The organism is Streptomyces sp. NPDC085931 (assembly GCF_044540565.1).
GTDB lineage: Bacteria > Actinomycetota > Actinomycetes > Streptomycetales > Streptomycetaceae > Streptomyces.
Genome location: NZ_JBITSK010000002.1, coordinates 515,847 through 691,208, shown reverse-complemented (window position 1 = coordinate 691,208; position 175,362 = coordinate 515,847). Strand labels below are relative to the sequence as shown.

General features: G+C 73.6%; 167 protein-coding genes and 1 pseudogene (1 of these 168 cut by a window edge). 95 read left to right on the top strand and 73 right to left on the bottom strand.

Annotated elements, in window-relative coordinates:
• Positions 1–138 precede the first annotated feature (138 nt).
• Both ACIGAN_RS06010 and ACIGAN_RS06005 read right to left on the bottom strand, forming a co-directional pair.
• On the bottom strand, positions 139–1,248 hold the full coding sequence (locus ACIGAN_RS06010; protein WP_399855245.1) for a PP2C family protein-serine/threonine phosphatase: 1,110 nt from the start codon (positions 1,246–1,248) through the stop codon (positions 139–141).
• Positions 1,249–1,316: 68 nt separating this feature from the next.
• Entirely contained in the window at positions 1,317–2,513 is a 1,197-nt protein-coding gene (locus ACIGAN_RS06005) for a glycoside hydrolase family 64 protein (protein ID WP_399855242.1), read from the bottom strand.
• Positions 2,514–2,884: 371 nt separating this feature from the next.
• On the opposite strand from ACIGAN_RS06005, the gene ACIGAN_RS06000 reads away from it, so the two are divergent.
• The gene (locus tag ACIGAN_RS06000; RefSeq protein ID WP_399855240.1) at positions 2,885–3,784 is read left to right on the top strand and encodes a GNAT family N-acetyltransferase; all 900 of its coding nucleotides are present in this window, start codon (positions 2,885–2,887) and stop codon (positions 3,782–3,784) included.
• Here the strand turns inward: ACIGAN_RS06000 and ACIGAN_RS05995 are convergent.
• Complete coding sequence (locus tag ACIGAN_RS05995; RefSeq protein ID WP_399855237.1) at positions 3,781–4,674, bottom strand: Gfo/Idh/MocA family protein; 894 nt, start codon at positions 4,672–4,674, stop codon at positions 3,781–3,783. The two genes, ACIGAN_RS06000 and ACIGAN_RS05995, sit on opposite strands and share 4 nt — an antisense overlap.
• A gap of 203 nt (positions 4,675–4,877) precedes the next feature.
• A complete protein-coding gene (locus tag ACIGAN_RS05990) occupies positions 4,878–5,291 on the bottom strand; it encodes a VOC family protein (protein WP_365743831.1) in 414 nt (137 codons plus the stop codon).
• Positions 5,292–5,503: 212 nt separating this feature from the next.
• Here ACIGAN_RS05990 and ACIGAN_RS05985 point away from each other — a divergent pair.
• Positions 5,504–5,674 (top strand): annotated as a pseudogene (locus tag ACIGAN_RS05985) (aldo/keto reductase); the annotation flags it as partial.
• Positions 5,675–5,746: 72 nt separating this feature from the next.
• On the opposite strand, the gene ACIGAN_RS05980 reads toward ACIGAN_RS05985, so the two are convergent.
• A complete protein-coding gene (locus ACIGAN_RS05980) occupies positions 5,747–5,977 on the bottom strand; it encodes a hypothetical protein (protein ID WP_365098703.1) in 231 nt (76 codons plus the stop codon).
• Positions 5,978–6,211: 234 nt separating this feature from the next.
• Between ACIGAN_RS05980 and ACIGAN_RS05975 the strand changes: the two genes are divergently transcribed.
• The 3 genes from ACIGAN_RS05975 to ACIGAN_RS05965 all read left to right on the top strand — a co-directional run bounded on the left by ACIGAN_RS05975 (position 6,212) and on the right by ACIGAN_RS05965 (position 9,379).
• On the top strand, positions 6,212–7,069 hold the full coding sequence (locus ACIGAN_RS05975; protein ID WP_365098702.1) for an aldo/keto reductase: 858 nt from the start codon (positions 6,212–6,214) through the stop codon (positions 7,067–7,069).
• A gap of 160 nt (positions 7,070–7,229) precedes the next feature.
• Positions 7,230–8,999, top strand: a complete 1,770-nt coding sequence (locus tag ACIGAN_RS05970) for an ABC transporter ATP-binding protein (protein ID WP_399855233.1) — start codon at positions 7,230–7,232, stop codon at positions 8,997–8,999.
• A gap of 113 nt (positions 9,000–9,112) precedes the next feature.
• Positions 9,113–9,379, top strand: coding sequence for a DUF5133 domain-containing protein (locus ACIGAN_RS05965; RefSeq protein WP_399855230.1), 267 nt, complete (start codon positions 9,113–9,115; stop codon positions 9,377–9,379).
• 2 nt (positions 9,380–9,381) lie between these two features.
• Here the strand turns inward: ACIGAN_RS05965 and ACIGAN_RS05960 are convergent, their stop codons facing one another.
• The gene (locus ACIGAN_RS05960) at positions 9,382–10,392 is read right to left on the bottom strand and encodes a GlxA family transcriptional regulator (protein WP_399855227.1); all 1,011 of its coding nucleotides are present in this window, start codon (positions 10,390–10,392) and stop codon (positions 9,382–9,384) included.
• 184 nt (positions 10,393–10,576) lie between these two features.
• Here ACIGAN_RS05960 and ACIGAN_RS05955 point away from each other — a divergent pair, with 184 nt between their 5' ends.
• Together ACIGAN_RS05955 and ACIGAN_RS05950 are read left to right on the top strand one after the other, a co-directional pair.
• On the top strand, positions 10,577–11,050 hold the full coding sequence (locus ACIGAN_RS05955; protein ID WP_365098697.1) for a hypothetical protein: 474 nt from the start codon (positions 10,577–10,579) through the stop codon (positions 11,048–11,050).
• Positions 11,051–11,188: 138 nt separating this feature from the next.
• Positions 11,189–11,392 carry a hypothetical protein gene (locus ACIGAN_RS05950; protein WP_365098695.1) on the top strand — a complete coding sequence of 68 codons (204 nt, stop codon included), beginning with the start codon at positions 11,189–11,191 and terminating at the stop codon, positions 11,390–11,392.
• A 72-nt stretch (positions 11,393–11,464) separates the two neighbouring features.
• Here ACIGAN_RS05950 and tgmB read toward each other — a convergent pair whose 3' ends face one another.
• The 3 genes from tgmB to ACIGAN_RS05935 all read right to left on the bottom strand — a co-directional run bounded on the left by tgmB (position 11,465) and on the right by ACIGAN_RS05935 (position 13,100).
• Positions 11,465–12,448 (bottom strand): ATP-grasp ribosomal peptide maturase, encoded by a 984-nt coding sequence (gene tgmB / locus ACIGAN_RS05945; RefSeq protein ID WP_399855224.1) that lies wholly within the window; start codon positions 12,446–12,448, stop codon positions 11,465–11,467.
• A 16-nt stretch (positions 12,449–12,464) separates the two neighbouring features.
• The gene (gene tgmA, locus ACIGAN_RS05940; RefSeq protein WP_365098691.1) at positions 12,465–12,656 is read right to left on the bottom strand and encodes a putative ATP-grasp-modified RiPP; all 192 of its coding nucleotides are present in this window, start codon (positions 12,654–12,656) and stop codon (positions 12,465–12,467) included.
• Between the two features lie 132 nt (positions 12,657–12,788).
• Positions 12,789–13,100, bottom strand: a complete 312-nt coding sequence (locus tag ACIGAN_RS05935) for a YkvA family protein (RefSeq protein WP_365743845.1) — start codon at positions 13,098–13,100, stop codon at positions 12,789–12,791.
• Between the two features lie 246 nt (positions 13,101–13,346).
• On the opposite strand from ACIGAN_RS05935, the gene ACIGAN_RS05930 reads away from it, so the two are divergent.
• Positions 13,347–15,062, top strand: coding sequence for a hypothetical protein (locus ACIGAN_RS05930; RefSeq protein WP_399855221.1), 1,716 nt, complete (start codon positions 13,347–13,349; stop codon positions 15,060–15,062).
• 59 nt (positions 15,063–15,121) lie between these two features.
• On the opposite strand, the gene ACIGAN_RS05925 is transcribed toward ACIGAN_RS05930, so the two are convergent.
• From ACIGAN_RS05925 to ACIGAN_RS05910, 4 genes are all read right to left on the bottom strand, one after another.
• Entirely contained in the window at positions 15,122–17,224 is a 2,103-nt protein-coding gene (locus ACIGAN_RS05925; RefSeq protein ID WP_399855218.1) for a xanthine dehydrogenase family protein molybdopterin-binding subunit, read from the bottom strand.
• Complete coding sequence (locus ACIGAN_RS05920; protein WP_399855215.1) at positions 17,221–18,225, bottom strand: FAD binding domain-containing protein; 1,005 nt, start codon at positions 18,223–18,225, stop codon at positions 17,221–17,223. The genes ACIGAN_RS05925 and ACIGAN_RS05920 overlap by 4 nt, the downstream gene beginning before the upstream one ends.
• The gene (locus ACIGAN_RS05915; RefSeq protein WP_399855212.1) at positions 18,222–18,752 is read right to left on the bottom strand and encodes a (2Fe-2S)-binding protein; all 531 of its coding nucleotides are present in this window, start codon (positions 18,750–18,752) and stop codon (positions 18,222–18,224) included. The genes ACIGAN_RS05920 and ACIGAN_RS05915 overlap by 4 nt, the downstream gene beginning before the upstream one ends.
• A gap of 91 nt (positions 18,753–18,843) precedes the next feature.
• The gene (locus ACIGAN_RS05910; RefSeq protein ID WP_399855210.1) at positions 18,844–19,986 is read right to left on the bottom strand and encodes a hypothetical protein; all 1,143 of its coding nucleotides are present in this window, start codon (positions 19,984–19,986) and stop codon (positions 18,844–18,846) included.
• A 757-nt stretch (positions 19,987–20,743) separates the two neighbouring features.
• Here ACIGAN_RS05910 and msrA point away from each other — a divergent pair.
• Positions 20,744–21,259: a peptide-methionine (S)-S-oxide reductase MsrA gene (msrA, locus tag ACIGAN_RS05905; RefSeq protein ID WP_365097918.1), complete on the top strand. Its 516-nt coding sequence runs from the start codon at positions 20,744–20,746 to the stop codon at positions 21,257–21,259.
• Positions 21,260–21,390: 131 nt separating this feature from the next.
• On the opposite strand, the gene ACIGAN_RS05900 is transcribed toward msrA, so the two are convergent.
• Positions 21,391–23,025 carry an ABC-F family ATP-binding cassette domain-containing protein gene (locus tag ACIGAN_RS05900; RefSeq protein ID WP_399855207.1) on the bottom strand — a complete coding sequence of 545 codons (1,635 nt, stop codon included), beginning with the start codon at positions 23,023–23,025 and terminating at the stop codon, positions 21,391–21,393.
• 496 nt (positions 23,026–23,521) lie between these two features.
• On the opposite strand from ACIGAN_RS05900, the gene ACIGAN_RS05895 reads away from it, so the two are divergent.
• The 4 genes from ACIGAN_RS05895 to ACIGAN_RS05880 all read left to right on the top strand — a co-directional run bounded on the left by ACIGAN_RS05895 (position 23,522) and on the right by ACIGAN_RS05880 (position 25,973).
• Entirely contained in the window at positions 23,522–23,923 is a 402-nt protein-coding gene (locus tag ACIGAN_RS05895) for a hypothetical protein (RefSeq protein ID WP_365743858.1), read from the top strand.
• Positions 23,920–24,849 carry a hypothetical protein gene (locus tag ACIGAN_RS05890; protein WP_399855206.1) on the top strand — a complete coding sequence of 310 codons (930 nt, stop codon included), beginning with the start codon at positions 23,920–23,922 and terminating at the stop codon, positions 24,847–24,849. Before ACIGAN_RS05895 ends, ACIGAN_RS05890 begins: the two co-directional genes overlap by 4 nt.
• Positions 24,850–24,887: 38 nt before the next feature.
• A complete protein-coding gene (locus ACIGAN_RS05885) occupies positions 24,888–25,466 on the top strand; it encodes a roadblock/LC7 domain-containing protein (RefSeq protein WP_399855203.1) in 579 nt (192 codons plus the stop codon).
• Between the two features lie 132 nt (positions 25,467–25,598).
• On the top strand, positions 25,599–25,973 hold the full coding sequence (locus ACIGAN_RS05880) for a hypothetical protein (RefSeq protein ID WP_351364254.1): 375 nt from the start codon (positions 25,599–25,601) through the stop codon (positions 25,971–25,973).
• Between the two features lie 255 nt (positions 25,974–26,228).
• Here the strand turns inward: ACIGAN_RS05880 and ACIGAN_RS05875 are convergent, their stop codons facing one another.
• Together ACIGAN_RS05875 and ACIGAN_RS05870 are read right to left on the bottom strand one after the other, a co-directional pair.
• Complete coding sequence (locus ACIGAN_RS05875; RefSeq protein ID WP_399855201.1) at positions 26,229–27,224, bottom strand: alpha/beta fold hydrolase; 996 nt, start codon at positions 27,222–27,224, stop codon at positions 26,229–26,231.
• Positions 27,225–27,353: 129 nt separating this feature from the next.
• Positions 27,354–28,718: an FAD-dependent oxidoreductase gene (locus tag ACIGAN_RS05870; protein WP_399855199.1), complete on the bottom strand. Its 1,365-nt coding sequence runs from the start codon at positions 28,716–28,718 to the stop codon at positions 27,354–27,356.
• Between the two features lie 147 nt (positions 28,719–28,865).
• On the opposite strand from ACIGAN_RS05870, the gene ACIGAN_RS05865 reads away from it, so the two are divergent.
• Positions 28,866–29,255, top strand: coding sequence for an ArsR/SmtB family transcription factor (locus ACIGAN_RS05865; RefSeq protein ID WP_365743868.1), 390 nt, complete (start codon positions 28,866–28,868; stop codon positions 29,253–29,255).
• 136 nt (positions 29,256–29,391) lie between these two features.
• Here the strand turns inward: ACIGAN_RS05865 and ACIGAN_RS05860 are convergent, their stop codons facing one another.
• Positions 29,392–30,834 (bottom strand): FAD-dependent monooxygenase, encoded by a 1,443-nt coding sequence (locus ACIGAN_RS05860; protein ID WP_399855197.1) that lies wholly within the window; start codon positions 30,832–30,834, stop codon positions 29,392–29,394.
• 129 nt (positions 30,835–30,963) lie between these two features.
• On the opposite strand from ACIGAN_RS05860, the gene ACIGAN_RS05855 reads away from it, so the two are divergent.
• The gene (locus ACIGAN_RS05855) at positions 30,964–31,563 is read left to right on the top strand and encodes a TetR/AcrR family transcriptional regulator (protein WP_399855194.1); all 600 of its coding nucleotides are present in this window, start codon (positions 30,964–30,966) and stop codon (positions 31,561–31,563) included.
• A gap of 21 nt (positions 31,564–31,584) precedes the next feature.
• On the opposite strand, the gene ACIGAN_RS05850 is transcribed toward ACIGAN_RS05855, so the two are convergent.
• The 5 genes from ACIGAN_RS05850 to ACIGAN_RS05830 form a co-directional block, all read right to left on the bottom strand.
• A complete protein-coding gene (locus ACIGAN_RS05850; protein WP_399855191.1) occupies positions 31,585–32,085 on the bottom strand; it encodes a lamin tail domain-containing protein in 501 nt (166 codons plus the stop codon).
• Positions 32,086–32,228: 143 nt separating this feature from the next.
• On the bottom strand, positions 32,229–33,593 hold the full coding sequence (locus ACIGAN_RS05845; protein WP_365097934.1) for an FAD-dependent oxidoreductase: 1,365 nt from the start codon (positions 33,591–33,593) through the stop codon (positions 32,229–32,231).
• 128 nt (positions 33,594–33,721) lie between these two features.
• On the bottom strand, positions 33,722–36,352 hold the full coding sequence (locus ACIGAN_RS05840) for a SpoIIE family protein phosphatase (RefSeq protein WP_399855188.1): 2,631 nt from the start codon (positions 36,350–36,352) through the stop codon (positions 33,722–33,724).
• Positions 36,353–36,585: 233 nt separating this feature from the next.
• Positions 36,586–37,131, bottom strand: coding sequence for a hypothetical protein (locus ACIGAN_RS05835; protein WP_365097938.1), 546 nt, complete (start codon positions 37,129–37,131; stop codon positions 36,586–36,588).
• Positions 37,132–37,159: 28 nt separating this feature from the next.
• A complete protein-coding gene (locus ACIGAN_RS05830) occupies positions 37,160–37,774 on the bottom strand; it encodes an ATP-binding protein (RefSeq protein ID WP_399855186.1) in 615 nt (204 codons plus the stop codon).
• 171 nt (positions 37,775–37,945) lie between these two features.
• On the opposite strand from ACIGAN_RS05830, the gene ACIGAN_RS05825 reads away from it, so the two are divergent.
• Together ACIGAN_RS05825 and ACIGAN_RS05820 are read left to right on the top strand one after the other, a co-directional pair.
• Positions 37,946–38,176, top strand: a complete 231-nt coding sequence (locus ACIGAN_RS05825) for a DUF397 domain-containing protein (RefSeq protein WP_311686249.1) — start codon at positions 37,946–37,948, stop codon at positions 38,174–38,176.
• A gap of 189 nt (positions 38,177–38,365) precedes the next feature.
• Entirely contained in the window at positions 38,366–39,280 is a 915-nt protein-coding gene (locus ACIGAN_RS05820) for a helix-turn-helix domain-containing protein (protein ID WP_399855183.1), read from the top strand.
• Between the two features lie 54 nt (positions 39,281–39,334).
• Here ACIGAN_RS05820 and ACIGAN_RS05815 read toward each other — a convergent pair whose 3' ends face one another.
• Positions 39,335–40,162 carry an SAM-dependent methyltransferase gene (locus ACIGAN_RS05815; RefSeq protein WP_365097942.1) on the bottom strand — a complete coding sequence of 276 codons (828 nt, stop codon included), beginning with the start codon at positions 40,160–40,162 and terminating at the stop codon, positions 39,335–39,337.
• A 228-nt stretch (positions 40,163–40,390) separates the two neighbouring features.
• On the opposite strand from ACIGAN_RS05815, the gene ACIGAN_RS05810 reads away from it, so the two are divergent.
• Positions 40,391–42,064 carry a hypothetical protein gene (locus tag ACIGAN_RS05810; protein WP_399855180.1) on the top strand — a complete coding sequence of 558 codons (1,674 nt, stop codon included), beginning with the start codon at positions 40,391–40,393 and terminating at the stop codon, positions 42,062–42,064.
• A 9-nt stretch (positions 42,065–42,073) separates the two neighbouring features.
• Here ACIGAN_RS05810 and ACIGAN_RS05805 read toward each other — a convergent pair whose 3' ends face one another.
• Together ACIGAN_RS05805 and ACIGAN_RS05800 are read right to left on the bottom strand one after the other, a co-directional pair.
• Positions 42,074–42,718: a hypothetical protein gene (locus ACIGAN_RS05805; protein WP_399855178.1), complete on the bottom strand. Its 645-nt coding sequence runs from the start codon at positions 42,716–42,718 to the stop codon at positions 42,074–42,076.
• Positions 42,719–42,795: 77 nt separating this feature from the next.
• The gene (locus ACIGAN_RS05800; RefSeq protein ID WP_399855175.1) at positions 42,796–43,854 is read right to left on the bottom strand and encodes a methyltransferase domain-containing protein; all 1,059 of its coding nucleotides are present in this window, start codon (positions 43,852–43,854) and stop codon (positions 42,796–42,798) included.
• Between the two features lie 215 nt (positions 43,855–44,069).
• Here ACIGAN_RS05800 and ACIGAN_RS05795 point away from each other — a divergent pair, with 215 nt between their 5' ends.
• The gene (locus tag ACIGAN_RS05795) at positions 44,070–44,243 is read left to right on the top strand and encodes a CsbD family protein (protein WP_365097949.1); all 174 of its coding nucleotides are present in this window, start codon (positions 44,070–44,072) and stop codon (positions 44,241–44,243) included.
• 171 nt (positions 44,244–44,414) lie between these two features.
• On the opposite strand, the gene ACIGAN_RS05790 is transcribed toward ACIGAN_RS05795, so the two are convergent.
• Entirely contained in the window at positions 44,415–45,860 is a 1,446-nt protein-coding gene (locus tag ACIGAN_RS05790) for a glyceraldehyde-3-phosphate dehydrogenase (RefSeq protein WP_365097951.1), read from the bottom strand.
• 160 nt (positions 45,861–46,020) lie between these two features.
• Between ACIGAN_RS05790 and ACIGAN_RS05785 the strand changes: the two genes are divergently transcribed.
• From ACIGAN_RS05785 to ACIGAN_RS05770, 4 genes are all read left to right on the top strand, one after another.
• Entirely contained in the window at positions 46,021–47,013 is a 993-nt protein-coding gene (locus tag ACIGAN_RS05785) for a hypothetical protein (RefSeq protein ID WP_399855172.1), read from the top strand.
• Between the two features lie 172 nt (positions 47,014–47,185).
• Entirely contained in the window at positions 47,186–47,623 is a 438-nt protein-coding gene (locus tag ACIGAN_RS05780) for a Fur family transcriptional regulator (protein ID WP_365097955.1), read from the top strand.
• Between the two features lie 50 nt (positions 47,624–47,673).
• A complete protein-coding gene (katG, locus tag ACIGAN_RS05775; protein WP_399855170.1) occupies positions 47,674–49,899 on the top strand; it encodes a catalase/peroxidase HPI in 2,226 nt (741 codons plus the stop codon).
• A 170-nt stretch (positions 49,900–50,069) separates the two neighbouring features.
• Entirely contained in the window at positions 50,070–50,846 is a 777-nt protein-coding gene (locus ACIGAN_RS05770) for a carbonic anhydrase (RefSeq protein WP_399855167.1), read from the top strand.
• 94 nt (positions 50,847–50,940) lie between these two features.
• Here the strand turns inward: ACIGAN_RS05770 and ACIGAN_RS05765 are convergent, their stop codons facing one another.
• Together ACIGAN_RS05765 and ACIGAN_RS05760 are read right to left on the bottom strand one after the other, a co-directional pair.
• Complete coding sequence (locus ACIGAN_RS05765) at positions 50,941–52,389, bottom strand: Tat pathway signal sequence domain protein (protein WP_399855164.1); 1,449 nt, start codon at positions 52,387–52,389, stop codon at positions 50,941–50,943.
• A 76-nt stretch (positions 52,390–52,465) separates the two neighbouring features.
• Positions 52,466–54,172 carry a VanW family protein gene (locus tag ACIGAN_RS05760; protein WP_399855161.1) on the bottom strand — a complete coding sequence of 569 codons (1,707 nt, stop codon included), beginning with the start codon at positions 54,170–54,172 and terminating at the stop codon, positions 52,466–52,468.
• A 219-nt stretch (positions 54,173–54,391) separates the two neighbouring features.
• On the opposite strand from ACIGAN_RS05760, the gene ACIGAN_RS05755 reads away from it, so the two are divergent.
• The 3 genes from ACIGAN_RS05755 (at position 54,392) to ACIGAN_RS05745 (ending at position 57,308) form a co-directional block, all read left to right on the top strand.
• Positions 54,392–55,648 (top strand): glycosyltransferase family 4 protein, encoded by a 1,257-nt coding sequence (locus ACIGAN_RS05755; RefSeq protein ID WP_399855159.1) that lies wholly within the window; start codon positions 54,392–54,394, stop codon positions 55,646–55,648.
• Positions 55,645–56,475 (top strand): transferase, encoded by an 831-nt coding sequence (locus ACIGAN_RS05750; RefSeq protein ID WP_399855156.1) that lies wholly within the window; start codon positions 55,645–55,647, stop codon positions 56,473–56,475. The genes ACIGAN_RS05755 and ACIGAN_RS05750 overlap by 4 nt, the downstream gene beginning before the upstream one ends.
• Positions 56,476–56,645: 170 nt before the next feature.
• Positions 56,646–57,308: a YceI family protein gene (locus ACIGAN_RS05745; RefSeq protein ID WP_399855154.1), complete on the top strand. Its 663-nt coding sequence runs from the start codon at positions 56,646–56,648 to the stop codon at positions 57,306–57,308.
• Between the two features lie 12 nt (positions 57,309–57,320).
• Here the strand turns inward: ACIGAN_RS05745 and ACIGAN_RS05740 are convergent, their stop codons facing one another.
• The 5 genes from ACIGAN_RS05740 to ACIGAN_RS05720 form a co-directional block, all read right to left on the bottom strand.
• Positions 57,321–57,818: a molybdenum cofactor biosysynthesis protein gene (locus ACIGAN_RS05740; protein ID WP_399855152.1), complete on the bottom strand. Its 498-nt coding sequence runs from the start codon at positions 57,816–57,818 to the stop codon at positions 57,321–57,323.
• 52 nt (positions 57,819–57,870) lie between these two features.
• Positions 57,871–58,881 (bottom strand): MASE1 domain-containing protein, encoded by a 1,011-nt coding sequence (locus tag ACIGAN_RS05735; protein ID WP_365744660.1) that lies wholly within the window; start codon positions 58,879–58,881, stop codon positions 57,871–57,873.
• Between the two features lie 50 nt (positions 58,882–58,931).
• Positions 58,932–59,804: a PP2C family protein-serine/threonine phosphatase gene (locus ACIGAN_RS05730; protein WP_399855149.1), complete on the bottom strand. Its 873-nt coding sequence runs from the start codon at positions 59,802–59,804 to the stop codon at positions 58,932–58,934.
• Positions 59,805–59,859: 55 nt separating this feature from the next.
• Entirely contained in the window at positions 59,860–60,426 is a 567-nt protein-coding gene (locus ACIGAN_RS05725) for a hypothetical protein (RefSeq protein ID WP_399855147.1), read from the bottom strand.
• A 66-nt stretch (positions 60,427–60,492) separates the two neighbouring features.
• Positions 60,493–61,491 carry an inorganic phosphate transporter gene (locus ACIGAN_RS05720; RefSeq protein WP_365097980.1) on the bottom strand — a complete coding sequence of 333 codons (999 nt, stop codon included), beginning with the start codon at positions 61,489–61,491 and terminating at the stop codon, positions 60,493–60,495.
• A gap of 154 nt (positions 61,492–61,645) precedes the next feature.
• On the opposite strand from ACIGAN_RS05720, the gene ACIGAN_RS05715 reads away from it, so the two are divergent.
• Positions 61,646–62,269: a DUF998 domain-containing protein gene (locus ACIGAN_RS05715; RefSeq protein WP_399855145.1), complete on the top strand. Its 624-nt coding sequence runs from the start codon at positions 61,646–61,648 to the stop codon at positions 62,267–62,269.
• A 102-nt stretch (positions 62,270–62,371) separates the two neighbouring features.
• Here the strand turns inward: ACIGAN_RS05715 and ACIGAN_RS05710 are convergent, their stop codons facing one another.
• Positions 62,372–63,058: a pyridoxamine 5'-phosphate oxidase family protein gene (locus tag ACIGAN_RS05710; protein WP_365744669.1), complete on the bottom strand. Its 687-nt coding sequence runs from the start codon at positions 63,056–63,058 to the stop codon at positions 62,372–62,374.
• Between the two features lie 100 nt (positions 63,059–63,158).
• Positions 63,159–64,298, bottom strand: coding sequence for an AI-2E family transporter (locus tag ACIGAN_RS05705; protein WP_399855142.1), 1,140 nt, complete (start codon positions 64,296–64,298; stop codon positions 63,159–63,161).
• Between the two features lie 251 nt (positions 64,299–64,549).
• On the opposite strand from ACIGAN_RS05705, the gene ACIGAN_RS05700 reads away from it, so the two are divergent.
• The 4 genes from ACIGAN_RS05700 to ACIGAN_RS05685 all read left to right on the top strand — a co-directional run bounded on the left by ACIGAN_RS05700 (position 64,550) and on the right by ACIGAN_RS05685 (position 69,178).
• On the top strand, positions 64,550–66,613 hold the full coding sequence (locus tag ACIGAN_RS05700) for a discoidin domain-containing protein (RefSeq protein ID WP_399855139.1): 2,064 nt from the start codon (positions 64,550–64,552) through the stop codon (positions 66,611–66,613).
• Between the two features lie 109 nt (positions 66,614–66,722).
• Positions 66,723–67,478 (top strand): SDR family oxidoreductase, encoded by a 756-nt coding sequence (locus ACIGAN_RS05695; RefSeq protein WP_365744673.1) that lies wholly within the window; start codon positions 66,723–66,725, stop codon positions 67,476–67,478.
• Positions 67,479–67,526: 48 nt separating this feature from the next.
• Positions 67,527–68,438, top strand: a complete 912-nt coding sequence (locus ACIGAN_RS05690) for an SDR family oxidoreductase (RefSeq protein WP_399855136.1) — start codon at positions 67,527–67,529, stop codon at positions 68,436–68,438.
• A 113-nt stretch (positions 68,439–68,551) separates the two neighbouring features.
• A complete protein-coding gene (locus ACIGAN_RS05685) occupies positions 68,552–69,178 on the top strand; it encodes a TetR/AcrR family transcriptional regulator (protein WP_365097991.1) in 627 nt (208 codons plus the stop codon).
• Between the two features lie 104 nt (positions 69,179–69,282).
• Here the strand turns inward: ACIGAN_RS05685 and ACIGAN_RS05680 are convergent, their stop codons facing one another.
• Positions 69,283–69,999, bottom strand: coding sequence for an alpha/beta fold hydrolase (locus ACIGAN_RS05680; protein ID WP_399855134.1), 717 nt, complete (start codon positions 69,997–69,999; stop codon positions 69,283–69,285).
• 38 nt (positions 70,000–70,037) lie between these two features.
• A complete protein-coding gene (locus ACIGAN_RS05675) occupies positions 70,038–71,009 on the bottom strand; it encodes an alpha/beta hydrolase (protein WP_365097995.1) in 972 nt (323 codons plus the stop codon).
• A 654-nt stretch (positions 71,010–71,663) separates the two neighbouring features.
• Between ACIGAN_RS05675 and ACIGAN_RS05670 the strand changes: the two genes are divergently transcribed.
• The 10 genes from ACIGAN_RS05670 (at position 71,664) to ACIGAN_RS05625 (ending at position 83,687) form a co-directional block, all read left to right on the top strand.
• Positions 71,664–72,605, top strand: coding sequence for a bis(hydroxyethyl) terephthalate hydrolase (locus ACIGAN_RS05670; RefSeq protein WP_399855132.1), 942 nt, complete (start codon positions 71,664–71,666; stop codon positions 72,603–72,605).
• Between the two features lie 1,095 nt (positions 72,606–73,700).
• Positions 73,701–74,870 carry a LuxR C-terminal-related transcriptional regulator gene (locus tag ACIGAN_RS05665; RefSeq protein WP_399855131.1) on the top strand — a complete coding sequence of 390 codons (1,170 nt, stop codon included), beginning with the start codon at positions 73,701–73,703 and terminating at the stop codon, positions 74,868–74,870.
• A 192-nt stretch (positions 74,871–75,062) separates the two neighbouring features.
• A complete protein-coding gene (locus ACIGAN_RS05660) occupies positions 75,063–76,367 on the top strand; it encodes a PucR family transcriptional regulator (protein ID WP_399855129.1) in 1,305 nt (434 codons plus the stop codon).
• A gap of 258 nt (positions 76,368–76,625) precedes the next feature.
• Positions 76,626–77,483 carry an ABC transporter ATP-binding protein gene (locus ACIGAN_RS05655; RefSeq protein WP_399855127.1) on the top strand — a complete coding sequence of 286 codons (858 nt, stop codon included), beginning with the start codon at positions 76,626–76,628 and terminating at the stop codon, positions 77,481–77,483.
• Entirely contained in the window at positions 77,480–78,283 is an 804-nt protein-coding gene (locus tag ACIGAN_RS05650; RefSeq protein WP_399855124.1) for an ABC transporter ATP-binding protein, read from the top strand. The genes ACIGAN_RS05655 and ACIGAN_RS05650 overlap by 4 nt, the downstream gene beginning before the upstream one ends.
• Entirely contained in the window at positions 78,280–79,179 is a 900-nt protein-coding gene (locus ACIGAN_RS05645) for a branched-chain amino acid ABC transporter permease (RefSeq protein WP_365745133.1), read from the top strand. The genes ACIGAN_RS05650 and ACIGAN_RS05645 overlap by 4 nt, the downstream gene beginning before the upstream one ends.
• Entirely contained in the window at positions 79,172–80,314 is a 1,143-nt protein-coding gene (locus ACIGAN_RS05640) for a branched-chain amino acid ABC transporter permease (protein WP_399855122.1), read from the top strand. Before ACIGAN_RS05645 ends, ACIGAN_RS05640 begins: the two co-directional genes overlap by 8 nt.
• Positions 80,311–81,597: an ABC transporter substrate-binding protein gene (locus ACIGAN_RS05635; RefSeq protein WP_399855120.1), complete on the top strand. Its 1,287-nt coding sequence runs from the start codon at positions 80,311–80,313 to the stop codon at positions 81,595–81,597. Before ACIGAN_RS05640 ends, ACIGAN_RS05635 begins: the two co-directional genes overlap by 4 nt.
• 401 nt (positions 81,598–81,998) lie before the next feature.
• A complete protein-coding gene (locus ACIGAN_RS05630) occupies positions 81,999–82,736 on the top strand; it encodes a GAF and ANTAR domain-containing protein (protein ID WP_399855117.1) in 738 nt (245 codons plus the stop codon).
• Positions 82,737–82,871: 135 nt separating this feature from the next.
• Positions 82,872–83,687 carry a nucleotidyltransferase domain-containing protein gene (locus ACIGAN_RS05625; protein WP_399855115.1) on the top strand — a complete coding sequence of 272 codons (816 nt, stop codon included), beginning with the start codon at positions 82,872–82,874 and terminating at the stop codon, positions 83,685–83,687.
• Between the two features lie 76 nt (positions 83,688–83,763).
• On the opposite strand, the gene ACIGAN_RS05620 is transcribed toward ACIGAN_RS05625, so the two are convergent.
• Positions 83,764–84,876, bottom strand: a complete 1,113-nt coding sequence (locus tag ACIGAN_RS05620) for a hypothetical protein (RefSeq protein ID WP_399855112.1) — start codon at positions 84,874–84,876, stop codon at positions 83,764–83,766.
• Positions 84,873–85,931, bottom strand: a complete 1,059-nt coding sequence (locus tag ACIGAN_RS05615) for a hypothetical protein (RefSeq protein WP_399855110.1) — start codon at positions 85,929–85,931, stop codon at positions 84,873–84,875. Before ACIGAN_RS05615 ends, ACIGAN_RS05620 begins: the two co-directional genes overlap by 4 nt.
• Positions 85,932–86,160: 229 nt before the next feature.
• On the opposite strand from ACIGAN_RS05615, the gene ACIGAN_RS05610 reads away from it, so the two are divergent.
• Positions 86,161–86,529: a hypothetical protein gene (locus tag ACIGAN_RS05610; protein ID WP_365088423.1), complete on the top strand. Its 369-nt coding sequence runs from the start codon at positions 86,161–86,163 to the stop codon at positions 86,527–86,529.
• Positions 86,530–86,636: 107 nt separating this feature from the next.
• Here the strand turns inward: ACIGAN_RS05610 and ACIGAN_RS05605 are convergent, their stop codons facing one another.
• Positions 86,637–87,665, bottom strand: coding sequence for a saccharopine dehydrogenase family protein (locus ACIGAN_RS05605; protein ID WP_399855108.1), 1,029 nt, complete (start codon positions 87,663–87,665; stop codon positions 86,637–86,639).
• A gap of 110 nt (positions 87,666–87,775) precedes the next feature.
• Here ACIGAN_RS05605 and ACIGAN_RS05600 point away from each other — a divergent pair, with 110 nt between their 5' ends.
• Complete coding sequence (locus ACIGAN_RS05600) at positions 87,776–88,804, top strand: helix-turn-helix domain-containing protein (RefSeq protein WP_399855105.1); 1,029 nt, start codon at positions 87,776–87,778, stop codon at positions 88,802–88,804.
• Here ACIGAN_RS05600 and ACIGAN_RS05595 read toward each other — a convergent pair.
• Positions 88,786–89,760, bottom strand: a complete 975-nt coding sequence (locus ACIGAN_RS05595) for a helix-turn-helix transcriptional regulator (RefSeq protein ID WP_399855103.1) — start codon at positions 89,758–89,760, stop codon at positions 88,786–88,788. The genes ACIGAN_RS05600 and ACIGAN_RS05595 overlap by 19 nt on opposite strands.
• A gap of 143 nt (positions 89,761–89,903) precedes the next feature.
• Here ACIGAN_RS05595 and ACIGAN_RS05590 point away from each other — a divergent pair, with 143 nt between their 5' ends.
• Both ACIGAN_RS05590 and ACIGAN_RS05585 read left to right on the top strand, forming a co-directional pair.
• On the top strand, positions 89,904–90,299 hold the full coding sequence (locus ACIGAN_RS05590; RefSeq protein WP_399855101.1) for a RidA family protein: 396 nt from the start codon (positions 89,904–89,906) through the stop codon (positions 90,297–90,299).
• Positions 90,300–90,363: 64 nt separating this feature from the next.
• Positions 90,364–90,747 carry a VOC family protein gene (locus tag ACIGAN_RS05585; RefSeq protein ID WP_365740026.1) on the top strand — a complete coding sequence of 128 codons (384 nt, stop codon included), beginning with the start codon at positions 90,364–90,366 and terminating at the stop codon, positions 90,745–90,747.
• An 8-nt stretch (positions 90,748–90,755) separates the two neighbouring features.
• On the opposite strand, the gene ACIGAN_RS05580 is transcribed toward ACIGAN_RS05585, so the two are convergent.
• The 3 genes from ACIGAN_RS05580 to ACIGAN_RS05570 form a co-directional block, all read right to left on the bottom strand.
• A complete protein-coding gene (locus ACIGAN_RS05580; protein WP_365088413.1) occupies positions 90,756–91,151 on the bottom strand; it encodes an STAS domain-containing protein in 396 nt (131 codons plus the stop codon).
• A 416-nt stretch (positions 91,152–91,567) separates the two neighbouring features.
• Positions 91,568–91,738 (bottom strand): hypothetical protein, encoded by a 171-nt coding sequence (locus ACIGAN_RS05575; protein ID WP_365740027.1) that lies wholly within the window; start codon positions 91,736–91,738, stop codon positions 91,568–91,570.
• A gap of 141 nt (positions 91,739–91,879) precedes the next feature.
• Positions 91,880–92,884, bottom strand: a complete 1,005-nt coding sequence (locus ACIGAN_RS05570) for an amino acid ABC transporter permease (RefSeq protein ID WP_365740028.1) — start codon at positions 92,882–92,884, stop codon at positions 91,880–91,882.
• 590 nt (positions 92,885–93,474) lie between these two features.
• On the opposite strand from ACIGAN_RS05570, the gene ACIGAN_RS05565 reads away from it, so the two are divergent.
• The 10 genes from ACIGAN_RS05565 to ACIGAN_RS05520 are packed head-to-tail and all read left to right on the top strand — an operon-like array spanning position 93,475 to position 103,818.
• Positions 93,475–94,602, top strand: a complete 1,128-nt coding sequence (locus ACIGAN_RS05565) for an LLM class flavin-dependent oxidoreductase (protein WP_399855098.1) — start codon at positions 93,475–93,477, stop codon at positions 94,600–94,602.
• Positions 94,599–95,129, top strand: coding sequence for a GNAT family N-acetyltransferase (locus ACIGAN_RS05560; RefSeq protein WP_399855096.1), 531 nt, complete (start codon positions 94,599–94,601; stop codon positions 95,127–95,129). Before ACIGAN_RS05565 ends, ACIGAN_RS05560 begins: the two co-directional genes overlap by 4 nt.
• Positions 95,126–96,079, top strand: coding sequence for an ABC transporter substrate-binding protein (locus ACIGAN_RS05555; RefSeq protein WP_399855093.1), 954 nt, complete (start codon positions 95,126–95,128; stop codon positions 96,077–96,079). The genes ACIGAN_RS05560 and ACIGAN_RS05555 overlap by 4 nt, the downstream gene beginning before the upstream one ends.
• 21 nt (positions 96,080–96,100) lie before the next feature.
• Positions 96,101–97,132 (top strand): amino acid ABC transporter permease, encoded by a 1,032-nt coding sequence (locus ACIGAN_RS05550; protein ID WP_311686143.1) that lies wholly within the window; start codon positions 96,101–96,103, stop codon positions 97,130–97,132.
• A complete protein-coding gene (locus ACIGAN_RS05545; protein ID WP_311686141.1) occupies positions 97,129–97,893 on the top strand; it encodes an amino acid ABC transporter ATP-binding protein in 765 nt (254 codons plus the stop codon). Before ACIGAN_RS05550 ends, ACIGAN_RS05545 begins: the two co-directional genes overlap by 4 nt.
• Positions 97,894–97,928: 35 nt before the next feature.
• Positions 97,929–98,921: an ABC transporter substrate-binding protein gene (locus tag ACIGAN_RS05540; protein WP_399855090.1), complete on the top strand. Its 993-nt coding sequence runs from the start codon at positions 97,929–97,931 to the stop codon at positions 98,919–98,921.
• A 24-nt stretch (positions 98,922–98,945) separates the two neighbouring features.
• A complete protein-coding gene (locus ACIGAN_RS05535; protein ID WP_365740033.1) occupies positions 98,946–100,148 on the top strand; it encodes an LLM class flavin-dependent oxidoreductase in 1,203 nt (400 codons plus the stop codon).
• Between the two features lie 19 nt (positions 100,149–100,167).
• Positions 100,168–101,541, top strand: a complete 1,374-nt coding sequence (locus ACIGAN_RS05530; protein WP_399855087.1) for an NtaA/DmoA family FMN-dependent monooxygenase — start codon at positions 100,168–100,170, stop codon at positions 101,539–101,541.
• Positions 101,538–102,638: an LLM class flavin-dependent oxidoreductase gene (locus tag ACIGAN_RS05525; RefSeq protein ID WP_399855084.1), complete on the top strand. Its 1,101-nt coding sequence runs from the start codon at positions 101,538–101,540 to the stop codon at positions 102,636–102,638. Before ACIGAN_RS05530 ends, ACIGAN_RS05525 begins: the two co-directional genes overlap by 4 nt.
• Positions 102,631–103,818: an LLM class flavin-dependent oxidoreductase gene (locus tag ACIGAN_RS05520; protein WP_399855082.1), complete on the top strand. Its 1,188-nt coding sequence runs from the start codon at positions 102,631–102,633 to the stop codon at positions 103,816–103,818. The genes ACIGAN_RS05525 and ACIGAN_RS05520 overlap by 8 nt, the downstream gene beginning before the upstream one ends.
• A gap of 30 nt (positions 103,819–103,848) precedes the next feature.
• Here ACIGAN_RS05520 and ACIGAN_RS05515 read toward each other — a convergent pair whose 3' ends face one another.
• Positions 103,849–104,763 (bottom strand): LysR family transcriptional regulator, encoded by a 915-nt coding sequence (locus ACIGAN_RS05515; RefSeq protein WP_399855080.1) that lies wholly within the window; start codon positions 104,761–104,763, stop codon positions 103,849–103,851.
• 394 nt (positions 104,764–105,157) lie between these two features.
• On the opposite strand from ACIGAN_RS05515, the gene sfnG reads away from it, so the two are divergent.
• The 9 genes from sfnG (at position 105,158) to ACIGAN_RS05470 (ending at position 113,668) form a co-directional block, all read left to right on the top strand.
• Positions 105,158–106,288, top strand: coding sequence for a dimethylsulfone monooxygenase SfnG (gene sfnG / locus ACIGAN_RS05510; RefSeq protein WP_399855077.1), 1,131 nt, complete (start codon positions 105,158–105,160; stop codon positions 106,286–106,288).
• Positions 106,289–106,314: 26 nt separating this feature from the next.
• Positions 106,315–107,532, top strand: a complete 1,218-nt coding sequence (locus ACIGAN_RS05505; RefSeq protein WP_399855074.1) for an acyl-CoA dehydrogenase family protein — start codon at positions 106,315–106,317, stop codon at positions 107,530–107,532.
• 12 nt (positions 107,533–107,544) lie between these two features.
• Positions 107,545–108,102 (top strand): NADPH-dependent FMN reductase, encoded by a 558-nt coding sequence (gene ssuE, locus ACIGAN_RS05500; protein WP_365740040.1) that lies wholly within the window; start codon positions 107,545–107,547, stop codon positions 108,100–108,102.
• Positions 108,099–109,295: an SfnB family sulfur acquisition oxidoreductase gene (locus ACIGAN_RS05495; RefSeq protein WP_365088384.1), complete on the top strand. Its 1,197-nt coding sequence runs from the start codon at positions 108,099–108,101 to the stop codon at positions 109,293–109,295. The genes ssuE and ACIGAN_RS05495 overlap by 4 nt, the downstream gene beginning before the upstream one ends.
• 38 nt (positions 109,296–109,333) lie before the next feature.
• A complete protein-coding gene (locus ACIGAN_RS05490) occupies positions 109,334–110,491 on the top strand; it encodes an LLM class flavin-dependent oxidoreductase (protein ID WP_365740041.1) in 1,158 nt (385 codons plus the stop codon).
• Between the two features lie 62 nt (positions 110,492–110,553).
• Positions 110,554–111,819: a vanadium-dependent haloperoxidase gene (locus ACIGAN_RS05485; RefSeq protein ID WP_399855069.1), complete on the top strand. Its 1,266-nt coding sequence runs from the start codon at positions 110,554–110,556 to the stop codon at positions 111,817–111,819.
• A 121-nt stretch (positions 111,820–111,940) separates the two neighbouring features.
• Positions 111,941–112,579 (top strand): hypothetical protein, encoded by a 639-nt coding sequence (locus tag ACIGAN_RS05480; RefSeq protein WP_399855067.1) that lies wholly within the window; start codon positions 111,941–111,943, stop codon positions 112,577–112,579.
• A 1-nt stretch (position 112,580) separates the two neighbouring features.
• Positions 112,581–113,015: a phage holin family protein gene (locus ACIGAN_RS05475; RefSeq protein ID WP_365088378.1), complete on the top strand. Its 435-nt coding sequence runs from the start codon at positions 112,581–112,583 to the stop codon at positions 113,013–113,015.
• Complete coding sequence (locus tag ACIGAN_RS05470; protein WP_399855064.1) at positions 112,991–113,668, top strand: DUF3618 domain-containing protein; 678 nt, start codon at positions 112,991–112,993, stop codon at positions 113,666–113,668. The genes ACIGAN_RS05475 and ACIGAN_RS05470 overlap by 25 nt, the downstream gene beginning before the upstream one ends.
• A 232-nt stretch (positions 113,669–113,900) precedes the next feature.
• Here ACIGAN_RS05470 and ACIGAN_RS05465 read toward each other — a convergent pair whose 3' ends face one another.
• Genes ACIGAN_RS05465 through ACIGAN_RS05450 form a run of 4 tightly spaced genes read right to left on the bottom strand, consistent with a single transcriptional unit; the run spans position 113,901 to position 117,548 of the window.
• Entirely contained in the window at positions 113,901–114,785 is an 885-nt protein-coding gene (locus ACIGAN_RS05465) for a TauD/TfdA dioxygenase family protein (protein ID WP_365740046.1), read from the bottom strand.
• Between the two features lie 33 nt (positions 114,786–114,818).
• Positions 114,819–115,637, bottom strand: a complete 819-nt coding sequence (locus ACIGAN_RS05460; protein WP_399855061.1) for an ABC transporter ATP-binding protein — start codon at positions 115,635–115,637, stop codon at positions 114,819–114,821.
• Positions 115,624–116,676 (bottom strand): taurine ABC transporter substrate-binding protein, encoded by a 1,053-nt coding sequence (locus tag ACIGAN_RS05455; RefSeq protein WP_365088373.1) that lies wholly within the window; start codon positions 116,674–116,676, stop codon positions 115,624–115,626. Before ACIGAN_RS05455 ends, ACIGAN_RS05460 begins: the two co-directional genes overlap by 14 nt.
• 50 nt (positions 116,677–116,726) lie before the next feature.
• Positions 116,727–117,548, bottom strand: a complete 822-nt coding sequence (locus tag ACIGAN_RS05450) for an ABC transporter permease (RefSeq protein WP_365088458.1) — start codon at positions 117,546–117,548, stop codon at positions 116,727–116,729.
• 646 nt (positions 117,549–118,194) lie between these two features.
• Between ACIGAN_RS05450 and ACIGAN_RS05445 the strand changes: the two genes are divergently transcribed.
• From ACIGAN_RS05445 to ACIGAN_RS05435, 3 genes are read left to right on the top strand one after another with little or no spacing between them, the layout of a single operon-like run.
• Positions 118,195–118,968 carry an SDR family oxidoreductase gene (locus ACIGAN_RS05445; protein WP_399855058.1) on the top strand — a complete coding sequence of 258 codons (774 nt, stop codon included), beginning with the start codon at positions 118,195–118,197 and terminating at the stop codon, positions 118,966–118,968.
• 16 nt (positions 118,969–118,984) lie between these two features.
• Positions 118,985–119,314 carry a nuclear transport factor 2 family protein gene (locus ACIGAN_RS05440; protein ID WP_399855056.1) on the top strand — a complete coding sequence of 110 codons (330 nt, stop codon included), beginning with the start codon at positions 118,985–118,987 and terminating at the stop codon, positions 119,312–119,314.
• 59 nt (positions 119,315–119,373) lie between these two features.
• Positions 119,374–120,219, top strand: a complete 846-nt coding sequence (locus ACIGAN_RS05435; protein WP_399855054.1) for a MerR family transcriptional regulator — start codon at positions 119,374–119,376, stop codon at positions 120,217–120,219.
• A gap of 22 nt (positions 120,220–120,241) precedes the next feature.
• Here ACIGAN_RS05435 and ACIGAN_RS05430 read toward each other — a convergent pair whose 3' ends face one another.
• Positions 120,242–121,189: an alpha/beta hydrolase family protein gene (locus tag ACIGAN_RS05430; RefSeq protein WP_399855051.1), complete on the bottom strand. Its 948-nt coding sequence runs from the start codon at positions 121,187–121,189 to the stop codon at positions 120,242–120,244.
• 271 nt (positions 121,190–121,460) lie between these two features.
• On the opposite strand from ACIGAN_RS05430, the gene ACIGAN_RS05425 reads away from it, so the two are divergent.
• On the top strand, positions 121,461–122,051 hold the full coding sequence (locus ACIGAN_RS05425; protein ID WP_399855048.1) for a TetR/AcrR family transcriptional regulator: 591 nt from the start codon (positions 121,461–121,463) through the stop codon (positions 122,049–122,051).
• 55 nt (positions 122,052–122,106) lie between these two features.
• On the opposite strand, the gene ACIGAN_RS05420 is transcribed toward ACIGAN_RS05425, so the two are convergent.
• Together ACIGAN_RS05420 and ACIGAN_RS05415 are read right to left on the bottom strand one after the other, a co-directional pair.
• The gene (locus ACIGAN_RS05420; RefSeq protein ID WP_399855046.1) at positions 122,107–122,646 is read right to left on the bottom strand and encodes a GtrA family protein; all 540 of its coding nucleotides are present in this window, start codon (positions 122,644–122,646) and stop codon (positions 122,107–122,109) included.
• A gap of 206 nt (positions 122,647–122,852) precedes the next feature.
• Entirely contained in the window at positions 122,853–123,614 is a 762-nt protein-coding gene (locus ACIGAN_RS05415) for a ZIP family metal transporter (RefSeq protein ID WP_399855043.1), read from the bottom strand.
• Between the two features lie 192 nt (positions 123,615–123,806).
• On the opposite strand from ACIGAN_RS05415, the gene ACIGAN_RS05410 reads away from it, so the two are divergent.
• Entirely contained in the window at positions 123,807–125,333 is a 1,527-nt protein-coding gene (locus ACIGAN_RS05410; protein ID WP_399855040.1) for a PstS family phosphate ABC transporter substrate-binding protein, read from the top strand.
• On the opposite strand, the gene ACIGAN_RS05405 is transcribed toward ACIGAN_RS05410, so the two are convergent.
• The 11 genes from ACIGAN_RS05405 to ACIGAN_RS05355 all read right to left on the bottom strand — a co-directional run bounded on the left by ACIGAN_RS05405 (position 125,328) and on the right by ACIGAN_RS05355 (position 137,459).
• A complete protein-coding gene (locus tag ACIGAN_RS05405; RefSeq protein ID WP_399855039.1) occupies positions 125,328–126,026 on the bottom strand; it encodes a 2-phosphosulfolactate phosphatase in 699 nt (232 codons plus the stop codon). The two genes, ACIGAN_RS05410 and ACIGAN_RS05405, sit on opposite strands and share 6 nt — an antisense overlap.
• A gap of 33 nt (positions 126,027–126,059) precedes the next feature.
• Positions 126,060–126,848, bottom strand: coding sequence for an endo alpha-1,4 polygalactosaminidase (locus tag ACIGAN_RS05400; RefSeq protein ID WP_399855037.1), 789 nt, complete (start codon positions 126,846–126,848; stop codon positions 126,060–126,062).
• On the bottom strand, positions 126,845–127,507 hold the full coding sequence (locus ACIGAN_RS05395) for a spherulation-specific family 4 protein (RefSeq protein ID WP_399855034.1): 663 nt from the start codon (positions 127,505–127,507) through the stop codon (positions 126,845–126,847). Before ACIGAN_RS05395 ends, ACIGAN_RS05400 begins: the two co-directional genes overlap by 4 nt.
• Entirely contained in the window at positions 127,504–128,397 is an 894-nt protein-coding gene (locus ACIGAN_RS05390; RefSeq protein ID WP_399855031.1) for an NAD-dependent epimerase/dehydratase family protein, read from the bottom strand. The genes ACIGAN_RS05395 and ACIGAN_RS05390 overlap by 4 nt, the downstream gene beginning before the upstream one ends.
• 7 nt (positions 128,398–128,404) lie before the next feature.
• Positions 128,405–129,118 carry a nucleotidyltransferase family protein gene (locus ACIGAN_RS05385; RefSeq protein ID WP_365740060.1) on the bottom strand — a complete coding sequence of 238 codons (714 nt, stop codon included), beginning with the start codon at positions 129,116–129,118 and terminating at the stop codon, positions 128,405–128,407.
• 43 nt (positions 129,119–129,161) lie between these two features.
• Complete coding sequence (locus ACIGAN_RS05380; RefSeq protein WP_365740061.1) at positions 129,162–130,163, bottom strand: GDP-mannose 4,6-dehydratase; 1,002 nt, start codon at positions 130,161–130,163, stop codon at positions 129,162–129,164.
• Between the two features lie 36 nt (positions 130,164–130,199).
• The gene (locus ACIGAN_RS05375; protein WP_399855029.1) at positions 130,200–131,618 is read right to left on the bottom strand and encodes a hypothetical protein; all 1,419 of its coding nucleotides are present in this window, start codon (positions 131,616–131,618) and stop codon (positions 130,200–130,202) included.
• Entirely contained in the window at positions 131,615–133,135 is a 1,521-nt protein-coding gene (gene pelF, locus ACIGAN_RS05370; protein WP_399855027.1) for a GT4 family glycosyltransferase PelF, read from the bottom strand. Before pelF ends, ACIGAN_RS05375 begins: the two co-directional genes overlap by 4 nt.
• Positions 133,136–133,232: 97 nt before the next feature.
• Entirely contained in the window at positions 133,233–135,362 is a 2,130-nt protein-coding gene (locus ACIGAN_RS05365) for a hypothetical protein (RefSeq protein WP_399855024.1), read from the bottom strand.
• A 400-nt stretch (positions 135,363–135,762) separates the two neighbouring features.
• Positions 135,763–136,275 carry a hypothetical protein gene (locus ACIGAN_RS05360; RefSeq protein ID WP_399855022.1) on the bottom strand — a complete coding sequence of 171 codons (513 nt, stop codon included), beginning with the start codon at positions 136,273–136,275 and terminating at the stop codon, positions 135,763–135,765.
• Between the two features lie 377 nt (positions 136,276–136,652).
• Positions 136,653–137,459, bottom strand: coding sequence for a hypothetical protein (locus ACIGAN_RS05355; RefSeq protein ID WP_399855020.1), 807 nt, complete (start codon positions 137,457–137,459; stop codon positions 136,653–136,655).
• 611 nt (positions 137,460–138,070) lie between these two features.
• On the opposite strand from ACIGAN_RS05355, the gene ACIGAN_RS05350 reads away from it, so the two are divergent.
• The 12 genes from ACIGAN_RS05350 to ACIGAN_RS05295 all read left to right on the top strand — a co-directional run bounded on the left by ACIGAN_RS05350 (position 138,071) and on the right by ACIGAN_RS05295 (position 149,500).
• On the top strand, positions 138,071–139,000 hold the full coding sequence (locus tag ACIGAN_RS05350; RefSeq protein ID WP_399855017.1) for an aminoglycoside phosphotransferase family protein: 930 nt from the start codon (positions 138,071–138,073) through the stop codon (positions 138,998–139,000).
• 109 nt (positions 139,001–139,109) lie between these two features.
• Positions 139,110–139,733, top strand: a complete 624-nt coding sequence (locus ACIGAN_RS05345; RefSeq protein ID WP_399855015.1) for a class I SAM-dependent methyltransferase — start codon at positions 139,110–139,112, stop codon at positions 139,731–139,733.
• Between the two features lie 168 nt (positions 139,734–139,901).
• Positions 139,902–140,519: an NADPH-dependent FMN reductase gene (locus ACIGAN_RS05340; protein WP_365088346.1), complete on the top strand. Its 618-nt coding sequence runs from the start codon at positions 139,902–139,904 to the stop codon at positions 140,517–140,519.
• Between the two features lie 442 nt (positions 140,520–140,961).
• Entirely contained in the window at positions 140,962–142,872 is a 1,911-nt protein-coding gene (locus ACIGAN_RS05335; protein ID WP_365740070.1) for a WD40 repeat domain-containing protein, read from the top strand.
• On the top strand, positions 142,869–144,143 hold the full coding sequence (locus tag ACIGAN_RS05330) for an MFS transporter (protein WP_365088344.1): 1,275 nt from the start codon (positions 142,869–142,871) through the stop codon (positions 144,141–144,143). The genes ACIGAN_RS05335 and ACIGAN_RS05330 overlap by 4 nt, the downstream gene beginning before the upstream one ends.
• Positions 144,144–144,154: 11 nt before the next feature.
• On the top strand, positions 144,155–144,859 hold the full coding sequence (ribA, locus tag ACIGAN_RS05325; RefSeq protein ID WP_365088342.1) for a GTP cyclohydrolase II: 705 nt from the start codon (positions 144,155–144,157) through the stop codon (positions 144,857–144,859).
• Positions 144,856–146,583 (top strand): WD40 repeat domain-containing protein, encoded by a 1,728-nt coding sequence (locus ACIGAN_RS05320; RefSeq protein WP_399855012.1) that lies wholly within the window; start codon positions 144,856–144,858, stop codon positions 146,581–146,583. The genes ribA and ACIGAN_RS05320 overlap by 4 nt, the downstream gene beginning before the upstream one ends.
• Positions 146,580–147,602 carry a formylglycine-generating enzyme family protein gene (locus tag ACIGAN_RS05315; RefSeq protein WP_399855009.1) on the top strand — a complete coding sequence of 341 codons (1,023 nt, stop codon included), beginning with the start codon at positions 146,580–146,582 and terminating at the stop codon, positions 147,600–147,602. The genes ACIGAN_RS05320 and ACIGAN_RS05315 overlap by 4 nt, the downstream gene beginning before the upstream one ends.
• Before the next feature lie 52 nt (positions 147,603–147,654).
• Positions 147,655–148,146: a dCMP deaminase gene (locus tag ACIGAN_RS05310; protein ID WP_365088339.1), complete on the top strand. Its 492-nt coding sequence runs from the start codon at positions 147,655–147,657 to the stop codon at positions 148,144–148,146.
• Positions 148,147–148,152: 6 nt separating this feature from the next.
• The gene (locus tag ACIGAN_RS05305; protein WP_365088337.1) at positions 148,153–148,608 is read left to right on the top strand and encodes a luciferase domain-containing protein; all 456 of its coding nucleotides are present in this window, start codon (positions 148,153–148,155) and stop codon (positions 148,606–148,608) included.
• 117 nt (positions 148,609–148,725) lie between these two features.
• Positions 148,726–148,869 (top strand): hypothetical protein, encoded by a 144-nt coding sequence (locus ACIGAN_RS05300; protein ID WP_351352083.1) that lies wholly within the window; start codon positions 148,726–148,728, stop codon positions 148,867–148,869.
• Between the two features lie 34 nt (positions 148,870–148,903).
• Positions 148,904–149,500, top strand: a complete 597-nt coding sequence (locus ACIGAN_RS05295) for a hypothetical protein (protein WP_399855005.1) — start codon at positions 148,904–148,906, stop codon at positions 149,498–149,500.
• A gap of 694 nt (positions 149,501–150,194) precedes the next feature.
• Here the strand turns inward: ACIGAN_RS05295 and ACIGAN_RS05290 are convergent.
• Positions 150,195–153,212 (bottom strand): AfsR/SARP family transcriptional regulator, encoded by a 3,018-nt coding sequence (locus tag ACIGAN_RS05290; protein ID WP_365740076.1) that lies wholly within the window; start codon positions 153,210–153,212, stop codon positions 150,195–150,197.
• Between the two features lie 328 nt (positions 153,213–153,540).
• Here ACIGAN_RS05290 and ACIGAN_RS05285 point away from each other — a divergent pair, with 328 nt between their 5' ends.
• A complete protein-coding gene (locus ACIGAN_RS05285; protein WP_399855002.1) occupies positions 153,541–154,539 on the top strand; it encodes a GlxA family transcriptional regulator in 999 nt (332 codons plus the stop codon).
• 66 nt (positions 154,540–154,605) lie between these two features.
• Entirely contained in the window at positions 154,606–155,244 is a 639-nt protein-coding gene (locus ACIGAN_RS05280; protein ID WP_399854999.1) for an HD domain-containing protein, read from the top strand.
• 75 nt (positions 155,245–155,319) lie between these two features.
• Here the strand turns inward: ACIGAN_RS05280 and ACIGAN_RS05275 are convergent, their stop codons facing one another.
• The 3 genes from ACIGAN_RS05275 to ACIGAN_RS05265 all read right to left on the bottom strand — a co-directional run bounded on the left by ACIGAN_RS05275 (position 155,320) and on the right by ACIGAN_RS05265 (position 157,019).
• A complete protein-coding gene (locus tag ACIGAN_RS05275) occupies positions 155,320–156,129 on the bottom strand; it encodes a universal stress protein (RefSeq protein WP_399854996.1) in 810 nt (269 codons plus the stop codon).
• A 31-nt stretch (positions 156,130–156,160) separates the two neighbouring features.
• Positions 156,161–156,499 carry a hypothetical protein gene (locus ACIGAN_RS05270; protein ID WP_399854994.1) on the bottom strand — a complete coding sequence of 113 codons (339 nt, stop codon included), beginning with the start codon at positions 156,497–156,499 and terminating at the stop codon, positions 156,161–156,163.
• Between the two features lie 154 nt (positions 156,500–156,653).
• Positions 156,654–157,019 carry an STAS domain-containing protein gene (locus ACIGAN_RS05265; protein ID WP_365088329.1) on the bottom strand — a complete coding sequence of 122 codons (366 nt, stop codon included), beginning with the start codon at positions 157,017–157,019 and terminating at the stop codon, positions 156,654–156,656.
• Positions 157,020–157,194: 175 nt separating this feature from the next.
• Between ACIGAN_RS05265 and ACIGAN_RS05260 the strand changes: the two genes are divergently transcribed.
• The 3 genes from ACIGAN_RS05260 (at position 157,195) to ACIGAN_RS05250 (ending at position 158,654) form a co-directional block, all read left to right on the top strand.
• Positions 157,195–157,674, top strand: coding sequence for an ATP-binding protein (locus ACIGAN_RS05260; protein WP_365088328.1), 480 nt, complete (start codon positions 157,195–157,197; stop codon positions 157,672–157,674).
• A gap of 143 nt (positions 157,675–157,817) precedes the next feature.
• Entirely contained in the window at positions 157,818–158,336 is a 519-nt protein-coding gene (locus ACIGAN_RS05255; RefSeq protein ID WP_399854991.1) for a hypothetical protein, read from the top strand.
• Between the two features lie 162 nt (positions 158,337–158,498).
• The gene (locus tag ACIGAN_RS05250) at positions 158,499–158,654 is read left to right on the top strand and encodes a DUF6131 family protein (RefSeq protein WP_365088325.1); all 156 of its coding nucleotides are present in this window, start codon (positions 158,499–158,501) and stop codon (positions 158,652–158,654) included.
• Between the two features lie 55 nt (positions 158,655–158,709).
• On the opposite strand, the gene ACIGAN_RS05245 is transcribed toward ACIGAN_RS05250, so the two are convergent.
• From ACIGAN_RS05245 to ACIGAN_RS05235, 3 genes are all read right to left on the bottom strand, one after another.
• Complete coding sequence (locus tag ACIGAN_RS05245) at positions 158,710–159,258, bottom strand: phosphatase PAP2 family protein (RefSeq protein ID WP_365740080.1); 549 nt, start codon at positions 159,256–159,258, stop codon at positions 158,710–158,712.
• Between the two features lie 79 nt (positions 159,259–159,337).
• Complete coding sequence (locus ACIGAN_RS05240; protein ID WP_399854987.1) at positions 159,338–160,399, bottom strand: YihY/virulence factor BrkB family protein; 1,062 nt, start codon at positions 160,397–160,399, stop codon at positions 159,338–159,340.
• A gap of 50 nt (positions 160,400–160,449) precedes the next feature.
• A complete protein-coding gene (locus ACIGAN_RS05235; RefSeq protein WP_365740082.1) occupies positions 160,450–160,653 on the bottom strand; it encodes a hypothetical protein in 204 nt (67 codons plus the stop codon).
• Between the two features lie 135 nt (positions 160,654–160,788).
• Between ACIGAN_RS05235 and ACIGAN_RS05230 the strand changes: the two genes are divergently transcribed.
• Entirely contained in the window at positions 160,789–161,811 is a 1,023-nt protein-coding gene (locus ACIGAN_RS05230) for a magnesium and cobalt transport protein CorA (RefSeq protein WP_399854984.1), read from the top strand.
• Between the two features lie 245 nt (positions 161,812–162,056).
• Here the strand turns inward: ACIGAN_RS05230 and ACIGAN_RS05225 are convergent, their stop codons facing one another.
• Positions 162,057–165,212, bottom strand: coding sequence for a BTAD domain-containing putative transcriptional regulator (locus tag ACIGAN_RS05225; RefSeq protein ID WP_399854982.1), 3,156 nt, complete (start codon positions 165,210–165,212; stop codon positions 162,057–162,059).
• 158 nt (positions 165,213–165,370) lie between these two features.
• On the opposite strand from ACIGAN_RS05225, the gene ACIGAN_RS05220 reads away from it, so the two are divergent.
• The 4 genes from ACIGAN_RS05220 (at position 165,371) to ACIGAN_RS05205 (ending at position 168,966) form a co-directional block, all read left to right on the top strand.
• The gene (locus tag ACIGAN_RS05220) at positions 165,371–166,555 is read left to right on the top strand and encodes a tryptophan dimethylallyltransferase family protein (RefSeq protein WP_399854979.1); all 1,185 of its coding nucleotides are present in this window, start codon (positions 165,371–165,373) and stop codon (positions 166,553–166,555) included.
• The gene (locus ACIGAN_RS05215) at positions 166,555–167,949 is read left to right on the top strand and encodes a tryptophanase (RefSeq protein ID WP_399854976.1); all 1,395 of its coding nucleotides are present in this window, start codon (positions 166,555–166,557) and stop codon (positions 167,947–167,949) included. The genes ACIGAN_RS05220 and ACIGAN_RS05215 overlap by 1 nt, the downstream gene beginning before the upstream one ends.
• 134 nt (positions 167,950–168,083) lie before the next feature.
• A complete protein-coding gene (locus tag ACIGAN_RS05210) occupies positions 168,084–168,503 on the top strand; it encodes an Hsp20/alpha crystallin family protein (protein ID WP_399854973.1) in 420 nt (139 codons plus the stop codon).
• A 109-nt stretch (positions 168,504–168,612) separates the two neighbouring features.
• The gene (locus ACIGAN_RS05205) at positions 168,613–168,966 is read left to right on the top strand and encodes a hypothetical protein (RefSeq protein ID WP_365740088.1); all 354 of its coding nucleotides are present in this window, start codon (positions 168,613–168,615) and stop codon (positions 168,964–168,966) included.
• Between the two features lie 146 nt (positions 168,967–169,112).
• Here ACIGAN_RS05205 and ACIGAN_RS05200 read toward each other — a convergent pair whose 3' ends face one another.
• On the bottom strand, positions 169,113–169,745 hold the full coding sequence (locus ACIGAN_RS05200) for a TetR/AcrR family transcriptional regulator (RefSeq protein WP_365088313.1): 633 nt from the start codon (positions 169,743–169,745) through the stop codon (positions 169,113–169,115).
• Positions 169,746–169,907: 162 nt separating this feature from the next.
• On the opposite strand from ACIGAN_RS05200, the gene ACIGAN_RS05195 reads away from it, so the two are divergent.
• From ACIGAN_RS05195 to ACIGAN_RS05185, 3 genes are all read left to right on the top strand, one after another.
• The gene (locus tag ACIGAN_RS05195; protein WP_399854968.1) at positions 169,908–171,305 is read left to right on the top strand and encodes an MFS transporter; all 1,398 of its coding nucleotides are present in this window, start codon (positions 169,908–169,910) and stop codon (positions 171,303–171,305) included.
• Entirely contained in the window at positions 171,302–172,522 is a 1,221-nt protein-coding gene (locus ACIGAN_RS05190; RefSeq protein WP_399854965.1) for an FAD-dependent monooxygenase, read from the top strand. The genes ACIGAN_RS05195 and ACIGAN_RS05190 overlap by 4 nt, the downstream gene beginning before the upstream one ends.
• 353 nt (positions 172,523–172,875) lie before the next feature.
• Positions 172,876–173,664: a TSUP family transporter gene (locus ACIGAN_RS05185; protein ID WP_399854964.1), complete on the top strand. Its 789-nt coding sequence runs from the start codon at positions 172,876–172,878 to the stop codon at positions 173,662–173,664.
• A gap of 71 nt (positions 173,665–173,735) precedes the next feature.
• On the opposite strand, the gene ACIGAN_RS05180 is transcribed toward ACIGAN_RS05185, so the two are convergent.
• The gene (locus ACIGAN_RS05180; protein WP_399854961.1) at positions 173,736–174,623 is read right to left on the bottom strand and encodes an SDR family NAD(P)-dependent oxidoreductase; all 888 of its coding nucleotides are present in this window, start codon (positions 174,621–174,623) and stop codon (positions 173,736–173,738) included.
• A gap of 68 nt (positions 174,624–174,691) precedes the next feature.
• On the opposite strand from ACIGAN_RS05180, the gene ACIGAN_RS05175 reads away from it, so the two are divergent.
• Positions 174,692–175,362, top strand: the 5' portion of a protein-coding gene (locus ACIGAN_RS05175; RefSeq protein WP_365088307.1) for a TetR family transcriptional regulator. The gene runs 1 nt beyond the window's last position; only the first 671 of its 672 coding nucleotides appear in the window; the start codon lies at positions 174,692–174,694; only part of the stop codon is in view: it crosses the right edge, with 2 bases visible at positions 175,361–175,362.

The window sequence follows — 175,362 nt, the reverse complement described above, 5'->3', positions numbered from 1 at the left end:
GGGGCCCCACACCTACCTGTGGGGCGGGGCTCCCAACGGGGGGTGCGCCTCCGTGGGGCGCCCCCCCCGCCCGTGGGGGGGGGGGCCGGGGGGGGGGGGCCCCCCCCCCCCGGGGGGCGCCCCCCCCGCCGGCCGTCGTCAGGGCCCGGGCCGCGGGCACGGCGCCAGCACCAGCATCGTCACGTCGTCCCGAACGTCCGGGCAGTGCCGCACGAGATCGGACCACACCCGCTCGGCCAGGGCGGCCGGGTCCTTCGCGGTCAGGGCCGGCAGCCGCTCGGCCAGCGGATAGAAGACCCCGTCCGCGTCCCTGGCCTCCGTGACGCCGTCGGAGGCGAGGAAGAGCCGGTCACCGGCGCGCAGCCGCACCGAGACAACCCGGGGCGGAGCGGCCTCGGCGAGCCCCAGCCCGAGCGGTGTGCCGGGCTCGACGTCCAGCTCGACGACCTTCCCGTCCCGGATGAGCAGCGGGCCGCACTGCCCGCACGCCACGATCCGCACCACCCGGGCGTCGGCGGAGAAGTCGAGCAGCACCGCCGTCGCGAACAGCTCGGCGTGCGGCTCGTCCGCCGAGTCCACCGCGAGCCTCCGGTCGAGCCGGGCCGCCACCGCCTCCGGGTCCGGCTGGTCCAGCACCGCCTCCCGGAAGGCCCCCAGCAGCGAGGCGACCGTGGCGACGGCCGACAGACCGTGCCCCTGGACGTCGCCCATGACCGCCCGGACGCCGTAGGGACCCGCCCGCACGTCGAAGAAGTCGCCCCCGACCAGCGTCCCGCGCTGCGCCGCCCGGTACAGGCCCGCGCACCCCACCGGCCCGACCCGGCGCGGCAGCGGCGGCGCCACGGCCCGCTGCGCGGCCTCGGCGACGGCCCGCTCGGTGACCAGCTGCGCGTCCTGCCGGCTGCGCACGTACGACAGCAGCACGCTGAGCACCGACACGAAGCACACGGTCAGGACATCGGTACTGCCCGGATCGTCCAGGGCGAACACCGGCACGGTCAGCACGAGCACGGCCAGCGCCCCGAGCACCGCCGTCGCCACCGGCCCGTGCGCCAGCACGGCCAGCGGCGGGATGGCGCCCAGCAGGAAGCCGATGTCGAGCGGCTCCGGGCTGATCAGCTCCGCCAGGCACACGCCCACCAGCAGCGCCGTCGGCAGCACCCGCGCCCACCCCGGGGGCGGTGCCCCGCGCAGCCAGCCGGGCCGGTCCCGGTCGGGGGCCGTACGGGACCGGCGCGTCACTCTCACACCACCACGCTGCAACGCCCGCCCGGCCACCGCACGCCGGGGGCCGCACGGGCGCCGCCGGGATCCGGCTAGAAGCGCGTGAGCGTCAGCCGGAAGCCCGTGGGCGCGGTGTCCTGGATGTAGGAGGCGAAGTCGGCCACGTCGTCGAAGGCGAAGCCGTACGCCTTGCCGTCCTCGGCGGCGGCGTGCATGGCCTTGGCGTAGTGGTTGGTCAGCTCGCTCCGGTAGAACGACGCCGGGTCGGTCGTCGGCTGGGCGGCGGAGGCCAGCAGCGTCGAGCGGTTGAACCCGGCCCCCAGGATCGCGGCGACCGGGCCGGTCGTGCCGTCGTTGGGGGCGGCGAGGGCGCCGTCGCAGAACAGCACGTCCCGCGTGGACGGCTTGCCGAAGGAGACCTCGGCGGGCCCGGTGAAGGTGAGCCGCTCGCCGCGCACCCGGCCGGTGAACGTACCGGCGTTGGTCGTCACCTTCAGGTCCCGGCCGGTGTACATGCTCCACACCTCGTCGATGGCGGGCGCGAAGTAGTCCTTGGCGAACAGCCCGGCGTCCAGGCCGTGCCCGGGAGCGATGATCCGGGTGTCGTCGACCACCAGCCGGGCGAACTCCGGGACCTCCCGGACGGCGGCGAACGCGGCCGCCCGGCCGCCCTCGCGCAGCCTGCCCGTCGTCTGGTCCTTCGCGCCGGTCAGCCGGATGCTCATCGGCACGCTGAACATGTCGACCATGGTGGTGTTGCAGAACATGCCGGCCGCGTTGTACGTGAACTCGGCGCAGTCGTGCAGCACCCCGTAGTTGGGGTCCGAGGAGACCCAGCCGGCCGGGTACTGCAGGGCCGGGTTGCCGGCGCCGTCGGTGACGACCTTGAACTTCAGCTTCGCGCCCAGCGACACGTAGATCCGGCCGGACATGTACGGCAGGGACAGCCGGGTCTCGCCGCTGCCGGCCAGCGGGATCGCGTAGTCGGTGAAGCCGTCGGGGCCGTTGTCCGACAGGGCCACCGGAGCGAGGGTGCCGTCGGGGCGCAGCCGTACCTGACGGCCGTCGGCGTTGCCCACGACGTAGACGTGGACGCTCGCGTTGTCGAACGAGCCGCTGTCGTTGACGAGCGTCACGGGCAGGGCGGCGGCCGCCTTCGGCGCGTCCGGGGTGGTCTCCGCGAGGGCGTGGGGGGCCAGCGCGGCGATCGCCGGGGCGGCGACCACGGCACCGCCGAGACCGGCGAGGAGCGTACGGCGGGCGACGGGGCGCTGGTGACGAGGAGTCATGTGGGGGGCCTCCTGAGGTGCGGGTGGGGAAGTCGGCTGAGAGCGCTCTCAGGCCGACCGCCTCGGATGTTACGGAGGAGCCGCGTTCCAGCCAACCCGTCCGCCACGAACAAATCACCCGTACCACCGCCCACTTGGGCGCCTTAGGGCTCGCTTAACCCACGCTTAAGGGCCGGTTGAGCCTGGCCGGGAAATCCGTGGACGGCCCGCCGGTGATCCCGTAACGTGTGGCCCGCCACGCCCCGAGGCCGATGGAAGGAGGGCAGAGCCGTGCCGTTCACACCGTTCCCGCGCTCCCTCCCCGTTGACCCGGCGTGCCGCCACTGACCGACCGGGAGCGCTCTCGCAGCATCCGTCCCGGAGGACTTCCCATGACCGAACCGGTCATCCGCGCGCTCGACGCGAGCGACGCCGCACTCTTCGACACCCTGCCCGACCCGCTGGGCGCCCGTGAGGGCCACCGGCTGACCCGGCACCGCCCCGACTGGAAGCGCGTGGCCCTGCGCGACGGCCGTGTCGTCGCGCGCGGCGCCTGGTGGGGCGGCCCCGACGACACCGAGCCCCTCAACGTCAACTGGTTCGACGTGGCGCCGGGCGAGGAGGAGGCGGGCGCCGCGCTGTTGCGCTCCGCCCCCTGGCAGGTCGAACTGGAACTCAACGCGCCGGCCGGCTGGCGCGACCACCCGGCGCTGCGCGACGCCGCCGAGGCACGCATCACCGCCGCCCGCAAGGCCGGTTACGAACTCCTCGTCGAACGCCTCCTGTACCGCTGGACCCCCGCCCTGGGCCTGCCCGAGCGGCCCGGGCGCCTGAAGTTCCGCGCCGAACCGGACGACGCCGTCTTCTTCGACGCGCTGCGCCGCATCCACTCCGCCACCCTCGACGCCCACGCGCTCAAGGCCATCGAGGAGGGCGGACTGGACCGGGCGGCGCAGGAGGAACTCGACTTCTTCCACTGGTGCCCGTCGCCGCGCGAGTGGTGGCAGGTGGCGTACACCCTCGAGGGCGAGACGGCCGGCATCCACATCCCGGCCCACAACCCCTCCGGCCCCTGCATCGGCTTCATCGGGGTCCTGCCGGACCAGCGGGGCCGGGGCTACGCCTACGACCTGCTGGCGGAGTGCACCCACTTCCTCGTCGAGCGGGGAGCGGAGTTCGTCACCGCCGCGACGGACCGGGGCAACCTGCCGATGGCCGCGAACTTCGCCAAGGCCGGCTTCCCGGTCGTCCGCGAGCGCCTCAACCTCGAACCCTCGCGGGGCATGTCCTAGCGCACACGGGGCGCGCCGCCGTCCAGCACCTCCTGGACCTCCGTGAGGATCTCCGTCACCCGGAGTCCGAACGAGGCGTCACAGGGGTGCGGGCGGCCCGTCCGGACGGCGGCGAGCAGGGCGTCCGCGGCCCGCTTGAGGGCCGGGACGGCCCCGTCGTCGCCCTCCGGCAGGACCGCGACCCCCGCCTCTCCCCGCAGCTCGACGGCGGCACCGGCCGCGGCGGGCGGTGCCGTCAGGCTCAGGGTGAGGGTGCTGGACGCGCCCCGGTCGTGATCGAGGACCGCGTACACCGTGTCCCCGGGCCCGTACGCCGCCGCCGTCACCTGCCGCACGTCGCCGAGCACCGGCAGCAGCACGGACAGGGCGTGCGGGCCGACGTCCCACAGGGCGCCCTTCTCCCGCCGCCACGGCGTGGCGAACGGGCTCTCGCTGGTGAACACCGCCCCGAGCCACTGCGCCCGGGCGGTGAACCAGCCGGACGCCGCCGCCTGTTCGGCGATCCAGTCCTGCGGTCCGGGCTGGAAACGCGTCGTGAAGAACACCACCGAGGCGACCCCGGCGGCGTCGGCGGCCTCGAGCACGGCCCGCCCCTGCTCGACCGTCGGGGCCAGGGGCTTGTCGAGCAGCAGGTGGCACCCGGCCCGCGCCGCCCGCACGGCGAGCTCGGCCTGCACCTGGGGCGGCAGTGCCACGGCGACCGCGTCGACGTCGGCGAAGAGCGCGTCGATATCGTCGTAGGCCCGCACACCGTGCCGCTCGGCCAGTTCCTTCGCGGCCTCGGGGCGACGCCCCCACACCCCCGCGAAGTCCAGCTCGTCGTGCCCGCCGAGAGCGGGTGCGTGGGCGATCTGCGCCCAGGGTCCGGTGCCGAGCAGTCCTATGCGCATGCCGCCGCCTCTCCACGCTGCCTGACGAAGAGCGTGACACACGCCGGCGGCCGGCCGGCGGGAGGGTGCGCGCAAACGCGGCGGGCGAGGAGGAGGCGCCGGCGCCGGCGTCCGGGGCGCGGGCGACCACGGCGTGCCGATGACCCGGACGGTCCGCCGGCTCACCGTCCTCACCCGCCCTTCTCGGCGGCCGGCGGTGGTGCTCAGTCCCGGGGACTGCCGATGTCGACCATCCACGGGACGCCGAAACGGTCCGTGCACATGCCGAACACGTCGCCCCACATCTGCCGCTCCAGCGGCACCGACACCGAGCCGCCCTCGGAGAGCTTCTCCCAGTAGCCGCGCAGCTCGGCGTCGTCGTCACCGCTGAGGCTGACCGAGAAGGGGCTGCCCTGCGGGACCTCCATGCCGGGCGGGTTGTCGGCGCCCATCAGGGTGAGGCCGCCGGGCGTCTCCAGCATCCCGTGCATGATCTGGTCGGCGTGCGGGGCGTCGCCCTGGCCGAAGTCGCCGTAGGAGTTGAGGGTCAGGGTGCCCCCGAAGACCTCCCGGTAGAACTCCAGCGCCTGCCGGGCGTCACCGTTGAAGCTGAGGTAGGGGTTGAGACGCGTGACCATGAAACCTCCCAGAACGGGACGAAGGTGTGTGCGCAGCGTAACGCCGGGCTCCGCCCCCGGCCCGCCGAGCGCACCGCGCCCGGGACGGAACGGTGTCTCCCCGGGCCCGGCTTTCGTCCCAACGGCGCTGTCAGCGTGGGCTCTTGAGCCGAGGAGGAGGGCACCGATCCTGCGCGAACAGGTACGGCAGGCCCTGCGGCGACTGCGCGTGGTGGCTCCTGGACCGCTCGCCGGTCGTCCTGCCGATCCCGGGGACGGCCCGGATCGCGCACCTGGAGGAGAACGTCGCCGCGGCCGGGCTGAAGCTGACCCCCGGCCGGCGGGCCCGGCTCGACGAGCTGGCCGGACCGGCGCCGACCGGGCCTGCGACCGGGTCCGGATGAGGGCCGTGTCGGATGGGGGTCGCGTCGGCTGAGGGGCGCGGTCGGTCGAGCGGCGGGTGCCGGGGTGAGGGCTCACGCCTCCTCGGGCGTCCCGCTGGTCCAGTCGTACGGGCCGCCGCCGCGCCACTCGATCAGCTCGGTGTCGTCGACCGCCGTGTCGGCGGTGGGCAGGCCCTCGCGGTGCACCAGGTCCAGCACGTCGAACAGGCTGTAGGCGACGCCCATGTCCTCGCCGCGGATGGTCACCAGCCGTCCGCCGTCCGACGCGGGCGGCTGCACGACCACAGGGGGTTGACCGTCCATAGCCCCACCATGCCCCCGAAACGGCCGCTCCGCAGCTCGATCGCGTCCACACGCGGTAACGGGCCCGCACCGAGTCCTCGTCCGGGAGCGACACCGGGCCGGGGGAGGGATTCAGTTGCGTGGGTGCTGAATGCGTTCTCCTTCTTCTATTGGACGTCCGGGCGTGTGACGTCCACGCTGGAGTCGGCCATCGCCCGCACAGCAGGAACAACAGCCGGAAGAGGTCACGAGCCCATGCACACCCGCCGCATCGGTGACGTCGAGGTCAGCGCGATCGGCCTGGGCGCGATGCCCATGTCCATCGAGGGGCGCCCGGACGAGGAGCGCTCCCTCGCCACCGTCCACGCCGCGCTCGACGCCGGCGTGACGCTGATCGACACCGCGGACGCCTACCATCTGCACGCCGACGAGGTCGGCCACAACGAGACCCTCGTCGCCAAGGCCCTCGCCTCCCACGACCGCGGCGGCGAGGTCCTGGTCGCCACCAAGGGCGGCCACCTGCGCCCCGGCGACGGCAGCTGGACCCTGGACGGCAGCCCCCGCCACCTCAAGGAGGCGTGCGAGGCGTCGCTGCGCCGCCTCGGCGTGGAGGCCATCGGGCTCTACCAGTTCCACCGCCCCGACCCCAAGGTGCCCTACGCCGAGTCGGTCGGTGCCGTGCGCGAGCTGCTCGACGAGGGCAAGATCCGCATGGCCGGCATCTCGAACGCGAACCCGGAGCAGATCCGGCAGGCCCAGGACATCCTCGGCGGCCGTCTGGTCTCCGTGCAGAACCAGTTCTCCCCGGCCTTCCGCTCCAGCGAGCCGGAGCTGCGCCTGTGCGACGAACTCGGCATCGCGTTCCTGCCCTGGAGCCCCCTCGGCGGGATCGCGAAGGCGGGCGAACTGGGCTCGGCCCACGGCGCGTTCGCCCGCATCGCCGAGCAGCACGGGGTGAGCCCGCAGCGGGTGTGCCTGGCCTGGATGCTCGCCAAGTCGCCCGTGGTCGTGCCGATCCCGGGCGCGAGCCGGCCCGAGACCATCCGGGACTCGGCCGCCGCCCCCGATCTCGTCCTGACCGACACGGAACTGGCGGAACTGGACGCCGCCTGAGTGGAGCACGGGACCCGGGGACAGGCGAGCGCCGCCCCGGGTCCCACGCTGCGGACACCCCGCGACAGCCCGCGCCGGCCCCTGCTGTACTTCCTGACCGCAGGGCGGCAAGCGCTTGCCCCGTGCACCATCCGCCGGCAACCGGGGAGGACATCCGCCGATGGCGTCGACGTCAGAAAGACCTCTCGACCACCGCTACCGGGGCGAGCACCCGGTCCGCACGCTCGCCTATCTGTTCCGCGCCGACCGCCGGCGGCTGGTGCTCGCCGTCGTCGTCTTCACCGTCAAGCACAGCCCGATCTGGCTGCTGCCCCTGGTCACCGCGTCCATCATCGACACGGTCGTCCAGCACCAGCCCCTCAGCCGCCTGTGGACCAGCACCGGGCTCATCCTGTTCATCCTGCTGGTGAACTACCCGCTGCACGTGCTGTACGTCCGCCTGCTGTACGGCAGCGTCCGCCGCATGGGCACCGCCCTGCGTTCCGCCCTGTGCACCCGCATGCAGCAGCTCTCCATCGGCTACCACTCCCGCGTGAGCGCCGGTGTGCTCCAGGCCAAGGTGGTCCGGGACGTGGAGACCGTCGAGCAGATGGTGCAGCAGACCGCCGAGATCGGCCTCGGCGCCACCACCGTGCTCACCGGCGGACTCGCCATCATCGCCGTCCGCACCCCCGAGTTCCTGCCCGTCTTCCTCGTCGTCGTGCCCGCCGCCGCCCTGCTGGTGGCCCGGCTGCGGGCGCGGCTGCGCACCCACAACGAGCACTTCCGCCACGAGGTGGAGACCCTGTCCTCCCGCGTCACGGAGATGACCCGCCTCATCCCCGTCACCCGCGCCCACGGCCTGGAGGGCAAGGCGCTGCGCCGCATGGACGGCACCCTGAACCGGCTGCTCACCTCCGGCCTCCGCCTGGACCTGGTCAACGGCCGCTTCGGCTCCCTGGCCTGGGTGGTCCTCAACGTGGCCGGCGTGCTGGTCCTGGCCGGCGCGGCGCTCATCTCGTACCACGGCCTCTGGGGCGTCACCCCCGGCGACGTCGTCATGCTCAGCGCGTTCCTGACCACCCTCACCAACTCCACGACGACACTGGCCGGGCTCGCCCCGGTCATCACCAAGGGCCTGGAGTCGGTCCGCTCGGTGGGCGAGGTGCTCCAGGCCCCGGAACTGGAGGACAACCAGGGCAAGACCGAGCTCACCACGCTGCGCGGAGCCGTCACCTTCGAGCACGTCGGCCACGCCTACGAGACCGACGGGCGAGCCGCGGTACGGGACTTCACCCTGGACGTGCGCCCCGGCGAGACCGTCGCCCTGGTGGGCGCGTCCGGCGCCGGCAAGTCCACCGTGCTCAACCTCGTCATCGGCTTCATCCGCCCCACCTCGGGCCGGCTGCTGCTCGACGGCACCGACATGAACACCCTCGACCTGCGCACCTACCGCCGTTTTCTGTCGGTCGTGCCGCAGGAGTCGATCCTCTTCGACGGCACGGTCCGGGAGAACGTCGCCTACGGCATGGACGACGCCGACGAGGACACCGTACGGGCGGCCCTGCGCGACGCCAACGCGCTGGAGTTCGTCGACCGGCTCCCGCACGGCCTGGACACCCTGGTCGGTGAGCACGGCGCCCGGCTCTCCGGCGGGCAGCGCCAGCGGCTCGCCATCGCCCGGGCCCTCATCCGCGACCCGAAGGTGCTGGTGCTGGACGAGGCGACCTCGGCGCTGGACACCCGCTCGGAGGCGCTCGTCCAGCAGGCCCTGGCCCGGCTGCTGCGCGGACGCACCACCTTCGTCGTCGCACACCGCCTGTCCACCGTCCAGGGCGCCGACCGGATCGTGGTGATGGACGACGGCCGGATCGAGGAGAGCGGCACCCACGAGGAACTGCTGCGCCGGGGCGGGGCGTACACCGCCCTGCACAGTGGCCAGCTCACCTGAGGGCGATCAGCAGACGGTCATTTCTCGTCAGATCCGTCACTGCTGAGAAAAAGGTGTGAATGTTTCTGCGTGGTTCGGGCATACGCAGCGCAAACCACAGAGAGGGGCGCTACGTGCTCGTACCGGACCGGAAGGCCGTCAGGGAGTTGCTGACGCGGTACGCGTCGCTGCGGATCGCTCAGGCGGAGAGGAACACGCCGGCGACGGCACGCGAGCTGGACGACGTCAGTTACACGCTGTGCGTGATGATGGGGACGTCCGACATCAGCGATGCCATCGCCAAGGCGGATGTGCTGCTGCTCACCAAGGAGCGGTCCGCTGCCGAGGGATCCACTGCCGCGGACACGGACGGTGAGAACGGCCTGACGCTGGTCGGCTGAGATCAGGGACCCGGGCCCGGACCCGGAGCTGCCCCGGCGGTCCTCGAACGGACCGCCGGGGCAGCGGCCTTTCCGTGGAACGCCGCGCGGTAGGCGTACGGCGTGGTGCCGACCACTTTGCGGAACCGCTCGCGGAACGCCGTCGGGGAGCCGAAACCGGCCTGCCGCGCGATCCGCTCGACGGGGTGGTCGGTGCTCTCCAGCAGGTACTGGGCGCGCCGCACCCGCGCCCGCAGCAGCCACTGCAACGGCGTGGTGCCGGTCTGCTCCCGGAAGCGCCGGCTGAAGGTCCGCTCGCTCATCCCGGCGCGCGCCGCCAGTGCGGCCAGAGTGACCTCGTGCGCCAGATGGTCCTCGATCCACTCCAGCAGCGGCTCCAGCGTCGACCCGCGGGGCACGGGCGGGTGCTCGTGCACGATGAACTGGGCCTGCCCGCCCTCCCGTTCCAGCGGCATGACGGACATCCGGGCGGTGTCCGCCGCCACCGCCGAGCCCAGGTCCCGGCGGATCATGTGCAGGCTCAGATCGAGCGCGGCGGCCGCACCGGCCGAGGTGAGGATCTGGCCGTTGTCCACGTACAGCACGTCCGGCTCCACCTCGATCCGGGGGAAACGGCGGGCCAGGTCACCCGCCGCCGCCCAGTGCGTGGTGGCGCGCAGCCCGTCCAGCAGCCCCGCCTCCGCCAGGACGAAGGCGCCCACGCACACGGACGCGATCCGGGTGCCGGCCTCGGCCGCCTGCCGCAGGGCCGCCAGCACCCGGGCGGACGGCGGCGGCGCGTCGGGGGCGCAGCCGGGCACGATGACGGTGTCGGCCTCCGCCAGCGCCTCCAGGCCCCGGTCGACGCCCAGCGTGAAGCCGCCGTCCGCGCGCACCTCCGGTGTCTCGGCGCAGAGCCGGACCCGGTAGGCCGGCCGCCCGTCCGGCAGGCGGGTCCAGCCGAACGTCTGCTGGGGGGCCGCCATGTCGAACGGCACCACGTGATCGAGGACGAGGATCGCCACGGCATGCATGACCGCCACCCTAAGCGCATTCCCGCCAGCCCCGTGAGCCGGGGTTTCCAGCCGACCGGACGGCGGGGACACAGGTCGCAGCGTTGGCGGGAATCCGTGGGAAGCTGGCGTTCCAGCCCATGGGCGGCCGGGCCGGGGCCGCCTAGCGTGAGCGCCGTCGATCGTCCTCGTGGAAAGAGCCCCGGTGACCAAGTTCCTGCTGTCCCTCCATGTCCTGGCCGCCATCGTCGCGATCGGTCCCGTGACCGTCGCGGCGAGCATGTTCCCGCCGGCGGCCCGGCGCGCGGCCCCGGCGGGCGACGCCGCCCCCGGTCCGTCGGCGGTCGGCACGGTCGCCCTGCTCCACCGCATCTGCCGCGTGTACGCCGCGGTCGGCGTGAGCGTGCCGGTCCTGGGCCTCGCCACCGGGGCCGTGATGGGCGTCCTGGGCAGCGGGTGGCTCGTCACCTCCATCGCGCTGACCGCCGCGGCCGCGGGTGTGCTGGCCGCCTTCGTCCTGCCGCGCCAGGAGGAACTGCTCGGTCAACTCAGGGGCGAGCAGGCCGTCGACCACCGGGCCACCGCGCAACTCGCCATGTTCACCGGCGTCTTCAACCTTCTGTGGGCCACGGTCACGGTCCTGATGATCGTGCGCCCCGGCTCCACGACGGGGGCCTGAAGGGCTCGCACGCGCCTGTCACAGATGTCCGGTCTGCGTCAAGTCATCCCAAGGAATTCACACTCCGGGACTCAGTGCCGCCTACACTCGCAGTCTCGCCCCCGCTCGGGGCCGACGAGCAGAAAGGCACGTTGACGGGTGTTCCAGGATTCCCCCATCTACGACCGACTCATCGCGGAGCGCGGCGATGTTCCCGCACAGGTGCGCCGCGAGGCCGAACGCGTGAGCAGGGAACTGGAGCTGGTCATGCGGCCCTCACAGCCCCTCGGCTACGACCGCCCGCACTCCCCGGGCACGGGCTGGCAGCGCACGGCGATGCTCCCCGGACCGCGCCCGCAGTGATCCGCCGGCCGGACCGGCGCGGGCTCCGGAGCCGGTACCCGGCCCCGGCGGTGCGGAAGCCGGGTCCGGACCTCAACAGGCCGTGGAGTCGGCGCCGTTGAGGTGTGACGGCTGCCCGGGCACGGGCCGCGCCAGCCATGCGGCGATGGTGCGCGCGATCGGCTGACCCGTCTCCACCTCGACGAACCCGAACTGTCCCGACTGGTTGCACTCCAGGAACCACCAGGTCCCGTCCGCGTCCTCCACGAAGTCGAACGCGCCGTAGGCCAGTTCGGCCTCGACCAGGTAGGAGCGGACGGCCGCCGCGACACGCGGCGGCACCTCGGCCGGTCGCCACGGCGAGCCGGGAGCGGCGAACCGCACGTCCACCTCGTCGGCGTCCGCGTCCGCGGCGGCCGCCTTGCGCGCGGCCAGCATCCGCTCGCCGACGACGGTGAGCCGGATGTCGGCCCGCTTGGCGATCCGCCGCTGCAGCAGCGTCGGCCCGAAGGCCACGGCGGAGAAGTCCGCATCCGGCGCGACCCGGCTCGTCGGCACGGCCCGCGGCGGATCCTGCGGATGCGCGCCCGACACCGGCTTGACCACCAGGTCCGGGAAGCGCTCGGCGAACTCGCGGGCCGCGCGCGGGAACGTGGTGATGAGCGTCGCCGGCACGGGCAGGCCGCACCGCTGGGCGATCCGCAGCTGCCAGGGCTTGTGCCGGGCCCGGCGGGCGGCGTCGGGATGGTTCATCCACCGTGCGTCCGAACCGCGCAGCATGCCGTAGAGCGCCTGTGCGGCCTCCTCGGTGAGCCAGGCGGACGGCTGTGCCGCCCGCCCGGCCGGGACGCCGGGCCGGCGCACCCAGACCGACCGGAGCCCCCCGATGCTCACCAGCCGCCCCCCGGCGGACAGATGGCCGCGGAACCGGCCGTGCACGTACTCCCCGGACAGGGCGACGCCCCCGGTCAGGTCGGCGGGGTCGACACGGACCACCGGGACCCCCGTCGCGTTCAGGTGCACGACCACCATGTCCGCCGTCACGTCCTCCTCGCAGGTGAGGATCAGTACGGTCATCGTCGGCGGCCCGCGGTCAGTCGTCGAAGTGCGTCTTGGAACCCGCGGTGGACGTCGTGGTGCCGAACTCTCTCAGCAGAGCGAAGTCGCAGGCCGCGATCCGACCGTCGCGGAGCACGTTCAACTGCTGTCCGGCGTCGTACACGTACGGAGTGGCAGCGTCCAACTCCACTGCCGGGCGCGCGTAGTTGAGCGCGAACGGTTGCATCGTCTCTCCCTCGTCGGTGCTGCACCGATCAAGCGGGGGTCCAGGGGCGCGGCCACCCGGTCCGCCGACTCGTTTCGGCTTCCAGAGACTTATACGAATCGAACGGGTGGTTGGTTTCCTTACTTTCCGTAGTCATCGCGCCGGTTGGCGGTCCGGCGGGAGTTCCGCGCCGCGCTTCGGTTCGCCGAGGGAGCCGCGAACGGTGCGCAGAGCGAGCAGCAGAACCCCGATGTCGTCCAGGTACACCGGGTCGGGCAGCAGATCGACGGGCAGGACGAAATAGAGCACCGCGCCCCAGAAGACCCAGCGCGGTCCGGTGGGCAGTCCGGCGCGCCGCAGTTCGCGGCGGGTCCGTACGAGCCGTACGAACATGCCGACGGCGCAGACGAGGACGATGGCCGCGAGCACCGCGGCCACCGTGATCACCGTTGTGGTCGTATCCACGGGCTGCCCCCTCCTGGCGTGCCGCGACCCGGGGTGTCACCTTCTGGATTCCCGTTTCCGGCGGCTGTATGGCGGCCGGGGCCCGACATGTCGTCGTGTCGGCGGATTTTCCCGTGCGGGTGGTCATCCCGGTGGCTCACCCGAGTGGCACGGCGTGACGGGGGCGCCTAGTAATGGTCAGCGTAACGTCGCTCGTCACACGACGGGGGGCGCAGGAGCGGCCGCACTCTTCCCTTGGAGGCGAGTATGACCACCTGCTCTTCATCACCCCGCTCGAACGAACCCGCCATATCCCACGGGCCGAACGGGTCCGCCCAGCCGTCCGCCGAGACCACCGCCGCCACCGGGACGCACCAGGTGGAGCAGACGAGCGCGCAGCCCCCCGCCGGCTCGTACGAGGCGTACGGCTCCCCCCAGGCCGCCCCCGGCTCCCCCCAGGCCGCCCCGGCGGGCCCCGCCGCCCCCGGCTCCCACCCGGCGGCCGCGGCGGGGCCGCAGCCCTTCGCCGTGCCGGAGCGGCCGAGCCACGCGCCCGTCGCGCCCGCGGCCCCCGACCCGTACCGCCCGCCGGCGCGGCCCGCCCCGGCCGGCCAGGGCTGGACGGACCCCGCGGAGGCACCGCCCGCCCCTCCCGGCCCGGAACGGCCCGATCCCGCCGCTCCCGCCGACGTCCCGCCGGCCGCTCCCGGGCAGGACTGGACGGACCCCGCCGACGCCCGGCCCGCCGCTCCCGGGCCCGAGCGGGCGGACGTCCCGGCCGGACCCCACCGGCCCGCCGCGCCCGGTCCCACCGCGGCCGCCCCGGCGCCGGCTCCCGCGCCCGGCCGTGACGAGCCCGCCGCGCCACCGGCCCCCGGGGACACGGAGGGGGACGCGGCCGGGCCGTCGGCCGCCCGGCCCTTCGTCATCCGCTCCCTGGACGACAATCCGGTCGAACTCCGGCCCGGCACCGGCACCGGCGGCGCACCCTACGGCGACGCGGTCAGCGACCTCGTGCACGCCGCCGTGGCCGACCGGCCGCTGGAGGAGGTCGTGGACCTCATCACCTCGCTGGAGGAGTCGGCCGACCACACCCAGGCCCGCGTCGACGCGCTGCGCACGGCCGGGGTGGCCCGGTCCGTGGAGGACGTGTCCCGGCTGATCGCCCTGCTGACCAAGCCCCCGCGCGACGCCGACTGCGCGGACGAGGCGATCCGCGCCGCGGCCGCCCACCGCCCGGTGGAGGAGGTGACCCGGCTGGTGACTCTGCTGCACAAGGAGCCGCAGGAGCCCCACGTCCGGGAGGAGGCCCTGCGGGCGGCGGCCACCGGCCGGTCGGTCGGGGAACTGGTCGAGCTGATCGACCGCCTCGGCCTGGAACGCCTGGACCGCAACGGCCGCCTGCCGCACGGCACTCCGCGCCCCGAGGCCGGCGGCGACGAGCCCGGGAAACCGGCCCGCCCGGACAAGCGCCGCCCGGCACGCGCCACTTCGGGTGAGGCCCACCGGACCCTCGACGCCGCACCCGGGCAGCAGGACCGCGCGACCGATCGGCTCGCCCGGTCGGTGTCCTGGTCGGGCTGGCTCGCCGCCCTGGCCCTGGCCGTGTGCGCGGTGGCCCACTTCCCGCTGGAGCGAGGTGAGGCGTCCCTGCGCCTGCACGCGTTCGCGCTCGGCCTGTCGGTGCTGTGCACCGTGCTGGCGCTGCTGCTGGCCCTGCGTCCCGTCGCCGTGGTGCTGGCCGGGGCGGTGCTGGTGCCCACAGTGCTGGCCGGCGCCCAGGCGTACGGGAGTTCCTTCCCGTCGGCGTCCCTGTCCCGGGCCGTGGACCTCGCGCTCGCCCCACCGTGGCTCGCCGCCGCGACCGCCGTGTGCGCGGCACTGCTGGCTCTCGTCGCGCTGGTCTTCCGCGTGCTGGCACCGATCGCCGGCCGGCAGTGGGCGGCCGTGCCCTCGCCCGAGGCACCCCGCCCGGCGGAGTGACCCCGTGGGCCCCGTACCGGACCGGATCCGCACGCCGCGGCTCCGGTCCGGCCCGCGCGCTACGGCGTCTCGTGGGCGAGCAGCCCGGTCAGCACCCGGTCGGGGGTGAGGGGCAGTTCGCGGAAGCGGACGCCCGTGGCGTGGTGCACCGCGTTGCCGATCGCCGCGGCCGTCCCCACGATGCCGATCTCCCCGATCCCCTTGCTGCCCATCGGGTTCAGCCGGGGATCGTCCTCGTCGAGCCAGTGCGCCTCGATCTCCGCGACGTCGGCGTGCACGGGCACGTGGTACGACGCCAGGTCCGACTCCACGAAGTCACCGAACGCGGCGTCCATCGTGCTGCCCTCGGTCAGCGCCATGCCGAGCCCCATCGTCATGCCGCCGACGAACTGGGAGCGCGCGGTGCGGGGGTTGAGGATGCGCCCGGCGGCGTACACCCCCAGCAGGCGGGTGACGCGGACCTCGCCGCTGACCGTGTCCACGGCGACCTCGGCGAAATGCGCCCCGAAGGCATGCCGCGCCCAGGCGCTCTCGGCGTCGGCCGTGCCCGTGGTGTCCGCGTGGGCCTCGACGCCCCGCTCCGGCAGCGGCCCGGTGTGCCCGGCCAGCCGCCGCGCCAGCCGGGTGCAGGCCTCGTGGACCGCCCAGCCCCATGAGGCGGTGCCGGACGACCCGCCGGCCAGCGGCGCCGACGGCAGTTCCGTGCTGCCGATCTCGATCCGCACCCGCTCCGGCGGCACGTCCAGGGCGTCGGCCGCCACCTGCGCCAGCACGGTCCGGGCACCGGTTCCGATGTCGGTGGCGTCGATGCGCACCAGGAACGTGCCGTCGGGCAGCGCGCGGGCCTCGGCCGTGGAAGGACTCGCCATGACCGGGTACGTCGCCGCCGCCACGCCCGTGCCGCGCAGCAGCGTCCCCTCGCGGCCGGAACCCGGCCGGGGATCGCGGCCCTCCCACCCGAACCGCCGGGCGCCCTCGCGCAGGCACTCGACGAGGTGCCTGCTGCTGAACGGCCTGCCGCTGTCGGGTTCGACGTCCGGCTCGTTGCGGACGCGCAGCTCGACCGGGTCCATGCCCAGCGCGCCGGCCAGCTCGTCCATCGCGGACTCCAGCGCGTACATGCCCGGGGCCTCGCCCGGCGCCCGCATCCAGGACGGCGAGGGCACGTCCAGCGCGGCCACCCGGTGCAGCGTCCGGCGGTGCGGCGCGGCGTACATCACGCGCGCGGGCACCGCCGCCTGCTCGACGAACTCCTTGACGCGCGAGGTGTGCGTGGCGACCTCGTGCGTGAGGGAGGACAGCCGTCCGTCCGCGCCGGCCCCGAGCCGCAGCCGGTGCAGGGTCGGGGCGCGGTGCCCGACCACGGCGGGCAGGAAGCGGCGCGGGAACGCCACCGTGACGGGCCTGCCGGTCCGCCGTGCCGCCATCGCGGCGAGCACCACGTCGGGCCGGGGCGTGCCCTTGGAGCCGAAGCCGCCGCCGACGTGCTCGGCCGTGACGACGATCCGCTCCTCGGGCAGGCCGAACACAGACGCGAGCACGGCCCGCACGGCGTGAGCGCCCTGGCTGGAGGTGTGCACCAGAAGCCGGCCGTCCTCCCAGCGTGCGGTGCTGGTGTGCGGCTCCATGGGGTGGTTGTGCAGCGGCGGCACCCGGTAGGCGACGTCGACCCGGACGGGGGAGGAGGCGAACGCGCCGTCCGGATCGCCCTGTTCCCGCACGGCCGGCTGCCCCGCGTTGGCCTCCTCGGGCACGTACAGCCCCGGGTGCGACGCGCCGAGGACGACGTCGTGCTCCTCGGCGTCGTAGTCGACCCGCACGGCGGCGGCGCCCGCCCGGGCCGCCTCCAGGGTCTCGGCCACCACCAGGGCCACGAACCAGCCGCGGTGCGGGACCCGGGGGTTCTGCAGCACGGCGAGCGTGGCATCGTCCGGCTCCCGCAGCCGTGGCGCGTTCTCGTGGGTGAGGACGTCGAGCACACCGGGCACGGCCAGGGCGGCCGCCGTGTCGATGCCGGTCACCCGGCCCCGGGCCACGGACGCCGGCACGGGCCACGCCTGGGCGCGGCGGGGGAGGGGGAACTCGGCGGCGTAGCGGGCGGTGCCGCTGACCTTCTCCCGCCCCTCCCGGCGTTCGGCGGGAACGCCCGTGCCGCCCGTCACGAGGCACTCCTCGCGAGCGCGTCGCCGGTGAGGCGGGACAGCACGTCCACGGCGAGGTTCCGGGCGAGCGGCACCTTGTAGCCGTTGTCCCGCAGCGGTTGCGCGGCGGACAGCTCCAGGTCGACGGCGTGTTCGAACGCGGCCGTGGTGGGAGCCGCGCCGATGAGCGCCTCCTCGGCCCGCCGGGCCCGCCAGGGCCGGTGCGCCAGCGCCCCGAAGGCGATCCCCGCCTGGGCGGTCACCCCGTCCTCCAGCCGCAGCACGACCGCGACGGACGCGAGCGCGAAGGCGTACGAGGCCCGGTCGCGTGCCTTGCGGTACGTCGACGGCAGCCCGGCCGTCGCGGCCGGCAGCACCACGCCCGTGATCAGCTCGCCGGGCCGGATCTCGGTGTCCCGCTCGGGCCGGTCGCCGGGCAGCCGGTGGAAGTCGGCCGCCGCGACACTCCGGGCGCCCTCGGGCCCGGACAGCTCGACCCGCCCGTCGAGGGCCGCCAGCGCCACCGCCATGTCCGAGGGGTGGGTGGCGACGCAGTGCGGCGAGTGCCCGAGGACGGCGTGGTCGCGGTGGACGCCCTCGCGGGCGCCGCAGCCGCTGCCCGGCTCACGTTTGTTGCACGGCTTCGACAGGTCCTGGAAGTACGGGCACCGGGTGCGCTGGAGCAGGTTCCCGCCGGTCGTCGCCGCGTTGCGCAGCTGCCCGGAGGCGCCCGCGAGGACCGCCCGGGACAGCGCCGGGTACCGCTCGCGCACCAGGGGGTGGGCCGCGAGGTCGCTGTTGCGGACCGTCGCCCCGATCCGCAGACCGCCGTCCGGCAGCTCCTCCACCGCGTCCAGCGGCAGCCGGGTGACGTCGACCAGGGCCGCGGGCGTCTCGACGCCCAGCTTCATCAGATCGACCAGGTTGGTGCCGCCCCCGAGGTAGCGGGCCCCGGGGTGCGCGACGTACGCGGCGGTCGCTTCCTCGACGCTCCCGGCCCGGACGTAGGCGAACTCCTTCACGGGATCACGTCCTCGACGGCCTCGGCGATCCTCGGATACGCGCCGCACCGGCACAGGTTGCCGCTCAGCCGCTCCCGGATCTCCGCGCGGTCCAGCGGCACCGCCGCACCGGAGGGCGCGGCCGGGTCGGTGACGTGGGAGGGGTGACCGGCGGCCGCCTCGGCGAGCATGCCGGCCGCCGAGCAGAGCTGGCCCGGGGTGCAGTAGCCGCACTGGAAGGCGTCACGCTCCAGGAAGGCCCGCTGCAGGGGGTGCGGTTCCTCCCCGTCACCGCCCAGCCCCTCCACGGTGATGACCTCGCAGCCGTCCAGGGTGACCGCGAACAGCAGGCAGCTGTTGACGCGCCGCCCGTCCACCAGGACCGTGCAGGCGCCGCACTGGCCGTGGTCGCAGCCCTTCTTGGCGCCGGTCAGGTCCAGGTCCTCCCGCAGCAGGTCCAGCAGGACCCGCCGGTGGTCGACGGTGAGCGTGTGGGGTGTGCCGTTGACGCGGAGCGTCGTCTGCGAGCGGTGCTGGTCGTTGCCCATGCGTGGAGAGCCTTCCCGGGCGGGCCGTACTGCCGTACGGACCGCGTATCCACCGGAGCACGACTGACACGTGCGTCCCGCCGGTGAGGCGCTACCGATCGGATCCCACCTGCCGGGCGCCGGTGTTCTCGCCGTCGCGGGACGGCGCGGCGGGCAGGATCGCCTTGAAGCGTTCCAGCGTCCGTGTGAGCTGCTGGAGCGGGGAGGCCAGGGGCGCGTCCGGCGACTGCGCGCGCGGGGGAGCGGCCGCGGCCGTCTCCTGGAAGGCCGCCAGCGCCTCGTGCGCGCGTTCGGCCGCCTCGCGGTACAGGTCGCGCGACTTCGTCATGGCCTCCAGCGCCTCGGCGTACATGGCCACCAGACCGCGCTGGCGGTCCAGCTCCTCCTGCAGCGTCAGCAGGTGCCAGTCCTCCCGCAGGGCCGTCAGGGCGTCCTCGGCGCCGTCGGGCAGGGGCCGGGGCAGCGCGGCGAACCTCCTGACGGCGTCCACCAGGTCGGCCGGCTCCGAGCCGTCCAGGAAGACCGCCCGCACGGAGAAGTCCCGCGCCTCGTAGCCCTCGGGCGCCGGGGAGCCGGGCAGTACGACGGCACCGCCGCGCGGCACCTCCACGCGGAAGTCGCGCAGCGCCCAGTTCAGGCCCCGCAACTGCTGCGGGGCGGCTCGGTGCTCCACCACGCGGTGGCGCAGCCCCGGCGGCAGCCAGCGCGCCATGGGAAGCCGGCCGCGTTCGTCGGTGGTCATCGCCTCGTGGACGACCACGTGGATGTGCCAGCCGCCCCGCACCGCGCCGCGCAGCAGGCGCCGGACCTCCTTGTCGTCCCGGGGGAGCGGGTTGATCGCACCGAGGGACAGCCGTGCGGTGGCGTCCTGGTCCCAGGCGGTGTCCGGCTCGTCCGGCCAGAACAGCGCGGCGGGGGACGGCCAGTCGTCGTTCCACGGCTCCTCGGCCTCGGCGGCCAGCAGCCACTCCTGCGGGCCGCCCGCCCCGGGCGTCACGCTCAGCCGGGCGCGCACGGTCACGCCGCCGCCGACCCGCCAGCGGGCCTCGAAGACCCGCTCGCCGGGACCGGTCCCGGTTTCGGGCAGCTCCAGGAAGTCGTCGATGTCCTGGTCGTCCTTGCGCCGCTGCAGCGAGCGCCGGAGAACGTCCTCCGCGGCGCCTGAGGCATGGCGGCCGCGCGCCAGCCACACCGTGGCGGGGGTCAGGGGGCGGGCGGTGTCGGATGTCGGCATGGGTCCATCTGTGGGCGGGGGGCACGTGCGCCTGCCAGTATCGTCGCCGCAGGCGGGTGGGTATGACCCGGGGGTCACGCAGTCCCTACCCCGGCCGCGCCGCGGCATGTGTCCCGGACGGGGAGCGGTGCGGCATCCGGTGGCGCCCAGCGGTGGAGCGAGGCGTGCGGGAGGTGCGCCACGCGTGCGGGAGGAGCGCCATGCGCGCGGGGTGTGCGCGCCGCGCGCACACCGGCGGAGCTCACTCGTGGCCCGGCCGGCGGCCGGTCCCCACAATGGTGCGCACGAGCAGGGCCCGCCCACCATCCGCATCGGGGCGGACCCTGCTCGCCCGCGGGGGCGCGTGACGCCGGGCGGGGCGAGGGCGCGTGAACGGGTGCGCAGGGCGGGGTGGGCTGCGAGAACGCGCGACACACGGCGGAGTGGGGTCGCAGGAACGCACGGCCTGACGGAAGGGCGCCCGCCGGGACCGACGAGCCGGGACCGGCCGACGCCCCGGCTCCGGCTCCGGCTGACGAGACGGCACCGCACGGGCCCTGTCCGACGGTACGCCGGTCGACGCCCGCCTCGGGGGCGATGCTCGCGGTGCTCGCCCAGGGAGCACTGCCTCGCTGCTGTGGAGGGCATTGGTCCAAGCGCCACATCACGGCTGCTCTGCCGCGTCACCTTCTCGAAAGGTGACGCGCGATCCGGGTTTCCCGGCCGATGTGCGAGGCTGGACGCGCGTGGATCGACGCAGACAGAAAGGGGACGCGCCATGAGCGACGTCGAGGAGAGGGCGCTGCTGGCGGGCGGCTGCTTCTGGGGCATGCAGGAGCTGATCCGGTCGCTGCCCGGGGTGGTGCGGACCCGGGTGGGTTACAGCGGTGACGACGACAAGCCCAACCCCACCTACCGCGACCACGGGCGGCACGCGGAGTCGATCGAGATCGTCTTCGATCCCACCGCCACCGACTACCGCGCGATCCTGGAGTACTTCTTCCAGATCCACGACCCGACCACCAGGAACCGCCAGGGCAACGACGTGGGGCTCAGCTACCGCTCCGCCATCTTCTACCTGGACGACGAGCAGCGGCGGGTCGCGCTGGACACCATCGCCGACGTCGAGGCGTCCGGGCTGTGGCCGGGTCCCGTGGTGACCGAGGTCGTACCGGCCGGCGCGTTCTGGGAGGCCGAACCGGAGCACCAGGACTACCTCCAGCGCTACCCGGACGGCTACACCTGCCACTTTCCGCGCCCGAACTGGCGGCTGCCCAAGCGCGCGGAGTCCTGAACCGCGAACCCTCACGAGCGCGGCCGGGAAGGACCTCGGTGGCGGGGGCACAGGTGACCGTCCCGGAGTGATCGGTGGGGTCGGCCCGCCGGGCACACGGCCGCGGACGCGGGCCACTGCCGGCCGGCGGATCACACCGCGGGCGCTCCCCCCTCCGTGAGCCTGCCGTCCTCCAGCCGCAACCGGCGGCCGACGCCGATCTCGGCGAGGAACCGCTCGTCGTGACTGATCACCACGAAGGCACCCCGATACGCGTCGAGCGCGCTCTCCAGCTGGCCGACGCCGACCAGGTCGAGGTTGTTGGTCGGCTCGTCGAGCAGCAGCAGGTGCGGGGCCGGTTCGGCGTACAGCACGCAGGCGAGCGTGGCGCGCAGCCGCTCCCCACCGGAGAGCACCCCGACCGGGAGGTGGGCCCCGGCGCCCCGGAACAGGAACCGGGCGAGCAGGTTCATGCGTTCCGCCTCGGGCCGCTCGGGGGCGAACGCGGCGAAGTTCTCCGCCACGGTGCGGTCCACGTCCAGCAGGTCCAGGCGCTGTGAGAGGTGGGCGATACGGCCGTCGCTGCGCCTGATCTCCCCGCTGTCCGGGGTCAGTTCGCCGGTGACCAGGCGCAACAGGGTGGTCTTCCCTGCGCCGTTGGGCCCGGTCAGCGCGATGCGCTCGGGACCCCGGACGGTCAGGTCGACGCCGCCCGGCGCGAACACCGCACCGCCGCCGAGGCGGACCTGCATCCCCCGGCCGAGGAAGAGGGTGCGCCCGGCGGGCACCTGCGTGTCGGGCAGGTCCAGGGCGAGGCGCTGCTCGTCGCGCAGCGCGCGCCCGGCCTCGTCGAGCCGGGCCCTGGCCTCGCCCACCCGGGCGGCGTGCGTCTGTCCGGCCCGGCCCGCCGACTCCTGCGCGCCCCGCTTCATGGTGCCCGCGAAGATGCGCGGCAGGCCCGCGTTCTTGAGGTTCCTCGCGGCGTTGCTCTGGCGGCGCTCGGCGCGTTCCCGGGCCTGCTGCATCTCCCGCTTCTCGCGCTTCAGCTCCTGCTCGGCGTTGCGGACGTTCTTCTCGGCGACCTCCTGCTCGGCGCGCACGGCCTCCTCGTACGCCGTGAAGTTGCCTCCGTGGAACCGCAGTTCACCATGGCCGAGTTCGGCGATGCGGTCCATGCGGTCGAGAAGCGCGCGGTCGTGACTGACCAGCAGCAGACAGCCGTTGAAGTCCGACAGCACGTCGTGGAGCTGCTGCCGGGCCCGCGCGTCGAGGTTGTTGGTCGGCTCGTCGAGGAGGAGGACGTCGGGGCGCTTGAGCAGCTGGGCGGCGAGCCCGAGGGAGACGACCTGGCCGCCGCTGAGCGTGCCGAGCCTGCGGTCCAGGGCGAGGCCGGCCAGACCGAGACGGTCGAGCTGGGCACGGGTGCGCTCCTCGATGTCCCAGTCGTCGCCGATGGTGGCGAAGTGCTCCTCGCTCACATCGCCGGACTCGACGGCGTCCAGGGCGCGGATCACCGCGGCGACGCCGAGCACCTCGGCGACGGTGAGGTCGCCGGTCAGGGGGAGGGTCTGCGGGAGATAACCCAGGGTGCCGCCCACCGACAACGAGCCGGTCGCGGGCCTGAGTTCCCCGGCGATCAGCTTGAGCAGCGTGCTCTTGCCGGAGCCGTTGGGGGCGACCAGGCCGGTACGGCCGGTCGTGACGGTGAAGGACAGGTCGTGGAAGACCGGGGTGTCGTCCGGCCAGGCGAAGGAGACGCGGGAGCAGACGACGGCGGCGTCGGACATGGGGAGCGACCTCGGGAAGGGCGCGGGCAGTAAAAGCTCTGCCCTGGGCAGACGTGGGACAAGGGGGTACGACGAAGCGGCCACGTCGGCTGCGCTCCTCGGCGCGTCCGGTGGCCGTCAGATCCGGATCTCACCCGGAGATGTCGTCTTCACCCACCACGTCTGTCACTCCTCACTGCACGGCGGTCGAGATCGTCCTCAGCGTACCGCCGGCCCCGCCGCCACGGCCCAGCGTTTTCTCCCGCCCCGCTGTCGCTGACCCGGACCGGCCGCCGGGTGCGCGCGGGTGCGGTGCCCGCATCGACCGCAGGGCCGACCCTGCGGTCCGTCCCCGGAGCGACGCATCCTGCCCGCTTCCGTTCGAGCACGTTCACCCGTCGCCCGCTTCCCTGCACATTCCTTTGGAAAATGCCAAAGCGTTCACCTGGGCCGAGCACCCACCGTAGTGTCGTGCTCACGTTCGCGGGAACGGCCGTGCAGGGGGAGGGGATTCGGCGTGCCCGGAATCGACGAGAGTCTGCTGGAAGCCATGCGGCTGCCCGGTGCCCGGGGGGCGTCGGTGGTCGACTGGATCAGCGGCCTTGCCCTGGGCGCGGTGGGTGACGCTCCGGGCGGCGACCCGGAGGCGACGGCGGCGGAGACCGCCGAACTCGCCCGGCTCGCCACGGAGAGCGGCGTGCTCGCCCCGGCGGGCGACGCGGGCGGCGCCTTGGGCAAGGAGCCACCCGTGCAGGACCTGATCCTCACCACCGTGGACTCCTACCACCTGCTGAGGTTCGTCACCACGACCTTCGACAGCACCGTGTTCCTGCACTTATGGCTGGACCGCACGGACGGGAACCTGGCGCTGGCCCGCATACGGCTGGCCGAGATGGCGGACAGACTGGTGCTCGGATGATCACGCAGCTCCTCACCTCGCGCACCGACGAGCCGGCCTCGGCCCGGCTCGCCGCCCTGGCGGAGCGGAGCGCGAGCGGCGCCCTGTCCACCGAGGCGGGGATCGTCTACCTGGCCGCCGGGCACGTCGTGCACGTCGAGTCCGCCGTCACCCCCGCCCTCGGCGACCTGCTCACCCACAGCGGAGCGCTCACCCCCGACGGCTGGTGGGAGGCGATCGACCGGGCCGGCCGCCGCTGCCGCGTGGGACGCCAGCTCGTCGACAGCGGCCATCTCGCCGCCGGGGCACTGGAGTTGTGCCACCTCGGCGCCCTCTTCGACGCGGCGTACTTCGTCCTCGCCCACGACGGGCCGGCCCTGCGCTTCCGGCCCGGAGTCGCGCACTGGCTCGGCGCCGTCCGTTCCGTACCGGTGGCCACCGTGCTGCGCGAGTCCGGACGCCGCCGCGAACTGCTGCACCGCATATGGCCCGAACCCGCCGTCGACCTGGTACCGCTCGCCCGGGTGCCCGGCGCCGAGGACGTGGACCTGCCCGCCCGCCGCAGCCGGATCCTCGCCCAGATCGACGGCGTCCGCACCGCCGCCCAGATCGCCACCGCCCTCGCCTGCCGCACCTTCCACACCCTGGTCGAACTCCGCCGCCTGGCCGCCGCCGGTCTGGTCGCCCCCGCAGCCCCCGTGGCGCCCGTGGCCCCCGTGGCCGCGGTGGCTCACGCGGCCCCCGCTGCGCCCGCGGCCCCTGCTGTACCCGCGGCGGCCGCTGGTCCACAGACGCCGGTGGCCTCCCGCGCCCCCGAGACGCCGGCGGCCTCCGGGGTCCCCGCCGCCGTGTCGACCGTGCCCGGGCCCGCCTCTCGTCCACCGTTCCCGGACGAGCCCGACACCGCTCTGCTTCGGCGGCTCCTGCACGCCTTGGAGGCACTGTGATCCGCGCGCGACGACAGCGTGCCGAAAGGAGACTGCTCATGGCCGTCGAGACCGACGTCCTGGACGAACTGCGTGGGCTGCGCACCCGCGTACCCCGGCTGACCGGCGCGCTCGCGGCCACCGTCGACGGACTCGTCCTCGCCCACGACGTGCCCGGAACCGAACCGGAGGGACTCGCGGCACTCACCGCCGCCGCCCTGGGCGTCGCCCACCGGATGACCGACGCCGCCACCCGCGGCGACTTCCGCGAACTGCTCGTACGGGGCTCGCAGGGCTATGTCGCGACCTACGCGGCCGGCACCACCGCCGTCCTCACGCTGCTGGCCGAGGACCGGGTCAACGTCGGCCGCCTCCACCTGGAGGGCCGGCGCAGCGGAGCCCGGATCGCCGACCTGGTCGCCACCCGCGTCGGCCCGGGCACCGGCCGCCACGCCGACCGGCCGGCGCCCGCGCCCGGGCTCGCGCGAACGCCGGAGTCCGCGCCCGGGTCCGCGCTCGACGCCGCGGAACACCTCAGCGCGGCACCCCCCGTCACCGCCACCCGCCCCATCGGGACCCTGCCGGTGCGCACCCCGCAGCGCCCCGCCCACCAGCCACACCCCCAGGCCGGCACCTGAACCGCCCGGCACCTGAACCGCCCGGGACCTGAACCGCCCGGCACCCGAACGGCTCGCGCCTGAACCGCCGGAGCCGCTCCGCACCTCCCGACCGACCGACCGAAGCACCACCCAAGGAAAGGAACCGACCGCATGGCCAACACGGAGACCGCCCTCAAGGAATGCCTGAGCTCCATCGACGGAGCGACGGCCGTCGCCCTCGTGGACTACACGAGCGGCATGGCCCTGGGCACCCTCGGGGGCACGAAGGACTTCAACCTGGAGGTCGCCGCAGCCGGCAACACCGACGTCGTACGGGCCAAGCTGCGCACCATGGAGCTGCTGGGCCTGAAGGAGGAGATCGAGGACATCCTCATCACCCTGAACACCCAGTACCACCTCATCCGCCTCCTCAAGGGGCGCGGGGGCAGCGGGCTGTTCCTCTACCTCGTGCTCGACGGCAGCCGGGCCAACCTCGCGATGGCCCGCCACCAGCTCCGCAGGATCGAGGCCGACCTGGAGGTCTGAACCGGCACCACCGGACGGGAGCCCTCCGCCACGGACACGCCGCGGAGGGCCCCGGCACGCCGGGCCGCCGCGTCCACGGTGAGTGCCGCCGACGGCACCCTGGACGTGCTGGGCGTGGGCGCGGGCCCGACCGGACTCGCCTTCGCGCCCCGACTGCGCGCCTGCGACACCTCGTTCCGGAGCGACGACCGCACCTGCGACCACGTGCGTAAGTCGCGCACCCCGGCCGTCCAGCCCCGCACCCCGCCCGCGCGCCTACCGCTCGCGCCGGCTGCCGAACGCCCAGGCGGGCAGACCCGCGAGCCACTCGATCAGCAGCCGGCCGGTCTCGGCGGGGCGTTCCTGCTGCACGAAGTGGCCACACCCCTCCAGGATGTGATGGGACGTCAGGCCGGGCAGCGTGACCGGGAACGCCTCCACGGCGTCGGCCAGCCAGGTCAGCGACGCGTCCAGGCCGCCGGCGAGGAACAGCGACGGCTGGGTGAGGGCGGCACCGGCGAAATCCGCCAGGTCCGCCCAGTCCCGGTCCATGGCGCGGTACCGGTTGAGCGCACCGGTCATCCCCGTACGCTCGAACTCCCCGGCGAGGACGTCCAGATCGGCCTCGCTCAGCCACTGCGGCAGGCGCCCCACCGGGAACCGGTCGCGCATCGACCCGCCCCGGGCCACGAAAGAGGAATCGGCCCGCCCGCCGGCGGACAGGGCCGCGTAGAACCCCGCGAGCCAGCCGCGCACATCGGGTTCGATCTCCGCCTCGGCGCGACCTGGCTCCTGGAAGTAGGAGACGTAGAACTCCTCGTCGCCGCCCATGGCCGCGAAGACGTCGGTGGGCCGCGGGCCGCCGGGCGGGGTGTAGGGCACGCTCAGCAGGCCCACCGCGCGGAACACGTCGGGCCGTACCAGCGCGGAGACGGCGGCGATGCTCGCGCCCCAGTCGTGCCCGACGACCACGGCCGACTCCTCGCCCAGCGCCTCCACCACGGCGACACCGTCCTCCACCAGCGCGAGCATCCGGTAGTCCGCCACGGCCGCGGGCCGGGAGGAGCGCCCGTAGCCGCGCACGTCGACCGCGACCGCCCGGTATCCGGCCGCGGCCAGCACCGGCAGCTGGTGGCGCCAGGCGTACCAGGACTCGGGGAATCCGTGCAGCAAGAGCACGAGGGGCCCCTCGCCCTGCTCGACGAGGTGGACACGGCCGGCCGGTGACGGCACCAGGCGGTGCGTGGGGCCGGCGGCGGACGTCTGGGACATGGATCCTCCCGCGCTCGGAAAGGGACGCTCGACCCCGATCATCCGGCGCACACCCCGGCGCATCCGAACGCCGTTGCCGGTTCGGCAAACGGCCGTACACCTGCCGCCCGCCCGGGCAGCACTGCGGGATCAGGCGCCGCAGCACCCCCCGGCCGTCGCCGGCTCACCGGCGGCCACGGGCGCGGGCCCGCAGCAGCCGTCCCCCGTGGCGTCGGCCTCCGGGGTGTCGAAGAGGCCGGCTCCGCCGCACACCCCGGTCTCGGGGAGGGTGAGTTCGACGCGGTCGGCGGACTCCAGATCGCCGGCGATCGCGGCGACGACGGAGCGCACCTGCTCGTGACCCGTCATGGCCAGGAACGTCGGGGCGCGGCCGTAGGCCTTCATGCCGACCAGGTACACGCCCTGCTCGGGATGGGCGAGTTCACGGTGCCCGTGGGGGTGGACCGTGCCGCACGAGTGCTGGTTGGGGTCGATCAGCGGGGCGAGCGCGACCGGCGCCTGGAGGCGCTCGTCCAGGCCGAGACGGATCTCGGACAGGAACGACAGGTCCGGGCGGAACCCGGTGAGCACGACGACCTCGTCGACCGCGCCCAGCCGCCGGCCGTCCTCGGCGACCAGGACCAGGCGGCCGTCCCCGTCCCGTTCGATCGCCTCGGTGCGGAAGCCGGTGACTGCGTCCGCGTGCCCCTCGTCCACGGCGGCCCGCGCGGCGAGCCCGAGCGCGCCGCGGGCCGGGAGCTGGTCGGCCTCCCCGCCGCCGAAGGTCGAGCCGGACAGGGAACGGCGCAGGACCCACAGCGCCTTCGTGCCCGCCCCGCCGTCCGCCTTCGCCAGGTCGGCGAGACCGGCCAGGGCGGTGAAGGCGGAGGCCCCGGAGCCGATGACGGCGGTGCGCCTGCCCGCGTACCGGGCGCGAACGGACGGGTCGGCGAGGTCCGGGACGCGGTAGGTGACGCGGTCGGCCGCGGCGTCCTCGCCGAGGGCGGGCAGGCCGCCGGCCCCGGCGGGGCCGGGGGTGGTCCAGGTGCCGGAGGCGTCGATGACGGCCCGGGCGAACAGCCGCTCCCGGCCGCCGTCGGCGTGGGCCACGTGCACGACGAACGGCTGCGTCTCGCGCCCGGAGTCGACCACGCGGTCCCGCCCGGCCCGGGAGACGCCGGTGACGCGGGCGCCGGTGCGCACCGTGTCGCCGAGGGCGTCGGCGAGGGGCTGCAGGTAGTGCTGCGCCCAGTCGCCGCCGGTGGGGTACGCCCCGGGGTCGGGCCTGGTCCAGCCGGTCGGGGCGAGGAGCTTCTCGGCGGCCGGGTCGGTGAGTTCGGCCCAGGTGGAGAACAGCCGGACGTGTGCCCACTCGCGCACCGCCGCGCCGGCGGTCGGCCCGGCTTCCAGGACGATCGTGGGGAGACCGCGGTCGGTGAGGTGCGCGGCGGCGGCCAGACCGATGGGACCGGCTCCGATCACGACGACGGGCAGCTCGGTGGTGGACGCGTTCACGGCGACTCCCTGTGTGTTTCGATGTTCGTCGATGTCCTGTGCCGCCAGGATGGCACCTGCTTCGATGAGCGTCAACATAGACGTTCGTCGAAGCAGCGGCGCCGAGGTCATGGGATCCGCTGTTTCGACGTGTGTCAACATAGATGTATGTCGAATGCCAAGCCGCTGCCGCTGCTCGACCCCGTCGGCGAGGGCGTGGTGCCCTGCTGCCCGCCGTTGAACGAGCGCCCGATCACCGCCGAGGAGGCCGAGACGGCCGCGCGCATGTTCAAGGCGCTGGGCGATCCGGTCCGGCTGCGGCTCTTCTCGGCCGTGGCGGCGCACGAGGGCGGCGAGGCGTGCGTGTGCGACATCTCCGACGTCGGTGTCTCCCAGCCGACCGTCTCCCACCACCTGAAGAAGCTCAAGGAGGCCGGACTGCTGACCTCCGAGCGGCGCGGCACCTGGGTGTACTACCGGGTCGAGCCGTCCGTGCTGGCGGCGATGGGACGGTTGCTGACCGGCGCGGCGCCGGCCGCCCGGCCGGCCGCCGGCTGAACCTCCCGCCTACCGAGACCCGGAGGGTCCGGCAGGCGAGGGCGTCCGGACGGCGGGGGCGCCCGGCGGCAGCGAGATCCGGGGCCCTGCGCGAAGCGCTGATCGCCGCGCCCGGCGCCCGGCGCAAGACGTGACCTCAGGCCGCCCCCACGTGCGCGGCCAGCACCTCCTCGATCGCGGCCGGCTCCGCCGCATCCGCCGCCCACGCCACGTACCCGTCGGGGCGGACGAGGACGGCCGTGCCCCGGCCGCTGCGCCAGTGCGCCACGGCGAGACGGTCCGCGCGGCCGCCGCCGCCCCGGTACTCCGGCGGAGCGATCAGCACGAACCGCCCCCCGCGCAGCGCCTCGTACAGGCGACCGCCCGCCAGGGCGACGTCCGGGGCGCGCCTGCCGGTGAGGCGGTGCGCCCCACGGGGCGCCGGGTACCGGAAGCCGATGCCGGTGATGGTGCCGATCGCCTTGCGCCGGGCCGGGCCGACCGTGTCGAGGAAAGCCGTGAGCGCGGCCCGCAGCGCCAGTGTCCAGGGGGCCTTGGCCATGGCGAGGCGCACGATCCCACCGCTGCTGCGCAGCACGGCCCGGCCCACCGGGTGGCGTTCGGTCTGGTAACTGTCGAGGAGGGCCGCGTCCGCGTGGCCCCGGACCACCGCCGCCAGCTTCCAGCCGAGGTTGGCCGCGTCCTGCAGGCCGGTGTTCATGCCCTGGCCGCCGGCCGGGGTGTGCACATGCGCCGCGTCCCCGGCGAGGAAGACGCGGCCCACGCGATACGCGGGCACCTGACGTTCGTCGCTGTGGAAGCGGGACATCCACCGCGGGTCGTGCATGCCGAAGTCGCGGCCGAGGGCGAGCCGGGTGACCTCCTTGACCTCGTCGAGTCCGACCGGCTCGCTGTCGGGGACGTCGCGGGCCCGGTTCCACGCGATCACCCGGTGGTAGCCGTCCCCGAACGGCGCGAGGAAGGCGAAGGCGTCGCCGACGGCGTCGGCCGTCAGCAGGTTCTCGGGCTCCTCCGCCAGCCGGACGTCCGCGAGGACGACGGAGCGGATGACGGAGCGCCCGGGGAAGGGCAGCCCGATCGCCTCCCGTACGGCGCTGCGCACGCCGTCGGTGCCGACCACGTAGGCGGCCCGCAGGTGCCGCGTCGGCCCGGCCGCCGTGCGGACCTCCACCGTCACGCCGTCCGGGTCCTGGACCAGCCCGGTCAGCTCCGTCTCGTGCCGGATGTCCACCCCGGCCTCCACGGCGCGCCGCCACAGGACCTTCTCCACCTCGTACTGCGGGGTGACGAGCAGGTGGTTGTAACGGGAGGGGAGGGTGCTCAGGTCGACGCTGAGACGGCCGAAGAGGCGGAGGCTGTCCAGTGGGCGCCCGGTGGACTCCACCTCGTCGGCGAGGCCGCGGGCGTCGAACTGTTCCAGGGTGCGGGCGTGCAGGACGAAGGCGCGGGAGAGGTTGCTGATCCCGCGCGGGCGCTTTTCGAGCAGGGTGACGGGGACCCCGGTGGCGGCGAGATCCCCGGCGAGCAGCAGTCCGGCGGGCCCGGCACCGACGACGATCACGGAGGGCTGGAGCGGCATGGATGACCTCCTGTTGCCAACATCTGTTTGCCAACACTCGTTGACCAACATCTGTTGACCAAGGTAGGGCGGACCGGAGCCGTGGGTCAACAGTTGTTGGCAAACGTGCGTTGGCTTACGCTGGCCGGCATGAACGTCAGCGACAGAGGAACCGCGGAGGCGGAATCCCGCGGCGGGCGCCGCCGCTCGGAGGACACCCGCGGCGCCATCCTCATGGCCGCCCGCGAACGCTTCGCCACCGACGGCTACGACCGGGCCACCATCCGGGCGATCGCCAAGGACGCGCGGATCGACCCCTCCATGGTCATGCGCTACTACGGCAACAAAGAGGGCCTGTTCGCCGCCGCGGTCTCCATCGACCTGTCCATGCCGGACCTCGCCGCACTGCCCCGCGAGGACGCGGGGCAGGCGCTCGTGAGGCACTTCCTCGGCATGTGGGAGGAGAACGAGGTGCTGACGGCGCTGCTGCGGGTCGGAGTGACCAACAGCGCCGGGGCCGAACGGATGCAGACGGTCTTCCGGGACCAGCTGGTCCCGGTGGCCCGCGCGATCTGCCCCGACCCCGAACAGGCCGCCGCGCGGGCCGGACTGTGCGCCGCGCAGCTCCTCGGACTGGCGCTCACGCGCTACGTCCTGAGGTTCCCGCCCGCCGTGGGGCTGGCCCGCGAGGAGATCGTGGCCTGGCTGGCCCCGACGCTGCAGCGTTATCTCACGGCGCCGAACCCCTGAGGGGGCACGGGCCGGGCGGACTCAGCCGTGGTACGTGATGTACCCGTTGCCGTCCTTGTCCGAGCCGCTCCTGGTGTACGAGTGCACGTCGGCGTAGGCGCCGGACGGCTTGTACACGTAGATCGTGTCCTTGTCGTTGTTCCACATGAAGTTGCAGTTGTCGCGGTAGACGACGTTGCCGGCGTCGGAGTCGGTCCCGTTGCCGCCGCGCAGCTTCACGTAGTCGCCCGGCTGGAGCGTGTGGTTCGCGGTGAAGGTGAACCTGTTCCCCGCCGCGTCCTTCACGACGTACCCCTTGAGGTTCACCGTCGTGGACTTGGAGTAGTTCTTGACGGTCAGGTACTCCTCCTTGGTGTTCCCTCCCGAGCACCGGTTGGAGTCGCTCCCCGGGGCGTCGTACTGGATGCCGCGGATCTTCAGCGCGGAGGTGTACTCGGCGGCCTGGGCCGGAGTGGCGGCCAGGGCGGTCAGGACTCCGGCCGCGACGGCCGCGGCGGTGGTGGTGACAAGGCGTATGCGCATGGACGTTCGTCCCCCCTGCATGGCCTTCTGATGAAGGCGATGTGATGATCTGGTGAAGCATCCGGATCGTACAGGGTTCAAGCACGCAGAAGGGCGGGTCCGATGACATTGCCACCGGACCCGCCCCGCGGGTGTATGGGGAGTCAGGCGCCGCTGGCGCGGAGCATGTCCTCACGCTCGACGATCTTCACGCGCTCACGGCCCTCGGGCTCGCCCAGCGCCTTCTCGGCGGCGTCCAGCTTGTACCAGCCGTCCCAGGTGGTGAAGCGGACGTTCCGCTCGGCGAGGAACGCGTCCACCGCCTCGGGCGCGGGGCTGGCCGGCGTCTGCAGCCGCCCGTTGGCGTAGTCGTCCAGCAGATTGGCCACGGTCTCGTTCGCGTCGCCCTTGGTGTGCCCGATCAGGCCCACGGGGCCGCGCCGGATCCAGCCCGTGACGTACGTGGACTGCAGGTGCTCGCCGGACTCCTGCACGACCCGGCCGCCCCGGTCCGGGACGGTGCCGGAGTCGATGTCCCAGGGCAGCTTGGGGAGTTTGTCGGACAGGTAGCCGACGGCCCGGTAGACGGCGGTGACGTCCCAGGTCTTGAAGGTGCCGGTGCCCTTGACGTTGCCCGTGCCGTCGAGCTGCGTGCGCTCGGTGCGCAGGCCGACGACCCTGCCGTCCTCGCCGAGGATCTCCGCCGGCGACTCGAAGAAGTGCAGGAACAGCTTGTGGGGACGGTCGCCGACGTCGCGGATCGCCCAGTTCTCCAGCGTCTTGGCGACCATGTCGGCCTGCTTGTTGCCGCGCCGGGTGGCGATCGAGCCCTCGTCGTAGTCGATGTCCTCGGGGTCGACGATGACCTCGATGTTGGGGGAGTGGTCCAGCTCCCGCAGCTCCATCGGGCTGAATTTCGCCTGCGCCGGGCCCCGGCGGCCGAACACGTGGATCTCCTTGGCCCGGTTGGCCTTCAGGCCCTCGTAGACGTTCGGCGGGATCTCGGTCGGCAGCAGCTCGTCCGCCGTCTTGGCCAGGACGCGGGCGATGTCGAGCGCCACGTTGCCGACGCCGAGCACGGCGACCTTCTCGGCCTCCAGCGGCCAGGTGCGCGGCACGTCCGGGTGGCCGTCGTACCAGGAGACGAAGTCGGCGGCGCCGTACGAGCCGTCGAGGTCGATGCCGGGGATCGACATCGACCGGTCCGCCATCGCGCCGGTGGCGAAGATCACGCCGTCGTAGAAGGCCCGCAGGTCGTCCAGGCTGATGTCGGAGCCGTAGTCCACGTTGCCGAACAGCCGGATCTGGGGCTTGTCGAGCACCTGGTGCAGGGCCGTGATGATGCCCTTGATCCGCGGGTGGTCGGGGGCGACGCCGTACCGGATCAGCCCGAACGGCGCCGGCATGCGCTCGAAGATGTCGATGGACACGCCGGGTTCGGCGGCCACCTCGGACTTGAGCAGGGCGTCGGCGGCGTAGATCCCGGCAGGGCCGGATCCGACGATGGCTACCCGCAGGGGGCGGGGCATGGTCAGGTTCCCTTCGAGCGGCGACAAGCGGTCTCGACGGGAAGCCTAAACTAAGGCAAGCCTTACTTGGTACGCGGGTCCGGTCTATGAGCCCATAAGGCTACTTTATGAGCACTCCCCGGTCCGACTTATGGCAGGGGTTGCTCGGCCCAGATGACCTTACCCGCGGGCAGATAGCGCGTCCCCCAGCGCTCGGCGAGCTGGGCGACGAGGAACAGGCCCCGGCCGCCCTCGTCCGTCATGGTCGCGTACCGCAGATGCGGCGAGGTGCTGCTGCTGTCGAACACCTCGCAGATCAGGTTGCGGTCGCGCAGCACCCGGACCCGGATCGGGTCGCCGCCGTAGCGCAGCGCGTTGGTGACCAGCTCGCTCAGGATCAGCTCGGTGGTGAACGTCAGCTCCTCCAGGCCCCACGCGGCCAGCTGCCGGCTCACCGCGGCCCGCACCTCGCCCACGGCCGCAGGGTCGGACGGCACCGGCCACTCGGCGACATGGTCCGCGGCGAGCGCCCGCGTCCGGGCCACGATCAGGGCGATGTCGTCGCTGGAGCGGGCCGTGAGCCGCGAGTCGAGCACGACCCGGCAGGTGTCCTCCGGCGACTCCCCGGCCCGGCCCAGGGCCTCGCGCAGCATCTCCAGACCGACGTCGATGTCCCGCTCCCGGTCCTCCACCAGCCCGTCCGTGTACAGCACGAGCCGGCTTCCCTCCGCCAGCTCCAGCTCCGCCGTCTCGAACGGCAACCCGCCGAGCCCGAGCGGGGGGCCGGCCGGCACGTCCGGGAACTCGACGCTGCCGTCCGGGTGGATCAGGGCCGGCGGCGGGTGCCCCGCCCGCGCGAGGGTGCACCGCCGGGAGACCGGGTCGTACACGGCGTACAGACAGGTCGCTCCGGTGACCGGGGCGCTGCCCTCCTCCTCCGTCTCGTCCTGGTCGATCCTGCCGACCAACTCGTCCAGCAGGGCGATCAGTTCGTCCGGCGGCAGATCCAGGGAAGAGAAGTTGTGCACGGCGGTGCGCAGCCGCCCCATGGTGGCCGCGGCGTGCAGCCCGTGCCCGACCACGTCCCCGACCACGAGTGCGACCCGGGCCCCGGACAGCGGCAGCACGTCGAACCAGTCGCCCCCCACCCCGGCCTGGGCGGGCAGATAGCGGTAGGCGATCTCCAGCGCGCCCTGCTCGGGCAGGTTGCGGGGGAGCAGGCTGCGCTGCAGGGTCACCGCCATGCTGTGCTCGCGCGTGTAGCGGCGCGCGTTGTCGATGGAGACGGCGGCCCGGGCGACCAGTTCCTCGGCCAGGGCCAGCTCGTCCTCGTCGAAGGGCTCCTGCTTCTCGTAGCGCCAGAAGCTGACCACGCCCAGCATCAGCGTCCCGGCCCGCAGCGGCACGGTGATCAGCGAGTGGATGCCGTACTCCACGATCTGCGCCGAGCGTTCCAGGTCCTGCGCCTGCCAGCCGGGCGCCTCGCCCAGCCGGGGTTCCAGCACGGGCCGGCCGCTGCCGAGGCTGCGGCCCTGCGGGGAGGTCTCCACGAACCGGATGCGCTCGCCGACGGGGTAGAGGGGAGCGTCCTTGCGGATGCCGCTGAGCGCCGTGCGGCTGAGCGTGGCCGCGGCGTCCGGCTGCCCGCCGCCCAGCACCGCGTCGAACAGGTCCACGGTGGCGAAGTCGGCGAACCGGGGCACGGCCAGCTCGGTCAGCTCCTCGGCCGTCCGGGTCACGTCCAGGCTGGTGCCGATGCCCACCCCGGCGTCGTACAGCATGTTGAGCCGTTCCCGCGCGGTCTCGGCCCGGCCGGACAGGGCCCGCAGCTCCGTGGAGTCGCGCAGCGTGGCGACGCTGCCGGGCGGGACGCCGACGCGGTCCGTGGTCCGCTGGTTGACGGCGAGGAGCCGGTCGCCGACCAGGTGCACCTCGTCCGTGGCGACACGGCCCGACGCCAGCAGGTCGGCGGTGCCCGGGTCGAGACCCAGGCCGAGGACGGGGCGGCCCTCGGCGTCGTCGGGCAGCCCGAGCAGCCGGTGCGCCTCGTCGTTGGCCAGGACCAGGGTGCCCTGGTCGTCCACGATGAGCACGCCCTCCCGGACCGCGTGCAGCACGGCGTCGTGGTGTTCGTACATCCGGGTCATCTCGTGCGGCCCGAGCCCGTGGGTCTGGCGCAGCAGGCGCCTGCTCACCAGCGCGGCGCCGGCGGTCGCCAGCGCGAGCGCCGCCGCCGCGGCCGACAGCACGAGCGGCAGCTGCCGGTCGGCGGTCCCGCCCACGTTCTTCGTCGTGATGCCCGCCGAGACCAGCCCCACGACCCGGCCGTCCGGGTCCTTCACCGGCACGACGGCCTGGACGAGGGGCCCGATGGTGCCCTCGATCTCCTCGGTCACCGCCTCCCCGGCCAGCGCCGGCGCGATCGTGCCGACGAACTGCTTGCCGATGCGGTCCGGCTTGGGGTGGGTGTAACGGATCCCGTCGGTGTTCATGACGACGACGAAGTCGACCTTCGACCGCTCCCGCGCGGCCTCGGCGCGCGGCTGCAGCACGGCGGTGGGATCGGGGCCGTCCAGGGCCTCGACCGTGCCCGGCGCGTTGGCGAAGGTCTCCGCGACGGCGAGCGAGCGGTTGCGCGCCTCCTGCGTCGTGTCGTGCCGCACCTGGAGCACCAGGGCCACCACGGCCGCCACGACCAGCAGCAGCACGATCACCACGACCAGCAGGAACACCTGCCCGGCGACGCTGCGCCCGCCCAGCACCGACCGCAGCCCCGCCATCGGATGCCACCGTGACGGACCCGTCTCCCTCCGCTGCCGCGCGGACGGCGTGGAGCCGGGCCGCAGGGGCGATCGAGTCCCGGATCGACCCAAGAGTCGGACCATGTGCCCATGTCTACACTGCCCGGCCCCGGGAGGCGAGGGGCGTCACCCGGGGTGGCAGGGGGCCCTCACCGTATCGTCACGTCTCCGGAACACCGCGGGGTCCGGGCCGCCGGCGCCGTACGCCGCTGTCAGGCCCCCAGCGAGCGGGCCAGCTCGGTCGTGGCCCGTGCGATCTCCGTGTCCTCGTCCGCCATGAGGCGGCCGAGTTCGCCGCTGCGGGCCCGCACCGCCTGGCGCGCCGCCCGCTCCCACACCACCGGGTTCTCCCGGTGGTTCAGCAGCTTGGGATAGACGGCCGCCGTGCTCTCCCACTGCCGGGCGTCGGCGATGTTCTTGAGCAGCTGGATGATCTGGGCGCGGACGGTCACCTGCGGCAGCTTCGCCAGCTCCCACAGGAACGGCACCGTGGCGGCGGTCGCCTGCTCCACGACGAAACCGAACTGGCAGATCCGTTTGCGCAGGTCGTCGAGGGCGGAGCGGGCGGTGTCGGCGTCGCCGCAGGCGATGCCGCTGAGCAGTACGGGAATGGCCGCCGCCGAACCGGTGGAGTCCTGGATGTCACCCCACGGCACGCGGTCCAGTGCCGTGAGCGGTGTCTTCCGGGCCAGACCGGCCGGGGCGTCCGGGCGCTGAGGGCGCTCGCTGCCCGGGTGTTCCGTCGAAGCGCTGCGCATGGCGAGGGGCCTTTCCGCGGCAGTCGTGTCAGATGGGTGGACAGGTCGACAACCTCGCCCAGACCGTCTTGCCCGCCGGCGGGGTGGGGGTCCAGCCCCACTCCTCGGACAGGGCGTCGACGAGGCACAGGCCGCGTCCGTGCTCCTCCAGGGCGGAGCCGGTGCCGGGCGCGTACACGGGCGGGCGGTCGTCGGGGTCGGAGACGGTGACCAGCAGATGGGCCGGATCCAGACGGAATCCGAGCCGGATCTCCGGCGCACCCGGGGCCCCCTGCGCCGCGTGCGTCGCGGCGTTGGCGGCGAGCTCCGTGATGATGAGCGTGGCGTCGTCGCAGCGGTGGTCGAGCGACCAGACGCGCAGGGTGTGGCGGGTGAAGGCCCGGACCCGGGCGAACCCCTCCCGGCTGCACTCGACGCGCAGCGCGACCGAGGGGGAGAGGGGGCCGGGGGCCGGCGCCGTCCCGCGCGCCGGCACACCGGCCGCGGCCTGCCCCGGGGACGGCGCTCCGTGCGGCGGTCCTCCGTGGAGCGGTGCTTCGCGCGGACCGGGACCGGCCGGGAAGCAGTCGAGCGCCCCGGGTGCGCCCGCGTGCGCCGGGGCCTCACTCGGCGGCCGGAGCACGTGCTGCGCAGGTGATGACACGGCATCTCCCCGATGCGACGTCAGGACGGGGCGTCAGCCCGGGGGTTGACGCCGCGGCTATTATCCACGCTGACGGCGCCCGCATGCAATTGCACGAGAAATTGCGTGAGTTTCAAGCCGTCGCGGGTACGCAAGCCGGGACGAGTTCGGCCGGAGAGCAAGGAGAGTGCGGTGCCACCAGTGCGGAACGGAGTGCAGGCGAGTTCACTGGACGCCTGCTGGATCAAGAGCCGGCACAGCAACGCCGAGGGCAACTGCGTCGAAGTCGCCCCTCTCGTGGACGGAGGCATCGCGATGCGCAACTCCCGTGACCCCGACGGGCCGGCGCTCGTCTACACGGCCGCGGAGGTGGCGGCGTTCCTGGCCGGGGCGAAGGACGGGGAGTTCGACCACCTGGTCTGAGACCCGCACGGCGGGAAGACCCGCGCGGGCCCGCATCCGCGGCGGCCGAGCGGAGTCACAACGAAGTCCGAGTGGAGTCCAAGCGGAGCCCAACTACCCACTTCCTGCTGCCGTGTCGGGCGGATGCGCACAGCCCCGGCGGGGTGCGATAGTGTAAATCGCCCTTGTGCCGGTCTGCTGGGAGTCAGGATGTCCGCCGCGTCGCATCGTATCTCCCGTCTGGAACCCTACCTGGACAGGCCCGAGCCGGCGCCGACCCTGCTGAAGATGCTGGTCGGTGTGCAGCTGGCAGGCTTCCGCGAGGACGCCGGGCTGGCCCAGGACCAGGCGGCGCGCGCTGTGGGGTTCAGCGCCGCGAAGCTGTCCCGTATCGAGTCCGGCAAGGGCCGTCGCCCGCCGACCGAGAACGACGTCCGCGCGCTGCTGCAGTTGTACGGCACCGACGACTACGAGGCCTCGGTGCTGCTCAAGTTGCTGCAGCGCGCCGGTGAGCCGGGCTGGTGGCAGCGCTACGACAAGCGGCTCATGCCCGAGTGGTTCGACCGGCTGGTCGGACTGCAGGAGGCCGCCGCCACGATCCGTACCTTCGAGATCCAGTACGTGCCGGGCCTGTTGCAGACGCCCGCCTACACCAAGGCCGTGGTGGAGAGGGGCCTGCCGAACGCCCCGGCGGCCGAGGTGGAGCGGCGCGTCGAACTGCGCAGGCGCCGGGCCCGGTTGCTCACGCGGGACGAGGCCCCGCAACTGTGGGCGATCATCGACGAGTCCGTGCTGCTGCGGGTCCTGGGCAACCCGGAGATCATGCGCGAGCAGCTGGAGCACCTCGTCGAGATGGCCGAGCGCCCCAATGTGACGGTGCAGGTCGTGCCGTTGAGCGTCACGAACGCCTCGGCTCCCGCCATCCCGGTGACGTATCTGCGCTTCGGCGGCCTCGATCTGCCCGACGTGGTCTACCTGGAGCACATCAAGAGCGCCAACTTCCTCGAGGACCGCGACGAGACGGAGGAGTACCGGATCGCGCTGGACCGGCTGGCGGACGAGGCCCTCAAGCCCCGCGAGTCCATGGAGCTGCTGCGGCAGACGATGGAGCAGCGCTACCGGTGAGACACCGGTGCCGCCCGCGGGACACCCACCGTCCCGCGGGCGGCACCCGCCGTGTCACTTCTCCAGGGGAAGACGGCCCACGCCGCCGAACTCGATCCACTCGTGGCTCAGCTGACGCGGCGCCACCTCCGTGTCCGGGCGCCAGGTGGACACCTCAACGAGCCCCGGCTCCAGGATCTCCAGACCCTCGAAGTACGTCTCGACGTCCTTCGGCTCCCGGACGCGGCCCCAGTGGCCCTGCGTCGCCTGGTCCATGAAGTTCGTGACGAACTCGCGGACCTCGGCCTCCTCGCTGACCAGCTGGCACATCACCATGAAGCTCCCGGGCGCGAGCCGCTCCCGGACGCGGCGCGCCACCGCCAGGGGGCCGTCGGTGTCGCTGTCCGGGATGCAGTGGAAGACCGAGTTGAACAGCACGCACACCGGCTCGGAGAAGTCGATCAGCCGCTTGGTGTCGGGGTGGTCGAAGATCAGGTCGGTCTCGCGCATGTCCGCGTGGATGACGGCGGTGCGCTCGTCCTGCTCCAGCAGGGCACGGCCGTGCACGAGGACCATCGGGTCGTTGTCGACGTACACCACGTGGGTGGTGGGGTCGATGCGCTGGGCGACCTGGTGCACGTTGTCCTGCGTCGGCAGGCCGGAACCGTGGTCCAGGTACTGCCGGATGCCGTACTCCTCGGAGAGGGTGCGCACCACGCGCTGGAGGAAACGGCGGTTGTTCAGGGCCAGGCGGCGCGTGCTCGGAACGACCTTGTCGAGTTCCTCGCACGCGGCGCGGTCGGCCGCGTAGTTGTCCTTGCCGCCCAGGTAGTAGTCGTACATGCGTGCTGCCGTCGGCACGTTCGCGTCGATCTCGGTGGACAACTGCTTCTCGGAGTGCATCGTTCCCCCTGCAAGGTGCCGCGCCAACGGACTGGCTGGACAGGAAGTACATCCTAGGGAGCGGGAGTTGGCCCGTGCCAGCCTGTCGGCGAAGCTCCCCGCGATTCGAACGACGAGATGTTCAGTACGAGCTGCCGACGAGCCCTTTATCTGAGGATTCGCGTGTTCTGTGTCCCCGGTCCGCAGCCGCTATCCTCACGGCCCCGGCCGCTTTCCCAGGAGCTACCCATGGGCGACTACTACGACCTCGGCACCCACAGCCGTCCCGTCACCACCACGTCCGACCAGGCCCAACTCTGGTTCGACCGGGGCCTGGTGTGGACCTACGCCTTCCACCACGAGGAAGCCGTCGCCTGTTTCGAGAGGGCGGCCGAGGCCGATCCCGACTGCGCCATGGCGTACTGGGGCATCGCCTACGCGCTCGGGCCGAACTACAACAAGCCGTGGGAGTTCTTCGAGGGCGCGGAATTGACGCGGACGGTGCAGCGCACGCACGCCGCCGTGGAGCGGGCCCATGCGAAGGCCGCCGGAGCGACACCGGTGGAGCAGGCCCTGATCGGCGCCCTGCGGGCCCGCTACCCGCAGGCGGAGGCCGTGGCGGACTGCTCGGTGTGGAACGAGCCCTACGCGGACGCCATGCGCGCGGTGTACGCGCTGGCGCCCGACGACCCGGACATCGCCACGCTGCACGCCGACGCCGCGATGAACCTCACCCCGTGGCAGCTGTGGGACCTCGGGACCGGACAGCCGGCCGAGGGCGCCCGCACCCCCGAGATCCGGGACGTGCTGGAGGGCGCCCTCGCCACCGAGGCCGGGGCACGACACCCGGGCGTCCTGCATCTCTACATCCACCTCATGGAGATGTCCCCGGCACCGGAGCGGGCCCTCACCGTCGCCGACCGGTTGCGCGGCCTCGTCCCCGATGCGGGCCACCTGCTCCACATGCCTTCGCACCTGGACGTCCTGTGCGGCGACTACCGGCAGGTCGTCGCGGCCAACAGCGCCGCGATCGCGGCCGACGAGAAGTACCACCGCCGGGCCGGCGCGATGAACTTCTACACCCTCTACCGGGCGCACAACCTCCACTTCAAGATCTACGGCGCCCTGTTCCTCGGCCAGGCGAAGGTCGCCCTCGACACCGCCGCCCAGCTGGAGGCCGCCGTCCCGGAGGACCTGCTGCGCGTGCAGAGCCCTCCGATGGCCGACTGGCTCGAAGCGTTCCTGGCCATGCGCGTCCACGTGCTGATCCGCTTCGGCCGCTGGGCCGACATCCTCGAACTCCCCGCCCCGGCCGACCCGGAGCTGTACGCGGTGACCACCGCGATGCGCCACTACGCCCGGGGCGTCGCCCTCTCCGCCACCGGCGAGGTCGACCGGGCCGAGGCCGAACGCGCCCTGTTCCACGAGGCGGTGGGGCGCGTGCCCGGGACGCGGATGCTGTTCAACAACACCTGCCACGACATCCTCGCCATCGCCGCGGCCATGCTGGACGGCGAACTCGAATACCGCAAGGGCAACCACGACCTGGCCTTCGCCGCCCTGGAACGCTCCATCGAACTCGACGACACCCTCCCCTACGACGAGCCCTGGGGCTGGATGCAGCCCACCCGCCACGCCTACGGGGCCCTGCTGCTGGAACAGGGCCGGGTGGCGGAGGCCGAGGCGGTCTACCGCGCCGACCTCGGCCTCGACGACACCCTGCCCCGCCCCCTGCAGCACCCCGGCAACGTGTGGGCGCTGCACGGTCTGCACGAGTGCCTGCTGCGCAACGGCAAGACGGGCGAGGCGGCCCTGGTGGGGCACCAGCTCAAGACGGCGACCGCGCTGGCCGACGTGCCCATCCGCTCGTCCTGCTTCTGCCGCCTGGACGTCCCGCCGGCCACGGACGCGTGCTGCCCCTGACCCGGCGGGTCACCGCCGGTCCAGACCCGCCTGCTCCAGTGCCCTCGTCATGGCCGGCCGGTCCCGCCGGCGCCACTGCGGGTCCCGGGTGAGGGACATCAGCAGCTCCGGCGTCAGGCGGTGGTTCTCCGCGTGGGCCAGCAGGGTCTCCGCGTCGGCGGCCGACGTGGCGCCGTGCTCGTCGTCGGCGATCGTGCGCAGTACGTCGGCGCGGTCGGCGAAACGGCTCATCCCGCAGTCGAGGCCGTCGTCGTCCAGGGTGTCCGGGTAGGGGGCCCGGGCCCAGGCCCCGTCCTCGAACCAGTACACACAGCCCAGTTCGGACCCCTCCAGCAGGTCCGCCAGCTCCTGGTGGGGAAGCCAGTCCGGGGCTCCGGCGAGCAGGTCGACCGGCGGCTCGTGCCACTTGCAGCCGCTGGACTCGTCCTCGCCGAAGAGCACCCACCGCCCCTCGCCCCGGGGCGTGAGGCTCCACCAGGTGCAGCCGGAGTCGTCCAGGTGCAACCCGGTCCCGTCCACCCAGGTGCCGGTGCGGTGGTGAGCCCTCCGTTCCTTCTCCGTGGTGGCCTCCAGCACGGCGACGAGCGCCCAGCGCGCCCACAGCACCTGTGCCGACGGCAGGTCCCCGGGCCGCCCCGGCCGGTTGATGCTCATGTCCTGTCCTCGCTCGTTCCGCCGATCATGATCGGGGCAAGGCTCTCACGAGCGGGCCGCCGGCCGGGGCGCAGTCCTCAACGGCGCCCCCGGCGGGCGTCCTTGACCGTCATGCGCACCAGGAACGGCTGCGCCCCGGACAGGCGGAGCCGCTGGGCGTGCACGGGCGTGAAGCCGTGCCGGAGGGCGGCGGCCAGGTCGTCACGGCCGGGCAGCAGCACCACGGCCGCGCCGTCGGGGGAGAGGATCCGCCGCAGCTCCGTCCACCAGCGCTCGGGGGCGTCGGCGAGCAGGCCGCCGGCGGGCACCTGCGCGCCCCATGGCGGGTTGCACAGGACGCGGTCGGCGGCCCCGTAGGGCAGCGGCAGCCGGCCCGCGTCGCAGCGGCGGACGGTCACCGGCAGGTCACCGGCGTTGGCGCGGGCCGCCGCGACCGCCTGCGCGGACAGGTCGAAGCCGTGGAAGCGGGCGTCGGGCCGGGTGAGCGCCCCCTCGATCAGCAGGGTGCCGGCGCCGCAGCACGGGTCGACGACGGTCTGCCCGGGGCCGATGCCGGCCAGCTCCGCCATGGCGGCGGCGAGCGGCGGGTGGAGGGTGCCCGGGACGGTGTGCCGCTTGTAGGCGCGGCGGTGCAGCGGCCGGTCGTCGACACGCAGCATCAGGGTGGCCTGCGTGCCGTCCAGGGTCAGTCGCCAGCCGCAGGAGCCCGGCGGGGGAGCGGCGCCGGTGCGGCGCGAGTGGTACGGGACGCCGAGCCGCTGCGCCAGGGCCTCGCCCACGGCGTCCTCGGCGTCGTAGCGGGTGAACGCGCGCCGGCCCAGGAAGGAGGCCGAGACGTCGACGCACACGGGCGCCGCGCCCGGGCGGCGCAGGGGGAGCAGGTGGTCGAGGTCGGTGCGGTCGGCGAGTGCGGTGAGGTCCCGCGGGGCCTGCCGGGCGGCTCCGACGTCGGGGCTCCGGGCGGCGAGCAGGAACACGTCGTCGGCGGTGCGCAGGGGTGGCGCGGAACGGGTCGCGCGGAAATGGACTTCGCGGTGCCGCAGATCGGTGACGGCGCCGAGACCGGACCGGACGACCTCGGCGGCGACCAGGGGCTCCAGGCCGCGCAGACAGCGCGCCACGAGGGGCGTGTGCATGGTGGTGTTCTTCTTCCACGTCGGCACTCGGGGCAGCGCTCCGCTGCCCCGCGTCGTCGGCGACGGGGGGTCCTCGCTTCGCCGACGGTGCCTAGCGGAGGTGGAAGAAGTACGTCATGGGCGGGAGTGTAATCGGCCCGGCAGGTTTGGACCTCCCCTTTCAAGGTCACCCGCACCGTGACCCCGACGTCGGACACGACTGGGAGTGAACGAGAGTGGCTGAAGAGCAGAAGGCCAAGGCGAAGACCGAGCAGGCCAAGGGCAAGGCCAAGGAGACGATCGGCCGTGCCGTCGGCAACGAGCGCATGGAGGCCGAGGGCCGCGCGGAGCAGTCGAAGGGCGACGCCCGTCAGGCCAAGGAGAAGGCGAAGGACGTCTTCAAGCACTGAGCCCGTGCTCAGCGCGTGCTGAGGTTGATGAGAAGTCCGCGGTGCCGCGTCCCACGAGGGCGCGGCACCGCCGCCGTGTCCGCACCCGTCCGGGTCGCGGGGCCGGACGGGTGCGGACAGGCATGAAGGCGCGGGGCCCGCACGCCCCGCGCCTTCATGGGCTCGCCGGGATCAGACCGCGGGAGCCGGGAACGTCGGGTACTCCACGCCCGACACGTGCTGCACGACCCGGATCACCTGGCACGAGTAGCCGAACTCGTTGTCGTACCACAGGTAGAGGATCGCGTTGTCGCCCTCGACCTTGGTGGCGCCGGCGTCGACGATCGAGGCGTGGCGCGAGCCGATGAAGTCGCTGGAGACCGCGTCGGGGGCGCTGATGAAGTCGATCTGGCGCTTCAGCGGCGAGGTCAGCGAGACCTCGCGCAGGTAGTCGAGGACCTCCTGACGGGTGGTCTCCCGGGCGAGCTGCAGGTTGAGGATCGCGATGGACACGTCCGGCACCGGCACCCGGATGGAGCTGCCGGTGATCTTCGCCTTGAGGTCGGGCAGCGCCTTGGCGACGGCGGAGGCGGCACCGGTCTCGGTGATCACCATGTTGAGCGGCGCGGACCGGCCCCGGCGCTCGGACTTGTGGTAGTTGTCCAGCAGGTTCTGGTCGTTGGTGAACGAGTGGACGGTCTCCACGTGGCCGCGCTGGACGCCGAACTCGTCGTCCATCGCCTTCAGCGGCGGCACGATCGCGTTCGTGGTGCAGGAGGCGCACGACAGGATCTGCTCGTCCGGCTTGATGGTGTCGTGGTTGACGCCGTGCACGATGTTCGGGACGTCGCCCTTGCCCGGCGCGGTCAGCACGACCTTGTCGATGCCGGGGCGCAGGTGCTGCGACAGGCCCTCGCGGTCACGCCACTTGCCGGTGTTGTCGATGAGGATGGCGTCCTTGATGCCGTACGCCGTGTAGTCGACCTCGGACGGGTCGCCGGCGTAGATCACCTTGATCGCGTTGCCGTTGGCGACGATCGTGCTGGTCGCCTCGTCGACGGTGATGGTGCCCTGGAACTGGCCGTGGATGGAGTCCCGGCGCAGCAGGGAGGCGCGCTTGACGATGTCCTGTTCGCCACCCCCGCGCACGACGATGGCCCGCAGCCGCAGGCCGTTGCCCGAGCCGGCCTTCTCGATCAGCAGCCGGGCCACGAGCCGGCCGATGCGGCCGAAGCCGTACAGGACGACGTCCCGGCCCTCGCGGCGCTCGATCTTGTTGGCGCCGGTCGCGCCGGCGACGGCCTCGGCGGTGAACTCCGCGACCGACAGTCCGCGGTCGTCCTCGCGGTACGTCGCGGCGAGCATGCCGATGTCGATCTGCGAGGGACCGAGGTCGAGCTCGGCGAGGGTCTGCAGGAAGGGCAGCGTCTCGGTGACCGAGAGCTCCGCGCCGGCGATCTGCCGGGCGAAGCGGTGGGTCTTGAGGATGCTGACCACCGACTTGTTCACCAGGGAGCGGCTGTGCAGCAGGACCGTCACGTCCCGCTCCCGGTGCAGCTTCCCGATGATCGGGATCATCGACTCCGCGATCTCCTCGCGGTTCTTCCAGTTGGTGAACGAGTCGTCGTTGACAGTCACGAGTCCATCTTTCGAGCTAGGCGGCGCTCATATGTTAAACCGTCGGTTTCCCGATCATGAAGGGGGTGTCTCCGGGGCCGGCGGACCCGGTTTTCCGCGCGCCCCGCACGGCGCGGCCTGAGACGATCGACTCGGACGCTGCCGCGCGAAAGGGACGGGCATGGACCTGGATGCCGTGGCCGACGAGCTGTACGCCCTGCGACCGGAGGAGTTCACCTCCGCCCGGGCCACGGCCGTGGCCGCCGCCCGCACCGCCGGTGACCGTGAACTCGCCACGCGGATCGGCGCGTTGCGCAAGCCCAGCCTCGCGGCCTGGGTCAGCAACCTCCTGGTCCGCAGCCGCCCCGGCGAGGTGGAGCCCCTGCTCCGGCTGGGGGAAGGCCTGCGCCGGGCCCACCAGGACCTGGACGGCGCCCAGCTGCGGGAGCTGAGCCGGCGGCAGCACGCGTTGATCCGCGCTCTGTCCCTGCAGGCCAGGCAGCTCGCCGCCCAGGCCGGGCATCCGATCAGCGAGTCCGTGCAGCGCGAGGTCGAGAACACCCTGCACGCCGTGCTCGCCGACCCCGCGGCCGCCGAGGCCTGGGCGACCGGCCGGCTCGCCAAGCCGCTCAGCGCGGCGGTCGGCTTCCCGGCCGTCGCCGCGGGTGCCCGCGCCCGGGCGGGCGGGAGCGCGCCGGACGAGGGCGACTCCGCCCGGGGCGAGCCGGTGAAGGGCCGGCAGGCCAAGGACCGGCAGGCCAACGACCAGCAGGCCAAGGATCAGCAGGCCAAGGATCAGCAGGCCAAGGACCGGCAGGTCAAGGCTCAGCAGGTCAAGGACAGGAAGGCGGAGGAGCGGCGCCGGCGCCGTCTGGCCGAGGCCCGGCGGGAGGCCGAGGCCGCCGACCGCGAACTGCGCACGCTGCGGGAGGCGGCGGCGGACGCCGACCGGGCGGCGCAGGCGGCGAAGGAGGACGTGGAACGCCTCCAGCGGCGCGTCGACGACCTCGCCGAGGAGCTGGAACGCGCCAGAGGCGAGCACCAGCAGGCCCGCTTCGCCGAACGCACGGCCCGGGAACAGTCGCGCACGGCCGACCGCCGGGTCCGCGAGGCGAGCCGCCGGGCCGCGGCCGCCGCGGCCCGGCTCGAACGCCTGGCCTCCACGGATTCCTGACGGGCGGCCCGCCGCCGCTGCGGTGTCCCCGGGTGTCCGGGGCCCATCATGGGCCATGACCAATATCACATCCCGGAGGCAGGGCGGTACTGCGCGGGCTCACACGCGCGACACCAAAATTGAACCGTTCGTTTTCTTGAACCATTCGTGTTTGTGTGGCTAGGTTGTGGGCATGACCGCACCCCGGACCCCCACCACCGCCGAGGAGCTGCGCGGTGCCGGCCTGCGGGTGACGGCAGCCCGCGTCGCGCTGCTCGAGACCGTGCGGGACGGTGACCACCTGGGCGCCGACGCGATCGCCTCCGAGGTGCGCGGCCGCGTCGGCCACATCTCCGTCCAGGCCGTCTACGAGGGGCTCCACGCGCTCACCGCGGCGGGACTCATACGCCGCCTCGAACCACCCGGCAGCCCGGCCCTCTACGAGGGACGGGTCGGCGACAACCACCACCACCTCGTGTGCCGGTCGTGCGGTGTCGTCGCCGACGTCGACTGCGCGGTCGGCCACGCCCCGTGCCTGACCGCCTCCGACGACCGCGGCTTCGCCGTCGACGAGGCCGAGGTCATCTACTGGGGCCTGTGCCCCGGCTGTTCCACCGCCAGCAGTTCCTGAGCACGTGATCCACCCGAGCACCGTGATCCACCCCGTCCGGAAGGATTTCCATGACCGAGAACCACGACGCGATCGTCACCGACCCGAAGTCGGAGGAGGCGGGAGGCGGTTGCCCGGTGGCCCACGACCGGGCGCTGCACCCGACCCAGGGCGGCGGCAACCGCCAGTGGTGGCCCGAGCGGCTGAACCTGAAGATCCTCGCCAAGAACCCCGAGGTGGCCAACCCCCTCGGTGAGGACTTCGACTACGCCGCGGCCTTCCAGGCCCTGGACCTCGACGCCGTCAAACGCGACATCGCCGAGGTGCTCACCACCTCGCAGGACTGGTGGCCGGCCGACTTCGGCAACTACGGCCCGCTGATGATCCGCATGGCCTGGCACAGCGCTGGCACCTACCGCATCAGCGACGGCCGCGGCGGCGCCGGCGCCGGCCAGCAGCGCTTCGCGCCGCTGAACAGCTGGCCGGACAACGGCAACCTGGACAAGGCCCGCCGTCTGCTGTGGCCGGTCAAGAAGAAGTACGGCCAGAGCATCTCCTGGGCCGACCTCATGATCCTCACCGGCAACGTCGCCCTGGAGCAGATGGGCTTCGAGACCTTCGGCTTCGCCGGCGGCCGCGAGGACGTCTGGGAGCCCGAGGAGGACGTGTACTGGGGTCCCGAGACCACCTGGCTCGACGACAAGCGCTACTCGGGCGACCGCGAGCTGGAGAACCCGCTCGGCGCGGTCCAGATGGGCCTCATCTACGTCAACCCCGAGGGCCCGAACGGCAACCCGGACCCGCTGGCCGCGGCCCGCGACATCCGTGAGACGTTCCGCCGCATGGCGATGAACGACGAGGAGACCGTCGCGCTGATCGCCGGCGGCCACACCTTCGGCAAGACCCACGGCGCCGGCCCGGCCGACCACGTCGGTGCCGACCCCGAGGCCGCCTCCATGGAGGAGCAGGGCCTGGGCTGGAAGAGCACCTACGGCACCGGCAAGGGCGGCGACGCCATCACCTCCGGCCTGGAGGTCACCTGGACGGCCACGCCCACCCAGTGGAGCAACGGCTTCTTCAAGAACCTCTTCGAGTTCGAGTACGAGCTGGAGCAGAGCCCGGCCGGCGCCCACCAGTGGGTCGCCAAGGACGCCCCGGAGATCGTGCCGGACGCGCACGACCCGTCGAAGAAGCACCGCCCGAAGATGCTCACCACCGACCTGGCGCTGCGCTTCGACCCGATCTACGAGCCGATCTCCCGCCGCTTCTACGAGAACCCCGACCAGTTCGCGGACGCCTTCGCCCGCGCCTGGTTCAAGCTGACCCACCGTGACATGGGCCCGAAGTCGCTGTACCTCGGCCCGGAGGTCCCGGAGGAGACCCTGATCTGGCAGGACCCGCTGCCGGAGCCCGAGGGCGAGCTCATCGACGCCGAGGACATCAAGGTCCTCAAGACCAAGCTCCTGGAGTCGGGTCTGAGCGTCTCCCAGCTGGTGTCCACCGCGTGGGCGTCGGCCTCCACCTTCCGCGGCAGCGACAAGCGCGGCGGTGCCAACGGCGCCCGCATCCGCCTGGAGCCGCAGCGCGGCTGGGAGGTCAACGAGCCCGACGACCTGGCCCAGGTCCTGCGCGTCCTGGAGGGCATCCAGCAGGAGTTCAACTCCGGCGCCGGTGCCAAGAAGGTCTCCCTGGCCGACCTGATCGTGCTCGGTGGCTCCGCCGCCGTCGAGAAGGCCGCCAAGGAAGCCGGCTTCCAGGTCGAGGTCCCCTTCGCCGCGGGCCGGGTGGACGCGACGGAGGAGCACACCGACGCCGAGTCCTTCGAGGCGCTGGAGCCCACCGCCGACGGCTTCCGCAACTACCTCGGCAAGGGCAACCGCCTGCCGGCCGAGTACCTGCTGCTCGACCGCGCGAACCTGCTCACGCTGAGCGCCCCCGAGATGACCGTCCTGGTCGGCGGCCTGCGAGTGCTGGGCGCCACCTACCAGAAGTCCCAGCTCGGCGTGTTCACCAGGACGCCCGGCTCGCTGACCAACGACTTCTTCGTCAACCTGCTCGACCTGGGCATCACGTGGAAGTCGACGTCCGAGGACCAGACCACCTTCGAGGGCCGTGACGCGGCCACCGGCGAGGTCAAGTGGGCCGGCTCCCGCGCCGACCTGGTCTTCGGCTCGAACTCCGAACTGCGCGCCCTGGCCGAGGTCTACGCGAGCGACGACGCGAAGGAGAAGTTCGTCAAGGACTTCGTCGCGGCGTGGGTCAAGGTCATGAACCTGGACCGGTTCGACCTGGTCTGATCCCCGCCCGCCCCGCACGACAGGACGCCCCGAGCCACCCGGCCCGGGGCGTTCCCCGTTGCCTGAGGGATCGTCAAAAACCGTTCAAGGTAAGAACATCACTTACCCAACTCTCACCATGAAACGGCAAGGAACGCGATCACGCGCGGATTCGGGCATACGTTCTGGCCGTGAACACTGATTCCACTGCCCACAGAGGCGCCGGCCGTGCGCCGCAGCCCTTCGCCGGTGCACGGCCGACCACCGGCGGCCCCGTCCGCCGCACCCTCCTGCGCACCGCACTGACCGGTGCCGCCGCCCTCGGTGCGGGCCTCGCCGGCGCCCGCCCGGCCACCGCCGCACCCGGGGGCACGTCCCCGCGGCCCGGCACCCCGGGCGAGGCCTGGCGGGAACTGGCCGAGGGCAACCGCCGCTGGCGCACCTACCGGGAACGCCACCCGCACGAGAACCCGGCCGTGCGGCAGAGCCTGACGGCCGGTCAGCACCCCTTCGCGGTCGTCCTCGGCTGCATCGACTCGCGCGTGCCCCCGGAGCTGGTCTTCGACCAGGGCCTGGGCGATCTGATGACGGTCCGCACCGCCGGCGAGGTCCTCGACGAAGCCGTCCTCGGCAGCGTCGCCTACGGCGTGCTGGAGCTCGGCATACCCCTGGTCGTCGTGCTGGGGCACCAGTCGTGCGGCGCCGTGCGGGCGGCCGTCGAGGCCGAGGAGTCGGGGGGCCGGCTGCCCGCGCACATCCAGTACCTGGCCGACCAGATCAGCCCCGCCATAGACCACGGCAAGGAGGGCGACGCGCGCATCGACGCGACCGTCGACGCCAACGTCCGGCTGGTCCGCTCCAAGCTGGTGGCGGAGCCCGACCTGGCCGAGAAGATCGGCACCGGCCGGCTCGCGATCGTCGGCGCCCGCTACGAACTGACCGACCAGAGGGTGCACCGGCTCGCCTGACACCGTGCCCGGTCCGCCGCACGCGACGGCGGACCGGGCCGCCGCGTCAGGCCCGCAGCGGGCCGCCGCGTCAGGCCCGCGGCGGGTGGTGGCGTCAGGCCCGCAGCGGGTTGTGGCGCGCCGCCGCCATCAGGTACCAGGCCGTCGCCCCCGTGTGCCGGTACGGGTAGTAGCCGAAGCCGAATCCCGTGTCCAGCGGACTGCTCGCGGACACCACCCCGGCGCCCTCGGGCAGCACCCGGCCGCCGATCGTCTGGCCGCCCCCGAGCAGACTCTGGGCGCGCTCCAGCGAGGAGAGCAGCCGCCGGGCCCGGGCCTCGTCGCCGCGGGCGCCGCGGTCCCTCAGGGCGAGGGCGAGATGGGCCGTCCCCTCGAACCACACCCCGTTGCGGTCCGGCTTGGGCTGCCCCGCGGCGATCGGCGCGTCCTCGTCCGCCACCAGACTCGCCGAACTGAAGGTGACCCCCTCGTACGTCTGCCCCGCCGGGACGGTGCTGTTCGGGCGTTCCGAGTGGTCGACGACGGCCAGTTCGGCGGCGGCCCAGTCCAGGGAACGGGCGTAGCCGCGCGTGCGGGCGCCGAGGGCGAGATGCGTCCAGGTCTGGGTGTCCTCGGGGATCGGCGCCTTGTTCACCGTCACCCCGTCGTTCGTGCCGGTGTAGAAGAAGCCGCCGTCCGGCTCCCATATCCGCCGTACGAACGCCTCGGCCCGCGCGCGCCGTTCGCGCCACACCGGGTCCCCGGTGAGCCGGGCCAGCCGGCCGAAGAGGCAGACCAGGTCCGTGTTGTGCTCGGTGGAGGTGAACGGCAGCCGCTGGTTCGCCCCGTCCACGCCGAACTTGTAGCCGCCGAGCGGTTCGTCGGTCCGGCCGGTCCGCTCGATCCACTCGCCGATCCGCACGGCACCCGTGAGGAAGCGGCGCGCCCCGGTGCGGCGGGCCAGGGCGCCGAGCGCGATGCCGGCCCAGGCCATGTCACCCACGGCCGTCCCGGTGAAGCCGAACTGCGTGCCGACGTTGACGGTTCCGTCCGGCCGCACGAAGCCGTCGGGCTGCGGGGAACCGTCGTAGAAGGTGTACGGCCCGACGTTGTAGGCCTGGCGGAGCCTGCCGTCGTCGTGGGCCGGGTCGTGCCCCTGGGCGTGGAGCAGGGCGTCGCCCAGCGCGGTGGCCCTGGTCAGGCCGTCCGCGGTCCGGGTCGCGAGGAGGGCCAGGACGGCCAGGGCGTTGTCATAGGTGAAGGCGGTGCTGAACAGGCCGGCCTGGTCGGTGTAGCTCTGGGCCAGGCGGAGCTCCCCGTGGTCGGGGTAGGCGTCCATGGCGGCGGCGAGGAAGGCCTGCGCGCGGGCCGGGGCCGGTCGGGTGCCGGCGGAACCGGCCGCGGGCGTCCGCCCGGAACCGGCCGCGTGGGCCTGCCCGGAACCGGCCGCGGCGAGGGCGGCGGCTCCGAGTCCGGCACCGATGAGCGAACGCCGGCTGAGCGCCGGGCCTTGTCTGCCAGTCAAGGATCTCCCTCTGAGAGCGCTCTCAATCAGCGCGCTCATTGTGCTGGCGCCCCCGGGGCGGGTCAACGGCTCGGGCAGAAAGGAGAATTGCAGGGCGGGGTGACCGGCGGGGCGATCACTCGCAGACGATCTCGTCCCGCGGTGTGTAGTGGGTGCGGTAGGGCTCACGGCGCACTTCCCGGCCGTCGTCGTAGAACACGCGCTCCACCGTGACGTCGAACCCCTCCAGCGGGGTCTGGGGGACGCACTCCTCGGCGTCGCTCACCTTCTTGGCCGGCTCCTTCACCCCGGTGCGCGGGCCCTTGACCGACTTGATCTCGTCGTACTTCCGGGTGCCGAGGAAGGAGACGGTCACGGAGGTGTCCGTGGACTCCGCCCGGATGTAGATCGCCTTGCCGGAGTCGTTGCGGAAGCGCAGGTCCAGGCTGCCCCAGGCGACCGTGGCCTCACGGCCCTCCGGATAGCGCTCGATGTAGAAGGAGTGCGCGCCGTGCTCGACGGGCTCGACCCCGGCGAAGAACAGCGCGTTGTACACGGTCGTCGCCACGGCGGAGACCCCGCCGCCGGACGCCTTCGTGAACTGGTCGTCGAGGATGATGACGCCCTCGACGAAACCGTTCGCCTCGGTGCGCTCGCCGACGGTCCGGTTGAAGCTCCACGTCTCGTCCGGGCGCACGAGGGAGCCGTTGATGAGCTCCACCGCCCGGCCGATGTTCTTCGTGCGGTACGCGGCCGGTTCGAAGTGCACCGTGAAGGAGGACATCGTCTCGGTCAGCCCCAGTCGCGCGGCGTTCTCGCGGGTGATCGCCGGCTGGGTCGTGCGTACGTCGACCGGGCCGGTGCGGGCCGTGCCCGCCCGGGTGAGCAGGGGCAGCACCGCCTTGCCGAGCGCCTTGCCGGTGATCTCCCGGCCGGGCACGGCGTCCTCGGCGACGGCCACCTTCTCGCCGTCCGGCCGCAGCACGGCGTTCCGCGCGGTGGTGGTGACCTCGTCCAGCGGTCCGGCCACCGCCCGGTCCCGGCGCAGGCCCTCGGCGTCCAGCCGCGGTTCCAGCGTGCCGTCCTCGTCCGGCCGCAGGGACAGGTGCGCGCCGAGGACCTCGGGATCGACCGTGATCCGCCGGCCGGCCGCGGTGAGGGTGACGGGTGCCGAGACGGCCGGCTGTGCGAACGTCCGCACCGCGCGCCGCACCTCCTCGGCCGAAACCTTCGGCCGGGTCTCGCGCACCGGCAGGGACGTCACCGCGGCGGCGTCTGCGCGCAGGAACGCGGCGCGCAGCGGATCGACCGCGGCCGGCACGTCCAGGCTGTAGCCGGTGCGCGGCGCGACCTGCTCCACGCGTCCGCCGTCGAAGCCGACGGCACCGTCACGGACCTCACGGTCCAGCCCCAGCCGCCCGAGGGCGGACCGGGCCCGGTCCTCGTCGACGCGCACCACCGGCTCGACGGCGCCACCGGAGCGGAACAGTCCGCCGAACACGCTGAGCGGATCGGAGCCCGTGCGGGTGGCGCGGTCCACGGTCGCCCCGATGTCGTACGAGAGTCCGGCGCGCCGCGGGTCGACCGTGCCCGTCCGGTCGCCGACCTTCACCGGGAGCGCCCGTGTCGCGGACGCGTCCAGCCGCCGCTCCAGCGTCCGCACGGCCTCCGCACGGCTCAGCCCCCCGATGTCCACGCCGCGCACGGTCGTCCCGGCGTCGATCTCCCCGCCCGTCAGCAGCCAACCGGCGAGGTACAGGCCGCCCACGCCCACGGCCAGCGCGCCGCCGGCCAGGACGAGGGGCGGCAGGGACTTGCGGCGTGAGGTTATTCGGGGGCGCATGGCTCTCCTGGTGAATCGACGAGGACGGTGCACCCGGGACGCGACATTGCTGCGGGCAAACAGATCAAGCTACGCACACTCCGGCAGCCGAGCACTATGGCCCAGACCACTTATGTCCGAGATCATTACGGAATCGTCCGGTCCGGGTCGGCCGCCGCACGGGGCCACAGAGTGGTAACGGGGAACAACTGTCCGGCTGTTGCCGCCGTCTACGCCACCATGAAGATCTCTTTCCTGATTCACAACGCCTACGGAATCGGAGGCACGATCACCACCACGTTCAACCTGGCCGGAGCGCTCGCCGAACGGCACGACGTCGAGATCGTCTCGGTCTTACGCCACCGGGAGCACCCCAATCTCACCCCGGACCCGCGGGTGCGGCTGCGGGCGCTGGTGGACCTGCGCAAGGAGGCGGACCACCCCCTGCACGGCAGACCGGCGAAGATCTTCCCGGCCGCCGAGTACCGCCACCACCAGTACAGCGAGCTGACCGACCAGCGCATCGGCGAGCACCTGGCGGCCCTGGACGCCGACGTCGTCATCGGCACCCGCCCCGGCCTCAACGTGCACATCGCCCGCCAGGCCCCGCGCCACGTCGTACGCGTCGGCCAGGAGCACCTCACCCTCGGCAACCACTCGCCACGGCTGCGCACCGCCCTGCGCCGCGCCTACCGCCACCTCGACGTGATCACCACCGTCACGGAAGCGGACGCCACCGCCTACCGGCGCACGATGCGGCTGCCCGGCGTCCACGTCGAGGCCCTGCCGAACAGCGTCCCCGACCCGGTGCTGCCGCCCGCCGACGGCACCGCGAAGGTCGTCGTCGCCGCCGGACGCCTGGTCCGCGTCAAGCGCTACGACCTGCTGATCGAGGCCTTCGCCCAGGTCGCGGCCGTGCACCCCGACTGGCAGCTGCGCATCTACGGCAAGGGCGAGGAGCAGCCCGCGCTGCGCGCGCTCATCGAGCGGCTCGGCCTGTGGAACCACGTGTTCCTGATGGGCGCCGCCACGCCCATGGAGGCCGAGTGGGTCAAGGCCTCCATCGGCGCCGCCGCGTCGAACTTCGAGCCGTTCGGCATGACGATCGTCGAGGCGATGCGCTGCGGCCTGCCCGTCGTGAGCACCGACTGCCCCTACGGCCCCGGCGAGATCATCCAGGACGGCACCGACGGCCGGCTGGTCCCGGTCGGGGACCGGGACGCCCTCGCCGCCGCCCTGCTGCACCTCGTCGGCGACGACGCACTGCGCCGCGGCATGGGCGCCGCCGCCCTGCGGAACGCACACCGTTTCGCTCCGGGCCCGGTCGTTGCCCAGGCCGAGCGCATCCTCGACGAGGCGATCGCGGCGCGCACCACGGGCCGGCCCGCTCCCGACACCACCGCCGGCCCGCTGGCCGGACGGGTCCACGCCGCCCGCGACACGGCCCACACCGCTGCCGCCGGCGCCCTGCGCGCGCTACGGAAGGGCCGACGATGAGCACCCGCCAGGACACCACCCCGCGCACCGACTGCGCGATCGACCCGGACGGCCGGATCACCTTCCGGCTCCCCGCGCTCCCGGCCGCCCCCCGCCCCCGGCTGCTGCTGCGCCTTCGTCCCGGGAAGGGCGCCCCCGAGCAGACCCTGCACCACCTCGACCTGGAACCCGGCGCGGCCGACGGCCGTCCGCACGCCGTGCTGGAACCGCACCCGGCGCTGGAGGAGGGCCGCTGGGACCTGTACCTGCTGCCGGAACCGGACGCCGCCCGGCAGCGGCTGCGCCCCGGCCTGCGGGACCTGCGCGCCCTCGTCGACGGGCACCTGCGCGACCGCACCTCGCCGGTCGCCGTCCGGGTCCCGTACGTGACCAAGGACGGCTTCCTCGCCCTGCGGACCTGGCTGCGCACCGCCCACGCCGAGGTCCGCGCCCTCGATCTCGCGGACCGGGCGATCACCGTCGCCGCCCGGCTGCACGGCGCCGGCCTCCACGAGACCGCCACGGTACGGCTGCGCCTGCGGGGCACCGGCACCGTGCACGAGGTGCGCCCCCGGATCGACGGCGACGGACGCGGTTTCTCCTTCACGGTCGGCGCCGCCGACCTGGCGGGGACGGCACCGCACACCGGCCGTGTCTGGGACGTTTTCGTCCGGCCGGCCGCTGATGCGCCACCGGTCAGGATCGGCCGTCTTCTCGACGACGTGGCCGACCGCAAGCACGTCCACGTCTTTCCCGCGCTCGGCGCCGGGGATTTCGTCCTTCGCCCCTACTACACCGTCGACAACGACCTCGCGATCGAGGAGACGCCCGCACATTCCCCGACATGACCGAAATGAAAAGCCCGGTGTTTCGCATGGGTATTCAGGTGGTGCGCCGCGAATTTCGTGTGTGGATTCTGTGTGCAGCGGCGGCGAAATGGGCCGGAGGTTCGTCTTCACCACCGGCAGAGCGGAAGGGGGCTTGCGGCGATAACCAAACTCAAGTACCTAGATGAATCATGAACCTGTTCACCCGCGTCGTGCCGTCCCGGCGGCAGGCGCCCGCCGTCCCCCCACAGCGCCCTGCCGGCGCACCGGCTTCCCCCACCCCCGGCCTGCCCGATCCGGGCCTGGCGAATCTGACCGGTGAATGGGTCGTCGACCCCGCGCACAGCAGGATCGGCTTCTCCGTCCGGCACGCGATGGTCACCACCGTGCGCGGTTGTTTCCTGGAGTACGAGAGCCGGCTCTACTTCGACGCCCACGACCCGGCCCGCTCGCGGGCCGACATCACGCTGTTCACCGCCAGCGTCGACACCGGCGTGGAACAGCGCGACGCGCATCTGGTGGGGCGTGACTTCCTCGACGTCGCGACCTATCCGCGGATGCGTTTCACGAGCACCGGTGTGCGACAGGCGGGACCGGATCTCTATCGCATGGCGGGCGACCTCACCATCAAGGGAATCACCCGGCCCGTCGTGCTCGAGATGACCTACATCGGGCATGTCACCGACCCGTTCGGCTACGAGCGGGTCGGGTTCGACGGCACCACGACCATCAACCGCTCGGACTGGGGCCTGACGTACAACAGCAGGCTCGCCGAGGGCGGTGCGATGGTGAGCGAGAAGGTGCGCCTGCAGTTCGACATCGCCGCCATCCGCACGGCTCCCGGGGCCGGCTGACCGGCCCGGTCCTCAGGGCGCTGCGCCGGGCGCGGCCACGACCCGGAACGCGGCCGGGCCGACCGCGAGCAGGCCGTCGCTCAGGGGAGTGCACCGCACCCCGCCCCGGCCGCGCAGGGCGCGCTGCGCGCCGGGGCCGATGGTGACGTCCATCCAGGCGCAGGGCCGGGCCGGGCGCCGCACCGCGAACAGCACCGGCCCGGTGCCGCAGTCGAGGGAGACCGTCGCGCCGAGGTACGCGTCGATGTCGACGCCCCGGAGCAGGACGTTGCGGCGGGTGTGCCGGAGGTCGGCACCCGCCGGGAGGTTCTCCGCGGCCATGATGGTCACCGCGGCGTTCCGGTGCGCGGGCCGCGCGTAGTAGCGGTCGCCGACCAGGCCGAGACCGTCGCGCACCTCTACCCGGGGGACGCGCTCGTCGTCCGGCCCGGGAGCGGGCCCGTCCGCGGGCCGCCCGGCCAGCCGGTGCGCGGGCGACACCAGCAGCTCCACCACCTCCACCTCGGTCATGCGCCCACCCTACGGCCGGGCGGTCCGGCGGCTCCCGCGCGGTCCGGGCGCCTCAGTCGTCCCACCGCCGCCCGGAACCCTCCTGCTCCGGCGGGGCCCGGCCGTCCGCCGCCTCGCCCGCGGTGAGGTGCTCCAGGACCTCCACGAGTTCCTGGCACGCGCGCTCCACCGAGCGCCGGGTGTTGATCTGCTCGGTGATCACGGCCGACAGGATCAGGGCCGTCAGGGCCATCGCCCCGTTGAAGGCCTGCAGCTTCATCAGCACCTCCACGCGGGTGAGCCGCTCGAACGGCCCCACCCGGTCGGTCGCCGACACCGTGGCCATGACCGAGGCGAACAGGGCGCACACCATGCCGCCCGCCAGCTGGAAGCGGAGAGCCGCCCAGATCACCAGGGGATAGACGAGGTACAGCAGGCTCAGCCGGCTGTGCGTGGCCAGCGGCACGACGCAGCAGACGATCACCGCGAGGCCCGCGGCCTCCCGCCATCGCGTCAGGCGCAGCGGCGGCCGGATCCGCACCAGCAGCAGCACCACCGGCGTGACGATCAGCACGCCCATGGCGTCGCCCACCCACCACGCGAGCCACACGACCCAGAAGCCCGACCCCTCCAGCCGGCCCGTGAGGACCAGTAGACCGGCGCCCACGGTCGAGCTGATCAGCATGGCCGTGAACGCGCCCAGGAACACCAGGGCCAGACCGTCCCGCAGCCGGGCGAGATCGGTGCGGAAGCCCGCCCGGCGCAGCAGCAGGTACCCGGCGACGGGCGCGGCCGTGTTGCCGGCCAGGACGCCCAGCGCCGACGGCGACAGGGAGGTCAGGGACATGATGACGAACAGGGCGCCCAGGGCGATGCCCGGCCAGCAGCGCAGCCCGAACAGGAGCAGACAGGCGACCGAGACCCCGGTGGGAGGCCAGACCGGAGTGACGACCGCGCCCTCGACGACCAGCTCCCGCAACAGGCCCAGCTGCCCCGACGCGTAGTAGCAGACGGCGACGGCCGACGTCTGCAGAGCGAGGACGACCGGCTTGCGCAGATCCTGGCTAGCCACCACAGCAGCCATGAGACACCGGGGCCGCCGGGACGGCGAGGCGGGAGCCGGGCGGTGCGGCCCTATGGCTGAGCAGCCCCCGCCCGCTCGCTCGCCCCGGGGGAGCGGCGCACCGCCTCCGGCCCGTCCAGCCCGACGACCAGCACGGCGGCATCGTCGTCGTGCCCCACCCGCTCCGCGCCCTTGATCACGGCGGCGGCCAGCGCGTCCACGTCCATGCCCGCGACCGCCGCGATGCCCGCGAGCCGCGTCACCTGGTCCAGCCCTTCGTCCACCCGCATCGACGGCCCCTCCACGACACCGTCCGTCAGCAGCACGAACACCCCGCCCGTGGTGAGCTCGTACCGGGTCACCGGGTAGGGCATGCCCGGCAGGACCCCGAGCGGGGGGCCGCCCTCGTCGTCGGTGACACCGGACTTGCCGTCGGCCGTGGCCCAGACGCACGGCAGGTGCCCCGCCCGCGCGCTCTCCAGCACGCCCGCACGGGGGTCGAGCCGCATGAAGGTGCAGGTCGCGAAGAGGTCGGAGTTGAGCGCGAGCAGCAGGTCGTTGGTGCGGGCCAGGACCTCGCCCGGCTCGCTGCTGACCGAGGCCAGCGCCCGCAGCCCTGCCCGCACCTGCCCCATGAACGCGGCGGCCTCGATGTTGTGCCCCTGCACATCGCCGATGGACAGGCCGATCCGGCCGTCGCCGAGGGTGAAGGCGTCGTACCAGTCGCCGCCCACGTTCAGTCCCTGGCACGCGGGGGTGTACCGCACGGCCAGGTGCAGCCGCCGCGCGGAGGGCAGGTCGCGGGGGAGCATGCCGCGCTGCAGGGCGAGGGCCAGTTCCACGCGGGACCGCTGCATCTCGGCCTGCGCACGGGCCTGGGCGGTCAGGGCGCCGAGCCGGGCCAGCAGCTCGTCGCCGTCGTCCGTCGTGCCGGTGCGGGACATGGTGTACTCCGGCGAGGAGGGCCACGGTCGGTGACGCCCCTCGAAGGCAAATCACTCAATTTACGTTCATAGGATGATACTCAGCACGGAGGTCCGTGGACGACTCGCGAGCCCCGGCCACCGCCTGCCGCAACAGCGCGGACAGTCGCCGGTCGGCGTCGGACGCGGCACTCAGCACCCGCACGGCGCGGTCGAGACGCCGGCTCCCCGGGCCGCGCCACCACAGCAGATCGGCGAGGCGGGCCACCGGACCGGCCGCGCGGGAGGAGCCCAGCCGCCGCGCTCTGCGGCGGCACGCGCGACCGTGCCGTGACAGGAGCCGGGAGCCGGGGCGGACCCGCCGGGCCGCCTCCAGCGCCATGCCGACCAGCAACGGCGCGTACGCCCGCTCGGCGGGCCGGGCGGAGGCGAGCTCGGCGGCCAGCGGCCACAGGTCGAGCCGGGCGGAGTCACCCACGCTGTCGTTGACCGCGCGGGCCAGCTCCGCCAGCGCCGGATGCGTACCGGCCGGGCTGTCGCCGAAGCGGTCACCGGCCAGCAGCGCGGCGGCCTCCATCAGACAGGCCCCGTCGTCCGGATGCAGATGGGCGAAGCGGCCGGGCCGCGGGAGGCCGCCGGGCACTGCGCCACCCGACGGCGCGGCCGAAGGGGGAACGGGGGAAGGGCTCATGACGGCCTCCGGCCGGCATCACACACCGGTGACGGCGTGCAGGAAGAGATAGAGCGCGGCGGCGGGAATCCCGGCGCCGGGGAAGGTGAGCACCCAGGCGGTGCCGATGGAACGGGCCACCTGCCAGCGTACGGCCGAGGCCCGCCGGGTGGCACCGGCACCGAGGATGGCCGCGGTGATCGTCTGCGTCGTGGAGATCGGCGCCTTCACCAGGAACGCCGTGGTGTAGAGAACGGCCGCCGCGGCGGTCTCCGCGGCGAAACCGCGTGGCGGGTCGAGGTGCACGATCCGCCGCCCCAGGGTGGTGATGATGCGCCGGCCGCCGCTGTACGTACCGGCCGCCATGGCGAGCGCCACAGCGACGATCACCCACACCGGCACGGAGAAGTCGTCCTGCCGGCCCGCCGTGACCAGGGCCAGCACGATGACGCCCATGGTCTTCTGCGCGTCCTGCAGCCCGTGCCCCAGCCCCATCGCGGCGGCCGAGACGGTCTGCGCCATCCGGAAGCGCCGCACGGTGCGCCGGGGCGCCGCCCGGCGGAAGACCCACAGGACGGCGGTGTGGAGCAGATACCCGAGCGCCACCCCGACCAGCGGGGACAGCAGCATCGGCAGGACGACCTTGTCCAGGATGCCCGACCAGTGCACCGTCGCCGAGGCGGCCAGCGCGGCGCCGACCAGCCCGCCGATCAGGGCGTGCGAGGACGACGTGGGCAGCCCCCGCCACCAGGTGAAGACGTTCCAGCCGATGGCGCCGAGCAGCGCACACAGGACGAGCAGCAGACCCGAGACGTCCTCGGGCGCCCCGATGATGCCCTTGCCCACGGTCTGGGCGACCTCCGTGCCCAGGAAGGCGCCGAGGAAGTTCATCACCGCGGCCATCGCCAGCGCCACCCGCGGCGTCAGGGCCCGGGTAGAGATCGAGGTGGCGATCGCGTTCGCGGCGTCGTGGAAGCCGTTGGTGAAGTCGAACGTCAGTCCCACGACGATGATCAGCACCACCAGCGTGAGCTCCATGACCGATCACCTCTCACGCGACGGTGCCGGGGCGGCCGGCAGCGGCCGCACGCTTCCATCCTGCGCCCCCAGCGGCGTCGCGGACCCCGCGACTACGCCACGCGGGGCGTGGCCGTCCCACGAGAACACGTCGACGCCGCTTTACGGTGTCCTGGTGCCATCTGAGTGGTCTGTTCCGAAATGGGTCCTTCTGTCGTCGGGGTGCGCCCCGGTCGCCCTGATCCTGGGCTGGCTGGTGGCGGCGTCGCTCCAGGGTTCCCCGTACGATCCGGCCGCCCAGACCATCAGCGTGCTGGCGGCGCCCGGAGCCTCGGGCTCCTGGGTGATGACGGCCGCGTTCGTCGTCCTCGGCGTCTGCCATCTGCTCACCGCCTGGGGACTGCGCCCGGCGGCGACCCCCGGCCGTGCGGCGCTCGCGGCCGGGGGAGTGTCGGCGCTGGCGGTGGCCGTGGTCCCCGCTCCCAGCAGCGGGGGCTCCCTCAGCCACGGCTCGGTGGCCGCCGTGGGCTTCACCGTCCTCGCGGCCTGGCCCGTCCTGGCCGCCCGCCCCGGCGACGGCGTCCCCTGGGGCCTCCGCCCTGGGCCCTCCCTCGGGGCGACCGGCGTGATGGCGCTCGGCGCGGCGTGGTTCCTCATCGAGCTGCACCAGCGCGGGGCGGCCGGGGTGGCGGAGCGCGCGGTGACGACCGTGCAGTCGGTCTGGCCCTTCGTGGTCGTCCTGTCCTGCATCCGGGACGCCAGCCGCGCGGCCCGGCCGGTGCGGGTGGTTCGCCGCTAGGGCCTGTCAGGCGTCGGCGACCGTCGTCCGGCGATGTGTCCTACGGGCGGTGCTCCGTTTCCGGGACCGCGGCCCGCCGCGCCCGGGGGCTGCCGGTGGAGTTCACGGACGTGGAGCACCCGGAGTCCGACCGGTGAGCCGCTGTGCGGCTCGCTCCGCGGCCTGCTCCGCCGCCCCGAAGTAGTCGCCGCCCTTGCGCCGGACGTCGTCCGTGCCCCAGGCCCGCTCCTCGCCGGTGCTGCGCCGCCGCTGGGCCGGGACGAGCCGGGGTATGTGTTTCGAGCAGTGGAGGTACGCCTCCTCGACCTCCACCCGGACCCAGACCTGGGGGCGGCGCCCGGGCACGGGGTCGACGGCGAGACGGCCGGGGTGCCTGCGGCGCATGACCTCGTCGGGGACGAGTTCGGCCCGGCCGTTGACGTGCAGACCGATCCGGTCCGTGGCGAAGTCGATCATCAGCAGGCCCACGTGCGGGTTCTCCCGGATGTTGCCGAGGGAGGCCATGACGCCGTTCCCCCGGTACTCGGGGTAGGCCAGGGTGGTGTCGTCGAGGACGTGGAGAAAACCGGCCGGGCCGGCCCGGAAGGTGTTGTCGCACTCTCCGTTGCCGTCCGCGGTGGCGAGGAAGAACATCTCCTGGCGGGCCACGAACTGCTGCATCCGCGGGTTGAGCCGGTCCAGCACCTGTTGGTCGTAGAACCGGTCGGCACGGTCGGTGGTGCCCAGCTCCCGCTGGATCCGGTGTTCTCCGTGGCTTCCGGGGCGGTCGGCCCGCTCATCGTCGTACAACGGTCCTCCTGAGGAGCATGTCGGCCACGAGCCTAGAGCAGCCGGGTGTGCGTCATGTCGGTGGGCGGGGCACGGAGGTCGCACGCCACCCTGGGGACGCTCAACCCCCGGCCGGGGGAGGGGAGTCGGCGGCGGGCGGGCCGGTGTGTGAGGTGCCCGGCTCGCGCAGTGCCTGGCACACCGACCAGACCACGGCGACCAGCGGCACGGCCACGACGGCACCGATCACACCGGCCGCGACCGCCCCGCCGACGACCGCGAGGGCGACCACCACCGGGTGCAGCCGGACGGCCCAGCTCATCACGAGGGGATGCAGCACGTGCCCCTCGATCTGCCCGATCACCACGATCAGTGCCACGACCACCAGGGCGATGAGGGGTCCCTTCGAGGCCAGGGCCACCACGGCCGCCACCGCCAGGGCGATCGGGGAGCCGATCAGCGGGATGAAGGCGGCCAGGAACTCCAGCAGGGCCAGCGGCACCGCGAGCGGTACGCCGAGGACGAACAGGGCGATGCCCACCAGGACGGCGTTGGTCCCGGCCACCAGCAGGATGCCGTGGGTGTAGCCGGTGAAGGTGCGCCAGGCGGCCCGGCCGGCCACCGTGACACGCTGCCGTGCGCCGGTGGGCAACTGGTCGCACAGCCACTGCCACTGCCGCTCGCCCGAGTGCGTGAAGAAGACGGCGCAGAACACGGCGAGGGCGAGGACGGTCAGCACCTCCAGCAGCCGGCTCGCGCCGCTCAGTGCCGTGCTGATCAGGGTGGAGCGGTGGTCGGACAGCACCCTGCCGATCCGGGACTGCAGGTCGGCGAACGCGTCGGCGGGGAGCCGGAACGGGGGCTCCTCCAGCCGCCGTTCGATCCGGTCGATCCCGGCGACGAACTCACGCTCCAGGCCGCTGCGCTGGTCCGCCACGGTCTCACCCACCAGGGCCAGCGCCCCGAGGACCAGGGCGATGCCGCCGACGAGCGCGACGGCGACGGCGAGCGGGCGGGGCAGGAACCGGGTGAGCAGACCGGCCACGGGCCGCAGGACGGCGGCGATGACGAGGCCCAGGAACACGGCGACGGCGATCCGGTGGAACTGCCCGAGCACGGAGAACGCCACCCGGACGACGACACCGACCGCGATGAGCCGCCACGCGTAGGCGGCCGCGGTACGCAGCAGGGCGGGCACCCGCGCGTCCTCACCGACGAGACGTCCGAGCGGCGGAACGGGCGGTTCGGGAGGCGAGGACACGTCATGCCCGTACCCCCGCACGCCTGTCCGCCCGCGCGACGCTCCCGCAATTCCCCCGAAGGCCGGTACGCGGGGGCGGGCGGGAAACCGCGCGGTGAGAAGTGATTACCTGTCAGTAGCCGGTGCGTTCCGGTGTATTGACTCGTGCGGTGGCAGGGGCGATTCTCGTCGCATCTTGGGCGAGGTCATGACAAACACAGGGTGCTGTGCGCCGCCGTGGCCGCGCCTCCCGCTGACCGAGGGACAGGGCTGTGACCAGAGCCGAACGCCCGTACCGCACCCGCAAGAACGTGACCGTCGTGTCGCTCCTGCTGCTCGTGCTGGCCGTCGCACTGGGCCCGACGCCGAGTTCGGCGGCCGGGACCGACTGGTGGAATCCCACCGCGCGGCCCGCGCCGGACTCGCAGATCGGCGTCACGGGGGAGCCGTTCACCGGCACCGACGCCCGCGGCGAGGTGCGCGGCTTCGTCGACGCACATGACCACATCTTCTCCAACGAGGCTTTCGGCGGGCGCCTGATCTGCGGAAAGCCGTTCTCCGAGCAGGGCGTTGCGGACGCGCTCAAGGACTGTCCCGAGCACTACCCGGACGGCTCGCTCGCGGTCTTCGACTTCATCACGCGCGGCGGCGACGGCAAGCACGATCCGGTCGGCTGGCCCACCTTCAAGGACTGGCCGGCCCACGACTCGCTGACCCACCAGCAGAACTACTACGCCTGGGTCGAGCGGGCCTGGCGCGGCGGGCAGCGCGTGCTGGTCAACGACCTCGTCACCAACGGCGTGATCTGCTCCGTGTACTTCTTCAAGGACCGCGGCTGCGACGAGATGACGTCCATCCGGCTCCAGGCCAGGCTGACCTACGACATGCAGGACTACATCGACCGGCTCTACGGCGGGCCCGGCAAGGGCTTCTTCCGGATCGTCACCGACAGCTCCCAGGCCCGCGAGGTCGTCGAGCAGGGCAAGCTGGCCGTGGTCCTGGGCGTCGAGACCTCCGAGCCGTTCGGCTGCAAGCAGATCCTCGACGTGCCGCAGTGCAGCCGCGCCGACATCGACAAGGGCCTGGACGAGCTGTACGCGCTGGGCGTGCGGAGCATGTTCCTGTGCCACAAGTTCGACAACGCGCTGTGCGGGGTCCGCTTCGACTCCGGCAGTCTCGGAACGGCCATCAACGTCGGCCAGTTCCTGTCGACCGGCACCTTCTGGAAGACGGAGAAGTGCACCGGCCCGCAGGCCGACAACCCCATCGGCGACGCCACGGCGGCCGGGGCGGAGGCGAAACTCCCGGCGGGCGTCGAGGTCCCCGGCTACGCCGCGGACGCCCGGTGCAACGTCCGGGGGCTGACCGACCTCGGCGAGTACGCCGTACGCGGCATGATGCGGCGCGGGATGATGCTGGAGATCGACCACATGAGCGTCAAGGCCACCGGCCGGGTGCTCGACCTCTTCGAGGCCGCCTCCTACCCCGGAGTGCTCTCCTCGCACAGCTGGATGGACGCGGAGTGGACCGAACGCGTCTACGGGCTGGGCGGTTTCATCGCCCAGTACATGCACGGCTCCGAGAGCTTCGTCGCGGAGGCCAGGCGCACCAAGGCCCTGCGCGACAAGTACCGGGTGGGCTACGGCTACGGCACCGACATGAACGGCGTCGGCGGCTGGCCCGCACCGCGCGGGGCCGACGCTCCGAACAAGGTCGTCTACCCCTTCACGAGCGCCGACGGCGGCTCCGTCATCGACCGGCAGACCACGGGCGAGCGCACCTGGGACCTGAACACCGACGGGGCCGCCCACTACGGCCTGGTCCCGGACTGGATCGAGGACATCCGCCGGGTCGGCGGCCAGGACGTGGTGGACGACCTGATGCGCGGCGCGGAGTCCTACCTCGACACCTGGGGCGCCTCCGAGAGCCACGAGCCCGCGGCCGATCTCGCCACCGGCGCCACCGCGTCGGCCAGTTCCTCCGAGTGGAGCCTGTTCACGAGCTACCAGCCGCACCGGGCCGTGGACGGCGACCGCCGCACCCGCTGGGCGAGCGACCGGAGCGACGACCAGTGGTTCCGGCTCGACCTCGGTTCCCCGCGGACCGTCGGGCGCGTCACCCTCGACTGGGAGCGCGCGTACGCGAAGGCGTACCGGATCGAGCTGTCCACCGACGGGACGACCTGGCGCACCGCCTGGTCCACGACGGCGGGTGACGGCGGACTGGACACCGCGCGCTTCACCCCCGCGCCGGCCCGCTACGTCCGGGTGCAGGCGCTCGCGCGCGGCACCGAGTGGGGCTACTCGCTCCACGAGGTCGGTGTCCACGGCAGCTGACGATCACGCCTCGCCGGGGGCCCGTAAAAATCACTCCGCCAGAAGTGGACGCCGCGTTCATATAATGCTTATATGGACGTAGCGTCCACTTAACGCGGAGGAGAAAGCCATGACCAGCACGCCCACCACCTCCGGCGCCTCGCCCCGAGTCGCGCTCGTCACCGGCGGCTCCGGCGGCATCGGCAGGGCCGTCGTCGAGCGGCTCGCCGCCGACGGCTTCGCCGTCGCCGTGCACTACGCCGGCAACAGGGCCAAGGCCGAGGCCCTCGTCCAGGAGATCACCGCCTCCGGCGGCCGGGCCGTCGCCGTCAGCGGCGACGTGGCCGACGAGCACGCGATGGAAGCCGCGTTCGACGCCGCCGAGACGGCCTTCGGCGGGATCGACGTGGTGATCAACACCGCCGGGATCATGGTGCTCGCGCCCATCGCCGAGCTGAACCTGGACGACCTCGACCGGATGCACCGCACCAACATCCGCGGCACCTTCGTCGTCGCCCAGCAGGCCGCCCGCCGGGTACGCCGCGGCGGCGCGATCATCAACGTGTCCACGTCGGTCACCCGCACGCAGCTGCCCGCCTACGGGGCGTACGTCGCCAGCAAGGCCGCCACCCAGAGCATCACGCTGATCCTCGCCCGCGAGCTGCGCGGCAAGGACATCACCGTCAACACCGTCGCACCCGGGCCCGTGGCCACCCCCCTCTTCCTCGAGGGCAAGGACGAGGCCGCCGTCGCCGCCTTCGCCAAGGCCACGCCGCTGGAGCGGCTGGGCGAGCCGCGCGACATCGCCGAGTCGGTCGCCTTCCTCGCCGGACCCGCCCGCTGGGTGAACGGCCAGATCCTCTACGTCAACGGCGGCCTGGCCTGACCCCGGCGCCACCCGGCAGCCCCACCCCGACCCCGAAGGAGAAGAGCCATGTCATCCGTCGTCCTCATCACCGGCGCCGCAACCGGCATCGGCAACCTCACCGCCCGCGCACTCGCCGCCGCCGGGCACACCGTCTACGCCAGCATGCGCGACGTCCACGGCCGCAACGCCGGGCACGCCCGCGAACTGATGGACCTCGGCCGCCGCGAGCAGCAGGACATCCGGGTCGTCGAACTCGACGTCCAGTCCGACGCCTCGGCGGAAGCGGCCGTCGCGACCGTCCTGCGGGAGGCAGGCCGCCTCGACACGGTCGTGCACAACGCCGGACACCTCTACGTCGGCTACGTCGAGGCGTTCACCCCCGAGGACATCCAGCACCTGCTGGACATCAACACCCTCGGCATCCAGCGGGTCAACCGCGCGGCCCTGCCCCACCTGCGCGCACGCCGCTCCGGCACCCTGCTCTACGTCGGCAGCACCACCTCCGTCGTCGTACCGCCCTTCCTCGGGCCCTACGTGGCGTCGAAGTTCGCCGCCGACGCCCTCGCCCAGGTCACGGCGTACGAGGTGGGCCGGTTCGGCATCGAGACGACCATCGTCATGCCCGGCCCGTTCACCCAGGGGACCGAGCACTTCCCCAACGCCGGGCGCGCCGGTGACGCCGAGCGCTCCCGCGCCTACGCCGCGCTGGACCCGATGGTGGCCCGCAACGAGGAGGCCACCGAGGCGTTGTTCCCGCCCGGCGTGGACGCCCACCCGCGTGCCGTCGCCGACGAGATAGCCCGCGTCCTGGCCCTGCCGGCCGGCACCCGCCCCCTCCGCACCGTCGTCGACTTCAGCCAGGCCGGTGTGGAGGAGGTCAACGAGGTGCTGCGCCGGGCCCAGGAGCGGTTCGTGACCCGCCTCGGCTTCGGCGAGCTGCTCCACGTCGCGGGGCCGGAGCCCCGGCCGGCGACGTGAACCGGAGCCCGGACCGCGCGGCCACCGCACGGCTTCCTAGACTGATCGCCCCGGAACGAGCGATCGATCCCGGAACGGGCGACCGATCCCGGCACGAGCGAGGGAGAGACGACGTGACGAAGCAGGCCGAGGGCGCCGCCGAGCGCCCGGCCCGCGGGCGCGGGCGCCGCCCGGCCGACGAGGTCCGCGCGGACGTCTTCCGCGTGGTCGGCGAGGTGCTCCTCGAGGAGGGGATCGCCGACCTGACCTTCGAGCGGGTGGCCCGCCTGTCCGGGGTCAGCAAGACGACCCTGTACAAGTGGTGGCCCTCCAAGGGAGCCCTCGCCCTGGACGGCTACTTCCACGCCGTCGAGGAGACCCTCGCCTTCGAGGACACCGGTGACATCCGCGCCGACCTCACGCGTCAACTCCGGTCGTTCGCCCACCTCATGACCGAGACTCCGGCCGGGCGGGTGCTGACCGAGCTCATCGGCCAGTCCCAGACCGACGAGGACCTGGCCACCGCCTTCCGCTCCCTGTACTCCTCGGGACGGCGACGGCTCGCCGGGGAGCGGCTGCTGCGCGCCCGTGAGCAGGGACAGCTCCGCGACGACGTCGACGTCCAGGTCCTCGTCGACCAGCTCTGGGGCGCCGTCTACCACCGGCTGCTGATCCCCGACGAGCCGGTCACGGAGGACTTCGTCGTCGCCCTGGTCGCCAACGTCCTCGACGGCGTCGCGCCACGCCCCGCGGGCCCCTGAGCCACGCCTTCCTCGTTCCCCGGCGCGTACGGCACCGGCTGGGGCACCGACCGCGGCTGCGGCTGCGGCCGACGGGATTCTCGCGCCGCTCGGGCGCGGCCGGCTCAGCCGGTGGCGCGCACCGCGTCGCGGATCAGGCCGGCCACGTCCTTCGGCCGGGAGACGGCGACGGCGTGCGAGGCACCTTCGATCTCGACCACCGTCGCACCGGCCCGCTTCGCGCCGAAGCGCTCCACGTCCGGGTTGATCGCCTCGTCCGCCCCGGCCACGAGCGCCCAGGACGGCTTGTCCTTCCACGCCGCGGCCGACGCCGTCTCCGTGAACGTCGAGGCCGCCAGCGGGCGCTGGGCCACCGCCAGGACCTTGGTGACGGCGGGCGGCACATCGGCCGCGAAGATCGCCGGGAAGGCCTCGGCCTGGATCGTGACCTCGACCGCGTCCTCGCCGCCCTCGACGGGGTACGTCCTCTCCTGCAGGCTGCCGACCAGGCGCGACAGCGGGAAACGGCCCTGCAGCTCACCCAGGCTCTCGCCCTGCTCGGGTATGTAGGCGGCGACGTAGACCAGGCCCACGACGTTCTCCGCGGTACCGGCGACGGAGATGACGGCACCGCCGTAGGAGTGGCCGACCAGGACGACCGGGCCGTCGATCTGGGCGGCCTGCGCGGCGATGTAGGCGGCGTCGGAGGCCAGGCCGCGCAGCGGGTTGGGCGGTGCCACCACGGGGATGCCGTGGTGCTGCAGTTCGGCGATGACGCCGGACCAGCTGCCGGCGTCCGCGAAGGCGCCGTGGACGAGCAGGGCGGTCGGGGTGGTGACCATGTCGGTGCTCCTTGGAACGATCGGGTCCGGGGACCGGTTCAGCGGGTGTGCAGGGCCGCGTGCAGCACGGCGGAGGCCTGGCGGATCGCCGCGTCGGCGGCGTGGGTGCCGCGCAGGGCGTTCAGCATCACGAAGTCGTGAATGACGCCCTGGTAGCGCACGGCCGTCACGGGCACGCCCGCCTCACGGAGCTTGGCGGCGTAGGCCTCGCCCTCGTCGCGCAGCACATCGGCCTCGGCCGTGATGACCAGGGCCGGGGGCAGGCCGGTGAGCTGCTCGGTGGTGGCCCGCAGGGGCGACGCGGTGATCCGCGCCCGCTCGGCCTCGTCGGTCGTGTACTGGTCCCAGAACCACTGCATGCCGTCGCGGCGCAGGAAGTAGCCGGTCGCGAACTGGTGGTAGGAGCCGGTGTCGAAGCTCGCGTCGGTCACCGGGTAGAACAGCACCTGCTGCACCGGCGCGACGTCACCGCGCTCCTTGGCCATCAGGGTCAGGGCCGCGGCCATGTTGCCGCCGACGGAGTCGCCGGCCACGGCCAGCCGCGCACCGTCCAGCTCCTTGGACGCGCCCTGGGCCACGACCCACTGGGCGACGGCGTAGTTCTGCTCGATGGCGACGGGGTAACGGGCCTCGGGGGAGAGGTCGTACTCGGGGAAGACCACGGCCGCGTGCGCGCCGACGGCGAGTTCGCGGACCAGCCGGTCGTGGGTGTGGGCGTTGCCGAACACCCAGCCGGCGCCGTGGATGTAGAGGACGACGGGCAGGGTGCCCTCGGCCCCGGCGGGCTTGACGATCCGGGCGCGGACACTGCCGGTGGGACCGCCGGAGACGGTGATCCACTCCTCGTCGACGGCGGGCTTGGCGATGTCGCCCGACTGCACCTCGTCGACGGCCTTGCGGCCCTCGGCCGGGGCCAGGTCGAACAGGTAGGGCGGGTTGGCGGTCGCCGCGGCGAACTCCGCCGCGGCCGGCTCCAGAACCGGCTCGACCGGCTCGAAGGTGTGGGACATACGAACTCCTGAGACTCTCCGCCCGCCGGTGTCTCCGGCGGGGCGGCCCGCACCGCGATGCGAGGATCCGCCGGGCCGCCTGCGGCCACGCTAGGTCCGAAGGGGCGGGGGGCCTTGCCCGCCCGTGCACGGACTCTGCTCTGCGCGTGCACGGGCTGTGCTGTGCGCGTGCACGGGCTGTGCTGTGCGCGTGCGCGGGCTCCGTTGTGCGCGTGCGGCCTGTGTCGTGCGCGTGCGCGGGCTCTGTTGGGCGCGTGCGGCCTGTGTCGTGCTCGTGCGCGGGCTCCGTTACGCCCGCGCAAGACCTCTGCTGTGCGCCTGCACGGTCCTATTCCGGTCGGGCGCGTGCTTGTCCTGCGTGGGCACGGCCCCTGTTCTGGACGCGGTGCCTGGCCGGCCCTCCGCGCGCGGCTCCCGGCGCGCGGCCCGGCCACCTCGCCCACCGGCATCGGGACGAAGGTGTCGCGGCCCGGGCCCGCGGGGTGCCGGTCGCACAAGACCGGTGACATTGCCGGTCCGCGCGCGGTGCCCGGTCCCCGAGAGTGGCACAGCCAGCCCAACGGCGGTGCCCGGTCCGCGGGCACGCGACAGACGCCCCAGGTCACGCGTGCCCGCGACACGGGCCGGCCGCCACGACAGAGAGGACGACTCGTCGTGCACCTCCACCCCCACACCGATCCCCGCACCGGGTCCCGCGGCATCCTCGGACGCCGCGCCGGGCGCCGGACCGGGCGACTGGCCGCTGCCGCCGCGACGCTCGCCGTCGTCGTCGGCCTGGGCTCCCTGACCAGCCCGGGCGCCCACGCCGCCGACAACCCCTACGAGCGCGGCCCGGCTCCCACCACGTCCAGCATCGAGGCGAGCCGCGGCCCCTACGCCGTGTCGCAGACGTCCGTCTCCTCGCTGTCCGTCACCGGATTCGGCGGCGGCACCATCTACTACCCGACCAGCACCAGTGACGGCACCTTCGGCGCGGTGGCCATCTCGCCCGGCTACACGGCCTACGAGTCGTCCATCGCCTGGCTCGGACCGCGCCTGGCCTCCCAGGGCTTCGTGGTCTTCACCATCGACACGCTCACCACGCTCGACCAGCCCGACTCGCGGGGCCGGCAGCTGCTGGCCGCCCTGGACTACCTCACCCAGCGCAGCTCGGTGCGCGGGCGCGTCGACGCCTCCCGCCTCGGCGTCATGGGCCACTCGATGGGCGGCGGCGGCAGCCTGGAGGCGGCCAAGTCGCGTCCGGCCCTGCAGGCGGCGATCCCGCTGACGCCGTGGAACCTCGACAAGAGCTGGCCCGAGCTGACCACGCCGACCCTGATCTTCGGAGCCGACGGCGACACCATCGCACCGGTCTCCTCCCACGCCGAGCCCTTCTACTCCAGCCTGTCCTCCTCGCTGGACCGGGCCTACCTGGAGCTGAACTCGGCGACGCACTTCACGCCCAACTCGTCGAACACGACGATCGCGAAGTACAGCATTTCCTGGCTCAAGCGGTTCATCGACAACGACACCCGCTACGAGCAGTTCCTGTGCCCGCTGCCCCGGCCGAGCCTGACCATCGAGGAGTACCGGGGCAACTGCCCGCACGGTTCCTGACCGTCCCTCGCCCGGGCGGCAAAGCCGCGGCCGTGACGGGAACCGGCGGCGGACGCGATCGACGCGTCCGCCGCCGGTGCCGTGCCGTGCCGTGCCTTGCCGTGCCGCTCGCGGGCGGTGCGGGGCAGGCGGTGCCGGGCCGGCGTGGCGGGCGTGCCGGGCGTGCCGGGGCACGGCCTCGGCGGCCGGTGGTTGGGCCGCGGCACAGTCCGTGCACCGGGCGTCCTGCGGCGTTCACCGGGCCGTCCGCGGCAAACCCGCAGGTGCCGGCGGGGCGGCGCGTGTCCCGTTGCGCGGACGTAAGGCTTCCGGTCTTCCTTACGCGCAAGTAACCTCCTTGGGGTGACGGGAGACAGAAGCTGGGTGCGCACGGCTCCCCGCGCGGGGGGCACGGTCGGACGGGATGCCGCCCGCCCGGCCGCCGAGACTCGTGGCCATGCCGAACTCGCCCGCGGCCGACGGCAGTTGTACGACGGGCCGGTGGGGGACGCGCGTGAGTCCCTGCTGCTGGCCGCGTCCCTGCTGGCCGCCGACGCCCCGGACGCGGCGGAGGCCGCGCGCCTCTCGGCCGCGGACGCCGCGTGGGCCTCGGGTGACGTCCTGGCCTGCCTGGCCACCCTCGACGGCACGGACACGGCGGACGCGGTCCCCGGCGCTGCCGCCCCGGACACCGCCCCCGCGGAGACCTCCGCAGGCCAGGACGGCGTGTCACCACTGACACGAGCCACCACGGCCCGGACCCCGGGACCCGGCACCGCGATCCACGGCGGGCACGGACCCGCCGGTACGGGGCTCGGGCCCGCCGGCACGGGATCCGGGTGTGCCGGTGAAGGGCTCGGGCCCGCCGGGACGGGTTCCGGGTCTGCTGGTGAAGGGCTCGGGCCCGCCGGTACGGGATCCGGGTCTGCCGGTGCGGGATCCGGGCCTGTCGGTGCGGGATCCGGGCCTGTCGGTGAAGGGCACGGGTCCGCCGGCGTCGGGCTCGGGTCTGCCCGCGCTCAGCTCGGGTCCGCCGGTGCGGGGATCGGGTCCGACGGGGGTGGGCCCGGTCCCGGGTGGCCGCGGGACCCGGTCGTCCGGGACTACCGGGACGGGATGCGTGCCCTGCTCGCCCGGCGGCCCGGGGAGGCCGTCGCGCCGTTGCGGCGGGTGCTGGAGCGGGCCTGGGCCGACGGCCGGCCGGAGCGGCTGCTGCGGGCCGCCGCGGCCGCCCTGCTGCTCGGCGACGTCCACGCCGCCCGTGCCGCCGGGGCCCGGGCCCTCGCGGCCGCCCGCAACGCGGAGTGCGCCGCGTCCGAGGCGCGTGCCCTCGAGTACCTGGCCTACGGCGAACTGCGGGCCGGCCGCCACGCGCAGGCACGCGGACACGCCGAGGAGGGTGTGCGGGCGGCGCTCGCGGCCGGCCAGCGCAACACCGCCGCGAACCACCACGCGATGCTCGCCCTGGCCGCCTCGATCGAGGGCGACACCGCCGCCGTCTCCGGATACGCCGCCGCCGCCCTGCGCACCGCCCGCCGCCACGGCCTGGCCCAGGCGGCGACCCTGGCCGAGTGGGCCATCGCCCGCGCGGACCTGGCCCGCGGCCGCCCCCTGGACGCCGCCGACCGGCTCGGCCCGCTCGTCGGACCGGGCCCGCGGCGCGGGCACTTCGCCGTCTGGATGCTCGCCGTGCCCTGCTTCGTGGAGGCCGCGGTGCTGGCCGGGCAGCCGGAGGACGCCCGGGAGGTCGTCGCGGACCTCGCCCAGTGGGCGGCCTTCGGCGCCGACCCGCACGCGCCCGCCCAGCTCGCCCGCTGCCGCGCCCTGCTGGCCGCGGACGACGCCGAGGCCGACGACCTCTACCTGCGCGCCGTCGCCCTGCACGACGACGCGGGCGGCGACTTCGAGCGCGCCCGCACGGAGCTGCTGTACGGCAAGTGGCTGCGGCGGCGGCGCCGGCTGCGGGAGGCCCGTGCCCGGCTCGGCGCCGCCCTGGTCGGCTTCGAACGCTGCGGTGCCGGCGCCTGGGCCGACCAGACGCGCGGCGAGCTGCGCGCCAACGGGGCCGCGTCCGCGACGGACCGGTCCGGCGGCCTGGCGCGGCTGACACCCCAGCAACTGCGCATCGCCCGGCACGTGGCCGAGGGTGCCACCAACAGGGAGGTGGCCCAGCGGCTCGCCGTCAGCACCCGCACGGTCGACTACCACCTGCGCAACGTCTTCGCCGCGCTCGGCGTGCGCTCCCGCGTGGAGCTGGCCCGCCTGGTCGACCAGGAGAGCCGCTGAGCCCTCGCTGATCATGCGGACTCGGTCGAGAAGAGTGCCGCACGCCTCTGGGGACCGACCGGACGGTATGCCATTCTTCGGAGCAGGACCGTAGGGGTGACGAGGGCCGTCCGCGCAGCGCACCCGCCGGACGCCCCCGTGCCCGGGCGGCGCCGGGCGCCGCCGGGAGGCCGAAGTTGGGGGAGGACCGCGATGCATCCTGCCGCACGTACACGCACGACGTTCCGCACCGGGCCGGCGCCCGTTCCGCAGCCGCGGACACGGCGGATCCGGTCGCTGATCGACGCCGACGCGCTGCGCGTCCTGCACCGGGCGGCCCGGGTGCTGCTCGACGAGCTGCCGGAGCTGACGGACCGGCTGCTGGTGGTCCTGCGCGAGCAGGAACCGGCGTACCGGACCGTGCTGGAGAACGACCACGCCGCCACCTGGCAGGAGACCCACCGTTCCTTGCGGCACAGCGTGACCTCGCTGCTCGACCCGCGCGGCACCCGCGAGGCCGCGCACCGCTGCACCTGGCGGATCGGTGCCACCCGGGCCGAGCAGGGGCTGCCGCTGGACGCGCTGCTGCACGCGTTCCGGCTGGGCGGATCCCTGGTGTGGCAGCGGCTGGTCGAGGAGACCGCCCGCGCGGAACCGGAGGACATCCGCCTGCTGGTGCACGTGGCCACCGACGTCTGGAACTTCGTCGACGAGCACTGCACCCTCGTGGCCGACGCCTACCGGCAGACCGAGCGGCAGCTCGCCTGGCGGCGCGAGAACCGGGTGCGTCTGCTGGCGGCGGCCCTCCTGGACGGCACCAGCCGGATCGCCGACCTGCCCGAGACCGCCGACGGGCTGGGGCTGCCGGAACACGGCCGGTACGTCGTCGTCGCGGTCGCCGGCGTCCGTGCGCAGGGGCCCACCGGCCTGCGGACCCGGGTGGGCGCCACCGGTGCGGGCGCGTACTGGCACGCGGGCGCGGAGGTGGACTACGGCATCGTCCTGGTCGGGGAGGCAGGCGACACCGGGGACGGGCAGGACGACCGGGACCCCGCGGTCGTACTCGGCCTGCCCGGCGACGGTGTCACGGCCGGCTGCCGCATCGGCGTCGGCAGCGCCGTGACGGGGCTGGCCTCGGTCGGCGACGCCCGGCGCCTGGCGGATCTGGCCCTGGGCATCTGCCCGCCCGAGGGCGGCACGGTGAGGCTCGCCGAGCACCTGCCCCAGGCGCTGGTGATCTCCTGCCCGGAACTCGGCGCGACCCTCACCGAGCGGGTGCTCGGGCCCCTGCTGCGGCTGGAACCGGCCGACCGGGACGTGCTGCTCGACACCCTGGTCGCCTGGTTCGACTCCGAGGGGTCCGCGCAGCGCGCCGGTGAACGGCTGTACTGCCACCGCAACACCGTCCTGAACCGGCTGCGCCGCTGCGAGCAGCTCATCGGCCGCTCCCTGGCCCGCCCGCTCGACGTGGTGGACATCAGCCTCGCCCTGACGGCACACCGTCTCCTGCACACCTGACCCCCGCCCGGCCCCGGCCCGTCCGCCGGTGGGACGCACCCGGCCGTCGGCCGGACGCTGGGCACCCCTGGGCCGGGTGCGGGGCCGGGCGCGGCGCCGGGTGCGGGGCTGGGCAGGTGCACAGTCCCCGGCGATCCGGGTTGGGAGCGCGCAGCCACCCGGTCCGAACGCCTGTACCGCGCGTCCGCGCCCGTGCTGTCGTGGGCTGCCCTTCCCCCGAAGCAGCCGTGCCCGACGGCACGGACCCGAGGAGCCGTGATGCCCGAAGCACCACCGGACGAAGAGCCCGCCCTGCGCGTCGAGGGCCTCGACGTGACCTACGGCCGCGCCGTGTCCGCCCTTCGCTCCGTGACCCTGACCGTCCCGCACGGAACGGTCGTCGCCCTCCTCGGCGCCAACGGCGCGGGCAAGACGACCCTGCTGCGGGCGGTGTCGGGCACCCTGCGCCTGCACCGCGGCGCGATCACGGCCGGGCGCATCCGCTACGGCAGCACCGAACTCGACGGACGCGACCAGGTCGCAGCGGTACGCGCCGGAGTCGTCCAGGTCCCCGAAGGACGCCGGGTCTTCGCCGGCCTCACCGTCGACGAGAACCTGCGCACCGGCGGCCTCGGCCTCGGACGGCGCCGCCCGGACCAGGTCGCGCAGGCCCGCGACCGGGTCTTCACGCTCTTCCCGCGCCTGGCCGAACGCACCCGGCAGGCCGCCGGGCTGCTCTCCGGCGGCGAGCAGCAGATGCTCGCCATCGGCCGGGCCCTCATGGCCGCGCCGCGCCTGCTGCTGCTCGACGAACCCTCCCTCGGCCTCGCCCCGCAGATGGTCCACCGGATCGCCGAGGTCGTCCGCGAGATCAACGCCCAGGGCACCGCGGTCCTGCTCGTCGAACAGAACGCCGGCATGGCGCTGTCCCTCGCCGACACCGCGCACGTCCTGGAGGTCGGCGAGGTCCGGCTCTCCGGTCCGGCCGGCGAACTCGCCCGCACGGACGCCGTGAAGCGGCTGTACCTGGGCGAGACCACCGAAGGCGCCGCAACCACCACCGGGACACCCGTGACCACCGAAGGCACCGACACCGCGCGGACCGCCACGAGAACCGAGGGGCAGGGAGCCGCGTGACCGTCCGCACCACCGCACCACCCGAACTCACCGTGACGGACGTGACCGTCCGGTTCGCCGGGCTCACCGCCCTGGACACGGTGTCCTTCACCGTCGCCCCGGGCTCCGTCCACGCACTCATCGGACCCAACGGGGCGGGCAAGTCCACCTGCTTCAACGTCCTGTCGGGACTGTGCCGACCGGCCACCGGCACCGTACGGCTCGGCGACGCCGACCTCACCCGCCTCGCCCCGCACCGCATCGCCGCCCTCGGCGTCGCCCGCACCTTCCAGAACATCGTCACCACCCAGGGCACGGTCGCCGACAACCTGATGCTCGGCCGCCACGCCCTGTCCCGGGCCGGCTTCACCGCCAGCGCCCTGCGCCTGCCGCAGGCGCGCCGCGAACAGCGCGCACACCTCGACCGCGCCCGCGAGATCGCCGAACTCACCGGCCTGGCCGCCCATTTCGACCACCCCGTGGCCCTGCTCTCCTACGGCGACCGCAAGCGCGTGGAGTTCGCCCGCGCCCTCTGCCTGGAGCCCAGCGTGCTGCTGCTCGACGAGCCGGTCGCCGGGATGAACGCGGCCGAACGCGCCCGCACGGTGGAGGTCGTGCACGCCGTGCGCGCCGAACTCGGCCTGTCCGTCGTGCTGGTGGAGCACGACATGGGACTGGTGATGCGGCTCGCCGACGAGGTCACCGTCCTCGACTTCGGCCGCGCCATCGCCCACGGCACCCCGGACCACGTCCGCCGCGACCCGGAGGTGCTGCGCGCCTACCTCGGCACCGGCGGCGCCGGAGCGGAGGACGCGGCATGACGACCCTCCTGGACAACGTCTTCAACGGCCTGGCCCTCGGTGCGGTCTACGCCCTGGTCGCCCTGGGCTTCGTCATCATCTTCAAGGCCTCCGGCGTCATGAACTTCGCCCACGGCTCCCTGCTCCTGCTCGGCGGCTACCTCACCGCCGTCCTCCACGACGACCTCGGCTTCGCCGGCGCCCTCGCCCTGTCCGTACTGGTGACCGCGGCCGTGGCCGGTGCCATGGACCGCTTCCTGCTCCAGGCCGGCGGCCGGGCGGACCCGCACGCCGCCCACGTGCAGACCATCGTCACCATCGGCGTCGACATCCTCATCCTCACCGACCTGTCCCGGCGCATCGGCGGGGACCTGCTCTCCCTCGGCGACCCGTGGGGCGACTCGGTCAGCGGCCTGGGACCGGTGACCGTCGCGGACAGCCGTATCGCGGCGATCGTCGTCTCCGCCCTCGTCATCGCCGGTGTCTTCGCCCTCTTCCGGTACACGTCGTGGGGCCTGTCCCTGCGCGCCTCGGCCGAGGACGTCGAGGCGGCCGCCCTGATGGGCGTGCGGCTGGTGCGCATCCGCACCCTCGCCTGGTGCCTGGCCGGAGCGCTCGCGGCCCTGGCGGCGGTCTTCCTCGCCGCGTTCCCCGCGCCCGGCCTGGAGCGCACCACCGGCCAGATCGCCCTCAAGGCGTTCCCGGCGGCGATCCTCGGCGGGATGGCCTCGCCGCCCGGCGCCCTCGCGGGCAGCCTGCTGATCGGCATGACCGAGGCGCTCGTCGCCGGCTACCAGTCCGAACTGCACGTCCTCGGGGAGGGGTTCGGCGACGTCGCCCCCTACGCGGTGATGGTGCTGGTCCTGCTGGTGCGGCCCACCGGCCTGTTCGGCGGAAAGGCGGCGGTCCGTGTCTGACCGGCTCCCCGGGACCCGTACCGGTGCCGCGCGCCTCGGCCGGACCGTCGCGGCCGTCGTCGTCCTGTGCGCGCTGCCCTTCTACCTGGACGCGTTCTGGCTGCGCATCGGCCTGTTCTCGATGGCGGCCGCCGTCGGCGCGGTCGGCCTCGGCCTGCTGTCCGGCACGGCGGGTCAGCTCTCCCTCGGCCACGCCTTCTTCCTCGCCGTCGGCGCCTACGGCTACGTCTGGCTGGCCGGTGAGCCCGGCCCCGGGCTGCCGACCGCGGTGGCCGCCGTGCTCGCGGTCCTGCTGGCCGGAGCGGCCGGCGGACTGTTCAGCCCCGTCGCCGGGCGGGTGCGCGGCGTCTACCTCGGGGTCGCCACTCTGGCCCTGGTCTTCCTCGGCCACCACGTCCTGCTCACGGCGGACTCCGTCACCGGCGGCTTCAACGGCCGCTCGGTGCCGCCGCTGGAACTGGGCGGCTTCTCCTTCTCCGCCGACTCCGAACTGACCCTGCTCGGCGTGCCGTTCGGGGCCGAGGAACGGCTGTGGTACCTGGGGCTCGCCCTGTTCGCCCTCACCTGGTTCACCGCCCGCGGGCTGCTCCGCGGGCGTCCCGGGCGCGCTCTGGTGGCCCTGCGCGACAGCGAGACCGCCGCCGCCGTCATGGGCGTGGACGTCTCCCGCTACCGCTCGGCCGCCTTCGTCGTCTCGTCGATGTACGCGGGCCTCGCCGGGGTGATGATCGCCCTCTCGTTCCGCCGCGTCGTGCCCGACTACTTCGGACTCGTCCTGTCGGTCGACTACCTCGCCATGATCGTCATCGGCGGTCTGGGTTCGGTCGCCGGAGCCACCGCCGGTGCCGTCTTCGTCACCGCGCTGCCCCTGCTGATGACCCGCTACGCCGACCAACTGCCCCTGGTGGCCGCCCCCGGTACCACCGGCGGCACGGTCGGCCCCACCGAGGCCGCCCGCTACCTCTACGGAGCGGCCATCGTCCTGATCCTGCTGTTCGCCCCCGACGGGCTGCACGGCCTGGTCCGCCGCCTGCGCGCCCGCCTGCGCCGCCGCCCCGCCCCACGCCCCACGGCCACCACCTCCCCGACACCCTCACCCGCGCCGTCCGCACGAGCCAAGGAGCCCACCCCGTGACCTCCACGCACCACCGCACGCACCGCGTACGCCCCAGGACGCTCCTGACCGCGGCCCTGGCGGCCCTGCTGCTCACCGCCACCGGATGCAGCTCCAAGGCGGACTCCAAGAGCGCCGGCGACGGCGCCGACGGCGTCAAGGCCGGTCCCGGCGTGACCGACAAGACCATCAGGCTCGGCGCCCTCACCGACCTCACCGGCCCCTACGCCACCCTCGGCAAGAGCATCGTGCAGGCCCAGCAGATGTGGGCGGACGAGGTCAACGCCCGCGGCGGCATCTGCGACCGCCGCGTCGAGATCGTCGTCAAGGACCACGGCTACGACGTCCAGAAGGCCGTCACCGCCTACGCCGACCTGTCCACGGACGTCGTGGCGCTGCCCCAGGTCATCGGCTCGCCCGTGATGGCGGCGCTGCTCGACGACATCGAGCGGGACAAGGTCCTCACCTTCCCGCAGGCCTGGGCCGCCTCCCTGCTCGACCGGGACGCCGTCCAGGTCCTGGGCACCACCTACGACATCGACATGATCGCCGCGGTCGACTTCCTCACCCGCGCCAAGGGCCTGAAGAAGGGCGACACGATCGGACACGTCTACTTCGAGGGCGACTACGGCGCCAACGCGCTCGAAGGCGCGCGGTGGGCCGGGAAGAAGGCCGGCCTGAAGGTCGTGGGGCAGAAGATCAAGGCGACGGACACCGATCTGTCCGCGCAGGTCTCCGCGCTGCGCAAGGAGGGCGTGCGGGCGATCCTGATCAGCGCCGGGCCGGCCCAGACCGCGTCCCTCGTCGGAGTCGCGGCCTCACGCGGCCTGAAGGTGCCCGTCGTCAGCAGCGCCCCCGGCTACGCCCCGCAGCTGATGAAGACGCCGGCCGCCCCCGCCCTCACCGCCCTGCTCAACGTGGTCAGTGCCGCGCCGGCGGTCAGCTCCGACCTGCCCGGGGTGCGCAAGATGGTGGCCTCCTACCAGAAGAAGTACCCCGGCTCCCTGGTGGACTCGGGCGTGCTGTCCGGCTACAACGCCGCGCAGCTGCTGGGCAACGACCTGAAGAAGGCCTGCGAGAGCGGCAGCCTCGCCCGCGAGGACGTGATCAAGGCCCACCGCTCCCAGTCCGCGGTCGACGTCGGCCTCGGCACCGCGCAGAACTTCTCCGACAAGGCGCAGCCCGCGAGCACCGCGACGTACGTGCACAAGCCGGACGCCAAGGCGGTCGGCGCGGCGGTGAACGTGGAGGACGCGCACACCGCGCCGGGCGTCGAGGAGTACCTGGCCTCCCGCACCTCCTGACCTCCGGACCGCCGCACCTCCGGACACCTGACCACCGGACCGGCACCGCACGGCGGCCGCGGGAATCCCCGCGGCCGCCGACGCCGGAGTGCGCGCCCGGGACGGGCTCCGGCGGCGAGGAGGCAGCGTCCCGGGCCGGCGCACGGCTCACCCCGGACACCCGTCGAGCGGACCCGCTCGGGGCCGGAAGACCCTGTCCGGGCGACGGTCCGGTCAGCGCGAGGCCGGCGAGCAGCGTGCCGGGCGCGTGACCCTCCAGGACGTTGGAGCTGCCGCTCGATCCGCTGCACCCGAGGGCTGGATCCGGGCGGCCGCGTGAGCGGGGCGTAGGGTGGTCACAAAGGCCTGGCCCACGACACGACGCCTACGAGGGGGCCGCCGGCCACCCGGAGGAGCACGCGGTGACCTCTGACCACGCCCACGACAACGACTCCGTCGGCGCCTCCGTCATGGAGTGGCTCCTGGAGACGGCTTCGCTGGAGGACTTCCTGCAGTCCCTGGCCGAGGCGGCGCTGGACCTCTCCCCGGCCGAGGGGACCGGTGTGACGGTCGAGCGCGATCACCGGCCGGTCACCGTGGCCAGCGCGGGACCGCCGGCCCCGAAACTGGACGAGCGGCAGTACGGCCAGGACGACGGCCCGTGTCTGCAGGCCGCCCGTACCGGCCGGGAGGTCTTCGTCCGGGACATGCTCACGGAGAAGCGCTGGGGCGACTACCCGGCCTACGCCGCGGCCTGCGGGATCCGCTCCTCGGTCTCCCTGCCGATCGCCGCCCGGACGCACACCGTCGGGGCGCTCAACCTCTACGGCGGCCCGGCCCACGCGTTCGACGACGTGGATCTGAGCGCGCTGCGTTCGCTGGCCGCGCAGGCCACCGGGGCGATCGCGCTGGCGCAGCGCATCGCCGACGCGGAGGCGTTCGCCGAGCAGATGCAGACGGCCATGCGGTCCCGTGGCGTCATCGACCAGGCCATGGGGGTGGTCATGGGGCAGCGCGGCTGCACCGCGGACGAGGCCTTCGCCATCCTGCGCGCCGCCTCACAGCACCGGAACATCAAGCTCCGCGACCTGTGCACGGAACTGATCACCAACCTCACCGGCCGCCCCCCGGGCGGCCCGGGCCTGCGCCCCCGCCCCTGACGGCCGCATCCCGCAACCGTGTGAACCCCACCGGCGTCCGCCCCGTTCTCCGGCCGGACGCCGGACGCCGGACGCCGGACGCCGGGCGCGGTATTTCGGTCGCGGGCACCGCTCGGCCTCTGCTACCTGTGGGGCGTGGAGCGCTTGACGGAGATCGCGCGACGTCTGACCGGGGTCGCCGGTGTCGTCGCGGTGAGCCTGGGCGGCAGCCGGGCGAGCGGAACGCACCGGCCCGATTCCGACTACGACCTGGGCCTGTACTACCGGCCACCCCTGGACACGGCCGCCCTGCGCGCCCTCGCGACCGAGCTGACCGGCGAGCCGACGGAGGTGACCGAACCGGGCGGCTGGGGGCCCTGGGTGGACGGCGGCGGCTGGCTGACCGTCGACGGCCGTCGCGTCGACTGGATCTACCGGGATCTCGACCGGGTCCACCGCGTCTGGCGCGAGTGCCGCGCCGGGCACGTCGAGATCGGCGCCCAGCCCGGCCACCCCTTGGGCGTGTACTCCCATGCCTACGCCGGCGAGGTGGCCCTCGGGCGGATCCTCGCCGACCCCCACGGTGAGCTGCGGGCCCTGCAGGAGCAGACCCGGACCTATCCCGAGCCGCTGCGCGAGGCGCTGATCGGCAACGCGCGCTGGGAGGCGCCGTTCATCCTGGCCGCCGCCCGCAAGGGAGCGGCCCGCGGTGACGCCTTCTACGTCGCCGGCTGCCTCTTCCGCGCGGTCGGGCTGCTCGTGCACGCCCTCCACGCCCACGCCGGGCGCTGGGTGCTCAACGAGAAGGGAGCGGTCGGCGCCGCCGGCGAACTCGCCGCCACCCCTGCCGGCTTCGCCCCGCGCGCCCACGCCCTGTTCGCGTCGCCCGGCACCACACCGGACACGCTCGCCGCCCTGCTCGACGACGCCGACGCCCTGGTGGCGGAGGTGTGCCGTGCGATCGACCGGTGAGCGGTGAGCGGTGACCTGTGACCTGTGACGCTCTCGCGGGGCGGGTGCCTCGTGAGGAGGGCCTGCGGATCCGGGTTCAGCCGAACCGGAGGACGCGTGGCGCGAACGTGTTCTCCGGCCCTGCGGCGCGGCCGACCGACCACACCGTCTCCGTACCCGGCACCGGTGCGAGCCGCAGCGTAGGGGAGTCGCCCTCCCCGGGCACGGCCGGTTCGTCGTACGCGTGGAACGCCTGCCCGTCCCAGGCGAGGAAGTCCGGTCCGGGGACGAGCGGCGGGGTGCTGCCCGGCGGGCCCCACTTCTGCGAGCGGGACACCGCGACCCAGACCGGCGCACCGGACGCGGCGGGGACCAGTGAGCTGATCGAGCCGAAGTCGACGGGCACGCTCACCCGGCTCCACGTCTGCCCGTCGAAGCGCACCAGCAGCGGCGGGACCGGACGCCCGGCCGGACCGCCCACGAACCCGGCCGTGCCGCCCGCCCACACCTCGGTCGGCGAGACCGCCAGCACACTGCCCACGGCCGCCCGCGGGAACCCGTCCACGATCGTCTGCCGCCACTCCCGCCCGTCCCAGTGCGACACGGCCGCTCCCGCGTCGGTGGCGCCCGCGGCCCACACGTCGTCGCCCGCCAGGATGTGCAGGCCGTACACCGAACCCGGCGGCACCGGCAGGTCCTGCCAGCCGCGCCCGTCCCGGCGCAGCAGCGCCTGGGCGCCGTCTCGTGCACCGATCAGCCAGGTCTCCCCGCCGCCGGCGACGGCCCGGGCCGGCACGACACCGCGCGGCGGGCGGCTCTCCGACCAGCCGCGGCCGTCGAACCGGAGCAGGCGTGGGGCGCCCGCCGCGTCGCGGCCGACCGCCCAGACGGAGGACGGCGAGACCCCGGCGACGGACAGCAGCTCTCCCTGCCGGCCGGCCCCGGGCAGGCTCTGCCGCTGCCACGAGGTTCCGTCCCAGCGCAGCAGCAGCGGGAAGCCCGGCGCCTCACGGCCCACCGCGTCGGTGCCCACCGCCCAGGCCAGGTCCGGCCCGAACGCCACGGCGTCGTTCAGCCCGGCCTGGGGACGCACCGGCCCCGGAACCGGGACGTGCTGCCAGGACCGGGTGCCGGCGGCCGTGGCCGGGCCCCAGGGGGCCAGGAGGGTCAGGGCGGCGGCGAGCACCGAGACGAGGGAACGGCGTGTCATGACCGGCCTCCCAGCCGCTCGCTCATCAGGTTCGGTTTCGAGCCGTAGATCTCGACGGTCCCGAAGGACAGCAGCAGGGACCCGGCCCGGGCCAGCGCACGCGGCCTGACGTCGATCGCGTCCTGCCGTTCCGGGCCGTAGGAGAACGTGGTGCGCGGCCCGTCCACGCGCGCGTACCTCGACCGGAAGGCGCGGTCGCTGCGCACCGGCAGCCACAGGGCGCCGTCCGGGCCGCGCACCAGGGCCTGCGTGGACGTGTCGCCCAGCGGCGGGTGGACGGTGTGCCAGACGCGTCCGTTCCCGGTCGTCAGGTAGGTGCGGGCCACGCCGTCGTCGTACCGGCTGCCGCCGATCGTGACCCGGCCCGACGCCTCCGGCAGGATCGTGTGCACGTTGCCGTCCGGCGGCAGCGGCACCCGCGCGTCCCGCCACGCCGTGCCGTCCCAGTGCAGGACGGCCGACCCGGTGGCGGTGTCCGCCCAGGCCCAGGCGTCGGTGGCGGACCGCGCGGTGATGCCCATGACGTACAGCACGCCGTCCGGGACGGACTGCCGAATCCAGCGCGAGCCGTCGTGGTGCAGCACCTGCGGGCCGGTGTCGTCCTCGCCCGCCACCCATGCGGCGCCCGGCACCGCGGCGAAGTCCTGGTACGTCCACAGCGTCCGCGGCAGCGCCACGGTGTGCCACCCGCCCGTGGACCGGCGCAGGAGTTCCTTCACTCCGGCACGGTCGCGCAGGAACCACACCTCCTCGCCGACGAACTGCGCCTCACCGAACCAGCCCACGTCACCGGCACCGGGAAAGGACGTCTCCCGGCTCCACGCCACCCCGTCCCAGCGGTACAGCATCGGCCGCAGCCCGTCGACGGCGTGTTCGTACCCGCTCGCCCACGCCTCGTCCGGCCCCCGCGCGGCGAGGCCGGACACGGTCACGGGCGAGGCCGCCGCCGGCGGGACCGGCAGCGCGGACCAGCCCGGCGTCACCGCCGCGGCGGGCGGCACCACCGCGGCACACGCGATCACCAGGCAGACGACAACCGCACGGAGAGCGTTCACCGGACCCCCACAACGCGAAGGCCGCACACGCTAGGGGCGCCGCCCCGGCCGTGAACAGACGGCATCCGGCCGAACAGGAACACCGGCGGCAGCCCGGCCGGCGGTCACCCGGGGTCACCGCCGGCCGCTGCCCGGCCGGCGGTGACCCCGGTCACACGCGCGACGTGTCCCGCCCCGCCGCGCGGGGGCCCGAGCGGCCCGTGCGGGCGAGTGCATAAGATTCGATCCCATGTCGAAGCCTGACGAGCTGATCGTTGCCATCGCCTCCCTGGTGGAGTCCGGGCAGAGCAATCAGATGTCCCTGACGGTGGTCACCGGTGGTGCCGTCATCACCGGTCGCCTGGCCCCCGAAGCCGTGTGGAGGCAGCGGGTGTCGGAGGTGCTGACGGACTCCGCCCATCTGGGCGAGTTCTCCGCTGTGTTCGCCGTCCCCGAGAAGAAGGACGGACCGCCCACGCATCTGCACTTCCACGTCGCCCGGATCATCCAGGGCACCGTGGGCATCCCGGAAACCGGCGGCATGTACCGCGTCGCGATCGAGGACGTCAGCGCCTGGACGGTGGGTGACTTCAGCTACTCCGACCAGTCGCCCCGCTGACCCGCTGACCCACAGAGCCGCCGCCCTCGTCCGGGGAGCGGCACGGCACGCGAGAAGCGCCCGGCCGGCACGAACCGGCCGGGCGTTCACCCTGCGGTGCCCGCGCGTCACCGGGGCAGGTCCACGTCGATGTGCGGGGCCAGCGCGCGCAGGAAGCCGGGCGCGTCGAAGGCCTCGCCGGCGGAGACCACACCGACGGCCCGGGTCCGCCCCGTGAGGACACGGTCCAGGGCCTCCACGACGAGGGGCGCGGTGACGGCGTAGATGTCCCGGCCGCGGGCCACGGCACGCCGTTCGGCACCGCCCGCGCGGACGACGACGTCGACCAGGAACGTCTGGGCGGACCGCCCGTGTGCGTCGGCCGGGGCCGGTGCCGGAGTGTCGGGGGCCGCGATGTCCCGGACCGCCTCGACCGTCATGTAGGTGGTCACGGCGGGGATCGGCAGATGACTGGGGAGGGTGACGACGTCCGCCATCGTGAACTCCCCGATGACGGCACGCCGGCCCACCGGCCGGGGGAAGGTCCACTCCAGCGTCGGCGGGGCGTCGTCGCGGTACTCCAGGCGTCCGCCGCTGTAGCGGATCCGCCGGCCCTCGCGGCGCCGGCGGGAGACCGCCCCCGCCGTGCGCGTTCCCTCGGTGGGGTGCCAGCTGTTCAGCCCGTAGGCGATGTGCGCCTCGTCCGCCTCGGCCCAGTCGCCAATCGCGGCGGTGGCCAGCAGGTCACCGAGACCGCCGAAGAAGGCCATCGCCGGGACGACGACCGTCTTCGCGTCCCGGGCGCGCTCGGCGAACCGCGCGAACGTGTCGAGGTTGGCCTCGATCTCGGCGGCCACGTCCAGGTAGGGGATCCCGGCGCGCAGGGCCGCCTCGATCACCGGGGCGGCCGTCACGGCGAAGGGCCCCGCGCAGTTGATCACGGCGGTGGTGCCGGCCAGCGCGCGGTCCAGCGAGGCCGCGTCCTCGGCGGAGGCCGTGCGGGCCTCCAGCCCGGTCTCGCGCGCCAGCGCCCCGAGCCGCCCGGCGTCGCGACCGGACAGAACCGGGACGAACCCGCGCTCGCGCAACTCCGCCACCACGAAACGCCCGGTGTGCCCGTACGCGCCGAACACCGCCACCCGCTGGCCCGATCCCATGACATCCCCCTGCACTCGACTGATCCGCCGGTCTTCGGCACCCCCATCCTGGCGGGGCCCGGCGGACCGCCAGGAGTGTCCGGAACGCCATACCCCATACACTTCCGGACATGACCACCGTCGCGCTGGCCGTCACCGACGGCATGCTGCACTTCGAACTCGCCCTCGCCTGCGAGGTCTTCGGAGCCGGGGCGACCGGCGCGGACGGTTCCTGGTACCGCCTGTCGCTCTGCGGGCCGGGCGCCGTGCGGGCCGGGCGCTTCCGCCTGGAGCCCGAGCACGGACTCGACCGTCTCGCCCACGCCGACACCGTCATCGTCCCGGGCTGGGCCGACATCGACCGCGACCCGCCGGCCGAGCTGGTCGAGGCGGTGCGCGCCGCCCACGCGGCGGGCGCCCGTGTGGCCTCCCTGTGCACGGGCGCCTTCGTGCTGGCCGCCGCGGGACTGCTCGACGGCAGGCGCGCGACCACGCACTGGGCCCACACCGGGGAACTGGCCCGGCGCCACCCGCGGGTGAAGGTGGACCCGGACGTCCTGTACGTGGACGAGGGCAGCGTGCTCACCTCGGCCGGCAAGGCCGCCGCCATGGACCTGTGCCTGCACCTGGTCCGCCTCGACCACGGCTCGTCGGTCGCCAACACGCTGGCCCGGCGTCTGGTCGTACCACCGCACCGGGACGGCGGCCAGGCCCAGTTCGTCACCACCCCGGTCCCGGCCCCGGACAACCACCCGCTCGCCGAGCTGCTCCCCTGGGCGATGCAGCGGCTGGACCGCCCGCTCACCGTGGAGGACCTGGCCCGCCGGGCCGGCATGAGCGCGCGCCACCTGGGCCGCCACTTCAGGGCGGTGACGGGCACCAGTCCGCTCAAGTGGCTGCTGACCCAGCGCATCCGGCACGCGCAGGTGCTGCTGGAGACGACGGACGACACCGTCGACGCCATCGCGACGGCCACCGGCATGGGCACCGCCACCACGCTGCGCCGGCACTTCAATCGCACGGTCGGCGTACCCCCCGACACCTACCGCCGCACGTTCCGCTCCCGCGACCGCGACGGGGCCCCCGGCGCGCGAGGCGGACCGTCGGTGCCCCGTCGCGGTCTCGCGCCCGCGCGCGATGCTCAGGTGGACCGGGAGTAGCGGGAGACGATCGCGGCGGCGCGGTCGCGCAGCGCGGCCCGCAACGACCGCGGGGCCAGGACGTCCACGTCCGCGGCGAGCTGCCACAGTGCCCACTCGGCGTGCCGTGCGTCCTGGAACGTCACCTCCAGGCGCAGCCGGCCGTCCGCCTCCGGTTCCTCGGCGCGCACGGCCAGCGCGGTGCGCACGAGGTCCTCCCGCCGCGCGGGGACCACCCGTACCGACACGGCGAGGTGACCGCCGTCGGACAGGAACTGCGCACAGCGTTCTCGCCAGATCCGGTCCAGGTCGACCTTGTCCGGCCGCCGCGCCGGTTCGGGGAGCTCCTCGGCGGTCAGTATCCGCGACAGCCGGTACGTGCGGTCCGCGCCCGCCCGCGTGGCCAGCAGATAGCCCCGGTCCCGCACGGTGACCAGGCCGATCGGGTCCACGGTGCGCCACCGCGGCGCCTGGTCGGTGGCCGCGTAGTGGATGCGCAGCCGGTGACCGGCGAGCACCGCGCGCCGCACCACGACCATCGTGGTGCCGGGCACCGCCTCGGTGCCCGGCAGGCGCGAGAGCAGGTCGGTCTCCGGGTCGACGAGCATGCGCCGGGCGGCGTCGCTCGCGGCGGCCCGATGACTCTCGGGGAGGGCGTCCACCACCTTGCGCATGGCCGAGGCGAGCGCGGAGCCCAGGCCGAACACCTGGTCGCCGCGCCCGAACCCGGCGACCAGCAGGGCGAGCGCCTCGTCGTGGTTGAGCCCGGTGAGGTCGGTGCGGAAGTCCGGCAGCAACGCGAAACCGCCGCGCCGGCCGCGCTCGGCGTAGACCGGGACGCCGGCCGCGGACAGCGCCTCGATGTCGCGCAGCACGGTCCGGGTGGACACCTCCAGCTCGCGGGCCAGCGCGGCGGCGGTCATCCGGCCGCGCTGACGCAGCAGCAGCACCAACGAGATCAACCGGTCGGCACGCATGCCGGAACGCTAACGGAAATACGTGACGAAGGGTGTCGTCATTCGCGGGGAGGCTGGGGTGCGTGAGGCCGGGGCGGAGGCTCGCCGCCGTCACCGCGCCCGCGGACGGTACTGCCGGTGAAGCGAATGGAGCTGATGTGGCGATGGAGCGGACGACGGTCAACCCGTGGGCGTGGTCGGGGGAGATGGGCTACAGCCAGGGCGAGGTCGTCACCGGGCGGACCCGGACCCTGTACTGCTCCGGGCAGGCCGCGATGAGCGGCGACGGCAAGCCCGAGCACGCCGGTGACATGGCGGCGCAGCTCGTGCTCGCCCTCGACAACCTGGAGGCCGTGCTCGGCGAGGCGGGCATGACCCTGGCCGACCTCGTGCGGCTCAACGTGTACACCACCGACGTCGACCTGCTGTTCCAGCACTACGGGGTGCTGGCGGCGCGGTTGGGTGCCGCCGGGGTGGCACCGACCAGCACGTTGCTCGGGGTGACGCGGCTGGCGCTGCCCGAGCTGATGATCGAGCTGGAGGGCACCGCCGTCGCGTGAGAGGAGCGCTGCGGCGCGCGCGACCCGCTGGCGTTCGGCCGGGCGATCGGGAAGGCTCACCGTCATGGTTTCGGTAGTGCAGAACGTGGCGATCGACTGTGCGGACCCCTATGAACTGGCCCGCTTCTGGAGCAGGGTGACGGGCCGGCCCCTCCATCCCGACGACCGGCCGGGTGCCCGGGAGACGCAGCTGATGCCGGGTGAGGGCCCGGCGCTGTACTTCAACCAGGTCCCGGAGCCGAAGACGGTGAAGAACCGGCTCCATCTGTGTCTGCGCCCCGAGACCTCACGGGACGAGGAGGTGGAACGGCTGCTGGGCCTCGGGGCCACCTTCGTCGCCGATCACCGGAATGCCGACGGCACCGGCTGGGCCGTCCTGGCCGACCCCGAGGGCAACGAGTTCTGCGTCCTTCGCAGCGAGTCCGACCGGGCCGGGAAGCCGTCCTGACGGCCGCGTCAGGCGCTTTCGGACTCGGTCGCGAGCCGCCGGCCGGGGGAGTCGGCCCGTGCCCGCAGTCGCCGGGCACGGGTGACGGCTTCCCCGAGCCCCGGCGTGATGGTCAGGACGGTGTCCAGGCCCAGCACGTCCATGCGCCGGCGCAGGCCTTCGTCGGGCACGGCCAGGACCAGGGCGCCGTCCGCGGTGTGCAGCCGCTGCCAGAAGGCCAGCAGGACGGTGATGCCGCTGGAGTCGATGAAGCCGAGCGGTGAGGTGTCCAGGACGAGGTAGCGGCAGCCGTCGTCCAGCAGCCGGTGGCCGGCGCTGCGCAGGTCGGAGCTGGTGAAGAAGTCGACGTCGTCCACGAGAGCGGCCACCGCCAGATCCCCGTCGCGTTCGATGAGCTGGAGCACGGTGTGTCTCCTAACGCGTGGGGTGGGCAGGGACGGGCCCGGCGGCACGGAGACGGTGTTCATCTGCCGCCTGATTCCTAAGCGGGATGATCATGATGGTTCCTAGGGCAGGTGAGAGAACTTCCGGTTGCTGATCGTTTCTGTGTCGTACTTTTCGCTTACCCACGGTGGCCGCCCTCAAGGTGGCGACCGTCGTCACGCCCCGTCGCCGCCGGGGCCGCATGCACCGGGCCATCCTGGCACGGAAGCGGAGCCGGTCGCCGTGAATGGGGTCACGGCGGGGGCCCGGGCGCGCCCCGCTCCCGTCCGGCGCGCCGGACGGGGTGGCGCCCCGGACGAGGATACGCAGCCCCGGAGCGCGCACGACCAGGGGCGGGACGCCTCACGGCGTCCCGCCCCGGTGCGGGCCGGTCGGCTCAGGGAGCTTCCGTGTCCTCGGAGGCCTCCGGCGGTGCGTCTTCCGTGCGGCCGTCGTCACTCTCGGTGGCGCGGTCGCCGGGCGTTGTCCCTTCTTCCTCGGGGTGGACGTCCTTCTCTCCGGTGACCTGTTCCAGCGGATGCGACAGATCACGGTCAGGGCTGCTCATCTCGGCTCCTTCCCTTCGCCGTCCCGGGTGCCCCGCCGCGCGCGTTCGACGAGTCCCGGCCCGGCCCGACCCGCGGATGCCGGAGGTACACCGCTCACCGGCCGGCGTCGGTCACCCAAGGTAACCACCGGTCACGTCCGGTCACTTGAGTGTCGCGGGGCGGGCGTCGGCGGCCGTCGCCGCGCTCAGACGGGCCCGCCAGGCGGAGAGCCGGTGCCGCGACCGCTGCAGCGGAGTGGGCGGCAGGGCACGGGAGTCGCCCCGCGCGTAGTACCGCTCGACGTAGTACTGACCCACGCTGAGCACGCTGGTGACCGCGATGTACCAGAGCGTCGCGACCATGAGCAGCGGGATGACCTGGTACGTCTGGTTGTAGATCAGTTGCGTGGAGTACAGCAGGTCGTGCACGGCCAGCACGCTGACGATGCTGGTGCCCTTCAGGGTGCCGATCAGCATGTTCCCCGCGGTGGGCACGATGGAGCGCATCGCCTGCGGGATGACGACGCGGCGCAGCGTGCGGCGCCTGCTCAGCCCGAGCGCCTGGGCGGCCTCGGTCTGGCCGGAGTCGACGGACAGGATGCCGCCCCGCACCACTTCGGCGGCGTAGGCGCTCTCGTGCAGGGTCAGGCCGATGACGGCGGTCAGGGTCGGGCCCAGCAGGTTGACCGTCTTGACGGTGACGAACTCCGGGCCGAACGGGATGCCGAGCCCCAGCGTCGGGTAGAGGGCACCGATGTTGAACCAGAACAGCAGCTGCACCAGCAGGGGAGTGGAGCGGAAGATCCAGACGTAGCCCCAACTCAGCGTGCGCAGCACCGGGTTGCCCGACAGGCGCAGCACCGCCAGCAGGGTGCCCAGCAGGAAGCCCAGCACCATGACCGCGCCGGTCAGCCACAGGGTCAGCAGCAGTCCGTCCAGCACGGCCGGGGTCGTGAAGTACCGCCCCACCACGTCCCATTGGAACGCCTGGTTGCGGACGACGGAGTTCAGCACCATGGCGAACACGAGCAGCGCGGCCGCGGCGGTGGCCCAGCGGCCGAGGCGGCGGCGCGGCACGATCCGCGGCGACTCGGAGGGGGAGGAGGCGCCGGCGGGCCGCGGGGGCGTCGCGGCGGGGGCGGGCGTGACGTCGGACGGTGTGACCATGAGGAGGCTTTCCGGGAGAGGGAGTCGCAGGCGGGGGTGACCACCCGGCGGCGCGCGGTGCGGCGCGGCGGCACCACCGCAGCGCGGGCACGGCGCGGCCGGGAAACCGCGTCGTCACGAACGCCGCGTCCCTCAACGCGGCCGGAGCGGCCACCGCGCGGGGCGGAGCCGTCCGCCGACGATCGTACGGTTCGGCGGCACCGCTGTGTCAACAGCGTGTACCCGGACCGGATCACGCGGTCCGGCATCCGGGCACTGCTTGACGGGAAGCGCGATGTACTGCTGAATTAATCGCATGAATGCCCAGCAGCGCTTGGTCTCGCGCGACCACATCGACTTCGGTCGGGTGTGGTCCGCGGCGTGTTGCGCCTGACTCGGCAGCGGGCCGTCTGACCGGCCCTTCCCTCCCTCGGTGACCCCGTCGCGGGCCGAGTTCCGTTCCTTGCGCGCGCTGCCGCACCCCAGCCTTCTCCGACGCACGGCGTCGTCACACTCGCACCACCCCTCTTTCTGACGATCAGTCATACCTGCCCTCACGCACGGCGGTTCCGCCATGCCTGCGTGCGGTCGCTCCCGAAAGGGCCACTGTCATGCCCGTGGAATTCCTCGGCATCGCCGCCACCAACGACGGCTCCGAGACCACCCCGCGCTCCGGCGCAGCCTTCGACAAGGAGTACACGCTCCGTCTCGCCCGGGCCCATGAGGACCACGGCTGGGACCGGGTGCTGTTCGCCTACGGCTCCGGCTCACCCGACCCGGCGCCCGCCGCCGCGTACATCGCGAGCAGGCTGGACCGGCTGCAACTCCTCCTCGCCCACCGGCCCAACGTCTCGTACCCGACCTTCGCCGCGAAGACCTTCGCCACCCTCGACCAGATCAGTGAGGGCCGGCTGACCGTCCACTTCATCACCGGCGGCAACGACCACGAACAGGGCCGCGAGGGCGACACCCTCACCAAGGACGAGCGGTACGCCCGCACCCGCGAGTACATCCGGATCGTCAAGAAGATCTGGACCACCCACGAGCCCTTCGACCACGAGGGCGAGCACTACCGCTTCCACGACTTCGTCAGCGACGTCTTCCCCGTCCAGCAGCCGCGCCCGAACGTGTCGTTCGGCGGTTCGTCGCCCGCCGCGTACGCCGCCGGCGGAGCCGAGGCCGACATCTACTGCCTGTGGGGCGAGCCGCTGGAGAAGACCGCCGAGCAGATCGAGGCCGTCAAGGCCGCGGCCTGGGCCGCGGGCCGCACCGACGTGCCGCGCATCCAGGTGGCGTTCCGCCCGATCATCGCCCCCACCGAGGAGCTGGCCTGGGAGAAGGCCCACCGCACGGTCGGCGCCATCCGGGAGCGGGGCGCGGCCGGGCTCAAACGGCGCCACCGCACCGGCGCCCCGCAGAACACCGGCTCCCAGCGGCTGCTCGCCATCGCCGAGGCGGGCGAGCGCTACGACCGCGCCCTGTGGACCCCGACGGCCGCCGCGACCGGCGGCGCGGGCAACTCCAACGCCCTCGTCGGCACCCCGGAGACGGTCGCCCGGGCCCTCCTCGACTACTACGACCTCGGCGTCGACATCCTCTCCGCGCGCGGCTACGACCTGCTGGGCGACGCCATCGACTTCGGCCGGTACGTCATCCCCCTGGTCCGCGAGGAGGTCGCCAGGCGCGACGCCGAACGGGCAGCGGGCGCGGAGCGGACCCGGGCGGTGGTGGGCGCGTGACCTCCGTGGCCCCCATCCCGTCCCGGGCGGCGGACCTGACCGTCGTGCATGTCCCCGTCTCCGACCGCCGGGTGAGACCCCTGCTGCGCGAACTCGGCCACGAGTACGCGACGCGCTACGGCAAGGACGCCCACACCGAGATCTCCCGCTACCCCGACGAGGAGTTCACCCCGCCGCACGGCGGTCTCCTCCTGCTGCTGCTGGAACACGGCAACCCCGTCGCGGGCGGCGCCTTCCGCCGCTACGACGCCACCACGGCCGAACTGAAACGGATCTGGACCCACTCCGCGCACCGCCGGCGCGGGCTCGCCCGGCGCGTGCTCGACGAGCTGGAACGCGAGGCCGCCGCCCGCGGCTACCGGCGCGTCTACCTGACCACCGGGCCCCGCCAGCCCGAGGCGCGCGGCCTGTACCTCGCCACCGGCTACACACCGCTGTTCGACACCGCCGCCGACCCCGAGACCATCGGCCCGCTGCCGTTCGAGAAACACCTGCCCGACACCACCGGAAAGGCCACGGACCTGTGAACGCCCCCGCTCTCCGAGACCGCCTGCGCGGCATCACCGCCCTCGCGCTGCTGCCGCTGCTCGCGCTCACCGCGTGCGGCTCCGGTGACGGCGGCGGCACCGCGGCCGTCGGCGCCCAGGCCTCCCCGGCGCCCACGAGCGACCCGGTCGCCTCCGTGCGCACGGTGGACGCCGTCGCCGCCCTGCTGCCCGCCGACGTGCGCCGGTCGGGCACGCTGCGGGTCGGCAGCTCCATCGGCTTCCCGCCCGGGGCCTACTACCCGAACGGGCCGGACAAGGCGCCCGCGGGCCAGGACATCGACCTCGCCGACGCCGTCGCCAAGGTCCTCGGAGTGAAGCTGGACCGCCAGGACGCCTCCTTCGAGACGATCCTGCCCGCCCTCGGCAGCGGCAAGTACGACGTCGGCACGGGCAACTTCGGTGTGACCACCGAGCGGCTGAAGACCATCGACTTCGTCACCTACATCAACGACGGCCAGGGCTTCGCCGTGAAGAAGGGCAACACCGCGCTGAAGAAGGTCACCGACCTCACCCAGCTGTGCGGGCTGACCGTCGGCACCGGCGCCGGCACCACCTTCGAGACGACCCTCACCGCACAGAAGGGGGTGTGCGCCAAGGCCGGGAAGAAGCCCTACGAAGTGAAGGTGTACTCGGAGAACGCCGCGACCCTCACCGCCCTCCAGCAGGGCCGCATCGACGTCGTCATGTCGACCATCAACGGCCTGCGCTACCAGGCCTCCCAGCCCGCAGCGCAGACCACGTTCCTCGGTGAGTACCACCGCCTCGACGTCGGTTTCGCCTTCAAGAAGGGCTCCCCGCTCACCAAGGCCTTCCAGGCCGCCGTCAACGAGCTGATCGAGAACGGCACCTACGCCCGGATCCTGAAGAAGTGGGGCACCTCCGCCTCCGCGATCGAGACGTCGCGCATCAACCCGCCCGAGCACGCCTGAGAGTCGAGCAGGAACACCACGATGGCATCCACCACCGGCACCGCGCCCCCCGGCGCGGCCACCGCCGGCGTCCGCCCCGACGCCCCGCCCGCCCCTGACGATCCGGCCTCGCTGCACGTCGTCCCCGCCCGCCACTACGCCCGCTGGGCCGCGGCGGCCGCCGTTGCCGTCCTGGTCGCCCAGTTCGTGCACGGCCTGGCCACCAACCCCGTGTGGGAATGGGGCGTCTTCCGCGACTACGTCCTGTCCGAGACCATCGTGCAGGCGGTCTGGGTCACCCTCCAGCTCACCGCCTACGCCACCGTCCTCGGCTTCCTCCTGGGCACCGTGCTGGCCTTCATGCGGCTGTCCCGCAGCCCGGTGCTGCAGACCGTCGCCTGGACGTACATCTGGGTCTTCCGCTCGATCCCGATGATCGTGCAGCTGGTCTTCTGGTTCAACCTCAGCGCCCTGTACAAGGAGTTGGGCGTCGGGATCCCCTTCGGGCCGGTGTTCTGGTCCGTCGACAGCAACAGCCTCATCGGCACCATCGGCGCCGCCGTCATCGGGCTGACGCTGCATCAGGCCGCCTACGCCGCCGAGATCGTCCGCGGCGGCGTCATCTCCGTCGACCACGGTCAGCTGGAGGCCGCCGCCGCACTGGGCATCCCCCGGCTGCGGCAGATCCGGCGCATCGTGCTGCCCCAGGCGATGCGCGCCATCCTGCCCACGGCGGGCAACGAGATCATCGGCCTGCTCAAGGGCACCTCGGTGGTCTACGTGATGTCCATCGGCGAGCTGTTCTACCAGGTGCAGGTCATCTACGGCCGCAACGGCCGGGTGATCCCGCTGCTGCTGGTCGCCACCGCCTGGTACGTGGTGCTGACCTCCCTGCTGTCGGTCGCCCAGTACTACGTGGAACGCCACTACGCCAGGGGCGCCGACCGCACCCCGCCGCCGACACCGCTCCAGCGCGCCCGGCGCTTCACGCGCACCCTGCGCGCGGCCGCCGCCCGGCGCGAGAGTCCCGTCGTCCCGCTGAAGACCCTCGGACCCCTGGGAGGCAGCCGATGAGCCAGGTCATGGTGGACGTCCACGGCGTCCACAAGAGCTTCGGCCCGCTGGAGGTGCTGCGCGGCGTCGACCTGCAGGTCCGGGCCGGCGAGGTCACCGTGATCCTCGGCCCGTCCGGCTCCGGCAAGTCCACGCTGCTGCGCACCATCAACCACCTGGAGAAGGTCAGCCGCGGCTGGATCAGCATCGACGGCGAACTCATCGGCTACCGCCGCTCGGGGAACAAGCTGCACGAGCTGAAGGAGAAGGACGTCCTCAGGCAGCGCACCCACATCGGGTTCGTCTTCCAGAACTTCAACCTCTTCCCGCACCTGACCGTGCTCGACAACCTCGTCGAAGCCCCCGTCTCCGCCCTGCGCCGCCCCCGCAAGGAGGCCGAGGAGACGGCCCGCCGGCTGCTGGACCGGGTCGGCCTCGCGGACAAGGCCGGCGCCTACCCCCGGCAGCTCTCCGGCGGCCAGCAGCAGCGCGTGGCCATCGCCCGCGCGCTCGCCCTCGAACCCAAGGTGCTGCTCTTCGACGAGCCCACCTCCGCCCTCGACCCGGAGCTGGTCGGCGAAGTCCTCGACGTCATCAAGGACCTGGCCCGCACCGGCACCACCATGCTCGTCGTCACCCACGAGATCGGCTTCGCCCGCGAGGTCGCCGACACCGTGGTCTTCATGGACGACGGCGTCGTCGTCGAACAGGGCCCGCCCTCGGCCGTCCTCGACACCCCGCGGCACGAACGCACCCGCGCCTTCCTCTCCAAGGTCCTCTGATCTTCCCTCCCGTCCCGCACGCAAGGAGCACCACCGTGGCCCTCACCCTCACCGCCCGCCGCACCGCCGCCGCAGCCGCCGGACTCGCCACCGCCCTCGTCCTCGCCGGCTGCGCCAACCCCTCGGAGGGCGGCACGACCGAGGTCGCGGCCACGCCCGGCGGCAAGAGCACGGTCAGGATCAACACCAGCCCGGACCAGAAGCGCGTCAGGACCGGCAAGGTCGACTCCATCGCCGCCCAGGTCCCGGAGCGGATCCGCAAGAGAGGCACGCTGGAGCTCGTCGCCTCCGCCGGCTCCGCCGCCCCGCTCACCTTCCACGCCACCGACAACAAGACCGTCATCGGCGTCGAACCCGACCTCGCCCACCTCGTCGCCGACGTCCTCGGCCTGAAGCCGCACATCAACACCGTCTCCTGGGAGAACATCTTCGTCGGCCTCGACAGCGGCAAGTACGACGCCGGCCTGAGCAACATCACCGTCACCGAGGAGCGCAAGGAGAAGTACGACTTCGCCACCTACCGCGAGGACAACCTGGGCTTCGAGGCGAAGAAGGGCAGCGGCCTGAAGGTCACCGGCCCCGAGGACCTGGCGGGCCGGACCGTCGCCGTCAGCAGCGGCACCAACCAGGAGAAGCTGCTGGTCGAGTGGAGCAAGGAGAACGAGAAGGCCGGCCGCGAACCGGTGGACATCAAGTACTACCAGAACGACAGCGACACCTACCTCGCCCTCCAGTCCGGCCGCATCGACCTCTACCTCGGCCCCAACCCGACCGCCGCCTACCACGCGGCCACCACCGGCAAGACCGAGGTCGTCGGCACCTACTCCGGCGCGGGCGCCACCCTCCAGGGGCTCATCGCCGCCACCACGAAGAAGGACAGCGGCCTGGTCGAGCCGCTCGCGGACGCCCTCAACCACATCATCGACAACGGCACGTACGCGAAGGTGCTCCAGCGCTGGGGCCTGTCCGACGAGGCCGTCACCGAGTCGCAGATCAACCCGCCGGGCCTGCCCAAAACCAACAAGTAGGCGACCCCCGCAGGAAGGCTCCTCATGTCCTCGACCCCTCCCTCCCCGCTGCACCTCGCCGTCGCCCTGGACGGCACCGGCCGGCACCCCGCCTCCTGGCGCGAGCCGGGCGCCCGCCCCCGGGAGCTGTTCACCGCCGCCTACTGGGCCGACCTCGTGACCGAGGCGGAACACGGACTGCTCGACTTCGTCACCATCGAGGACGGCCTCGGCCCCCAGTCCTCCCACCCCTTCGACCCCGACGAGCGCACCGACCAGGTGCGCGGCCGTCTCGACGCCGTCCTCATCGCCTCCCGCGTCGCGCCGCTGACCCGGCACATCGGCCTCGTGCCGACCGTCGTCGCCACCCACACCGAGCCCTTCCACATCTCCAAGGCGATCGCCACCCTCGACTACGTCAGCACCGGCCGGGCGGGCCTGCGGGTGCAGATCACCGCCCGCCCGAACGAGGCCGCCCACTTCGGCCGCCGCACCGTCGCGCGCATCGAGGCCTACGACAGCCCGGCCGCCCGGGCGACGGTGACCGAGCTGTTCGACGAGGCCGCCGACTACATCGAGGTCGTCCGCCGCCTCTGGGACAGCTGGGAGGACGACGCCGAGATCCGGGACGTCGCCACGGGCCGCTTCATCGACCGCGACAAGCTGCACTACATCGACTTCGAGGGCCGCCACTTCAGCGTCCGGGGACCCTCCATCACCCCCCGGCCGCCCCAGGGCCAGCCGATCGTCACCGCCCTCGCCCACGACACCGTCCCCTACCGGCTCGTGGGCCGCGCCGCCGACGTCGGCTACGTCACCCCGCGTGACGCCGGCGAGGCCCGCGGCATCGTCGACCGGATCCGCGCCGAACAGGACGCCGCCGGGCGGGCGTCCGAGCCGCTGCACGTCTTCGGCGAACTCGTCGTCTTCCTCGACGACGACCCGGCCGCCGCGCGGGCGCGCCGGGACCGGCTCGACGCGCTCGCGGGAGAACCCTTCACCAGCGACGCGCTCGTCTTCACCGGCACCCCCGCCCAACTCGCGGACCTGCTGCAGGAACTGAGCGACGGCGGGCTGTCCGGGTTCCGGCTGTGGCCCGCCGTCGCCGCCCACGACCTGCCGGCGATCACCCGCGGCCTCGTCCCCGAACTGCAGCGCCGCGGCGTCTTCCGCCGCGCCTACGAGGCCGGCACCCTGCGCGGCCTGCTGGGCCTGGCCCGCCCCGCCAACCGCTACGCCGCCGTCTGAGCCGGAAGGACCCGGACCGATGACCAAACCCCTGAAGCAGATCCACCTGGCCGCGCACTTCCCCGGCGTCAACAACACCACCGTCTGGAGCGACCCGCGGGCCGGCAGCCACATCGAGTTCAGCTCCTTCACCCACTTCGCCCGCACCGCCGAACGCGCCAGGTTCGACTTCCTCTTCCTCGCCGAAGGGCTCCGGCTGCGCGAACAGGGCGGAAAGATCTACGACCTGGACGTCGTCGGCCGCCCCGACACCTTCACCGTCCTCGCCGCGCTCGCCGCCGTCACCGAGCACCTCGGCCTGACCGGCACCATCAACTCCACCTTCAACGAGCCCTACGAGGTCGCCCGCCAGTTCGCCAGCCTCGACCACCTCTCCGGCGGCCGCGCGGCCTGGAACGTCGTCACCTCCTGGGACGCCTTCACCGGCGAGAACTTCCGCCGCGGCGGATTCCTGCCGCAGCAGGAGCGGTACTCCCGCGCCAAGGAGTTCCTGGAGACGGCCAAGGAACTCTTCGACTCCTGGCGCGGCGACGAGATCGTCGCCGACCAGGAGAGCGGGCAGTTCCTGTCGGACGCCGAGGCCGGCGCCTTCGCGCACACCGGCCGGCACTTCGACATCCACGGCCGGTTCAACGTCCCCCGCTCACCCCAGGGCCGCCCCGTCGTCTTCCAGGCCGGAGACTCGGAGGAGGGCCGCGAGTTCGCCGCCGCCGAAGCCGACGCCATCTTCAGCCGGCACGGCACCCTCGAAGCGGGCCGCGCCTTCTACACCGACGTCAAGAACCGCCTGGCCAAGTACGGCCGCAGCCGCGACGAGCTGCTCATCCTGCCCGCCGCGACCTTCGCCCTCGCCGACACCGACGCCGAGGCCGAGGAACTCGCCCGCGAGGTGCGCCGCCAGCAGGTCAGCGGCGCCACCGCCCTCAGGCACCTGGAGTTCGTCTGGAACCGGGACCTGTCGGCGTACGACCCGGACGGCCCGCTGCCCGAGATCGACCCGGACGTCGGCCAGGAGCACATCTCCCAGGGCCGCGCCCAGGTCCGGATGTACCGGGACCCCCTGGCCACCGCCCGGGAATGGCGCGAACTGGCCGCGGCCAACAAGTGGTCCATCCGCGACCTGGTCATCCACACCGGCAACCGGCAGAACTTCGTCGGCTCCCCGGCCACCCTCGCCCGGACCATCGACCACTTCGTCCAGACCGACGCCAGCGACGGCTTCATCCTCGTCCCGCACCTCACGCCGACGGGCCTGGACGAGTTCGCCGACAAGGTCGTCCCGCTGCTGCAGGAGAAGGGCGTGTTCCGCACGGAGTACGAGGGCACGACCCTGCGCGACCACCTCGGCCTGACCCACCCGGACCGCAGCCGCGCCGAGCGGGTCGCGTCGTGAAGTTCATCGCCATCACGCTGATCGTGCACCGCCCGGACCCGGTCACCGGCGTCCTCACACCCACCCACGACCGCTTCCGGGAGGTCCTGCGCAACGCCGTCCTCGCCGAGGAACTGGGCTTCGACGGCTTCGGCGTCGGGGAGCGGCACGAGCGGCCGTTCCTCTCCTCCTCCCCGACCGTCGTCCTCAGCCACGTCGCGGCACTGACCCGGCGCATCCGCCTCTTCACCGCCGTGACCACCCTGAGCCTGCTCGACCCGGTGCGCGCCTACGAGGACTACGCCACCCTCGACCACCTCTCCGAGGGCCGACTGGACCTGATCATCGGCAAGGGCAACGGCACCGCCCAGCGGGAGCTGTTCCACGTCACACCGCAGGACCAGTGGGACCGCAACGCCGAGAGCTACGAGGTCTTCCGGCGCCTGTGGCGCGAGGACAGGGTGACCGCGGCGACCCGCTTCCGCCCGCCGCTGACCGACGCCGAGGTCCATCCCCGCCCGTACCAGCAGCCCGTGCGCGTCTGGCACGGCAGCGCCACCAGCAAGGAGTCCGTCGACCTCGCCGCCCGCTACGGCGACCCGCTGTTCTCCGCGAACGTCACCCACCCCGTCGAGCCGTACGCCGAGCTGATCCGCCACTACCGTGAACGCTGGGCGCACTACGGCCACGACCCGGCCCGCATCGCCATCGGCGCCGGCACCGCCGGCATCCTCGTGGCTCCGACCTCCCAGCAGGCGCTCGCCGCCTACCGGCCGGTCTTCGAGGCCAACCTGGCCTTCGCCCGGCGGACCGGACTGCCCGTCGTGTTCGAGACCCTGGAGGACTTCGCCGAGCGCAGCTCCGCGCTGATCGGCAGCCCCGAGCAGGTCCTCGACAAGGTGCACCGCTACCACGAGCGGTTCGGGCACACGGTGCTCCACGTCCACGCGGACGCCGGCGGGCTCACCGACGCGCAGCACCGCCGCTCGCTGGAGCTGTTCCAGTCCGCGGTGGCGCCGGAGCTGCGCCGGACCATCCCGGACCCGCCGTTCGCGTGGGCCCCGGTCCTGCCGGCATCACCGACCGCTCGAACAGAAGAAGGGCTGGCCCATGCCTGACATCCCCCTCGGCGTCCTCGACCTGGTCCCCGTCTCCTCCGGATCCACGGCGACGGAGGCCCTGCACCACTCCATCGACCTCGCCCGGCACGCCGAGCGGCTCGGCTACGCCCGCTACTGGTTCGCCGAGCACCACCTCAACCCGGGTGTCGCGGGCACCTCCCCGGCGGTCGTCCTGGCCCTGACCGCCGCGGCCACCTCCACCATCCGGCTCGGCTCCGGCGCCGTGCAGCTCGGCCACCGCACCGCCCTGTCCACCGTCGAGGAGTTCGGCCTGATCGACGCCCTCCACCCCGGCCGCCTCGACCTGGGCCTGGGCCGCTCCGGCGGCCGCCCGCCGGGGGAGAGCGCCACCGCCCCGGCGGAACCCCCGGCACCCGGCCGCGCCCCGAACGGCCTGCTCATCCCGCCCCCCTTCTCCTACACGCACCTGCTCGGCTCGCCCCGCGTCGCCCTGCAGCGCAAGCTGCTCCTGCTGCCGAACGCCGAGCCGCAGGACTACGCCGAGCAGATCGACGACATCCTCGCCCTGCTGGCCGGCACCTACCGCTCCCCGGAGGGCGTCGAGGCGCACGTCGTGCCGGGGGAGGGCGCCGACATCGACGTGTGGATCCTGGGCAGCAGCGGCGGTACCAGCGCCGAGGTCGCGGGCGCCCGCGGGCTGCGGTTCGCCGCGAACTACCACGTCAGCCCCGCCACGGTCCTGGAAGCGGTGGACGGTTACCGCTCCTTCTTCAAGCCCTCCGTCTTCCTCGACCGGCCGTACGTCAGCGTCTCCGCGGACGTCGTCGTCGCCGAGGACGACGCGACCGCCCGGGAGCTGGCCACCGGCTACGGCCTGTGGGTGCGCAGCATCCGCACCGCGGAGGGCGCCATCCCCTACCCGACGCCCGACCAGGCGCGCGCCCACGCGTGGAGCGAGGAGGACCGCGCACTCGTGCAGGACCGCGTCGACACCCGGTTCGTGGGCTCACCGGGCCGGGTCGCCGATCAGCTGGAGCAGCTCCAGGAGGCCACCGGGGCCGACGAGTTGCTGATCACGACCATCACCCACGGCCACGCGGACCGGGTCCGCTCCTACGAACTGCTCGCCCAGGAATGGCGCCGCCGGGGTCACCTGTCCGGGGTGTCCGGCCACGAACCCGCCACCTCCGGCGCCGCGCAGGCGCACGCCCGGTGACCGCCGCGGGCTCCGGCCCGCGGCGTCCCCTCACCCGCCCGCCGCCGCCCGGTACGCGGCGGCGTTGCGCACGAACAGCTCGTGCAGGTCGCGCACGGCCCGCGGGACGGAGCCGGCGTGCCGGCGCTGCAGCACCAGCAGCACCTCGGTGGCCTCCGCCGCGAGCGGCCGCACGGTGATCGTGCCCCGCCGCTCCAGCGGATCCCCGACGACGCTGAAGTCCGGCAGCACCGTGGCTCCCAGCCCTTCCGCGACCATCAGCTTGCCCATCTCCGCGCCGTCGGTGGAGTACGAGAAGGCCGGGGTCCGTCCCCGCAGCAGCCGGTGCAGGAAACGGTGCATCACGTAACCGGACCGCATCACCACCAGCGGCTCGGCCAGGAGACTGTCCGTGTCCACCCGGTCCAGGGCCGCGAGCGGACTGTCGGGCCGTACGCACACCACGGGCCGGCCCCGCAGGAGTTCGGTGGTCTCGAAACCGGGCGGCATGTCGTCGCCCTCCAGATAGTTCACCAGGCCCAGGTCGAACGAGCCCTCCAGCAGCCCGCGGTGGATCCCGGACTGCTGCGCGCCCACCAGCTCCACCTGAGTGCGCGGGTGCGAGGAGCGGAACTCCCGCACGGTCGGGATGACCAGCGGCACGGTGGCGGTGTTGACCGTGCCGAGCCGGACCATACGGCTGATGCGGTGCTGGTCGCCGGCCGCGCCCCGCAGCCGGTCGACCGCGTCCAGCACACTCATGATGTGGGGCAGCAACTCCCGCCCCTCGTCGCTGATCTTCGCCCCGGACCGTTTGCGCTCCAGCAGGTCCACACCGAGCTCACGCTCCAGATTGCGCACGGTCTCGCTGAGCGCCGGCTGGGACAGATGCAGTTCCTCGGCAGCGCGCCGCGGCGACCCCAACCGGGTGACGGCGGCGATGTATTCGAGCTGTTCTATGCGCACGACAGGAGACTGCCGACCACAGCGCGCCGGGTTCAAGGGAATCCCTGTCACAACCTCGTGAATACCTGCGCCCAGCATGTGAAATCAGACCGGGCATTCTTGACCGGCCGCCCGTCGCGCTGCTTTGATCGAGGGCATGAAGCGACAGGATCTCACGCGGCGACGCCATGTCGACCTCGCGCGTGTCTGCAGCTCCCGCTGTCGCTGTCGGGCCTGAGCGCACCGAGGGAAACCCTCGCATCAGCGCCCCCCGACTCTCCCTTCCGTGAATTCCCGTCCCGGCCGCATCACCCTGTGACGGCGGTTTTCCCGGGACCGCCGCCCCAGCGCGCCCGAATTCCGGAACTCCCTCCCTCACGCTTTCGCGCAGCATTCGCCGGCCAGGAGTTTTCCCATGCCCGAATTCCCCGCAACCGACCCCGTCCGCTTCGCCTACTGGGTGCCGAACGTCAGCGGTGGCCTGGTCACCAGCACCATCGAGCAGCGCACCGACTGGGGCTACGACTACAACCGCGAACTGGCCGTGCTCGCCGAGAACAACGGCTTCGACTACGCCCTCAGCCAGGTCCGCTACATGGCCAGCTACGGCGCCGAGTACCAGCACGAGTCGACCAGCTTCAGCCTCGCCCTGCTCCTCGCCACCCAGCGGCTCAAGGTCATCGCCGCCGTGCACCCCGGCCTGTGGCACCCGGGTGTTCTCGCCAAGCTCGGCGCCACCGCCGACCACCTCTCCGGCGGACGCTTCGCCGTCAACGTCGTCAGCGGCTGGTTCAAGGGCGAGTTCACCGCCCTCGGCGAGCCCTGGCTGGAGCACGACGAGCGCTACCGCCGCGCCGAGGAGTTCATCACCGCGCTGCGCCGCATCTGGACCGAGGACCATGCCGAACTCGCCGGGGACTTCTACCGGTTGCGTGACTTCACCCTCAAGCCCAAGCCGCTCAACACGCCCGAGCGCCCGCACCCGGAGATCTTCCAGGGCGGCAACTCCACCGCCGCCCGCGCCATGGCCGGCCGCGTCTCCGACTGGTACTTCAGCAACGGCAAGGACTTCGACGGCGTCACCGAGCAGATCACCGACGTCCGCGCCTCCGCCGCGCAAGCCGGCCGCACGCCACCGAAGTTCGGCCTCAACGGCTTCCTCATCGCCCGTGACACCGAGGCCGAGGCCCGCGAGACGCTCCGCGAGATCGTCGCCAAGGCGGACACGCCCGCCGTCCACGGCTTCCGCGACGCCGTCCGCCAGGCCGGGCAGTCCACCGCCGACGGCAAGGGCATGTGGCAGGACTCCACCTTCGAGGACCTCGTCCAGTACAACGACGGCTTCCGCACCGGCCTGATCGGCACGCCCGAGCAGATCGCCGAGCGCATCGTCGCCTACAAGCGGCTCGGCGTCGACCTCTTCCTCCTCGGCTTCCTGCACTACCTGGAGGAGGTCGAGTACTTCGGCAAGCGGGTGCTGCCCCTGGTGCGCGAACTGGAGGCGCAGCAGCCCGTGTTCGAACCGTCCGCCGCCGCACACGCCTGACCCCCCCCACGAGAGGACACCGCCTCATGAGCACCGTCGCCCGCACCGACTGGCGCAGCGCCCCCCTCCCCGAGGACGCCGAGGGCTGGATCGCCCGTGCCGCGGAGGTCGCCGCCGTCCTGGCCACCGACGCGGCGGCCCGCGACAAGGCCGCCGCCACCCCCCACGAGGAGGTCCGCCTCCTGAAGGACTCCGGCCTGGTCACCCTGCTCGGCCCGGTCGAGCACGGGGGAGGCGGCCAGGACTGGCCCACCGCCTACCGCGTCGTCCGCGAGGTCGCCAAGGCCGACGGCTCCATCGGCCAGCTGCTCGGCTACCACTACCTGTGGAACTGGGCCGCCCGCCTGGTCGGCACCCGCGAGCAGTGGGAGCACGTGGAGGCCGAAGCGGCGCGCAACCGCTGGTTCTTCGGCGGCGCCGTCAACCCGCGCGACGCCGACGTGGTCGTCCGTGACGAGGGCGACACCCTCACCTTCACCGGCCGCAAGACCTTCTCCACCGGCAGCAAGGTCTCCGACGTCACCGTGCTCGAAGGCGTCCTGGAGGGCACCGACGATCACGTCTTCGCCATCGTGCCCTCCGACAGCGAAGGGCTCACCTTCCACGACGATTGGGACAACATCGGCCAGCGCCTCACCGAGAGCGGCGGCGTCACCCTCGACGCCGTCCGCGTTCCCTGGTCGGCCGCGGCCGGCTACGTGGACAAGCGGTTCACGCCCCGCGTGTACAACACGCTCAACGTGCCGACCATCCAGCTGGTCTTCGTCAGCTTCTACCTCGGCATCGCGGCCGGCGCCCTGGAGACCGCCGCCACCTACACCCGCGCCAAGTCCCGCCCCTGGCTGCACGGCGGCCACGAGCGCGCCGTCGACGAGCCGTACGTCATCGACACCTACGGCGACCTGACCGCCAAGCTGTGGGCCGTCGAGGCGCTGGCCGACGCCGTGGCCGCCGAGGGCCAGAAGCTGCACGACGACCCCGACGCGGTCACCGAGCAGGCCCGCGGCGAGTTCGAGGTGCGGGTGGCCGCGGTGAAGGCCCGCGCCACCGACGTCGCCCTGGAGATCACCAGCCGCATCTTCGAGGTCACCGGCGCCCGCGCCACCGCCTCCGCCGAAGGCCTCGACCGCTTCTGGCGCAACGTGCGCACGCACACCCTCCACGACCCCGTCGCCTACAAGCGCCGCGAGGTCGGCCGTCACGTCCTGACCGGCGAACTGCCGCAGCCCACCTGGTACTCCTGAAAGGTCCCTCCCATGGCCACGATCCTGTCCGTCTCCGGCAGCCCTTCCGCCACCTCCCGCACCGCGCGCCTCCTGCGCCACCTGGACCAGCGGCTCACCGCGCAGGGACACGAGGTGATCCCCTTCGACGTCCGCGACCTGCCCGCCGAGGCCCTGCTCGGGGCGGACTTCCGGCACCCGGCCATCGTCCAGGCCACGGCACTGGTCGAGCGGGCGGACGGGCTCGTGGTCGGCACCCCCGTCTACAAGGCCGCCTACTCCGGCCTGCTGAAGTCCCTGCTCGACCTGCTCCCGCAGTACGCGCTGGCCGGCAAGACGATCCTGCCGCTGGCCACCGGCGGCTCCGTCGCCCATGTCCTGGCCATCGACTACGCGCTGCGCCCCGTCCTCAGCTCCATGGGCGCCACGCACATCGTCCCGGGCTGGTTCACCCTCGACAAGGACATCACCGCGGGCGACGACGGCACCCTGACCGTCGCGCCCGGCTCGGCGGAGGCCCTGGCCCAGGTCACGGACCAGTTCTCCGCCGCCCTGGGCGGGCGCACCACACTCCTGGCGGCCACCGGATGAGCACCGCGCACGTGATCGCCGACGACGCGGAGGCCCTCGCGGTCGCCGCCGCGCTCGCCGCCGAGTTCCGCAAGGGCGCCGCGGAGCGGGACGCCCACCGCCGGCTGCCGCACGCGGAGGTGGAGCGCCTGTCGGCGTCCGGGCTGCTCGCCGTGTCGGTCCCGGCCGGGTTCGGCGGCGCGGACGTCGGCGCGGGCACGCTCGCCGAGATCTTCCGGCTGCTGGCCACCGCCGACGCCAGCCTCGCCCAGATCCCGCAGAGCCACTTCGTCTACGTCAACGTGCTGCGCCGGCAGGGCACGCCCGCGCAGCAGCGCTTCTTCTTCGGCGAGGTGCTGGCGGGCAGGCGGTTCGGCAACGCCCAGTCCGAGGCGGGCACCCGGCACGTGCAGGACCTGCGCACCCGGCTCGTGCCACGACCGGACGGCTCGTACGTCCTCGACGGCGTCAAGCACTACTCCACCGGCGCCCTGTTCGCCGACTGGATCCCCGTCCTCGCCCGCGCCGGGGACGACACCCTGCACGTGGCGTACGTGCCGCGGGACGCCCCCGGGCTCACCGTGACCGACGACTGGGACGGCATGGGGCAGCGCACCACCGCCAGCGGCACCGTCCGCCTGGAGTCGGTACCCGTCCCCGCCGACCGGGTCGTCCCGCACCACCTCACCTTCCGCGGGCCGCAACTGCACGGCGCCGTCGCTCAGTTGCTGCACGCCGCCATCGACACCGGGATCGCCGCCGGCGCACTGGCGGAGGCCGTGGAGTTCGTCCGTACCAAGAGCCGCCCCTGGTTCGAGAGCGTCGACGAGGGGCACGCCACCGCACCCGAGGACCCGCTGCTGATCCAGCGGTTCGGCGAACTGGCCATCCGGGTCCGGGCGGCCGAGGCACTGCTCCGCGAGGCCGCCCGCGCGGTCGACGACGCCCGGGCCGGCCTGACCGACGACTCGGCCGCCGCGGCCTCCGTCGCCGTGGCCACCGCCAAGGTCGCCGCCGCGGAGGCGGCCGTGGAACTCGGCAGCGCGCTCTTCGAGGTCGCCGGGACCCGCTCGGCGCTCGACTCCCTGGGCCTGCACCGCCACTGGCGGGACGCCCGTACCCACTCCCTGCACGACCCGGCCCGCTGGAAGGTCCAGCACATCGGCCGCTACGTGCTGAACGGCACCAGGCCGCCCCGGCACGGACTCCTGTGACGAACACCCCTACCGGCGCACCCGATCGGAGCCCCCGCGTGTCCCTCACCTTCCACTGGTTCCTGCCCACCAACGGCGACAGCCGCCATGTCGTCGGCGGCGGCCACGGCACCCCGGCGACGGAGACCGGCCGCGACCGGCCGCCGACGGTCGGCTACCTGAGCCAGATCGCCCGCGCCGCCGAGGACCTCGGCTTCGTCGGCGCGCTCACCCCGACCGGCGCCTGGTGCGAGGACGCCTGGCTGACCACGGCCATGGTCAGCCAGCGGACCGAGCGGCTGAAGTTCCTCGTCGCCTTCCGGCCCGGTTTCGTCTCGCCGACGCTGGCCGCGCAGATGGCCTCCACCTTCCAGCGCCAGACGGGCGGACGGCTGCTGCTCAACGTCGTCACCGGCGGCGAGAGCCACGAGCAGCGCGCCTACGGCGACTTCCTCGACAAGGACGCCCGCTACCGGCGCACCGGCGAGTTCCTCCAGGTCGTCCGCGAGCTGTGGGCCGGCAAGAGCGTGGACCTGCACGGCGAGCACCTCCAGGTCGAGGACGCGCGCCTGGCGCGGGTGCCCGACCCCGTGCCCCAGGTGTACTTCGGCGGCTCCTCACCCATCGCCGGAGAGGTGGCCGCGCGGCACGCCGACGTCTACCTCACCTGGGGCGAGCCGCCCGCGCAGGTCGCCGAGAAGATCGCCTGGATACGGACGCTGGCCGCCCGTGAGGGCCGCACCCTGCGCTTCGGCATCCGGCTGCACGTCATCACCCGCGACACCTCGGAGCAGGCCTGGGCGGAGGCGGACCGGCTCCTGGCCGGCTTCGACCCGGAGACCGTGGCGGCGGTCCAGGCGGGGCTCGCCCGCAGCGAGTCGGAGGGACAGCGGCGCATGCTCGCCCTGCACGGCGGCGGCAACCGCGAGGGCCTGGAGATCCACCCCAACCTGTGGGCCGGCATCGGCCTGGTGCGCGGCGGAGCGGGCACGGCCCTGGTCGGCAGCCACGAGGAGGTCGCCGAGCGGATCCAGGAGTACGCCGCCCTGGGCATCGACGAGTTCGTCCTCTCCGGCTATCCGCACCTGGAGGAGGCGTACTGGTTCGGCGAGGGCGTCCTGCCCAGGCTGCAGGCCCGGGGGCTGTGGCAGCACCCCGCCGGCCGGCCGACGGCCCCCGCCGCGCAGGTGCCCTTCGCCGGCGCGGGCCGTCCGTGAACGCCACCCCCACCGCGAGCCCGGCGTCGTCACCGAGACCCGGCGCAACCGAAGGAGAACACGTGCGTCCTCACCCCACCCGCCGAGCGGCCGTCGCCCTGGGCGCGGCCGTCCTGCTGGGCGCGTCCGCGGGCGTGTCACGGGCCGCCGCGGCCGGCCACCGCACCACGGCGCTCACCTGGTACGACGCCACGGCCGAGACCATCGCCGCCGCCGGGGCGCCCACCCAGATCACCAACAGCCGGACGTGGGCCATCGGCTGGCTCGCCGCGGCCCGGGCCGCGGCGAGCGTTCCGGCCGGTGTGGAACGCGCCCCCTACCAGGCGGCGGCACTGGCCGCGGCCGTCCACCGCGCGCTGGTGACGCTCGTCCCGAGCCGGGCCGAACACCTCGACGCCACGTACGAGGAGACGCTCGGCGCCCTGCCCGACGGTCCGGCGAAGCGGCGCGGCGTCGTGGCGGGGGAGAGACAGGCGAGCCTCCTCCTCGCGGCGAGGCAGGACGACGGTCTGGACCCCGCCTCGGTCAACGCCCCCTGTCCGGTACGGCCGGCGGCGCCCGGCGTGTGGCAGCCGACCCCGCCCGCCTACGCTCCGGCGGCGCAGTACGGCAACCGCCTCGCCGACCCGTTCGTCCTCACGTCCCCGGACCGCTTCCGGCTCGGCCCGCCCCCCGCGCTGGACTCCGCCCGCTACGCCGCCGACCTCGCGGAGGTACGGGCGTACGGCAGCGTGGACAGCACGGCACGCAGCGCCCACCAGACCGAGACCGCCACCTTCTGGCTCGGCTCCTCCCTCACCCTCTACACGGAGCCACTGCGCGTGGCCCTGTCCCGCAGCGGCCAGGGGCCGTCGGGGCAGGCACGGCTGGTGGCGCTCTTCCATGTGGCCCTGGTGGACACGCAGATCGCCACCGCCGACAGCAAGTACGCGTACGAGCGCTGGCGTCCCGTGACGGCCATCCGCACCGGCGCCGTCGATCCCGACCCGGACTGGACCCCGCTGCACACCACCCCGGCGCATCCGGATCACCCGAGCGGCCACAACACCTACTCGGGCGCGGCGGAGACCGTGCTGTCCGCGCTCGTGGGCCCGCGGACCGCCCCGTTCACCCTGACGAGCCCCACCGCTCCCGGGGTGACCAGGACGTACACGGCATGGCGGCAGTTGTCGGACGAGAACGTGGACGCCCGGGTCCTGTCGGGCATCCACACCCGCTCCGCCGACGAGGCCGGCATCACGCTCGGGAAGAACGTCGCCCGGTACGTCCTGCGCCACGCGGGACCCCTCCTGGCGCCGTCGGGGGACGCGATCGCTCACCGCCGCTGACAAAGGCACGAAAAATCCCGCTCCGTACCGTTTTGCCGTGATGGGTGTGGTTAACCGAGGAGGGTGCGTGCCGAACGGACGCCGGACCAGATCCACGGGCGGTGCCTGAGGGAGAGGACCCATGAGCGAGATGGCGAAGGTGAGCACCGATCGGGCTCAGCAGGCGGGGCAGACGGCGAAACAGGAGGCGGCGGCCACGGCCGGTCAGGCCCGGCAGGGCGCGAGCGAGGTCGCCGGAACGGCCGCCGAGCAGGTCAGGAACGTCACCGGCAAGGCCAGGGCTCAGGCCGGTGCGATGGCCGGTGACCTGCGGGCGCGCGTCGGCGAGGAGGCGGACCAGCAGGCGCGGCGGGGAGCACAGGTGATGCGGCAGTGGGCGGACGACCTGTCCGGCCTCGCGGACGGCGCCGCAGCGGACTCGCCCGCCCGGAGCCTCGTGGCCCAGGCGGCGGACCGCGGGCACCGCGCCGCCGACTACCTGGACTCACACGGAGTCGGCGGTCTGGTCGGCGACCTGGAGGACTTCGCCCGCCGCCGCCCCGGCGCCTTCCTCGGCGGCGCGGTGCTGGCCGGGTTCGCCGTCGGGCGGCTCGCCAAGGCCGGCGGCAAGGCGAACGGGGCGAGCGGGTCCGGCGCGGGCCCGTCGGCGCGGCCGGATCCACCCGGACCCGAAAGTCCGCCGGCGGCCGAACCCGGGATCCTCCCCGGGACTCCCGGGGACGCGGCGCTGCCGGAGGCACCCGGATACCGGGAGGCATGAGATGTCGTCGCTCACGCCCCACGCCACGGGAACGCAGGCCGCCAAGCACCGCGGCCAGGAGGACACCTCGATGGGGGAACTGCTGTCGACGGTGACGTCGGACGTGCAGCAGCTGCTCCACCAGGAGGCGGAACTGGCCAAGGCCGAGATCCGCGAGGAGGCCGCCAAGGCGGGCAAGGCCGCCGGGATGTTCGGCGGCGCCGGTTTCGCCGGCTACATGGTGGCCCTGCTGCTGACGCTGGCGGCGATGTTCGGCCTGGCCAACGTGATGGACCTGGCCTGGGCCGCGCTGATCGTCACCGCGCTGTGGGCGGTGATCGGCCTGGTCCTCTACCGCCGGGGCCGTGCGCAGATGCGCACCGTGTCGCCCAAGCCGGAACAGACCATGGAAACGCTGAAGGAGGACATGCGATGGGCACGGCACCCGACCGGATAAGGGCCGACATCGAGTCCACACGGGAGAGGCTGTCCGAGGACGTCTCCCGGCTGGCGGACCGCGCGCGTCCGCGGCAGATCGTACGGCGCCGCACCCGGCGCGCGCGGGGCGCGCTGCACGGCGTGAGGGAGCGGGTCATGGGCAGCGCCTCGGAATTCACCGGACAGACCGCCGACCGCACCCAGCAGGCCGCCCGGTCGGTGCAGGACACCACCGGTCAGGCCGCCGGCAAGGTCACCGACACCGCGCGCGAGGCCGCCGGACAGGCCGGCGAGGCCGTACGGCAGGCCCCCGAGCAGGCGATGCGGCAGACCCAGGGCAACCCGCTCGCGGCGGGCCTGATCGCCTTCGGCGCGGGACTGCTGACGGCCTCGCTGCTGCCCACCTCGCAGGCCGAGGAGCAGCTGGCGAGCCGGGCCGGCCAGGCCGCCGAGCCCGTGAAGCAGGCCGCGCTGGAGTCGGCGCAGCAGCTGAAGGAGGACGCCACCCAGGCCGGCCGGCAGGCCGTCCAGGAGGTCAAGGACACCGCCTCCGAGGCCGCTCGCACCACCAAGGACCAGGCCGCCGAGCAAGCCGGCCAGGTCACCGACCAGGCGCGTCGGTCCGCACAGACCACGGCCGAGGAGGCACGCGGCCAGGCGGGCAGCGCGTAGGCGGCAACCGCGCCGCGGTGCGGTCCCCGTCCGCCAGGACCTCCAACCGCGTCCTGCTCGGCCGGCACGCGAACGCGCCGCGGTGCGCGGGGCGCGGGGTGGCAGCCGCTGAACGGCAGCCGCGGGCCGCCGTGGCCCGCCGCCGGCGTCACGCCACCGCGGTGCGGGCGGGGCGCCCCGCCCGCACCCCGGGGCTGACTGCCCGCGGCCGGGTCCGTGGACCCGCGACCGGTCAGCGGCCGGGTGCCGAGGGCCCGACGGGGGTGTCCCCGCGCAGTGTGATGCGGTGCATGACGCGATGCTGGTCGCCGTAGTCGCGGTTGGCGTAGTGGGCCGTGCTGCGGTTGTCCCACAGGGCGACGTCCCCCGGCTGCCAGCGGTGCCGCACCACGTGCTCGGGCTTGGTGAGATGCGCGTACAGGATGTCGAGGATGCCCCGGCTCTCGTGTTCCGAGACGCCGACGATGTGCGACGTGAACCCGGGGTTGACGAACAGGCCCTTGCGGCCGCTCTCCGGGTGCACCCGCACCACCGGGTGCTCCACCGGCTCCAGAGCGGTGAACACCTCGCCCTCCCACAGATTGCCCCGGCCCTGCCGGCGCTGGGCGAGGTAGTAGCCGAACTCGCGACTGCCGTCGTGCACGGCGGTGAGCGTGTCGACGTAGTCCCGCAGGCCCGGTGACAGCGACTCGTAGGCGAGCTGGCTGTCGGCCCAGTTGGTGTCGCCGCCCACGGGCGGCAGCACCACCGCGCGCAGGACCGAGATCGCCGGCGGCCGCCGTACGAACGTCACGTCCGTGTGCCACACGTCGGCGAACCCGTTGTCCTGGCTGTCCAGGGAGTACACCTCGGGCGGCACGTCGCCGGAGTCGTGGACCGGATGCCCGACGGTGACCTCGCCCAGGCGCCTGCCGAACTCGATCTGCGCGGCGTCGTCGAGGCCGTGCTGGCCGCGCACGAAGAGCACCTTGTGCTCGACCAGCGCCTCTCGCAGGGCCAGCACCTCGGCGTCGTCCAGCCGCCCCAGGTCGATGCCGTCGATCTCGGCACCGAAACCGGGTCCGAGCCGGGTCAGGGGCAGTCGGGTCACGGCGGGTCGCTCGCTGAGAACGCTCACTTGTGGATCCTTTCTGTAGGTGCGGTACGGAGTTCAGGCCGCCGCGGCGGTCTTGACGGCGTGGGACACCTGCGCGCGCAACTCGGCGAACTCCGGTGAGCCGCGCAGCTCCTCGGCGTCGACGTCGCCGCGCGGCAGGGTGATGGGCAGGTCCAGGGCGACCGTCCCGGGACTCCTGGTCAGCACCACGATGCGGGAGCCGAGGAACACCGCCTCCTCCGCCGAGTGCGTCACGAACACCGCGGTCCGCCCGGTCCGTTCGGTCACCCGGCGGACGTCCTCCTGGAGCCGCTCCCGGGTCAGCGCGTCCAGCGCCGCGAACGGCTCGTCCAGCAGGAGCAGCGGGTTCTCCGCGGCGAGCGCCCGGGCGATGGCGACGCGTTGCTGCTGACCGCCGGAGATCTCCCAGACGCGCCGCCTCTCGGTGCCCTCCAGACCGACCCGGGCCAGCAACTCCGCGCGCCGCTCCGGCCATCGGGCCCGGTCCACGCCCGCGTACCGCAGCGCCAGGTCGATGTTGCCGCGTACGGTCCGCCAGGGGAAAAGCCGCGGGGTCTGGAACACCACGCCGGCCGCTTCGCCGGGTCGCGGTGCGGCGCCGGAGACCCGCACCGAGCCGTGCGTGGGCCGCTCGAATCCGGCGATCAGCCGCAGCAGCGTGCTCTTGCCGCAGCCGGAGGCGCCCACCAGTACGAGGAACTCCCCGGCCGGTACGGTCAGATCGACCGGACCCACGGCGGTGAACGTCTCGCCGCCCCGGCCGTACCGGTGGGTGACGTGGTCGAGCCGGACCGACCCGGCCCGCGCGGTGTCCGCCCCGATCGCGGCCCCAATCGCCTCACTTGAGGACATCGGGCAGCCCCTTGAGATAGAAGGCCTTGCGCACGACGTCCTCGGACGGCGCCGCGGGGATCTGCTTCTGGTCGGCCAGGAACGCGCCGGTGTCGGTGACGTAGGTGAGCAGCTTGCCGGGGCTGCCGTCCGTGCCCAGCCAGTCGGCGGAGACCACCTGTTCCGGGGTGAGGAACACGCCCTGGGACAGCTGCGCCTCGGCGTCCTTCTCGGGGATGCCGAGTTCGGCGGCGACCGCCTTCACCGAGCCCTTCGGGTCGGACTTGATCAGGCGCAGCGCCTCGGCCTCCGCCTTGCGCCAGGCGTCGATCGCCCCGGGGTCCCGGGCGATCAGGTCGTCCGACACGACGGCCAGGTCCAGCGTCGGCTTGCCCGCCGCACCGATCTGCTTGCTGCTGGTGAGCTGGGTGCCGGTCTCGCGCAGCTCGTCCAGGGTGGGCAGCCAGACGTAGGCGGCGTCGATGTCGCCGCGTTCCCAGGCGGCGAGGATGGGCTGCGGCTGGAGGTCGATGAGTTCGACGTCCGACGGCTCGAGGCCGGCCGTCTCCAGCGCCGCCAGCAGGCTGTAGTGGGAGGTGGAGGCGAAGGGGGTGGCTATCTTCTTGCCCTTGAGGCCGGCGACCTCGGTGATGCCGGTGGCCTTGCGCGCGACCAGCGCCTCGTTCTCGCCCGCGACGTCGAGGATCCAGGCGACCTTGTACGGGATGGGTGAACTGCCGGACACTCCGCGGGCGAACGGGCTGGAGCCGAGTGCGGCGATGTCGAGGGACTTGCCGAGGAAGGCCTGGTTCACGCCGGCGCCGGAATCGAACTTGATCCAGGTGATCTCGTGCTCCGGCAGCGCCTTCTCCAGCAGCTTTCTGTGCTTCACCAGCAGATCGCCGCTGGGGAAGGCGAAGTAGCCGATGCGCAGCCGTTTCGAGCCGCCGGACGCGGACGCCTCACTGCCGGAGGAGCAGCCGGTGACGGCCGCGGACACCGCGGCCAGGGCCCCGGCGAGGAGGAGGCGGCGGGACGGGCCGTGCGAGGCAGGGGACATGGGAGAGCCGTTTCTGTGCGATGGGTGGAGCGGGAGAGGCGGGCGGGCGGCTACGCGCGGCCGCGCCAGGGAACGGCCACGCGTTCGAGCCGGAGCAGCAGGCCGTCGATGATCAGGCCGGAGACGCCGATGGCGATGATGCCGACGAGGACGACGGGCGTGTTGTTGTAGTTGGCGGCGTCCTTGACCATGCCGCCGATCCCGGGCAGGCCGTTGACCAACTCGGCGGCGACCAGGGAGGAGTAGGCCACGCCCACGGCGAGCCGGACCCCGGTGAGGGTCTCCGGCAGGGCGGACGGGACGACGACGTCCCTGACCACGTCCCAGCGGGACGCGCCGAGCGCCCGGGCGGCCTCGATCAGCTGGGTCGGCACGGCGGCGACGGCCGTGGTGGTGGAGACCGCGACGGGTGGGAAAGCGGCCACGGCCAGCAGCGTCACCTTCGGCTCCTCGTTGATGCCCAGCCAGATGATCAGCAGCGAGAAGTAGGCCAGCGGGGGCAGGGTGCGCAGGAACGTGATCCAGGGCTCGAACAGCGAGCGCACCCAGCCGACGGTGCCCATCAGCAGCCCGAAGACCACACCGGCGGCGATGCCGATGCCGGCGCCGAGCGCGATGCGCCGCAGGCTGATGCCCAGGTGCTCGACGAGCGTGGTGCCGTTGTAGCCCCGGATGCCGTCGTGCGTGGTGGAGACGTCGACGAACGCCTCCCACACCCTGGCCGGCGGCGGAACGAGTGTCTCGCTCCACGTCCCGCTCGCCGCGAGCAGCTGCCACAGGAGGAGGAACAGCAGGAGCGAGCCCAGCGGCAGCGCGGCAGGGCGCACCCGCACCCACACGCCCCGCGCCGGCGCGGAGGGCTCGGGCGGCACGTCGGCCGGGTCGGCGGGCTTGAGCAGAGCGGGAGTCGTGGACACGGAGGGTCCTCCAGGGGCACCGGGGACGGGCCGGCCGCCCCCGCGCGGGCAGGGGTGGCGGCGGCCCCGGGGCAGGGTCAGGCCGAACGAGGGGAAGAGGCGCGTGTTTCAGCGGCGGAGCGTGGGAGCGGCCCCGGTGCGGGTGGCGTCACCGCACGGCAGGGGCGTCCAAGAAGCGGGTTCAGCGACAACACGAGCCCGGGCGTCGGCACAGGTCGATGACCAGGCGTCGCACCAAGGGCTCGGAGTTCATGAGGCATATTTCTACAGCAGACGCGGCCCGGTACCAACAGGGCGTCCATTTCCTGGAACACGCCGGGCCGCACCGGCGCCCGCTGCCGTCGAACACCTGATCCGCCGGGTGAGGCATGAAAGCCGAGCACGGGGGTAACCGCTCGCCGGGCGGAAGGGCCGCGGCACCTGGGGAGGTCGGCGCGGCCCTTCCCTTTTCCCGCACCCGCGGGCGGGCCGGCGTTCCGCCGTGCGGCAGTATCGGGCCGGCGTGACGCCGTGCGGCGGTATCCGGGCCGGCCGTCCGCCGCGCGGCGGTATCCGGGCCGTCCTTGACCCTCTCCCCGGGGGAGAGTCCAAGGTCGCGGCCATGAACAGCACAGAATTCGACGGTCGCAGCGCGGTGGTGGCGGGCGGCAGCAAGGGAGCCGGGCTGGCGACGGTCCGCCGGCTGCGGGCGGCGGGAGCCCGGGTCGTGGCCCTGGCCCGTACGCCCGTGGACGTGCCGGGCGTCCAGTCGGTCCGGGCCGATCTCACCACCGCCGAAGGTGTCTCCTCGGCCGCCGGGACGGTCACCCGGCTCGTCGGCGCGCCCGACGTGCTGGTGCACCTGGTGGGCGGATCCCGTGCCCCGGCCGGGGGCTACGCGGCGCTCGACGACGAGACCTGGGCCGAGGAGCTCGCGCTCAACCTGCTGTCCGCGGTCCGGCTGGACCGCGCGCTGATCCCGGCCATGGCGCGGCGCGGGACGGGCGCGGTGGTGCACGTGACGTCCATCCAGCGCCGGATGCCGCTGCACGAGTCGACCCTGGCGTACGCCGCGGCCAAGAGTGCCCTGACCACGTACAGCAAAGGGCTGGCCAACGAGCTGGCGCCCGCCGGTCTGCGGGTCAACACCGTCGCCCCCGGCTTCATCCGCACCGACGGGGCCGAGCGCCTGCTGAGCCGCCGGATGAGCGAGGCCGGGATCAGCCGGGACGAGGCACTCGCGGACCTCATGCGCGTCCTCGGCGGTATTCCGCTGGGGCGGCCCGCCGAGCCGGAGGAGGTGGCCGAGGCCATCGCCTTCCTGGTCTCCGACCGGGCCGGTGCCGTCACCGGCACCGAACTCGTGGTCGACGGCGGCACCGTCCGCACCCTCTGAGCACAAGGAGTGAGAGATGATGACGAACGCACAGGACTTCGCCGCGGCCTACTTCGCCGCGGCGGCGGACGCGGACCAGGAGCGCCACGCCGCCCTCTTCGCCGACGACGCCGTCGTCCACGACGACGGCCGGAGCCACCGGGGCATCGCGGCCGTGCGCCGCTGGCACGCGGAGGTGCCGGAGGTGACGTACCGCGTGCGCGAGGTCACCGGCACAGCCGGAGCCTGCCGGGCGGTGGCCGACATCTCCGGGGACTTCCCCGGCAGCCCGCTCACCCTCCGGTTCGCCTTCGAACGCGATGCCCGGGGGAAGATCACTCTGCTCGACATCGCACCCGCGAGCTGAACGACGTGTCCGGATCCGGTGCTCGACCGGATCCGGGCACCGGCGACGAGGAGGACGGCGTGGACCGGCCACTGACCATCGGGGAGTTCTCCCGCATCACCCACCTCAGCATCCGGGCACTCCGGCGCTACCACGAGCAGGACCTCCTCGTGCCCGCCGAGGTGGACCCGGTCACCGGCTACCGCTACTACTCGCTCGACCAGGTCGGACCGGCGCTGACCATCCGGCGGTTCCGTGAACTCGACCTGCCGCTGGCCGATCTGCGCACCTACCTGCGGGCCGGATCCGGCGGCGCGGAGGCCGGGGGCCGCAGGGCGCAGGAGATCGTCGCCGCTCACCTGCGCCGGCTGGAGGACCGGCTCGGCCGCACCCAGCGGGCGGCGCAGGCGCTGCGCGAACTGCTCGACCCGGAGGCCGCGCGGAGCGTGAGCCTGGAGGTCCTGCCCGCCCAGCGGGTCCTCGCCGTCTCCCTGGACGTCCCGCCCGGATCCGATCTGAGCTGGTACGACACGGCGATGCGGGACCTGGAGGCGGTGGCCGGCCCGCGCCCCGTGCTCCCGCCGGGAGGCCGCTACGCGCACACCCTCTTCACGGAGGGCCACGGCCGCGCCACCGTCTATCTCCCCGCGGACACACCGCTGCCGGGAGGGGCGCGGGGCGCCGTGCGGGAGCTGCGCCTGCCCGAGCGGACCGCCGCCGTCACCACCCACACCGGCCCGCACGACGACCTGGACCTCGCGTACGCCGCCGCCGGTTCGTACGCCCGGCGCGCGGGCCTGGCCTCGCAGGATCTGGTCGAGGAGGTGTACCTCATCGGCCCGCGCGACACCGACCGGCCCGATCAGTGGCGCACGCTCGTGGCCTGGCTGGTCGCCCCCGGCGCGGGAGCCCGGGCGGCGGACTGAGGACCGCAGCCCCGTGGGGTGCCTACTTGCTCCGCAGCCTGCCCAGGGGGTCGGGGTCCTCCTCCAGCGCCGTCACCGCCGCCTTCCAGGCGGTGTCCTCCGGGTGGAGGGCGCTGCGCAGGTAGGCCGTGGTGAGGCGCTGGAGCAGGGCGACGCGTGCGGGACTCTCGTCGGTGGTCTCGGCGACCTCGTAGCCCGGGATCCCGCCGAGCGAGTGCTCCGCGCCGAACAGGGTGAGCAGGCTCTTGCTGCCGGGACTGTGGTGGAAGGCGTCGGCGAACCAGTCGGGTCCGCGTGTCGACAGGGGGGACCGGTCGCTGTCCCCGGCGACGATCAGGGCCGGGGTGACCATGGTGGCGAACGACGGCCGCATGAAGGGGAAGTGCTCGGCGGCGAAGGGGGTCAGGTCGTCACCCAGGCCGGTCGCCGCGAGCAGCACACCGGCCTTGACGCGGGCGTCGGACAGGTCCTCGCCGGGAACGCCGTCGGGGCCCAGGACCCGCGCCCCCAGCAGTGTGCCGGCCGTCTGGGCTCCCCAGGAGTGGCCGGCCACGGCGATCCGGTCGTGGTCCACGCGTCCGGCGAGGCCCGGCACGGCGGCTTCCAGCGCGTCGAGGCCGTCCAGCACGCGCTCCAGGTCCTCGACGCGGTAGCGCCAGATGCGCGGCGTGCGGGGATCGTCGGCGGGCAGGCCGAGGGTGCGGGAGTCGAGGTGGGTGGGCTGGACGACCACGAAGCCGTGAGCGGCCCAGTGGTCCGCGAGCGGGGCGTAGCCGTCCATCGACCAGCCGAAGCCGTGCGAGAAGACGACGACGGGCAGGCCGTCACCGGTCGCGGGGGCGGACACCCGGACGTGCAGGTCCTGGCCGCGGCCCGGGGCGGGCAGGACGACGGGTCTGGCGGACAGCACCGGGGCGGGCGTGTCCGCCGCGAGGGTGTGCCGGGCGTGAGTGGGGGTCGAGTCGGACATGGGAGGGCCTTCTCTCGGCTTCGGGGGTGCTTCTCACGGACAGGCCTTGTCGCCGCACACGCGGACGGGTGCCTGGTCGGCCGCTTCCGGGTCTGTCATCATGAATGAAGCGGAACGTCGTTCCACTTACGATACGGAACGCTGTTCCGTTTTGCAATGACGCTCAACGAAGCCGTGCGGAAGTCCTGCGCGGAAGTCATGGCGAGAAGGTCGTGGTGAGAAGGTCGTGGTGAGAAGGTCGTGGTGAGAAGGTCGTGGTGAGGAAGCCGTGGTGAACGAGAGCGGTGAGCGGGCGGGGAACTCGGCGAAGTCCCGGCGCAAGGACGCCCGGCGCAATCAGCAGACCCTGCTGGACGCGGCCGCCGCGGTCTTCGCGGCCTCGGGGGTGGAGGCGCCGGTGCGCGACATCGCGACCGAGGCGGGCGTGGGTACGGGCACGATCTACCGTCATTTCCCCACCCGGGCGGACCTCGTCATCGCCGTCTACCGGCACCAGGTGGACGCCTGCGCCGAGGCCGGCCCGGCTCTGCTGGCGGCCGGTCCGACGCCGTACGCCGCCCTGGAGCGGTGGGTCGGCCTCTTCGTCGACTTCCTGGTCACCAAGCACGGCCTGGCCGCCGCGATGCAGGGGGACAGCGCCGGCTTCGAGACGCTCCACGCCTACTTCCTCGACCGGCTGCTGCCGGTGTGCGCCCGGCTCCTGGACGCTGCCGCCGCCTCCGGCGAGATCCGGGCCGACCTCGACGCCTACCAGCTCATGCGCGGCATCGGCAATCTGTGCATCGGGGCCGACGGCGACTCCCGCTACGACGCCCGCCGGCTGGTGGCGCTCCTCATCGCGGGGCTGCGCCGGCCGGACTGAGCGCCGCCCGTACCGCCCGCACCGGGCGACGGGCCGGCCGGGCCCGGCGGACGGCTCAGGCCGTGCGGCAGAGCACCGCCGCGCCGGCCGGCGGGAAGCCGCCCACGGGACGCGCGCACGGGACGGCGGCGGCACGGTCGGCGGCGGCGCGGTCGGCGGAGGCGGCCGGGGCGTGCCGCCGCGCGAAGACGACCAGGCGCAGTACGGCGAACCGCGCGACACCCGCGAGCGCGGAGGCGGAGAGGTAGACGGCCTGTTCGAGCGTCGCGCCGGGCGCCGCCACCAGGTGGTGGAGGACGAGCATCGCCGCACAGGTCACCGCGTAGGCGGCCACCGCCGACCCGGCCGACTGCGCGTGCTGGCGCCGGCTCGCGTGCCGGCCCGCGCCGAAGGTGAACCGGGCGTGCAACTCGGTGGCGAGGAGCGTGGACGCCGCGGTGATCAGGGCGTTGGCCAGGATCCAGGGCATCCAGGAGGCGGTGACCGGCACGGCGAAGCTGGAGGCGAGTCCCACCCCGCCGCCGCAGAGCACGAAGCGGGCGAAGGCGGTGAGGGTGCCGGGCCCTCCCCGCCGCTGCCCCCGCGGTGCGCTCATGATCCCCCCTGACCGCCGTGTAGTTTCGTCGGACGGAAACGCTACGTTGCGTTCAGGGGGCGGGCAATCGATTTACTGCATGGAAAGTGTGTCGCAGCAGCTCACGGCCTCTAAATCTTTGCAATGGCGGCGGGTAATGCAACAATGCCGGCCTTCCTTCATTGCAATGACGGAAGGTGAAGGCAATGCCGTCCCCGCAGGGCCCGTCAAGCGTGGGACAAGGCGAACGAGACCAGGAAACCGCTGACGGTCACCAGCCCGATCGCCAGGTGGGCCTCCTGGAACGCCTCGGGGATCATGGTGTCGGCGATCATCGCCAGGATCGCGCCCGCGGCCACCGCCGTCACCGCCGCGATCACCGCGGTGGAGAAACCCCCGACCACGGCATAACCGAGGACGGCGGACACCGCGCTCGCGGCGGCGATCGCCCCCCACACGCCGAAGACATAGCCCTTGCCGCGTCCGGCCTTCCGCATGCCGGCCGAACTGGACAGCCCTTCGGGGATGTTGCTGATGAACACGGCCGCCACGGTGACCGCGCTGACGGCGCCGCCGTGAAGCAGACCGACCCCGATGACCGCGGATTCGGGGACCCCGTCGAGCAGCGCGCCCAGCGCGAGCGCCAGCCCCGAGCCCTTGTTCTCCTCCTCGGAGGGCTGCGCCTGCCCGGGATGGTGACCGGATCGCTTGCGATGCCGGGCGCCGCGGCGGGCCAGCCACAGGTTGCCGGCCGTGTAGGCCAGGGCGCCGGCCAACGTGCCGAGGGCCGCCGGGGCCAGCCCGGCCTCCTCGTACGCCTCACCGACCAGTTCGAACGAGACGGCCGAGAGCAGCACGCCCGCGCCGAACGCCATCACCAGGGCGATGACCTTCTGCGGGACGCGCAGCCGGTAGCCGAGCACCGCCCCCAGCAGCAGGGCGGAGCCGGCCACGATTCCCCAGCCGCCGGCTTGGATCACTTCAGGCATGATGCCCCGTCTACCCCGGCTGGAAGGTCCCACCCCCGAGGCCGGGCGACGCCGCGATCGCGCGGCCGACGGCCGAACGGCCCGGTGAAGTTGAACGGAGAGCGAACACTGGTGTCACCCACGTGACGGGCTGTTCGGGCGGACATACGGTGACCCCACCATCGGAGCTCTGGGAGTGGCGGGGGACCACCAGTGGAGTGGCTGAGCCTTGAGAACGTCATCGCCATCGGCACGTCCGTCCTCGGTCTCCTCGTGCCCGTCGCGATGTTCCTCTACGACCGCCGGGTGACGCGCCGCAAGCTGATCGGCTACCGCGTGCAGATGGACAGCCCCATAGGCGACGGGTCGTCCAACCCCCGCCTCGGCGACTTCGACGTCCCGAACATGGCCGACGCGTCGCTGGTGCTGCTGCGCATCGAGAACGACGGCTCGCAGAGCGTCGCCGACAACGACTACACCTCGTCCGAAGTCCACGGCCTCACCGCCGAGTTCACGGGCCGCACGGTCCAGGCCGTCTCGGTCACCCAGCCGTCCGGCATCGAGCACCTGAACAGTCACTTCACCAACGCCAACGGCTTCGAGCACATCGGCAGCACGGTGACCATCCCGCGCGTTCCGCTCAACCCGGGCGACCACTTCAAGCTGCTGGTGCTGCTGTCCGGAGGCCCGGCCGAGGGGGACGTCAAGCTGATCGGCGGCCTTCGGGACGGCCGGGTCCACCGCAACAGCGCTCCCAAGCCGGACGAGAAGCAGCGTACGTTCAGCCTGCCGGCGCGGCTGCTCAGCGGTGCGCTGGCCCTCGCGGTGCTCGCCCTCGCCGGCATCATCGTGCTGCGCGACGGCAGCCCCATCGAGTGCGAGCAGGGCGAGCTGACCCTGACGGGCTCGACCGCCTTCGAACCGGTCATCCGCACGATCGCCGAGCAGTACGAGGCCAAGTGCCGGGGCGCCGACATCTCCGTGGAGGCGCGCGGGAGCGAGGACGGCGTGTCCCGGCTCGCGGAGCTGGGCGAGCGGTCGCCGAGCGCCGCCCGGTCCGTGATCGCCTTCTCGGACGGGCCCATGGGCAAGCGCTGGAACCTGACGGGCACTCAGGTCGCGCTGTCCTTCTTCACGCTCGTCGTCCACCAGGACGTCGACCTCGGCCCGCGCGGGCTGTCCCCGCGGCAGGTGCGGGACATCTACGCGGGTGAGTACCGGCGTTGGGGCGAGGTCGTGCCCGGCCGGAAGGAGATCGCCGACCTGCCGATCGTCCTGGTCAGCCGGGGGGACGAGTCCGGGACGCGGCAGATCTTCCAGGACCGGGTGCTCAAGGGGTGGGAGCGGGCGCCGAGCACGTCCCTGGACTGTCACCCGCCCGCGCGGGCGGGTGACACCGTCACGCGCTGCGAACTCGGTTCCACCCGTGCCGTGCTGGACAAGGTCGAGGAGCAACCCGGCGCCATCGGCTACAGCGAGGTGGGCCTGGCCAGGGAGCGCGGTGGCAGGGTCGACACGGTCCCCCTGAACGGCGACTGGCCCGACGAGGACCGGATCGACCTGGGCGCCGGCCCCTACCCGTACAAGGACGTCGAGTACGCCTACACCTACGGCCCCGCCCCGGCCGGATCCCTCGCCGCCGGGTTCCTGGCCTACCTCGACGAGTCCACCAGCCGGCAGGTGATCCGGGGCAAGGGCCATCTGCCGTGCCTGCGGGAGCCCGCCCGGTGCCGGTCATGACGGAGACGGGCGGGCGCCGGGCACCGTGACCGGACGGAGCACCGTCAGCGACTCCTCCCGGCGGGCCACCATCGCGAAGGGGAACCTGTCGAGCTCCAGGCAGAGAGCGACGTCGTCCGGGTGGCTGCCGCCGCGCAGGCCGCCGGCGAGTTCCGCCGCGGCCCGGGACGTCCGGGCGCGGTGGAGGTACGGGGCCGCCTCGACAGCGGTCCCGGCCGCGCGCTGGCCGATGTACTCGGCGCAGGCCAGGTCCTCTTCGGCGCGGCCCTCCTCACCGGTGACGACGAACGTCACCGGCTCGCGGCCGTGGGCCTGGAGGAACCGCGCGGTCGGGCCCGCCACCACGAAACTCGCGCACAGCACCAGCGGCGCGTCGGCGACGGCCAGCGCGCCGACGGTGCCCGCGGTCGTCTTCTGCACCAGGGTGCGGCCGGTGACGTCACGTGACCTGAGCCGGCCGGGCGAGTTCACCTCGTCGAAGCCCGGCGCCGGCGCTCCGTCCTTCAGAGCCAGCCAGCCCGGCCGGCTCTCCTTCAGGGCGAGTGCCTCGCCCACCGTCGAGGCCAGGACGATCCGCTCGGCCCCCCGGGAGAACGCCCAGGCGGCCACGGTGAAGGCCCGCATGACGTCGACCACGACCGCGACGCGGGGGACGACGGTCAACTCCGGTATGCCGACGAAGTGGTGGCCCATCGCGCCATTGTGCCGGACGGCGGGCGGCCCGGGTCAGCACGGGCTTCGCCACACCCCCAGTTCCGGCCTCTTCACCATCGACGACAGGCCCAGCCGGCGCGACTCGGGACAGAAGTCGCCCCGCCGCTGCGTGTACTCCACGTGGAACACCGCCTTGCCCGCCTCGACGAACGGGGCGAGTTCGCCGCACTCGCCGTACTGGGCGCACTCCTCGTTGACGGCGAAGTCGAAGTCGGCCACCAGCTGCGGGATCTGGGGCAGGTCGTTCTTCAGGCCGACCGACAGTCCCCGCTCGTGGGCGATGGCCGCGACCATGCGGTTGTACGCGAGCTGGTCGCGTGCCGTGAGCGGAAAACCCGTGTCGTCGCCGTACCCCTCCACCAGGTCGGGTTCCACCGCGTCGAACCCCTTGTCGCGGCACATGTCGAAGCGGCGCTCCATGATCGGGCGCAGCACGTCCAGCCGCCGGATGTCCAGCCACCGCTCGCCCCTCCAGCCGTTGGGCCTGCCGAGCACCGACCGGGGGAAGGCGTCCCGGTCCGGCCGGAAGTCCTCCCACGCACCGACGTTGACGTAGCAGATGACCTTCCGGCCCGCGCGGTGCAGCCGGGCCACGTCCGCCGCGGAGTTCTCGAAGCCGTCGATGTCGTAGACGGGTACGTCGGCCGAGGGGTCGACCCTGCCGTCGAGCTGCCACTGCCAGGCGAGACCCGGGCGGGGCTTCCACCGCGGCGCGGGGGAGCCGCTGTCGGAACAGCTCGTCAGTGCCGCCGCCGTCAGCGCGGCCAGCAGGGCCGCACGGCGGCGCGGGCGCCTGCTCATCGCTCCGTCCCGGTCAGGGCCGGTGTCAACCGCGCCCAGGGGTTGGGCGGTTCGCCCGTCACGGGGCCGCAGACCGCCGCTCCGCGCTCGTGCGCGGTGCGCACGGCCAGCGGAACGAGCGCGCCGGGCACGCCGTAGACGAGGTGGCACAGCCGCCCGGGCGGGTGGCGTTGCGTCCACGCCGGGCGGCTGAAGGCGGACACGTACGTCGACCAGTGGCCCTCGAAGGTGACGGTCAGATCGGCGAGGCGGGCGTACCCCGGCGCCGGATGCACCCCGGGGTTGAGGACGACCGTCCCGGCGCCCAGCCGGCGTGCCGCGCGGACCAGCCGGCGACAGGCCGCGAGCCCGTCCGCGGTCGCCGTCACCCGGTCCAGGAAGCAGCCGTCCGCCGCGTACCACTCCCGGTGCCGGCGGACGTCCTCGCTGATCCCCGCGAGGTCGCGCACCCCGTAGTCGGTGTCGACGTAGCCCAGCAGCCGCGCCCCCGCGGCCCGCAGCGCACCGGCCGCGGCGACGAACGCCGGGTCGGGGACCTCGCCCGGGCCGCTCGCCGGGTTGAGGACGACGCCGTAGGTGCGGTGCGCGGCGGTGATCAGCCGGTGCCAGGCGCCCGGGTCCTCGGCCGGATGCACGTACAGCGGGATCAGCAGCGTCACGGCGTGCGGCCCCCTTCCCACAGGGCGGCCAGCGCCTCGTCCAGGGTGTGGGCCGGGCGCCAGCCCAGCGCGTCCCCGGCGGCGGTGCTGTCGGAGCACTGCCACGACACCGGGGCCGAGCGGAGCGAACCCGCCGTGGTCTCCTCGATCCGGCCCCGGAACCCGGCCAGCCCGGCCAGCCCGCGCACCAGGTCGCGCACCGGGACGGCCCGGCCCCCGCCGATGTTGAGGACCGGCGGCAGCGGACCGGGGGCCGTGGCCGCGAGCACGGCCGCCCGGGCCACGTCCCGTGCGTCGACGAAGTCGCGGTGGGCCGACAGGTCGCCCAGCCGCAGCACCGCCTCCGGGTCGGAGCCGGCCTCGCGCAGCAGCGCGGCCATCCGGCCGGGCAGGCCGGTGGGCGGTGCTCCGGCACCCACCGGATTGCCCACCCGCAGGACGACCGCGTCCAGCCCCGAGGTGGTCACCGCGACCGTGCCCGCGAGTTTGGTCGCACCGTAGGGGCCGATCGGGTGGGTGGCCGCCGCCTCGGTCACCGGGACGCCGGGCGTGCCGGGACCGTACTCGGCGGCCGACCCCAGGTGCACCAGGCGGGCCGCGGGGGCCGCCTCGCGCAGCGCGGCGCAGAGCACGGCCGGGCCGCGGGCGTTGACCTCGGCGAGGGTGACGGCGTCGCCGCCGGTCGCGCCCGCACAGTTGATCACGGTGTCGGGCACGGCCGAGGCGAGGGCCTTCGCGAGTCGCTCCGGGCTGACGGTGGCGAGGTCGACCGCGAGGTCGGCGCCGGGCGCCCGGCCCCCGGCGAGGACCAGCGCCCCCGGCAGGGCGCGCAGTCGCTCGGTGACGTGGCCGCCCAGATAGCCGGTGAAGCCCAGCACGAGAATGCGCATGGCGTGCTCAGACTCCCTTGAGCAGAAGCGACTTGCGGGTGGTGAACTCGGCGTTGGCCTGGTCGTAGTCGTCGGGGCGGCCGATGTCCAGCCAGTAGCCGTCGAACTCGTAGGCGTGCGGCTCGTTCCGGGCCTTCAGCAGGTCGAGGACCAACTCGTCGAACCCGAGCGGCAGTCCGGGCGTGTACCCCTCCAGCGTGGAACGGGACAGGCCGTACACGCCCATGGAGACGCGGTAGTCCATGCTCGGCTTCTCGGTGAACGCGACGACCCGGCCGGCGTCGGTGGTCAGCACCCCGAAGTCGATGTGCACCTTGCGGGCGTACGTGGCGATGGTCAGCGGTGCGCCGCGGTCGCGGTGCCGGAGCAGGACGTCGGCGTAGTCGAGGTCGGTCAGGACGTCGCCGTTCATCACCAGGAAGGTCTCGGGCAGACGGTCGCGCAGGGTGAGCAGCGGGCCCATGGTGCCCAGCGGACTCTCCTCGGTGGCGTAGTCGACGGCCAGGCCCCACTGGGAGCCGTCGCCGACATACGCGCGGATGATCTCGCCGAGGTGTCCGATCGCCAGGGTGCAGCTGGTGAAGCCGGCGGTGGAGAGCTGGCGCAGCACGATCTCCAGGATGGCGTGCTGGTCGCCGATGGGGACGAGCGGCTTGGGCAGCGCCGTGGTGTACGGCCGCAGCCGGACGCCCTTGCCTCCCGCCAGGATCACTGCGTGCATGGGGCTCCTCCTTCGTGAACGTGCGCTGTCGTGCCGGACGGGGTCAGATGTTGTAGATGCCGGTCTTGTAGCGGGCGAGGTTCGCCGGGTCGCGGAAGAACGTCACGGTGCGGGCGAGGCCCTCCTCCAGGGTGTGGGCGGGCCGCCAGCCGGTCGCGGCGGCGAGCCGGCTCGCGTCGGCGACGAGACGCATGACCTCGGAGCCGGCCGGGCGGATGCGGGCCTCGTCCGCGCGCACGTCGAGCGGCGTGTCCATCACCTTGCCGATCAGCGCGACCAGGTCGCCGACCGAGATCTCCCCGCCGGTACCGGCGTTGAAGGTACGGCCGACGACCTGCTCGGCCGGCGCGGTACCGACGGCGAGGAACGCCTGCGCGGTGTCCTCGACGAAGGTGAAGTCCCGGGTGGGGCGCAGGTCTCCGAGGGTGATGGTGCGTTCCCCCGCCGCGACCTGTCCGATGACGGTGGGGATGACCGCCCGCATCGACTGGCGCGGCCCGAAGGTGTTGAAGGGCCGCAGCGTGACGACCGGGGTGTCGAAGCTGGCGTGGTAGCTGTCGGCCAGCCGGTCCCCGCCGGCCTTCGAAGCGGCGTACGGGGACTGGGTGTTGACGGGGTGGTCCTCGGTGATCGGCACGGTCTGCGCGGTGCCGTACGTCTCGCTGGTGGAGGTGTGCACCAGCCGGGGCGTGCCGAGGGCGCGGACGGCCTCCAGCACGTTGAGGGTGCCGGTGACGTTGGTGTCCACGTAGCTGTGCGGGGCCCGGTACGAGTACGGGATCGCGATCAGGGCGGCGAGGTGGTAGGCGGTGTCGGCGCCTTCGAGGAGGCCGCGGACGGAGCCGGGGTCCCGGACGTCGCCCAGGACGATCTCCACCTGGTCCAGGACGTCCGGGTGCAGGGTCTCCAGCCATCCGTAGGAGGAGAAGGAGTTGTACTGGGCCATGGCGCGGACGCGGTGCCCGGAGGCGACCAGCGCCTCGGTGAGGTGCGAGCCGATGAAACCCTCGGCTCCGGTGACGGCGGCGAGCGGTGCGGAGGTCAACGGGGGTGTCCCTTCGTAGGGTCGGTGAGGTCGGGTTCAGGCGTGCGGGGCGGGCCGGCCGAGCAGCCACAGCGCGCACACCGCCAGACACAGGGCGGCGGCGCCGCAACCGAGCGGCAGGGCCCAGGCGGTGCCCGGTGGCAGCCGGAACAGGGTGACCGCGCCGGCCCCGGCGGCGGCCGCCAGGCAGATCCCGGCCGACGGCCAGGCCGCCCCGAACGCCTGGAGCAGCAGCGCGGTCCACAGCACGGCCGCGAGGAGCAGCAGGGCGAGCGGGTCGGCGCCGGTGAGCAGCGCCGCGGGCAGCAGCGGTGTGAGGTAGGCGCCGAGGCAGAGGCCGAGGATGCCGGCCGAGCGCAGCAGGAATCCGGCGGGGGTGGCGGTGGCGCGCAGCGCGGCGACCGACAGTCCGCGGTAGCGGTACAGCAGCCATTCCGCGGGTCCCATGCTCAGCGTCAGCACGATCACCGCGTACGGTTCCTCCCGCCCCTCCAGCAGCACCAGCACCCCGGCGGCCAGTCCGAACAGGCCGTACGGCAGCGACCACCGCAGGCGCGGCCGGCCGGCTCCGGGGACGGCCGGGACGGCGCGGGTGCCGCGCAGGACCCAGCCGGTGACGGTGAGCGTGGCGATCAGCGCCAGCAGGGGCAGCCCGGCCCGCAGCGCGGGGCCGGGCTCCCACCACGGCAGCAGGGCGGCGCCCGCGAGCAGCGGGCTGAGCGCGGCCAGCAGCAGCCGTTCCCGGCCCAGGACCAGCAGGACACCGGCGGCCGCCAGGTACGCGGACTGCGCGGCCACCGCCAGGATCACCGGCCCGCCGCCCGCGGGCAGCGCGCCCACCGCCGTGGCCAGCGCGGCCCCCGCGGGCGCGCCGGCCAGGAGGGTACGGCCCGCCTCCCGGCGTCCGGTCGCCAGCCGCAGGTGGGCGCGGTGGCCGAGTGCCTGCCCCCACGCCCAGGAGACGAGCCCGGCCAGGACCAGCGCGGGGGCGTACCCGCCGGCGTGCCACAGCGGCGCGGTCAGCAGGTAGGCGAGCCCCGGCAGGGCGAACAGCGCGCCCCGCAGCAGACAGCGCACGGTGTCGGGACGCCAGGGGTCGGCCGGCGGGGCGGGTTCGGGGAAGGTGCGCGGCACGCGCGCGTACAGCGCCGAGGCCAGGGAGAACAGGTTCGGGTGGCCGTACCGTTCGCTGATCACGGAGGCGGACAGTCCCTCCGCCTCCAGCAGGGCCGCCACCTCGTAGGGGTGGACGGCCGGGCCCACCCGGTCGGCGAGTTCGGCGGCGAGTTCACTGACCGCCTGCTCGTCGGGGCCGCGCCCGGGGAGCCGGACGGCGAGCGTGGCGTCGTCCAGGGCCCAGCGCGGCCGGCGGCGCGGCGGGCGGGTGCCGGCCAGCCGGATGGCCAGCGTGTCCTGCTCGCAGCCCCCCGGTTCGAGGGACATCGGCCCGCTCACAGCGCCAGACTTCCGGCGCCGCCGACGGCCGGGGCGGCCATCGCGACCCTCGGCGGCACGACCGTCGGCTCCTTTTCGGGGTGGGCCAGTTCCAGGTAGACGGAGCGGAACGTGTCGATGGTCTGCCGCAGCGTGAACTGCTCGATGACCCGCAGCCGGGCCGCCTCACCCATGGCCCTGCGCCGCCCGGGATCGTCCAGCAGCTCCAGGGCGGCGGCGGCCATCGACTCCGGATCGCGCGGGGGCACCACGAGCCCGGTGTCGCCGACGGCCTCGCGGACGCCGCCCACGTCGGTGGAGACGGTCGCCCGGCCGCAGGACATGGCCTCGATCAGGGTGAAGGGGAAGCCCTCGCTGATGCTGGAGAGCATCACGACGTTGCCGGCGGCGTAGGCGTCCTTGATGTCGTCGACGCGCCCTTCGAAGGTGACGGCGTCGGCGTGCCCGAGCCCGGCGGCCAGGGCCTGACAGCGTTCCCGGTAGGCCTCCCCGCCCCGCGGGGTCCCGCCGAACAGGCGCAGGCGCGCGTGCGGGAGCCGGGCGCGGACGAGGGCGAAGGCGCGGATGAGCGTTTCCAGGTCCTTGATGGGGTCGACGCGGCCCGCCCAGCTGAGCGTCGGCGTGTCCGGCTCGGGCCCGGCGGCCGGGAACGCGGCGGGGTCGACGCCGTTGTAGACCGTGCGGATCGACTCCGGGGCGGCACCGCCCTCCTCCTCCCACAGCCGGTTGTAGCGGTTGCCCGGGGTGATCAGGGCGGCCCGGCGGTAGCTCTCGCCCGCGAGCAGCCGGAAGAACCCGAGGATGACGGCCTTGACCGGCCAGCGGTAGGGCGCGGTGCGGTAGCCGAGGTAGCGCTCGCGCAGGTAGACCCCGTGCTCGGTCAGCAGCAGGGGAACGCCGTGGTCCCGGAGGGCGGCCAGGCCCGGCAGGACGGCGACCCCGCCGCTGACCGCGTGTGCCACCCCGCTCGCGGGCACGGGGGCGGCCAGTGGGCGCAGGGCGTGCTCCAGCAGAGCGGTCGCGGTCAGCGCGTCGTGCAGGGTCGGCCGTGCCTCGCGGACGGCGAGGCCGGGGCGGTTCCACAGGGCGGTCAGGATCGCGACGGCCCGGTCCCCGCGCAGGAAGGGGCTGAGCGTCCCGTCGGAGGCGGCGCGTGCCAGCGCGTACAGGGCGGGTGCGAAACCGTCCTCGGCGTGCGGGTCGAGCAGGGCGGTCAGGAACCGCTCGTAGGCGGCGGCCAGCCGGTTGCGGGCCCGGCCCCGGGGCGCACGGCCCTCGGGCGGGGCGCCCCACAGGGGCACCGACAGCACGCTCGTCACGTGCGCGGGCAGGTCCCAGACGACCGGCTCCCGTCCGGTGCCGGTGACGGCGATGACGTCGATGGCGAGGTCGGGCATGCCCTGGACGAGCTGGTCGCACCAGACGCTGACGCCGCCGTGGCTGTGCGGGTAGGTGCCTTCGGTGAGCAGGGTGACGCGCGTCGCTGCGAGGCGTCGCGCGCCGTGGGGAACGGGCATCGTTGTGCTCCACGGCTGAGGTGTGGGGTGGCTCGGGCCGGTCCCGGCCGCCGCGGGGCGGCCGGGACGTCCGGTCGGTGCGGGGCGCGTGCGCCGTTCAGCCGTCTGCGGTGTGGCCCACCGGGTCGGTGACGCCCGCGGGGACACGGGTGCGCGGTGCGGGGCCGGTGGCCGGGGCGGGCCCGTCGGTGTCGTCGGCGGCCGGGACCGTGGCGGACGGAGGCAGCGTGAAGGCGAGCGGCGTGCCCGTGGCGGGCGTCCAGCCGGACACGGCTCCCGCGTACGCCTCGCCGAACGCGGCGCCGGCCAGGGTGGTTCCGGCGGGCAGGGTCGCGGTCACCGCCAGCTCGTCCGGGGCGTCGACGGTCACCGCGGTGCCGATGCGATAGGCGGTGACCTCGCCGGCCCGCAGCGCGGCCTGCCAGGCGGCCCGGCGGCGCAACTCGGCGCCGATGTCCCGCATCCGCGGGTTCAGCAGGGGAGTGTCCTCGGCGAACAGCGCCCGGTAGCCGTCCAGGACGCCGTCGAGCACGGGGTAGGCGATGCGGTCCTCGGCCAGGTTCGACTGGTGGATGAAGTGCGGCTTCGGATCGTTGGACAGGACGTGCCCGAGGGCGATGCGGGTCTCCAGCGGCACGATGTGGGCGGCGTAGCCGGTGGCCGGGTCCAGGGGCGCAGGCAGACAGGTGCTGGTCTGCGGGTTGTCCTCGCAGATGCCGCTGCCGCCCTGGGCGCGGCTGGTGTAGATCCAGTTGTACTCGTCGACCTGCTCGGCGGCCCGCCCGGCGTTGTAGAAGACGTTCATCGGGTACCGGGGGACGGTCGTGGCCGGGCCGACGCGGCGCTGGGCGGGCTCCCGGGAGTTGTCGGAGCCGAGCCAGGCGATGTCGTTGTCGTCGAGGGCGAGCGCCAGGTTGGGGTTGTCCTCGGGCTGCTGCGGCAGCACCTTCGTTCCCGAGTGCTCGCCGGTGACCAACTCGTCGTCGTGCAGCGGCAGTCCGGCGCCGTGGCCCCAGACCCGGTTGGTGGCGATCTCGTCGGAGATCTCGGCGCGGCTCGTCCAGCGCGTGCTGCCGTCGGCGTCGGTCGCGCACTTCCACGGCACGACGGTGGTGTCCTGCACACAGCCGAGGAAGGGGTGCGAGTACGTGTGGTTGATCCACCGGAACTCGCCCCGCCGCGCGATCAGCCGGTCGGCGAGCGCGTCCGCGCCGTCGTGGTCCTGGCGGTGGTCGACGCTGCCGACGCCGTTGTAGGCGAAGTCGAGGGTGAAGTCCTTGTCGTGCTGCCACGCCACGGCGTGGTCGACGTCGGCGGCCGTCATCCGGATCGGGTCGGGTGTGGCGTTCGGGTCCGCGCAGTCGACGTCGCCGGGTGTGCAGTCGAGCGTGCTGTTCCACCGGTCGTCGGCGGCGAAGACGTCGTCCACGTGGACGGAGAAGTAGTTCCGCGCGGCGCCCAGGTGCACTCCGCCGGTCATCCACTCCACGATCCCGCGGGCCAGCAGCCGGAACTGTTGCTGGTACCGGTTGTAGACGAAGGTGACGACCAGCTCGCGCCGCCCGTCGTGCCGGTATTCGCCCACCAGCGCGCCCTTCGCGGACTGCCCGGGGATCGGCGCCTCGACGTAGGGGGTGAAGTCGGCGCCCGCGGCGGGCTTCGACAGGTAGGCGTAACTCTCGCCGACGGCCGGGTCGTTGTCCTCGAAGGGCACCGCCCCGTCGAGGTAGCCGAAGGGCCCCGCCCTGCCCGCGGCGGTCACCTGGGCCTCCTTGCCGTCGAGACTGCCGGCGTAGCCGCCGGGGAGCGGGTACTGCAGCCCGGCCTCGGGACGCGCGTAGGTGTAGGCGTCGACCTGGGGGATGTCGTACGCCCGCTCGTACGCCGCGAGTGCCGCCATCTCGGCCGAACCGGCGGGGAACGGGTTGTCGTCGGGCAGGACGACGGCCTGGAACCTGGCACGCGGCCGCCCGTCGACCGTGTCCGCGAGGAAACCGGCGTCGATCACGGTCCGGCCGGGCCGCGTGAGGTCGATCAAGGTGTACGGCGTGCCGGCCGCGGCCAGTTCGGCGGCTATCGCGTCGGTGGACGGGCCGCCGTCGCTCACCACCAGCACCCGCAGGTCGATGCGGGGCGTGGTGTCGGCGTGCGCCGTCCCGGCCGGCAGGCCCAGTGCGGCGATGAGCGCGCCCGCGGTGACCACGGCGGTGCGTAAGGTCCGCTTCATGCGGTGAAGTCCCCTCCCCGGGCAGGGATGAGCACGGCTCCCGTGGAGCGGACGCACCCCCTTGCGTGCCGCCGGCGTCCCCCTCAGAAGCCGGTTCGTCACGCATCCGTTCGCGTCACATAGTGAGGTCTGTGTGGAGATTTCGCGGTCATGTTGCGCAACATGACGAAAAAGCGCAGGTGCCGAACCGGGTGCCCACCGCGGCGAAAGCGGTCGTACCCGGTCACCGGGGTGAGCGGGCTCCACTCCCCGCGCCCGGCTCGGCGCGCTGGTCCGGGCCCTGTACGGCGCACCGGCGGGCCCAGGGGGCCCGCCGGTGCGCCTGCCAGTGGTCCAGACCGGGCCGGACATCCGGGTACGGCGTCTTTCAGGTCACGGCCGCCGGACCACCCGGGTGGCGTCAGGGGCAGAGCACACGCGTCACCGGCGTGTAGACCGGGCCGCCGCTGACGTTGGTCGAGTCGCGGAACTCGGCGTAGAAGTAGGAGTAGAAGCCGATGTTGCCGTTGCAGCCGGAGTCCGCGGCGATGTCCAGCTTCAGGGTGACCGTACGGCTCTGTCCGGGCGGGACGGTGGTGCCGTAGTTGGCGCCCAGGTTGGCGGGGCCGGTCCCGGAACAGGGCGTGGCGCCGCTCGCGGTGGTCAGAGTGCAGCCGGAGAAGCCGTACTTGAGGTCGGGGCGCTGCGTGGTGAGCCAGGTCGGCTCGATGGTCTGGTAGACGAACCAGACGTCGTGGGTGTGGTGGTTCGTGAGGGTCATCGACAGGTCGACCGTGCCGCCGGGCGTGGTGGTGGCGCTGCCGGTGGCGAAGGTCAGCTCGGCCGGCGCCGGATCGGCCGCGCTCGCACCGGGCGCCAGGCCGAACGCGGCGAGGAGGAGGGCCAGGACGGCACCGGGACCGATACGTCTCATCAGGGGTGATCGCATGGCCCGGGAGGCTAGGCAGGGGCCGGCGACGGCGTCTGCCCCCCACGGCGTCCGCCGTCCGCGACCCGGCCGGAAGTGTCCATGGTGTGCGGGAGACGTGGGGGAGGCGTGGAGAGGTGGGGGAGGGGGCGTCGATCCTGGTGGTGCGCGACGTCCGGGCCAGGCCGGGCGGGCCGCGCCCCGGCGACCGCCGCCACGGCGCGCGGGAACGACATTGGCGCGTATCGGATCCGGGGGTGCCCGTCCGGGCCCGCCGGACAGCGACCCGGCCGCGGACACCCCGAACTGCCGTGCGGGGCAGGGGAGATGACGGGTGGTGGCAGCCCGGACCCCTGGCCGTCGCGGGCCCGGGCCCGCGCGGGTCAGCGGGCCGTCGCCCCGAGGAACACGACGGCACCCGTGATCACGACCAGGGCCGACGCGAACGTGTGCCGGCGGGCCTTGCGGAGCTTCTCCCGTACCAGCCAGGCGTGCGCGGTCGCCAGCAGCCACCGCAGATAGGGGTCGGTGCGGGCGATGTTGCGCCGGGCCGTGGCCAGGCCGCGCTCCAGCGCCATCCGCTCCGCGGGCCCGGCGGCGGCCAGCCGGCGGCTGATCTCCGCGGCGAGGAGACGGTGGCGCAGGAGGTCCTCCACATCATCGGCCAGCGCGCCGAAGTAGTGGCCGGGGGAGGCTTCGAACTGCTCGCGCAGCCCGCGCAGGGCGGGCGAGGTGAGCACGTCGGGGGTGGTCAGCGGCGGGACCAGGACCTCACTGGTCTGCCACACCGCCCAGGCCACTCCGAGGAGCGCGGCGACCAGCCCGCCTCCGGCCCACGCCGCGTGGGCCCAGTCGGTGATCTTCCCGACGGCGAGCAGCGGGCCGCCGCCGAGCAGCAGGGCACCCACGGCGCCGCTGGAGGCGAGGGTCCACCGCGCGGCCTCCCTGCTGTCGGCGACCGAGTCCAGCGGTGAGGGCAGCGCCTCCAGCACCCCCGAGTCGGGCGGCCCGGACGGCGGTACGGGGCTCACCGGTCCCTCTCCGCGGAAGACGACGCCGAGCGGGCCGGGGACGTCGTCGGGCAGATCCACGTACGGTGCCCACCGCTCCCCGTCGAAGTACTCCAGCACGCCGGACTCGTCGACCCGGACCGCGTTCGCCCTCGGCTGCTCTTCCTGGGTGTCCGACATGAACTCAGTATGCCCGCGGCCCCGTTGACGCCTGTGCCCGAGGGGCGGCGGTCGGTCGCCCGCCCGGCCTTCCCGGACGCGTCTCCTCGGTGCCGGTGCCGGTGCTGGTGCCGCGTGTCGCGTGCCGCGTGCCGCGTGCCGCGTGCCGCGTGCCGCGTGTCGCGTGTCGCGTGTCCCCGTGACGACTGGAGGCGAGACGGTTCGTCTTGTTACAGTGAGGTCATGGCTTTCCTCTTCTTCGTCTGAGTCCGGGCACGGCCGACGCGGCCGTCTCCGCTGTCCGTGGACCCTTCGCCCGCCCGGGGAAAGTCATATGCGCGCCGGGAGAGAAGGCCGCCGTCGGCGAGGACGGCACGGGTGAGCCGACCCTGTTGCGCGTCCTCGCGGGCGGTCTGGCGCCGGACGCCGCCGGGAGCGGTGGTCGCCGTCTCGAACGACCGGGCTTCCGCGCGAGGTTGGCGGGGGAGCGGCCCGAACCGCGCGCGGCCGGCCGTAGGTGATACCCCGACAGGAAGCCGCTCCGGCCCGGGCCGACGCCTCGGCCGGGAGCCCATGATCCGACCGGCCCCGCGACCGAACCGCCGGGGCCGCCTGCCGAAAGCGATGGAGTCATGACCACCACCTTCCTCACCCCGCGCCAACTCGCCGACCGCACCCGCGCCGCCGTCGAGGCGGCCGTCGCGGCGGGACGCGCGCTCGGCCTGACCGTCACGGATCCCACGGTGCTCCACGACGTGTTCTCCGTCGTCGTCCACCTCGCGCCCTCGCCGGTGGTGGCCCGGATTCCCACCGTGCTGCCGCACACCGAGGACCTGGACGCCCTCGCGCGCCGCCAGCGGGACGAACTGGAGGTGACCCACTGGCTCGACGAGCAGGGCGTCCCGGTGATCGCGCCCAGCCCGCTCGTGCCCCGCGAGCCGGTCCAGCGCAACGGGTTCTCCATGACGTTCTGGTCGTTCGTCGAAGAGGACCGCGGCAAGGAACCCGACTACGTGGCGCACGCCGAGAGCGTCGCCGGCCTGCACGCGGCCCTGCGCGCCTATCCGGGCCGCCTGGAGTTCCTCTCCGCGGCCGATCCGCAGTTCATCGCGGACAGCCTCGACCGGCTCGACCGGCACCCCACCCTGATCGGCGCGGCCGAACTGGGCCGCGCCCGCCGCGCGTGGCAGGACCTCGAACCGCTCGTGCGCTCACGCGCCGCTTTCGAGGCCCGGTTTCCCGGCATCGACCTGCAGCCCCTGCACGGCGACTGCCCGCCCGCGAACATCTTCCACGGCGTCGACGGCGACCGCTACGCCGACTTCGAACTGGTCACACTCGGGCCCGTCGAATGGGATGTGGCCGCTCTCGGACCCGAGCACGAGGCCGCCTACGACCGCGGCGCGCTGCGCAACGGCATACGGCCGCTCGACCAGGAGGTCCTGGCCTTCGTCAACGCCCTGGGCATGCTGCGGATCGTCGCCGCTCTCACGCTGGTCCCGCAGCAGCCCCGGCTGCTGGACCACCTCAAACCCGCCGTCGAGCAGTGGAAAACGAATTGAGTAGCTCATTGCGCTCCCGGATCGATCCCTTTCCGGTCCCTTTTCGATCCCCTTTTCTCTCCGGCCTGAAAGGGTTGACCGCATAAATAACGATCCCTAATTTTGCGGCATGAAAACCAGCCGCTGGAATCCGAACATCCATTACTACCCCACCATTCTGGACTTCGTCCCGGAAAACTGCCGTGAGGCGCTGGACGTGGGATGCGGCGACGGGGAGCTCGCCCGGCTCCTCGCCGCCCGGTCCGGTCACGTCACCGGGATCGATCTCTCCCCGGAGATGGTCGAGTCGGCACGCGACCGCAGCCAGGACGTGCCCAACGCCCGCTTCCTGGAGGCGGACTTCCTCGAAGCCGGCGGAACACAGCTCCCCGCGGGCCGGTACGACCTGATCACCATGGTCGCCGTCGCGCACCACCTCGGCACCGAACGCGCCCTGAACCGGTCGGCGGAGCTGCTGGCGCCGGGCGGCCGGCTGGCGATCATCGGTCTGGCCGACCCCGGGTCCGTACTCGATCTGCTGCACCTGGCCGTGGCGGTGCCCGCCGTCAAGCTCGTGGGCCGGGGCAGGGGCGGCAGTCACGCCCCGTCGAAGATGCCGGTCGCCGACCCGGACACCACCTTCCGCGAGGCACGGGACATCGCCCACCGGGCGCTGCCCGGCAGCCGGTTCCGGCGCCGTCTGCTGTGGCGCTACACCCTGCTGTGGGAGAAGCCGCGCGACGCTCCGGGCTGACGTCCAGGGCGCGCTCGGGCCGGCTTGCGGGCCCCGGGCCGGGCGTTCCCGTCCGGCCCGGCGGACCCGGTATCGGATCGGGACCGGTCCGGGAAGCCGCTGCGGCACTCTCAAGTCATCGGAAGGCGGCCCCGCCAGGGGAACCGCCCGGACGACAGGGAGACCGGGGTGACCAGGATCGTACTGATGTCCGGCAGTCTGCGCCGCGGCTCGGTGAACACCACCGCCGTCGCGACGCTCGGCCGGCTGCTGGCCCAGCGGGACGCGCGGGTGCGCACGCCCCTGCTGGATCCGCGGGTTCTGCCGTACTACGACCAGGACCTCGACGTGGCGGACGGGCCCGCCCCGGTGGCCGAGGCGCGCCGGCTGCTCGACTCCGCGGACGCCCTGGTGATCAGCACGCCCTCCTACAACGGAGGCGCGCCCGGAGTCCTGAAGAACGCCCTGGACTGGCTCTCCCGCCCCTGGGGGGACAGCGCGCTGACCGGTCTGCCGACCGCGGTGCTGAGCGCGTCCCCCGGACCCCGAGGGGCGGCGGACGCCCAGCCGGGACTGCGGGTGAACCTGGAACGCTCCGGAGCGGTCCTCATCGACCACCGGCCGGTCGCCCTCGGCGACGCGGAAGCGCTGCCGCGCACCGGCCAGGGCTTCACCGACCCGGCGACCCTCGCCCTCCTCGACGAGGTGGCGGCCGCCGTGTGGGCGGCCCGGCGCACCGTCGCCGACGCGGACGCCGTCCGGCCCGCGGCCGGTGACGTCGCACCGCTCCCCGCGACCGTCGCCTGACGTCCCTCCGCCGGCGCCGCGGCCCGACCGCGGCGCCCCTCCCGAGACTTGCCCCGCGCGTGGTGCCCACAAGGTACGCGTCGGTGGCAGGAACGCCCGCCCGACCAGGGACGGTGCACAGGTACGGCACCACGCGCGACGTGGAGCCCGAGCCCACGAAAGGGGGTGCCCCTCATGACGAAGCTCGTCCGCCGTGTGACCCGCGCCGCCATCTGAGGCGCCCTGTCAGTTCCCCCGTCACGAGCACAGCAGGAATGCGAAGGAGGTGCAGTCCCATGACCAAGCTCGTCCGTCGCGTGACCCGCGCCGCCATCTGAGGCGCCCCTCACCCTCCAGTGCAGTGAGGATTCGCCCCCCGGGGCAGGCTCGCCCCGCCCCGGGGGGCGCATCGCGTCCTTCTGTCGACTTCCTCTCGATCCCACGACAGGAACGGAGTTCCGCCATGGGCATCCCCGAACGGATCACGCGGATCGTCAGCCTGCCCGGTCGCGGGCTCCTGGCCTGTGACGTCCGCGGTGGTCTGCACCTGCTCGACCACGACCTGACCCTGCGCCGCTCCTCCGGCGTGCCCGCCCTCGCGCAGGACACGGCCGGCCAGCCGGTGTACGGCGTCGCCCTCGCCGGCGACTGGATCATCACCCGCGACAAGACCGGCACGCTCTGCCGCTGGCACGCCGACACCCTGCACCTGGCCGACCGGCTCGACGCCCGCGCCACCGCCGACCGCTCCCTGCTGCTGGAGGGCGAACAGCCGTCGCCCACCATGCTGCGCGGCATCGGCCTGTGGAACGGCAAGGCCTATGTCGACAACGGGTACTTCCAGGTCGTCGTCCTCGACGTGGAGACGTTCGCCGTCGAGCGGATCGTGCAGTGGCCGCACGGCTACGACATGCTCGAATGGTTCTGCACCGACGCCCCCGGCGTGCACGCCGTCTCCGACCGGCACGGGTGCGTCCACCTCGGCTCGCTGGAGGAGTGGTCCTTCCCGACCACGGTGCGCATCGACACCTCCAACGTCCACCGCGTCGTCTACGACGCCCGGCACCGGCGCTTCTGGGCCATCGGCGACGCCGGCATCGACGACACCCGCAACGTCTCCAACGGCGTGGTGACCATCGGCCTCGACGGCACGGTCGACCAGCGCATGCACTTCGCCCGCAACGACGTCGAAGGGCTCGTGTTCTCCCCGGACTTCGCCACCGCCTACATCGGCGGCTTCGACGGCGAACTGCTCCTGTTCGACAACACCACGCCCGAACTGAGCGTCCGCAAGCGGGTCGGCGGCTTCAGCCACCAGATCATCGACGTCACCATCGACGAGCAGGGCCGCGTCTACACCCTCACCCAGGACGGCGAGATCACGGCACTGTCCCCGGAGGGCGAGCTGCTGCACCGGCTCTCCTACACCCGCCAGTGCGTGTGGGACCTGCGCCCGCTGCCCGGCGACGGCACCACCGTCCTGGCCGCCACCGACGACGGCACCGCCGTGGTCCGCCTTCGCACCAGCGGCGACCACGCCCGCCTCGACCTGGTCGACGAGTACCACGACGCCCCCGGTTTCGCCCGCCGCGCCGAGCCGTGCGGCGACGACCGGGTGGCCATCTTCTGGCCCGACACCGTGCGCCGCTTCACCCCCGACGGCACCACCGTGTGGGAGTCCCGCCTGCCCGGCATCGTCCACACCGTCTCGGTCTCCCCGGACCACAGCCGCGTCCTCGTCGCCTGCAACGCCGGCGGCTTCGAGTTCGACGCGGCCACCGGCCGGCAGCTGCTCCACGTGGACCGACTGCCCGCCAGCGCCTGGGCTTCGGCCTACCTGCCCGACGGCCGCCGGGTGCTCGGCACCCGCACCGGCCGGCTCGCCGCCTACGACGAACAGGGCGGCGTCACCTGGGAGACGGAGCTGGAGAGCTACCCCAAGCGGCTGCTCGTCGACGGCGACCGGCTGCGCGTCACCGGCGGCGGAGGCGTCAAGGAGATCGTCGTCGGCGAGGACAAGCCGCGGCGCCAGTTCGTCGAACTCCTCGACAACACCGCCGAGAACTGCGCCCTGATCGACGGCACCCTGTGCGTGGTCACCTACGGCATGCAGATCGCCGCCTACGACCACGACAGCGGCGAACTGCTGGCCCTGCACGAGGACCTGCCCGACTTCCCCAAGGGCATGACCGCGCTGCGCGGCGCCGACGGCCGGGCCTACGTGGTGGTCGGCGGCCGGGGCGGCTACCTGCGCCTGTACCGCCTGGACCGCGGCGGTGACGGTCCCGTCCTCACCGTGCTGCGCGACCTGTGGCTGCCGCGGTCCTCCGGCGCCCGTCCCTTCCCCGCCGCGAACGGCGCGGCCCGGCCGTGACCACCGCCGACCGGGTGCGGGCCGCACACGGCGGCGACCGGGGCGACGAGGTCGTGGAGCCCTCGCCGTTCGCCGAGCGCTCCTTCCGGGTCTTCGCCGCCGGCAACACGGTCAACAACCTCGGCGAGGCCCTGTACGCGACCGCGCTGCCCCTGCTGGCCTACCGCCTGACCGGCTCGCTCGCCGTGATGACGTGGCTGGCGGCCACCGTGCCGATGAGCATGCTGCTCGCCCCCTGGTTCGGCTCGGTGGCCGACCGGCGCGGCACCGCCCGCCTCGTCCTGTACGGGCTGCTGGCGCAGGCGTCGGCGGCCACGGTGATGAACCTGCTGCTGTGGCAGGGCGATCCCGAGCCGTGGGTGCTGTTCGTCTGCGCCCTGGTGGTGGCCGCCGGCGGCGTCGCCTACCGGGTCGGCTGGATGACCGACGTGCCGGTGATGTTCCCGCGCTGCCCGGCCCGCGCCCGCGGCACCCTCAACAGCCTGTTCCTCGCCACCACGCTGGCCGGGCCGGTCCTGGTCGCGGCCACCCTGCCCCTGCTGGGCTACCTGGGCGTGCTGTGGCTGAACCTGCCCACCTTCTTCGCGCCGCTGGCGGTGTGGGCGGCCGGCGTCCGGCCGCCGCGCCGCCCCGCGACGGACCCCCGCCGGCGCGAACCGGCACGACTGCGCGGCGTCTGGCGCGACACCCTCGCCGACCGGCGCATCGCCGTCACGCTCGTCCTGCAGATGGTGCTGGAGGCCGTCTGCGGCACCGGCCTGACGTCCCTGGTCCTCTTCGAACTGCGCCACTCCTGGCAGCTGTCCGCACAGCAGGCCGGCTGGGTCGTGGCGGCCGTGAACCTGAGCCTGCTCACCGGCAACCTGCTGGTGTCCCAGCGCGAACGCCTGCGCCCCGCGACGCTGCTGCCCGTCGCCGTCGTCGTCCGCGCGGTCTCCCTGGCCCTGCTGGCGGTGCCCGTGTGGCCGCTGTTCCTGGTGGCCCTGGCCCTCGGCGCCGTCGCCCAGGGCGCGCTGCTGGCCGCCGTGGTGATGCTGCGGGTGCGGTACCTGCCGCAGGAGATCATGGGCCGGGCCTCGGGACTGATGTGGCTGCTGACGGGATCCGCCGCGCTGCTGTCCCCTGTTGTGATCCCCCCGCTCGAACACGCTGCGGGCCCGCACGCCACGTTCCTGGCGCTCGGCGTCGCCTCGTCGGTGGTGCTCGTCCAGCTGCACCGCGCCCGCACCGCCTGGACCCCGACGAACCCGGCGACGACCGAGCCGGCCTAGGAGGAGGAAACATGCCCCACATATCCGGCGACACCCGCACCACCGACCTCCCGGCCGCCTCCGTGCCCGCGCTGCGCCACCCCGACGGCACCGGTGACGCACCACCCCGGGCGGAGGTGCGCCAGAGCGTCCGCATCCCCCTGTACCCGGCCACGGGCGACCCGATCACCGCCAGCGTCACGACCTTCCGCGGCCTGGTGGACGGGCGCGAGCACCTCGCGCTGCGCCTGGGCACCGTCCAGGACGGCGTGCCGCTGGTGCGGGTGCACTCCGAGTGCCTGACCGGCGACGTGTTCGGCTCCGCGCGCTGCGACTGCGGCCCCCAGCTGCGCGAGGCGCTGCGGATGATCGACACCGCCGGCGGCCTGCTGCTGTACCTGCGCCAGGAAGGCCGCGGCATCGGCCTGTACAACAAGCTCGACGCGTACGGGCTGCAGGACCGGGGCCTGGACACCTACGAGGCCAACCGCGCCCTGGGCCTGGGCGAGGACGAACGCGACTACGCGGCGGCCGCCCAGATGCTGCGCGCCCTCGGCCACGACGAGATCGACCTGCTCACCAACAACCCCAACAAGTGCGAGCAACTGCGCCGTTACGGCATCCGGGTGCGGCGCACCGTCGCCACGGGCGTCTTCGTCAACCCGCACAACACCGGCTACCTGACCGCGAAGGTCGCCCGCACCTCTCACACCATCCGACTGGAGGAGTCAGCGTGATACGCCATCACGGGCCGATCAGCGGCGTCGCGGCCTTCGGCGGCGCGTACGTGGCCACGGCCGGCTACGACAACCAGGTCATCCTGTGGGACGCGGCCCGCCGGGCCCCGCTCGCCCGCGCCGTCCACGACCACCTGGCCAACCAGGTCACGTTCAGCCCGGACGGGAAGCTGCTGCTGACCTCGTCGAGCGACTACACCGCCCGGCTGTGGTCGGTGCCCGACCTGAAGCTCCGCGCCGTCCTGAGCGAGCAGAAGGACGACGTGGAGATGTCCGTCTTCCACCCCACCCGGGAACTGGTCGCCACCGCCTCACGCGACCACCTGGTGCGGGTCTACGACTTCGCCGGCGCCCTGGTGGCCCGCTTCGAGGGGCACACCGCCGACGTCATCTCCGTGGCCTGGCTGGGGGAGAGCGACGAACTGCTCACCTCCAGCGACGACGGCACCGTCAAGCGCTGGTCCCTGGCGTCCGGCGGCATGGTCGGCGAGGTCGACCTCGGCGGCGTCGAGACCGACACCATCGCGATCACCCGGGCCGGCGTGGTGTACGCGGGCAACGACGACGGCGAGATCATCACCATCGCCGACGGCCGCACCGGCAAGGCCCCCGCCCACGAGGCCGGCATCAAGCGGCTGGTGTACAACGCGGCCACCGAGTCCCTGGTCAGCCTCAGCTACGACCGCACCCTGCGCGTGTGGGACGCCTCCGACGCCGAGGCCGGGCTGCGGCTCACGCACACCGCCGAGTTCCCCGCCGAGGTGTGGGCCCGCTCCTGCGCCTTCCTCGACGACTCCACGCTCGTCTTCGGCACGTTCGGCTCGTCCTACGCCCTCTACCGGGTCACCGACGGCACCTGGGACCTCACCGGCGTGGAGCCCACCGCCTGCGTCAACTCCGTCGTCACCACCGCCGACGGCGCCGTGTGGACGACCGGCGACGCCGGACTGGTGTGGGTGGACGGCACGCAGCGCGCCGACACCGGCAGCCTGTGCAACTTCCTGGTCGAGGTCGGGGACCGGGTCCTGACCGGCGGTCAGCTCGGCCGGGTCTTCGACGCCCGCGACGGACGCGTCCTGCACCAGCACCGCTCCCCGCTGAACTGCGCCGCGGCCTTCACCCGGGACGGCGTCCCGCACGTCGTGGTCGGCGCCTACACCGGCGAGGGCCTGGTCTTCGCCGTCCGCGAGGGCCAGGAGCCCGAGCACGTCGCCACACTGCCGCTGCACACCAACGCGGTCAAGGGCGTCGCCGTCTCCGGCGACACGCTGTTCGCGGTGTGCGCGGACGCCTCGGTGTCCTGGTTCTCCCTGGAGACGTTCACCGAGACCGGCCGCGTCGACGAGGCCCACGCGAGGATCGCCAACGGCTGCGCCCCGCTGCCCGGCGGCCGTTTCGCCAGCGTCAGCCGCGACCTGACCCTGCGCATCTGGGACGACCGCACCAGCCGCACCGTGCCCACGCCGCACGACCACTCCGTCAAGTGCGTCGCCGCCTCCCCGGACGGACGCCTCGTCGCGACCGGCTCCTACGCCGGCACGGTCGCCGCGCACGACGTGACGACGGGGGAGTGGCCCGTCGTGGTGCGGCCCACCACCGCGGGCATCTCCAGCCTGCACTGGGACGCCACCCGCGGCCGCTTCCTCGCCTCCTCCTACGACGGACGGGTCTACCCGCTGGACCCGCCGGAGACGGCTCAGGCACCGGGGGAGCGGGCGGCATGACCACGGCCGAGGCCCCCGTGGTCAACCCCAACGCGCTGGACGACCGTACGGCGATGGGGCTGCCCGCGTCCTTCACCGACCGCGTCGACCAGGACCGGCTGCGGCAGCTGACCGGCACGCTCGCCGGGCAGGACCCGCACGAGCTGGCCCTGCTGGTGTCGGACCCGGCGGCCGAACCGCTGCTGCGGCTGGCCGCGGGCAACCTGCTGGCCCTGCTGGGCGATCCCCGGATCGACCCGCTGGCGCCGGCCATGGCGGACGTCCCGGCCGCCCGGGTGCGGCTGGGGCTGGCGGCGGACCGCGTCGACGCGGTCGCCGCCGCCTGGCGGCACGTGGGCGTCATCCGCGCGTGGATCGCGAAGGAGGCGCCCGAGTACGAGGCCGACATCGCCGCCTTCCGCATCGCCCGCTACCCCGTCACCAACGCGGAGTACCGCCTGTTCCTGACGGAGAACCCGGACGTCGCACTGCCCACCTCCTGGCGGTTCGGCGTCTACCCGCCCCACCTGGCCAACCACCCGGTGTGGAGCGTGTCCCCCGAGGACGCCGACGCCTACGCGGCCTGGCTCGCCCGCCGCACCGGCCGGGCCTTCCGGCTGCCCACCGAGGCGGAGTGGGAGTACGCGGCCTCCGGCGGCGACGGACGCGCCTACCCCTGGGGCGAGGAACCCGGCGAGGACCGCGCCAACACCGTCGAGTACGGCCCCCTGACCACCACCCCGGTCGGCATGTACCCGGCGGGACGCAGCCCGTTCGGCACGTACGACATGGGCGGCAACGTCGAGGAGTACGTCGCCGACGACTACCGGCCTTACCCGGGCGGCCACCTCGTCGACGACGACCTGCACGGCGACACCGGCACCCCCTACCGGGTGGCCCGCGGCGGCAGCTTCACCCGCTACGCCGACCTGTCCCGCTGCCGCCGCCGGCACGGCTGGTACCGGCGGGACCTGTACGCCATGGGGTTCCGGCTCGCCGAGACCCCCGCCGACGGCACCGGAGCGGGGTGGGGCCGGTGACCCGCCGTCCGGCCCCGGCTCCGGCCGGGGCGGCGATCCGCAGGGAGCCGCCGTGACGGGCCGCCGGGACAGACCGGGCCCCGGGAGCGACCTGGAGTGGTTACGGCGCGCGGTGGACCTCTCCCGCCGCTGCCCGCCGTCGCCGACCGCGTTCTCCGTCGGGGCGATCCTGGTCGCCGCGGACGGCCGGGAACTGGCCCGTGGGTACTCGCGCCAGGACGGCGGCCGCGTCCACGCCGAGGAGGCCGCCCTGCGCTCCCTGGGCGACCCCCGGCCCGGCCTGCGCGACGCCACCCTCTACACCTCCCTCGAACCGTGCACCCGCCGGGCCTCGTCCCCGTCCCCCTGCGCCGCACTCGTCCTGGCCGCGGGCATCGGACGGGTCGTCGTGGCCTGGCGCGAACCCCCGCTGTTCGTGGCGGACTGCACCGGCGTGGAAACCCTGCGCGCCGCGGGCGTCGAGGTGGTGTGCCGGGACGAACTGGCGGCGGCGGCCCGGGCGGTGAACCGCCATCTGCTGCCCTCCGGCACGGCGGGAGGGTGAGCGGACATGCCTCTGCCACCGCGCCGCGGGCCGGCCCCCCTGGTCGTCACCTGTGACCCGGTCGAACAGCTCACCGACCCGGCGCCCGCCGGGCTGACACAACGGCTCGTCGACGCGGTCACCGCGTTCGACGGGGTCCGCACGGGTCCCTCGTACGTCTGCGTACGGGGGACCCGTGCGTTCCACCTCGCACCGGTCCTCGCCCACGGGCCGGCCGAGGCGTTCCTCGCGGGCTCGGAGTTCGGGCACGTGCACCCGCCCTACGACGGCAGCCTCCACCTGATGCTGCCCGACCCGTGGGGCGAGGCGGTGATCGCGGCCGGCTGGGGCACGGCCGCCACCCCGTGCGGCTCGCTGCTGGTCTACGCCCCGCGCGACGAGGCCGAGACGGCCGTCGTCGCCCGTCTGGTGACCCGTGCGTACCTGTACGCACGCGGTACCTGGACACCCGGTCCCTCCTGACCCGACCGCGGCCGCGGATCCGGGGTATGCGGCCGGTATCGCACCGGGACGCCGTCGGGATCCGCCCGTCGCACTCTCGTGGCACACCGGAAACGGACGGCTCGAAAGGAACACGACATGCGGTGGTTGGGGCACGCGGCACTGGCCGTGGTCATGACGGCGGTGCTCGCCTGGGCGGGCGCGACGACGGGAGCCGCCGGTGCGCACGGCGCGGACGGACACCACCGGGTCCTGGCCACCGATGTCGGCCCCACGCACTGACCACCGTGTCACCCCGAGGCGGGAGGAGACCGACATGACGGCGAGCGCGGCACGGTTGCCGCTGGTGCTGCTGCCGGGACCGGAGACCCCGGCGGCGGACGTGACCCGTCTGGTCCGGGCCCTGCCCACCGCCCTCCGGCCGGTCGTCCTGCGCCCCGCCGCCGACGACCTGGCGGGCGATCTCGTCCGCCGGGTCCGCGACGCCGGTGTGACCGGCCGGTTCGCGCTGCACGGCTGGGGGACCGGCGCCCACCTCGGGCTCGCGCTGGCCGGGGCGTTCGAGAGGGCGGCCGGATACGCCGTCTGCACGACCCTGTTCGTGTCCGACGCGGTCGCCCCCGGCTGGACCCCGGCACCGCCCACGTCGGGACCGGCGCACGCCGTACGCCGCACGGTCACCGAGAGCCGGCTGGTGGTCTGCGCGGGCCCGCTGCCCGGCGGGCCGAGCCTCGCGCCGTGGAGCCGGCACTCCACGTCCGGCACCGAGTTCGTCACCCTGCCGCCCGGGCCGCGGGCGGCGGCCCTGGCCGGACTGATCACCACGCGCCTGCTCCCCACCGGGACCCGGGCGACCCCCGCACCGGCCGCCCAGCGGCAGGGCGGGGAGCGGCTGGCCGGAGCAACGCCCTGACCCCTGCCCCGAGTTCACCGCGACCTCCGGCCGCCGGCTCCCGACACCCACACCCGGGACCCGGCGGCCGGCTCCATGCCGCCACGCGGAACGAACTGCCGCCACCTCGATGAACGACCCGCTCCCGAGGGGGCCGGCAGCGGCTCCCGAACAGCCCGACACCGCTCCCGAACAGGCCGACACCGCTCCCGTGCCGGCTCCGTAGCGGCTCCGTGCCGGCTCCCGTGCCGGCTTCGCGCCGACTCCCACGACGGCCCCTTGCGGCTCCGCGGGCGCGCGCATCCCACCGTCATGCGGCGGCCGTCCCGACGCCCCCGATCCCAGGGCAGTCCCGCCCCAAGGGTCCGCGACGGCCCGCCTTTTGCCCCCGGGCCGTGCCCTCTTCCTGGCCCGGGGTCGTCCCGTCTTCCTGGCTGGGGTGGTTCCACCTTCCAGGCCGCGGTTGTTCCACCTTCTTGGCCCGGGCCGTCCCGCCCCCCGGACCCGCGGCCGCTCCCGGGGCCCGTGGCGACCCCCGGGGATCCGTTGCGCCCCTCGGGGGCCCGTGACGACCCCCGGGGACCGTCGCCCCCGGACCCGCGACCGCCCTCCCGGACCCGCGGCCGCCCCGCCGTCGTAGGCGGGGCGGCCATCCCGGCTTCGGGCCGGGTCGTCCGTACTCCGGGCGGGCGGCCTCACACCTCCCCGTTCGGCCTCACCCTTCCGCCGCCTGCGCACTCAACGCCATCGCGGCCGCGTGGTCCCGTGCCGAGCGGCCGTGCCGGTCGGCGGCCGCCACGTCGCCCAGGACGCGCAGGGACTCGGCCAGCCCCCGGTGCGAGCCGGCGATCTCCGTGCGCAGCCCGATGGCCGTCGCCCGCGCCAGCGCCGCCCGATGGCGCTCCACGGCCCGCCGGTGCTCGCCACGCGCCCCGTCGATCCGCCCGAGCACGTTCTCGACCGTGGCCTGTCTGGCCCGTGACCCGTGACCGCGGGCAAGGTCGAGCGCCGCCACCGCGTGGTCGTGCGCCGTGTCCGCACGCCCCGCCGCCAGTTCCGCCTCCGCCAGATTGCTGAGCACCAGCGAGGTCAGCGCCGGCGACCGCAACGGCTCGCACAGCTCCCGGGCCCGCTCCAGGCACCCGGCCGCCTCCTCGATCCGCTCCAGACGCAGCAGCGCCAGCGCCAGGTTGGCCAGCGCCGTGACCTCGATCCCCGCGTCCCCCGTGCGACGGGCCAGGGCGGCGGCCCGTTCCCCGGCCTCCACGGCATCGGGCAGACGTCCCAGCCGCTCCCTGGCGAAGCACAGGTTGGCCAGCGCCTGCGCCTCCTCCCGCGCGGAGCCCAGCGCCCGGTGCGCGTCACCGGCACGTTCCAGATAGCCGACGGCGTCCGTCAGCCGTCCGACACTGCTGCACAGGACGCCGAGCCGGCTCAGGCAGGCCGCCTCGGTGCGGGGATCGCCCAGTCCGGCGGCGATCTCCAGAGCCTCCTCGGCGGAGGCGATGCCCTCCCGGAACAGGTCACGCTGCCACTGGGCGACCGCCTGGTTGATCAGCGAGACGCACAGCAGTTCCGGATCGCCCTCCTTGCGCGCGCTGTCCACGGCCAGCCGGGCCGTCCGCTCGAAGTCCGAGAAGTGGTTCTGGGCGTGCAGGTGGAAACCGATGCCGCGACTGAGCCACGCGGCGTGCCGGTGCAGACCGTGCTGGTCGGCCAGGTGGACGACGGCGACGACATTGCGCCACTCCTGGGCGAACCACTGCTGCGCCTCCTGCGGCCGCAGAGCCGGGCCCGCGTACCGCGCGTCGGTCGCCGGGGCGCACCCATAGCGCACCCGGCCGGGGAACAGGGTGTCGCACGCGCGCTCCAGATCGGCCACCGTGCGCTCCGCCAGCCGGAGCACCGCGGCGGAGCGCTGCGCGGCGTCGTCGACCGGCAGGGTACGGGCGAAGCTGTGCACCAGGTCGTGGAAGGAGTACCGGCCCCACTCGAACTCCTGCAACAGATGGACGTCCAGCAGGTGTTCCAGGGTCCGCTCGGCACTGTGCGGATCGGTGTCCAGCAGGGCCGCAGCGGCCGGCACGGCGAAGTCGGCCCCCGGATGCAGGCTCAACAGGCGGAAGTGGGCGCGGTGTTCGGGTCTCATGGCGTCGTACGACATGCGCAGGGCCGTCGCGACGCTGCGGTCCCCGGACTCCAGTTCGCCCATGATGCGGGAGTCGTCGCCGAGCCGCTCGGTCAGATGGTGCAGCGACCAGTGGGGACGCTTGCGCAGGCGGGCGGCGGACACCCGCAGCGCCAGCGGCAGCCTGCCGCACAGCCGTACCAGGTGCGCGGTGGCGTCCGGTTCGGCGGCCACGCGGTCCGCGCCGAGGATGCGGCGCACCATCTCGACGCTGTCCTCCTCGGTGAGCAGACCGAGCGACAGCCCTTCGGCGCCCTCCAGTTCGGGCAGCCGGACCCGGCTGGTGATGAGGACCAGGCCGCCGGGGGAGGCGGGCAGCAGCGGGCGGACCTGAGCCCCGTCCACCGCGTTGTCCAGGACCAGCAGCAGCCGCCGGCGGGCACTGGTGACCCGCCACAGGGCGATGCGGCTGAGCAGGTCCTCGGGCACGGACCTGCCGGGCACCCCCATGGCGCGCAGCAGCACGCCGAGCGCCGTGCCGGTCGACAGCGGCTCCTCCCCGGGGGTGAACCCCCGCAGATCCAGGTAGAGCTGGCCGTCGGGGTAGGTGTCGGCCAGCCGGTGCGCCGCGTGCACGGCCAGGGCCGTCTTGCCGCTGCCGCCCATGCCGTCGATCAGCAGGATGTGCGGGCTGGTGCGGTCGCCGTCGGCGGGCGGCGCGGTGGTGAGCCGCCGTATCTCCTCCTGGCGCCCGGTGAAGTCCGCCAGGTCGTACGGCAGGGTGCACGGGGAGGTCCCGGCGACCGCGAACGGCGGTTCCTTCGTGTCCTGGGGCACCGGCGGGGCGTCCAGTTCCGGGTCGGCGCGCAGGATCTGCTCATACAGCGCGGCCAGTTTGGGCCCGGGGTCGATGCCGAGCTCCTCGGCCAGCGAGGTCCGCAGCCGGGTGTACTCCTCCAGCGCCTCCGCCTGCCGCCCGGCGCGGTAGAGCGCCAGCAGCAGGTGGCCGCGCAGCACCTCGCGGTAGGGGTGGGCGGTGACGGCCTCGCGCAGCTCGCCGATGAGGCCGCTCGACTCGCCCTGGTCGAGCCGCAGTTCGAAGCACTGCTCGGAGGCGGTCAGCCGCCGCTCCTCCCACACGGCCGCGGCGGCGTCGATGACGGGACCGCCCGCGCCGCCGAGGATGGGGCCCCGCCACGTGTCCAGTCCGGCCTTCAACTGCATGACAGCGTTGTCAAGAAGGCCTTCGGCGCGGGCCTCCTGCGCGCGGCGCACCCTGATGTCGAACATCCGCAGGTCCAGCTGTCCGTCGTCGAGCGCGACGCGGTAGCCGGGCGGCTCGGTGACGATGACCTCGTGGCCGGACGGCAGACGCCGGCGCAGTTCGGCGACCGCCTTGCGGACCTGGTGCACCGCCGTGGACGGCGGCTCCTCCTCCCAGACCGCCTGGACCAGCCGGGAGACCGGAACGATCCGTCCCGCCTCCAGCAGCAGCATGGCTAAGACCCGTTCGTTGACCGGACCACCGGGCTTGATCCGTCTCTCACCCTCCCAGATCTCCAGCGGACCGAGAACATGGAAGCGCACGCGGGGGGTGGTGTGCATGGTCGGTGCTCCAACTCATGGTGTGTTCCCACTGGTTCCCCCGCAGGCCGGTGACCTCATATGTCCGTGCTATGTGCCGGTTGAACATACATACACTTCCACGCTCGGCGGCCGACATGCACCGGCCCGTCGCGAGGCCCGGCGGTGCGGCGGCCCGGCGGTGCGGCGGCCCGGCGGCCGGCCACCCGGGCGGACCCGCGCTCGCTCCCCGCGAGCCCGCGCCACCGCACCCGGCTGCACCGCGCGATCCGCGCCGGCGGCGGCAGGGACAATGGGGGAGAGAGTACGCGCTCCGGCCGGGGAGCCGGGATCGGTGAAGGTGAGGACGATGGAGCCGAAGGAGCACCACGTCGGTGTACTCGTCTTCGACGGCATGAAGATGCTGGACCTGTCCGGGCCGGCGGAGGTCTTCAGCGAGGCCAACCGGTACGGCGCCCACTACCGGCTGACCCTCGTGTCCGTCGGCGGCGCCCCGGTCTCCTCGTCCATCGGCGTCCGGGTGCCGGTCGACGCCGACGTCACCGACGCCCCCGCCTTCGACACCCTGCTGGTGGTGGGCGGCGACGACGTGCCCCTCGGACCGGTCGACCCGGCCCTGGCCGCCGCCGCGCGCACCCTGGCGGCCCGGGCCGGCCGGGTCGCGTCCATCTGCACCGGCGCGTTCGTCCTCGGCGCGGCGGGCCTGCTGGACGGCAGACGGGCGACGACGCACTGGCAGCACACCGAGCTGCTGGCCCGGCGCTGGCCCACCGCCCGCGTCGAGCCCGACGCGCTCTTCGTCCGGGACGGCTCGCTGCACACCTCGGCCGGCGTCACGGCCGGCATCGACCTGGCCCTCGCCCTGGTGGAGCAGGAGCACGGGCCCGCCCTGACCCGCAGCGTGGCCCGCTCCCTGGTGGTCTACATGCAGCGGGCCGGAGGACAGTCCCAGTTCTCCGCCTCGCTCCAGGGCCCGGCCCCGCGCACGCCGGTGCTGCGGCAGGTCCAGGACGCCGTCCAGGCCGACCCCACGGCGGACCACAGCCTGGAGGCGCTCGCCGCCCGCGTGCGCGTCAGCCCCCGGCATCTGACCCGGATGTTCCGCACGGAGCTGGACACCACACCGATGCGCTACGTGGAACTGATCCGCTTCGACCGGGCCAAGGCGCTGCTGGACTCCGGGCTCAACGCCACCGAGGCGGCCGCACGGTCCGGTTTCCCCAGCTACGAGAGCCTGCGCCGCGCCTTCGCCCGGCATCTGGGCATCTCCCCGACGAAGTACCGGCGCCGCTTCGGCACGACCGGCACGGGCATGGCCGTTTCCGAGGGGTTGTCGGCCATCCGGTAGCGGCTCCGGGCCCCTCGGCCGGCGGAGGGTGGAGGAACCGAAGACCCCCGCCGAGGAGAGCCAGTCATGACCGAGACGATCGCCGGTGTCGAGATCCCCGACAGCAAGCTGGCCCGTGAGGCCACGGAACTGATCCGCACCACCACACCGCCGCTGATCTACCACCACTCGCGGCGGGTGTACCTGTTCGGCAGCCTGCAGGCCGCGGCGCTCGGGCTCCGCCCCGACCCCGAGCTGCTGTACGTGGCGGCCCTGTTCCACGACACCGGCCTGGTCGCCCCGTACCGCGGCGACGACCAGCGGTTCGAGATGGACGGCGCCGACCAGGCCCGGGCGTTCCTGCTCGGCCACGGCCTGTCCGCGTCCGACGCGCAGACGGTCTGGACAGCCGTCGCCCTGCACACCACACCGGAGGTGCCGTACCGGCTCGCGCCGGAGATCGCGGCGACCACGGCGGGGGTGGAGACCGACGTGCTCGGTCTGCACCTGGGGCGCCTCGGCCGGGCCCGGATCGACGAGGTCACCGCGGCCCATCCCCGTCCGGACTTCAAGCGGCAGATCCTGCGGGCGTTCACGGAGGGATTCCGGCACCGCCCGCAGACCACGTTCGGCACCGTGAACGCCGACGTGCTGGAGCACTTCGTCCCCGGCTTCCGCCGCACCGACTTCGTCGACGTCATCCAGAACTCCGACTGGCCCGAATGAACCCGGCGCCGGCCCGCCCGGTGCCCGGTCCGCGGGCCGGCCGTACGGCCGGCGGCGGGGTACCGGCCGGCCGGGTCACGCCTGGCCGCGGACGACGACCACGGAGCTGTGCGCGTGGTGCAGCAGCGCCTGGCTCACCGAGCCGAGCAGCAGACCGGCGAACCCCCCACGGCCGCGGGCCCCCGCGACCACCAGTCCGGCGGTGCGGCTTCGCTCGATCAGCACCTCCCGCACCTCGCCACTGGCGACCTCCTGCCGCACGGTGACGTCCGGGTACCTCTCCGCGTGCCCGGCGAGGGCCTGCGCCAGGAGCCGCTCGGGGCTCTCCACGCCGGTGCCGGGCGGTGCGTGATCCGGCAGCCAGGCGTGCACGGCGGCGATCTCCGACCCACGCAGCGAGGCCTCGGCGAACGCGAACCCGACCGCTGCCGCGCCCGCGGGCGAACCGTCGACACACAGCAGGACGGGGCCCGGCCCGGCGGGCTCCTCGCGCGCCACCATCACCGGGCAGCGGCTGTGCGCCGCCATGGACGCCGCCGTCGATCCCAGCAGCATGCCGAGGAAGCCGCCCACCCCGCGGGCCCCGAGGACGAGCAGGTCCGCCGCCCGCGACTCGGCCTCCAGCACCGAGACCGTGTCACCGGGCACCATGGCCGCGGTCACCGTCAGTCCGGGCGCCACGCCCCGCGCGCGGTCGGCGGCCTCGTCGAGGACACGGTCGAGCGGTGTGGTGTCCAACGGCGCGTACACGGGTCTGACCGGCCAGTTCAGGGCGTACACCACGCGCAGCTCCGCACCCCGCCGCCGCGCCTCCGCGGCGGCCAGCTCGACCGCCGCGGCGCTGGACGGCGAACTGTCCGTTCCCACGACCACCAGTCGGCCCATCACGCCTCCAGGTCTCGGATCGACTGCCGGATCAGTACTCCGGCTGCGCGGCTCGACCGCCGCGGGCGGCCTCGGCTTCGACGGGCGCCGCGAACGCGCAGGTCCGGGCCGATCCCGGCGAGGCCGCCGCCGAGGCGGAGGAGCGGGCGGGGGCGATCGCGGAGGCCGCCTGGCAGGCCGAGGCCGCCCGCGGCGGTCGCGCCGCCGGCGCCGGACCGGCAATCAACGCCGCGTCGGGACCGCTCGCCGCCGTCGTGGGCGAGGAACCGGTGCCGTCGTCACCGCATCCCGTCACGGTCGCGGCGGCCGGTACGCGGCCGGCCGCGTACCGGGCGGATCGGTGGCCGTGAGCGGATCGTTCTCGCGCCATGTGCCGTCCTCCACGCCGGGCCGGGCCGTCCCGTCCATCCTCGGCGCGGCACCGGCGGTGCGCCTCCCCGCGTGGGCCGTTCGATCCCCGACCGGGCGGGAAAGAAACCCCTCAGCCCGGCACGAGGGACATCTCACACGGCCGAGAGGGCCGGTCAGGCGGTCAGGGCCTGCTCGGTGGTGGGGTGGCACGGGATCAGCGTGTCCACGCCGACCAGCTGCAGGACGCGCAGCACGGACTGCTGCGCCCCGGCGATGCGCACCCACCCGTCCTCGGTGCTCACCTGCTGGTGGGCGGCGACGAAGACGTTGATGCCGCTGGAGTCCATGAACGTCACACCGCTGAGATCGGCGACGATCCGCGCGGGCCCGGCCCCGTCCGCACCCAGCAGCGCGCCCCTGAGCACGTCCTGGACGTCGTGGTCGATCTCGCCCCGCAGGGTGACGACACGGACCCCCTCGACCACGCGATGGTCCGCGGAGAGCCGGCTGGGCCGGTCGGCTTGCTCGGTGTGGGCCACGGTCTCCTCGACTGCAATCTAGGCTTGCCCCCCTCGGGGCAGGACGCGCGGGTGATTCTGCCCCACGGACGCGGTCGGATGCACCCGGGTGTCGATTTCGTGCCCCCTCCGTGCTGCATGCCACGGCCGCAGGGGGGTACTGGCGCGCGCATGACGGGGAGTGAGGACGAGACCGATGGGATCTGATGGCGACGGTGACGACTGTACGGCGCCGGAAGAGCACGTGATGCGGGCCGGATACGCCCTGGGCGGCGAGGACCGCTGCATCGCGGAGGCCCGGCATCACGCGGCCGCCTTCCTCGACGAGGCCGGCGACGACCATCACGTGCCCGTGTCGGACCGTGCCAAGGACCTCACGCAGCTGGTGGTCAGCGAGCTCGTGACCAACGCCCGCAAGTACGCCCCCGGCCCGGTCCTGATGGAGCTGCGCCTGACCACCCGCGCCGTGGAGATCGTCGTGTGGGACAGCGATCCCACGGTCCCCGCGGCCCGGGCGGCCGACCCCGGCCGGATCGGCCAGCACGGCCTGGAGATCGTCAAGGCGGTCACCGAGAACCTCTTCATGGAGCAGGAGGCGGTCGGCAAACGCATCACCGCCCGCATCGCCCTGGCCGAGGCTCCCTGCAGCGACGCCGCCGCCCCGACCTCGCGATAACCGGCCGCCGCGAGAGTCCGGTGCCGCCGCCGGGCGCCGGGCCGGGGCATGCTGGAGGCCGTGACCGGGTGGCGCACGGTGCGCGTGCCGCGACGACCGAGCCGGGACGCCCGACCCGCGTCCCAGGACGTGAGGGGCATCAGGTGGCGGACGACCGGCGAGCGGATCCGGAGCCCGGCGCGCGGGCGGGTGTCCTGGCGGCCCGCCTGAAGGAGCGCATCTACGCCACGATCACGATGATCGCCGTGGTGGTCGGCCTGTCCCTGGGCGAGGTGGGCGCCCTCGGCGCGGTCGCCACGGTGGTGACGACCGCCGTCGGGCTGTGGCTCGCCGCGTTCGTCGCCGACCAGCAGGCACACCGCACCGTCCACCGCCGCTTCGCCACCGGCCACGAGCTGCGCCGCATGCTGTACGTCAGCAGCCCGCTGCTGTCCTGCGCCGTGGGCCCGGCCGTGCTGATCGCCCTGGCCGCGCTGGACGTGCTGTCCCTGCAGGCCGCCTTGACGATCGCGGCCGGGGTCGGGGTGGTGTCCCTCTTCCTGTGGGGCTGTCTGGGCGGGCTGCGCATGGGCGGCGGCACCCTGACGGCGGTGGCCGCCGGTACCGCCGACGCGGTGATCGGGGTGGCGGTGGCGTTGGTGAAGGCGGCCGCCGGGCACTGACGGGGCGGATGTGTGCGCCGCCCGGCGGTCCGGGTGGGCTCGCCCGGGCCGGCGCCGAGGTCGCGTCACGGCGCCGGTCGTGAATGGAACGGCCGCGGCAGTTCCCCGCGTCGGCGCCGGGGTACACGGTGTAGCAGCACTCCTCACACACCGGAGGCGGTCATGCTCCTGCTCGGCATCATCCTTTTGGTCATCGGCTTGATCACCGGCATCTCGATCCTGTGGACGATCGGGCTCATCCTCGCCGTCGTCGGCGCCGTCCTGTGGATCATGGGTTCCATGGGACGCTCGGTGGCGGGCCGCCGGCACTATTGGTGACGCTGCCCCACGGCAGCCACGGCGCCGCCGCCGTACGGCCCGCCGGTCGGCACCCCTACAGCCAGTTCCGCAGGATCAGGCGCGGGGTACGGCGGACGAGCCAGGCGGCGGCCAGTCCGATCACTGCCCCGGCGGCGACGTCGCTGGGGTAGTGAGCACCCGACTGCACCCGCTCCACGGCGACCGCGGCCGCCGGAACGGCGCACACCGCACCCGCGACCGGCCAGACCGGTGCGACGGCGGCGCTGAAGGCGACCGCGGCCGCCGTGTGCCCGGAAGGGAACGAGGAGGAGTCGGGGCGGTCGTCGACCTCGTCGTGCGGGATCCGGTCCGCGGGTGGCCTCGGGCGGTCGGCGAGCTGCTTGCACACACCGTTCGACACCACCTGCGCCACCACCAGGGCTCCCAGCCCGGCCGCGGCCGCCTTGCGGCCCCGCCATCCGCCCAGCGAGGCCATGGCGACGGCGGCCGCGCACCACAGCTTCGAGCTCTCCGCGGACTCCTCCACCGCCGACAGCACCTTCGCGACGCCCCGCGGGGTACGTGACGCCGCCTTCTCCGTCAACTCCAGATCGGCTTCGAACAAGCCCGTCAGCATTCTCATGATCTGCGGTTATCCAGATCGCGGCGGGTGAAGCAGACCGATCGTGCCCGCCCGTTCGCCGCCCGCGCGGCGGCGCCGGTCACGCCTCCTCCAGCCGGCGCACGTCCCTCTCGGTCCACGCCCTGGTGTCGCGCGGCTCGGTGTAGGGCTCCTTCTCCGGCGGCAGACCGCCCGCGATCGACCGCTGCCGGATGATCTCCGCGTCGAATTCCAGCCCGAGGAGGATCGCCAGATTGCTGATCCACAGCCACACCAGGAAGACGATGACACCGGCCATCGTCCCGTACGTCTTGTTGTACGTGGCGAACTCGGCGACGTAGACCGCGAAGCCGGCGGACGCGAGCATCCAGATGACCAGGGCCAGGAAGCTGCCCGGGGTGATCCACCTGAACCCCTTCACCCTGGCGTTCGGACTGGCCCAGAACAGCAGCGCGATCATGGCCGTCACCAAAACCACCAGAAGGGGCCACTTGGCGATCGACCACATCGTGAGCGCCGTGTCGCCGATCCCGAGAGCCGTTCCGGCCTGCCGGGCCAGGGCACCGGTGAAGACGACGATCAGGGCGCCGGCGACGGCGAGCACCATCAGGGCAACCGTCAGCCCGATCCGCACCGGGAGGATCTTCCACAGGGGACGGCCCTCCGGCATGTCGTAGACCCGGTTGGCCGCGCGCATGAAGGCGGCCACGTACCCCGAGGCGGACCACACCGCCAGGACGATGCCGACGAGCGCCATGACCGAGCCGATGCCGGCGTTGTCCTGCAACTGCGTGACCGCCCCGGTGACGATGTCGCGCACGGAACCGGGAGCCAGCCGACCGACGTTGTCCAGCACCGTGTCCGTCGCGGCCCTGCCGGTCAGGCCGAGCAGCGACACCAGCACCAGCAGGGCCGGGAACAGCGACAGCAGCCCGTAGTAGGTCAGCGTGGCCGCCCGGTCGGTCAGTTCGTCGTCCTGGAACTCGCGCAGGCTGCCCTTCAGCACCGCCGCCCACGCCCGCTTCGGCAGCTGCGTCGGCGCGTGCGGTGCCCGCCGGTCCACGGCGGGCCCGGGCCCCACCTCCTCGGGCGGCGGGATGGCACGCTCCGCGGACTCGTGGCCGCCGTGGTGCTCGTTCCGCCCGGGAAGACGCAGCTTCATGCAGCCCGAGTACCCCCGGATCCCCGCTCTACGACGACGCTGAGGGGCCGTCAGGCGGCCGCGCCCCGCCGTGCCGAACGGCGGCCCGAGCGATGCCGGGCGGGAGACGGGCCGGCGTCGTGCACCAGACGCAGATGGCGTTTGCGCGCGTGCCGGGCCGCACGCGGGCGGGCCGACAACCGGTCCTCGATGCGGTCCATGGCGTACAGCAGCACACCCAGGGCCGGCAGCAGCAGCACGGCGACAGTGATCACAGCCCCGTTTCCTCCCGGTCGGCATCCTGGGACGGGTGCCCAGCGGAGCCCGGACGGGCAGCGCGCGGATGTGAGGGTCCGGTGACCACCGCGTGCAGACGGCGCGCGGGCGGCGCGAGTGCGGGCCCGCCGTGCATGGAACGCGTCGGCGATGGCATCCGAGAGGGCATGGAGTGCGCGATCTACCGAGAGCAGACAGGCGAATGCGAACAGCTCGACTGCCGGGAGGAGGACGACGGGTGCCGCGTCACCCTCGACCGCCTGGCCGTGCTGAAGCCGGACGAGTTCGCCTGGATCCGGCTGGACGAACCCGGCCAGGGCGAGCTGGAGCGCCTGGGGGAGTACCTGAAGCTGCACCCCCTGGCGATCGAGGACGCCGTGACGGCGCACCAGAGGCCGAAGCAGGAACGCTACGGTGACGTGCTGGCGGTGGCGCTGAAGACGCTGTGGTTCGTCGAGCGGACCGCGGACGTGGAGACCGGCGAGGTGATGATCTTCCTCGGGCCGTCCTTCGCGCTGACCGTCCGGCACGGCACACTCGACCCGACGGTGGAGGCGGCCCGGCGCCTCGCGGACGCCCCGGAGCTGGCACGGCTCGGACCGGCGAGTGTCCTGCACGCCGTCACCGACGTGATCGTCGACGCCTACGCCCAGGCCGCCTCCCAGGTCCGCGCGGACCTCACCGAACTGGAACGGTGCGTGTTCTCACCCGCCCGGGACGACCTGACGGAGCAGATCTACTCCCTCAAGCGGGAGGTGGTGGAGTTCCGCGACGCCGTCCAGCCCCTGGTTCCCGTCCTGCACGACCTCACCAGGCCCGCCGACGCCTGGCCCCCGCAGCTGGTGCCGTACTTCCGTGACGTCACCGACCACCTCACCCGCACCGACACCGAGGTCCGCGCCCTGGACGACCTGCTCGGCTCCGCCCTGGACGCCCACCTGGCGAAGGTGAGCACCTGGCAGAACGACGACATGCGCCGCATCAGCGCCTGGGCGGCCATCCTGGCCATCCCCACCATGGTCGCCGGGATCTACGGCATGAACTTCGCGGACATGCCCGAGCTGAACTGGCGCTACGGCTATCCGTGCGCGCTGGCCGTGATGGCCCTCGGAGCGGGGCTGCTGTACCGGGCCTTCCGCCGCAACGGCTGGCTGTGACCCGGCCACGGCTCACCCGATGAGGCACGGGGCTCCGGGACAGTGCGGCGCGGGTGGCCCGGTGGCCTGGTGATCCGTTGGTTTGGCGACCGCCGGTCGAGTGGTCTGGCGATCCGGCGATCCGGTGGTCCGTTGGCCCGGCGGTCGAGTGGCCCGGCGGCCTGGTGGTCCGGTGGTCCGTTGGCCCGGCGGCCTGGTGGTCCGTTAGCCCGGCGGCCCGTTGGCCGGTGGTCCGTCTGCGGCGGTCACGCGGGGGACGTGGTTCCGTTCCGCACGTGGCGCAGGGCGTCCTCGGCCGCCGCGCCGTCGGACCAGGCCGCCGTGTACGCCTCGGAGTCGAGCAGGGCGCGCACCCGTCCCACGGCGGCGACGTGCGCCTCGTGGAAAGGGCGCAGGCCGATCAGCGCCACCCCCGTGTCCTGGCGCATGCGGTGGGCGGCGCCCAGCAGCCACGCCGCCCGGGTGCCGTCACCGGTCGCGGCCACCGCCCAGGCCAGCGTCTCCAGGCCCCAGACGGGTCCCCAGCTGTCCCCGATGGCGCGCTGGCGCACCAGGGCGGCCCGCAGCGAGGGCAGAGCCCGCTCCGCTTCCCCGTGCCGCAGCTCCACGAGCCCGGTGCACCACTGGGCCCAGGTACGGGCCCACTCCGCTCCGCTCGCCTCGGCCTCCGCGACGTACACGTCCCGGGCCGCCGAGGCCGAGCCCCTCGTGCCGAAGAACGCCTCCGCCATGGCCCACAGCATCGTCGCCATGTGCGCGTCGCCGCCCTGCCCGAGCCGGCGGAACCGGTCCCGCGCCGCGGCCAGCAGCGCACGGCTCGCCGGATCACCGCGCACGAGCATGGCGTGCGCTCCCTCGATGTACGTCACCGGCGCCGCCGCCGGACCGTCCGGCACCTCCCGCGCCGCCGCACGGCATTCGGCCAGGAACCTCTCGGAGGCGGGGTTGTCGCCCTGGCAGAGCGCGATCCACGCCTTCATCGCCAGGGCGCCGACGGCCGGCGCCGGCTCCACCGGGACGCGCGGAGCGTCCGGGCCGGTGGCGAGCAGCCGTTCCAGCCAGTGCCGTCCCTCTCCCAGCGTGCTGCTGAAGAACCAGCAGCGGGTGCGCGCCAGGTTGACGGCGATCTCGACGCCCGCCGCCGCGAGGCCGGCCCGGCCGGCGCAGTAGTCGAGGGCGGTACGGAGGTTGGGCAGTTCGGTGCGCAGCCGGAGCAGCCAGTCGACCTCACGCGGCCCGCACCACTCCTGGCCGGCCCGTACCGCCGTCAGCCGGTAGAACTCGCAGTGCCGGACCCGCAGGCGCGTCGTCTCGCCGGCCTCCTGGAGGCGCTCCCCGCCGTACTGGCGGATCGTCTCCAGCATGCTGTACCGGGCGCGGTCACCGGAGTGGCTGACCGCCACGATCGACTTGTCGACCAGTCCGGCGAGCAGATCGAGCACGTCCGCACGGGCCACGCCCTCGCCGGCGCAGACGGTCTCCGCCGCCTCCAGGTCGAAGCCGCCGGAGAACACGGACAGCCGGTTCCAAAGCAGCCGTTCGCCCTCGGTGCACAGGTCGTAGCTCCAGTCGACGACGCCGCGCAGGGTGTGGCGGTACCGGGCCGAGGTGCGCGGCTGCGGCATGGACAGCAGGCGGAACCTGTCGTCGAGGCGTTCCAGGATCTCCTCGGCCGTCATGGCGCTGAGCCGTACCGCGGCGAGTTCGATCGCGAGCGGAATGCCGTCGAGCCGCAGGCACAGCTGGGCGACCGCCCGGCGGTTGCGGGCGGTGAGCCGGAACGCGGGGGCGGAAGCAGCGGCCCGGTCCACGAGCAGCCGCACGGCCTCGGAACGCAGCAGCGGATCGTCCGACCTGGAGCGCGGAAGCGCGTCGTCGGCGGGGGAGTGCGGAAGCGCGCCGCACGCCCGGGAGCGCGGAAGCGCGTCGTCGGCCTGGGAACGCAGAGGCGGGTCGTCGGTCCGGGGGTGCGGATGCGCGTCGTCGGTCCGGGGGTGCGGCAGCCGGTCGTCGGTGCCCGCCCCGGACGCGTCGGCAAGGCCGGGCGCGTCTGTGGCCCCGCCCGGGCCGGCGGGCCCGGCGCCCTCCGCCTCCCGCGCGCCCGCGCCGCCCGCGTCGGCGTCCGGGCCGGGCAGCGTGAGCGACGGCACGGTCAGCACGTGCTCGCCGGGCGCTCCCAGGCGCTGCCGGCTCGTGGCGAGGACGCGCAGTCCGGGTGCCGCGCGCGCCAGTCGCAGGACGAGCGCGGCGACGTGTTCCACCAGGTGCTCGCAGTTGTCCAGGACCAGCAGCAGCCGGCGGTCGCGCAGATGGCCGGCGATGGCGTCGGCGGCGGGCCGCGCGGACTGGTCGCGCAGCCCGAGCGCCTCCGCCACGGTGCGGTCGAGAAGGTCCGGATCGCTCAGCGGGGCGAGATCGGCGAGCCGGACGCCGTCGGCGAAGGACGGCGCGACGTCCGCCGCGACCCGCAGCGCCAGCCGGGTCTTGCCGACACCGCCCACTCCGGTGAGGGTGACGAGCCGGGCCGTTCCCAACAGCCGCCGCACCTCCGCCACCTGGGCCTCGCGGCCGACGAACGTCGTCATCTCCACCGGGAGTTCGCCGTCCCGCGATACCGGAGCCGTCCGCACGCGCCGGACTTCCTCCAGGTTCGGCGCGGCCGCCAGCAGGCGCCGGTGGAGCTGCCTCAGTTCGGCACCGGGAGCGACTCCCAGTTCGTCGGCGAGCAGCGCCGTGACCTCGCGGTAGCTCTCCAGCGCCTCGCCCTGCCGCCCGCAGTCGAAGAGGGCCCGCATCCGCTGGGCCCAGAAGTGCTCGCGCAGCGGGTACGCGTCGATGAGACCGCGCAGTTCCGGCAGCACACCCGCGGCGCGGCCGAGCGCCAGCTCCGCGTCGATGCGCAACTCCAGTGCGTCCAGACGCTGTTCGGTCAGTGTCGCCACGATGCCCTGGACCAGGTGTGCGGGCAGGTCGGACAGCGGCTCGCCCCGCCACAGCCCCAGGGCCTCGCGCAGCAGGGGCGCGGCCCGGGCCGCCGCGCCCTCCTCGAGCGCCGCACGGCCCTGCCGCACCAGGGAGTCGAAGCGGTGCAGGTCCAGGGCGTCCGGCGCGGTCTCGATCAGATAGCCGTGGGGGCGGGTGAGCACCGGTGCGCCACCGGCCTCGCATCCCAGGGCCCGGCGCAGGCGCAGGACGTAGTTCTGCAGCGTGTTGCGGGCACGGCCGGGCGGGTTCTCGCCCCACAGCCGGTGCACCAGCGTCTCCACGCCGACCACGTGGTTGGCGTCGGCGAGCAGGGCGGCCAGCAGCAGCCGGACCTTCGCCGCGTCGATGCGTACGGGCCGCTCGTCGCACAGGACTTCGAGGGGCCCCAGGACCCTGAACTCGTACCGCCTGCTCACCGTTCCCCCGGTCACTCGCCCCCCGGGCGGTCACCGACGACAAGTGACCGTCCGGACACGCATTGTAGCCACCGCGTGACCGGCGGGTGACCGCGGCGAGGCCGGGCCCGGTGACGGTGGTCCCGGCGTTCACGGCACACCGTCCTGGAGTCCGCACCATGGCCCTGAGCAAATCCCGGCACCCGTATGCCGCCTTCGGCGCACCCCCGCCGGCGGAGGCGGGCCCGCGGACGACCTTGGGCGAGCACCTGAGCGGCCAGGTGCGTCGGCTGTGCGAGGCGGCCGGGTTCCCGGCCCCGGCCGACGGATCCGGCCCGCCCCTGCTCGACCTGCTCGACCTGCTCGGCCCCGCGGCCGTCCGGCCTCTCGGGGCGGGACCGCCCTCGCCCTCGTTCGTCTGCGACGACCACTCGCCCGCCGAACTCTCGCTCGCCTTCGGCCCCGGGACCCGGACGGCCGTGCGCCTCCTGGTGGAGCCCGGCTGCTCGGCGGGCACGCTGGAGGAGAACGGCCGCACCGGGCGGCGGGCCCTCGGCGAACTCGCCGCCCGCCGGGGCTTCTCCACCGAACCGCTGCGCCGGGTGGAGGATCTGTTCTTCCCGCCGCTCATGCGGGGTTCGTTCGCGCTGTGGTGCGCCATGGAGCAACGGCAGGAGCCCGCCGCGTCGGTGGGCGTCAAGGTCTACGTCGATCCGCAGGCCCACGGGCGGGAGCGGTCGGCCGAGGTCGCCGAGGAGGCGCTGGCCCGGTTCGGATTCGGCCGGGCATGGCCCGCGCTGCGTGCACACGCCACCCCGCGCGGCCCGGACCGGGACGAGATCCTCTTCTTCGCTCTCGACCTGGGGGACTGGCACACGCCACGGGTCAAGGTGTACGTCGCTCACCACGACGCCGCGGCCGCGCAGGCCGAGGACATGGCGCGCCTGCTGCCCGGGCAAGCGGCCGAGCGGGCGGGCGAGTTCACCCGCGCGGTCGGCGGCGCCGCCGTGCGCTTCGCCCGCCGGCCCCTGGTGACCTGCCTGGCGTTCACCGAGCGCGACACGAGCGGCCCCAGCGGCTGCACCGTCCACGTACCGGTCCGCGACCACGTCCCGGACGACGCCGCCGCCCGGGACCGCGCCACGGCGGCCCTGCGCTGCCTCGGCCTGGACGCCGGTGTCGTCGACCGCGCCCTGACCGCGATGACGCCCCGTCACCCGTCCCACGGGGTGGGGCTGATCACCTATGTGTCGCTGGTGCAGAGCAGCTGGCAGCCGCCGCGCGTGAACGTCTACTTCTCGCCGGAGGCCTACGCCGTCCGCCCTCCCCGCACCGCCGACCCCGACCCGCGAGGAGTGAGGTAGTGGAGCCGTACAGGATCAAGGTCGTCGAACCGATCCCGGTGACGACGCGAGCCCAGCGCGAACAGGCGCTGCGGCGGGTGCACTACAACCTCTTCGGGCTGCGCGCCGACGAGGTCACGATCGACCTGCTCACCGATTCCGGTACGGGCGCCCTGTCGGCGGCCCAGTGGGCCGCGGGCATGGCCGGTGACGAGTCCTACGCCGGATCGCGGTCGTTCTTCCACTTCCGGGACGTGGTGCGGGACCTCACCTCTTACCCCTGCGTCCTGCCCGTCCACCAGGGGCGGGCGGCCGAACGCATCCTGTTCTCCGCGCTGCTCACCCCCGGGCGGATCACACTGAGCAACACCCACTTCGACACCACCCGGGCCAATGTCGAACTCGCGGGCTGCCGGGCCGTGGACCTGCCCTGTCCGCAGGCCGAGGACCTGGACAGCGCACAGCCGTTCAAGGGCGACATCGATCTGCACCGGCTGGAAGAGGCCCTGCGCGGCCCCGACGCCGGCCGCGTCGCCCTGGTCATCATGACGCTCACCAACAACGGCCAGGCCGGCCAGCCGGTCTCCATGGACAATCTCACCCGAGCCGCCGCGCTGTGCCGGGAGCACTCGGTCCCGCTCTTCCTCGACGCCGCCCGCTTCGCCGAGAACGCCTGGCTGGTCACCCGGCACGAGGAGGCCTACCACCACCTGAGTCCACGTCAGGTCGCCCAGGAGGCCTTCCGGCTGGCCGACGGCTGCCTGATGAGCGCGAAGAAGGACGGCATCGTCCACATCGGCGGTTTCCTCGCCCTGCGCGACCGTGCCCTCGCCGAGCGATGCGAGGTGCTGCTCATCGCCACGGAGGGCTTCCCCACCTACGGCGGTCTGGCCGGCCGGGACCTGGACATGATCGCCCAGGGGCTGACCGAGGTCACCGACCCGCGCCATCTCCGGGCCCGCGCCGACGCCACCCGGCACCTCGCCGGCCTGGCCCGCGACGCGGGCGTCGCCATCGTCGAACCGCCGGGTCTGCACGCCCTCTACCTCAACGCGGGCCGCCTCCTGCCCCACATCCCCGCCCACCGCTTCCCCGGCCACGCCCTCGCCTGCCAGCTCTACCTCGAAGGCGGCATCCGCTCGGTGGAGCTGGGCTCCCTCTACCTCGGCCGCGAGGACGAGCACGGCACCCCGGTCGCCTCGGCCCCCTACGAGCTGGTCCGGCTCGCGCTTCCCCGCCGGACCTACGGCCTCGGTCACCTGAACCACGTCGGCGACGTCCTGGCGGCCACGGCCAAGGCCAAGGAGCGCATCCCGGGCTACCGCCTGATCGAACAGCCCCCGCTCCTGCGCCACTTCCGCTGCAAGCTGGAACCCATCCCTCACCCGCCGGTTCGGCACACCGCACCAAGTTGAGCCTGGACGTGTCAACTTGATCCAGTCCACACTTGTCAATCCTGCCGCCGTTGAGCTATACGGAAAGGGCGGATCTTGTGGATCACGGCTGCGGCCGTGCGGGCCGCCGTCCAGGAGTGAAGGGAGAAGTGGGAATGCTTGTGCGCACCGGCGTTCCGGGGGATCTGGACCGGATGGCGCGTCAACTCGCGCGGAGCGCCACGGCCGGCACCGTCATCCCGGCGGACGTCTGGCGCGACGACGACGCGTTCTTCGTCCAGTTCGACCTGCCGGGCATGGACCGTTCCAGCATCGAGGTGACCGTGGAGCGCGGCACGCTCCTGCTCAGCGCCGAGCGTCCCTCCCCGGTCCCGGCCGGGGCCAGGCCCGTCCTCACCGAGCGGCCCACGGGCCGGTTCAGCCGCCGCCTGACCCTGTCCGACGCCCTGGACGCCGACGCCGCGCAGGCGGTCTACGACAACGGCGTGCTCACCCTGCGCATCCCGCTGGCCGCACACGCCAAGCCCCGCAAGATCGCCATCTCGCAAGGCGAGCCCAAGCAGGTCACCTCGTGAAGGGTGCGGCGGGCCCGGCGAGGAGAACTGGCCGTCGACGCGCACCCGCCGCTACCGTCGGGCATCCGGGCGGCCGCATCCGGCGGTGCCGCGACCAGGAGAGATTCCCGTGAGTCACCAGCGAGCCACCACGACCCTGTGGCGTCCCACCGGCCCCAGGGAGCTGGAGTTGGTGCGTGAGCTGGACTGGCGCGCCTGGCCGCCCCGGCTCCCCGAGCAGCCGATCTTCTACCCGGTCCTCGACGAGGACTACGCCGTCAGGATCGCGCGGGACTGGAACGTCAAGCACGACGGAGCCGGCTTCGTCACCCGTTTCGAGGTCGAGTCCGCCTTCCTGAGCAGGTATCCGGTGCGGCAGGCGGGCGGGCGGACGATCCTCGAGCTGTGGGTGCCGGCCGAGGAACTCGACGAGTTCAACGCCCACATCGTCGGCGAGATCGAGCTCGTCCACGAGTTCCACTGAGTCCGCCGGCCCCGTGACACCGGGAGCCGGGGCGTTCCTCGGCGGACGGCCCGGTCCTCCACCGTGAAGCGGTGGTGCTCCGCGCCGGAGCACCACCGTCGTCGTTCTCCGCGGGCCGCCCCCCCCGGGGGGAGGGCTGCTCCCGGTCACCTGCTCCGGTAGGCCCGCAGGAAGGTCCGCACTCCCTCGACGACGAGGGGCCGGACGCGGGGATCCTCCGCGGCGTTCGCCGAACCCAGCCTGTCCAGCGCGACGCCGAAGGTCAGCGCGATGAACTGGTCGGCCGCCAGCCGGGGATCGGGCACCTCGAGCAGTCCGGCGGCGGCGAAGGCGGCGAAGCGCTCGGCGATCGCCTCGTCGGGCGTGTCGGCCATGGAGTTGTAACCGCGGTGCGGCAGGTGACCGGACTCCGCCCGGACCAGGCGTTGCAGCGTGGCGTACTCCGCCGAGCCGAGCATGTCGGTGGCGATGCGCATCGAGAACGCGACCAGCGCGTCCTCCAGTTCGGCGGCGTCGGTGCCCTCGGTGAGGGTGTCGTCGAGCGTCTCCCGGATCGTCGTGACCAGCGACTGGCCGATGGCGTCGACGACGGCCTGCAGCAGTGTCCGCTTGTCGCCGAAGTAGTCGTAGACCGTCCGCTTGGACACCTCGGCGCGGGCGGCGATGGCGTCGACGCTGGACCGGTCGAAGCCGTCGGTGAGGAACAGTTCCCGGGCCGCCCGGAGGATCGCGGCCCGCTTCCTCGTGGAGCCCTCGCGCAGTGTCTTCGTGGTCGGCATGGGTCCATCCTAACGGTTCTACACTGCACGGTGTAGTGTAGTTTCGGAGCCGGCCGCACTCCTGACCCTGCTCGGGCCGGCCGACGTGCCCCGCGCCGCCCGGCACGACGGCGGCCCCACGCCCACGGCCCCGCTGTCGCGGGCCGTCGCGAAAGGACGTCCATGACCGCAACTCTGGCTCCCCCCAAGCGCGTCGGAAAGGCCGCCGTCGCCGCCCTCGGCGCGCTGGCCGTCGCCACCGGCGCCCTGGAGTCGGTGGTGACACCGACCCTCCCGCTCCTCCAGCGCGAACTGGACATGAGCCCCGCCGAAGGAGCGTTGCTCAGCATCGTGCTGCTCATCACCGGCGCACTCGTCACACCGATCGCGGGCAGATTAGGCGACCGCTACGGCGGAAAACGCGTCCTGATCCGGCTGATGGCGGTGGTGTCGGCCGGTGGCCTGGTCTCCGCGCTGGCCCCGAACCTGCCCGTGCTGCTGCTCGGCCAGGTGCTGCAGGGGGCGATGGTGGGCGCCCTGCCCCTGTCGTTCATCCTGGCGCGCGCCCATCTCCCCACCGACGAGTCGAAGATGGCCATCGGGGTGGTCAGCGGACTGTTCGTCGCGGGCGGCATGGCCGGCACGCTGTCGGCCGGGCCCGTCGCGGAAAACCTGTCCCGGCACTGGATGTTCGCGCTGCCGACGATCGCGGTCGTCGGCGGCACCCTGGTGGTGAACCGGCTGTTCCCGCACGACCCGCCGGGCCGGCCGGACGGCGCCGGAGTCGACTGGCCCGGACTGCTCCTGCTGAGCGGGACGCTCGTCACCCTCATGCTCGTGCTGGCTCTGGCGCCCGACATCGCCGCACAGCCGCTCGTGCTCGGCGCCCTCGTCGTGCTGCTCGCCGCCTTCGTCACCGCATGGGTGGCCGTCGAACGCCGTGCGTCCTCGCCGATGGTCGACCTGCGCATGCTGGCCCGGCCCACGATGTGGAAGGCGTGCGTGCTGACGTTCGTCATGTGCGTCGGCACCTCACTGGCCGTCTACCTCGTCCCGCAACTGTTCGCGGTGTCCGCCGGCGCCTACGGCTTCGGGGCCAGCGCCACCGAGATCGGCCTGTACCTGCTGCCCGGCGCGGCCGCGGCAGCGGCCGCCGGACCGATCAGCGGCATCGGCGTACGGCGTTTCGGCTCGCGCGCCGTGGTCACCACCGGGATCGCCCTGATGGCCGTCGCCCTGATCGGCCTGGCCGCCGCGCACAGCGAGGTCTGGCACCTCGTCCTCGGCAAGGTGCTGATCTCGCTCGCCGGCGGCCTGTGCGTCACCGCGCTGGTGACCAGCACCGCCATGTCCGCCGACCGGGGCGACACCGGCATCGCCACCAGCCTGGTCCTGGTCACACGCGTGATCGGCTACGCCGTGGGGGCGCAGGTCGGCGGGGCGCTGCTGACCGCCGCGACCCCCGCCGGATCAGAGATCCCGGCCGAATCGGCGTTCGTCACCGGCTTCGTCATCGCCGGCGCCGTCACGACGCTGTCCCTGCTCGTCACCCGCACCATGAGCAAAGGAGTCGACGCATGACCCGCACCCCTCCGCCGCGGTCCGCCCGCACCGCGCCCCGGCGCACGGTCCTGATATCCGGGGCCAGCATCGCGGGGCCCGCCCTCGCCTACTGGCTGAACCGCCGCGGCTGCGCGGTCACGGTCGTCGAGAAGGCCCCTTCACTGCGCCACGGCGGCTACCCCGTCGACGTGCGCGGCACCGCGCTGGAAGTCGTCCGGCGGATGGGGATCCTGCCGAGGCTTCAGGACGCGCACGTCGACCTGCGCCGGCTCACCTTCCTCGACGAGGACGGGGGAGAGGTGGCCTCGCTCAGCCCGCACTCCCTCACCGGCGGGACCGCGGGCCGGGACTTGGAGGTGCGGCGCGGGGACCTGACCGACGCCCTGTACGCGGCGGTCCGCGACGACGTGGAGTTCCTGTTCGGCGACTCCATCGACACCCTCGACCAGACCGGCCACGGGGTCGACGTCACCTTCAGCGGCGGCGGCAGGCGTACGTTCGACCTGGTGTTCGGCGCGGACGGTGCCCACTCGCGCACCCGCGCGCTGCTGTTCGGCCCCGAGGAGCGGTTCCACCGCCATCTCGGCTACTGCTTCGCCGTGTTCACCCTGCGCAACACCTTCGGGCTCTCCCACGAGACGGTGATGTGGAACAGCCCGGGCAGGGCCGCCGCGCTCTACGCCGTGGGGGACGACGACGAAGTGCACGCCTTTTTGAACTTCGCCCACCCCGAACCACCGTCCGCGGCGCTCCGGGACCGGGAAGCCCAACGGGCCCTTCTGGACGAGGTGTTCGCCGGCGCCGGATGGGAAGTTCCGGGCATCCTCGCCGCCGCGCGCGACGCGGACGACCTGTTCTTCGACGCAGTCGGGCAGATCCGCATGCCGCGCTGGTCGAGCGGCAGGGCCGCGTTGCTGGGCGACGCCGCGTACGCGCCCTCGTTCCTCACCGGACAAGGCACCAGCCTGGCCCTGGTCGGCGCGTACATGCTCGCCGCCTCCCTGGCGGACCGGGACCACACGGCGGGCTTCGCCGCCTACGAACGCGACACCCGGGGATTCGTGACCCTGAACCAGGACCAGGTCGGCGAGGGCGAGGCCAAGCTGTTCCCCACCACCCCACAGGCCCTGGAACGGCGCAACGACATGTTGCGGCAGCTCGGCACGCTGCCCCCGGCGACCGAGCACCCGGCCCACTCGGCACTCACCCTGCCCGCGCCGGTCCCCGGGACCTAGGCCGTGTCCGTAAAGTCCCGCCTGCCCCGCGACGCCTGGCACGCACTCTCGCCGCACCGAGCGAAGCCCCAAGTACATCCAGCACGCGGGACTCCGCCCGGCGCGCCGAGAGCACGCACCAGACGCCGCAGGGCCCGCCCTCCGGGCGGACGACGGGACTTTACGGACACGACCGAGGGTGTGACGGCGGGGCGCGCCGGTCCCGGAGCGCTACTGTTCCGGATGTTCCAGGGCGCCGGCCGGGGGATCCCTCCGTGGCGGCACCTGGCATCGGACATTCGGACATCGGACATCGGGCACCGGCGCCGGACACCGGCATCGATGCCGGGCATCGGACGGAGCGGGGAACGAGGATGGGACCGGACTGGCCCGGGTCACTGCTCGCCTTCGCCGCCGGTGCCCTGATCGCCCTGGTCACCGCGCCGGTCGGGGTCTCCGGCGCCGTGTTCCTGCTGCCGGTCCAGCTCAGCGTCCTGGGCGTCCCGAGCCCCGCCGTCACCCCCACCAACCTGCTCTACAACGTGGTCTCCGGCCCGGGCGCGCTGCTGCGCTACCGCCACGACGGCAGCCTCTACGGCCCGTTGACCCGCAGGCTCGTCGCGGGCACGCTGCCCGGCGTCGTGCTCGGGGCCGTCATCCGGGTCTTCGCCCTCCCCGGACCGGCCGTGTTCCGGCTCCTGGTCGCCGTCCTGCTGCTTCCCCTCGGCCTCTGGCTGATCGCCCGCACGCTCCGCGCACCGGCCGGCCGGACGCCGCGCGCGCCCGCACCGCGCACCCTCACCACCCTGGCGCTGGCCGTCGGCACGATCGGCGGCATCTACGGCATCGGCGGCGGCTCCCTCCTCGGGCCCCTCCTGGTCGGCCGGGGCATGCCCGTCGCCCAGGTCGCCCCGGCCGCGCTCGCCTCCACCTTCCTGACCTCCCTGGTCGGCGCCGGCACCTACGGACTGCTCGCCCTCGCCGGCGGCGACGACGTCGCCCCGCACTGGTTCCTCGGACTGGCCTGCGGACTGGGCGGGCTGACCGGCGGCTATCTGGGCGCCCGCCTCCAGCCCCGGCTGCCCGAAGGCGCCCTCCGCCTGCTGCTGGGCGGTCTCGCCGCCGCGATCGGCGCCCTCTACGCGGTCCAGGCGCTCACCTAGGGCCCTTCCTTCGCCGAGGCCACGGTCGACGGCCCCCGCGGGTCATGCCGGGCACGAGCGCGGGACCCGCGCTATCCCCGCGGCGGCAGTTCCACGGGGTACGGTTCCGCGAAGTCGGCCGAGCGGCTGACCTTTTCCCAGGCACTCGCCTCGGCCAGTTGGCGACGGGAATAGTCGAGCGCCATGGTCACCGCGTTCACGCCGAGCAGCAGATGGCTCGGGACCTCGCCCCGCCGCACCGTGCGCACGATGATGTCAGCGGCCCGCTCCGGGTCACCGGCAGCGCCGACCGCGCTCTGGCGCACCAGCCGGTTCATCGCGCCCACCGTCTCGTCGTAGGCCTCCGGGACGGGGTGGACGGTCATGGACGAGCCCGCCCAGTCGGTGGCGAAGCCGCTCGGCTCGACCACCATGAACCGCACCCCGAACGGCGCGGTCTCCGCCGCCAGTGACCGGGTGAATCCATCGACCGCGAACTTGGCCGCCTGGTACGAGGCGATGCCCGGGGACCCGCCGACGCGTCCGCCGACCGAGCTGAACTGGACCACGGTGCCCGAGCCCTGCCGGCGCAGAGTGGGCAGCGCCGCCTTGGTCACGTTGTAGACGCCCCAGAAGTTCGTCTCGAACTGGGCGCGGAAGTCGTCGTCGCCGGCCGTCTCCACCGGTGACACATTGGCGTACCCCGCGTTGTTCACCAGCACGTCGACGCGGCCGAAGCGGTCGAGTGTGGCCTCGATCGCCCTGCGGGCCGCATCGGCGTCGGTGACGTCGAGCGGCAGGACGAGGGCCCGGTCGCCGTAGCCCTCCAGTTCCGTGGCGAGCGCGTCGGGGCGGCGGGCGGTGGCGACGACGGAGTCGCCGGCGTCGAGGACCGCGGTGACCAGGGCGCGTCCCAGTCCGCGGGACGAGCCGGTGATGAACCAGACCTGTGCGCCGCGTTCGGCTTCGGTATCAGTCATAGGTTTAGTGCAACACCGTTCTCCAAATAATGCAACAGCGTTTTGGTAAGCGTTCCTATGATGGCTCCATGACTCAGCCAGCCTCCTTCCGACGGGCCCGCAGCGCGGAGGCCAAGCAGGCGCGTGAAGCGGCGATCCTGGAAGCGGCCCGGCGGCTCGGCCAGGCGCGCGGCATCCGTGAGGTGACGCTCACCGACCTCGCCGCCGAAGTCGGCATGCACAAGTCGGCGCTGCTGCGCTACTTCGAGACGCGGGAGCAGATCTTCCTCGAACTCACCGCGGAGGGCTGGCGGGAGTGGTCCGCGGTACTGCGTGCCGACCTGGGGCCGAGGCGGGAGGCCACCGCCGCGGAGGTCGCCGCGGTGTTCGCCGGGACGCTGGCCGCACGTCCCATGTTCTGCGACCTGCTGGCCCAGGCCCCGCTCAACCTGGAGCGCAATGTGTCGCTGGAGAGGGTCCGCGCGTTCAAGCTCGTCACGCTGCACGAGGTCGCCGCGATCAGCGCCGAACTGGACCGTCTTCTGGGACTCGGCGAGCAGCAGGCCATCGACATGATCGCCACCGCCACGGGCATGGCCGGCGCCCTGTGGCAGATGGCCAGCCCGGGCCCTCGCCTGCGGGAGCTCTACACCAGCGACCCCCGGCTCGCGCACGCGGTCGTCGAGGTGGAGCCCCGGCTGCGCCGCATCCTCACCGCTTTCCTGAGGGGCACAGAGGCCGGCGCACCGGCCTCCGGCTG

Excerpts from the sequence above, each read along its gene's own strand:
- ACIGAN_RS05285 (WP_399855002.1), top strand. The coding sequence starts at position 153,541 with ATGGAGCCGAAGGAGCACCACGTCGGTGTACTCGTCTTCGACGGCATG.
- ACIGAN_RS05270 (WP_399854994.1), bottom strand. The coding sequence starts at position 156,499 with ATGGCGCGAGAACGATCCGCTCACGGCCACCGATCCGCCCGGTACGCG.
- ACIGAN_RS05305 (WP_365088337.1), top strand. The coding sequence starts at position 148,153 with ATGCCTCTGCCACCGCGCCGCGGGCCGGCCCCCCTGGTCGTCACCTGT.
- sfnG (WP_399855077.1), top strand. The coding sequence starts at position 105,158 with ATGCCCGAATTCCCCGCAACCGACCCCGTCCGCTTCGCCTACTGGGTG.
- ACIGAN_RS05815 (WP_365097942.1), bottom strand. The coding sequence starts at position 40,162 with ATGCACTCCGAGAAGCAGTTGTCCACCGAGATCGACGCGAACGTGCCG.
- ACIGAN_RS05610 (WP_365088423.1), top strand. The coding sequence starts at position 86,161 with ATGTCGAAGCCTGACGAGCTGATCGTTGCCATCGCCTCCCTGGTGGAG.
- ACIGAN_RS05690 (WP_399855136.1), top strand. The coding sequence starts at position 67,527 with ATGTCATCCGTCGTCCTCATCACCGGCGCCGCAACCGGCATCGGCAAC.
- ACIGAN_RS05695 (WP_365744673.1), top strand. The coding sequence starts at position 66,723 with ATGACCAGCACGCCCACCACCTCCGGCGCCTCGCCCCGAGTCGCGCTC.
- ACIGAN_RS06000 (WP_399855240.1), top strand. The coding sequence starts at position 2,885 with ATGACCGAACCGGTCATCCGCGCGCTCGACGCGAGCGACGCCGCACTC.
- ACIGAN_RS05250 (WP_365088325.1), top strand. The coding sequence starts at position 158,499 with ATGCTCCTGCTCGGCATCATCCTTTTGGTCATCGGCTTGATCACCGGC.
- ACIGAN_RS05910 (WP_399855210.1), bottom strand. The coding sequence starts at position 19,986 with ATGCCGACATCCGACACCGCCCGCCCCCTGACCCCCGCCACGGTGTGG.
- ACIGAN_RS05245 (WP_365740080.1), bottom strand. The coding sequence starts at position 159,258 with ATGAGAATGCTGACGGGCTTGTTCGAAGCCGATCTGGAGTTGACGGAG.
- ACIGAN_RS06005 (WP_399855242.1), bottom strand. The coding sequence starts at position 2,513 with ATGACTCCTCGTCACCAGCGCCCCGTCGCCCGCCGTACGCTCCTCGCC.
- ACIGAN_RS05855 (WP_399855194.1), top strand. The coding sequence starts at position 30,964 with ATGAACGTCAGCGACAGAGGAACCGCGGAGGCGGAATCCCGCGGCGGG.
- ACIGAN_RS05385 (WP_365740060.1), bottom strand. The coding sequence starts at position 129,118 with ATGCACGCAGTGATCCTGGCGGGAGGCAAGGGCGTCCGGCTGCGGCCG.
- ACIGAN_RS05475 (WP_365088378.1), top strand. The coding sequence starts at position 112,581 with ATGTCGTCGCTCACGCCCCACGCCACGGGAACGCAGGCCGCCAAGCAC.
- ACIGAN_RS05675 (WP_365097995.1), bottom strand. The coding sequence starts at position 71,009 with ATGTCCCACACCTTCGAGCCGGTCGAGCCGGTTCTGGAGCCGGCCGCG.
- ACIGAN_RS05415 (WP_399855043.1), bottom strand. The coding sequence starts at position 123,614 with ATGCCTGAAGTGATCCAAGCCGGCGGCTGGGGAATCGTGGCCGGCTCC.
- ACIGAN_RS05535 (WP_365740033.1), top strand. The coding sequence starts at position 98,946 with ATGTCCTCGACCCCTCCCTCCCCGCTGCACCTCGCCGTCGCCCTGGAC.
- ACIGAN_RS05880 (WP_351364254.1), top strand. The coding sequence starts at position 25,599 with ATGGCCAACACGGAGACCGCCCTCAAGGAATGCCTGAGCTCCATCGAC.
- ACIGAN_RS05240 (WP_399854987.1), bottom strand. The coding sequence starts at position 160,399 with ATGAAGCTGCGTCTTCCCGGGCGGAACGAGCACCACGGCGGCCACGAG.
- ribA (WP_365088342.1), top strand. The coding sequence starts at position 144,155 with ATGCCCCACATATCCGGCGACACCCGCACCACCGACCTCCCGGCCGCC.
- ACIGAN_RS05820 (WP_399855183.1), top strand. The coding sequence starts at position 38,366 with ATGTCCGCCGCGTCGCATCGTATCTCCCGTCTGGAACCCTACCTGGAC.
- ACIGAN_RS05470 (WP_399855064.1), top strand. The coding sequence starts at position 112,991 with ATGGGCACGGCACCCGACCGGATAAGGGCCGACATCGAGTCCACACGG.
- ACIGAN_RS05980 (WP_365098703.1), bottom strand. The coding sequence starts at position 5,977 with ATGGACGGTCAACCCCCTGTGGTCGTGCAGCCGCCCGCGTCGGACGGC.
- ACIGAN_RS05720 (WP_365097980.1), bottom strand. The coding sequence starts at position 61,491 with ATGGAGCTCACGCTGGTGGTGCTGATCATCGTCGTGGGACTGACGTTC.
- ACIGAN_RS05890 (WP_399855206.1), top strand. The coding sequence starts at position 23,920 with ATGATCACGCAGCTCCTCACCTCGCGCACCGACGAGCCGGCCTCGGCC.
- ACIGAN_RS05390 (WP_399855031.1), bottom strand. The coding sequence starts at position 128,397 with ATGCGCATTCTCGTGCTGGGCTTCACCGGCTATCTGGGCGGCCACGTC.
- ACIGAN_RS05290 (WP_365740076.1), bottom strand. The coding sequence starts at position 153,212 with ATGCACACCACCCCCCGCGTGCGCTTCCATGTTCTCGGTCCGCTGGAG.
- ACIGAN_RS05345 (WP_399855015.1), top strand. The coding sequence starts at position 139,110 with ATGAAAACCAGCCGCTGGAATCCGAACATCCATTACTACCCCACCATT.
- ACIGAN_RS05520 (WP_399855082.1), top strand. The coding sequence starts at position 102,631 with ATGCCTGACATCCCCCTCGGCGTCCTCGACCTGGTCCCCGTCTCCTCC.
- ACIGAN_RS05875 (WP_399855201.1), bottom strand. The coding sequence starts at position 27,224 with ATGTCCCAGACGTCCGCCGCCGGCCCCACGCACCGCCTGGTGCCGTCA.
- ACIGAN_RS05780 (WP_365097955.1), top strand. The coding sequence starts at position 47,186 with ATGACCGCACCCCGGACCCCCACCACCGCCGAGGAGCTGCGCGGTGCC.
- ACIGAN_RS05915 (WP_399855212.1), bottom strand. The coding sequence starts at position 18,752 with ATGGGCAACGACCAGCACCGCTCGCAGACGACGCTCCGCGTCAACGGC.
- ACIGAN_RS05730 (WP_399855149.1), bottom strand. The coding sequence starts at position 59,804 with ATGTCCCGCACCGGCACGACGGACGACGGCGACGAGCTGCTGGCCCGG.
- ACIGAN_RS05570 (WP_365740028.1), bottom strand. The coding sequence starts at position 92,884 with ATGGTCACACCGTCCGACGTCACGCCCGCCCCCGCCGCGACGCCCCCG.
- ACIGAN_RS05600 (WP_399855105.1), top strand. The coding sequence starts at position 87,776 with ATGACCACCGTCGCGCTGGCCGTCACCGACGGCATGCTGCACTTCGAA.
- tgmA (WP_365098691.1), bottom strand. The coding sequence starts at position 12,656 with ATGCAACCGTTCGCGCTCAACTACGCGCGCCCGGCAGTGGAGTTGGAC.
- ACIGAN_RS05400 (WP_399855037.1), bottom strand. The coding sequence starts at position 126,848 with ATGAGCAGGCGCCCGCGCCGCCGTGCGGCCCTGCTGGCCGCGCTGACG.
- ACIGAN_RS05805 (WP_399855178.1), bottom strand. The coding sequence starts at position 42,718 with ATGAGCATCAACCGGCCGGGGCGGCCCGGGGACCTGCCGTCGGCACAG.
- ACIGAN_RS05360 (WP_399855022.1), bottom strand. The coding sequence starts at position 136,275 with ATGAGACGTATCGGTCCCGGTGCCGTCCTGGCCCTCCTCCTCGCCGCG.
- ACIGAN_RS05755 (WP_399855159.1), top strand. The coding sequence starts at position 54,392 with ATGAAGATCTCTTTCCTGATTCACAACGCCTACGGAATCGGAGGCACG.
- ACIGAN_RS05660 (WP_399855129.1), top strand. The coding sequence starts at position 75,063 with ATGCATCCTGCCGCACGTACACGCACGACGTTCCGCACCGGGCCGGCG.
- ACIGAN_RS05760 (WP_399855161.1), bottom strand. The coding sequence starts at position 54,172 with ATGCGCCCCCGAATAACCTCACGCCGCAAGTCCCTGCCGCCCCTCGTC.
- ACIGAN_RS05355 (WP_399855020.1), bottom strand. The coding sequence starts at position 137,459 with ATGTCGGACACCCAGGAAGAGCAGCCGAGGGCGAACGCGGTCCGGGTC.
- ACIGAN_RS05200 (WP_365088313.1), bottom strand. The coding sequence starts at position 169,745 with ATGCCGACCACGAAGACACTGCGCGAGGGCTCCACGAGGAAGCGGGCC.
- ACIGAN_RS05315 (WP_399855009.1), top strand. The coding sequence starts at position 146,580 with ATGACCACGGCCGAGGCCCCCGTGGTCAACCCCAACGCGCTGGACGAC.
- ACIGAN_RS05495 (WP_365088384.1), top strand. The coding sequence starts at position 108,099 with ATGAGCACCGCGCACGTGATCGCCGACGACGCGGAGGCCCTCGCGGTC.
- ACIGAN_RS05850 (WP_399855191.1), bottom strand. The coding sequence starts at position 32,085 with ATGCGCATACGCCTTGTCACCACCACCGCCGCGGCCGTCGCGGCCGGA.
- ACIGAN_RS05745 (WP_399855154.1), top strand. The coding sequence starts at position 56,646 with ATGAACCTGTTCACCCGCGTCGTGCCGTCCCGGCGGCAGGCGCCCGCC.
- ACIGAN_RS05750 (WP_399855156.1), top strand. The coding sequence starts at position 55,645 with ATGAGCACCCGCCAGGACACCACCCCGCGCACCGACTGCGCGATCGAC.
- pelF (WP_399855027.1), bottom strand. The coding sequence starts at position 133,135 with ATGCCCGTTCCCCACGGCGCGCGACGCCTCGCAGCGACGCGCGTCACC.
- ACIGAN_RS05480 (WP_399855067.1), top strand. The coding sequence starts at position 111,941 with ATGAGCGAGATGGCGAAGGTGAGCACCGATCGGGCTCAGCAGGCGGGG.
- ACIGAN_RS05680 (WP_399855134.1), bottom strand. The coding sequence starts at position 69,999 with ATGGTCACCACCCCGACCGCCCTGCTCGTCCACGGCGCCTTCGCGGAC.
- ACIGAN_RS05595 (WP_399855103.1), bottom strand. The coding sequence starts at position 89,760 with ATGCGTGCCGACCGGTTGATCTCGTTGGTGCTGCTGCTGCGTCAGCGC.
- ACIGAN_RS05800 (WP_399855175.1), bottom strand. The coding sequence starts at position 43,854 with ATGCACACGCCCCTCGTGGCGCGCTGTCTGCGCGGCCTGGAGCCCCTG.
- ssuE (WP_365740040.1), top strand. The coding sequence starts at position 107,545 with ATGGCCACGATCCTGTCCGTCTCCGGCAGCCCTTCCGCCACCTCCCGC.
- katG (WP_399855170.1), top strand. The coding sequence starts at position 47,674 with ATGACCGAGAACCACGACGCGATCGTCACCGACCCGAAGTCGGAGGAG.
- ACIGAN_RS05365 (WP_399855024.1), bottom strand. The coding sequence starts at position 135,362 with ATGAAGCGGACCTTACGCACCGCCGTGGTCACCGCGGGCGCGCTCATC.
- ACIGAN_RS05220 (WP_399854979.1), top strand. The coding sequence starts at position 165,371 with ATGGCCCTGAGCAAATCCCGGCACCCGTATGCCGCCTTCGGCGCACCC.
- ACIGAN_RS05505 (WP_399855074.1), top strand. The coding sequence starts at position 106,315 with ATGAGCACCGTCGCCCGCACCGACTGGCGCAGCGCCCCCCTCCCCGAG.
- ACIGAN_RS05995 (WP_399855237.1), bottom strand. The coding sequence starts at position 4,674 with ATGCGCATAGGACTGCTCGGCACCGGACCCTGGGCGCAGATCGCCCAC.
- msrA (WP_365097918.1), top strand. The coding sequence starts at position 20,744 with ATGAGCGACGTCGAGGAGAGGGCGCTGCTGGCGGGCGGCTGCTTCTGG.
- ACIGAN_RS05575 (WP_365740027.1), bottom strand. The coding sequence starts at position 91,738 with ATGAGCAGCCCTGACCGTGATCTGTCGCATCCGCTGGAACAGGTCACC.
- ACIGAN_RS05550 (WP_311686143.1), top strand. The coding sequence starts at position 96,101 with ATGGCATCCACCACCGGCACCGCGCCCCCCGGCGCGGCCACCGCCGGC.
- ACIGAN_RS05590 (WP_399855101.1), top strand. The coding sequence starts at position 89,904 with ATGGAGCGGACGACGGTCAACCCGTGGGCGTGGTCGGGGGAGATGGGC.
- ACIGAN_RS05195 (WP_399854968.1), top strand. The coding sequence starts at position 169,908 with ATGACCGCAACTCTGGCTCCCCCCAAGCGCGTCGGAAAGGCCGCCGTC.
- ACIGAN_RS05810 (WP_399855180.1), top strand. The coding sequence starts at position 40,391 with ATGGGCGACTACTACGACCTCGGCACCCACAGCCGTCCCGTCACCACC.
- ACIGAN_RS05960 (WP_399855227.1), bottom strand. The coding sequence starts at position 10,392 with ATGCATGCCGTGGCGATCCTCGTCCTCGATCACGTGGTGCCGTTCGAC.
- ACIGAN_RS05445 (WP_399855058.1), top strand. The coding sequence starts at position 118,195 with ATGAACAGCACAGAATTCGACGGTCGCAGCGCGGTGGTGGCGGGCGGC.
- ACIGAN_RS05990 (WP_365743831.1), bottom strand. The coding sequence starts at position 5,291 with ATGGTCACGCGTCTCAACCCCTACCTCAGCTTCAACGGTGACGCCCGG.
- ACIGAN_RS05185 (WP_399854964.1), top strand. The coding sequence starts at position 172,876 with ATGGGACCGGACTGGCCCGGGTCACTGCTCGCCTTCGCCGCCGGTGCC.
- ACIGAN_RS05210 (WP_399854973.1), top strand. The coding sequence starts at position 168,084 with ATGCTTGTGCGCACCGGCGTTCCGGGGGATCTGGACCGGATGGCGCGT.
- ACIGAN_RS05845 (WP_365097934.1), bottom strand. The coding sequence starts at position 33,593 with ATGCCCCGCCCCCTGCGGGTAGCCATCGTCGGATCCGGCCCTGCCGGG.
- ACIGAN_RS05740 (WP_399855152.1), bottom strand. The coding sequence starts at position 57,818 with ATGACCGAGGTGGAGGTGGTGGAGCTGCTGGTGTCGCCCGCGCACCGG.
- ACIGAN_RS05765 (WP_399855164.1), bottom strand. The coding sequence starts at position 52,389 with ATGAGCGCGCTGATTGAGAGCGCTCTCAGAGGGAGATCCTTGACTGGC.
- ACIGAN_RS05530 (WP_399855087.1), top strand. The coding sequence starts at position 100,168 with ATGACCAAACCCCTGAAGCAGATCCACCTGGCCGCGCACTTCCCCGGC.
- ACIGAN_RS05735 (WP_365744660.1), bottom strand. The coding sequence starts at position 58,881 with ATGGCTGCTGTGGTGGCTAGCCAGGATCTGCGCAAGCCGGTCGTCCTC.
- ACIGAN_RS05975 (WP_365098702.1), top strand. The coding sequence starts at position 6,212 with ATGCACACCCGCCGCATCGGTGACGTCGAGGTCAGCGCGATCGGCCTG.
- ACIGAN_RS05665 (WP_399855131.1), top strand. The coding sequence starts at position 73,701 with ATGCGTGCCCTGCTCGCCCGGCGGCCCGGGGAGGCCGTCGCGCCGTTG.
- ACIGAN_RS05190 (WP_399854965.1), top strand. The coding sequence starts at position 171,302 with ATGACCCGCACCCCTCCGCCGCGGTCCGCCCGCACCGCGCCCCGGCGC.
- ACIGAN_RS05295 (WP_399855005.1), top strand. The coding sequence starts at position 148,904 with ATGACGGCGAGCGCGGCACGGTTGCCGCTGGTGCTGCTGCCGGGACCG.
- ACIGAN_RS05335 (WP_365740070.1), top strand. The coding sequence starts at position 140,962 with ATGGGCATCCCCGAACGGATCACGCGGATCGTCAGCCTGCCCGGTCGC.
- ACIGAN_RS05785 (WP_399855172.1), top strand. The coding sequence starts at position 46,021 with ATGGACCTGGATGCCGTGGCCGACGAGCTGTACGCCCTGCGACCGGAG.
- ACIGAN_RS05440 (WP_399855056.1), top strand. The coding sequence starts at position 118,985 with ATGATGACGAACGCACAGGACTTCGCCGCGGCCTACTTCGCCGCGGCG.
- ACIGAN_RS05840 (WP_399855188.1), bottom strand. The coding sequence starts at position 36,352 with ATGGCGGGGCTGCGGTCGGTGCTGGGCGGGCGCAGCGTCGCCGGGCAG.
- ACIGAN_RS05885 (WP_399855203.1), top strand. The coding sequence starts at position 24,888 with ATGGCCGTCGAGACCGACGTCCTGGACGAACTGCGTGGGCTGCGCACC.
- ACIGAN_RS05900 (WP_399855207.1), bottom strand. The coding sequence starts at position 23,025 with ATGTCCGACGCCGCCGTCGTCTGCTCCCGCGTCTCCTTCGCCTGGCCG.
- ACIGAN_RS05230 (WP_399854984.1), top strand. The coding sequence starts at position 160,789 with ATGGAACGCGTCGGCGATGGCATCCGAGAGGGCATGGAGTGCGCGATC.
- tgmB (WP_399855224.1), bottom strand. The coding sequence starts at position 12,448 with ATGACCGTACTGATCCTCACCTGCGAGGAGGACGTGACGGCGGACATG.
- ACIGAN_RS05865 (WP_365743868.1), top strand. The coding sequence starts at position 28,866 with ATGTCGAATGCCAAGCCGCTGCCGCTGCTCGACCCCGTCGGCGAGGGC.
- ACIGAN_RS05930 (WP_399855221.1), top strand. The coding sequence starts at position 13,347 with ATGACCACCTGCTCTTCATCACCCCGCTCGAACGAACCCGCCATATCC.
- ACIGAN_RS05545 (WP_311686141.1), top strand. The coding sequence starts at position 97,129 with ATGAGCCAGGTCATGGTGGACGTCCACGGCGTCCACAAGAGCTTCGGC.
- ACIGAN_RS05970 (WP_399855233.1), top strand. The coding sequence starts at position 7,230 with ATGGCGTCGACGTCAGAAAGACCTCTCGACCACCGCTACCGGGGCGAG.
- ACIGAN_RS05405 (WP_399855039.1), bottom strand. The coding sequence starts at position 126,026 with ATGGGCCACCACTTCGTCGGCATACCGGAGTTGACCGTCGTCCCCCGC.
- ACIGAN_RS05835 (WP_365097938.1), bottom strand. The coding sequence starts at position 37,131 with ATGCGCAGCGCTTCGACGGAACACCCGGGCAGCGAGCGCCCTCAGCGC.
- ACIGAN_RS05460 (WP_399855061.1), bottom strand. The coding sequence starts at position 115,637 with ATGTCCTCAAGTGAGGCGATTGGGGCCGCGATCGGGGCGGACACCGCG.
- ACIGAN_RS05565 (WP_399855098.1), top strand. The coding sequence starts at position 93,475 with ATGCCCGTGGAATTCCTCGGCATCGCCGCCACCAACGACGGCTCCGAG.
- ACIGAN_RS05655 (WP_399855127.1), top strand. The coding sequence starts at position 76,626 with ATGCCCGAAGCACCACCGGACGAAGAGCCCGCCCTGCGCGTCGAGGGC.
- ACIGAN_RS05430 (WP_399855051.1), bottom strand. The coding sequence starts at position 121,189 with ATGTCCGACTCGACCCCCACTCACGCCCGGCACACCCTCGCGGCGGAC.
- ACIGAN_RS05455 (WP_365088373.1), bottom strand. The coding sequence starts at position 116,676 with ATGTCCCCTGCCTCGCACGGCCCGTCCCGCCGCCTCCTCCTCGCCGGG.
- ACIGAN_RS05620 (WP_399855112.1), bottom strand. The coding sequence starts at position 84,876 with ATGACACGCCGTTCCCTCGTCTCGGTGCTCGCCGCCGCCCTGACCCTC.
- ACIGAN_RS05645 (WP_365745133.1), top strand. The coding sequence starts at position 78,280 with ATGACGACCCTCCTGGACAACGTCTTCAACGGCCTGGCCCTCGGTGCG.
- ACIGAN_RS05585 (WP_365740026.1), top strand. The coding sequence starts at position 90,364 with ATGGTTTCGGTAGTGCAGAACGTGGCGATCGACTGTGCGGACCCCTAT.
- ACIGAN_RS05260 (WP_365088328.1), top strand. The coding sequence starts at position 157,195 with ATGGGATCTGATGGCGACGGTGACGACTGTACGGCGCCGGAAGAGCAC.
- ACIGAN_RS05280 (WP_399854999.1), top strand. The coding sequence starts at position 154,606 with ATGACCGAGACGATCGCCGGTGTCGAGATCCCCGACAGCAAGCTGGCC.
- ACIGAN_RS05180 (WP_399854961.1), bottom strand. The coding sequence starts at position 174,623 with ATGACTGATACCGAAGCCGAACGCGGCGCACAGGTCTGGTTCATCACC.
- ACIGAN_RS05275 (WP_399854996.1), bottom strand. The coding sequence starts at position 156,129 with ATGGGCCGACTGGTGGTCGTGGGAACGGACAGTTCGCCGTCCAGCGCC.
- ACIGAN_RS05300 (WP_351352083.1), top strand. The coding sequence starts at position 148,726 with ATGCGGTGGTTGGGGCACGCGGCACTGGCCGTGGTCATGACGGCGGTG.
- ACIGAN_RS05350 (WP_399855017.1), top strand. The coding sequence starts at position 138,071 with ATGACCACCACCTTCCTCACCCCGCGCCAACTCGCCGACCGCACCCGC.
- ACIGAN_RS05860 (WP_399855197.1), bottom strand. The coding sequence starts at position 30,834 with ATGCCGCTCCAGCCCTCCGTGATCGTCGTCGGTGCCGGGCCCGCCGGA.
- ACIGAN_RS05420 (WP_399855046.1), bottom strand. The coding sequence starts at position 122,646 with ATGAGCGCACCGCGGGGGCAGCGGCGGGGAGGGCCCGGCACCCTCACC.
- ACIGAN_RS05605 (WP_399855108.1), bottom strand. The coding sequence starts at position 87,665 with ATGGGATCGGGCCAGCGGGTGGCGGTGTTCGGCGCGTACGGGCACACC.